The organism is Streptomyces sp. JLBJ103, assembly GCF_058215575.1.
This window is the reverse complement of the sequence record NZ_CM177089.1, coordinates 3,471,556-3,702,241: the sequence shown is the minus strand read 5'-3', so window position 1 is coordinate 3,702,241 and position 230,686 is coordinate 3,471,556. Positions and strand designations below refer to the sequence as shown.

Annotated in this window: 187 protein-coding genes, 9 tRNA genes, 3 rRNA genes, 3 pseudogenes and 1 riboswitch (2 of these 203 running past the window's edge); of the genes and pseudogenes, 104 read left to right on the top strand and 98 right to left on the bottom strand. The window is 69.9% G+C overall.

What is annotated here, in order from left to right; all coding sequences use genetic code 11:
* On the top strand, positions 1-90 hold the 3' end of the coding sequence (locus tag AC4BEG_RS16170) for a DUF899 domain-containing protein (protein ID WP_490706569.1). It extends 636 nt beyond the left edge of the window; only the last 90 of its 726 coding nucleotides appear in the window; its start codon lies beyond the left edge, outside the window; its stop codon occupies positions 88-90.
* A gap of 69 nt (positions 91-159) precedes the next feature.
* Here the strand turns inward: AC4BEG_RS16170 and AC4BEG_RS16165 are convergent, their stop codons facing one another.
* Both AC4BEG_RS16165 and AC4BEG_RS16160 read right to left on the bottom strand, forming a co-directional pair.
* Positions 160-1,314: a right-handed parallel beta-helix repeat-containing protein gene (locus tag AC4BEG_RS16165; protein ID WP_490706568.1), complete on the bottom strand. Its 1,155-nt coding sequence runs from the start codon at positions 1,312-1,314 to the stop codon at positions 160-162.
* Positions 1,315-1,316: 2 nt separating this feature from the next.
* Positions 1,317-1,550 (bottom strand): hypothetical protein, encoded by a 234-nt coding sequence (locus tag AC4BEG_RS16160; protein ID WP_490706567.1) that lies wholly within the window; start codon positions 1,548-1,550, stop codon positions 1,317-1,319.
* Positions 1,551-1,773: 223 nt separating this feature from the next.
* Here AC4BEG_RS16160 and AC4BEG_RS16155 point away from each other — a divergent pair, with 223 nt between their 5' ends.
* The 6 genes from AC4BEG_RS16155 (at position 1,774) to AC4BEG_RS16130 (ending at position 11,576) form a co-directional block, all read left to right on the top strand.
* On the top strand, positions 1,774-2,691 hold the full coding sequence (locus AC4BEG_RS16155; protein WP_490706566.1) for a serine/threonine-protein kinase: 918 nt from the start codon (positions 1,774-1,776) through the stop codon (positions 2,689-2,691).
* Between the two features lie 2 nt (positions 2,692-2,693).
* On the top strand, positions 2,694-4,958 hold the full coding sequence (locus AC4BEG_RS16150) for a protein kinase domain-containing protein (protein WP_490706565.1): 2,265 nt from the start codon (positions 2,694-2,696) through the stop codon (positions 4,956-4,958).
* Between the two features lie 147 nt (positions 4,959-5,105).
* Positions 5,106-7,250 carry a serine/threonine-protein kinase gene (locus tag AC4BEG_RS16145; protein WP_490706564.1) on the top strand — a complete coding sequence of 715 codons (2,145 nt, stop codon included), beginning with the start codon at positions 5,106-5,108 and terminating at the stop codon, positions 7,248-7,250.
* A gap of 303 nt (positions 7,251-7,553) precedes the next feature.
* Entirely contained in the window at positions 7,554-8,825 is a 1,272-nt protein-coding gene (locus AC4BEG_RS16140; protein ID WP_490706563.1) for a hypothetical protein, read from the top strand.
* A gap of 22 nt (positions 8,826-8,847) precedes the next feature.
* Positions 8,848-9,846 carry a polyphosphate kinase 2 family protein gene (locus AC4BEG_RS16135; RefSeq protein ID WP_490706562.1) on the top strand — a complete coding sequence of 333 codons (999 nt, stop codon included), beginning with the start codon at positions 8,848-8,850 and terminating at the stop codon, positions 9,844-9,846.
* The gene (locus AC4BEG_RS16130) at positions 9,843-11,576 is read left to right on the top strand and encodes a SulP family inorganic anion transporter (protein ID WP_490706561.1); all 1,734 of its coding nucleotides are present in this window, start codon (positions 9,843-9,845) and stop codon (positions 11,574-11,576) included. The genes AC4BEG_RS16135 and AC4BEG_RS16130 overlap by 4 nt, the downstream gene beginning before the upstream one ends.
* A gap of 82 nt (positions 11,577-11,658) precedes the next feature.
* Here the strand turns inward: AC4BEG_RS16130 and AC4BEG_RS16125 are convergent, their stop codons facing one another.
* The 5 genes from AC4BEG_RS16125 to AC4BEG_RS16105 all read right to left on the bottom strand — a co-directional run bounded on the left by AC4BEG_RS16125 (position 11,659) and on the right by AC4BEG_RS16105 (position 15,845).
* Complete coding sequence (locus tag AC4BEG_RS16125) at positions 11,659-12,372, bottom strand: sulfatase-like hydrolase/transferase (protein ID WP_490706560.1); 714 nt, start codon at positions 12,370-12,372, stop codon at positions 11,659-11,661.
* A gap of 675 nt (positions 12,373-13,047) precedes the next feature.
* Entirely contained in the window at positions 13,048-14,292 is a 1,245-nt protein-coding gene (locus AC4BEG_RS16120; RefSeq protein ID WP_490706559.1) for a PP2C family protein-serine/threonine phosphatase, read from the bottom strand.
* Between the two features lie 411 nt (positions 14,293-14,703).
* Entirely contained in the window at positions 14,704-14,964 is a 261-nt protein-coding gene (locus AC4BEG_RS16115) for a hypothetical protein (protein ID WP_490707097.1), read from the bottom strand.
* 78 nt (positions 14,965-15,042) lie between these two features.
* Complete coding sequence (locus AC4BEG_RS16110) at positions 15,043-15,276, bottom strand: hypothetical protein (protein WP_490706558.1); 234 nt, start codon at positions 15,274-15,276, stop codon at positions 15,043-15,045.
* Between the two features lie 20 nt (positions 15,277-15,296).
* Positions 15,297-15,845, bottom strand: a complete 549-nt coding sequence (locus AC4BEG_RS16105; protein ID WP_490706557.1) for a DUF5994 family protein — start codon at positions 15,843-15,845, stop codon at positions 15,297-15,299.
* 262 nt (positions 15,846-16,107) lie between these two features.
* Between AC4BEG_RS16105 and AC4BEG_RS16100 the strand changes: the two genes are divergently transcribed.
* Complete coding sequence (locus AC4BEG_RS16100) at positions 16,108-16,635, top strand: DUF5994 family protein (RefSeq protein WP_490706556.1); 528 nt, start codon at positions 16,108-16,110, stop codon at positions 16,633-16,635.
* 282 nt (positions 16,636-16,917) lie between these two features.
* Here AC4BEG_RS16100 and AC4BEG_RS16095 read toward each other — a convergent pair whose 3' ends face one another.
* Together AC4BEG_RS16095 and ptsP are read right to left on the bottom strand one after the other, a co-directional pair.
* Positions 16,918-18,072 (bottom strand): ROK family protein, encoded by a 1,155-nt coding sequence (locus tag AC4BEG_RS16095; RefSeq protein ID WP_490706555.1) that lies wholly within the window; start codon positions 18,070-18,072, stop codon positions 16,918-16,920.
* A 201-nt stretch (positions 18,073-18,273) separates the two neighbouring features.
* Positions 18,274-20,292, bottom strand: coding sequence for a phosphoenolpyruvate--protein phosphotransferase (gene ptsP / locus AC4BEG_RS16090; RefSeq protein WP_490706554.1), 2,019 nt, complete (start codon positions 20,290-20,292; stop codon positions 18,274-18,276).
* A gap of 186 nt (positions 20,293-20,478) precedes the next feature.
* Here ptsP and AC4BEG_RS16085 point away from each other — a divergent pair, with 186 nt between their 5' ends.
* From AC4BEG_RS16085 to tal, 5 genes are all read left to right on the top strand, one after another.
* Positions 20,479-20,955, top strand: a complete 477-nt coding sequence (locus AC4BEG_RS16085; protein WP_490706553.1) for a PTS sugar transporter subunit IIA — start codon at positions 20,479-20,481, stop codon at positions 20,953-20,955.
* Positions 20,952-21,233, top strand: a complete 282-nt coding sequence (locus AC4BEG_RS16080; protein WP_490706552.1) for a PTS sugar transporter subunit IIB — start codon at positions 20,952-20,954, stop codon at positions 21,231-21,233. Before AC4BEG_RS16085 ends, AC4BEG_RS16080 begins: the two co-directional genes overlap by 4 nt.
* Positions 21,234-21,316: 83 nt before the next feature.
* The gene (gene ulaA, locus AC4BEG_RS16075; RefSeq protein ID WP_490706551.1) at positions 21,317-22,801 is read left to right on the top strand and encodes a PTS ascorbate transporter subunit IIC; all 1,485 of its coding nucleotides are present in this window, start codon (positions 21,317-21,319) and stop codon (positions 22,799-22,801) included.
* 97 nt (positions 22,802-22,898) lie between these two features.
* Positions 22,899-24,986: a transketolase gene (gene tkt, locus AC4BEG_RS16070; protein ID WP_490706550.1), complete on the top strand. Its 2,088-nt coding sequence runs from the start codon at positions 22,899-22,901 to the stop codon at positions 24,984-24,986.
* Between the two features lie 47 nt (positions 24,987-25,033).
* A complete protein-coding gene (gene tal, locus AC4BEG_RS16065; RefSeq protein WP_490706549.1) occupies positions 25,034-26,158 on the top strand; it encodes a transaldolase in 1,125 nt (374 codons plus the stop codon).
* Here tal and AC4BEG_RS16060 read toward each other — a convergent pair.
* The 3 genes and pseudogenes from AC4BEG_RS16060 to AC4BEG_RS16050 form a co-directional block, all read right to left on the bottom strand.
* Positions 26,124-26,351, bottom strand: a pseudogene (locus tag AC4BEG_RS16060) (integrase core domain-containing protein); the annotation flags it as partial. The gene tal and the pseudogene AC4BEG_RS16060 sit on opposite strands and share 35 nt — an antisense overlap.
* A 275-nt stretch (positions 26,352-26,626) precedes the next feature.
* Positions 26,627-26,905, bottom strand: coding sequence for a hypothetical protein (locus AC4BEG_RS16055; RefSeq protein ID WP_490706548.1), 279 nt, complete (start codon positions 26,903-26,905; stop codon positions 26,627-26,629).
* A 33-nt stretch (positions 26,906-26,938) separates the two neighbouring features.
* Positions 26,939-27,382 (bottom strand): ATP-binding protein, encoded by a 444-nt coding sequence (locus AC4BEG_RS16050; RefSeq protein ID WP_490706547.1) that lies wholly within the window; start codon positions 27,380-27,382, stop codon positions 26,939-26,941.
* Between the two features lie 174 nt (positions 27,383-27,556).
* On the opposite strand from AC4BEG_RS16050, the pseudogene AC4BEG_RS16045 reads away from it, so the two are divergent.
* Both AC4BEG_RS16045 and AC4BEG_RS16040 read left to right on the top strand, forming a co-directional pair.
* Positions 27,557-28,832 (top strand): annotated as a pseudogene (locus AC4BEG_RS16045) (helix-turn-helix domain-containing protein).
* The gene (locus AC4BEG_RS16040; RefSeq protein ID WP_490706546.1) at positions 28,829-29,362 is read left to right on the top strand and encodes a flavoprotein; all 534 of its coding nucleotides are present in this window, start codon (positions 28,829-28,831) and stop codon (positions 29,360-29,362) included. Before AC4BEG_RS16045 ends, AC4BEG_RS16040 begins: the two are co-directional and overlap by 4 nt.
* Positions 29,363-29,743: 381 nt before the next feature.
* On the opposite strand, the gene AC4BEG_RS16035 is transcribed toward AC4BEG_RS16040, so the two are convergent.
* The 5 genes from AC4BEG_RS16035 to AC4BEG_RS16015 form a co-directional block, all read right to left on the bottom strand.
* Entirely contained in the window at positions 29,744-30,007 is a 264-nt protein-coding gene (locus tag AC4BEG_RS16035; RefSeq protein WP_490706545.1) for a hypothetical protein, read from the bottom strand.
* Complete coding sequence (locus AC4BEG_RS16030) at positions 30,004-30,357, bottom strand: DUF6247 family protein (protein ID WP_490706544.1); 354 nt, start codon at positions 30,355-30,357, stop codon at positions 30,004-30,006. The genes AC4BEG_RS16035 and AC4BEG_RS16030 overlap by 4 nt, the downstream gene beginning before the upstream one ends.
* A gap of 732 nt (positions 30,358-31,089) precedes the next feature.
* Positions 31,090-31,317, bottom strand: coding sequence for a type A2 lantipeptide (locus tag AC4BEG_RS16025; protein WP_490706543.1), 228 nt, complete (start codon positions 31,315-31,317; stop codon positions 31,090-31,092).
* 504 nt (positions 31,318-31,821) lie between these two features.
* Positions 31,822-32,379, bottom strand: coding sequence for a type II toxin-antitoxin system VapC family toxin (locus AC4BEG_RS16020; protein ID WP_490706542.1), 558 nt, complete (start codon positions 32,377-32,379; stop codon positions 31,822-31,824).
* A gap of 358 nt (positions 32,380-32,737) precedes the next feature.
* A tRNA-Gly gene (locus AC4BEG_RS16015) sits at positions 32,738-32,811 on the bottom strand.
* Positions 32,812-33,054: 243 nt separating this feature from the next.
* Here AC4BEG_RS16015 and AC4BEG_RS16010 point away from each other — a divergent pair.
* The 6 genes and pseudogenes from AC4BEG_RS16010 to AC4BEG_RS15985 all read left to right on the top strand — a co-directional run bounded on the left by AC4BEG_RS16010 (position 33,055) and on the right by AC4BEG_RS15985 (position 37,622).
* On the top strand, positions 33,055-33,219 hold the full coding sequence (locus AC4BEG_RS16010) for a hypothetical protein (RefSeq protein ID WP_490706541.1): 165 nt from the start codon (positions 33,055-33,057) through the stop codon (positions 33,217-33,219).
* A 138-nt stretch (positions 33,220-33,357) separates the two neighbouring features.
* Positions 33,358-33,933, top strand: a complete 576-nt coding sequence (dcd, locus tag AC4BEG_RS16005; protein WP_490706540.1) for a dCTP deaminase — start codon at positions 33,358-33,360, stop codon at positions 33,931-33,933.
* A gap of 29 nt (positions 33,934-33,962) precedes the next feature.
* Positions 33,963-34,478 (top strand): phosphoribosyltransferase, encoded by a 516-nt coding sequence (locus tag AC4BEG_RS16000; RefSeq protein WP_490707096.1) that lies wholly within the window; start codon positions 33,963-33,965, stop codon positions 34,476-34,478.
* Positions 34,479-34,594: 116 nt separating this feature from the next.
* Positions 34,595-34,891: pseudogene (locus tag AC4BEG_RS15995) on the top strand (bifunctional DNA primase/polymerase); the annotation flags it as partial.
* A 345-nt stretch (positions 34,892-35,236) separates the two neighbouring features.
* Positions 35,237-36,568 carry a DNA primase family protein gene (locus tag AC4BEG_RS15990; protein ID WP_490706539.1) on the top strand — a complete coding sequence of 444 codons (1,332 nt, stop codon included), beginning with the start codon at positions 35,237-35,239 and terminating at the stop codon, positions 36,566-36,568.
* Between the two features lie 655 nt (positions 36,569-37,223).
* Positions 37,224-37,622 carry a hypothetical protein gene (locus tag AC4BEG_RS15985; protein ID WP_490706538.1) on the top strand — a complete coding sequence of 133 codons (399 nt, stop codon included), beginning with the start codon at positions 37,224-37,226 and terminating at the stop codon, positions 37,620-37,622.
* Between the two features lie 526 nt (positions 37,623-38,148).
* Here AC4BEG_RS15985 and AC4BEG_RS15980 read toward each other — a convergent pair.
* Both AC4BEG_RS15980 and AC4BEG_RS15975 read right to left on the bottom strand, forming a co-directional pair.
* A complete protein-coding gene (locus AC4BEG_RS15980) occupies positions 38,149-39,111 on the bottom strand; it encodes a Yip1 family protein (RefSeq protein ID WP_490706537.1) in 963 nt (320 codons plus the stop codon).
* A 154-nt stretch (positions 39,112-39,265) separates the two neighbouring features.
* The gene (locus tag AC4BEG_RS15975) at positions 39,266-40,780 is read right to left on the bottom strand and encodes an FG-GAP repeat protein (protein WP_490706536.1); all 1,515 of its coding nucleotides are present in this window, start codon (positions 40,778-40,780) and stop codon (positions 39,266-39,268) included.
* A 1,367-nt stretch (positions 40,781-42,147) separates the two neighbouring features.
* Here AC4BEG_RS15975 and AC4BEG_RS15970 point away from each other — a divergent pair.
* Entirely contained in the window at positions 42,148-45,099 is a 2,952-nt protein-coding gene (locus tag AC4BEG_RS15970; protein WP_490707095.1) for a SpoIIE family protein phosphatase, read from the top strand.
* A 93-nt stretch (positions 45,100-45,192) separates the two neighbouring features.
* Here AC4BEG_RS15970 and AC4BEG_RS15965 read toward each other — a convergent pair whose 3' ends face one another.
* Positions 45,193-47,457, bottom strand: coding sequence for a (Fe-S)-binding protein (locus AC4BEG_RS15965; protein WP_490706535.1), 2,265 nt, complete (start codon positions 47,455-47,457; stop codon positions 45,193-45,195).
* A 306-nt stretch (positions 47,458-47,763) separates the two neighbouring features.
* Between AC4BEG_RS15965 and dnaK the strand changes: the two genes are divergently transcribed.
* From dnaK to AC4BEG_RS15945, 4 genes are read left to right on the top strand one after another with little or no spacing between them, the layout of a single operon-like run.
* On the top strand, positions 47,764-49,626 hold the full coding sequence (gene dnaK / locus AC4BEG_RS15960) for a molecular chaperone DnaK (RefSeq protein ID WP_201871898.1): 1,863 nt from the start codon (positions 47,764-47,766) through the stop codon (positions 49,624-49,626).
* The gene (grpE, locus tag AC4BEG_RS15955) at positions 49,623-50,279 is read left to right on the top strand and encodes a nucleotide exchange factor GrpE (RefSeq protein WP_490706534.1); all 657 of its coding nucleotides are present in this window, start codon (positions 49,623-49,625) and stop codon (positions 50,277-50,279) included. Before dnaK ends, grpE begins: the two co-directional genes overlap by 4 nt.
* Before the next feature lie 45 nt (positions 50,280-50,324).
* A complete protein-coding gene (dnaJ, locus tag AC4BEG_RS15950) occupies positions 50,325-51,509 on the top strand; it encodes a molecular chaperone DnaJ (protein WP_490706533.1) in 1,185 nt (394 codons plus the stop codon).
* A 5-nt stretch (positions 51,510-51,514) separates the two neighbouring features.
* Positions 51,515-51,994 (top strand): heat shock protein transcriptional repressor HspR, encoded by a 480-nt coding sequence (locus tag AC4BEG_RS15945; RefSeq protein WP_490706532.1) that lies wholly within the window; start codon positions 51,515-51,517, stop codon positions 51,992-51,994.
* An 86-nt stretch (positions 51,995-52,080) separates the two neighbouring features.
* On the opposite strand, the gene AC4BEG_RS15940 is transcribed toward AC4BEG_RS15945, so the two are convergent.
* Positions 52,081-53,508 carry an IS110 family RNA-guided transposase gene (locus AC4BEG_RS15940; protein WP_490701905.1) on the bottom strand — a complete coding sequence of 476 codons (1,428 nt, stop codon included), beginning with the start codon at positions 53,506-53,508 and terminating at the stop codon, positions 52,081-52,083.
* A 360-nt stretch (positions 53,509-53,868) separates the two neighbouring features.
* Here AC4BEG_RS15940 and AC4BEG_RS15935 point away from each other — a divergent pair, with 360 nt between their 5' ends.
* Positions 53,869-54,507, top strand: a complete 639-nt coding sequence (locus AC4BEG_RS15935) for a Uma2 family endonuclease (protein ID WP_490706531.1) — start codon at positions 53,869-53,871, stop codon at positions 54,505-54,507.
* Positions 54,508-54,569: 62 nt separating this feature from the next.
* On the top strand, positions 54,570-54,947 hold the full coding sequence (locus AC4BEG_RS15930) for a cupin domain-containing protein (protein ID WP_490706530.1): 378 nt from the start codon (positions 54,570-54,572) through the stop codon (positions 54,945-54,947).
* Between the two features lie 48 nt (positions 54,948-54,995).
* Here AC4BEG_RS15930 and AC4BEG_RS15925 read toward each other — a convergent pair whose 3' ends face one another.
* Entirely contained in the window at positions 54,996-55,400 is a 405-nt protein-coding gene (locus AC4BEG_RS15925) for a pyridoxamine 5'-phosphate oxidase family protein (protein ID WP_490706529.1), read from the bottom strand.
* Positions 55,401-55,533: 133 nt separating this feature from the next.
* Here AC4BEG_RS15925 and clpB point away from each other — a divergent pair, with 133 nt between their 5' ends.
* Positions 55,534-58,128, top strand: coding sequence for an ATP-dependent chaperone ClpB (clpB, locus tag AC4BEG_RS15920; RefSeq protein WP_490706528.1), 2,595 nt, complete (start codon positions 55,534-55,536; stop codon positions 58,126-58,128).
* A 140-nt stretch (positions 58,129-58,268) separates the two neighbouring features.
* Complete coding sequence (locus AC4BEG_RS15915; protein ID WP_176181634.1) at positions 58,269-58,805, top strand: YbjN domain-containing protein; 537 nt, start codon at positions 58,269-58,271, stop codon at positions 58,803-58,805.
* Between the two features lie 145 nt (positions 58,806-58,950).
* On the opposite strand, the gene AC4BEG_RS15910 is transcribed toward AC4BEG_RS15915, so the two are convergent.
* Complete coding sequence (locus tag AC4BEG_RS15910) at positions 58,951-60,120, bottom strand: pyridoxal phosphate-dependent aminotransferase (RefSeq protein ID WP_490706527.1); 1,170 nt, start codon at positions 60,118-60,120, stop codon at positions 58,951-58,953.
* 129 nt (positions 60,121-60,249) lie between these two features.
* Between AC4BEG_RS15910 and AC4BEG_RS15905 the strand changes: the two genes are divergently transcribed.
* From AC4BEG_RS15905 to AC4BEG_RS15835, 15 genes are all read left to right on the top strand, one after another.
* Positions 60,250-60,507 (top strand): hypothetical protein, encoded by a 258-nt coding sequence (locus tag AC4BEG_RS15905; protein ID WP_490706526.1) that lies wholly within the window; start codon positions 60,250-60,252, stop codon positions 60,505-60,507.
* A gap of 344 nt (positions 60,508-60,851) precedes the next feature.
* The gene (locus tag AC4BEG_RS15900; RefSeq protein WP_490706525.1) at positions 60,852-61,415 is read left to right on the top strand and encodes a DUF2617 family protein; all 564 of its coding nucleotides are present in this window, start codon (positions 60,852-60,854) and stop codon (positions 61,413-61,415) included.
* Between the two features lie 107 nt (positions 61,416-61,522).
* Positions 61,523-63,133 carry a polyamine aminopropyltransferase gene (locus tag AC4BEG_RS15895; protein WP_490706524.1) on the top strand — a complete coding sequence of 537 codons (1,611 nt, stop codon included), beginning with the start codon at positions 61,523-61,525 and terminating at the stop codon, positions 63,131-63,133.
* A 121-nt stretch (positions 63,134-63,254) separates the two neighbouring features.
* Entirely contained in the window at positions 63,255-64,199 is a 945-nt protein-coding gene (locus AC4BEG_RS15890) for an SRPBCC family protein (protein ID WP_490706523.1), read from the top strand.
* An 80-nt stretch (positions 64,200-64,279) separates the two neighbouring features.
* Entirely contained in the window at positions 64,280-65,095 is an 816-nt protein-coding gene (locus AC4BEG_RS15885; protein WP_490706522.1) for an aldose epimerase family protein, read from the top strand.
* 55 nt (positions 65,096-65,150) lie between these two features.
* On the top strand, positions 65,151-65,690 hold the full coding sequence (gene pyrE, locus AC4BEG_RS15880; protein ID WP_490706521.1) for an orotate phosphoribosyltransferase: 540 nt from the start codon (positions 65,151-65,153) through the stop codon (positions 65,688-65,690).
* Positions 65,691-65,926: 236 nt separating this feature from the next.
* Positions 65,927-66,952: a class II fructose-bisphosphate aldolase gene (fbaA, locus tag AC4BEG_RS15875; protein ID WP_490706520.1), complete on the top strand. Its 1,026-nt coding sequence runs from the start codon at positions 65,927-65,929 to the stop codon at positions 66,950-66,952.
* Between the two features lie 138 nt (positions 66,953-67,090).
* Positions 67,091-68,761, top strand: a complete 1,671-nt coding sequence (locus tag AC4BEG_RS15870) for a DHA2 family efflux MFS transporter permease subunit (protein WP_490706519.1) — start codon at positions 67,091-67,093, stop codon at positions 68,759-68,761.
* A gap of 176 nt (positions 68,762-68,937) precedes the next feature.
* The gene (locus AC4BEG_RS15865) at positions 68,938-69,351 is read left to right on the top strand and encodes a DUF3151 domain-containing protein (RefSeq protein WP_078642619.1); all 414 of its coding nucleotides are present in this window, start codon (positions 68,938-68,940) and stop codon (positions 69,349-69,351) included.
* A 214-nt stretch (positions 69,352-69,565) separates the two neighbouring features.
* The gene (locus tag AC4BEG_RS15860; protein ID WP_490706518.1) at positions 69,566-70,474 is read left to right on the top strand and encodes a tryptophan 2,3-dioxygenase family protein; all 909 of its coding nucleotides are present in this window, start codon (positions 69,566-69,568) and stop codon (positions 70,472-70,474) included.
* Positions 70,467-71,738, top strand: coding sequence for a kynureninase (gene kynU, locus AC4BEG_RS15855; RefSeq protein WP_490706517.1), 1,272 nt, complete (start codon positions 70,467-70,469; stop codon positions 71,736-71,738). The genes AC4BEG_RS15860 and kynU overlap by 8 nt, the downstream gene beginning before the upstream one ends.
* Positions 71,735-72,640: an alpha/beta hydrolase family protein gene (locus AC4BEG_RS15850; RefSeq protein WP_490706516.1), complete on the top strand. Its 906-nt coding sequence runs from the start codon at positions 71,735-71,737 to the stop codon at positions 72,638-72,640. The genes kynU and AC4BEG_RS15850 overlap by 4 nt, the downstream gene beginning before the upstream one ends.
* A gap of 259 nt (positions 72,641-72,899) precedes the next feature.
* Positions 72,900-74,216 (top strand): sensor histidine kinase, encoded by a 1,317-nt coding sequence (locus tag AC4BEG_RS15845; RefSeq protein ID WP_490706515.1) that lies wholly within the window; start codon positions 72,900-72,902, stop codon positions 74,214-74,216.
* A complete protein-coding gene (locus AC4BEG_RS15840; protein ID WP_490706514.1) occupies positions 74,213-74,908 on the top strand; it encodes a response regulator in 696 nt (231 codons plus the stop codon). The genes AC4BEG_RS15845 and AC4BEG_RS15840 overlap by 4 nt, the downstream gene beginning before the upstream one ends.
* A gap of 26 nt (positions 74,909-74,934) precedes the next feature.
* A complete protein-coding gene (locus AC4BEG_RS15835; RefSeq protein ID WP_490706513.1) occupies positions 74,935-76,158 on the top strand; it encodes a cytochrome P450 in 1,224 nt (407 codons plus the stop codon).
* Between the two features lie 145 nt (positions 76,159-76,303).
* Here the strand turns inward: AC4BEG_RS15835 and AC4BEG_RS15830 are convergent, their stop codons facing one another.
* Both AC4BEG_RS15830 and AC4BEG_RS15825 read right to left on the bottom strand, forming a co-directional pair.
* Complete coding sequence (locus AC4BEG_RS15830; RefSeq protein WP_490706512.1) at positions 76,304-77,953, bottom strand: ABC transporter permease; 1,650 nt, start codon at positions 77,951-77,953, stop codon at positions 76,304-76,306.
* Complete coding sequence (locus tag AC4BEG_RS15825; RefSeq protein WP_490706511.1) at positions 77,950-78,867, bottom strand: ABC transporter ATP-binding protein; 918 nt, start codon at positions 78,865-78,867, stop codon at positions 77,950-77,952. The genes AC4BEG_RS15830 and AC4BEG_RS15825 overlap by 4 nt, the downstream gene beginning before the upstream one ends.
* Positions 78,868-78,959: 92 nt before the next feature.
* Between AC4BEG_RS15825 and AC4BEG_RS15820 the strand changes: the two genes are divergently transcribed.
* Positions 78,960-79,481 (top strand): GbsR/MarR family transcriptional regulator, encoded by a 522-nt coding sequence (locus tag AC4BEG_RS15820; RefSeq protein ID WP_490706510.1) that lies wholly within the window; start codon positions 78,960-78,962, stop codon positions 79,479-79,481.
* Positions 79,482-80,092: 611 nt separating this feature from the next.
* On the opposite strand, the gene AC4BEG_RS15815 is transcribed toward AC4BEG_RS15820, so the two are convergent.
* Positions 80,093-81,109 (bottom strand): hypothetical protein, encoded by a 1,017-nt coding sequence (locus AC4BEG_RS15815; RefSeq protein ID WP_490707094.1) that lies wholly within the window; start codon positions 81,107-81,109, stop codon positions 80,093-80,095.
* A 214-nt stretch (positions 81,110-81,323) separates the two neighbouring features.
* Here AC4BEG_RS15815 and AC4BEG_RS15810 point away from each other — a divergent pair, with 214 nt between their 5' ends.
* Entirely contained in the window at positions 81,324-82,607 is a 1,284-nt protein-coding gene (locus AC4BEG_RS15810) for an adenylosuccinate synthase (RefSeq protein ID WP_490706509.1), read from the top strand.
* Positions 82,608-82,680: 73 nt separating this feature from the next.
* On the opposite strand, the gene AC4BEG_RS15805 is transcribed toward AC4BEG_RS15810, so the two are convergent.
* The 4 genes from AC4BEG_RS15805 to AC4BEG_RS15790 all read right to left on the bottom strand — a co-directional run bounded on the left by AC4BEG_RS15805 (position 82,681) and on the right by AC4BEG_RS15790 (position 88,277).
* Positions 82,681-84,495: a protein kinase domain-containing protein gene (locus tag AC4BEG_RS15805; protein WP_490706508.1), complete on the bottom strand. Its 1,815-nt coding sequence runs from the start codon at positions 84,493-84,495 to the stop codon at positions 82,681-82,683.
* A gap of 51 nt (positions 84,496-84,546) precedes the next feature.
* Positions 84,547-87,021 (bottom strand): serine/threonine protein kinase, encoded by a 2,475-nt coding sequence (locus AC4BEG_RS15800; protein WP_490706507.1) that lies wholly within the window; start codon positions 87,019-87,021, stop codon positions 84,547-84,549.
* A 135-nt stretch (positions 87,022-87,156) separates the two neighbouring features.
* Positions 87,157-87,645, bottom strand: coding sequence for a MarR family winged helix-turn-helix transcriptional regulator (locus AC4BEG_RS15795; protein WP_490706506.1), 489 nt, complete (start codon positions 87,643-87,645; stop codon positions 87,157-87,159).
* The gene (locus AC4BEG_RS15790; RefSeq protein WP_490706505.1) at positions 87,642-88,277 is read right to left on the bottom strand and encodes a DJ-1/PfpI family protein; all 636 of its coding nucleotides are present in this window, start codon (positions 88,275-88,277) and stop codon (positions 87,642-87,644) included. Before AC4BEG_RS15790 ends, AC4BEG_RS15795 begins: the two co-directional genes overlap by 4 nt.
* A gap of 264 nt (positions 88,278-88,541) precedes the next feature.
* Here AC4BEG_RS15790 and AC4BEG_RS15785 point away from each other — a divergent pair, with 264 nt between their 5' ends.
* The 6 genes from AC4BEG_RS15785 (at position 88,542) to AC4BEG_RS15760 (ending at position 95,295) form a co-directional block, all read left to right on the top strand.
* Positions 88,542-89,903 (top strand): aspartate aminotransferase family protein, encoded by a 1,362-nt coding sequence (locus AC4BEG_RS15785; RefSeq protein ID WP_490706504.1) that lies wholly within the window; start codon positions 88,542-88,544, stop codon positions 89,901-89,903.
* Between the two features lie 222 nt (positions 89,904-90,125).
* The gene (locus AC4BEG_RS15780; RefSeq protein WP_490706503.1) at positions 90,126-90,818 is read left to right on the top strand and encodes a GntR family transcriptional regulator; all 693 of its coding nucleotides are present in this window, start codon (positions 90,126-90,128) and stop codon (positions 90,816-90,818) included.
* 139 nt (positions 90,819-90,957) lie between these two features.
* The gene (locus tag AC4BEG_RS15775; RefSeq protein WP_490706502.1) at positions 90,958-93,483 is read left to right on the top strand and encodes a glycosyltransferase; all 2,526 of its coding nucleotides are present in this window, start codon (positions 90,958-90,960) and stop codon (positions 93,481-93,483) included.
* Positions 93,480-94,094 carry a SigE family RNA polymerase sigma factor gene (locus AC4BEG_RS15770; RefSeq protein ID WP_490706501.1) on the top strand — a complete coding sequence of 205 codons (615 nt, stop codon included), beginning with the start codon at positions 93,480-93,482 and terminating at the stop codon, positions 94,092-94,094. The genes AC4BEG_RS15775 and AC4BEG_RS15770 overlap by 4 nt, the downstream gene beginning before the upstream one ends.
* Positions 94,095-94,099: 5 nt before the next feature.
* Positions 94,100-94,540 carry a hypothetical protein gene (locus tag AC4BEG_RS15765; RefSeq protein ID WP_490706500.1) on the top strand — a complete coding sequence of 147 codons (441 nt, stop codon included), beginning with the start codon at positions 94,100-94,102 and terminating at the stop codon, positions 94,538-94,540.
* A 104-nt stretch (positions 94,541-94,644) separates the two neighbouring features.
* Complete coding sequence (locus AC4BEG_RS15760) at positions 94,645-95,295, top strand: putative DNA-mimic protein (protein WP_201871835.1); 651 nt, start codon at positions 94,645-94,647, stop codon at positions 95,293-95,295.
* A gap of 185 nt (positions 95,296-95,480) precedes the next feature.
* On the opposite strand, the gene AC4BEG_RS15755 is transcribed toward AC4BEG_RS15760, so the two are convergent.
* Together AC4BEG_RS15755 and AC4BEG_RS15750 are read right to left on the bottom strand one after the other, a co-directional pair.
* The gene (locus AC4BEG_RS15755; RefSeq protein ID WP_490706499.1) at positions 95,481-96,212 is read right to left on the bottom strand and encodes an SLATT domain-containing protein; all 732 of its coding nucleotides are present in this window, start codon (positions 96,210-96,212) and stop codon (positions 95,481-95,483) included.
* 277 nt (positions 96,213-96,489) lie between these two features.
* Entirely contained in the window at positions 96,490-97,428 is a 939-nt protein-coding gene (locus AC4BEG_RS15750; protein ID WP_490706498.1) for a hypothetical protein, read from the bottom strand.
* A 233-nt stretch (positions 97,429-97,661) separates the two neighbouring features.
* Between AC4BEG_RS15750 and purD the strand changes: the two genes are divergently transcribed.
* The 4 genes from purD (at position 97,662) to AC4BEG_RS15730 (ending at position 103,952) form a co-directional block, all read left to right on the top strand.
* Entirely contained in the window at positions 97,662-98,936 is a 1,275-nt protein-coding gene (gene purD, locus AC4BEG_RS15745) for a phosphoribosylamine--glycine ligase (protein WP_490706497.1), read from the top strand.
* A 309-nt stretch (positions 98,937-99,245) separates the two neighbouring features.
* A complete protein-coding gene (locus tag AC4BEG_RS15740; RefSeq protein ID WP_490706496.1) occupies positions 99,246-101,168 on the top strand; it encodes a hypothetical protein in 1,923 nt (640 codons plus the stop codon).
* A 275-nt stretch (positions 101,169-101,443) separates the two neighbouring features.
* Positions 101,444-102,955, top strand: a complete 1,512-nt coding sequence (locus tag AC4BEG_RS15735; RefSeq protein ID WP_490706495.1) for a N,N-dimethylformamidase beta subunit family domain-containing protein — start codon at positions 101,444-101,446, stop codon at positions 102,953-102,955.
* Positions 102,956-103,031: 76 nt separating this feature from the next.
* Positions 103,032-103,952, top strand: a complete 921-nt coding sequence (locus AC4BEG_RS15730; RefSeq protein WP_490706494.1) for a phosphoribosylaminoimidazolesuccinocarboxamide synthase — start codon at positions 103,032-103,034, stop codon at positions 103,950-103,952.
* 123 nt (positions 103,953-104,075) lie between these two features.
* Here the strand turns inward: AC4BEG_RS15730 and AC4BEG_RS15725 are convergent.
* The 8 genes from AC4BEG_RS15725 to AC4BEG_RS15690 all read right to left on the bottom strand — a co-directional run bounded on the left by AC4BEG_RS15725 (position 104,076) and on the right by AC4BEG_RS15690 (position 108,857).
* Positions 104,076-104,148: transfer RNA gene (locus AC4BEG_RS15725), tRNA-Gly, on the bottom strand.
* A 258-nt stretch (positions 104,149-104,406) separates the two neighbouring features.
* Entirely contained in the window at positions 104,407-105,027 is a 621-nt protein-coding gene (locus tag AC4BEG_RS15720; protein WP_490706493.1) for a response regulator transcription factor, read from the bottom strand.
* Entirely contained in the window at positions 105,024-106,268 is a 1,245-nt protein-coding gene (locus AC4BEG_RS15715; protein WP_490706492.1) for a sensor histidine kinase, read from the bottom strand. The genes AC4BEG_RS15720 and AC4BEG_RS15715 overlap by 4 nt, the downstream gene beginning before the upstream one ends.
* Before the next feature lie 22 nt (positions 106,269-106,290).
* Positions 106,291-107,094, bottom strand: a complete 804-nt coding sequence (locus AC4BEG_RS15710; RefSeq protein ID WP_490706491.1) for an ABC transporter permease — start codon at positions 107,092-107,094, stop codon at positions 106,291-106,293.
* Entirely contained in the window at positions 107,091-108,047 is a 957-nt protein-coding gene (locus AC4BEG_RS15705; protein WP_490706490.1) for an ABC transporter ATP-binding protein, read from the bottom strand. The genes AC4BEG_RS15710 and AC4BEG_RS15705 overlap by 4 nt, the downstream gene beginning before the upstream one ends.
* A 151-nt stretch (positions 108,048-108,198) precedes the next feature.
* Positions 108,199-108,274, bottom strand: a tRNA-Gly gene (locus AC4BEG_RS15700).
* A gap of 78 nt (positions 108,275-108,352) precedes the next feature.
* Positions 108,353-108,424 (bottom strand) — tRNA-Gly (locus AC4BEG_RS15695).
* A gap of 115 nt (positions 108,425-108,539) precedes the next feature.
* The gene (locus AC4BEG_RS15690; protein ID WP_490706489.1) at positions 108,540-108,857 is read right to left on the bottom strand and encodes a histone-like nucleoid-structuring protein Lsr2; all 318 of its coding nucleotides are present in this window, start codon (positions 108,855-108,857) and stop codon (positions 108,540-108,542) included.
* Positions 108,858-109,172: 315 nt separating this feature from the next.
* Here AC4BEG_RS15690 and purS point away from each other — a divergent pair, with 315 nt between their 5' ends.
* The 3 genes from purS to purL are packed head-to-tail and all read left to right on the top strand — an operon-like array spanning position 109,173 to position 112,380.
* Positions 109,173-109,457, top strand: a complete 285-nt coding sequence (purS, locus tag AC4BEG_RS15685) for a phosphoribosylformylglycinamidine synthase subunit PurS (RefSeq protein ID WP_201871821.1) — start codon at positions 109,173-109,175, stop codon at positions 109,455-109,457.
* The gene (gene purQ / locus AC4BEG_RS15680; protein WP_201871815.1) at positions 109,454-110,134 is read left to right on the top strand and encodes a phosphoribosylformylglycinamidine synthase subunit PurQ; all 681 of its coding nucleotides are present in this window, start codon (positions 109,454-109,456) and stop codon (positions 110,132-110,134) included. The genes purS and purQ overlap by 4 nt, the downstream gene beginning before the upstream one ends.
* Positions 110,131-112,380, top strand: coding sequence for a phosphoribosylformylglycinamidine synthase subunit PurL (gene purL / locus AC4BEG_RS15675; RefSeq protein WP_490706488.1), 2,250 nt, complete (start codon positions 110,131-110,133; stop codon positions 112,378-112,380). The genes purQ and purL overlap by 4 nt, the downstream gene beginning before the upstream one ends.
* 67 nt (positions 112,381-112,447) lie before the next feature.
* Here purL and AC4BEG_RS15670 read toward each other — a convergent pair whose 3' ends face one another.
* On the bottom strand, positions 112,448-112,852 hold the full coding sequence (locus AC4BEG_RS15670) for a nuclear transport factor 2 family protein (protein ID WP_201871811.1): 405 nt from the start codon (positions 112,850-112,852) through the stop codon (positions 112,448-112,450).
* 103 nt (positions 112,853-112,955) lie between these two features.
* On the opposite strand from AC4BEG_RS15670, the gene AC4BEG_RS15665 reads away from it, so the two are divergent.
* The 3 genes from AC4BEG_RS15665 to purM all read left to right on the top strand — a co-directional run bounded on the left by AC4BEG_RS15665 (position 112,956) and on the right by purM (position 116,646).
* Positions 112,956-113,750 carry a maleylpyruvate isomerase family mycothiol-dependent enzyme gene (locus tag AC4BEG_RS15665; RefSeq protein ID WP_490706487.1) on the top strand — a complete coding sequence of 265 codons (795 nt, stop codon included), beginning with the start codon at positions 112,956-112,958 and terminating at the stop codon, positions 113,748-113,750.
* Between the two features lie 227 nt (positions 113,751-113,977).
* A complete protein-coding gene (purF, locus tag AC4BEG_RS15660) occupies positions 113,978-115,537 on the top strand; it encodes an amidophosphoribosyltransferase (RefSeq protein ID WP_490706486.1) in 1,560 nt (519 codons plus the stop codon).
* Between the two features lie 41 nt (positions 115,538-115,578).
* The gene (gene purM / locus AC4BEG_RS15655) at positions 115,579-116,646 is read left to right on the top strand and encodes a phosphoribosylformylglycinamidine cyclo-ligase (RefSeq protein WP_490706485.1); all 1,068 of its coding nucleotides are present in this window, start codon (positions 115,579-115,581) and stop codon (positions 116,644-116,646) included.
* A 102-nt stretch (positions 116,647-116,748) separates the two neighbouring features.
* On the opposite strand, the gene AC4BEG_RS15650 is transcribed toward purM, so the two are convergent.
* Both AC4BEG_RS15650 and AC4BEG_RS15645 read right to left on the bottom strand, forming a co-directional pair.
* Complete coding sequence (locus AC4BEG_RS15650; protein ID WP_176181587.1) at positions 116,749-117,003, bottom strand: DUF3073 domain-containing protein; 255 nt, start codon at positions 117,001-117,003, stop codon at positions 116,749-116,751.
* A gap of 377 nt (positions 117,004-117,380) precedes the next feature.
* Positions 117,381-118,538, bottom strand: coding sequence for a Leu/Phe/Val dehydrogenase (locus tag AC4BEG_RS15645; RefSeq protein WP_490706484.1), 1,158 nt, complete (start codon positions 118,536-118,538; stop codon positions 117,381-117,383).
* Positions 118,539-118,714: 176 nt separating this feature from the next.
* Here AC4BEG_RS15645 and AC4BEG_RS15640 point away from each other — a divergent pair, with 176 nt between their 5' ends.
* Positions 118,715-119,551, top strand: coding sequence for a DUF8083 family protein (locus AC4BEG_RS15640; RefSeq protein WP_490706483.1), 837 nt, complete (start codon positions 118,715-118,717; stop codon positions 119,549-119,551).
* Between the two features lie 459 nt (positions 119,552-120,010).
* A complete protein-coding gene (gene bldC / locus AC4BEG_RS15635; RefSeq protein WP_003949541.1) occupies positions 120,011-120,217 on the top strand; it encodes a developmental transcriptional regulator BldC in 207 nt (68 codons plus the stop codon).
* Positions 120,218-120,669: 452 nt separating this feature from the next.
* On the opposite strand, the gene AC4BEG_RS15630 is transcribed toward bldC, so the two are convergent.
* The 3 genes from AC4BEG_RS15630 to hrpA all read right to left on the bottom strand — a co-directional run bounded on the left by AC4BEG_RS15630 (position 120,670) and on the right by hrpA (position 125,180).
* On the bottom strand, positions 120,670-120,915 hold the full coding sequence (locus AC4BEG_RS15630; RefSeq protein WP_490706482.1) for a DUF6274 family protein: 246 nt from the start codon (positions 120,913-120,915) through the stop codon (positions 120,670-120,672).
* Between the two features lie 117 nt (positions 120,916-121,032).
* Positions 121,033-121,107 (bottom strand) — tRNA-Asp (locus AC4BEG_RS15625).
* 146 nt (positions 121,108-121,253) lie between these two features.
* Positions 121,254-125,180, bottom strand: a complete 3,927-nt coding sequence (gene hrpA, locus AC4BEG_RS15620) for an ATP-dependent RNA helicase HrpA (protein WP_490706481.1) — start codon at positions 125,178-125,180, stop codon at positions 121,254-121,256.
* Between the two features lie 100 nt (positions 125,181-125,280).
* Here hrpA and AC4BEG_RS15615 point away from each other — a divergent pair, with 100 nt between their 5' ends.
* Positions 125,281-126,342, top strand: a complete 1,062-nt coding sequence (locus AC4BEG_RS15615) for an ABC-2 transporter permease (protein WP_490706480.1) — start codon at positions 125,281-125,283, stop codon at positions 126,340-126,342.
* Positions 126,343-126,593: 251 nt separating this feature from the next.
* On the opposite strand, the gene AC4BEG_RS15610 is transcribed toward AC4BEG_RS15615, so the two are convergent.
* On the bottom strand, positions 126,594-127,709 hold the full coding sequence (locus AC4BEG_RS15610) for a DUF1152 domain-containing protein (RefSeq protein ID WP_490706479.1): 1,116 nt from the start codon (positions 127,707-127,709) through the stop codon (positions 126,594-126,596).
* 26 nt (positions 127,710-127,735) lie between these two features.
* Here AC4BEG_RS15610 and AC4BEG_RS15605 point away from each other — a divergent pair, with 26 nt between their 5' ends.
* Positions 127,736-127,858, top strand: a complete 123-nt coding sequence (locus AC4BEG_RS15605; RefSeq protein WP_490706478.1) for a hypothetical protein — start codon at positions 127,736-127,738, stop codon at positions 127,856-127,858.
* A gap of 241 nt (positions 127,859-128,099) precedes the next feature.
* Positions 128,100-128,489, top strand: coding sequence for a hypothetical protein (locus tag AC4BEG_RS15600; protein ID WP_490706477.1), 390 nt, complete (start codon positions 128,100-128,102; stop codon positions 128,487-128,489).
* 107 nt (positions 128,490-128,596) lie between these two features.
* On the opposite strand, the gene AC4BEG_RS15595 is transcribed toward AC4BEG_RS15600, so the two are convergent.
* From AC4BEG_RS15595 to AC4BEG_RS15580, 4 genes are all read right to left on the bottom strand, one after another.
* A tRNA-Phe gene (locus AC4BEG_RS15595) sits at positions 128,597-128,670 on the bottom strand.
* A 4-nt stretch (positions 128,671-128,674) separates the two neighbouring features.
* Positions 128,675-128,749: transfer RNA gene (locus AC4BEG_RS15590), tRNA-Asp, on the bottom strand.
* 366 nt (positions 128,750-129,115) lie between these two features.
* Positions 129,116-129,188: transfer RNA gene (locus AC4BEG_RS15585), tRNA-Glu, on the bottom strand.
* 81 nt (positions 129,189-129,269) lie between these two features.
* Positions 129,270-130,865: a metallophosphoesterase family protein gene (locus tag AC4BEG_RS15580; protein WP_490706476.1), complete on the bottom strand. Its 1,596-nt coding sequence runs from the start codon at positions 130,863-130,865 to the stop codon at positions 129,270-129,272.
* 186 nt (positions 130,866-131,051) lie between these two features.
* Here AC4BEG_RS15580 and AC4BEG_RS15575 point away from each other — a divergent pair, with 186 nt between their 5' ends.
* The 6 genes from AC4BEG_RS15575 to AC4BEG_RS15550 all read left to right on the top strand — a co-directional run bounded on the left by AC4BEG_RS15575 (position 131,052) and on the right by AC4BEG_RS15550 (position 136,782).
* Positions 131,052-131,402, top strand: coding sequence for a metallopeptidase family protein (locus AC4BEG_RS15575; RefSeq protein WP_490706475.1), 351 nt, complete (start codon positions 131,052-131,054; stop codon positions 131,400-131,402).
* 350 nt (positions 131,403-131,752) lie between these two features.
* Complete coding sequence (locus tag AC4BEG_RS15570) at positions 131,753-132,175, top strand: hypothetical protein (RefSeq protein ID WP_490706474.1); 423 nt, start codon at positions 131,753-131,755, stop codon at positions 132,173-132,175.
* Between the two features lie 340 nt (positions 132,176-132,515).
* Entirely contained in the window at positions 132,516-134,687 is a 2,172-nt protein-coding gene (locus AC4BEG_RS15565; RefSeq protein ID WP_490706473.1) for a DEAD/DEAH box helicase, read from the top strand.
* A 133-nt stretch (positions 134,688-134,820) separates the two neighbouring features.
* Positions 134,821-134,893 (top strand) — tRNA-Lys (locus tag AC4BEG_RS15560).
* 110 nt (positions 134,894-135,003) lie between these two features.
* Positions 135,004-135,288, top strand: a complete 285-nt coding sequence (locus AC4BEG_RS15555; protein WP_490706472.1) for a hypothetical protein — start codon at positions 135,004-135,006, stop codon at positions 135,286-135,288.
* A gap of 378 nt (positions 135,289-135,666) precedes the next feature.
* Positions 135,667-136,782: a right-handed parallel beta-helix repeat-containing protein gene (locus AC4BEG_RS15550; RefSeq protein WP_490706471.1), complete on the top strand. Its 1,116-nt coding sequence runs from the start codon at positions 135,667-135,669 to the stop codon at positions 136,780-136,782.
* A gap of 105 nt (positions 136,783-136,887) precedes the next feature.
* On the opposite strand, the gene AC4BEG_RS15545 is transcribed toward AC4BEG_RS15550, so the two are convergent.
* From AC4BEG_RS15545 to AC4BEG_RS15535, 3 genes are all read right to left on the bottom strand, one after another.
* On the bottom strand, positions 136,888-137,409 hold the full coding sequence (locus AC4BEG_RS15545) for a hypothetical protein (RefSeq protein WP_490706470.1): 522 nt from the start codon (positions 137,407-137,409) through the stop codon (positions 136,888-136,890).
* A gap of 278 nt (positions 137,410-137,687) precedes the next feature.
* Positions 137,688-138,218 (bottom strand): hypothetical protein, encoded by a 531-nt coding sequence (locus tag AC4BEG_RS15540; RefSeq protein WP_490706469.1) that lies wholly within the window; start codon positions 138,216-138,218, stop codon positions 137,688-137,690.
* Positions 138,219-138,405: 187 nt separating this feature from the next.
* Positions 138,406-138,750, bottom strand: coding sequence for a hypothetical protein (locus AC4BEG_RS15535; RefSeq protein WP_490706468.1), 345 nt, complete (start codon positions 138,748-138,750; stop codon positions 138,406-138,408).
* Positions 138,751-139,233: 483 nt separating this feature from the next.
* Here AC4BEG_RS15535 and AC4BEG_RS15530 point away from each other — a divergent pair, with 483 nt between their 5' ends.
* From AC4BEG_RS15530 to AC4BEG_RS15515, 4 genes are all read left to right on the top strand, one after another.
* Positions 139,234-140,007: a DUF6227 family protein gene (locus AC4BEG_RS15530; RefSeq protein WP_490706467.1), complete on the top strand. Its 774-nt coding sequence runs from the start codon at positions 139,234-139,236 to the stop codon at positions 140,005-140,007.
* Positions 140,008-140,405: 398 nt separating this feature from the next.
* Positions 140,406-141,716: a PP2C family protein-serine/threonine phosphatase gene (locus AC4BEG_RS15525; RefSeq protein ID WP_490706466.1), complete on the top strand. Its 1,311-nt coding sequence runs from the start codon at positions 140,406-140,408 to the stop codon at positions 141,714-141,716.
* Between the two features lie 256 nt (positions 141,717-141,972).
* Positions 141,973-142,114, top strand: a riboswitch (cyclic di-AMP (ydaO/yuaA leader).
* Between the two features lie 11 nt (positions 142,115-142,125).
* On the top strand, positions 142,126-143,352 hold the full coding sequence (locus AC4BEG_RS15520) for a M23 family metallopeptidase (protein ID WP_490706465.1): 1,227 nt from the start codon (positions 142,126-142,128) through the stop codon (positions 143,350-143,352).
* 155 nt (positions 143,353-143,507) lie between these two features.
* The gene (locus AC4BEG_RS15515; RefSeq protein WP_490706464.1) at positions 143,508-144,452 is read left to right on the top strand and encodes an aldo/keto reductase; all 945 of its coding nucleotides are present in this window, start codon (positions 143,508-143,510) and stop codon (positions 144,450-144,452) included.
* A 58-nt stretch (positions 144,453-144,510) separates the two neighbouring features.
* On the opposite strand, the gene AC4BEG_RS15510 is transcribed toward AC4BEG_RS15515, so the two are convergent.
* The 3 genes from AC4BEG_RS15510 to AC4BEG_RS15500 all read right to left on the bottom strand — a co-directional run bounded on the left by AC4BEG_RS15510 (position 144,511) and on the right by AC4BEG_RS15500 (position 145,965).
* Positions 144,511-144,813: a hypothetical protein gene (locus tag AC4BEG_RS15510; protein WP_201871760.1), complete on the bottom strand. Its 303-nt coding sequence runs from the start codon at positions 144,811-144,813 to the stop codon at positions 144,511-144,513.
* A gap of 97 nt (positions 144,814-144,910) precedes the next feature.
* Complete coding sequence (locus AC4BEG_RS15505; protein ID WP_490706463.1) at positions 144,911-145,120, bottom strand: DUF397 domain-containing protein; 210 nt, start codon at positions 145,118-145,120, stop codon at positions 144,911-144,913.
* Positions 145,120-145,965 carry a helix-turn-helix domain-containing protein gene (locus AC4BEG_RS15500; RefSeq protein WP_490706462.1) on the bottom strand — a complete coding sequence of 282 codons (846 nt, stop codon included), beginning with the start codon at positions 145,963-145,965 and terminating at the stop codon, positions 145,120-145,122. Before AC4BEG_RS15500 ends, AC4BEG_RS15505 begins: the two co-directional genes overlap by 1 nt.
* A gap of 317 nt (positions 145,966-146,282) precedes the next feature.
* Between AC4BEG_RS15500 and AC4BEG_RS15495 the strand changes: the two genes are divergently transcribed.
* Positions 146,283-146,816, top strand: a complete 534-nt coding sequence (locus AC4BEG_RS15495) for an ATP-binding protein (protein ID WP_490706461.1) — start codon at positions 146,283-146,285, stop codon at positions 146,814-146,816.
* A gap of 74 nt (positions 146,817-146,890) precedes the next feature.
* Here the strand turns inward: AC4BEG_RS15495 and AC4BEG_RS15490 are convergent, their stop codons facing one another.
* From AC4BEG_RS15490 to AC4BEG_RS15475, 4 genes are read right to left on the bottom strand one after another with little or no spacing between them, the layout of a single operon-like run.
* Positions 146,891-147,991 (bottom strand): DEAD/DEAH box helicase, encoded by a 1,101-nt coding sequence (locus AC4BEG_RS15490; protein ID WP_490706460.1) that lies wholly within the window; start codon positions 147,989-147,991, stop codon positions 146,891-146,893.
* Positions 147,988-149,880, bottom strand: coding sequence for a DrmB family protein (drmB, locus tag AC4BEG_RS15485; protein ID WP_490706459.1), 1,893 nt, complete (start codon positions 149,878-149,880; stop codon positions 147,988-147,990). Before drmB ends, AC4BEG_RS15490 begins: the two co-directional genes overlap by 4 nt.
* A 5-nt stretch (positions 149,881-149,885) precedes the next feature.
* On the bottom strand, positions 149,886-153,050 hold the full coding sequence (locus tag AC4BEG_RS15480) for a helicase-related protein (protein WP_490706458.1): 3,165 nt from the start codon (positions 153,048-153,050) through the stop codon (positions 149,886-149,888).
* On the bottom strand, positions 153,047-154,663 hold the full coding sequence (locus tag AC4BEG_RS15475) for a nuclease-related domain-containing DEAD/DEAH box helicase (RefSeq protein ID WP_490706457.1): 1,617 nt from the start codon (positions 154,661-154,663) through the stop codon (positions 153,047-153,049). Before AC4BEG_RS15475 ends, AC4BEG_RS15480 begins: the two co-directional genes overlap by 4 nt.
* A 146-nt stretch (positions 154,664-154,809) precedes the next feature.
* Between AC4BEG_RS15475 and AC4BEG_RS15470 the strand changes: the two genes are divergently transcribed.
* From AC4BEG_RS15470 to AC4BEG_RS15460, 3 genes are read left to right on the top strand one after another with little or no spacing between them, the layout of a single operon-like run.
* The gene (locus AC4BEG_RS15470; RefSeq protein WP_490706456.1) at positions 154,810-158,370 is read left to right on the top strand and encodes a sigma-70 family RNA polymerase sigma factor; all 3,561 of its coding nucleotides are present in this window, start codon (positions 154,810-154,812) and stop codon (positions 158,368-158,370) included.
* A gap of 53 nt (positions 158,371-158,423) precedes the next feature.
* A complete protein-coding gene (locus AC4BEG_RS15465) occupies positions 158,424-159,359 on the top strand; it encodes a hypothetical protein (RefSeq protein ID WP_490706455.1) in 936 nt (311 codons plus the stop codon).
* Positions 159,356-160,243: a DUF6339 family protein gene (locus AC4BEG_RS15460; RefSeq protein ID WP_490706454.1), complete on the top strand. Its 888-nt coding sequence runs from the start codon at positions 159,356-159,358 to the stop codon at positions 160,241-160,243. The genes AC4BEG_RS15465 and AC4BEG_RS15460 overlap by 4 nt, the downstream gene beginning before the upstream one ends.
* Here AC4BEG_RS15460 and AC4BEG_RS15455 read toward each other — a convergent pair.
* From AC4BEG_RS15455 to AC4BEG_RS15415, 9 genes are all read right to left on the bottom strand, one after another.
* Positions 160,212-161,528, bottom strand: a complete 1,317-nt coding sequence (locus tag AC4BEG_RS15455) for a DNA cytosine methyltransferase (RefSeq protein WP_490706453.1) — start codon at positions 161,526-161,528, stop codon at positions 160,212-160,214. The two genes, AC4BEG_RS15460 and AC4BEG_RS15455, sit on opposite strands and share 32 nt — an antisense overlap.
* The gene (locus AC4BEG_RS15450) at positions 161,525-162,532 is read right to left on the bottom strand and encodes a DNA cytosine methyltransferase (RefSeq protein WP_490706452.1); all 1,008 of its coding nucleotides are present in this window, start codon (positions 162,530-162,532) and stop codon (positions 161,525-161,527) included. The genes AC4BEG_RS15455 and AC4BEG_RS15450 overlap by 4 nt, the downstream gene beginning before the upstream one ends.
* Before the next feature lie 10 nt (positions 162,533-162,542).
* Positions 162,543-162,983: a very short patch repair endonuclease gene (locus AC4BEG_RS15445; RefSeq protein ID WP_490706451.1), complete on the bottom strand. Its 441-nt coding sequence runs from the start codon at positions 162,981-162,983 to the stop codon at positions 162,543-162,545.
* Between the two features lie 390 nt (positions 162,984-163,373).
* Positions 163,374-164,558: a L,D-transpeptidase gene (locus tag AC4BEG_RS15440; RefSeq protein ID WP_490706450.1), complete on the bottom strand. Its 1,185-nt coding sequence runs from the start codon at positions 164,556-164,558 to the stop codon at positions 163,374-163,376.
* A 145-nt stretch (positions 164,559-164,703) separates the two neighbouring features.
* Positions 164,704-165,264, bottom strand: a complete 561-nt coding sequence (locus AC4BEG_RS15435) for a hypothetical protein (protein WP_490706449.1) — start codon at positions 165,262-165,264, stop codon at positions 164,704-164,706.
* 156 nt (positions 165,265-165,420) lie between these two features.
* Positions 165,421-167,142: a PrsW family glutamic-type intramembrane protease gene (locus AC4BEG_RS15430; RefSeq protein WP_490706448.1), complete on the bottom strand. Its 1,722-nt coding sequence runs from the start codon at positions 167,140-167,142 to the stop codon at positions 165,421-165,423.
* 64 nt (positions 167,143-167,206) lie between these two features.
* Positions 167,207-168,133: a tRNA (guanosine(46)-N7)-methyltransferase TrmB gene (gene trmB, locus AC4BEG_RS15425; protein WP_490706447.1), complete on the bottom strand. Its 927-nt coding sequence runs from the start codon at positions 168,131-168,133 to the stop codon at positions 167,207-167,209.
* 371 nt (positions 168,134-168,504) lie between these two features.
* On the bottom strand, positions 168,505-169,719 hold the full coding sequence (gene lhgO, locus AC4BEG_RS15420) for an L-2-hydroxyglutarate oxidase (RefSeq protein WP_490706446.1): 1,215 nt from the start codon (positions 169,717-169,719) through the stop codon (positions 168,505-168,507).
* 110 nt (positions 169,720-169,829) lie between these two features.
* Positions 169,830-171,281 (bottom strand): NsdA family TPR-like regulatory protein, encoded by a 1,452-nt coding sequence (locus tag AC4BEG_RS15415; protein ID WP_490706445.1) that lies wholly within the window; start codon positions 171,279-171,281, stop codon positions 169,830-169,832.
* Between the two features lie 1,008 nt (positions 171,282-172,289).
* On the opposite strand from AC4BEG_RS15415, the gene AC4BEG_RS15410 reads away from it, so the two are divergent.
* Together AC4BEG_RS15410 and AC4BEG_RS15405 are read left to right on the top strand one after the other, a co-directional pair.
* The gene (locus AC4BEG_RS15410; protein WP_490706444.1) at positions 172,290-174,377 is read left to right on the top strand and encodes an asparagine synthase-related protein; all 2,088 of its coding nucleotides are present in this window, start codon (positions 172,290-172,292) and stop codon (positions 174,375-174,377) included.
* Between the two features lie 444 nt (positions 174,378-174,821).
* On the top strand, positions 174,822-178,484 hold the full coding sequence (locus tag AC4BEG_RS15405) for an AfsR/SARP family transcriptional regulator (protein ID WP_490707093.1): 3,663 nt from the start codon (positions 174,822-174,824) through the stop codon (positions 178,482-178,484).
* 524 nt (positions 178,485-179,008) lie between these two features.
* On the opposite strand, the gene AC4BEG_RS15400 is transcribed toward AC4BEG_RS15405, so the two are convergent.
* Complete coding sequence (locus tag AC4BEG_RS15400) at positions 179,009-179,743, bottom strand: TetR/AcrR family transcriptional regulator (protein WP_490706443.1); 735 nt, start codon at positions 179,741-179,743, stop codon at positions 179,009-179,011.
* A gap of 369 nt (positions 179,744-180,112) precedes the next feature.
* On the opposite strand from AC4BEG_RS15400, the gene AC4BEG_RS15395 reads away from it, so the two are divergent.
* The gene (locus tag AC4BEG_RS15395; protein ID WP_490707092.1) at positions 180,113-181,420 is read left to right on the top strand and encodes an NAD(P)/FAD-dependent oxidoreductase; all 1,308 of its coding nucleotides are present in this window, start codon (positions 180,113-180,115) and stop codon (positions 181,418-181,420) included.
* A gap of 234 nt (positions 181,421-181,654) precedes the next feature.
* Complete coding sequence (locus tag AC4BEG_RS15390; RefSeq protein WP_490706442.1) at positions 181,655-183,553, top strand: ATP-binding SpoIIE family protein phosphatase; 1,899 nt, start codon at positions 181,655-181,657, stop codon at positions 183,551-183,553.
* 89 nt (positions 183,554-183,642) lie between these two features.
* Here the strand turns inward: AC4BEG_RS15390 and AC4BEG_RS15385 are convergent, their stop codons facing one another.
* Complete coding sequence (locus tag AC4BEG_RS15385) at positions 183,643-184,950, bottom strand: MFS transporter (RefSeq protein WP_490706441.1); 1,308 nt, start codon at positions 184,948-184,950, stop codon at positions 183,643-183,645.
* A 168-nt stretch (positions 184,951-185,118) separates the two neighbouring features.
* On the opposite strand from AC4BEG_RS15385, the gene AC4BEG_RS15380 reads away from it, so the two are divergent.
* The 4 genes from AC4BEG_RS15380 to rrf all read left to right on the top strand — a co-directional run bounded on the left by AC4BEG_RS15380 (position 185,119) and on the right by rrf (position 191,326).
* Positions 185,119-185,670, top strand: a complete 552-nt coding sequence (locus tag AC4BEG_RS15380) for a MarR family winged helix-turn-helix transcriptional regulator (protein ID WP_490706440.1) — start codon at positions 185,119-185,121, stop codon at positions 185,668-185,670.
* Between the two features lie 534 nt (positions 185,671-186,204).
* A 16S ribosomal RNA gene (locus AC4BEG_RS15375) occupies positions 186,205-187,733 on the top strand.
* 278 nt (positions 187,734-188,011) lie between these two features.
* A 23S ribosomal RNA gene (locus tag AC4BEG_RS15370) occupies positions 188,012-191,136 on the top strand.
* A gap of 73 nt (positions 191,137-191,209) precedes the next feature.
* A 5S ribosomal RNA gene (gene rrf / locus AC4BEG_RS15365) occupies positions 191,210-191,326 on the top strand.
* The 16S, 23S and 5S rRNA genes sit together here, the layout of an rRNA operon.
* Positions 191,327-191,490: 164 nt before the next feature.
* Here rrf and AC4BEG_RS15360 read toward each other — a convergent pair.
* The 7 genes from AC4BEG_RS15360 to AC4BEG_RS15330 form a co-directional block, all read right to left on the bottom strand.
* Positions 191,491-193,197, bottom strand: a complete 1,707-nt coding sequence (locus AC4BEG_RS15360; protein ID WP_490706439.1) for a P-loop NTPase family protein — start codon at positions 193,195-193,197, stop codon at positions 191,491-191,493.
* Between the two features lies 1 nt (position 193,198).
* Positions 193,199-194,602 (bottom strand): ATP-binding protein, encoded by a 1,404-nt coding sequence (locus AC4BEG_RS15355; RefSeq protein ID WP_490707091.1) that lies wholly within the window; start codon positions 194,600-194,602, stop codon positions 193,199-193,201.
* A 76-nt stretch (positions 194,603-194,678) separates the two neighbouring features.
* Positions 194,679-196,244 carry an SCO6880 family protein gene (locus AC4BEG_RS15350; RefSeq protein ID WP_490706438.1) on the bottom strand — a complete coding sequence of 522 codons (1,566 nt, stop codon included), beginning with the start codon at positions 196,242-196,244 and terminating at the stop codon, positions 194,679-194,681.
* Positions 196,241-197,611: a hypothetical protein gene (locus AC4BEG_RS15345; RefSeq protein ID WP_490706437.1), complete on the bottom strand. Its 1,371-nt coding sequence runs from the start codon at positions 197,609-197,611 to the stop codon at positions 196,241-196,243. The genes AC4BEG_RS15350 and AC4BEG_RS15345 overlap by 4 nt, the downstream gene beginning before the upstream one ends.
* Positions 197,601-198,491: a DUF8175 domain-containg protein gene (locus AC4BEG_RS15340; RefSeq protein WP_490706436.1), complete on the bottom strand. Its 891-nt coding sequence runs from the start codon at positions 198,489-198,491 to the stop codon at positions 197,601-197,603. The genes AC4BEG_RS15345 and AC4BEG_RS15340 overlap by 11 nt, the downstream gene beginning before the upstream one ends.
* Before the next feature lie 391 nt (positions 198,492-198,882).
* Positions 198,883-199,191, bottom strand: coding sequence for a DUF8827 family protein (locus AC4BEG_RS15335; RefSeq protein ID WP_009716148.1), 309 nt, complete (start codon positions 199,189-199,191; stop codon positions 198,883-198,885).
* A gap of 338 nt (positions 199,192-199,529) precedes the next feature.
* The gene (locus tag AC4BEG_RS15330; RefSeq protein WP_490706435.1) at positions 199,530-199,736 is read right to left on the bottom strand and encodes a DUF397 domain-containing protein; all 207 of its coding nucleotides are present in this window, start codon (positions 199,734-199,736) and stop codon (positions 199,530-199,532) included.
* A 211-nt stretch (positions 199,737-199,947) separates the two neighbouring features.
* Between AC4BEG_RS15330 and AC4BEG_RS15325 the strand changes: the two genes are divergently transcribed.
* From AC4BEG_RS15325 to AC4BEG_RS15315, 3 genes are all read left to right on the top strand, one after another.
* Positions 199,948-200,955, top strand: coding sequence for a C40 family peptidase (locus AC4BEG_RS15325; RefSeq protein ID WP_490706434.1), 1,008 nt, complete (start codon positions 199,948-199,950; stop codon positions 200,953-200,955).
* A 251-nt stretch (positions 200,956-201,206) separates the two neighbouring features.
* Positions 201,207-201,926 (top strand): phosphatase PAP2 family protein, encoded by a 720-nt coding sequence (locus tag AC4BEG_RS15320; protein WP_490706433.1) that lies wholly within the window; start codon positions 201,207-201,209, stop codon positions 201,924-201,926.
* Positions 201,927-202,199: 273 nt separating this feature from the next.
* Positions 202,200-203,456, top strand: coding sequence for an IS30 family transposase (locus AC4BEG_RS15315; protein ID WP_490701638.1), 1,257 nt, complete (start codon positions 202,200-202,202; stop codon positions 203,454-203,456).
* 75 nt (positions 203,457-203,531) lie between these two features.
* Here AC4BEG_RS15315 and AC4BEG_RS15310 read toward each other — a convergent pair whose 3' ends face one another.
* Both AC4BEG_RS15310 and AC4BEG_RS15305 read right to left on the bottom strand, forming a co-directional pair.
* Positions 203,532-205,130 carry an FAD-binding oxidoreductase gene (locus AC4BEG_RS15310; RefSeq protein ID WP_490706432.1) on the bottom strand — a complete coding sequence of 533 codons (1,599 nt, stop codon included), beginning with the start codon at positions 205,128-205,130 and terminating at the stop codon, positions 203,532-203,534.
* A 245-nt stretch (positions 205,131-205,375) separates the two neighbouring features.
* A complete protein-coding gene (locus tag AC4BEG_RS15305; RefSeq protein ID WP_490706431.1) occupies positions 205,376-205,594 on the bottom strand; it encodes a hypothetical protein in 219 nt (72 codons plus the stop codon).
* Between the two features lie 96 nt (positions 205,595-205,690).
* On the opposite strand from AC4BEG_RS15305, the gene AC4BEG_RS15300 reads away from it, so the two are divergent.
* Positions 205,691-206,602 carry an SCO4651 family lipoprotein gene (locus AC4BEG_RS15300; RefSeq protein WP_490706430.1) on the top strand — a complete coding sequence of 304 codons (912 nt, stop codon included), beginning with the start codon at positions 205,691-205,693 and terminating at the stop codon, positions 206,600-206,602.
* A 127-nt stretch (positions 206,603-206,729) separates the two neighbouring features.
* Positions 206,730-206,993: a hypothetical protein gene (locus tag AC4BEG_RS15295; protein WP_490707351.1), complete on the top strand. Its 264-nt coding sequence runs from the start codon at positions 206,730-206,732 to the stop codon at positions 206,991-206,993.
* Positions 206,994-207,333: 340 nt separating this feature from the next.
* Here AC4BEG_RS15295 and AC4BEG_RS15290 read toward each other — a convergent pair whose 3' ends face one another.
* Positions 207,334-207,738 (bottom strand): metal-sensitive transcriptional regulator, encoded by a 405-nt coding sequence (locus tag AC4BEG_RS15290; protein WP_490706429.1) that lies wholly within the window; start codon positions 207,736-207,738, stop codon positions 207,334-207,336.
* 192 nt (positions 207,739-207,930) lie between these two features.
* Here AC4BEG_RS15290 and AC4BEG_RS15285 point away from each other — a divergent pair, with 192 nt between their 5' ends.
* Together AC4BEG_RS15285 and AC4BEG_RS15280 are read left to right on the top strand one after the other, a co-directional pair.
* Positions 207,931-208,551 (top strand): DUF47 domain-containing protein, encoded by a 621-nt coding sequence (locus AC4BEG_RS15285; protein ID WP_201881320.1) that lies wholly within the window; start codon positions 207,931-207,933, stop codon positions 208,549-208,551.
* Between the two features lie 8 nt (positions 208,552-208,559).
* Positions 208,560-209,558, top strand: a complete 999-nt coding sequence (locus tag AC4BEG_RS15280; RefSeq protein ID WP_490706428.1) for an inorganic phosphate transporter — start codon at positions 208,560-208,562, stop codon at positions 209,556-209,558.
* Positions 209,559-209,753: 195 nt separating this feature from the next.
* Here the strand turns inward: AC4BEG_RS15280 and pstB are convergent, their stop codons facing one another.
* The 4 genes from pstB to pstS all read right to left on the bottom strand — a co-directional run bounded on the left by pstB (position 209,754) and on the right by pstS (position 213,844).
* Positions 209,754-210,530 carry a phosphate ABC transporter ATP-binding protein PstB gene (gene pstB, locus AC4BEG_RS15275; protein ID WP_490706427.1) on the bottom strand — a complete coding sequence of 259 codons (777 nt, stop codon included), beginning with the start codon at positions 210,528-210,530 and terminating at the stop codon, positions 209,754-209,756.
* Between the two features lie 26 nt (positions 210,531-210,556).
* Positions 210,557-211,621: a phosphate ABC transporter permease PstA gene (pstA, locus tag AC4BEG_RS15270; protein ID WP_490706426.1), complete on the bottom strand. Its 1,065-nt coding sequence runs from the start codon at positions 211,619-211,621 to the stop codon at positions 210,557-210,559.
* Positions 211,618-212,607 carry a phosphate ABC transporter permease subunit PstC gene (pstC, locus tag AC4BEG_RS15265; RefSeq protein ID WP_490706425.1) on the bottom strand — a complete coding sequence of 330 codons (990 nt, stop codon included), beginning with the start codon at positions 212,605-212,607 and terminating at the stop codon, positions 211,618-211,620. Before pstC ends, pstA begins: the two co-directional genes overlap by 4 nt.
* Before the next feature lie 112 nt (positions 212,608-212,719).
* Positions 212,720-213,844, bottom strand: a complete 1,125-nt coding sequence (pstS, locus tag AC4BEG_RS15260) for a phosphate ABC transporter substrate-binding protein PstS (RefSeq protein ID WP_490706424.1) — start codon at positions 213,842-213,844, stop codon at positions 212,720-212,722.
* A gap of 662 nt (positions 213,845-214,506) precedes the next feature.
* On the opposite strand from pstS, the gene AC4BEG_RS15255 reads away from it, so the two are divergent.
* Positions 214,507-215,526: a C40 family peptidase gene (locus tag AC4BEG_RS15255; RefSeq protein ID WP_490706423.1), complete on the top strand. Its 1,020-nt coding sequence runs from the start codon at positions 214,507-214,509 to the stop codon at positions 215,524-215,526.
* A gap of 9 nt (positions 215,527-215,535) precedes the next feature.
* Here the strand turns inward: AC4BEG_RS15255 and AC4BEG_RS15250 are convergent, their stop codons facing one another.
* A complete protein-coding gene (locus tag AC4BEG_RS15250; RefSeq protein ID WP_490706422.1) occupies positions 215,536-216,054 on the bottom strand; it encodes an O-acetyl-ADP-ribose deacetylase in 519 nt (172 codons plus the stop codon).
* 235 nt (positions 216,055-216,289) lie between these two features.
* Here AC4BEG_RS15250 and AC4BEG_RS15245 point away from each other — a divergent pair, with 235 nt between their 5' ends.
* Complete coding sequence (locus tag AC4BEG_RS15245; RefSeq protein WP_490706421.1) at positions 216,290-217,522, top strand: PP2C family protein-serine/threonine phosphatase; 1,233 nt, start codon at positions 216,290-216,292, stop codon at positions 217,520-217,522.
* A gap of 107 nt (positions 217,523-217,629) precedes the next feature.
* Here the strand turns inward: AC4BEG_RS15245 and AC4BEG_RS15240 are convergent, their stop codons facing one another.
* From AC4BEG_RS15240 to AC4BEG_RS15230, 3 genes are all read right to left on the bottom strand, one after another.
* Positions 217,630-217,974, bottom strand: coding sequence for a DUF2516 family protein (locus AC4BEG_RS15240; RefSeq protein WP_490706420.1), 345 nt, complete (start codon positions 217,972-217,974; stop codon positions 217,630-217,632).
* A 110-nt stretch (positions 217,975-218,084) separates the two neighbouring features.
* Positions 218,085-218,696, bottom strand: a complete 612-nt coding sequence (locus AC4BEG_RS15235; protein WP_490706419.1) for a hypothetical protein — start codon at positions 218,694-218,696, stop codon at positions 218,085-218,087.
* A 17-nt stretch (positions 218,697-218,713) separates the two neighbouring features.
* Positions 218,714-219,118: a helix-turn-helix domain-containing protein gene (locus tag AC4BEG_RS15230; protein WP_201881336.1), complete on the bottom strand. Its 405-nt coding sequence runs from the start codon at positions 219,116-219,118 to the stop codon at positions 218,714-218,716.
* A 160-nt stretch (positions 219,119-219,278) separates the two neighbouring features.
* On the opposite strand from AC4BEG_RS15230, the gene AC4BEG_RS15225 reads away from it, so the two are divergent.
* A complete protein-coding gene (locus AC4BEG_RS15225; RefSeq protein ID WP_490706418.1) occupies positions 219,279-220,139 on the top strand; it encodes an aldo/keto reductase in 861 nt (286 codons plus the stop codon).
* On the opposite strand, the gene AC4BEG_RS15220 is transcribed toward AC4BEG_RS15225, so the two are convergent.
* The gene (locus AC4BEG_RS15220) at positions 220,130-220,894 is read right to left on the bottom strand and encodes an NAD(P)H-dependent oxidoreductase (protein WP_490706417.1); all 765 of its coding nucleotides are present in this window, start codon (positions 220,892-220,894) and stop codon (positions 220,130-220,132) included. The genes AC4BEG_RS15225 and AC4BEG_RS15220 overlap by 10 nt on opposite strands.
* Positions 220,895-220,983: 89 nt before the next feature.
* Complete coding sequence (locus AC4BEG_RS15215) at positions 220,984-221,742, bottom strand: TetR/AcrR family transcriptional regulator (RefSeq protein ID WP_490706416.1); 759 nt, start codon at positions 221,740-221,742, stop codon at positions 220,984-220,986.
* Between the two features lie 120 nt (positions 221,743-221,862).
* On the opposite strand from AC4BEG_RS15215, the gene AC4BEG_RS15210 reads away from it, so the two are divergent.
* Together AC4BEG_RS15210 and AC4BEG_RS15205 are read left to right on the top strand one after the other, a co-directional pair.
* Entirely contained in the window at positions 221,863-222,825 is a 963-nt protein-coding gene (locus tag AC4BEG_RS15210; RefSeq protein WP_490706415.1) for an ATP-binding cassette domain-containing protein, read from the top strand.
* On the top strand, positions 222,818-223,561 hold the full coding sequence (locus AC4BEG_RS15205; RefSeq protein WP_490706414.1) for an ABC transporter permease: 744 nt from the start codon (positions 222,818-222,820) through the stop codon (positions 223,559-223,561). Before AC4BEG_RS15210 ends, AC4BEG_RS15205 begins: the two co-directional genes overlap by 8 nt.
* 39 nt (positions 223,562-223,600) lie before the next feature.
* On the opposite strand, the gene AC4BEG_RS15200 is transcribed toward AC4BEG_RS15205, so the two are convergent.
* The gene (locus AC4BEG_RS15200; protein ID WP_490706413.1) at positions 223,601-224,227 is read right to left on the bottom strand and encodes an NADPH-dependent FMN reductase; all 627 of its coding nucleotides are present in this window, start codon (positions 224,225-224,227) and stop codon (positions 223,601-223,603) included.
* 52 nt (positions 224,228-224,279) lie between these two features.
* Here AC4BEG_RS15200 and soxR point away from each other — a divergent pair, with 52 nt between their 5' ends.
* On the top strand, positions 224,280-224,738 hold the full coding sequence (gene soxR, locus AC4BEG_RS15195; RefSeq protein ID WP_490706412.1) for a redox-sensitive transcriptional activator SoxR: 459 nt from the start codon (positions 224,280-224,282) through the stop codon (positions 224,736-224,738).
* A 51-nt stretch (positions 224,739-224,789) separates the two neighbouring features.
* Here soxR and AC4BEG_RS15190 read toward each other — a convergent pair whose 3' ends face one another.
* Entirely contained in the window at positions 224,790-226,034 is a 1,245-nt protein-coding gene (locus AC4BEG_RS15190; protein ID WP_490706411.1) for a GNAT family N-acetyltransferase, read from the bottom strand.
* Positions 226,035-226,286: 252 nt separating this feature from the next.
* Positions 226,287-226,934 carry an RsiG family protein gene (locus AC4BEG_RS15185; protein ID WP_490706410.1) on the bottom strand — a complete coding sequence of 216 codons (648 nt, stop codon included), beginning with the start codon at positions 226,932-226,934 and terminating at the stop codon, positions 226,287-226,289.
* Between the two features lie 145 nt (positions 226,935-227,079).
* Here AC4BEG_RS15185 and dtd point away from each other — a divergent pair, with 145 nt between their 5' ends.
* Complete coding sequence (gene dtd, locus AC4BEG_RS15180; RefSeq protein ID WP_490706409.1) at positions 227,080-227,505, top strand: D-aminoacyl-tRNA deacylase; 426 nt, start codon at positions 227,080-227,082, stop codon at positions 227,503-227,505.
* 90 nt (positions 227,506-227,595) lie between these two features.
* Here the strand turns inward: dtd and AC4BEG_RS15175 are convergent, their stop codons facing one another.
* From AC4BEG_RS15175 to AC4BEG_RS15165, 3 genes are all read right to left on the bottom strand, one after another.
* A complete protein-coding gene (locus AC4BEG_RS15175) occupies positions 227,596-228,378 on the bottom strand; it encodes a carbohydrate ABC transporter permease (protein WP_490707090.1) in 783 nt (260 codons plus the stop codon).
* Positions 228,379-228,542: 164 nt separating this feature from the next.
* Positions 228,543-229,913: an ABC transporter permease subunit gene (locus AC4BEG_RS15170; protein ID WP_490706408.1), complete on the bottom strand. Its 1,371-nt coding sequence runs from the start codon at positions 229,911-229,913 to the stop codon at positions 228,543-228,545.
* A gap of 9 nt (positions 229,914-229,922) precedes the next feature.
* Positions 229,923-230,686, bottom strand: the 3' portion of a protein-coding gene (locus AC4BEG_RS15165; protein ID WP_490706407.1) for an ABC transporter substrate-binding protein. The gene runs 553 nt beyond the window's last position; only the last 764 of its 1,317 coding nucleotides appear in the window; its start codon lies off the right edge, out of view — the gene reads right to left on this strand; its stop codon occupies positions 229,923-229,925.

Genomic DNA, 230,686 nt, shown 5'->3' with positions numbered 1-230,686 from the left:
TGGAACTGGCACGACGCATACGGCGAAACCGAGACGGCGCCGGAGTGGCTGGCCCAGACCCGCCGCGGCCCCCGAGGCCGGGCTGACTGAGCTTGCTCACGTACAGAACAGGAAGAGCGCAACCCAGCGAGTGGGCTCCGCCCTTCTCCATCGTCTTGCTCACTTGCGGACTTTGATGTCGTCGGAAGGCGGGGACTGTCGCACGGCCGACGGGGTGGTGCGTTTGGTGGGGTTGGTGCATCCAGGGACGCTGCCCTCGGGTGCGCAGTTGTCCGGGGTGTTGCGGATGACCCTGGTGTCAGTGAGCGTGACCTCTCCGCCGCCCTCATTGAGGATGCCACCACCGGTGGAACTCGCCGTGTTACGCGTGACCAGGCTTCGGTCCAGTGTGGCGGGACCGATGTTGTTGGAAAGGCCCCCGCCTGACTCAGCCGTGTTCTCCCTGACAGTGGTCGATGTCAGGTGCAGGGTGGAGCCATTGGTGTTGCGGATGCCGCCACCCAGAAGGGCGGAGGTGTTGCCCTTGACCGATGTGTACTCCAGAGACGCGGTGCCCAGGATGTTCTCCAAGCCGCCACCATTGTCGCTGGCCGCCTCGTTCTTGAGCAGGGACCCGCGCTTCATCGTCAGCGTGCCGTTGCCGTCGTTGAGGATTCCGCCGCCGAAGCGGGATGCGGTGTTCTGCACGACGATGCTGCGGTCGAGGTTGATCTCTCCAGCGAAGTTGGAGAGGCCACCACCCGTATCAGCGTGATTGCCCTTGATGACCGTGTGGTTGAGGTTCAGCGTGCCCTCCCGGACCGCGATGCCGCCACCGGTGTCGCTGTCAAGGCTGCCGCCGCTGACCGTGAGCGACTTCAGGGTGAGGGTGCCACTGGGCAGGACGCGCAAGATGCGGAAGCTCTCCGTCGAGTCCGGGTCACGTCGAATGGTGGTGTCACGGCCGGAGATGGTCACATCCCCAGTGATCTCCGGAAGCCCATTGTCCGTGTTGTCGGGCGCGGTCAGCGTGTAGGTGCAGTGGGGCGCGAGGACGATGCGACCACCGCTGGTGTTGGCCTCGTTGATCGCGTCTATCAGGCCGGTGATGTCGTTGCACGGCACCCGAGTCCCCCCGCCGGTCCCCCCGGCTGCACTGGCCGATCCGGCTGGCAGGACCGCAAGGGACAGTCCCATACCGACCGCGGCTATCACGCCGCCGGATCGCAGAATGATCCTCATCGCTACGCCTTTCTCAGCGGTGGAGTGAAGTGGCACATCAACCGGCACCGAGTGGCCATGCTGGTCAGCCGGGATGACGAGATAACGCTTCATTTCTAACGGCAGGTGATCGCACCCTCACCTGCTGTACCGCCAAACGGCTCCTCCTGGGCTTCGCGGCCCGGCTCGGCACGTTTGTCCCGTCCCTCCGCCCCACCGCCGCCAGTGGCGGCTTTCAGCGCGTAGCGGCCGCTGGCGGCCAGCACCTGCCACGCCTTCGATCCGCGCTGGTCGGGCACCTGTCGCACGTCAAGGACGTGCTCGCCGACACCGGCCAGGTGCGCGGCCAAGGCCCTGAGCGGGGCCGGATGTGTGTCTGTCGCAGGCCGGTCCGGCCGTACGCGAACTGGTCGCCGACATGGCCGCCCGCGATCGTCGTAGAAACTCCGCCCGAGCTGCACCCCTGCCGCAGACGACTCGCTGACGGGTTGTCAGAGGGGGCCGACGGGGCGGTCGTAGGGCTGGCATAAGGTTGGTCGCGCTGATTGGCCGCGAGCGGGGGAGTCGCCATCCATGGAGTCGCTGCGCCCAGACGATCCACAGCGGATCGGTCCGTACGAGGTCGTGGCCCGCTTCGACTGTGAGGACAGGGGCCGGGAGCGGGCCCCGGAGCGGCGGTTCGTGGGGCGGCTGCCGGGTGGGGGCCGTACAGTCGTGATAGGCATGCCGCGGCCCGGTGCGGACGCCGAGAGGTTCGTGGCGGAGGCGGAGGCGGAGGCGGAGGCCGCGCGGCGCGGGTCGGCCGGGGCGTGGATCGCGCCGGTGTCCAACACCGGGGGCGCGGGCGGGGACGTTTGGTACGCCTACCCGTATCTGCCCGCGGTGCCGCTTCCGGGGGCCCTCGCCGCGTACGGGGGGCCGTTGCCGGAGCGTACGGTGCGGGCGCTGGGTGCCGCGTTGGCCGAGGCTCTGGCGGGGATGCACGCGCAGGGGACGACCCACGGTGGCGTCTCGCCCGCCGCGGTGCTGCTCGCCGCGGACGGGCCGCGGCTGACGTGTGCCGGGGCGCACCGGTCGGGCCCGCCCGGGTTCGCTTCGGGGCTGCCGCCCGAGGCGGCCGGGGGCGGGGAGAGCGGACCCCCCGGTGACATTCACGGGCTGGGTTCGGTGCTCGCGTACGCCGCGACCGGACACGCCGTGCCCGAGCGGCGTGAGCTGCCGGAGGGGCTGCGCAACACGGTCGCCCGCTGCCTGGCCCGGGATCCGGGGATCCGGCCGCAGGCCGGGCCGCTGCTGCTGGAGTTGACGCGTACGGACGAGGCGCCGGACGGAGGCGCGGCCGTCGGGATGCTCGGGCCGGGCTGGCTGCCCAGGAGGGTCGTCGGGGTACTCATCCGGCATTCCGCCGAGCTGCTGGCCACGGAGACGCGGGCGCCGGACCCGCACGCGCCCGGACCGGCGTACTCGCCGACCTCGCTCGGAGAGCGCTGACGATGGCCCACCCCCTGACCCACGACGACCCCGCGCAGCTCGGCGCGTACCGGCTGGTGGCCCGGCTCGGCGGCGGCGGTATGGGCAACGTCTATCTGGCCCGTTCGGCGGCCGGACGCACCGTCGCGGTCAAGACGATGCACGAACGGCTCGCCGGCGAGGCCGAGTTCCGCACCCGCTTTCGGCTGGAGGTCGACGCCGCCCGCGTCATCGGCGGGCGGTACGGCGCGGCGGTGGTGGACGCCGATCCGTTCGCCGACATCCCCTGGCTGGCCACCGAGTACGTGCTCGGCCCGCCGCTGGACGAGGCGGTGGTGCTGTGCGGTCCGCTGCCGGAGCGTACGGTACGGGCGCTCGGCGCCGCCCTGTGTACCGCGCTCGGCCAGCTGCACGGCTCGGACGTGGTACACCGCGACCTCAAACCGTCCAACGTCCTCGTCACCGACCTTGGCCCGAAGCTGATCGACTTCGGTATCGCCCGCGCCATCGGCGATGAGCGGTTGACCCGCGTCGGTGCGACGGCGGGCACCCCCGCCTTCATGTCCCCGGAGCAGGCGGAGGGCAGGGAACACACGGCGGTGGGCGATGTGTTCGCGCTCGCCGGGGTGCTGGTCTTCGCGGCCACCGGGCACGGCCCCTTCGGCGGCGGTCAGGCCGCCGACTTGCTCTACCGGGTGCGCTATGCCGAGCCCGATCTGACCGGGGTGCCCACCGCGCTCGTGCCGGTGCTGACCCGTTGCCTCGACAAGGACCCCGCACGCCGCCCGGGCACCGCCGAGCTCGCGCGCGAGCTGAGCGGATCGGACGGTGAGCAGAACGAGCCCGCCGAGGAGTCGGAAGCGTTCCGGGAGGGGATGCCCGACACACTGCTCGCCGAGATCGCCCGGCGGGCCACTGAAGTGTGGCAGGTCCAGCCGGCGCGGCTGCCCGCGCCGCCTCCCGAGGCGGTGGAGCCGACCCCCACCCGCGGCGCCCGGATGTCGAGGCGGCGATTCCTGACCGTCGGCGGCGGTTCGGCCCTCGGCCTGGCCGCCGCGGGGGCCGGTGCCTGGGCGTGGTCCGCCCGTCGGCAGGACGACACCCGGCCCCACACCCGCCAAGTCCGTCCCGCCAACGTCCCGTCGCGTGCGGTGTGGTGGGCGAAGACCGATGACGTGGACGGGAACTTCGCCCCGCTGCCCGTCGGGGACCTGGTCCTGGTGAAGACCCGGAGCGCCCTGGTGGGGCTGGACGCCAGAACCGGCAAGGAACGCTGGACCCGGAAGTGGAAGAACGTGGACCGCGGCCTCGACTGGGGGGTCGTCTCGGACGGCGAGCGAGCCTACGCCGTGATACCGGAGGACCCGGACCCGAAGGGGCTGACAGTCCACTCCATCGACCTCGACGACGGCACACCGCGCCGGGTGGCCGGGCCGTTCCTGGACCTCGACGGGAGCCCGGGGGACTCCCCGGATCCACTGCTCGTCGCGGACGGTGTGATGTACCTGATCGCCATGAAGAAGGGGAAGTCCTACAAGCCCGGCGATACCAACTACGGCTGGAACACCGTGGCGGTCGACCTCGGCACGGGCAAGGAGCGGTGGCGTCAGCCGATCACAGGCGCCTACAACCCCAGTGCCGAAGACACGAACACCGTCGCCGATGTCGTCGGGCACCGTCTGCTGCTGACCCGGCGCATCAGAGACCTCCCCGACGAGGACGCGATCCGCGCCCGCAGCACCCGCACCGGGGAGTCGCTGTGGAACTGGAGCCTGCCCAGGCAGCGGGACGACAGCGAGTCGTACCTCCGTCCCGGCCAGCTCGTCGCGGACAACAAGCGGGTGTACTTCGGCTCCGCGCACCTCAAGGCGTTCCGGCTCTCCGATGGGGACAAGGCGTGGGAGTTCGGCGAGGGCCGGGACAAGGGGGCGATCGGGGCGGACGCCCGCCCGTACGGCAGGCCCGCGGTGCGGGACGGCGTGGTCTACGTCGCCGAGGGCACCCGCGGACTCGCCGCCGTGACGGCGGACACCGGAAAGCCGTTGTGGGAGGCGGACTTCGGTGATGCGGTGCCCAACCTCGACCTCACACCGGTCATCAGCCGACGGTACGCGTACGTCGCCGTCGACGGCAACGCGAAGATCGCGGCTGTCGATCTGCGCACTCATGAGGTGGCCTGGACCCTCCGCGTCCCCAGCACCTTCGACAGCACGTTCGTGGCCCATGAGCGGGCCAGGAGGCTGGTGTGGACGAGCGGAGTCTTCGTCTGTGCCATCCCCTTCGAGTGAGCCCGTCCACATGAGCCCGTCCGCCCGACCGCCGTCGCATGCGCCCCTTAGCGGGACTTCCCTCCCACGAGAGCTCATCCCCATGAGTCCGTTCCGGCGCCCTGCCGCCGGACGGCAGCCGCACCTCTGGCAGGAAGGCACCCACCCATGAACCCCCTCGGCACCGGTGACCCGCTCCGTCTAGGCCCCTATCGCCTCCTCGGCGTGCTCGGCGAGGGCGGGATGGGCAAGGTCTACCTCGGGCACGACGCCAACGGCCGGGCCGCCGCGGTCAAGGTGCTGCGGCCGGAGCTGGCGCACGACCAGAACATGTCCCAGCGCTTCGTCCGCGAGGCGCAGGCCGCGCAGGCGGTCACCTCCCCCGGTGTCGCACGCGTCCTGGGGGCGTGGACCGAGGGCGGCCGGCCGTGGATCGCGACAGAGTTCCTGGTGGGGCCGACACTGGACCAGGCCATCGAGCGACACGGGCCCTTCGACGACCTGGGCACCCGGGAGCTTGCCGGGGATCTCGCCCGGACCCTCCTGGACATCCACGCCGCGGGGCTGGTCCACCGCGACCTCAAGCCGTCCAACATCGTGCTGACGTCCGCGGGCCCCCGCATCATCGACTTCGGCATCGCCCGCCCCGAGCACGGCCTCACCCTCACCTCCACCGGCCAGGTCCCGGTCACGCCCGGTTACGGCGCCCCGGAGCAGGTGATGGGGCAGCGCGTCGGCCCGCCCGGCGACGTGTTCTCCCTCGGCGCGGTGCTGGTGTACGCGGTGAGCGGCGAGCCCGCGTACACCGGTACGCATGTGGCGGCGGTGCAGTACGCGGTGGTGCACGGCGAGCCGGTCCTGACGGAGGTGCCCGAGCCGATCCGCGGGCTCCTCGCGCCCTTGTTCGCCAAGGACCCCGCGCACCGCCCCCTCCCGCCGCGGATCGTGGCGGACTTCGCCCTTCCGCCCGGCACCAAGCCGGGGGCCAAGCGGGTCTGGCAGCTGGGAGCGCTGGCCGCCGAGATCAAGGAACGCGAGGCCGAGGCAAAACGGCAGACCATCCTCACCGAGGCGCGGGCCGCCACCGACCCGGCGTCGCCCTCCCGCCGCCGTCTGCTCACCGTGCTTGCGGCGGGCGGGACCGTGCTGGCGGCGGGCGGCGGGGGCGCCGCCTGGTGGCTGCTCTCCGGCGGCGATGGGACCGCGGAGGCCATCGCGGACGAGAAGGAGGCCGTGGTGGCGCGGAAGCCATGGGACGCCAAGCGGCTGACGGCGTCACGGTACAAGAAGGGCACGCCGCCGCCATCTCTGTGGGGTCCGCAGGGGGCGAGCCCCCTGAACCCCACGGTGCCGCTGGTGGTCCGCGACCGCGTCGTGGTGGCGGAGTTGGGCGGCCTGGTCGGCTACGACGTGACCGACGGCAGCCGCCGGTGGACCGCAGCCTGCCGGACGTACGCGCAGTGCGTGTCGCCCTCGGACGGCCTCGTCGTGACCGTCGGGGCCCCGCAGGTCGGCAATCTGGGCATGCTGCTCGCCCTGGACAGCGCGACCGGCAAGAAGAGGTGGACCGAGTCCGCCGACGCCGTCCACGTCATCGGCGCGGACGCGCGGAGCGTCTACTACACGGTTTCGGGAAACGGTCGGAACGGCGTCGGCGGACTCGGCGCCTTCGACATCGACTCCCGTACCACCCGCTGGACCGTCCCCGTGCCCGTGGAGTGTTCCAACATCACCCCGCCGACCGCGGTGGTGGCGAGTGGCCGACTGGTGGTCTGCGGTCAGGGCGGCAAGGTCGTCGTCCTCGACACCCGCACAGGGAAGGAGGTCTGGGAGCTGCCCCGGCAGGCGAAGTCGCAGTTCCCCCTGGTGCCTGCGGTCGCCGCGGGAGTCGTCTACCTGGGCGGAGAGACCCTGACGGCCCGTGAGCTCCGCGACGGGAAGGAGGTGTGGTCGCTGCCCGCCAAGAGCGAGCTCAGCAACAGTTCGGGAGGCTGGAGCGCCCCGGTGCTCGACGGTGACGCGCTCTACGCCACGGACGACGCGGAGCTCAGCCGCCGCGACCGCAGGGACGGCAAGACCGACTGGACGCACTCCCTGGGCGACTTCCGGACATCGCTCGAGCCGCCGGTGGTTCAAGGGGCGTCGGTCTGGGCCGAAGCCAACAGGCTGGAGGGGGTCGTGACGCTGCACAAGGACACGGGCGAGCGGGCCTGGCGGTACGGCCGCGGCGTCGGCGAATGGCGGATAGCGGGCGCGGGCAACCGTGTCTTCCTGGCGCACGCCGGAAACCTGACCGCCATGCCGGTGTTCTGACCCTGCCCCGGACCCCAGGCCCGCGCCGCCCGGTCGGATTCCGATGGGGGCCCTGCGCGCCGCTGTCGCCCAGGGTGGCGCGATGAGGTCCGGGGCCGGGGCGTCGCGGTGGACTCCGCCACTGTGCGTGTCCACCGCCGCAGCCGTGGTCCCGCAACAGTGGCCCCGGCCGAAAAGCCGCGCGACCGTACCGCTAGGACAAGACCGCCGCCGTCTTCCTGCGGGGCGCACGATGATCCGAAGGGAGACCCTGGTGGACGATTCGAGATGTTGCCCTGTTTGCCCGCATTTAGGGTGTGTGTCATGGGCCGAATACTGGGTCGCGCACACAAGATCGTCCCGTTACTGACGGTCGTCGTCTTCGTGCTACTGCACGTCTTCGCCTATCCAGCCACGCGCTTCGCCAACGACTCGTACCGCTACGCTCGCTCAACGTACGAGTTCTTGGGCGATCCCTACCGGAAAGCCCAGGACAAAGCGCTGCGGGCCTACTGCGCGGACACCGCGGCCATGCTTCAGCGGACCCGCATGCTGCATCAGATCCAGTTCCGGGCCCCGGTGCGCCGCGATGAGTTCCAGGACTGCCTGACTCAGTATGCGAATGGCCTCAACCCCAGCAATCCGCGGTACGAGGCGCTCTTTCACGCGCGTCCCGCCTATCCCCTGCTGGCCGCACCGTTCGTCTGGCTCTTGGGGGCCAAGGCGGGGCTGACTGCCGTCGCAGTGGGTTTCACGGCGCTCGGAGGGCTGTTGGTCCTGGTGCTCTTGCGCGCGCTGCGTGCACCGCCTCCGGTGGCATGGCTCGGTCAGTGCCTGTACTACGTCACGCCCATAGGGCTGTGGGGCAGTCGGCCCATGACCGAAGGTCCGGTGCTTGCCCTCATGGTGGCCATGCTGCTCGGTGCGGTGTGGTTGTGCCAGGGGCGGTGGGTGGCGGGGGCTCTGCTGTCCGTGGGGGCCTGCGCGCTGGGCTTCGCGGTCAAGTACTCGAGCTTCGTCCTGGTGGGGCCATGCCTGGTGGCGGCGAGTGCCATGGCGCTGATGTTCGTCCCACAGGCCCGGCACAAGGGCACGCGCTGCCTGCTCCTGGTCTCGCTCGTCGAGTCCCTGGTCGCCTTTGCGATGAGCAGGGTGCTCCGGCTGCCCGGGTTGGAGGCTTCGCTCCAGGACACCTTCTCCCTCCACTGGACGTATGCCGAAGTCGCCAATCCATGGCGGCTGTTGGTCCGGCTCGATGTCAACTACTGGTGGCAGTGGCTACAGACAGAGGCATTGGCTCCCTCTCTGCTCTTCCTCTTGGCGTTGGGCGTCTGGGGCGCGATGAGCCGCTCGGTGCCCATCGCGCTGTGCCTGATCGCCGTGGGCGGTACGGGCCTGCTGACGGCCGCGGCACACCCGCTGGCGATGGAGGGCGACAGGCTCTACGTGCAGGTGTGGTTGATCGTCGTCGTCGGGCTGCCCCTCCTGGTCGAGCGGCTGCGAAGCCACTGGCCCGGGGGCCGAGGTGAGGTGGGCGCTGCCGCGGCTGCCCAGGTGGCGGTGGCGGAGGACCAGGACGCGCCCCGCTCACCGTGACCGGAGAGAAGGCTGATCGGTGATGGCGGACCAGAGAGCCGAACGCATCGCGGAGTTCATCGGGCCGCTGCGGGTGAAACCGGGGTCGAAGGTGGACCTCGGCCGGGATTTCGATCCTCGCTACAAGGCCGGTCTGAAGAAGCGGGAGGGGGCCGAGCTGCTGCGGGCCGGGGTGTCTCTGCTGGCCGAGTACCAGCAGCGGCTGGCCGCGCAGTCGACCTACGGCGTACTGCTGTGTCTCCAGGCGCTCGACGCCGGGGGCAAGGACGGGACGATCCGCCACGTCATGAGCGGCGTCAACCCCCAGGGTGTGCGGGTCAGCAGTTTCAAGGTGCCCTCCGCCGAGGAACTCGACCACGACTACCTGTGGCGTTACGCCCACCGGCTGCCCGCGCGCGGAGAGATCGCGATCTTCAACCGCTCGCACTACGAGGAGGTTCTCGTCGTGCGGGTGCACCCCGAGAACCTGGTCCGGCAACAGCTGCCGGACCATGCGCGCGGGCCAGGGGTATGGGACCGGCGCTACCAGGAGATCAACAACTGGGAGCGCTACCTCACGGACAACGGGTTCAAGGTGGTGAAGATCTTCCTGAACCTGTCCAAGGAGGAGCAGCGCATCCGCTTCATGAAGCGGATCGACCTGCCGGAGAAGAACTGGAAGTTCTCCGCGGCCGACGTCCGGGAGCGGCGCTGGTGGGACGACTACCAGCGGGCGTTCTCCGAGATGCTGTCGGCCACGAGTACGAAGTGGGCGCCCTGGTACGTCGTGCCGGCGGACCGGAAGTGGTTCGCGCGGATCTGCGCGGCGGCGGTCCTTGGGCACACCCTGATGGACATCGATCCCCAGTACCCCGACGTGGGGGAGCAGGCGAAGAGTGATCTGCTCGACGCCAGGCGGGAGCTGGAGCGGGAGGCCCCCGCGGGGGCCCCGGCCGATCCGTATGCGTCCCGTCACCCGGCGACCGCCCGGGCCGCCGGAGGGAAAGACACGCCGGCCCGCCGGTCGAGGGGCGGCGGGTGAGCCGGCGCTTCTCCGTCCCCAGTGCGCCGGGTCTCACTGTCATCAAGGGATACCGGCGCGGCTGGCTGCGAGGCGACCTCGTCGCCGGGATCACCGTCGCGGCCTATCTCGTGCCGCAGGTCATGGCGTACGCGAGCGTCGCCGGTCTGCCACCGGTCGTGGGGCTGTGGGCGATCCTGCCCGCTATCGCTCTGTACGGCGTTCTCGGCTCGTCACGCCTGCTGTCGGTCGGTCCCGAGTCGACGATCGCCCTGATGACCGCCACGGTGGTGGCGCCGCTCGCCGCGGGCGATCCCGCGCGGTACGCCGTCCTGGCCTCGGCGCTCGCCGTCGCGGTCGGTCTGATGTGCCTGGTGGCGTGGGCCGCGCGGCTCGGCTTCGTGGCCGATCTGCTCTCGCGGCCCCTCCTGATCGGTTACCTCGCGGGCGTCGCACTGACCATGATCGTCGACCAGCTGACCAAGCTCACCGGTGTCCCGACGGAGGGCTCCGGCTTCTTCCGGCCTCTGCTGTCCTTCGTCCAGAACTTGGGGAAGGCGCATGGAGTGACGGTGATCTTCAGCGCTGTGACGCTGCTCTTTCTCTTTCTGACGGCCCGCCGTTTCCCCGCCGTCCCCGGTCCGCTGCTCGCCGTCGTGCTCGGTACGGCGGCGGTGGCGGCGTTCGACCTGGAGGACCGCGGCCTCCCGGTGATCGGGAAGATCCCGGTCGGCCTGCCCGGCCCGCAGCTCCCGGCCTGGGGCGACCTGCCCCAGCTGCTGCTGCCCGCGGTCGGTGTCCTGCTCGTCGGCTACACCGACGTCATCCTCACCGCGCGTGCCTTCGCCACCGACGGCAGCGGGCCGCGCCTGGACGCGAACCAGGAACTCCTCGCCCTGGGTGCCGCGAACCTGGGGGCCGGCACGCTCCAGGGATTCCCGGTGAGCAGCAGCGCCAGCCGGACCGCGCTCGTGAAGTCGGCCGACGGACACACCCAGGGGTATGCGCTCGTCTCCGGTGTGGCCGTCCTGGCCGTGCTCCTGTTCCTCAGCCCGCTGCTCGCCGGCACCCCCACGGCCGTCCTGGGCGCACTGGTCGTCTACGCCGCCGTACGGTTGGTCGACCTGTCGGGCTTCCGGCGGCTGGCCTCCTTCCGGCGCAGGGAACTCCTGCTGGCCCTCGGCTGCCTCATCGGGGTCCTCGCCCTGAACCTCCTCTACGGGGTGCTGGTGGCCGTGGTCCTGTCGGTGGTCGAGCTGCTGAGCAGGGTGGCGCGACCGCACGACGCCGTCCAGGGCCTGGTGCCCGGCCTGGCCGGCATGCACGACGTCGACGACTACCCGCAGGCGAGGATCGTCCCCGGGCTGCTGGTCTACCGCTACGACTCCCCGCTGTTCTTCGCCAACGCCGAGGACTTCCGACGCCGAGCGCTGGCCGCGGTGGCCGAGCAGAAGAGTCCCGTCAGGTGGTTCGTCCTCAACGCGGAGGCCAACGTGGAGGTGGACAGCACCGCGCTGGACGCCCTGGACGCACTGCGACGGGAACTGACCGGACGCGGCATCGAGTTCGCCATGGCACGCGTCAAACAGGACTTGCGCGACCAACTGGACGCGTACGGGCTCACCAGGTCCGTGGGAGAGGACCGCATCTTTCCCACCCTGCCCACGGCGGTGGCCGCGTACCGCACCTGGTGCGGGGAGAACGAGAACGGTGACAGCGGCGGGCACGAGGCCGACGGGGCCCCCGGCTAGGACACTTCGTTTGCCGCCGCGGCGCACAAGGCCGAGCGCGGCCATGCTGATGGCGGTGCGCAGCCAGGCGAGGTAGGTGCGTTCACTGGCGGGCCAGGTGCATGCGCATCTCGCTCTCCGCGTCGATGATGAGTTCGCCCGATACGTCCACGGTCACGCTGTGGAGGGTGCCGGTGAACCGGAAGGGCGAGGCGTACTCGGGTGTGACTGGTGGGCCGGGGTCGGCGCCGCAGGTCACGCCGCCGGGGTTGAACATGATGGGTGTGGTCTGTGGGAAGTCGGCCGACCCGACGCGCTGCCGGTCGACGAAGAGCTCGGCGTGACCGGGTGTTCCTTTGCCCGCTGCCAGGTCGGGCTCGCCGGTGGGTTCGAACTCGAAGCGCAGTTCGTGGCGGCCCTCGGTACCGGGTCCGTGGCGGAGACGGTGTACAGGGCCCGGCGGACGTAGTTGTGGGTGTAGTGCAGCTTGCCGTCCTTGAGGTAGAGCACCCAGCCGCCGGCGCTCGTGCCCTGGTTCATCAGGACGCCTTCGGCGCCGTCGACCGGGAAAAAAACCGTTCTTAAACGGGATGTTGCCGTTGTAGCCCGGATATCCGGTGGACATCTCGGTGACCGCCGCCATGCCGTTCGAGTGGTGATTGCGGCCGGTGATGATGCAGGAACGCGAGGGTGAACACAGGGCCGTGGTGTGCATGTTGTTGTACAGCAGCCCGCCCGATGCCGGGGCGTCGAGCCGGGGCGTCCGGATGGGACTGCCATAACAGCCGAACTGCCCGTAGCCCGTGTCGTCGAGCACGACCAGCAGGACGTTAGGCGCCCCCGGTACCGCCCTCATCGGCTCGGGCCACGCCGGGCTCGACACATCCGCGGTCCGCCCGATCACTCCGGGGAAGGCACTTCCCGGCTTGTACTCGTTCACCGGCATGACGGCTGTCTCCTTCCCGCCGGAGAAATGGCGGTCCGGTCGGGCTCCGGCGGGTGGCTCTGTGCGTCCGGGTCCGGCCGTTCGGGTCCGGGCGTTCGGGCCCGGCCGCGAGACGGGCGCGCGCAGTGGCCGTGGCTGGTGGGTGCTCCGTCACGGGAATTCCGGCAGTGCCCAAGGGGCAGGCTGCCGAACGGAATTCGCATGGGTCGGCTTGGCGTGCCCTACCCGCGTTGAGCGCGGTGCGTCTGAAGGCCCGCCATGGCATCGCCGCTCTTCGGCTTGTACCAGTACGCCACAGCCGGACCGGATGCGGATTTCTGTCTGGCCGACCGCGCCTACCAGGCAATTTCATGCTAGGGCTGGGCGGGAACGGCTGCCCCCGGGCGGGCGTGCTGCTCTCGCGCTGACAGCCCTTGCCGGGCGAGAGGACAATGATCCTCATGGCCGGGCATCGGTACCCGCTCGCCGAAAGCGGAGACGCCTTCCTGCCCGGTACGAGGCCGGCCTTGCAGATGCAAGCCCGAGCGCCAGCTGCGAACCTGCTGGTCATGCTTCTGTCGTGATGAGGTGGTCGGCGGTGCTCCCGCTCCACTCGACAAGGAAGAGCGTGGCGTCGTCGGTGGTGACCCCGCCGCGTTCTCGCATCAGGGCGTGGGACAGGCCGCGCACCATCTCCTGCACGCCTTCGCCCACGCACCCCGCGCGGTCCACGAAGTCGAGCAGTCGTTCCTCGCCGAACTGCTCTTCGCCGGTGCGGTGCTCCTCGATGAGACCGTCGGTGAAGAAGAGGATCCGGTCGCCGCGGGACAGCGCCTGCTCGCTGATCTGCGGGATGGCGCCACCGAAGCCGACGGGCAGGGTGCCAGGGCTCTCCAGCGCCTGGATGACGCGGTGGCCGCGGATCAGCAGGGGTGCCGGGTGCCCGGCGTTGACCCATTGCAGGTGGCCGGTTCCGATATCGAGGCGCACCATCTGCGCCGTGACGAAGTGGTCGGGCCCGAACTGCCTGTCGATGGCCGTGTCCATGAACATGTACAGCTCGGCGAGGCCGACGTCGGTGCGTCTGGCGTGCCGGTAGGCGCCGATGGCGACGGTGGCCAGCACGGCGGCGTCCAGCCCGTGGCCCATGGCATCGATGATGGCCACGTGCAGGATGTCGTCGTTCAGCGCGTAGTCGAAGCTGTCACCCGCGACGTCGTAGGCGGGCTCGAGGATTCCGGCCACCGCGACCTGGGGGGTGACCATGGTCAGCGGGGGCAGCAGTGACCATTGGATCTCCGCGGCCAGGGTCATCGGCGCGCGGCGCCGGGCCCGGAAGAACTGGTCGGTATAGCTGTTCTTGGTGACCAGCATGTCGGCGACCAGGCCGGCCAGGCGCCGCAGCAACCGCCGGTCGTCGTCATCGACGGTGCTCAGGGTGACGGCCAGCACCCCCACCACGTCGCTGCCGTCCAGCAGTGGCAGGAACATCCGTACGCCAGTGGCCTGTGGCTGTTCCACCGGCGCCCCGCTCAGAAAAGCCCTGCCTGCCTGAGAGTCGTCGATCCGCTCGGGCTCCCCGACCACGAGTCTCATGCCCGGCAGGGGAGCCAGTATCAGCTGGTCGTAGTCCTGAAGGAGGATCGAGACGTCCCGCCCGCCGATCCTGCTCACTTCTTCCGCGACCAGCGGCGCGATCAGCTGGGGCGGCATCTCGTGAGCCCGATCCAGCAGCACACCCAGCAGCCGCTCACCGAATCCCTCTGACCGATCCACTGTGACTTTGCGGAAGTCCTGTTCGCCTTCTGCCATGGCGACCTCGTTTCGCCGCACCGCCCTCACACAGAGGTGATTCTTTGTGCTGTTTGTTCCATTTTTATCCTGCGACCTCCTCCGCCCCGGAATCGGGAGCTCCCCGACACCCTGCGACACACTCGGAAGATCGCCGAGAGATCGCTTCCAGCGCACCGGTGGCGCGACCGGCGACGCTCCCGATCATGCCCTGCTCCCTGCCGTCGCGCTGATGTCGGCACAACGGCCCCGGCGCAGAAACACCGGGGCCGCCCTTCCGGGTCGGTCGCACGTGAGAGTGCACCGGCCCATTCACCAGGTTATGCCTGGTTTGCTTTTCCGGCATGAGGAACTTTTCGGGGCCCCGGAAGTTCTTCCGCCGACGCGGACACAGGATGAGCGACGTGCCCGCACCCGCTGAGGGGCGCCCCTTCAGACTTCGTCCGTCTGCGTGAGGTCTTGCCCGAAGGACCGACTTGCTGCCAGCCAGGACCGCGCCGGCTCTGCCGTGTGCGTGGTGTCCACGGTGAGATGGAGGCGGGTTCCGCCGTCCGCGCCGGCGGGGTAGCTCCGCTGTTCGGTGCCGGCGAAGCAACGACGGAGCACCTCCGCGACCTGACGGGCGACTTCGGGGGACGCGGCGACAATACGCACCTCGGCGCGCCCCGCCGAGGGTGATTTCGGTGGCTGCATGGTGACCTCGTTCATCAGGAAGACGTGGTGGTGGGTGAGGGCCTCGCTTCACGCCCACCGGCCCCGGTCAGGAGAAGGTCATGCGTCGTTCGCGGCTCCGTCGCGGTGTTCGGGGTGAGGCGGTGACGACGGGTGATCCTGCGGGCTTGCCGGCTGTCGGCTCTTCCCGCTCCGTCGGCCGACTTCCGGCAGGGCATCGCTGTAGTGGAATGCTGCGATCCGCTCGTTGTGCTGGCCATTGAGCAGGTGGATCAGCAGCACTCCGAGCATGATCATGGCGATGATCACGGACACCGTGATGACGGTCTCCACATCCTCACCTCCCTTGGAGCTCAGGAGTCCGGTCGGGTTCGGCTTCCGGCCGCCAGTAGAGGAGGCCCGCCATCGGTCTCCCACTCCTCCTCCCGGCTGGCATCCTCCCGGGTGTCACGGGCGGCGGTCTCGCGCGCCATCAGACCGCTGGCGGTGAGGAGACCGCCGACGGTCGACGCGGCGGCCATCAGCCGGGCGGCGGCTGCCGCACTCGTCTCCGGCGGGATCACCAGAAGGTCCCAGCGGCCTGCCGTGTAGGAGAGCAGAATCAACTTGTGGGGGTCCTGCTCGTCAGTGAACCAGCCCACGTGCACCGTGTGCCCGGTCACAGGCACCTTGCGCGGGATCACGGGCCAGTGGGTCGGGTTCACGGAGACGCGAGTGATCCGGCCCCAGCGTGCGTCCAGCACGTCCGTCAGGGCGGGCAGTTCACGGAGGAGATCGCGGGAACGAGGCCACCACGCACCGTCCAGAAGACCTGGAACCGGGCTGGCCGGGGTGAGTGCCAGGCGGGCCGGTGGCGAGGGCACGCGCTCATGGGTGGTCGTACGGTCGATGTTCACGGTCATGGCGCGGACCTGTCCCCGGGCGCGTCTTCGACATCCCGGTGTGGTTGCTCGCCGAGAACGACACCCGCGTGGAAGCCGGTGTGCGAAATGCTCCCGGTGTTTTCACTGTACTCCGGGCGTGGCCCCGCTGAGACCCCGTGTGACCAGCCACTTCTTCAGGAACCCGGGTCTGGGTCCGCGGAACGCGGATGAGCCTGGGCGTGGGCTCTCGGAGTACGGTGAAACCGGCGACCTACCGAACCCCGCAGAGGGTGAGCAGACCATGTCCGACGCCGACACCCCGCGTGAAGCGATTCTTCTGCCGGACGCGATCCACCGTGCTGTGAAACCTGGAACAGCCCTGCTGCGGTTGGTGACGACACATACCCGCGGGGGCATCCTCGATGGTGCGTGGTGGCCGCGTTCCCGCGACATAGGCGCCGAGCTTCCCGCCCTGGTCACCGCGCTGACCGAGCACCTCGGGCCGGTCGTGCGCGTCGGCCTGGACTCCGACGCCTGGGAAGAACTCCCGACACGATTGATCATCGACGATCGCATCGTGCACATCGACTCCTTCCCTGTAGGTGACGACACCATCCTCATCACCCGAGGCGATCAAGACCTCTTCTCCCTGTTGGTGGTCCCGCCGCACGCGACGCCCGACGCGGCACGCGTCGCGATGGCCCGATCCGTCCGCGTCGACAACATCGCACCAGCCAAGCAGATCCTCATCGACACCGGCACCGGCCGAGCCCGCACGATCGCCGAGGAAGGCCCGCAGACAGGTCCGGAACGCCGCGGCACGTCATGACGCCTCATCGCGGCGCGACCATAGCCACAGCCTGCTGACGCCCAGTAAGACACCGACGTCACACCCCCTGATGAACGGTCGGTCGCGAACTCTTCCTGATTTCCTGCGCATTGGGTCCATGCAACGGCGCCCGGGGCGATCAGAGGCGAGCGAGGGCGGCGCCGCCGCACCGCCGCGAGCGCCACTGCGATTGCTCTCACCGCCCTTGCCCTGACCGCCTGCGGCAGTGAGGACGCGGCCGTGCGACCGGCCGGGGCCGGCCGGTTCTCCAACGGTGCTTCGTCATCGGGTGCGGGGGGCCGGCTCGCGGCCGTTCAGGGATGCGTCGACCGCTTCGGGGGCGAAAAGGTGCTCGGAGGCATGGGTCGCGGCTCCGATGAGACCCGCCCGGCTGCCCAGTCGGGCGTAGCTGATCTCAAGGTCGCGGGTGGTGAGGGGCTGGGAGCGGGCGTAGACGGCTTCGCGAATGCCGGCCAGCAGTGTCTGGTGGGCTTCGGCGAGGGATCCGCCGACGGTGACTACGGAGGGGTTGAGGACGCTGACGAGGTCGGCGACGACTTCGCCGATGGCCCGTCCGGCCTGGCGTACCAGTGCCACCGCGTCGGGGTCGCCTGCGCGGGTCAGCCCGACCACATCGGCTGCGGTGTGGATCTTCCGGCCGCGATCCTGCAGGTCGCGAACGAGTGCCCAGCCGGCGGCCACCGTTTCAAGGCACCCGCGGTTTCCGCAGCGGCATACTCCATCGCTCCCGCGGGGCAGGTGACCGATGTCCCCGGCTGCTCCGAGCGTTCCTCGGAAGATCTGGCCGTTGATGAGCAGGCCGCATCCCAGGCTCATGCCGGCCTTGATCATGATCAGGTTGGCGGTGTCCGGCCATTCCCGCCGCTGTTCACCCAGCGCCATGGCGTTGGCGTCCTTCTCCAGGAAGACCGGTACGTCGGGGTAGCGATCGGTGAAGAATGACCGGACATCGACATTGTGCCACTGGCCCATCATGGCGGGCGAGGAGACGTGTCCCGCAGCGGTCTCCACCGGTCCAGGCAGGCCCAGGCTGACGCCGCACACGTCGCTGGGTGTATGCCCGGACTGCTCGAGTGCGACGGTGAACTCGTTGTGTACCCGCTCCAGTACCTGATGAGGTGCGTAGGCCGTGTCAATGGGCCCGCGGGTCTCCGCCAGGACATCTGCGGCCAGGTCTGTCGCAGCCACACCGTAGTGGCTGATGCCGATGTCGGCCGCCAGGATGGTTCCCGAGCGCCGGTTGAACTCGAACACCTCGGCGGGCCGGCCCACCGAGGTGGAGCCGGGGCTCCCTGCCCCGTAGACGATGTAGCCCGCTTCCAGCAAGTCCGTCAGGCGCTGGGCGACGGTCGCCCGCGCCATGCCCGAGGCGCGGACGAGCTCCGAGCGGGTCCTCGCCTCCTCGCTGCGGATCATGTTGAGCAGGTGCCCAGCCCCGGAAGCCGCTCGCCGATTTCGAATCCCCATGGGCGTAATTATGCCTAATCGGAGACGCTATTAAGAGCGAGTGATTCGCAAATCAGGTCAGAGCGGCCGGAAGCGGATGAGGTTCGCGTGCTGGGCGTTCCTCAGGTGCCGCGCCCCGGCCCTGGCGCGGCAGCCCTGAGGGCTTCTGGGTCACTGCGGGGCTGCGAGCTGCCTGCTCAGCGTGATAACGGCTTCGCGGGCGTCCATACCGCGGGCTTCGATCCTCACGGTCGCCCCACCGTCGGCGCCGAGAGCGAGTACCGACAGCATCGCTTTGGCATTCGCCTGCCTGCCGTCCGCGTGCACGGTGACCTGGGAGCGGAATGCCTGTGCGGCCTGGACGAACAGCGAGGCTGGGCGGGCGTGGAGGCCCTCGGGGTCGCGGACCACGGTGGTGGCGGCGAATCCGTCATTGCCGAGGGACTCGACCTCCACATCGACGTGGTCGTCGGCTGCGGGCGCAGCCTGTGCCAGGAGACGCTGCACGGCGTCGGCATCGTGGGCGTCGACGGCCTGGCGCGCCAGGTCCACCGCGTGGGCACCGCTGAGGGCGGCCACGGACTGCGCCGCGTCGGGCAGGCGGGCAGCGGTCATGGACAGTTCGTCGACGCCCAGCCCTACCAGCAGCTGCTGCATCCGCGGATCTGCGGCCGACTCCCCACAGACGCTGACGGTGATTCCGCGTGCGTGTGCCGCCTCGACGGTCATGCCGATGGCTCGCAGCACCGCCGGATGGAACGGGGTGAGGAGCGCGCTGACGTGGGCGTTGTCCCGGTCGGCGGCGATGAGGTACTGCGACAGGTCGTTGGTGCCTATGGAGAAGAAATCGGCTTCCTCAGCCAAGGCCGCCGCGGACAGGACCGCCGCGGGTGTCTCGATCATGACGCCGAGCCTGACCCGTCCGTGCGCAGTTCCTTCGGCCTCCAGTTCCGCGCGGGCGCGGTCGAGCTCCTCCCTGACGCTGCGCAGCTCGGCGACGTTGGAGATCATGGGGACGCAGATCCACACCTCGCCGTGTGCAGCCGCCCGCAGGATCGCCCGCAGCTGTGTGCGCAAGACGGTCCGCTCGCTGAGCAAGAGACGCACCCCGCGATGTCCTAGCATCGGGTTGGCCTCAGGCTGTGTCAGGGGTGGCAGCGGCTTGTCGCCGCCGACGTCGAGCAGCCGGATGGTTACCCGTCCGCCTCCCAGAGCCTCCACAGCCCCGGCGTATTCGGCCAGTTGCTCCTCCTCCCCAGGCAACCGTTCGCCGGCAAGGAACACGAACTCGCTGCGGAAGAGGCCGACCGAGCGCGCGCCACCGCGATAGGCGCGGGCCGCCTCATCGGCGCAGCCGATGTTCGCCGAGAGGCGGACGGTGTGTCCGTCACCCGTCGTCGCGCTCGGCATCGGGACTGCGGCTTCCGCCCGCGCGCGCCTGTCAGCCGCCTCCCTGGCGCGGGCCACCTCATCCGAGGTGGGTTCGATGATCACTGTGCCCTGGTCACCATCCACCACGAGCGTCGCTCCGGCTCGTATGGCCCCCAGTCCGGCCACCTGAACCACGGCTGGGATTCCCAGGGATCGGGCCAGGATGGTGGTGTGGGCGGTCGGGCCTCCGCCGGACAGGACGAAGGCGCGTAGCCGGGTGCGGTCCAGTCCGATGGTCTGCGACGGGGTGAGGTCGGCCGCCACCACAACGGCGTCCTCAGGGAGGACGGCCTGCTTGCGCGGGGTGACGCCAAGGGCGGCGAGAAGTCGCAGACGCACGTCGTCGACGTCAGTGCCGCGCTCGGCGATCCGCGCGCTCTCCGAGCGGCGGAGTTCGGCCGCCTGGGACCCCAGGACTCGCTGCACGGCGGTGGAGGCATCTACGAGTGCTTCGCTCACTGTGGTGACCAGTCGGGCCCGCAGGTCGGGATCGGCCAGCATGGCCCGCTGAGCCGCGATGATCTCCTTCTCCTCCCGGGTGGAGGAGCCGGCGCCGAGCGCCGTGAGCTCTTCTGCGGCCTGTTCCAGGCATCCGTCCAGTCGCCGCAGTTCACCGGCGGCCTCGTCGACGGTGATCTCCCGCTCGATGACGTGCGGATCGGGGCAGTCCCACAGGACCGCTGTACCAGTGGTGATGCCGGGAGACGCCGCGATCCCCGCGAGCGGGACGACGGTTGCCGATGTGGGGGCTATCGCCATGGGGTTCCTTGGGTCGGGCGGCCCTCGTGGCCGCGTTTGAGACAAGTGGAGCGACTCTTCGGTGCGCAGTCAACCTGCATTAGGTCTAGTGCTGGGCAGAATTCGCGTCTACGCTGCTCGCAATCCGCATCCACGTCAAGTAGGGGCGATAGGGGCGTCACGCCCTAGAAGTGAGGAAACCCGCAGATGTCTCAACAATTTTCGCTACTCGATCTACTCCCGGAGCAGGCCGTCCGGGTAGCCGGTCAAGCCGAGGACTGGCGTGCCGCAGTCCGTCTGGCCGGCGACGGCCTGGTCGCAGGCGGCGCCACGACCGGCGTGTACACCAACGAGATGATCGCCACCGTTGAGGGCATGGGCCCCTACGTCGTCATCGCCCCCGGCCTGGCGCTCGCCCACTCCCGCCCTTCTCCCGCGGTTCTGCGCACGGGGCTGTCGTGGGTGTCCCTGGACAAGCCCGTCGAGTTCGGACACGAGCAGAACGACCCGGTCCGCCTCGTCGTCGGTCTCGCGGCGACCGACCATGTGCAGCACACCACCGCACTCGGCCGACTCGCCCAACTCCTTGGACAAGAAGCGCAGTTCAACGATCTCGCCGCCGCGCGCGACGCCGGCGCGGTTCGCCATCTCATCCGTCAGTTTGAGTCGGAGGTCCAGTCATGAAGATCCTCGCCGTCTGCGGCATGGGGATAGGCAGCAGCATCATCCTCAAAATGAACATCGAAAAGGCTCTGGTGCGCTTGGACGTCCCCGGTGAGGTCGACGTCGCCGACATCGGCACCGCGCGCGGAGCCGCGGTGGGCGCCGACTACGTGGTGACATCCGGAGAGCTCGCGCCTCAGCTCGGCGACCTCTCCGCGCGGATCATCGTCATCGACAACTTCATCAACGTCGACCAGATCACCGACGCGCTGAAGTCCGCCTTCGCCAGCACTTCCTGACCCCTCCCCCGACTCGTCCACGGGCGGACGAGCGTCCCCTTCCTTCCACGCCTCTCTCCGCTCTGCTGTGCCAAGGAGCCGTTATGGATGTCATCGTCGGCATCGCAAAATTCCTCGTCAACAACGTGCTGAACCAACCGGCCTACCTCGTCGGACTCGTCACCGCGGTCGGCCTGCTGGCCATGCGCCGCAGCATTGGAAACATCGCCGGCGGCGCCATCAAGGCGACGATGGGATTCCTCATCCTCGGTGTCGGCGCCGCGACGGTCGTCAGCGCCCTCGAGCCTCTCGGCAAGATAATCTTCGGGGCCACCGGCGCACACGGCGTGGTACCCACCAATGAAGCGGTGGTAGCGCTGGCTCAGAAGGAGTTCGGCGCGCAGGTCGCCTGGGTGATGATCGCCGGTTTCGCGGTGAGCATCGCACTCGCCCGGTTCACGCCCCTGAAGTACGTGTTCCTCACCGGACACCACACCTTCTTCATGGCGACGATGATTACCGTCCTGCTCACTACCGCGGACATGCCTACGTACGAGGTCGTGCTGGTCGGCGCGCTCCTGCTCGGAACCATCATGGTCGTCGTGCCGGCGCTCGCCCAGCCCTGGATGCGCCGGGTCACCAACGGCGAGGACATGGCGATAGGCCACTTCGGGTCCATCGGCTACATCGCTGCGGGAGCGGTTGGCGGGTTGGTCGGCAAGCGCAGCAAGAGCACGGAAGAGATGAAGTTCCCCGAAGGGCTGCGGTTCCTGCGCGACTCGATGGTGGCGACAGCGCTGTCCATGGTGCTGATCTACATCGCATTCGCCCTTGCCTTCCTCTCACGGGTCGGCGGGACCGTGGCCTTCAAGGCGCTCGACGCATCCTCGATCGGCGAATACCTCATGGCTGCCGTCATGCAGGCGCTGCTGTTCGGGGTCGGGGTCGCGGTCATTTTGTACGGGGTCCGTACGATCCTCGGCGAGCTCGTCCCCGCGTTCAACGGCATCGCAGCAAAGATCGTGCCCGGCGCCCGGCCGGCGCTTGACTGCCCCGTCGTATTCCCCTACGGCCCCAACGCCGTCCTCATCGGATTCATCGCGAGTTTCGTCGGGGGGCTGGCCAGCCTCGGCATCCTGGCGGCCTTCAGCTCGTCACTGGGTCTCGCCCTGATCCTTCCCGGCATGGTCGCCCACTTCTTCACCGGCGGGACGGCAGGCGTGTTCGGCAATGCCACCGGAGGCCGTCGTGGAGCGGTCGCCGGAGGCTTCGTCAACGGCATCCTGATCACCTTCCTGCCGGCCTTCCTGCTTCATGTACTTGGCTCGCTCGGCCTGGCCAACACCACCTTCGGCGACGCCGACTTCGGCTGGTTCGGCCTTGCCATAGGCCACGCGGCCACACTCGGACCCGTCGGAGGGATCCTCGTCCTCATCTTCATCGCCGTCGCACTGCTGGTGGGTGCCACTCTGTTCCAGCGCACCGTGACCAGCAGCGGCTGGGATCCCGGAGCCAAGCGGGACGCATGCCTGGCCGCCGAGAAGCACAACCACGACGCTGAGAGCACAGACGCGGTAGCCGGTAAATGAGCACAGCCCCGCCTTGTGCCGGGGAGGACCTCTCCTCGGCACAAGGCCCATCATCCGCCACTTCCGCGTCTCTTCACCAAAGGAGCCCTGACTCAGGGTGAGCACCAAGCCGACCACCACAGACCTCGAGTGGACCGAACTGGACCAGCGGGCCGTGGACACCGCCCGTGTCCTGGCCATGGACGCCGTGCAGAAGGTCGGCAACGGCCACCCTGGCACGGCCATGAGTCTCGCTCCCGCCGCGTACACCCTCTTCCAGAAGGTGATGCGGCACGACCCGGCGGATCCGAACTGGATCGGCCGGGACCGGTTCGTCCTGTCCGCGGGCCACTCGTCCCTGACGCTCTACATCCAGCTCAACCTGGCCGGGTTCGGCCTGGAGCTGGACGACCTGAAGGCATTCCGCACCTGGGGCTCGAAGACACCCGGTCACCCGGAGTACGGACACACCGTCGGCGTGGAGACGACAACGGGACCGCTGGGCCAGGGCGTCGCCAACGCTGTGGGCATGGCGATGGCCGCTCGCTACGAGCGCGGCCTGTTCGACCCGCACGCCACGCCGGGCACCTCGCCGTTCGACCACTTCGTCTACGCACTCGCCGGCGATGGCTGCCTGCAGGAGGGCATCTCCGCGGAGGCGTCCTCCATGGCAGGCCACCAAAAGCTCGGCAACCTGATCGTGCTGTGGGACGACAACCACATCTCGATCGAGGGCGACACCGAGACCGCCATCTCCGAAGACACGATGAAGCGGTACGAGGCCTATGGCTGGCATGTGCAGCGCGTCGAGCCGAAGGAGAACGGCGACCTCGACCCGGCCGCGCTGTATGCGGCGATCGAGGCCGCCCAGGTCGAGACCGAGCGCCCGTCGTTCATCGCGATGCGTTCGATCATCGCCTGGCCGGCCCCGCACGCGCAGAACACCGAGGCCGCGCACGGCTCGGCACTGGGCGAGGCCGAGGTCGCGGACACCAAGCGGGTCCTCGGCTTCGAGCCCGAGAAGACCTTCGAGGTCGCGGACGAGGTCCTGGCGCACACGCGTGAGGCGCTCGACCGCGGCCGGGAGGCCAGGGCGAAGTGGGAAATGTCGTTCCAGGAGTGGCGCACCGCCAACCCGGAGCGGGCCGCGGAGTTCGACCGTGTCGCGGCGGGCGAGCTGCCAACCGGCTGGGAGGAGAAGCTCCCGGTCTTCGAGACCGGCAAGGCCGTCGCCACCCGCGCTGCCTCCGGCAAGGCGCTGCGGGCGCTCGGCGCGGCCATCCCCGAACTGTGGGGCGGCTCCGCCGACCTGGCCGGCTCCAACAACACCACCATCGACAAGACGTCCTCGTTCCTCCCGGCGGACAACCCGCTGCCGGAGGCGCAGCCGTATGGACGCACGATCCACTTCGGCATCCGCGAGCACTCCATGGCCGCGGAGATGAACGGCATCGCGCTGCACGGGAACACCCGCATCTTCGGCGGCACCTTCCTGGTCTTCTCCGACTACATGCGCAACGCCGTCCGCCTGTCGGCGCTGATGCACCTGCCGGTGACCTACGTGTGGACGCACGACTCCATCGGTCTCGGTGAGGACGGCCCCACCCACCAGCCGGTCGAGCACCTCGCCAGCCTGCGCGCCATCCCGGGCCTTAACGTGGTGCGCCCTGCCGACGCCAACGAGACCGTCATCGCCTGGGCGGAGATCCTGCGCCGCTGGACCAAGGAGTTCGGCAAGGGCGCCCCGCACGGCCTGGCCCTGACCCGCCAGGGCGTTCCCACCTACGAGCCCAACGAGGACACGGCGAAAGGCGGCTACGTCTTGCGTGAGTCCTCCACCGAGATCCCGGACGTGATCCTGATCGCCACCGGCTCCGAGGTGCAGCTCGCCGTCGCCGCGCGCGAGCAGCTGGAGGCGGAGGACGTCGGCACGCGCGTGGTGTCGATGCCGTCCGTGGAGTGGTTCGAAGAGCAGTCCGCGGAGTACCGCGAGAGCGTGCTTCCGCGGTCCGTGAAAGCCCGGGTGGCGGTCGAGGCCGGCATCAGCCTGACCTGGCACCGGTTCGTTGGAGACGCCGGCCGCATCATCTCGCTGGAGCACTTCGGTGCCTCCGCCGACGCCCAGACCCTCTTCGCCGAGTACGGCTTCGCGCCCGAGAACGTCGCTGCCGCCGCTCGCGAGTCGATCGCCACAGCCCAGCGCTGACCCTGATAGCTGACCCTGATATGCGACACGTAGGAGATGCCATTTCCATGACAGACGCACTCAAGCGCCTCTCCGAGGAAGGCGTCGCGATCTGGCTGGACGATCTGTCGCGCAAGCGGATCACGTCCGGCAACCTCGCCGAGCTGATCAATCAGCAGCACGTCGTGGGCGTCACGACCAACCCGTCGATCTTCCAGAAGGCCATCTCGTCGGGTGACGGCTATGAGCAGCAGGTCGCCGACCTCGCCGCCCGCGGGGTCACCGTCGACGAGGCCATCCGCATGATCACCACCGCGGACGTCCGCGACGCGGCCGACGTCCTGCGGCCGGTCTTCGACGCCACCGGCGGGCAGGACGGGCGGGTCTCGATCGAGGTCGACCCGCGCCTGGCGCACCACACCGCGGCGACGATTGCCGAGGCCGAGCAGCTCGCCTGGCTGGTGGACCGCCCGAACACCCTGATCAAGATCCCGGCCACCAAGGCGGGTCTGCCGGCCATCACCGCGGTGATCGGCGTGGGCATCAGCGTCAATGTCACGCTGATCTTCTCGCTCGAGCGCTACCGCGAGGTCATGGACGCCTACCTCGCGGGCCTGGAGAAGGCCAAGGCCGACGGCCTGGACCTGTCGAAGATCCGCTCGGTGGCGTCGTTCTTCGTGTCCCGCGTGGACACCGAGATCGACAAGCGGCTGGACAAGCTGGGCACCGAAGAGGCCAAGGACGCCCGCGGCAAGGCGGCGGTGGCCAACGCCCGGCTGGCCTTCCAGGCGTACGAGGAGGTCTTCTCGTCCGACCGCTGGGCAGTCCTGGAGAAGGCCGGCGCCAACAAGCAGCGCCCGCTGTGGGCTTCCACCGGCGTGAAGGACCCGGCGTACAAGGACACCCTCTACGTCGACGAGCTGGTTGCCCCGGGCACCGTCAACACCATGCCGGAGGCCACCCTCGAAGCGGTCGCCGACCACGGGCAGATCACCGGCAACACCATCGCCGCCACCTACGAGCAGGCCCGCGCCGACCTCGACGCCATCGAGAAGCTCGGCATCTCCTACGACGACGTCGTGCGGCTCCTCGAGGACGAGGGCGTCGAGAAGTTCGAGGCCTCCTGGAACGACCTGCTCAAGTCGACCGAGGCGGAAATCAAGCGCCTCGCCCCCACAGAACGAGTGCTCTAGGTGTGTTGCCGGGCAGGTTGGTGACACGGCTGGCTGGGGTGTGGCCGCTGATTGCGGTGTGGGGTCGGTGGTAGTTGTACCAGTCCAGCCAGTCGGTGAACGCTGCTTGCCGTTCGTCTTCTGAGGTGCAGGGCTGGTGGTAGGCCCATGCGTCGAGCAGGGTGTGGTGGAAGCGTTCGACCTGGCTCCCACTCCATGCGGCTGACCGCGATCATGTAGAGGGCGTGGTTGGCCTGGCGGTCACCTCCGCTGTTGGCCCCGCTCCTCGACCAGTGCGAGGAGTCGCAGCACGCCGCGCAGGCTCCGTTTCACCGCGCCGAGGTGGTAGGCGAGTTCTTCCGGTGCGGCGGTGGCCAGGCTCCGGTGAACCGAAAGGAAGAGGTGCGGGCCGGCGCCTTCGACTGGACTGGCTCGCGGCGTCTTGGAGGAGCGCCATCCTGCGCCGTGGTTGCCCGTGCGTTACCGCTTCTACTGGTGCGGTAGTTGCCCGAGATGGCTTTGGTCTTCCACATGGGCCGCCGAACAGGTCATACGGTTCCTGATGATGCGCTCGACGCCGTCGATCTGGTGACGGAGCTTGTTGAGCACGTCGGCGCGCGCCGACTTGATGAGGTGGTCCGTGGTCGGCTGGGTGCCGGTGACGGTTCCGCTGGGGACCCAGAACGTCTTGTGGCTGCACTCGCGGACGATGTCCTGGCAGGTGCGGATCACCCAGTTCATCGCGATCGTGATCTCGGCGCGGTGCAACTGGTCCAGCTCCGCGCCATCCTCCTGATCCCGTCACTGGTCCGCCTTCTGCACAGTTGACAGTTGGGTGTCGAGCGATGTCACGTGGACCTCGAACTCGGCCCAGCACCGCTTACCTGTGGGCGTCGGCTCAACGTCGAATCGAGCGGCCATTGCTGCCACGATGACCAAGCCTCGGCCGTTCTCCTCCGTCGAACCCGGAAAGCGCAGTCGCGGGAGAGCACGGCCGGTGTCGCACACAGCGATCCGTACGAGGCCGTCGCAGAGGCGTACGTCCACCGCAACGGGTTCGCAGCCCGAGCCCGCATGCTGCACGGCATTGGTGACCAGCTCGCTGGTTGCCAGTTGGACGGAGTCGAGTACGCCGCTGCCAGGCCGAAGTCCCCATCCCTGTAACTGCGCGAGGACGCGATGTCGCGCGTCCGCGACGGCATGTGGTGTGCCGGGGAGGACAAAGCTGAACTGGCGGGTTTCCATGAGCGCCTCCGGAACGAGTGGGCCGCCCCACGTAACCGCTCCGGGGCGCTCAGCCGAGTGCGCTCGTGCCGCACGGGCATGGTTTATGCAGAAGCCGCATCAAGGCGAAACCCTGCTCACCTACGCTCGGTTGAGGAGGCAGTTTCGGGGCGGCAGGAGGGGGCTGTGGCAGAGATGGCCGATGGGCAGGACCAGGCGAGGCGACTCGGGCGGGTCATCCGCCGAGCCCGACTGCTGCAGAGACGCTCGCAAGCACAGGTTGCCGCAGACCTCGGCTATCACCAGTCGAAGGTGAGCCGATTGGAGAACGGACGGGGCACGGAAGACGCCCGCGTACTGCGCGAGGTGGCCACGGTATTGGACATCCCGTTGTACGAGCTCGGCCTTGCCGTCGCCCCGGCTCCTCATACCCCGGACCGTGAGACAGAGGACATGCACCGCCGTACCTTTCTCGCCGCCAGCATCACCTCCCTCGCGGCGCCACCGACGCCCGGCCCGGCCGCCCATCAGGATCTCGTCCACGCCCTGCTGCCCGGGCCGCCTCCCACCTCCACGGTCGCCGAAGTGAGTGTCACTGAACTGGGCGGTCGAGTCGCCGCCGTCCGCCGATTGTTCTGCACGTGCGACTATGCCGAACTGGGACGGACACTGCCCCCGCTGATCGCCGACCTGAAGCGGGCGGCCACCGGCTCGTCCCAGGTCCCGATCGTCACCGGCATGCTGGCCACCGCCTACCAGACAGCGACGAGTCTGCTGCTCAAGCTCGGCGACATAGGCCACGCGTGGATGGCCGTCGGCCGGGCCATGGCAGAAGCCGAACGATGCGGTGACCCGGTCGTCCTGGCGTCCAGCGTCCGCGTGCACGCGCATGTCCTCGCCCGCGAAAGGCACACCGCGCAAGCCGTAACGCTCGTGCGTCACACCGCGGATCAGCTCACCGGAGCCTATGATCGTCACCCTCCGCGATACCTCGCGGCCCTGGGACTGATGCTTCTGCGCGGCGTCACGGCGGCGAGTACCGCCGGAGACCGCGCGGCCGCGCAGGACTTCCTCAGCGAGGCGAAGAATGTCGCCCGATACGTGGCACTTGACCGCCCCGACGCCTGGGCCAACTTCAGCCCCACCAACGTCGAGCTGCACGCTGTCAGTGCTGCCGTTGCCCTCGGCGACTCGGGCACCGCCTTGGAGACCGCCCGACCGCTCATGCGTCGGCCGATCCCCGTCCCCGAACGGCGCGCGGCCCTGTGGGTCGAGACCGCCCGTGCGTGTAGTCAACAAGGCAGGCTCGCTGATGGCTACAGGGCTCTGCGGGGTCGCCGAGAGCTGCGCGGCCCAGGACGTCCGGCGACCGGCCGTACGTGAGCTGGTCGCCGACATGGCCGCCCGCGACCGCCGCGGGGCATTGCCCGAGCTTCATCACTTCAGCAGACAACTGGGAGTTCCCGCGTGAGCGAGCGGAACGAGCCGTTCCTGTACGTCGTCGTCTGTGCGGCCGGGGTCGCCGAGGACGTCGGCAAGCTGATCAACGTGGCACACGAGAATGACTGGGACGTCGGGGTCATCACCACCCCGCAGGGTCTGGGCTTCATCGACACCCAGGCAGTGGAGGCACAGACCGGCTATCCGATCCGCTCTGCCTGGCGGTCACCCGGTGATCCGCGGCCGCTCCCGCCGCCCGATGCCATCGCTGTGGCTCCGGCCACCTTCAACACCATCAACAAGTGGGCTGCCGGGATCTCGGACACCCTGGCCCTGGGCATCCTGAACGAGGCGTACGGCCTGGGCGTCCCGACGGCCGTCCTGCCGTACCTGAACGCAGCCCAGGCCGCGCATCCCGCTTACCAGCAGAGCCTGGAGCGACTGCGCGGGATGGGCGTGCTGATCGGCGACTACAAGCCGCACCTGCCCAAGGCGGGCGGCGGCCGTGACGACTTCCGTTGGGAGCAGGCGGTGGAGCTGCTCATGGACAAGGTGCGCTGAAGGCGTTTGAGCCGGCCGTTGGCATGAGCGCCGATCATCTGGCACGCAACGGGCACGGGAGGCATAGAGAGGTCTAGACAACAACAAAGCCCCGGGCCGCTGGCCTGGGGCTTCTGTCTGGAGCGGGTGACGGGAATCGAACCCGCGCTCTGAGCTTGGGAATCACTGGGTGATCAGCCCTAGTGCGTCGCTGACCTGTGTGAACGGGTTCCATCGACTGTTCGGGAGGCACACCAGGCCCCCGTCATTGACCGCTGTTGACCGCTGTATCTGGTGCGGCGGGCGCTACCCCGGCCGGGCTGCTCCCAGGTGCGCCTGCCCTGGCTCGCCTCGCGGCAGCCAAGGGCCGATGTGAATGCAGGCTTGCGCCGTAGCGACTGATCAGCCGATCCATGTGACGCGGGTGATCACAATTAGTTCGAGGCGTTCCAGCGCCATGAACATGAAGAAGCCTCGCCCTCCGAAGATGTCTTGTGTCCGCAGACCGCCTCCGTGCGCATTTCCGCGGCCGACATCGACCGCGTCGCGGCCCAGGATCGTCAGCTGCTCAGCCAAGCGCTCTACCTCGGCCCTGACTTTGTGGGGCAGGCCGCCTACGACGTGCTCGGCATCGGGGTCGTAGTCCCAGGTCCAGGTATCGCTCACGCGGAGATCTCGTGGTGGGCCAGGTCCGTGATCTGCCGGATCTCGGCCAGTGCGGAGCGAAGGGTTTCGCGGTCCGTGGCCTCTTGCGCTACAGCCTCCAGCTCGCGCAGGCGTGCGGCGCGGGCCGGGTAGCGCTGGACGGCGACGAACTCGCCCCACCATTGCAAGAAGGTGCGCAGCGGAGTGATGGTGCTCTGGGCGGCGGCTTGCTCGACCGCACGGTCGAGGTGCTCGACGAAGGACGGCAGTTGGGCGGGGGCGATCTGGGCGACCGCCGCACGGAGTGCTGCCGGAGTGAGTGCCGGCATGGGGACCAGGGGCCCGTCGGGGGCAGAAGGCTGTTCGGTCATCGAAACGTCTCCTGGGCGGCGGTCTACGCGATCATCATGCGCCTGGCCGTTGTTGCTGTCGCTGGGCTGAGCCTACGCCCACGCCTCGTCCGCCACACAACACTCGACACCTCTCGGTCGCATTGGTCCAAGGACGATCGCCATGTGCTGGATCTTGGTGCGGCTCCGAGGGGTGACGGAAAAGCCAACGCCCCCGAGCAACAAAGAAGCCCCGGGCCGGTGACCTGGGGCTCTGTCTGGAGCGGGTGACGGGAATCGAACCCGCGCTCTGAGCTTGGGAATCACCGTCTCGCTTGCGCTGCCCTGCGGCCGTGACCTGCGGAAATGTCTCTGCAACCGATATCGACGCCAGCATCGCCGGGCTGAGCCTACGCCAGCGCCCGCCAGCCACATGACACCTGACGCGTCCCGTTCGCTTTGGCCCAGAGATGATCGCGTTGTGCCAAAACTTGGCGAGGGCCTCCGCGTTTGTCCGCTGTTGACCATGCTGGAGGACACGGCTGGGGCACGGCAGCGGCGGGCGACGTGATCTGGCGGGGAGGAGCGCCCGCAACCATGTTCAATTCATTCCGCCCAGGTGCGGCAGCGTGTGACGGAAAAAGATGCCAAGGCGCAAATACAGGCAGCTGGTACAACACCATGGACCCCGGAACAGCAGTACCGGGGCCCATGGTCACCCTTGGAATTCAGATGGACAGTAATGCAGACCAACTAAACCCTGGTGCAGCTGCGTCAGATGCCGACGCCGCCGGAAAAGCCTGCCTCGCCGTAGGCAGGGCCTGCCTGACCGCTCAGGCCACCCGAAACCGCGCCGCCCAGAGCGGGGGTGGGCAGGGTGGGCAGCGCAGATTCCGCACCACCCGTGAGGTTTTCGGTCCCGAGGATTCCGCCGGAGATGTTTTCCAGCTCGCTGTCGGCGATCTCGCGAGTTTCGTACTTGGGCATGGCGTCCTTACGCATGACGGGCCTTCCCTTCCGCTTTTTTGATGACACTGGGCTATATGGAGCGACTTGCTGACAAGCTGATCCAGCCAGCTTGACCATGTTCGCCACCCGGAAGCGGATGCTCAACTTCCGAGTGGCGTGGATCAAACCATGTCTATGGCGACCCAGCCACCCCGACCCGTCGGAAATTTCCTCAGACGTTTCGGTATCGCGGCATGTCATCAAGCGGGATTTGCGACCGGATGGTGACAACTTCTTCACCTGCCTGCGGTAGCCGAGCTCAACGGAAGGGCTCACATGGTCACCCGAAGGGCATATCGATCCTTGAAGATGGCGTTTGCCCTCCACGAAGGAGCGATCCAGCGACGAGAGTGTGCCATTTCTGTGCAGATGATGCGCGGGCTTACCGAGCCTGAATGCTATGGCATTGTGTCGCCGGATTTCAGATTCATCTGATGTGCCATGTTCGGAGGGGCTCCCTCTCGGATTGCACCGCTTCGAGGGGATTACGCCACGCAGTCATCGCAACGGCCACGTCGCCCAGCACCGTGTCAGCCCCGCAGCGTGGGGGAGGCCAACTCCCTTCAGACCCGCACCGAAATCATCCAGCGCACCTACTCGCCATCGTGCCCCCGGCGTCACCACCCACGACCACGCCCCCTGAGCCCCATCCCCCTCGAACCGTCCCTGCCGTCCAGCGCCGTGGCCCTCCGGCGGCGGAACGGCGGTTGCCAAAGTTGTCGCCTCCGCGCCTGAGGCGCTCGGCAAGCGCGGCCACGAACGCCTCGGCGACGCCGAGGGGAACCAGCGGTACTGCTGCGTGAGTTCGGCCATGCGGGAGAGATCGATCTTCTCGGCCGGTACCTGGATGAGGTCCTTCGCGGCCACGGGTTCGATGAGGTTGATCTCCGCGTCGGGGCTCACATACTCGGCGAGCAGGTAGCAGGCTTCGGTGAGCACGTACAGCATGATCAGTAGTTCGGCGTCGTGGGACTCCAGTAGCTCGGCGCAGCTCTCGTGGTCCGCGTCGTTCCGGTTCAGCAGGGCGACGATGGGGTCGGTGTCAACGATCGGCATCGGCCTCGCGAGCTCCTCCCGAGCGATGTCCTTGGCGCGGACTCCGAGGTCGTTCGAACGGCCCGTCGAACCTTCTCGGGACGCGAAAGCGGCTCGGGGGAGGTGTCTTGACCAGGCTCAGCGCGTGCCTTCGCAGCTCCTCGACCTGCTCGGGTTCCAGACGCTCGACGATGTTGTACAGATCTCTGTAGCCATGGGCGGCGGTCATCGCGGCTTTCCCCGTCGGCCGACTCCGCTGCCGCGATAGCGCCCAGGCACACCCCGCCGAAGGCTTCACCAGTAGTACGCAACGGCCATGGAGCGCCTGGAGAGTCTGGACAACAACAAAGCCCCGGGCCGCTGGCCTGGGGCTTCTGGCTGGAGCGGGTGACGGGAATCGAACCCGCGCTCTGAGCTTGGGAAGCTCATGTTCTACCATTAAACTACACCCGCGAGGGCGCCCGATTGGCTTGGCGCCGCATCGTCGCTCACTGTACCTCATGGCTGACCCCCGGCGCATTTGTCGTGGGGTCTTCTTGCTGTTCGGGGTGGTTCGGCCGGGGGGAAGCGGCTGTTGGGGTGCGGGAGTTGGGGCGTACCGTGGGGGTGCGGAGTGCCGCGTGGAGTGGTGTGCGATTGATCCCCTAATGTGGCTTTTGTCTTCCACGTCGTCCACGTTCTTGGGGAAGGGACTCAATGGAGCGCACCGTCGTCCGTTGTGCTGAAGGGCACGTGTTCAGTACCGGCTCGTTCCCGATGCGGCACCTCACCGTCGACCGGATCGGCCCCGGGCGGCTGCTGCGCTGTCCGCGCTGTGCGCGGCTGCGGCATGCGGTGCCGGTGGGGCATCAGAAGCGGTGACCGACAGCGGTAGCCGGTAGCAGTAACCGATGAGGTCAGGGGCGAGGGCCCGGTCCGGTGGGGCCGGGCCCGTTGCCGTGGGGTCCGTGCCGTAGGGCCTGTCCGTAGGGGGCCACTCCGTTTGCGTATCCTCATGGGGTGCTTCTCTCAGACAAGGACATCCGGACCGAGATCGACGCCGGTCGGGTGCGGATCGATCCGTATGACCCGACGATGGTGCAGCCCTCGAGTATTGACGTCAGGCTGGACCGGTTCTTCCGGGTGTTCGAGAACCACCGCTACCCCCATATCGACCCGGCGGTGGAGCAGTCCGATCTGACGCGGCTGGTGGAGCCCGAGGGCGACGACGCGTTCATCCTGCACCCCGGGGAGTTCGTGCTGGCGTCGACCTACGAGGTGGTCAGCCTTCCGGATGACATCGCCTCCCGGCTGGAGGGAAAATCGAGTCTGGGGCGGCTGGGGCTGCTGACGCATTCGACGGCCGGATTCATCGACCCGGGGTTCTCCGGGCATGTGACGCTCGAGCTGTCGAATGTCGCGACGTTGCCGATCAAGCTGTGGCCGGGGATGAAGATCGGGCAGCTGTGCATGTTCCGGCTGACCTCGCCCGCCGAGCACCCCTACGGCTCGGCGCGCTACGGCTCCCGCTACCAGGGGCAGCGCGGGCCGACGCCCTCGCGGTCGTTCCAGAACTTCCATCGGACGAAGGTGTGACCGGGGTGGGCGAAGGCGTGAGCGAAGACGTGAGCGGGAGCGAGCAGCGGGAGAACCTGGGCTACGAGCGGTTCGGCGTCGCCGTCCGCGAGCTGGCGCAGACGATCGCGGACGACGGCTACGAGCCGGACATCGTGCTCTCCATAGCCCGCGGCGGGGTCTTTGTCGCGGGCGGGCTGGCGTACGCGCTGGACTGCAAGAACATCCACCTGGTCAACGTGGAGTTCTACACCGGGGTCGGGACCACCCTCGAGATGCCGGTCATGCTCGCCCCGGTCCCCAACGTGATCGACTTCTCCGACAAGAAGGTGCTGATCGCGGACGATGTCGCGGACACCGGAAAGACGCTGAAGCTGGTGCGCGACTTCTGCCTCGGCACGGTCGCCGAGGTGCGCAGCGCGGTGATCTACGAGAAGTCGCAGTCGCTGGTGAAGTGCGAGTACGTCTGGAAGCGCACCGACGAGTGGATCAACTTCCCGTGGAGCGTCTTGCCTCCAGTACATAAGTCTGGGGAAGCTGCGAAGGAGAACAAGGAAGCGCTCTGATCTGGGCTTACGCGTTCCCGCTGCAGGTTCATGAGTAAGGGCCCTTCGGCAGATGCCGAAAGGCCCTTACTCGATTTCGGTGCTCCTCCGGTTAGCGCAGGACGGGCCCTGCGCCGGCGCCGGTCGACCGTGCTGGTGCCACCGGGTGCCGTCATACCGAGCGCTACGTCCTCACCGGACTTCTGCGCGGCGTCGAACGGATTCATGCCCGCACCACCTCCGGCGCCGGGTCTCAGGCGTACGGCGCCGCATCCTTGCTGGCCGCTCAGCACGCCGAGTGCCCCGGCCCGTGTGGGCTCGCCATCCTTGCTGAGCGCATCGTCGATGCCGCCGTCTCGGTCGGAGTCCCCGAGCCCTACGCCCGACGCGCCGTGACCCGCGGCCTCAACAGCGGCGCCGGGAGGGCAGCGTGACCACACGCCGCATCAGCCCCGCCGAACATGCGCGCACTCCAAGCGGCAATAGGGCGCCGAAAGTCGTCGCCGAAGGCGTCCTTTCAGCTCTTCGCCCTGACCCACAGCCGGTCACGGTGACCGGCATCCGGCCCGGTTTCAGCGTCCGTGGCCTGGGCCGGGGCCAGCTCCCCGTAGCCGACTGGCTGTGCGCCTGCGGACACCACGAATGCGCCCGGGGCCGCACCGCCGTCACCGAACTGACCAGCCGTGCACGCGTAGGCCAGTGCCTGCACCGAGCCCCCGAGGCGGACAGGAGGAACGCCGCATGACCGGCACGGAAGAACTTCCCGCTCCTCCCACCCCATGGCGGTCGCCCGCCGGCTGCTGCCGGACTGGCAGACCGAGAACGGACGGCTCATGTACCGGCGATGGCGCGCGTCCTGGATGCGCTGGACCGGCACCTGCTGGCGCGAGATCGACGAAGCTCAGGTACGCGCCGCGATGTACGAGCGCCTGGAGCATGCCGTCTACCGGACGCCCGCCAAGGACGGCGAGACCGAGGAACGCGACTGGGCACCGACCAAGCAGAAGATCAGCAACTTGCTCGATGCCCTCGGAGCCATCACCCTGCTGCCGACCGACACCGATGCCCCCGCCTGGCTCAACGGCGAGCAGACCGACGGGCCGATCGTGGCGTGCGAGAACGGGCTGCTCAGGATCCGTGACCGCGAGCTGCTGCCGCACACCCCCGGCTTCTTCAACCTCGTGTCCGTCCCGTTCGCCTACGACCCCGCCGCCACGGCGCCAGAATGGGAACAGTTCCTGTCCCAGATCTGGCCCGACGACCCCGACGCGATCATCGCCCTGCAGGAGTGGTTCGGCTACGTCCTGTCCGGCCGCACCGACCTCCAAAAGATCCTGCTCATGGTCGGCCCGTCCCGGTCGGGCAAGGGCACCATCGCGCGGGTGCTGAAAGCGCTGGTCGGCAAGGAGAACCTGGCTGGGCCGACGCTGGCCGGCCTGGGCACGAACTTCGGTCTGTCGACCCTGGTCGGCAAGTCGCTGGCGGTCATCTCGGATGCCCGATTGTCCGGCAATGACAACAGTCAGGTGGTGGAGCGGCTGCTGACTATCTCGGGTGACGACACGATCGATGTGGACCGCAAGTACCGCGAGCAGTGGACCGGCAAGCTGCCCTCGCGGTTGATGATCCTGTCCAACGAGCTACCGCACTTCGGCGATTCCTCCGGGGTCATCGCCAATCGCTTCGTCCTGCTCAGCATGCGGGTGTCGTGGCTCGGCAAGGAAGACCCCACCCTCACCGACCGCCTCATCGCGGAGATGCCCGGCATCCTCAACTGGGCACTCGAAGGGCTCGCCCGCCTCCAGCGCACCCGCCGGATCACGGAACCCGCCTCCAGCCGCGACGCGGTCACCACCATGCGCGACACAGCATCCCCCACCAGCGCGTTCGTCCGCGAACGCTGCACCACCGGCCCTACATGCAGCGTTCCCGTGGACGACCTGTGGGCCATCTGGCGGGAGTGGGCCGAGGACAACGGAGTTCGCGCCGGCACGAAGCAGGTGTTCGGCCGCAACCTCCTGTCCGTCATTCCCCAGCTCAACCGCACCCGTCCCCGTACCCCGTCGGGCGAGCGGATCGCCACCTACAACGGCATCGCCGTCAGCGGTTGATTCCACAATCCGCCGGGTCGCGGCCCATCGCGACCCACACCGTCTGACCTGCAGCTTTCCCTGCACTCAACTGCGGCCCATCGCGACCCGCCCTCTCGACGCTGGGCCGCGATGGGCCGCACAAGTGCGGGATAAAACCGCAGGTCACAGCCTTGGGTCGCGATGGGCCGCGACCCACAGCATTGTGACGCCAACCACTCAGGAGATGGGATCGATGGCTCGATCTGGCAAGGCGTCGCGCGCTGAGGACCCCGTAAAGACCAAACAGGAGTGGATTGAGAAGCATCTCCGTCGTGCTCCCGCGAGGGATGAGGAGTGGGTCCGTCGACTCCTTCTACTGCAAGGGCGGGCTTAACCATGGCTCCCAAAGTCGCCATCTATGCCCGCATTTCAAGGGACGGACGAGGGTGATGGCCTGGGCGTGGCTCGACGGCGTGAAGACTGCGAGCGCTGCTAGTCACGGTCAGGCTCACTAGTTTCGGTCAAGAGTGACTGTGATTCAGTCAATCAATTCCTGCTGCTGAACCGCACCAGCCTTCTTGGCGACTCGATTTAGTGTTGATCTATCCGAAGGCATCCCGTGTGCTAGTGATTTTCCGCCCAGCGGTGCACCGCAGCACCAGGTCCGCCTTCCCCTTATGCAAGGAGTAGTCCTGTGAAGCTTCGAATCGGCCGCATACTCGTCGGTGCGACCGCGCTGGCCTCCACCGCCCTCGCGATGACCGCGGGCGGCGCCTCGGCGGCCGGCTGGGATCACATCTTCGGCCCCAACGTGGCTGGCTCGTCCGGCGTGCGCGTGTACGTTGAGGAGAACGGCGACGTCGTCAAGCTGTGCGACACCAAGGCGGACGGCTACTCTGCCGAGCTTGAGGTCGGCGAGGACGGCTACAGCGGCTACTTGTACACCATGTCGGTCACGACGGGTGCCGGTACGTGCAAGACGCATCGCGCCGCGGACGGCGCGAAGTACAACCTGGACGAGAACAACGGCGTCTCCTTCGGGTTCTGGGGCCAGGGCCCGGAAAGCAGCGCCTACTGGGTGAACGACCACTGATCGGTAGTCCTCAACGATCGCGGCGGCGGGGAGACGGCGAGCAACCGACCCCGCCGCCGTCGTTGTGTTCGGTGCCACGTGAAGGGTTAAGCGGCGTCGCCGACGGACGACAACGCCGCGAGCGCGCGTGCCAGGCCCCGTGAGCCCAGCATGAACCAAACGAAAGACCCGGCGTGCGGTGATGTGTTACGAGGGGCGCCAGGGTTGTCAACCTGACACCCCTCGGCGAGTCCGCACAGTCATTAGGTTGATGGAAACCCATGCTCGAACCCTCGCTGGCTGCCTGTGACTTGCTCTGGCCGTGCAGGAAGATGCCACTGCCATCATTCAGTTCACTTGCTCTGGAGTGTCGAGCCGCCCGTCGTACGGCGTACGGGACAGGTACTCGACGCCTGAGCGGAGAGGCGCCTGAGTAGACGGGCGCCTGAGCGGAGAGGCGCCTGAGCGGAGAGGCGCGAGGACGCTGTGTCGTGGGGCCCGCTGACGCGGGCCCCTTTCGTGTCGTGGCAGCTGTCGTCGCAGCCGGTTAGAGCGTGCCCAGCTTCAGCAGGCTCAGCAGCGCGATCAGCTGGATCGCCGACGCGCCCAGCGCCTTCGGCCACGGCAGGTCGTGCGACTTGCTCACCATCGAGGTGAAGAGCGCGCCCGCTGCCAGCCAGGTCGCCCAGCCCAGCACCTTCACCAGCGAGCTGTCACCGCCCAGGAAGAGCGCGAACAGCAGCCGCGGTGCGTCCGTGAGCGACATGATCAGCATGGACAGGCCGATCGTGGGCGCCCACGTCCCGTCGCCGCCCAGCTGCCGGGCGAGCGTATGCGTGACCGCGCCCAGCACCAGACCGCTGAGCACCATCGCGACGCCGGTGCACAGCACCCACGGGATGCTGTTGGACATCGGGGCGTTGAGGACGTCCTCGCGGGCCTGACCGAAGCCGAACACCGCCAGCATGCCGTAGACGAAGGTCACGACCAGGGCGGGGCCCCAGACCGTGTAGTCCCGCATCTGCCAGAAGGTGGCCGCCGGGCGCAGCACGATGCCGCTCAGCAGCTCCTTCCAGTGCAGACGGGGGCCTGCGGGCGGTGCGGTGGAGGAGCCGGCGCGGTACGTGTTGGCGTATCCGTCGTCGTACGGGTCGTACGCGTCGGGCGCCTCGCCGATGCTGAACGCCTGCGTATGGCCCGCGTTGTTGTCGGAGTGCCCGCCGGGGCCGGAGCCGTGCCCGGAGCCGCCCCCGGGGCCGTACGGGTCCTGGCCCGGCCCCGGGCCGTAGCCTCCGGGGTCCTGGCCCGGTCCGTGTCCGGGGCCGTAGTACGGGTCCTGGTCGCCGCCGAAGTACTCCGGCTCTCCCTGTGAAGAGGGCTGCTGCCACTGCGGCTGCCGCTGGCCGTACGGGTCCTGCTGTCCGTACGGCTGCTGCTGCGGTCGCTGCTGCTGCCCTTGTCGCGCGGAGTGGGAGTCCCGTCCGCGTCCGATCCTGAATCCAGCCACCATTCGAACGTACCCGGTCGTAGGGATCGCGGTGCCGGAGCGGTGGGACAGGCGGGGCATTGCGGCCGACCTGTGACATCCCTTAGGGGGACCCGGAGGGGCTGTCCCCCCTGCGGACAGGGGAGTTCACCCCACCCGAGGGCTCGGGCGGCAGCCGTCAGTTGTCGTCCGCGTACGGGGCGCTGGTGAAGGCCGTCACATTCTTCCGGCCGTCCGTGATCCACCAGCGTTCGGGGTGCTCGCCGTACCGCGAGAAGGTGAGTCCGCGGCCCCAGGCGAGGACCACCTCGTCCTTCCCGTCGTGGTCGAAGTCGGCGACCCGGTAGAGCCGGGCCGCGCGCTCGCCCTTGCGGACCGTCTTGCCGTCCACCCGGGCCGGAACGGCGCGGGTCAGGGTGCGGCGGTCGGCGACCCTGTCCGGGGAGCCGGGGCGGAGGGTCAGCAGCTCGACGCCGCCCGCGCCGAGCGAGACGGCCAGCTCGTCGGTGTGGTCGCCGTCGGTGTCGGCCGCGGCCAGGACGCCGGACAGCTTCGGCACCTTGATCGGGCGCGGGGTATGGTCCCCGGCGTTCCCGGACCGGCTCGACGCGTGCGGATAGACGCTGACCGTCTCGCCGACGTCCGGCCGCTCGGTCTCGTAGCCGGGTTCGTCGTTGCGGCTTCCGCTGTCGCCGACCGCGACGTCCCGCTTGCCGTCCCCGTCGAAGTCGCCGAAGGCCACGGAGTTGCCCTGGCGCAGCTTGCGACCGGTGGGCCGGAGGCCGTCGGAGCCCGCGGCCATGAGCGTCGAGCCGGACTGCTCCTCGTCGTTGAGCGCGTGCACCACCAGATCGGTGGGGCGGTCGCCGTCGATCGTGTCGGCGATGAGATCGCCGATCTCGCCGCGGTCGCCGTGCTCGTCCAGCGGGCTGGCGTACGGCACGCTCCTGGCGGCCTTGCCCGCCCTGTCGAACGGCCCGTACATGACCAGCAGCGAACGGCGGTCGGCGCGGATCAGCGCCAGGTCGTGGTGGCCGTCGCCGTCGAAGTCGCCCACGGTCGGGCGCTGGGTGTCCACGCTGTCCTCGGGGCCGGTCAGCTGGACGCGGGCGGCGGCCCGGGTCTTCCGCGGACCGCCCGCCGAGCCCCAGGAGATGTAGGGGACGGTACGGACGGTGGTGTGGGTGCGCTCGGCCTCGCGCTTGCCGAGCCGCTCGCCCGCCGTGGTGGTGACATCGGCGTAGCCGTCGTCGTCGAGGTCGGCCGTGGTCACCTCGCTCGCGCCCGCGACGGTGACGTCGGCGGCGGGCAGGCCGAGGTCCTGGCGCCGGAGGACGGTGCGGGTGGCGGGGTTCAGCCCCTTCGCGGAGCCGTAGACGAAGCCGGTGCGGGTCGGCAGCCCCTCCTTGCGGGAGGGGACGGGGAGTTGGAGGTCCGGATAGCCGTCGCCGTTGAGGTCGTCCGGCAGCCGGCTGCCCTTGCCGTGGGGGGCGGGGGCGGACGCGGTGGGGGTGATGACGGCCCCGGAGGCGGCGGCGGAGTGGTCCGGTGTGTCCTTGCCGTCACCGCCGAGCCCGCACGCCGTCAGCAGCAGCGCGAGCGCCGCCGCGCAGGCGGCTCCGGCGGTGGTGCGGTACGGGGCGCCCGGGACGCGTCCGGGCGGTGGTGCGGTGGGGGGAGGCGCAGGCGTCATCGAGCCACCTCAACCCATCGGGGGCGGCCGGTGCCATGGCATGGGTCACTTCGTTACGAGGGTGATGCCGGGCGAGAGCCATCCGGGGGTGCCGGGTGCGCGCCCGTGTGGCAGGGCCGCACGGGTGTGCGGGACGGGGGCGCCACAGGCCGCTTGTCGTCGGTGAGGGCGAGAGGACTGGCCGAGAGGGGAGGCGGAAATTGGCAGATATATGCCAGGCGCACGAGGTGTGGGCGCCGGAGCCAGGCGCTGCGGCGCCCGGTGTGCCTCAGCGGGGGGTACGGGTGGTTGTGCCCCGGGGGCGCGCGGGTGCTGTGCGGGTGGCGTGAAGGTGAACGCACCGGGACGCGGCCGAACGTGGCCGGATTCGGGCGGACGTGGCCGGGGCAGGACCGGGCGGTGGCGTGGGCGGCCGTGGCTGCGCCGCCCCGTTGCGGCGATGGTCATCGGCGGCGGAGCGGGGCATCGGCGGCGCCGCTGACCTGCCGCTGCGCTTCTGTCGGCCCCGGCGAACGGCCTTCGCCCGGGGGCGCCGATCGATCGTCGATCGAGCGCTGATCGACGATCGATCGCCCCCAGGGCCGGACCTGGATCGCGTCTGGATCGCGCCGGGGTCGGACCCGCGTCGGACCCCGTTCGCGCCCGGATCGAGACCTGGTGGAACTGTCAACTACCGTCCACGAACGGGGTACTTGCGCCCTTACCGGAGGATCAGGGACTGTTCCGTCTGCTTGGCGGTAAAGATGACCTTTGGAGTACAAGGTCTGTCCAGGACATTTACCAATGGGTAGTTGGGGCATGATCCTGTAGAGATTCGCAACGTTGTTGTGAGAAGGGATACTTCACGGCCAGGATCGGTACATGTTCGAAGCGGGCAAGCGGGGGCAGCCATGTGCGCATCGCACGGAGTGTGGATCAACGGTGAGGCGGCGAGACCGGTGAAGGAGGACGCGGGCGGGGCGTAAGTCGCGATGTCGGACGCGAGTGGCCGGCCGGCAGCGGCGGATGCCGTTCGCCCGCCGCGGGACGAGGGTGCTAGAAATAACGACATGGCCGGACTTTTCGGTCGATCACGGGTTCCGTTGGCCCGCACGATGACCGACTGGCGCCCACGAGGTCGGCGTGAGGGGCCGCGCTCGGCGCGTGAGCGGCCCAAGCGCCCGAAGCAGCGGGATCAGCTGGACCGGCGGGATTCCCGGTCCTGGGATTCGCGGGGTCCGAGGGGTCCGCGGGATCCCGGTGAGCGGTGGGCGGAAGGCGGGCGCGGGCACGCTCCCGCGGGGCCGCGCGGCCCCGGAGGGCCACGGCGCCGCCGCGGCCCGGCGCGCGCTGTGCGCACGGTCGCGGGCCAGGTGTTCGTCCTCCAGGTGGGGGTCGTGCTGCTGCTGGTCGTCGCCGCCGTGGTCGCGCTCGTCCTCCAGTCCCGCTACGACAGCGAGCGTGAGGCGCGCAACCGCTCGATGGCCGTCGCCGAGAGCTTCGCCAGCGCCCCGGGCATCGTCGCCGCGCTGCGCGGCCCCGACCCCACCGCCGAGCTCCAGCCGCTCGCCGAGCGGGCCCGGGAGGGTTCCGGTGTCGACTTCATCGTCGCCATGTCGCCGGACGGCATCCGCTACACCCACCCCAATCCGAACCGGATCGGGAAGCACTTCATGGGCAGCATCGGGCCCGCGGTGGAGGGCCGGAGCCTCACCGAGACCTTCACCGGCACCCTCGGCCTCTCCGTACGGTCCGTGGTGCCCGTCTTCGACCACCGCGGGAAGGTCGTCGGCCTGGTCGCGGCCGGGATCACGATCAAGAAGGTCAGCGGTGCGGCCGATCATCAGCTGCCGCTGCTCTTCGGCGCCGCGGCGGCCGCGCTCGCCCTGGCCACCGCCGGTACGGCGCTGGTCAGCAGGCGGCTGCGGCGCCAGACCCATGGGCTGGACCCGGCCGAGATGACGCGGATGTACGAGCACCACGACGCGGTGCTGCACGCGGTGCGGGAAGGTGTGCTGATCGTCGGCGGCGACGGCCGTCTGGTGCTCGCCAACGACGAGGCGCGGCGGCTGTTCGACCTGCCGCCGGACGCCGAGGGCCGCCCGGTCGCCGAGCTCGGCTTCGATCCGCACACGGCCGCGCTGCTGACCTCCGGCCGCCCGGCCACCGACGAGGTGCACACGGCCGGTGAGCGGCTGCTGTCCGTCAGCCACCGCCCCACGGACCGCAACGGCGGCCCGCCCGGCAGCGTCGCGACCCTGCGGGACACCACCGAGCTGCGCGCCCTGTCCGGCAAGGTCGACCTCGCGCGCAACCGGCTGAAGCTGCTGTACGACGCGGGTGTGTCCATCGGCACCACCCTGGACGTGCTGCGCACCGCCCAGGAGCTCGCGGAGTACGCGGTCGCGCGGTTCGCCGACTACGTCTCGGTGGACCTGGCGGACTCGGTGCTGCGGGGCGAGGAGCCGCAGGAGAGCGACACCGGCACGAGCATGGGCACGAGCACCGGCACGGGCGTGGCCCTGGGGCTGCCCGTGCCGGGCGCTGGACCGATCCCCGGCAACCGCACGATCCCCGGCGACGGAACGATCCGGGACGCCGGAACGATCCTGGGCACGGGGGCGCTCCCCGGCACCCACGGGGCGCTCCCCGGCACTCACGGGGCGCTCCCCGGCACCCACGGGGCGATCCCCGGCACCCACAGCGCGGGCACCACCCAGGGCACCGGCGTGATCCAGGGCGTGGTCCTGCCCCATCAGCCCGCCCCGGCGGACTCCGCCGCCGCGGGCGCGGCGCAGGCCAACGCCGCCGGGCGGCCCACCGCGCTGCGCCGTACGGCCCTCAGCGGCATCAGTGACGACGTGCCGCTCTACCCCGTCGGCATGCTGATCCAGTTCGGCCCGAGCGCTCCCCAGGCCAGAGGATTCCGCACCGGGGAGGTGACGGTCGAGGCGGTGCTGAGCGACTTCGGAGGGTGGCAGGAGCAGGATCCCGAGCTTGCCCAGCAGATCGTCGACTACGGCATCCACTCGATGATCACGGTCCCGCTGCGGGCCCGGGGTGTGGTGCTCGGGGTGGCCAGCTTCATGCGCTCGGAGAAGCCCGAGCCGTTCGAGGAGGACGACATCTCCCTCGCCGAGGAGCTGGTCACCCGCGCCGCCGTCAGCATCGACAACGCCCGCCGCTACACCCGCGAGCACACCATGGCGGTCACGCTCCAGCGCAGTCTGCTGCCCCGGGTGCTGCCCGAGCAGGACGCCCTGGACGTGGCGTACCGCTATCTGCCGGCGGAGTCGGGGGTGGGGGGCGACTGGTTCGATGTGATTCCGCTGCCGGGTGCGCGGGTGGCGCTGGTGGTGGGGGACGTGGTCGGGCATGGTCTGCATGCGGCGGCGACGATGGGGCGGTTGCGGACGGCGGTGCACAACTTCTCCACGCTGGATCTGCCGCCGGACGAGATCCTGTCCCATCTGGACGATCTGATCGCCCGGATCGACCAGGACGAGCGCGGCGGAGGCGCGGAGAGCGCCGACGCCGGGGCCGAAGTGATCACCGGCGCCACCTGTCTGTACGCGATCTACGACCCGGTGACCCGGTGCTGCACCATGGCGCGCGCGGGCCATCCGCCGCCCGCCGTGGTCAGCCCGGACGGTTCGGTGGAGTTCCCCGAACTGCCCGCGGGACCGCCGCTGGGCCTGGGCGGGCTGCCGTTCGAGACCACGGAGCTCGAGCTGCCGGAGGGCAGTCATCTGGTGCTCTACACGGACGGGTTGATCGAGAAGCGGGACCGGGACATCGACATCGGTCTGGAGCTGCTGAGCGATGCCCTCTCCCAGCCCGGCCGGACGCCGGAGGAGTCCTGTACGGCGGTGCTGGACGCGCTGCTGCCCGACCGCCCCAGCGATGACATCGCGCTGATCGTGGCGCGTACCCGGGTTCTGGAGCCGAGCCGGATCGCCAACTGCGAGGTGCCCTCCGACCCGGCGCATGTCGCCGAGGTACGGGCGTCGGTGGCCCGCAAGCTGGCCGAATGGGATCTCGGGGACGTCGCGTTCACCACCGAGCTGATCCTCAGCGAGCTGATCACCAACGCGATCCGCTACGCCACCGGGCCGATCCGGGTGCGGCTGCTGTGCGACCGCAGTCTGATCTGCGAGGTCTCGGACACCAGCAGCACCTCACCGCATCTGCGGTACGCGGCCACGACGGACGAGGGTGGCCGGGGGCTGTTCCTGGTCTCGCAGTTCGCGGACCGCTGGGGCACCCGGTACACCGCGGACGGCAAGGTCATCTGGGCCGAGCTGGCGCTGCCCCAGCAGAAGAACGCCAAGCGGTACTGACTACCCCCTCGTACGACCCCGGTACGACCACGGGGCCCGTCCGCGCATCGCGCGAACGGGCCCCGTATCCGTTGAACCCGGGTGCCGTGGGCCCTACTTCACCGGCTCGGGCTCCGGCTCCTCGGCCGACTCGCCGTCGCCCTCGGGGTCGGCGGGCGCCTTCACCGAGTCGAGCAGCAGCTGCGAGACATCCACGACCTGGAGCGCCTCGTTCGCCTTGCCCTCGTTCTTCTTGCCGTTGACCGAGTCCGTCAGCATCACCAGGCAGAACGGGCAGGCGGTGGAGACGATGTCGGGGTTGAGCGACAGCGCCTCGTCCACCCGCTCGTTGTTGATGCGCTTGCCGATCCGCTCCTCCATCCACATCCGGGCGCCGCCCGCGCCACAGCAGAAGCCGCGCTCCTTGTGGCGGTGCATCTCCTCGTTGCGGAGCCCCGGCACCTTGGCGATGATCTCGCGCGGCGGGGTGTAGACCTTGTTGTGACGGCCCAGGTAGCAGGGGTCGTGATAGGTGATCAGACCCTCGACCGGGGTGACCGGGATCAGCTTGCCCTCGTCGATGAGGTGCTGGAGCAGCTGGGTGTGGTGGATGACCTCGAAGTCGCCGCCCAGCTGCGGGTATTCATTGGCGATGGTGTTGAAGCAGTGCGGGCAGGTCGCGACGATCTTCTTCTTGGACTTCTCGACGACCACGCCCTCGTCGGCATCCTCGCCGAATGCCATGTTCAGCATCTCGACGTTCTGCTGGCCGAGCTGCTGGAACAGGAACTCGTTGCCCAGGCGGCGGGCCGAATCACCGGTGCACGCCTCGTCGCCGCCCATGATCGCGAACTTGACGCCCGCGATGTGCAGCAGCTCCGCGAAGGCCTTGGTGGTCTTCTTGGCGCGGTCCTCCAGGGCACCGGCGCAGCCGACCCAGTAGAGGTAGTCGACCTCGGTGAGGTCCTCGATGTCCTTGCCGACGACCGGCACCTCGAAGTCGACTTCCTTGGTCCATGCCAGCCGCTGCTTCTTGGCCAGACCCCAGGGGTTGCCCTTCTTCTCCAGGTTCTTGAGCATCGTGCCCGCCTCGCTGGGGAAGCTGGACTCGATCATCACCTGATAGCGGCGCATGTCCACGATGTGGTCGACGTGCTCGATGTCCACCGGGCACTGCTCGACGCAGGCACCGCAGGTGGTGCAGGACCACAGCACATCGGGGTCGATGACGCCGTTCTCCTCCAGCGTCCCGATCAGCGGGCGCTCGGCCTCCGCGAGGGCGGCCGCGGGCACGTCCTTCAGCTGCTCCTCGGTGGCCTTCTCCTCGCCCTCCATGGTCTTGCCGCCGCCCGCGAGCAGATACGGGGCCTTGGCGTGCGAGTGGTCGCGCAGTGCCATGATCAGCAGCTTGGGGGAGAGCGGCTTACCGGTGTTCCAGGCCGGGCACTGCGACTGGCAGCGGCCGCACTCGGTGCAGGTGGAGAAGTCGAGGAGGCCCTTCCAGGAGAAGTGCTCGATCTGGGAGACGCCGAACTGGTCGTCCTCGCCCGGGTCCTCGAAGTCGATCGGCTTGCCCTCGCTGGTCATCGGCAGCAGCGCGCCGAGGGCGACCTCGCCCTGCGCGTTCCGCTTGAACCAGATGTTGGGGAAGGCGAGGAAGCGGTGCCAGGCGATGCTCATGTCGATGTTCAGCGAGACAGTGATCATCCAGATGAACGAGGTGGCGATCTTGACCATCGCGACGAAGTAGGTGAGGTTCTGGAGCGTGGTCAGGCTCAGCCCCTTGAAGGCCACGACCAGCGGGTACGAGAACAGGTACCCCACCTCGTAGCTGTCCACGTGGTGCAGGGCGCCCTCGAGGCCGCGCAGCGTCACGATGCAGACGCCGACGATGAGGATGACGTACTCGACGAAGTACGCCTGCCAGGCGGTCGAACCCGCGAAGCGGGACTTGCGGCCCGCGCGGGACGGCAGGTTCAGCAGGCGGATGACGATGAGGGTGAGGATGCCCAGGGTCGTCCCCAGCCCCATCACCTCGACCAGCAGCTCCCACGGCAGCCATTCACCGATGATCGGAAGCAGCCAGTCGGCCTGGAAGAGCTGGCCGAAGGCGTTGGCGATGGTGAGGAGCAGGGTGAGGAAGCCGACCGCGACGAGCCAGTGGGCGACGCCGACGATGCCCCACTTGTTCATCCGGGTGTGCCCGACGAACTCCCGGACCACCGTCACACTCCGCTGCCACGGATTGTCGGTCCTGAGGCCCGCCGGGATCGGGGCGCCGAGCATGAAGAAGCGTACGAACTGCACGACGGCGCGACCGAGCAGGGCGACGCCGACCGCAATGAGGACCAGCGACACGATGATCGCGGCGAGTTGCATGGTGGGGCTCCTCGAACCTGCGAGAGCGATGCTTACTAAGCAGTAACTTATTTCGTCTTGACCGACATTACCCGCCGGAGAGCGACCTCATGTAGTCGACCAGCCGGTGATCTGCGTCGCTCAGGGTCCCCTGCCCTGGGGTGCGTTGGGACTTGTGTGGCGGGCGTTTGTGCCTCCTGGGTCTGAGGGTCATATAAAAGTTGAGTCGTGGCGACTCAGCTCTGTTGACAGGGTGCAGTCGATCATGCACGCTTGAGCCTGTTCCACTCAATGCTGTACTCGAAGCGGTAGCTGGAGGATTGCGAAATGGCTCGTGCGGTCGGCATCGACCTGGGTACGACGAACTCCGTCGTCAGTGTTCTCGAGGGCGGTGAGCCCACCGTCATCACCAACGCCGAGGGCGCCAGGACCACGCCGTCCGTCGTCGCGTTCGCGAAGAACGGCGAGGTGCTGGTCGGTGAGGTGGCCAAGCGCCAGGCGGTGACCAACGTGGACCGGACCGTCCGCTCGGTCAAGCGCCACATGGGCACCGGCTGGAAGATCAACCTTGATGGCAAGGACTTCAACCCCCAGCAGATGAGCGCCTTCATCCTGCAGAAGCTCAAGCGGGATGCGGAGTCGTACCTGGGCGAGAAGGTCACGGACGCGGTCATCACCGTCCCGGCGTACTTCAACGACGCCGAGCGCCAGGCGACCAAGGAAGCCGGTGAGATCGCGGGCCTCAACGTCCTGCGTATCGTCAACGAGCCTACCGCCGCCGCGCTCGCCTACGGCCTGGAGAAGGACGACCAGACCATCCTGGTCTTCGACCTCGGCGGCGGCACCTTCGACGTCTCGCTGCTGGAGATCGGCGATGGCGTGGTCGAGGTGAAGGCCACCAACGGTGACAACCACCTCGGCGGTGACGACTGGGACCAGCGCGTCGTCGACTACCTGGTCAAGCAGTTCAACAACGGCCACGGCGTGGACCTGTCCAAGGACAAGATGGCGCTCCAGCGCCTCCGCGAGGCCGCCGAGAAGGCGAAGATCGAGCTCTCCAGCTCGTCCGAGACCACGATCAACCTGCCCTACATCACGGCCTCCGCCGAGGGCCCGCTGCACCTGGACGAGAAGCTCACCCGCGCCCAGTTCCAGCAGCTCACTTCCGACCTGCTGGAGCGCTGCAAGACCCCGTTCCACAACGTGATCAAGGACGCGGGCATCTCGCTGTCCGAGATCGACCACGTGGTCCTGGTCGGTGGCTCCACCCGGATGCCCGCCGTCGCCGAGCTCGTCAAGGAGCTGACCGGCGGCAAGGAGGCCAACAAGGGTGTGAACCCGGACGAGGTCGTCGCCATCGGCGCGTCCCTCCAGGCCGGTGTGCTCAAGGGTGAAGTCAAGGACGTCCTGCTGCTGGACGTCACCCCGCTGTCCCTCGGTATCGAGACCAAGGGCGGCATCATGACCAAGCTGATCGAGCGCAACACCACGATCCCGACCAAGCGTTCGGAGATCTTCACCACGGCCGAGGACAACCAGCCGTCCGTGCAGATCCAGGTCTACCAGGGCGAGCGCGAGATCGCGGCGTACAACAAGAAGCTCGGGATGTTCGAGCTGACCGGTCTGCCGCCGGCCCCGCGCGGGGTGCCGCAGATCGAGGTCACCTTCGACATCGACGCCAACGGCATCATGCACGTCGGCGCGAAGGACCTGGGCACCGGCAAGGAGCAGAAGATGACCGTCACCGGCGGCTCCGCGCTGCCGAAGGACGACATCGACCGCATGATGCGCGAGGCCGAGCAGTACGCGGAGGAGGACCACAAGCGCCGCGAGGCCGCCGAGACCCGCAACCAGGCCGAGCAGCTCGTCTACCAGACGGACAAGTTCCTGAAGGACAACGAGGACAAGGTCCCCGGCGACGTCAAGACCGAGGTCGAGGAGGCGCTCACCGAGCTCAAGGCGAAGCTCGAGGGCGACGACACGGCCGAGATCCGCACCGCCACCGAGAAGGTCGCCGCGGTCAGCCAGAAGCTGGGCCAGGCCATGTACGCGCAGGGCGAGGGCGCGGCCGCCGGTGCCGCCGCCGGTGAGCCGGGCGCCGAGGGCCAGGCCAAGGCCGAGGACGACGTGGTGGACGCCGAGATCGTCGACGACGAGAAGGCCGACAAGGGTCAGGGTGGTGCCGCGTGACGGAGGAGACCCCGGGCTTCGAGGAGCAGCCCGACGTCCCCTCCGAAGCCGCGCAGACCCCTGACGACGCGGCGAAGGGCGCCGGGTCCGCCGACAAGGCGGGTCCGGCCCCCGCAGGGGACCACGAGCAGGTGGCCCTTCAGGCGCAGCTGGACCAGGTCCGTACCGCGCTCAACGAGCGGACGGCCGACCTCCAGCGGCTCCAGGCCGAGTACCAGAACTACCGGCGCCGGGTCGAGCGGGACCGGGTTTCGGTCAAGGAGATCGCCGTGGCGAACCTCCTGACCGAGCTGCTGCCCGTGCTCGACGACATCGGCCGCGCCCGTGAGCACGGCGAGCTCGTCGGCGGCTTCAAGTCCGTCGGTGAATCGGTGGAGACGGTGGCGGCGAAGCTGGGCCTCCAGCAGTTCGGCAAGGAGGGCGAGCCCTTCGACCCGCTGGTGCACGAGGCTCTGATGCACGCGTACGCGCCCGATGTCACCGAGACGACGTGCGTGCAGATTCTTCAGCCGGGGTATCGAATCGGCGAGCGAACGATCCGACCGGCTCGGGTCGCGGTCGCCGAGCCCCAGCCGGGCGCCACCCCCGCCAAGGGCGGCGAGGGCGAGGCACCGGCCGCGGAAGAGGAGAGCGGTGGCCCGGACGAGGGCTGACGCAACGGTGACGACGGATACCGCAGGAGAGGAGGGACGTCGGGGATGAGCACCAAGGACTTCGTCGAGAAGGACTACTACAAGGTCCTCGGCGTCCCCAAGGACGCGACCGAGGCGGAGATCAAGAAGGCGTACCGGAAGCTCGCGCGCGAGTTCCATCCGGACGCCAACAAGGGTGATGCCAAGGCGGAGGAGCGCTTCAAGGAGATCTCCGAGGCCAATGACATCCTCGGCGATCCCAAGCGGCGCAAGGAGTACGACGAGGCCCGCTCGCTGTTCGGGAACGGCGGCTTCCGCCCCGGTCCCGGCGGTCCGGGCGGCACCGGCAGCTTCAACTTCGACCTGGGCGACCTCTTCGGCGGCGGCCAGGGCGGCCAGGGCGGCGGTGGCGCGGGCGGGTTCGGCGGCGGTCTGGGGGACGTCTTCGGCGGCCTCTTCAACCGCGGCGGCGGCTCCCGCACCCAGCCGAGGCGCGGTCAGGACATCGAGTCCGAGGTGACGCTGAGCTTCACCGAGGCGGTGGAGGGGGCCACGGTCCCCTTGCGGATGTCCAGCCAGGCCCCGTGCAAGGAGTGTTCCGGCACCGGCGACAAGAACGGCACCCCCCGGGTCTGCCCGACCTGCGTCGGCACCGGACAGGTCAGCCGTGGCGGCGGGGGCGGCTTCTCGCTCACCGACCCGTGCGTGGAGTGCCGGGGCCGCGGGCTGATCGCGCAGAACCCGTGCGAGACCTGCAAGGGCAGCGGACGGGCCCGTTCCGCCCGCACCATGCAGGTCCGGATCCCCGCGGGCGTCAGCGACGGCCAGCGGATCCGGCTGCGCGGCAAGGGCGCCCCGGGCGAGACCGGCGGTCCGGCCGGTGACCTTTACGTCATCGTCCATGTGGACGCGCATCCGGTCTTCGGCCGCAAGGGGGACAACCTGACCGTCAGCGTGCCCGTCTCCCTCCCGGAGGCGGCGCTCGGCGGCGAGATCAAGGTGCCCACGCTGGGCGGCCCTCCGGTCACCCTGAAGCTGCCGGCCGGTACGCCCAACGGCCGGACGATGCGCGCCCGCGGCAAGGGCGCGGTGCGCAAGGACGGCACCCGGGGCGATCTGCTGGTCACCGTCGAGGTCACGGTGCCGAAGGACCTCAGTGACTCGGCGCGTGAGGCGCTGGAGTCGTATCGCGAGGCGACCGCGGGTGAGGACCCGCGGGCGGAGCTGTTCAAGGCCGCGAAGGGAGCGTGACCTCAATGGAGACGCACGGCCGAGGAGGAATCGGAGGCAGGGGCGCGGGCCGGCCCCGCAATCCCTACGAACTGACCGACGAGTCGCCGGTGTACGTCATCTCGGTCGCCGCTCAGCTCTCCGGTCTGCATCCGCAGACCCTGCGTCAGTACGACCGCCTCGGCCTGGTCTCCCCCGACCGCACCGCCGGCCGCGGCCGGCGGTACTCCGCGCGTGACATCGAGCTGCTCCGTCAGGTGCAGCAGCTGTCCCAGGACGAGGGCATCAACCTCGCCGGGATCAAGCGCATCATCGAACTGGAGAACCAGGTCGCGGCCCTCCAGGCCCGTGTGTCCGAACTCCAGTCCGCGGTCGAGGGCGCCGCGGCGGCCATCCAGCAGCGCGAGGCCCAGGTCCACGCCTCCTACCGCCGCGACCTGGTCCGCTACCAGGACGTCCAGCAGACCAGCGCGCTGGTCGTCTGGCGGCCCAAGCGCTCGGAATAGCACCTCTGTTCACGCGATCGAGTGGCCCGGTGACCGAGCTTCGGTCACCGGGCCTTTCTCATGCCTAGCGTCGGGGCGTTGAGTTCCTAACGGACGTCAAGTAGCTCATGGTGTTCTTGAGGGTTGGTTCGTAGGGTGGTTGTCGACGGGCCGGTTGCCGGAGCACTTCGTGACTCCTTCTCGCGCCGGCTCGTCGTTGGGTTCTTCAGCTGCTGGGATCGGCGTCGGACGTGGACCTTCGCTCGGGCGGCCTTGTCGACCTTGTAGCGGGTCGCGCAGATCTGTCGTCCCTCGGCCTCGGTGATCTCGCGGCCGTCAGTGTCGCGGAGCTCGTAGAGGGTGCCGTTGCGCCAGCAGGCGGCCAGGCGGGTGATCAGTGCGGCGGCCAGTGTGCACAGGGCGGAGTTGTGGTGTTTGCCCTTGTTGGCGACGAGATCGTGGTAGCGGGCGGCCAGGGTGGGATCGACGTGCCGGGCGATATCCGCGGCCTTGAACAGGGTCTCGCGTAGTCCGGGATCTCCTTGGCGGGTGGGCGGTCCGTTGCGGCCGGTCAGTCCGGACTGGCTGACACGGGGGACCAGGCCGGTGAAGGCGCGGATGCCGGCCAGGCTGGCGAAGCGGTTCGGATCTCCGAGCCTGCCCAGGATGCCCGCGGCCGTGGTCACGCCGAAGCCGGGCCCGGAGGCGATGACCTGGCCTGGGTCGGCTTCTTCGTAGAGGACGGCGATCCGGTCCTCCAGGGTGGTGATCTGCGTGTTCAGGTGAGCGGCCATATGGGCCTCGCCGGCGATGTCCTCGGCGAGTTCGGCGAAATCCAGGGCGTCGTCGGGCCAGAGCTTGAGGGTCTGCTGGGCGGCGTTGACGATCTGTTCGGCGTGCTCCTCGCGCCACTGTCCGCGGCTGTGCCGGATCAGCATGGCGGCCAGTCGTTTTCGGCCCAGCCGCCGGATGGCGTGGGGGTCGGCGCCGGTCTTCGCCAGCACGGCCAGAGCCGCTTTGGAGTAGGCACCGGTGCCCAGGGCATCGGCCCAGGCGGGTCCGAGCAGCTCCAGCAGGGCATCGAGCCGGTAGAAGGTGGCGGTGCGGCGTTCGACCAGCGTGCTGCGGCGGCGGACGGCTCGTCGCAGTGCGTTGGCGGGACCTGTGTCCGACAGCTCCCGCAGCCCTTCGGGGTGCAGCAGCGGAAGCCGCGCCAGGACCCGGGAGTCGAGGCGGTCGTTCTTGGTGTGCTTGGAGTAGTAGTCGCGCAGGTCCGCCGACTGTTCCGGTGGCACCAGGACGACCTTGGCGCCGCGGTGCTGGAACCACGCGGCCAGTGGGGCCCAGGCGTTGCGGGTCGGCTCCATGATGACGACGACGTCGTCGGTGCCGGGCAGTCCGTCCCATAACCGTTCGAGGTCTTCGGGCGTGGTCGTGAAGCGCCGTCCGGAGAACTGGATCTCTCCGGTGGCGTCGGTGCAGGTGGCCCGGTGCGAGGCCCGGCAGGCCACATCGATTCCCAGGTGCAGTCTCAACAGGCTTCCCGTCTGGTGCAGCGGCAGGCTGACGCTTGTCCAGCCCCTCCACCACGACCCGCGTGGCACGTGTTCCGCAGGGTTGTGCTGACCGGACATTCGGTAGCAGCGGTCCGCGCTCGCCGCGGCCACGAGTTCCCAACAGGGACGCACGTGCGTCGGGAGGTTCAACCAGCCGTCGATCAACGTTGAGAAGTCGCCTGCAAGCAGACGCTTCGGTCAGTGATCCAGCCGTGCCGGAAGAACCGGACCCGACGCACCCTACGCAGCCCCCGAAGATCCCGGAGGGCCATCTCCAAAGCTAAATGTCTGTGCCGCCAGGGCACTGCTGGCCCACACTTGAGGAGGAGGTGCTGCGCCATGACCGCTCTCGCCCACGAGGCGCCTACGACGGAGGTGCCCGAGGATATGTCCCGTCTTGGACTCGACGAGGCCCTGTGGCAGGCGTGGAAGTCCCTGGATCTCCCCGAGGGCTTTCGCGCGGAGATCGTCGAGGGGTTCATCGAGGTGTCGCCGACCGGCCGTTCCAGCCACGCACGCATCATCAACCGCCTGCGTCGTGCCTTGGAAAGACATCTGGAGGACAGCGACTGCGCGGTTCACCACGACTGGAACGTGATCCACGGCCGGAAGGTGTGGGTGCCTGATCTGTTCGTCGCGCCCGAGGACGACGAGGAGCATCTCACCGAGGACGGCCTTGGCTTCGCCGCGTCCGCCGTGCGGCTCGTTGTGGAGGTGGTCTCGCCCGGCCATGAGAACCAGCAACGTGACCGGGTGCGCAAGCTCCGGGCGTATGCCGGGGCCGGGATCCCGGTCTATGTGCTGATCGACGACCACGACCAGCACGGCACCGTGACGGTGCTGACGTCGCCCGCTGCCGCCGAGGGGAGCTACGCCGCCGCCGTCCGGGTGCCTTACGGCGCCGAGGTGCGGATTCCCGAGGGGCCCGCGAAGGGATTCGCGATCGGCGAGGAGATCACGGGCCCGCGCCGGGCGTAGCCGGTGGTGCGACGGCGGGATGGCGCCAGGCGCACCATGGAGGTACGGCAGGAGGTACCGCCATGTTGGAAGTCAAGACGATCGAGAAGCCCGATGAGCGGCGTGACTTTCCCGGGGGCCACCTCGACACCGTGCATCTGACGGGGCTGGATTTCGCCGTGGGCGTCTTCGATCCGGGCTGGCGCTGGAAGGAGTCGGTGCGGCCGATCGCCGGGACGCATCTGTGCGAGGTCCACCACACGGGGTTCGTGGCCAAGGGGCGGATGCGGCTGCGGATGGCGGACGGTGCGGAGACCGAGGTGGGGCCGGGGGACGTCTTCGTCTGCCCGCCGGGGCACGACGCGTGGGTGGTCGGCGATGAGCAGGTCGTGGTGTACGACTTCGCCGGTGGGATGGCCGAGACCTACGCGAGGGCGGAGCAGGCGCAGGAAGAGGACTGAGGGCGTCGCCGCCGTGAGCGGCTGAGCGGCCGGGCCGCGGAGCGCGGCCTACGTCCGGCCCATGGCGCGGGTGAGGGTGATCTCGATCAGGACCCGCGCGGGGTTGGGGCGCGGGGTGCGCTGGTAGCGCTCGGTGTAGCGGGCCTCCGCGTCCGCGATCAGCTCGGGCTCGTCGCGGACCACCGCGAGCCCCTCCAGGGTGGCCCACCGTCTGCCCGCCAGCTGACAGACGGCGACCCGCGCCCCGCCGTCGCCCGCCGCCCGGACATGGGCGACCTTGCGGCTATGGCCGCTGGCGATGACGCGGGCGAGCCCGGCCTCGGGGTCGTAGGTGACCCCGACCGGGACGACATGCGGGGTGCCGTCCGGGCGCGGTGTGGTGAGGGTGCACAGATGGCGCTCCTGCCAGAAGGCGAGATAGCCGGGGTCCGGGTCGCGGGGATCGATGGCCATGGTGCAGAACCTATGGCCGGAAGTGGTGGCGCAGCACAGTTGAGTGCAATAGACTCAAGTTTACGGAGGTTAGGCAGGGCAGGATTGGCTGTCATCTCAAGTAGGCCATGGACGCGAGGAGGAGCACAGGGACGTGGATGCCGAGCTGACCAACAAGAGCCGGGCGGCGCTGAGCGCCGCCAATGACTACGCGGTGACCGCCGGACACGCGGACATGACGCCCGCGCATCTGCTGCTCGCCCTGCTCCAGGGGCAGGACAACGAGAATGTGATGGACCTGCTGGTCGCCGTCGACGCCGACGCGGCCCAGGTGCGCGGCGGCGCCGAGCGGCTGCTCGCCGCGCTGCCCAGCGTCCAGGGCTCCACCGTGGCCCCGCCGCAGGCGAGCCGGGAGCTGCTGGCCGTCATCGCCGACGCCGCCCAGCGGGCCAAGGAGCTCGGGGACGACTATGTCTCCACCGAGCACCTCCTCGTCGGTATCGCCGCCAAGGGCGGCCAGGCCGGGGAGCTGCTCGACCAGCAGGGGGCGAGCGCCAAGAAGCTGCTCGCCGCGTTCGAGAAGGTCAGGGGTGGACAGCGGGTGACGACGCCCGATCCGGAGGGCACCTACAAGGCCCTGGAGAAGTTCGGCACCGACTTCACCGCCGCCGCGCGCGAGGGCAGGCTCGACCCGGTCATCGGCCGGGACCAGGAGATCCGGCGGGTGGTGCAGGTGCTTTCGCGCCGTACCAAGAACAACCCGGTGCTGATCGGTGAGCCGGGCGTCGGCAAGACGGCCGTCGTCGAAGGGCTCGCCCAGCGGATCGTCAAGGGCGACGTACCCGAGAGCCTGCGGAACAAGCGCCTGGTCGCGCTGGACCTCGGGGCGATGGTCGCGGGGGCCAAGTACCGGGGCGAGTTCGAGGAGCGGCTGAAGACCGTCCTGGCCGAGATCAAGTCCAGCGACGGCCAGATCATCACCTTCATCGACGAACTGCACACCGTCGTCGGCGCGGGTGCCGGCGGCGACTCCTCGATGGACGCGGGCAATATGCTCAAGCCGATGCTCGCCCGCGGTGAGCTGCGCATGGTCGGCGCCACCACCCTCGACGAGTACCGCGAGCGGATCGAGAAGGACGCCGCGCTGGAGCGCCGCTTCCAGCAGGTCCTGGTCTCCGAGCCGACCGTCGAGGACACCGTCGCCATCCTGCGCGGGCTCAAGGGCCGCTACGAGGCCCACCACAAGGTCCAGATCGCGGACGGCGCGCTGGTGGCCGCCGCCGCCCTCTCCGACCGGTACATCACCTCCCGCTTCCTGCCCGACAAGGCCATCGACCTGGTCGACGAGGCCGCCTCCCGGCTCCGGATGGAGATCGACTCCTCACCCGTGGAGATCGACGAACTCCAGCGCTCGGTGGACCGGATGAAGATGGAGGAGATGGCGCTCGCCCGGGAGACCGACGAGGCCAGCAAGCAGCGCCTGGACAAGCTCCGCCGCGACCTCGCCGACAAGGAGGAGGAACTGCGCGGGCTGACCGCCCGCTGGGAGAAGGAGAAGCAGGGCCTCAACCGCGTCGGTGAGCTCAAGGAGAAGATCGACGAGCTGCACGGTCAGGCCGAGCGCGCCCAGCGGGACGGCGACTTCGACACCGCCTCCAAGCTGCTGTACGGGGAGATCCCGGCGGTCGAGCGCGAACTCGCCGAGGCGTCCGCGGCCGAGGAGGAGGTGCAGCGGGAGGACCGCGGCACCATGGTCAAGGAGCAGGTCGGCCCGGACGACGTGGCCGACGTGGTCGCCTCCTGGACCGGCATCCCGGCCGGCCGCCTGCTGGAGGGCGAGACCCAGAAGCTGCTGCGCATGGAGGATGAGCTCGGCAAGCGGCTGATCGGCCAGACCGAGGCCGTCCGCGCCGTCTCCGACGCGGTGCGCAGGACCCGCGCCGGGATCGCCGACCCCGACCGCCCCACCGGCTCGTTCCTCTTCCTCGGCCCCACCGGCGTCGGCAAGACCGAGCTGGCCAAGGCACTCGCGGACTTCCTCTTCGACGACGAGCGGGCCATGGTCCGCATCGACATGAGCGAGTACGGCGAGAAGCACAGCGTGGCCCGGCTGGTCGGCGCCCCGCCCGGCTACGTCGGCTACGAGGAGGGCGGCCAGCTCACCGAGGCCGTACGCCGCCGCCCGTACAGCGTGGTGCTGCTGGACGAGGTGGAGAAGGCCCACCCCGAGGTCTTCGACATCCTGCTCCAGGTCCTCGACGACGGACGGCTGACCGACGGCCAGGGCCGCACGGTGGACTTCCGCAACACCATTCTTGTGCTCACCTCCAACCTCGGCAGCCAGTACCTGATGGATCCGCTGCTGGGCGAGGAGGAGAAGAAGCAGAGCGTGCTGGAGACCGTGCGGATCTCCTTCAAGCCCGAGTTCCTCAACCGCCTGGACGACCTGGTGGTCTTCTCCACGCTCAGCCAGCAGGAACTGGCCCGGATCGCCGAGCTCCAGATCGGCGCGCTGGCCCGGCGGCTCGCCGAGCGGCGGCTCACCCTCGATGTCACCCCGGCGGCCCTGGCCTGGCTCGCCGAGGAGGGCAACGACCCGGCGTACGGGGCCCGCCCGCTGCGCCGTCTGGTGCAGACCGCGATCGGCGACCGACTGGCCAAGGAGATCCTGTCCGGCGAGGTCAGGGACGGTGACACGGTCCGGGTGGACCGGGTCGGCGACGATCTCCTGGTGGGTCCGGTCCAGTAGCGCGTGGTGGGTCCGGCCCGGTAGCGCGCCCGTCCCGGCCCCGCGGACCCCGCGGCGGATCATGGAAATCACGGCTGGGGTTGCACCCCGGGGGCGGGTGTGAGGGAGGATGGCGGTATCCAGACGAAGGGAAATCCACGGTGAGCATCGACCCGTCCTCGATTCCGAATTTCGGGGGCCAGCCCGAGCCCGAACCGGCGGGTCCGAGTGGCCCGGTGCTGCCCGACCAGGACCTGGTCAAGCAGCTGCTGGAGCAGATGGAGCTGAAGTACGTCGTCGACGAGGAGGGGGACCTCGCCGCGCCGTGGGAGCAGTTCCGCACCTACTTCATGTTCCGCGGTGAGGAGGAGCAGCAGGTCTTCTCCGTCCGGACGTTCTACGACCGGCCGCACGGCATCGATGAGAAGCCGCGGCTGCTCGAGGCGATCGACGACTGGAACCGCCGTACGTTGTGGCCGAAGGTCTACACCCACACCAACGACGACGGCACGGTCCGGCTGATCGGTGAGGCGCAGATGCTGACCGGCACCGGCGTCAGCCTGGAGCACTTCGTGTCCAGCACGGTCAGCTGGGTGCGGGCTTCCATCGAGTTCGACAAGTGGCTGGTCGAGCAGCTCGGCCTGGAGGCCGACATCGAGTCCGACGGCGACGAGAAGCCGGGCGACGACGAGAGCTGAGCCCCCCGGGCCCGCAGGACACAGCGGAGCCCGGCCGACGCACCGCCGCCGAGGCGGCCGGTGCGCGGCCGGGCTCACGCTTTTTTAAGTCGCTCTTCACATCGCTTTTCAGGTCGCTTTCACGGAACCGGCGAGAGCCGCCGGCTCAGCGCGCCAGGCCCTTGAGCCGTCCGACCGCCTCGGTGAGCACATGGTCGCGCTTGCAGAAGGCGAAGCGTACGAAGGGCGCGCCCTGGTCCTGGTGGTCGTAGAAGACCGCGTTCGGCACGGCCACCACCCCGCAGCGCTCGGGCAGCGAGCGGCAGAAGGCGAAGCCGTCGCTCTCGCCGAGCGGGCGGATGTCGGTGGTGATGAAGTACGTGCCCGAGGGGCGGAAGACGGTGAAGCCCGCGTCGGTCAGCCCTTCGGCCAGCAGATCGCGCTTGGCGCGCAGATCCTCGCGGATGCCGTGGAAGTAGTCGTCCGGGAGCCGCAGCGCCTCGGCGACCGCGTACTGGAAGGGCCCGGCGGAGACGAAGGTCAGATACTGCTTGGCCGAGCGGACCGCCGTGACCAGCTCCGGGGAGCCGGTCACCCAGCCGACCTTCCAGCCGGTGAAGGAGAAGGTCTTGCCCGCGCTGCCGATGGTCACCGTGCGCTCGCGCATCCCGGGGAAGGAGACCAGCGGGGTGTGGCCGGTGTCGAAGACGAGGTGCTCATAGACCTCGTCCGTCACCACCAGCAGATCGCGCTCCACGGCCAGCTCGGCGACGGCGGCCAGCTCACCGGGGGTGAGCACGGTGCCGGTGGGGTTGTGCGGGGTGTTGAGCAGGATGAGGCGGGTGCGGTCGGTGACGGCGGCCCGCAGCTCGTCCAGGTCCAGGCCGAAACCGTCCTCCTGCGGCCGGAGGGTGACCGGGACCCGGGTGCCGCCCGCCATCGCGATACTGGCGGCGTAGGAGTCGTAGTACGGCTCCAGCGCGATCACCTCGTCGCCCGGTTCCACCAGCGCCAGCAGCGAGGCCGCGATGGCCTCGGTGGCACCCGCGGTGACCAGCACCTCACGGTCCGGGTCGAAGGTGAGCCCGTACCAGCGCAGCTGGTGCTCGGAGATCGCGGTACGCAGCTCGGGGATACCGGGGCCGGGTGGGTACTGGTTGCCGCGGCCCTCCCGCAGCGCGCGCACCGCCGCCTCCCGCACCTCCTCCGGGCCGTCGGTGTCGGGAAATCCCTGGCCCAGATTGATCGCGCCGGTGCGTACGGCGAGGGCGGACATCTCGGCGAAGATCGTGGTACCGAATGCGGCCAGTCGGCGATTGAGCAGCGGTCGTCCCATGCCGCCATCCTCCGCCGAACCTCTGGACTTCCTCAACTTCGCTTTCGGCCGTGACGGCGCCGGGCATGAGCGGGTCAGGTACGACGCGGTACCTCGCTGTACGGGGGCTTGGAAGGAGAGTGAGGACGCATGACTTCTGTTGTTGTCTTTGTGGTGGTGGCCTTCACGGTCGCGGCGCTGGCCGCGGTGGGGGCGAGCCGGTCCGGGGCGCGCACCGCGCGGCCCCGGCGGCGCTCCGGCGGAAGTTCCTCGAGTAGCTGGTGGGCCGGTGGCGGCAGTGCCGGCGGCTCGTCCTGCGGGGGCGGTTCCTCCTGCGGCGGTGGCTCGTCGTGTGGTGGTGGCGGCGGTGGTGGTGGCTGCGGCGGCGGCGGTGGCGGTGGCTGCTGACGGCCGCCCGGACGTTTCCGCCCGGTCCCGCATCGTTCCCCTGTGCTCCGGTTCACCTGCGCACACAGCGAACTGACGGGCCGTAAAATCCATATTCCACGCCCGGCGCGCCAACGTGCGCCGGGCGTAGGGCTGTTGAACACTTGATCTGGTGGGCGCCCTAGGGGGTGGAAACCCGGTGAAGGTGGGTAAAAACGATGTGGCGCCGAGCATTTCATGATTCCGTATACCACCACCGACCCAACGGACCCCACGTGGGCACGAGCCGGCGTATGCGTATACCCCTGGTCCACCGCGGGGCGAGCCGGCCCATCTTTTCCACTGCGTGCTTGCGGAGCCGACCCATGCTCACGACCCTCAAGACTGGTTACACCGATACCCGCGCCGCTGATCTCGCCTGGTGCCTGGGACGGGAACCGCTTCCCGCCCTGGCCGTACTCGATCTCCAACTCCACGGCCATGGCATGCAGTTGAGGCTGCTCGGCGCCTCCCATCAGGTCCTCCTCGACGGGGAGGACGGCCACTGCTCGGAGACCGTGGCCTGTATGTCCGGCAGCAGCACCCCGCTTCCGCTGGGGGTCTCCACCCTGGTCGACGGCCGCGAGTACGAATTCGCGGCGCGTGTCGAGGAGCTGTCGGCGGGATCGTTCGCCGGGCGCGCCCAGGAGCTGCTGGCCCTGGTCGCCGACCATCCGCACGGTCTCGCGGGCACGTTTCCGGGCAGTCCGCACGCGTTCACCGCGCTGCTCGCGCAGTGGCACGAGGGCACGGTGGGCTGGCGGACCTGGCACGCCTACCCCCAGGAGGGGCGGTTGGTGACCACCCGCACCTGTGTGGGGGCCCGGCGTCCGGCCGGGCTGCGGCCGCCGGGTGCGGACGGTGTCCCGGCTCAAGTTCCGTGTGGCTGACGGGCGATGAGTCTGGCGGTGGGGTGGAGCGAGGCACGGATGAGCGGCCGTCAATGCACCCGTGTGGGTGACGAACGGTAAGCATTATGTGACGTAACGTTCCCTTTGTGATCGAAGCGCCGACGCCCGCCGTCTCGGATGCGCCGTCACCGGAGCCCGAGCCTCCGGTGCGGCTGCCCGTCCGGGCCGGGCTCGGCCGCTTTCTCGTCCTCCTCACCGTCTTCGTCTGCGCGGCCTGCGGCCTGGTCTACGAGCTCGAACTGGTCGCCCTCGCCTCCTATTTGGCCGGTGACTCGGTCACCCAGGCATCCGTGGTGCTGTCGGTGATGGTCTTCGCGATGGGCCTCGGCTCACTGCTGGCCAAGCGGTTGCGCTGCCGGGCCGCCGTCGGCTTCGGCGCGGTCGAGGCGGTGCTCGCGCTGGTGGGCGGCTGCTCGGCGATGGCGCTGTACGCGAGTTTCGCGTGGTGCGGCCACTCCCGTCCCGCGCTCGTCGCCTTCTCGCTCGTCATCGGCGCCCTCATCGGCGCCGAGGTGCCGCTGCTGATGACCCTTATCCAGCGGGTGCGGCGGCAGGACGCCGGCGGTGCGGTCGCCGATCTGTTCGCGGCGGACTATGTGGGCGCGCTGGTCGGTGGGCTGGCCTTCCCCTTTCTGCTGCTGCCCGCCTTTGGGCAGTTGACCGGCGCGCTGGTCACCGGCGCGGTCAACGCAGTGGCGGGCTCGGCGCTGGTGCTGTGGCTGTTCCGCCGCGATCTGAGCGGCCGGGCGCGCTGGGCGCTGATCGTCACCAATGTGACGGTGCTGACCGTGCTGGCCGCGGGCGTCGCGCTCACCCCCTCCTTCGAGCGTGCCGCCCGGCAGGCCGTCTACGGCCCGGGGGTCCGCGTCGCGCTGCGCACCGGCGTCCAGGAGGTGGTGCTCACCGGTGGCGGGGGCAGCGGACGCCCGCTGGCGCTCTTCCTGGACGGGCGGCTGCGGGTCTCCGGGCGGGACGAGGTCCGCTACCACGACGCGCTGATCCACCCGGCGATGGCCGCCGGTCCGCACGCCCGGGTCCTGGTGCTGGGCGGCGGCGACGGGCTGGCGGCCCGCGAGGTCCTGCGGTACGCCGGGGTCCGGTCGGTCACCGTCGTCGAGCGCGATCCGGCGGTGGTGCGGCTGGCCCGCCGCGACCCCGGTCTCTCCGCGCTCAACGCCCGCTCCTACCGCGACCCCCGGGTGCGGGTGGTCACCGCGGACGCCTTCGACTGGCTGCGCCGGCGTGCCTCGTACGACGTGGTGGTCAGCGATCTGCCGGACCCCCGGCTCACCTCCGGCACCAAGTTCTACTCGCAGGAGTTCTACGGGCTGGCCGAGCGGGTGCTGGCGCCCGGCGGGCGGCTGGTGGTGCACGCGGGCGCGGTGCGTCCCCGGCCGCACACGTACTGGACGGTGGAGGCCACGATGCGGTCCGCCGGGCTGTGGACCGTGCCGTATGTGATCGGTGCCCGGCGCCCGGTGTTCTCCGTGCCCGGCACCGACAGGGCGCCGCGCGACTGGGGCTTTCTGCTCGCGTCCCGCGCACCGGTCCCGCTGCGGCTGTCTCCCCGGGGTCCGCGCCCGCACTCCCTGACCCTCGACGGCCTGCGCGCCGCCGCCCACGCGGCCGAGCGCCGTCGCGAGCCCGGACTGCCCGCCTCCACCCTGATGCATCCACGCTACGGATACGGAGATTAGGCCCCCCTGAGGTCCCGGCCTGTCGGTCTTCGTGGTGCGGATCGCCAATTCGCGGGAGCCAGGAGCGAAAGTTGCGCGGGAACAGGTCTCACGGAACGCACGATGGGTAGTGTTTTGAGCTATGGAGCATGAGGTGTTCGTTCCGTTTCCCGTCGACACCGTCCGGTCGGCACTCGCGGAACCCGATCGCATCGCCCGCTGCATCCCCGGGCTCCAGCAGGACGCCGACGAGGCGGCGGGGCCGCTGGCGGGTCGGCTGCGGCTGCGTATCGGCGGATCCACCATCACCTACCGCGGGGCCCTGCGCATCGGGGAGCGCGACGGCTCCTTCGAGGTCGAGGGCGAGGGCACCGAGGTGCGCGGCAGCGGCTCGGTCAAGCTCACGCTGACCGTCACACCGCGGCCCGCCGAAGGCGGCACCACGCTGGTCTGCTCCGGGACGGTCCGCGGTGAAGGGCGGCTCGCGGAGTTCGGCGACGAGGCCGCGGGCACGGCCGCCCGCCGACTGCTGGACCGCTTCGCCGCGGCGCTGGCGTCCGGGCTGGAGACGTCCCCGATCACCCCGGCGGCGCCGGCGGCGCCCGAGGCGCAGGACGAAGCGCAGGACGAGGCCGACACCGAGCCGCGGTCGGTCTTCGACACCGATATCCCGCCGTCGTCCCTCGACCCCCGTGCGGATCTCGATGATGACGAGGCGGCCTTTGACGCCGCCGCCGCGGCCGCCGCTGATGCCGACGCCATCGACGGCGACATCGACGAGCTGGACGAGGTCGGTGATCTCGACGATGTCGACGAGGTGGCAGGCGTCGGGTCGATGGACGAGGCCAGCGGCCTGGGCGAGGTCGAGGACGAGCCTCCGGCCGAGGCCGCCCATGCCCGCCGCACGATGATCGGCCGCTCCACCGAGGAGGTCGACCACGCCCCGCCCCGCGGCCGCTATGCCCCCGTCCCCGCGCCGGAGACCGCGTCCACCAGCGTCGCGCTGCGCTGGGCCGCGCCCGCCGCGGCCGTGGTGCTCGCCTCCGCCGTCGTGGTCGGCCGCCGGGTACTGAGACGGCGTCGTTGAGCGGCCTCCGTTGAACGGCCGTCGTCGAGCCGTGGCCGGTGAGCGACCGCCGGTGAGCCGCTGCACATAGGCTCGTGGGCGTGACCACCGAAGAGACAACGGATACCAAGGGCGTACGGCTGACCGCCGGTGACGCCGAGCTGACCGTTTCGCCCGACAACGGCTGCCGTATCGGCTCGCTGCGCATCGGCGGTACGGAGGTGCTGCGCCAGGGTCCGCAGTACGGGTCCTTCCCGATGGTGCCGTGGTGCGGCCGGGTCGAGCTCGGACGGTTCCGCAACGGCGGCCGGACCCATCAACTGCCCGTGAACGCACCGCCGCACGCGATTCACGGCACCGGCCGGGACGTCGCCTGGCGCATGGTCGCCACCGGCCCGTCCTCCGCCGCCTTCACCTACGACCTGGCGGATCCGTGGCCGTACGAGGGCCGGGTCACCCAGACCTTCGAGCTGACCCCGGACGGTCTGACCGCGACCATGAGCGTGGAGACCGAGGGCGACTCCTTCCCGGCCCAGGCGGGCTGGCACCCATGGTTTCTGCGCACCCTGGAGGAGGGCGGTGAGGAGGTCCGGCTGGACTTCGACGCCGAGTGGCAGGAGGAGCGCGGTGCGGACCACCTCCCCACCGGCGACCGGATCCCGCCCCGCCCCGGCCCCTGGGACGACTGCTTCGGCATGCCCGCCGGAGTGGCTGTCACGCTCACCTGGCCGCGGCGGCTGGAGCTGACGGTCAGCAGCCGCAGCGAGTGGGTGGTGATCTACGACGAGCAGGCCGAGGCGGTGTGCATCGAGCCGCAGTCCGGGCCGCCCAACGGCCTCAACACCCTGCCGCGCCTGGTCACGCCCATCGACCCGCTGGAGATGTCCATGACTTTCAGCTGGCGGAGCCTGACGTAGCGGAGGTCCGGAGGGTGTCGCGGGGCGTCCCGGCGCACCGCATAAGCTCATCGGCATGAGCGATGCGCGTGACGCCCTGCTGCGGCAGATCAAGGACAAGGCCGTGGTCCACGGCAAGGTGACCCTCTCCTCCGGGCGGGAGGCCGACTACTACATCGATCTGCGCCGGATCACCCTGGACGCCGAGGCCGCGCCGCTGGTCGGGCAGGTCATGCTCGACGCCACGGCCCACCTGGAGTACGACGCGGTGGGCGGGCTCACCCTCGGCGCCGACCCGGTGGCCACGTCCATGCTGCACGCGGCCGCCGCGCGGGGCCGCCGCCTCGACGCGTTCGTGGTCCGCAAGGCGCAGAAGACCCACGGTCTCCAGCGGCGGATCGAGGGCCCGGACATCGCGGGCCGCCGGGTGCTGGTGGTCGAGGACACCTCCACCACCGGTGGCTCCCCGCTGACCGCGGTCGAGGCGGCCCGCGAGGCGGGCGCCGAGGTTGTCGCGGTCGCCACGATCGTCGAGCGCGGCGCCGCACCGGCCATCGCGGACGCCGGGCTCCGCTATCTCCCGGCGTACTCGCTCGATGACCTCGGCCTCAGCTGAGGCGCTCGATGACCTCGGCCTCAGCTGAGGCGGGAGCGGCGCCGAGCCGGGACCACCGGGGCCCCGCGCATCGTCGGCATGGTGGTTTCACGTGAAACCTCCGGACCCCTTCCGTGTCATCCCCGAGTGCGCCGGGTGGAGCAATCGGTGGAGTCTGGAAAGATGGCCGTGACGATGACGTCGCCCCTCTAGGTCAGGGCCCAGAACCTCACCCGCACATCACAAGGAGCGGACAGATGCCCATCGCATCCCCTGAGATCTACAACGAGATGCTCGACCGGGCGAAGGCAGGCAAGTTCGCCTACCCGGCGATCAACGTGACCTCGACCCAGACCCTGCACGCCGCACTGCGTGGCTTCGCCGAGGCGGAAAGCGACGGCATCGTCCAGATCTCCACCGGTGGTGCCGAGTTCCTGGGCGGTCAGTACAGCAAGGACATGGTGACGGGCGCGGTCGCGCTCGCCGAGTTCGCGCACGTCGTCGCCAAGAAGTACCCGGTCAACATCGCGCTGCACACCGACCACTGCCCCAAGGACAAGTTGGACGGCTATGTCCGTCCGCTGCTCAAGATCTCCCAGGAGCGGGTGGCGAACGGGCAGAACCCGCTGTTCCAGTCCCATATGTGGGACGGCTCCGCGGAGAAGCTGGACGACAACCTCGCCATCGCGCAGGAGCTGCTGGCCGAGGCCGTCAAGGCCAGGATCATCCTCGAGGTCGAGATCACCCCGACCGGTGGCGAGGAGGACGGCGTCTCACACGAGATCAACGACGAGCTGTACACCACCGTCGCCGATGTCGAGCGCACCGCCGAGGCCCTCGGTCTGGGTGAGAAGGGCCGCTACCTGCTGGCCGCGTCCTTCGGCAACGTCCACGGCGTCTACAAGCCGGGCAATGTGGTGCTCCGCCCGGAGCTGCTGCGTCAGCTCCAGGACGGCATCGCCGCGAAGTCCGGTCAGCAGGACCCGTTCGACTTCGTCTTCCACGGCGGCTCCGGCTCCACCGAGCAGGAGATCCTCACCGCGCTGGAGAACGGTGTGGTGAAGATGAACCTCGACACCGACACCCAGTACGCCTTCACCCGCCCGATCGCGGACCACATGTTCCGCAACTACGACGGTGTGCTCAAGGTCGACGGCGAGGTCGGCAACAAGAAGACCTACGACCCGCGCAGCTGGGGCAAGCCGGCCGAGAAGAGCATGGCCGAGCGTGTCACGCAGGCGTGCGCCAACCTGCGCTCCACGGGTACGAAGCTGAGCAAGTAACGCGGCCGCGCCTTTCGCGCACGCGTCCCTCCGGGCCCGGGGCCCCGCCATCACGGCGGAGCCCCGGGCCCGGTCCGTATCGCCGCTGCGTGCGCACGCGGGCTGGCCTCCGGCGGGCGGCCCGAGGATGATCCAGGTATGAGCGAATCCTCGCCCCGGCCCGCTGCGGCACGTGGGGAGGCGGCGGGCGGCGGTCCCCCCTCACCGGGCGGCGGTCCCCCCTCACCGGGCGGCGGTCCGCCCGGTGAGGGGGGACCGGCCCGGGTGCGGCTCTCCGAGCCCGCCGGGCGCTGGGTGGTGCTCACCACCGTGCTGGGATCCTCCATGGCGTTGCTCGACAGCACCGTGGTCAATGTGGCGCTGCCCCGTATCGGGCTCGATCTCAACGCCGACCTGGCCGTTCTCCAGTGGACCGTCAACGCCTACATGCTCACCCTCGCCGGGCTGATCCTGCTCGGCGGGGCGCTCGGCGACCGCTTCGGACGGCGGCGGATCTTTGTGGTCGGAGTGGTGTGGTTCGCCCTGGCCTCACTGCTGTGCGGGCTGGCGCCGCACGCCGGAGTGCTGATCGCCGCCCGCGCCCTCCAGGGCATCGGCGGCGCGCTGCTCACCCCCGGCTCGCTCGCCCTGATCCAGTCCGTGATCCACCCCGACGACCGGGCGCGGGCGGTCGGGCTGTGGTCCGGCTTCGGCGGGGTCGGCGCGGCGATCGGGCCGTTCCTCGGCGGCTGGCTGGTGGACGGGCCCGGCTGGCGCTGGGTGTTCTTCCTCAATGTGCCGCTGGCGGCGGTGTGTGTCCCGGTCGCGCTGCGCCATGTCCCCGAGACCCGCGACCCGGCGGCGCACGGCCGGTTCGATGTCCTGGGCGCCGCGCTGGGCGCGTTCTCGCTCGGCCTGGTGACCTATGCGCTGATCGCCGCGCCGGGTGAGGGCGGATCGCCCGGTGTGGTGGTCCCGGCGGTGCTCGGGGTGCTGCTGGGGGTGGCCTTCGTCGCCGTGGAGCGGAGGCGGGCCGAGCCGATGCTGCCGCTGTCGCTCTTCGCCTCGCGCCAGTTCACCGCCGTGAACGCGGTGACGCTGTGCGTGTACGCGGCCTTCGGCGGTTTCTTCTTCCTGACCGTGGTGGAGCTCCAGGTGGTGGTGGGCTACTCCGCCCTGGGGGCGGGCACCGCGCTGCTGCCGACCACGGTGCTGATGCTGCTGCTGTCGGCCCGCTCGGGCGAGCTCGGCAAGCGGATCGGGCCCCGGATCCCGCTGACCGTGGGCCCGCTGCTGTGCGCGGCCGGGATGCTGCTGATCACCCGGGCGGGGGTGGGCGCGGTCTACTGGCGGGACATCCTGCCCGCGCTGCTGGTGCTGGGGCTGGGCATGGTGGTGCTGGTCGCCCCGCTCACCGCGACCGTACTGGCCTCGGTGGATGTCTCCCGGGCGGGCCTGGCCAGCGGTATCAACAACGCGGCGGCGCGGGCGGCGGGCCTGGTCGCGGTGGCGGCCCTGCCGCTGCTGGCGGGGATGAGCGAGGAGGCGTACCGGTCCGCGGACCTCTTCTCGGAGTCCTTCCGGCGGGCGATGCCGATCTGCGCGCTGGTGCTGGTGGTGGGTGCGGTCCTGGCCTGGACCACGGTGCGGTCAGATGTGCTGGAGTCGCCGGAGCCCCCGGAGGCGCCGCGGGAGGAGGCCGGGGCCCCCGTGGAGGCGGCGGGCGCCGCAGGGCGCGAGGAGCGCCCTCACGCCCCGTGTCGCCCCCAATGCGCCTACCACTGCGGTGTCTCCGCCCCACCCCTGGACCCCGGCGAACACCAGGGGTGAGCACACGCTCCGCGTCCGAGCGTGCGGGCATGCCAACGCAGGGTGATCCGGTGTGCACCCCGCCCCATCCACAGCGGTTCCCGCTCGGGGGAGGGGCGCGCGGGGGCCCGGCGGGTGCCGGGGCAGACCCCGTGCCTCGTATCGGGGGCGGGGCCGGACCAGGCAGACTGGAACCCATGGCCATTCACGAGAACCTGCTCGGGGGACCGCCCCCGACCCATCTGCCCGACGACCCGGAGCCCCGGGAGCTGCTCGCCTCCGGCGCGGCCCCCTCCGAGGTCGCCGCGAAGTACCCGGCCTCCTCCCTGGCCTGGGCGCAGCTCGCCGACGAGGCGTTCGAGGCCGGCCGGGTGGTCGAGTCCTACGCATACGCCCGCACCGGCTACCACCGCGGGCTCGACGCCCTGCGCCGCAGCGGCTGGAAGGGCCACGGCCCGGTGCCGTTCGAGCACGAGCCCAACCGCGGCTTCCTGCGTGCGCTGCACGCGCTCGCCCGCGCCGCCCAGTCCATCGGTGAGCAGGAGGAGTACGAGCGCTGCTCGACGTTCCTCCGGGAGAGCTCCCCGACCGCGGCGGACACGCTCTCCTGAGCGTGTCGTTCCGATCCCGGAAACCCGGGGCCCGTCGGGCGGTGTTCCGTCCCGACGGGCCCCGATCCGTCTGTGATCCGCACTTGCCGAACACACCCGTGACACGCATGATGCGGACAGGGCCCGTTGATGCGGGCCCTGAGGGGACCGGGGCCCAGGACCACACGGAAGGGGCGGACCGCTACCCGGTAGCGAGCAGTACTCAGGAGACGCGATGTCGCAGCAGCCTGCCCCGAACGCCACCGCCCCGCAGGAAGTCCCTCCGCCGGAGTCCGCCACGCCGGAGTCCGCCGCTCCGGACGCCGAGCCCGAGGCCCCCCATCTCGACTTCCAGGGCACGACCCCGTACGAGGACTACGTCCGGGCCTCGGTTCTGACCCACCTCCAGCACCCGCTGTCCGACGACCCCGGCGAGATGGTCTTCCTGGTCACCACCCAGGTCATGGAGCTGTGGTTCACCGTCATCGTCCACGAGTGGCGCACCGCCGCCCAGGCGCTGCGCGAGGACGACCTGCCCACCGCGATGGCCGCGCTGAAGCGCTCCACCTGGGAGCTGGAATCGCTGAACAGCTCCTGGAGGCCGCTCGCGCATCTCACCCCGGGTCAGTTCAACGCCTACCGCTCCGCGCTCGGCGACGGCTCCGGTTTCCAGTCCGCGATGTACCGGCGGATGGAGTTCCTGCTCGGCGAGAAGTCCGCGTCCATGCTGGTCCCCCACCGGGGTGCGCCGCGGGTCCACGCCGAGCTGGAGAAGGCGCTGACCGAGCCCAGCCTCTACGACGAGGTGCTGCGGTTCCTCGCCCGCCGCGGCTTCGCCGTTCCGGCCGCCGTCCTGGACCGCGACCCCGCCCTGCGGTACGCACCCGACCCCGGAGTGGAGCGGGTGTGGCAGGAGATCTACTCCGCCCCCGGACCGCGGGAGGACGAGCTGATCCGGCTCGGCGAGGCCCTCACCGAGGTCGCCGAGCTGGTGTGGCGCTGGCGCAACGACCATCTCGTGGCCACCCGGCGGGCGATGGGCGCCAAGACCGGCACCGGCGGCTCCGCGGGAGTCGCCTGGCTGGAGAAGCGCGCGACGAAGAACGTCTTCCCCGAGCTGTGGACGGCGCGCAGCCATGTCTGACACCACGATCTCCGGCGCCCCGGCACTGACCGACGAGGCCGCGCGGCTGGACGCGGCCGATGAACTGCGCGCCAAGCGCGATGCCTTCGCCCTCGACGACACCGTCTATCTCGACGGCAATTCACTCGGCGCGCTCCCGCGCGGTGTCCCCGCCCGGCTGGCCGATGTCATCACCCGGGAATGGGGCAGTCTGCGCATCCGCTCCTGGGAGGAGAGCGGTTGGTGGACCGCGCCGGAGCGGATCGGCGACCGCCTCGGACGGCTGGTCGGGGCGGCCCCCGGCCAGGTGGTCGTGGGCGACTCGACGAGCGTGAACGTCTTCAAGGCGGTGGTCGGCGCGGTGCGGATCGCCCAGGCGCGCGGCGCCCACCGCGACCAGATCCTCGTCGACGAGGCCACCTTCCCCACCGACGGCTATATCGCCGAGTCCGCGGCCCGGATGACCGGTTGCACGCTGCGGCCGGTGGCGGCGGCCGACGTTCCCACCGCGGTCGGCCCGCGTACCGCCGTGGCACTGGTCAACCATGCCGACTACCGGACCGGCCGGCTCCACGATCTGCCCGGGACGACGGACGCCGTGCACGCCGCGGGCGCGCTCGTCGTCTGGGATCTGTGCCACACCGCGGGCGCGCTGCCGGTCGGGCTGGACGCGCACGGGGTCGACCTCGCCGTGGGCTGTACGTACAAGTACCTCAACGGCGGCCCCGGTTCGCCCGCGTATCTGTATGTGGCGCACGAACACCAGCCGCGCTTCGACTCACCGCTCCCCGGCTGGAACTCGCACGCCGACCCGTTCGGCATGCAGCCCGCCTACGCTCCCGCCGACGGCGCGGTCCGCGGCCGGGTCGGCACCCCGGACATCCTCTCCATGCTGGCGCTGGAAACCGCGCTGGAGGTGTGGGACGACGTCGCGATCGAGGCGGTGCGGGCCAAGAGCCTGGCCCTGACCGACCTCTTCCTGCGCTGCGTCGGGGCGTACGTCCCGGCCGGCCGGGTCGAGTCGATCACCCCGGTCGAGCACGAGCGGCGCGGCAGCCAGGTCGCGCTGCGGTGCGCGGACGCGGGCGCGGTGATGGCGGAGCTGATACGGCGCGGTGTGGTCGGCGACTTCCGCAACCCCGATGTGCTGCGCTTCGGCTTCACCCCGCTGTACACGGGGTTCGCGGATGTGGAGCGGGCGGCGCGGGTGCTGGCCGAGGTCCTGGTGGACGGTACGGCGGCCGGCCGGGCGGGGGAGCCGTCGGAGGGCGGCGTGGCCGGGTGACGGACCCACCGGACCCCGCCGGGGTCACGGCGGCCGAGGAGGCGTCCCTCTTCGGCCTCGCCCCGGTGGCGCCGGACGCCACCGCCGCGTACGGCGAACACCCGGACCAGGTGGTGGACTTCCACCTGCCGCCCGAGGGGGCGGGGGGTGGCGCCGCCCCGCTGGTCCTGCTCTTCCACGGCGGTGCCTGGCGCGCCCCCTACGACCGCCGCCATCTCTCCCCGTTCGCCGCCCACCTCGCCGCCCGGGGCTTCGCGGTGGCCTTGGGCGAATACCGCCGGGGTGCACGACCGTCCGCCCATGCCGCCACCACCGGCCCGCCCCGCGCCGGGCGGTGGCCGGAGACGTTCGACGACATCGCCGCCGTCGTGGACGCCGTGCCGGGCCTGGTGCGGGAGTGCGCGCTGCCCGGTGTCGACACCGAACGGCTCGTGCTCGCCGGGCACTCCGCGGGCGGACACGCCGCGCTGTGGGCGGCGGCGCGGCACCGGCTGCCGCCGGGGGTGCCCTGGCGGCTGTCCGCGCCGCCGCGTGTCCGCGGGGTGGTGGCCCTCGCCCCCATCGCGGACTTCACCACCGCCCGCGCGCTGCGCGTCTGCTCCGGCGCGGTGGACCAACTCCTCGGCACCGGCGACGAAGCGGCGGCCCGGCTGCCGTTCGCCGATCCCGCCGCGCTGCTGCCCACCGGTGTCCGTACCACGGTGGTGCAGGGCGGCACCGACGCCGATGTGCCACCGCAGGTCGTGGACTCCTTCGCGGCGGCGGCGGCCGTCGCCCGGCAGCCACTGCGGGTCGTCCGCATCGCCGGGGCCGGACACTTCCCGCTGATCGATCCCACGGCGCCCGCCGCGCGCACGGTCGTCGACGAGATCAGCAGGATCGTCTCCGAAGACGTCCGCTGACCGTACGGACCCGTCTCCCAGGCCCTGTCCGGTGGGTCTTATCGGGCCCGCGACGCCTGGCACCGCACCTCGCTGCGTTGTCGGACCGCCCGAGTACGCCCAGTACGAGGACGATCCTCCGCCTTGCGATGTACGGCACCAGACGCCGCGGGCTGCTCCTCAAAGACCCACCGGACAGGACCTAGTACTTGAGACGGACGCCCGGGAATCCGCACCGGTGGGGACGACGCCTACCTGCCCGCTCCCTACGGTGTGATGCGTGACCGAGACGATTCCGCGCACCGAACTCCGCCTGGCCCGCAGCGTGCTGTCCGGGCTGTGGGAAGACTTGATCAGAGACGCCTTCGCGTTCCGCCCGCTGCCGCCGCTCGGCGCATCGCACCGGCTGATGCGGTGGTTGCCCGCGCGGGTGCGGTCGTATGCGAGCTGGCTGCCGCACGCGGCGATCACCGCGTGCGCCTGTGTCCTGGGGGTGCTCGGCTTCGGCCACAACTCCGGCGGAAACGTGCTGCTCGCCGCCTTCTGCGCGGTGCCGCTGGCGCTCTCGATGTTCCGGCCTGCTGGGGCCTGGTGGCTGTCGTTCGCGGTGGGGATCGCGGCGGGTGCGGACGCCACCGGATACGACTTCTACTTCTACGACACCTGGCCCTGGCCCGGGCCCCTGTTCGCCGCGCAGATCGCGGTGATGGCCGTGGTCGCGGCGCAGACCCGCCCCCGCACCGCCGTCCAGATGCTGGTGCTCACGGCCGTGTTCGGGGTGACCTCCGACGCCGTCAGCAGCCGCACCTCCGACACCCTCTCGATGGTGCTGGTCTCCTGTCTGGTCGTGGGCGCGGTCGTGGCCACCCGCAGTCTGCTCGAGACCCGAAAGCAGGTCGCCGTGCAGGAGTCGGCCACCGTCGAGGAGCGGTCCCGCCGTACGCTCCTGGAGGAGCGCGCGACCATCGCCCGTGAACTGCACGATGTCGTCGCCCACCACATGTCCGTCATCGCCATCCAGGCGGAGGCCGCCCCCTACCGGGTGGAGAACCCGCCCGAGGAGCTGACCAAGAGCTTCGCGACCATCCGGGAGAACGCCGTGGCCGCCCTCACCGAACTCCGCCGGGTCCTCGGGGTCGTACGCGCCGACAACCCCGAGGCGTACGCCGACGCCGACCCGGAGGCGCCGCAGCCCACCCTCGCCACGCTGGACACGCTCTTCGCGGGGGTCCGGGCCGCGGGCCTGACCGTCGAGCACCTCACCATCGGCGCGGTGCGCCCGCTGCCGCCGGGCGTCGAGCTGTCCGCGTACCGGATCGTGCAGGAGGCGCTCAGCAACGCGCTGCGCCACGCCCCCGGCTCCACCGCCCGCGTCGAAATCGGGTATGTGCTCGGCGGCATCGGGCTGCGGATCGTCAACGGCCCGGCCACCCGGACCGTCCGCCCCTCGCCGGGGGTGGGCCACGGGCTGCTGGGCATGCGGGAGCGGGTGACCATGCTGAACGGCGAGATGACGGCCGGAGCCGCGGAGGACGGCGGATACGAAGTCGCCGTCTTCATCCCGGTGGATGCCGGGGACGCGGAGGCGGCGGCATGACCGGGACCGACGGGGCGGCCGTCATCCGCGTCCTGATCGCCGACGACCAGGTCATGGTCCGGGAGGGTTTCTCCGTTCTGTTGAACGCCCAGCCCGATATCGAGGTGGTCGGTGAGGCGGTCGACGGCCGCCAGGCCATCCGGCAGGTCGCGAAGCTGCGACCCGACGTGGTGCTGATGGACATCCGGATGCCCGAGGTCAACGGACTGGAGGCGACCCGCGAGATCATCGCGGCGGACGCCGACGCCAAGGTGCTGGTGCTGACCACCTTCGACCTCGACGAGTACGTGTACCAGGCGTTGCGCGCGGGGGCGAGCGGCTTTCTGCTCAAGGACGCCTCCGCCCGTCAGCTCGGGGAAGCGGTGCGGGTGGTGGCCGCGGGCGAGGCGCTGCTGGCGCCCACCGTCACCAAGCGGCTGATCTCGACCTTCTCGCGGATCGGCGAGTCCACCGGGTTCGGAACGCCGCCGCCCGTGGCTGAGCGGCTGGCCGAGCTGACCGAGCGGGAGAACGAGGTGCTGGTGCAGGTCGCCCAGGGCCGGTCCAACGCCGAGATCGCCGAACATCTGGTGGTCGCCGAGTCCACGGTGAAGACCCATGTGAGCCGGATCCTGGTGAAGCTGGGGCTGCGGGACCGCACCCAGGCGGCGGTCTTCGCCTACGAGGCCCGGCTGGTGACCCCTGGAGGCTGAGGCCGCCGGGGCGGTACCGTCCCGGCATGACCAGCTCCGTGCCGCTTCCCGCCTTCGACCCGTGGCGGCCGTCGTTCGTCGCCGACCCGTACCCGGCCTACGCCGAGCTGCGCGCGAGCGGGCGGGCGCACTGGTTCGAGCCGTCCCGGCAGTGGCTGATCCCGCACTTCGACGACGTCCGCGCGCTGCTGGCCGACCGCCGGCTGGGCCGCAGCTATCTGCACCGGTTCAGCCACGAGGAGTTCGGGCGTACCGCGCCGCCGCCCGAGCACGAGCCGTTCCACATCCTCAATGACCACGGGATGCTCGATCTGGAGGCGCCGGACCACACCCGGATCCGCCGGCTGGTCTCCAAGGCGTTCACCGCGCGGACGGTCGAGGCGCTGGTCCCGACGATCGAGCGGCTGGCGGGCGAGCTGGTCGACTCCTTCCTCGCCTCCGGTGGCGGCGATCTCATCGCCTCGGTCGCCGAGCCGCTGCCGGTGGCCGTCATCGCGGAGATGCTCGGCATCCCGCCCGCCGACCGGGCCTCGCTGCGCCCGTGGTCGGCGGACATCTGCGGGATGTACGAGCTGAACCCGGGGGAGGAGACCGCGCGGCGGGCGGTGCGCGCCTCGCTGGAGTTCTCCGCCTATCTGCGGGAGTTGATCGCCGCCCGCCGCAAGGACCCGGGCGGGGATCTGATCAGTGCGCTGATCGCGGCGTACGACGAGGGCGACCGGCTCTCCGAGCAGGAGATGATCTCCACCTGTGTGCTGCTGCTCAACGCGGGGCACGAGGCGACGGTCAACTCCACCGGCAACGGCTGGTGGACGCTCTTCCGCCACCCCGACCGGCTGGCGGCGCTCCGCGCCGACCCGGACGCGCTGCTACCCACCGCGGTGGACGAACTGCTGCGGTACGACACCCCGTTGCAGCTCTTCGAGCGCTGGGTGCTGGACGACATCGAGGTGGGCGGCACGGTCATTCCGCGCGGCAGCGAGGTGGCCCTGCTCTTCGGCTCGGCCAACCGCGACCCCGCGCGTTTCGACCGTCCCGACACCCTGGACCTCGCGCGCGCGGACAACCCTCATCTCAGCTTCGGCGCGGGCATCCACTACTGCCTGGGCGCCCCGCTGGCCCGCCTTGAACTGATGGCGTCCTTCGGCGCGCTGCTCCGCAAGGCGCCCCGACTGCGGCTGGTGAGGGAGCCGGAGTGGCGGCCGGGCTTTGTGATCCGGGGGCTGACGGAGCTGCTGGTCGAGAACTGACCGTCCCGACCGGCCCCCGTCATCCACACCCTGTGGATGACGGGGGCGGCCCCGGACAGCGCTCGGCCCCGGACAGCACTCGGCGCCGGCCGCCACGGGGGGTGCGGGCCGGCGCCGAGGGGCCGGGGCGGTGGGCCGACGGGGGTCAGCCGCCGATGTCGCGACGGCGCAGTCCCACCAGACCTCCGGCGGTCAGAACGACCGAGATCAGCAGCGACCACAGGAAGGGCGCGGCGGTGACATCGCCGCCGGGCAGCTTGGGCAGATGAGTGAACGGCGAGGTGTCCATCACGGACTGGGGCATCTTGAGCGCCGGGCCCATCCAGCTCAGGGTCACCACCCAGCCGACCACGGCCCAGGCCGCGGCCGTGTACTTCGGCACCACACCGACCAGGAAGACGGCGGCGCTGGTGACCACCCACAGCGCGGGGGCCTGGGCGAGGGAGGCGCCCACGGCACGCGGGATCCCGCCCATGTCGCCGGCGGCCACGCCATAGCCCACGCCCAGCGCGAGGCCGCCGACCGCGAGCACGACGACCGGGCCCAGATAGGCGAAGACCAGGTGGCTTCCGGCCCAGCGCAGCCGGCTGACCGCGTTGGCCAGCAGCGGCTCGGCGCGCTGGTCGGTCTCCTCACCGCGCAGCCGCAGCACGGCACTTGCGGTGTAGACGGTGAGGGTGGTGCCGAGGATGCCGACCATGGAGGCAAGGAACGCGTCGTTCAGCCCCTGGGCCCCGCCCATCCGCTGGATGATCTCGCGGGTCTGGTCGCTGTCGCCGAGGAACTCGTCGGCACCGTCCGAGATGGCGCCGAAGATGGCACCGGTGAAGACGAAGCCCGCGCACCAGCCGAGCAGCGCACCGTGGTGGAGCCGCCAGCCCAGCCCGTAGACCCCCTTGAGAGCCGCCCCGGCGGCCGGGGCCCCGGGTCGGGTCGCGTAGAAGCTGGCGCCGACATCGCGACGGCCCGCGAGGGAGTAGGCCAGCGCGGTGGAGGCGGCGGCGAGCACGGCGATCAGCAGCAACGGCCACCAGCGCTCGTCCGCGAACGGCCGCGCGTACTCCGCCCAGCCCAGGGGTGAGAGCCAGACCAGCAGATGGCCGGAGCCCTGGGAACCGTCCTCGGCGGCATCGCCCGCCATCCGCAGCACGAAGGCGGCGCCGACGGCCGCGGAGGTCAGCCCCCGGGCCAGCCGCGCGTTCTCGGTGAGCTGGGCGGCGACGGCGGCCAGCCCGCCGAAGGCCATCCCGGACAGACCGACGGCCAGACCGAACGCGAGCGCGCCGGTGCCGCCCTGGCCCGCGAGACTGCCCGCGATCAGAACGGTGACCGCGGCATTGGCGATGCCCACCGCGAGCAGGGCCGAGGTCAGCCCCGCGCGGCGGCCGACCATACAGGCGGACAGCGCCTCCTGACGGCCGGTCTCCTCCTCCTCACGGGTGTGTCGGATCACGATGAGCAGACTCATGATCGCGGCGAACACCGTGAGGAACCCGCCCACCCGCCAGACGGTGAGCGCGCCGAGTGAATCGTCGAAGGCGGCTCCGAACAGGGCTCTCGTCGAGCCGTTGCCATTCATGTCCGCGATGAGGTCGGAGCGGGCCTTGGGGGTGTCGTACGCGCTCTTGAGGCGGCCGACGGTGCTGCTCGCGGTCAGCCCGAGGCAGAGCACCCACACCGGCATCATGATCCGGTCGCGGCGCAGCGCGAGCCGCAGCAGGGTGCCGGTGCCGGCCAGGTCCTTGGCCGATCCGCGGGTGCGGGGGGAGACCCGGGTGTCGGCTACGGCGGTCATCGGGCGACAGCCCCTTCTTCGGCGCGGGTGACGTCGTCCTGGTAGTGCCGGAGGAAGAGCTCCTCCAGCGTCGGCGGGGTGGAGATGAGGCTGCGCACCCCCGACTGGGTCAACTGGCGCAGCACACCGTCCAGTTTGTCGGTGTCGACCTGGAGCTTGACGCACCGGTCCCGGATGTCGACGTGGTGCACGCCGGGGAGACCGGTCAGTCCGTTGACCGGCTCGGCCAGCTCGGCGGTGACGGACGTACGGGTCAGATGGCGGAGCTGGGCGAGCGAACCCGACTCCACCCGCTTGCCCTTGCGGATGATGCTGACGCGGTCGCACAGCGCCTCGACCTCGCTGAGGATGTGGCTGGAGAGCAGCACCGTGCGGCCGCGGTCACGCTCCTCGGCCACGCACTCCCGGAAGACCTCCTCCATCAGCGGGTCGAGCCCGGAGGTGGGCTCGTCCAGGATCAGCAGCTCGACCTCGGAGGAGAACGCGGCGACCAGGGCGACCTTCTGGCGGTTGCCCTTGGAGTAGGTGCGCCCCTTCTTGGTGGGGTCGAGCTCGAACCGGTCCAGGAGCTCGGCCCGCCGTGCCGTGTCCAGCCCGCCGCGCAGCCGCCCGTACAGGTCGATGACCTCGCCACCGCTGAGGTTGCGCCACAGGGTGACGTCCCCGGGGACGTACGCGATGTGCTGATGGAGCTCGACCGCATCGTGCCAGGGGTCCTTGCCGAGGAGCTGGACCGCACCGGCATCGGCTCGCAGCAGCCCCAGCAGGACCCGGATGGTGGTGGACTTCCCGGCGCCGTTGGGGCCGAGGAAGCCATGGACCTCACCTGCCTCGACTTCGAGGTCGAGGCCGTCCAACGCATGGGTCCGGCCGAAGGACTTGTGCAGGCCGGACGCGGAGATTGCCGTCTTCATATTTCCGAAGCTACGCTAGTTTCACAAATTTGTGAAGTTAAGGAACCATATAAACTTATGATGATGTGACGAAGAGGGGAGATGATGAGCCGGTGAGTGAGACGACGCAAGCGGAGGACGTGCCGACTGTCTCGCGGGACCCCGAGGCGGTGTCCCGGTTTGTCGAGCGGTTCGCGGCGGATCTGGCCGAGGCCGGGATGCAGCGGATGGGTGCGAGGGTCTTCGCGGCACTGCTCGTCTCCGACTCCGGCCAGCTCACCTCGGCCGAGCTGGCCGAGCGGCTCCAGATCAGCCCGGCCGCGGTCTCGGGGGCGGTCCGCTACCTCACCCAGGTGGCCATGGTCACGCGTGAGCGCGAGCCCGGTTCGCGCCGCGACCGCTACCGGCTGCACAACGAGCTCTGGTACGAGACCATCACTCGCCGCGATCAGCTCCTCGCGCGCTGGGAGAGCACCATGCGCGACGGCGCCAAGGTGCTCGGGCCCGACACCCCGGCGGGGCTGCGGGTGTCCGAGACGGCTGAGTTCTTCGAGTTCATGCAGCAGGAACTCCCCAAGATGCTCGACCGCTGGCGCGCTCACCAAGCCGCTCGCCGCGAGGCCGCTGGCTGCTAGGGGGACGCGGAGACGGGCTCGGCCGCGTCGTTCCTCCGTGCGTGGCGGGTCTTTTGCCGCTCGGCTGGAGGGGGTCGCCCTGCCGCGGCGCGTACCCGCTGTGGCCCGGCCCGCGCCATGGGCGGCAGCCGGCCGTCTGTACCCGCAAGGTCCGGCCTACCCGCGCGGTGTGGCTCGCGCAGGTACGTGGCCATCGGACCGCACCGGGCATGGGCTTGCCGCTAGGCCCTCCTCCTGCCGATCTTCGCGGGCCCGCGACGTCTGGCACCGCGCCTCGCCGCGTTGTCGGGATCTTCCGAGTATGCCCAGTACGCGGACGACCCTCCTGCGATCCTCCCCCAGCTACCGCTGGGAGGTGCCCCCTCACCAGACGCCGCGGGCTGATCCACGAAGATCGACAGGACAGGACACCTAGGGCGACGGGGGACCGGGCCCGGCCCGTCGTCCCTCCGCGCGTGGCGGTCTTTCGCCGCTGGGCCCGGAGGCCGTGGACACCGTCGCCCGGCGTCCGGATTACGACACCCTGAGGCCGGGGCGGCGGGCTCCGGCCCGCGCCGAGTGCCTGTCGGGCGGGCCCGCCGCGAGGGGGTTGAGTGGGACTCCGGCGGGGGTCAGGTGCGGTGGGGGAGGATCAGGGTCCACGCCTCCGTCAGGACGGTCCAGGTGCGGCTGCGGACCGGGCCGCGTACCAGGGCGTCCGCCCGGTAGCGGAAGTCCTGGCCGGAGACGGTGACCGCCCGTGCCAGCGCGCGCACCGGGCCGCCCGCCGCGTGCGGGTGGACCACGACCTCGGCCAGTCCGCCGTCGTCCGGTCCGGCCGTGGAGACCGATACGCGGGTCACCGGGCGGTCCAGATCGGTCAGCAGCACCCCGTCCGCCTCGATCCGCAGCCGGTGCGGGGGCGGCGGGTGGACGCGGCGGCGGGAGCCGCCGGTCAGGCCGATGACCGGCAGGGACAGCAGCGTCAGGGCCGTGCGCGCGGTGCGCGCCGCCGGGGTCCACCACGGCTGGGAGCCGTCGCCGGGCGGGCCCGCGCCCGGGTCCCGGCGGTCCCGGTGGCCGTTGGCGCCGCCGGGACCGGTGCCGGGACCGGTGTCCGACCCGGTGCCGGACTCGGGCGGCGGGCCGGTGCCGACGGGCGGTGCCGCCCCGGCGCCGTGCGGATCGTGCGGTTCCAGCGGATCGTGGCCGCCGGGCCGTACCGGCGGGTCCGTCCGCGGGCCGGACGGGATCCGCAAGCCTCCGAGCACCACCCCGCCGCTGTCGTCCACCAGCAGGTCACGCGGGCGCGCGGCCCCGTCGAGGACCGTACGGGCGGCTGTGACCGGATCGGTCGGCACACCGAGGGACCGGGCCAGGGCGACCGTGGCCGGGCCGCCGACCGGGACCACCGACAAGGTGGCGTCCGTCAGCTCCCGGCGGCGGTGGAGCAGCTCCACCACCCGCAGCAGCGCACGGTCGTCGCCGATCACCACCGGGCGGCGGGCGCCGCGGCGGGCGAGGGCCCGCTCGACTTCGTCCGGACCGTCCGGCAGGCAGATTTTTGTCTGTGCGCCCGCGCACAGCACATCCTTCGCGATGCGCACCGACTCCCCGTCCGTTCGCCGGGCAGAGGGGTCGATGACCACAAGCAGGGGGCGCTCCCGGACGGTGTCCGGAGGAGAGTGCCAGGGATCTGGAGCCGACACCTCGGTCCTTCCTCAGGTAATCTCTCGGTGCAAGAGCCCCTGTCGCTGTTGCGCCAGGGGCTTCGTCTATCCGGGGCACCGGTTCGACGGCTCTGGTGGTGGCGCACGCCACTACGCACGTTGGACATGCCCCGCCCGGAAGGGGTGTACGCCTGTGCCCGCACTTGTGCTGCTCGGTGCTCAGTGGGGTGACGAGGGCAAGGGAAAGGCCACCGACCTGCTCGGCGGCTCGGTTGACTATGTGGTGCGCTACCAGGGCGGCAACAACGCAGGCCACACGGTCGTCGTCGGCGACCAGAAGTACGCGCTGCACCTCCTCCCGTCCGGAATCCTCTCGCCCGGATGCACCCCGGTCATCGGCAACGGCGTTGTCGTCGACCCCGCGGTCCTGCTCTCCGAGCTGAGCGGGCTCAACGAGCGCGGTGTCGACACGTCCAAGCTGATGATCAGCGGTAACGCGCATCTGATCACGCCGTATCACACGACCCTCGACAAGGTGACCGAACGCTTCCTGGGGAAGCGCAAGATCGGCACCACCGGCCGGGGCATCGGCCCGTCCTACGCGGACAAGATCAACCGCGTGGGCATCCGGGTCCAGGACATCTTCGACGAGTCCATCCTGCGGCAGAAGGTCGAAGCCGCTCTGGACTTCAAGAACCAGGTCCTGGCCAAGCTCTACAACCGGCGCGCCATCGCCGTCGACCAGGTGGTCGAGGAGCTGCTCGGCTACGCGGACGAGCTCAAGGGCTTTGTCGCGGACACCACCCTGGTGCTGAACAGCGCCATCGACGAGGGCAAGGTCGTGCTCTTCGAGGGCGGCCAGGGCACCCTGCTCGATGTCGACCACGGCACGTACCCCTTCGTCACCTCCTCCAACCCGACCGCGGGCGGTGCCTGCACCGGCGCCGGGGTCGGCCCGACGAAGATCAACCGCGTGATCGGCATCCTGAAGGCGTACACCACCCGCGTCGGCGCGGGCCCGTTCCCGACGGAGCTGCACGACGAGGACGGCGAGAAGCTGCGCACCATCGGCGGGGAGCGCGGTGTGACCACCGGGCGCGACCGCCGCTGCGGCTGGTTCGACGCGGTGATCGCGCGCTACGCGACCCGGGTCAACGGTCTCACCGACTTCTTCCTGACCAAGCTGGACGTGCTCACCGGCTGGGAGCGGATCCCGGTCTGTGTGGCGTACGAGATCGACGGCAAGCGGGTCGAGGAGCTGCCCTACAGCCAGACCGACTTCCACCATGCCAAGCCCGTCTACGAGATGCTGCCGGGCTGGACGGAGGACATCTCCAAGGCGAAGACCTTCGACGACCTGCCGAAGAACGCGCAGCGGTACGTCCAGGCGCTGGAGGAGATGTCGGGCGCGCCGATCTCGGCGATCGGCGTCGGCCCGGGGCGTGACGAGACGATCCAGATCAACTCGTTCCTCTGAGCCGGGGCTCGAAGACGACGAAGTCCCCGGCCGTTCCCTGAACGGCCGGGGACTTCTCGCGTGATCCGCGGGGTCAGTGCGCCGCGGGCGGCCCGAACATCCCCGCGGGCGGCGCGGGCTGCTGTACGGCGGGCCGCGCGATCCGCTGGTCCTGCATCCTGGTGATGCGCAGCGCCACCGTGATGGCCAGCACCGCGCACAGCAGCGAGACGATGTCGTCCACGATCAGGAAGCCGGTGGCGACGCGCCGGTCAGTGTCGGTCTCGGAGCCGAGGTCGACGAGCCCGGCGATCGGCTCGACCCAGAACATCGTCACGAACAGCGCCCACCACCAGTGCAGCACCGCGCGGGAGACCCGGCCGGGGCCCGGGGGCACGCTGGAGTTCCAGATGTCGTTGGCCATCTGCTTGGGCTGCCACAGCTGGGCGACCGGGATGAACCAGGCCCCGACGGCATAGCCGCTGCCGAACCGCTGCCGTCCCGGTGTCAGCACCGTGGCGTTGAGATAGGCGCGCCGGAACCAGACCAGCCACACCACCATCACCGCCACCGCGGCGAAGAAGAGGAACATGTCCATCGGATCCACCGCGTCCTTGCGGTGGTCGACCGCCTGCCTGGTGCCGGTTCCGTCGATGAGATCGCGGTAGGCGCCGAACAGCGACAGGTTCAGATACAGGTGGATGACGGTCAGCACGATCCAGATGCCGAACGCCGTCAGCAGACCGGTGCACAGCCCCCGCGCCGACCGCAGCACGGCGGCCGCCCGGCCCTGGTAGGGGAACGGCGCCTGATAGCCGCCCGGCCAGGGCTGACCGTGCTGGGGCGCGGGCCCGGTCACCGGATAGCCGGGCGACCCGGCGTGCGGGGGGTGGGCGTACGCGGAGGGTCCGGCGTATCCGGAATGCGGTGTGGGGGTCGACGGGGGGCCCGGGTAGGCGACGGAGGACTGCGGTCCCACCGGGCCCTGCTGGGCGTTCTCCGCCTCCACCTCCAGCAGTTGGAGGGCGTCGCGCCCCAGCCGGGCGAGCAGCCCGCCGGGCAGCCAGGTCTCGCTGTCCGGGCCGGTTCGCTCGGTGTACGCGACCAGGTCCGCGACCGAAGGCCGCAGCGTGGGCTCCTTGTTGAGACACGCGGAGACGATGCCGTGCAGCCCTTCGGGCAGCCCGGTCAGATCGGGCTCCTCCTGGGCTATTCGGTACATCAGGGCGTGGATACCGCTGTCCACACTGCCGAACGGCTGCCGCCCGGTGGCCGCGAAGGCCAGCACCGAGCCGAGGCAGAACACATCGCTGGCCGCGGTGACCGGTTCGCCGCGCACCTGCTCGGGCGACATGAAACCGGGCGAGCCGACGACCGCGCCGGTCATCGTCAGATTGCCGCCCGCGGTGCCGTCGACCGCGTCCAGCGCACGGGCGATCCCGAAGTCGATGACCCGCGGGCCGTCGATGGTGATGAGGATGTTGGACGGTTTGAGGTCCCGGTGCACCAGCCCGGCGCCGTGGATGTCGCGCAGCGCCAGGGACAGGCCGTGGGCCAGCACCCGCACCGAGTGCTCGGGCAGCGCCCCGAAGTCCTCGGCCACCACGTCGTGCAGTGACGGCCCGCCGATGTAGCCGGTGGCCACCCAGGGCACCTCGGCGTCGGTGTCGGTGTCCAGTACGGGCGCGGTCCACTGCCCGCCGACCCGGCTGGCCGCCTCCACCTCCCGTTTGAAACGGCTGCGGAAGTCGGCCTGGCGGGCGAGTTCGGCCTGTACGAGCTTGACGGCGACGGTACGGCCGCGGGCGGACCGGGCGAGGAAGACCTTGCCCATGCCCCCCTCGCCCAGCTTGCCGAGCAGCCGGTACTCGCCGATCCACCGCGGGTCCTGGGCCCCGAGGTTCTCCATCGCGGTGTGGCTCCTGTCCGTGTGCCGATGGTCCGTCTGCCGATCGGCCGATCAGTCGATTCTGGTGAACGTCTGTGTCATCGTCTCATCGCCGTAGTCGTCCGGGTCGTCATATTCGACCCGGAGTTTCTCCTTGCCGGAGGCGGTGAAGGTCAGCGAATTGCCCGGTGTGCACAGATCTTTGGGGTTTCCGTCGGTGACCTTGGTCGGGCTGAGGACCAGCCCCTTGGCGACCGAGGCCAGGATCCGCTTGCCCTCGCAGTGGTACTTCTTGCTGTCGCCGGTCTCCTCGGCCACCGCGGTGCCGATCGCGCCCTGCTTGATGGTGATCTTGAGGGTGGCGTCGTCCTGCCCGAACGCGCCCTTGGCCAGCCAGGTGCCCTCGTAGGTGGCCGGGATCGGGTTGCCGCCGGACTTCGCGGGGCGCAGGGTGGCCTCGGAGGAGCCGTCGGTGGTGCTCCAGGTGATCGAGCCGTCGTTGCCCAGCCGCAGGGTCTGCTCGCCGACGGCACTGCACGCGTCCTCGGGAACGCTGGTGGTGACGTCCTCGTCCTCGATCAGCAGCAGGCTGTCGGCCGACTTGAGGGTGGCCGAGTCCTGGCAGAACATGTCCTTGGTCGAGGTCAGGGTGTCGGCGACGGGTGCGCCGATCTGTCCCTGGGTGAGCACGATCCGGCGGATCTTGCCGGTGGGCTCGCCGCCCTCGGTGATCTGGCCCTCCCAGGCGCCCAGATACTCCTTGGGCACATCGCCGGTGGAGCCCAGCTTGGTGGCGGACGGGGCGGGGGCGCCCGAACCGCCGGAGCCGCCGGGCTTGACGGGCGCGGTGTGGGTCGCCTTGTCGTAGTCGGGCTTGGCCGTGTCGCCCTTGGAGTCATTGCCCTTGATCACGACGATGGCGGCCACTCCGGCTATCAGCACGGTGGCGACGGCGGCCGAGGAGATGATGAGCGCCTTGCGGCGGCGCTTGGGCTTGGGCGGCTGGGCCGCGGCCGGACCGCCGGGCCCACCGGGACCGCCCGGACCTGCGGGACCGCCGAGGCCGACGGAGCCGAGGGCATGCGGGGCGGCACCGGGTCCGCCCTGCGGCGTGGTGTCGAAGGAGGTGACCGCCGGGGGCCCGAAGGCATGCGGCGGGGTGGCCGCGGCCACCGGTTCCGGCGCGGGCTCGGCCTGCTGGGCGGGCGCCGCTTCGGGGGCGGACGCGGGGGCCGCGTTCTGGCGGCGCGGGTCGGGCGTGGCCTGGGGGACGGGCCGCGCAGTGGCCGACGGTGTCCCGGCGGCCGGGGCGCCGGGGGTGTCCTGCGCGTCGGCCGGTGCCTTCGCGGCGTCCGCGGCGGGTGCGTCGGCGTCCGCGGCGGGTACGTCCGGTGCCGGTGCGGGCTTCGGCGGTGCGGCCGGAGCCGGGGGCACGGGCGGCCCGGCGGGCTGCGCAGGCGTCGGCGGCTCCGCCGGGGCCAGCGGGAACGAGGTGGCCGACGGCGGCGCGGTGGGGGGCGGCGGGGCCGTCGGCGGCGCCGGGACCGAGGGCCTGGCCGGTCCCGCGGACGGCGGTGCGGACGGCGGCGCGGGCATCCCGGGGGCCAGGGGCGCCGCGGGCGTCTCGGCGTCGAGCAACTGCACCGCGTGGCGGCCCAGTTGGGCGACGAGGCTGCCGGGCAGCCAGGGCTCATCGGATCCGGCCCCGGCCCCGTCCCGGTCCCCGTCCGGTTCGTCCCCGCCGGTGCGCTCCAGCAGCGCGTCGAGGCCGGGCCGGTCCTCGGGGGTCTTCTTCAGACAGTCGGTGACCAGATCGCGCAAGCTCTCGGGCAGTCCGGTCAGATCCGGCTCCTCCTGCGCGATCCGGTACATCACCGCGTGCACCCCGCTGTCGGAGGTGCCGAACGGCTGGCGGCCGGTGGCCGCGAAGGCCAGGACCGAGCCCAGGCAGAACACATCGCTTGCGGGGGTGACCCGCTCACCGCGCACCTGCTCGGGCGACATGAAGCCGGGTGAGCCCACGACGGCGCCGCTGCGCGTGAGCAGACCGTCCGTCACGGTCTCCAGGGCGCGCGCGATGCCGAAGTCGATGACCCGCGGACCGTCGATGGTGACCAGGATGTTGGAGGGTTTCAGATCGCGGTGGACCAGCCCGGCGCCGTGGATGTCACGCAGCGCGCGGGTGAGGCCGTTGCCGAGGATGCGCACCGACCGTTCGGGCAGGGCACCCGATTCGGCGACGGTCGCGTGCAGCGAGGGTCCGGCGATATAGCCGGTGGCGACCCACGGAGTGGCGGCCTCGGTGTCGGCGTCGAGCACCGGCGCGGTCCACTCCCCGCCGACCCGCTGGGCGGCCCGTACCTCCTGCTTGAACCGCCGTCTGAATTCGGCCTGCTGAGCGAGCTCCGTCTGGACCAGCTTCACCGCCACCGTGCGGCCGCGCGGGGAATGGGCCAGGAAGACCCGGCCCATACCGCCCGCACCGAGCCGCCGCAGCAGCCGGTACTCGCCGATCCAGCGAGGGTCCTCGGCCCCCAGGTCTTCCATGCGTCGTTGTCCCTTCCCCTGATCCCCCTGATCAGCCCCCCGAGAGAATAAAGGCGGCTGGGAGCGAAGTGGACGACGCAGGGGATCCGTTATCGGTTCCGTATCTGCGCGGGACGGTCGCGCGGCCGTGGCGGGTCAGCTCCCGGGGGTGTCCGCGGAGCCGGACTCCAGGGCGTCGAGGGCCTCCGACAGACGGCTCAGGGCCTGCCTCACCTCCGTCAAACCGGCCGCTCCGCCCAGCTGTTCGGCCAGCTGTCCGGCGAACTCCCGGTGGCCGGGAATGATCGCCCGCACCGCGGTGACGCCGGCCTCGGTGGGGGCGAGGAGTTTGGCCCGGCGATGTGCGGGGTTGGGGAGATATTCCGCGAGCTCTGCCTCGACGAGCAGATCCGCGACGCGCTGCACGCTCTGCCGGGTGATGCCCATGGCGCGGGCGATCCCGGCGACCGGCAGCGGTTCCTCGAGGACCGCGCCGAGCACCTGCCAGCGGGCGGCGGTCAGTCCGGCGGGACGGGACAGCCGCTCGGAGACGGCGAGGAACTGCCCGTTCAGTCGGAAGACCGACAGCGCCGTCCCGCTGAGCAGCGCGGGCAGTTCCTCGGCCGCCCCGGTGCCGTCCGTCATCGTGCGGCCGCCGCTTCCAGAACGCCGTACGCGGCCGCGTCGGACGTCGAGAACAGCCGGAACCAGGCGTCCAGCACCTCGGGTTCGAACACCTCCAGACGGGCCAGGATCTCCCGCGCGAACGCGACGGGCTCGGTCGGCCCGGCCGTGATCAGACCGCTCTCCGGGTCGGTGACCGCGTCCGCCTCGCGGTAGTGATCGCCGCCCCGGTACCCGGTGGCGGCCAGGAACTCGGCCGCGGCGCTGGTGTGTTCGCGCTCGTCCAGCACCCCTTCGAGCGCGAGTCCCGCCGTGGCGCCGCAGATCGCCGCGACCGGTACGCCCGCCGCCAGGAACTCCCGTGCGGCGCGGGCGAAGCGCGGCATCTCCGGGTCGCCCGCCCAGGCGCGCGCGCCCGGCAGGATCAGCATCGCGCTGTCCTGCGGCCGCACGTCCTCCAGTGTCAGATCGGGCTCGATGCGTAGTCCGCCCATCGTGGTCACCGTCCCGGGCCGGGCCGCCACATAGCGGATGGTGAAGCCCTCGCGGGGCGGGCGGTGGTAGGCGGTCTCGCGGAGGTGGGCGGTGGCGTGTCCGATCTCCCAGTCGGCGAGCGTGTCGTAGACGGCCACATGCACGGTCCGACGTCCCATGGCTTCTCCTCGGTCCTGATCCGTGAGGTGCTCGGCTCGACCCCTCGGTGATGACAGCAGACTGTCGTGTCGACAGTGTGCTGTCAAGTGCCAAGTGTTGTCGAGCGCTGTCACCGGGGGTTCCGGAAAAGCCGCGTGGTGAAAGAAGCCCGGCAGTGTGTCGGGAGCCACGGAAAATGCCGGACAGCATGTCGGTGACGGGCCCGGAGGGTGGTCCGTACGCTGGTCGCACCCCCTCCCCGTGAGCGATCAGAGGTACCGAACGTGTCCGTGCAGCCCACTCCCGACCCCGTCGCCGGTGCCGCCGTCAAGGCCGCGGACCGCGCGCATGTCTTCCACTCGTGGTCCGCGCAGGGCCTGATCGACCCGCTCGCCGTCGCGGGCGCCGACGGCGCGTACTTCTGGGACTACGACGGCAACCGCTACCTCGACTTCTCCTGCCAGCTGGTGAACACCAACATCGGCCACCAGCACCCCAAGGTCGTGGCCGCGATCCAGGAGCAGGCAGGCAAGCTGTGCACCATCGCCCCGGGCTTCGCCGTGGACGTACGCTCCGAGGCGGCCCGGCTGATCGCCGAGCGCACCCCCGGCGACCTCGACAAGATCTTCTTCACCAACGGCGGCGCCGAGGCCGTGGAGAACGCGGTCCGGATGGCCCGGCTGCACACCGGCCGCGCCAAGGTGCTCTCCGCCTACCGCTCGTACCACGGCGCCACCTCCACCGCGATCAACCTGACCGGTGACCCGCGCCGCTGGCCCTCGGACTCCGCCTCGGCCGGAGTGGTGCACTTCTGGGCGCCGTTCCTCTACCGCTCGCCCTTCCACGCCGAGAACGAGGCCCAGGAGTGCGAGCGCGCCCTGCGCCACCTCGAGGACACCATCGCCTTCGAGGGCCCGCAGACCATCGCCGCGATCGTGCTGGAGACCATCCCCGGCACCGCCGGGATCATGGTCCCGCCGGCCGGCTATCTGCCCGGCGTCCGTGAGATCTGCGACCGCTACGGCATCGTCTTCGTCCTCGACGAGGTCATGGCGGGCTTCGGACGCACCGGCCGCTGGTTCGCCGCCGAACACTTCGACGTCGTCCCCGACCTGCTGACCTTCGCCAAGGGCGTCAACTCCGGCTATGTGCCGCTGGGCGGTGTCGCGATCTCCGCCGAGATCGCCGCCACCTTCGACCAGCGGCCCTACCCCGGCGGTCTCACCTACTCCGGCCACCCGCTGGCCTGCGCCTCCGCCGTCGCGACCATCAACACGATGGCCGAGGAGGGCATCGTGGAGAACGCCGCCGCCATCGGCGAGAACGTGATCGGCCCCGGGCTGCGCGAGATCGCCGAGCGCCATCCCTCGGTGGGCGAGGTGCGCGGTACGGGCGTCTTCTGGGCGCTGGACCTGGTGAAGAACAAGGAGACCCGCGAACCGCTGGTGCCGTACAACGCCAGTGGCCCGGCCAACCAGCCCATGGCCGACTTCGCGGCCGCCTGCAAGCGCGGCGGTCTGTGGCCCTTCGTGAACATGAACCGCACCCATGTGGTGCCGCCGTGCACCATCACCGAGACCGAGGCCAAGGAGGGCCTGGCGGTCCTGGACGAGGCGCTGTCCGCGGCCGACGCCCACACCGGCTGAAGCGTCGTACCCACCCGGTGCCCGGGGCCGCGGCGGACCCGCATCCACACGGTGTGACCACGGAAGACGCCCGACGGCCACGGAAAACGCCGAACGGGCACCCGGTGTAGAACACCGCCGTACTCCGCGTCACTGGGCGCAACGGCCCTCGCATATCGTGATGCGAGGGCCGTCCGCTTACCACCCGGTGATCACGACGGCCGCGGAAGGAGACGGTCCTCGATGCCCGTGCCCGGCACCAGCCCGGTCAAGCGGAACACCCTGCGCCAGCAGATCGCCGAAGCGCTCTGCGACGAGGTGCTCGCGGGCCGCCTCCCGGCCGGCCGTCAGTTCACCGTCAAGGAGATCGCCGACCAGTACGGCGTCTCCGCGACACCCGTCCGCGAGGCCCTGCTCGACCTGTGCTCGCAGGGGCTGTTGGACGTCGAGGAACACCGCGGTTTCAAGGTCCACGAGTACACCATCGAGGACTTCCGGCACATGGTGGACGCCCGCACGATGGTCGTCGACGGTGTGTTCCGCCACTGCGTCGACCGGACGCTGCGCTCGATGACCCCGGCGGCGCTGGCCTCGGTGCGGCGGAGGGCCGAGGAGGCCGAGCGGGCCGCCCGCTCCGGCGACCTCGACATATTGATCGGCTACGACCTGCGCTTCTGGCGTGAGCTCTGCGGGCTGGTCGGCAACCCGTACATCCTGGACTTCCTCCAGCGGCTGCGGGCGCAGACCTGGGTGTTCACGGTGCCGTATCTGCGCCGGGTGCCCGATCTGCGCGGGCTGCTGTGGGCCGGGCACTGCGAGCTCACCGCGGCGGTGACCCGGGGTGACCCGGCCACCTCCGAGCGGCTCATCGCGGAGTACAGCACCCACTTCCGCAGCCTGATCGAGCGGCTGGTGGGGGAGTCGAAGGCGCGCTGATCCGGCGCCCGGCCCCGGCCGGGGCAGAGTGTGACACGGATCACGCAACGCCGCGGGGGTCCGAGGTGGTCCCCGACGCGTGCCGCCTTCTTCGCTCAGCCCCGCCGCGGACCGCCGACCGGCGCCGACGCCGCCGCGCGTGCCGGACACCGTCGAGCCGACGCCGCCGCGTGCGCCGGACACCGTCGATCTGACGGTCGTCGTCCCCGCTTACAACGAGGAGCACCGGTTGCCCCGGACCCTCGACGCGATCTGCCGCTATCTGCGGTCCTCGCCCGATCGCCACGCGGGCTGGGAGGTCATCGTGGTCGACGACGGCTCCACGGACGCCACCGCCGCCACGGTCCGCGAGGCCGCTGCCGCCGAGCCCCGGATCCGGCTGCTGGGACCGCCACCGGGCACCGCCACCACGGCCCCGTTCGCCCGCAACCACGGCAAGGGCCACGCCGTACGGCTCGGTGTGCTCGCCTCGCGCGGCCGCCGGGTGCTGGTGACCGACGCCGATCTGGCCACCCCCATCGAGGAACTGGCCGCACTGCACGACCGGCTCGACGAGGGCTACGCCGGCGCCATCGGCTCCCGCGCCCACCACCCGGCGTCCGCCGGGGCGGTGCGCCGCCCTCCGCTGCGGCGGCTGCTCGGCGAGGCGGGCAACCGCGTCATCCGGGCGGTGGCGGTGCCCGGGGTCCGCGACACCCAGTGCGGCTTCAAGCTCTTCGAGGGCGACCGGGCGCGCGCGGTCTTCGGCCGGTCCCGGCTCGACGGCTGGTGCATCGATGTGGAGATCCTGCGGATGTTCCACGGCGCGCGCTGGCCGGTCGCCGAGGTGCCGGTCCGCTGGGCCCATCAGCCCGGTTCCAAGGTCCGCGCGCCGGACTACGCCCGGGTGCTGCTGGAGTTGGCGCGGTTGCGGGCGGCGGGTGCGCTGGAGCGGGTCCGGGCCGCCGACCTGGCGGTGGCGGTGGGCTATCTGCTGCTGTCCGTGGTGCTCTTCCACGGGCTGTGGCGTGACCCCCAGCACCGCTATCTGATCGACGGTGGACAGGACCAGAACCAGTGGGAGTGGTTCTTCGCGGTCACCGCCGACAACGTCTTCGCCCTCCGCGATCCGTTCTTCAGCACGTTCCAGAACGTCCCGTCCGGTGTGAACCTCATGGCGAACACCACCATGCTGGGCCTGTCCGTACCGCTCGCGCCCGTCACCGCCGTGTTCGGCCCGGCCATCACCTGGGCGCTGGTGCTGACCGCCGGTCTCGCCGCGACCGCCGTCGCCTGGTACTGGCTGCTGCTGCGGCGCTTTGTGACCTCCCGGCGGGCCGCGGCGCTCGGCGGCGCGCTGTGCGCGTTCGCCCCGGCGATGGTCTCCCACGCCAACGCCCACCCCAACTTCGCGGTGCTGTTCATGATGCCGCTGATCGTGGACCGGCTGCTGCGGCTGTGCGAACCGGGCGGCCGTACGGTGCGCGACGGGGTGATCCTCGGGCTGTTCCTCACCTACCAGGTCTTCCTGGGCGAGGAGGCGCTGCTGCTGGCCGCCCTCGGGCTGCTGTTCTTCGCGGTGGGCTACGCGGTGCTGCGCCCCGGTGTGGCCCGCGCCGTCGGCGGGCCGCTGCTGCGCGGGCTCGCGGTCGCCGCGGGCGTCGCGCTGGTGCTGCTCGGCTATCCGCTGTACCGGCAGTTCTTCGGCGCCCAGTCCTACGTCAGTGTGCTGCACGGCCCGGCGGGCAACCCGCCGGGCGCACTGGTGGAGTTCGCCGGTCGTTCGCTCGGCGGCGACGCGGCCACCGCGGACCGGCTGGCCGTCAACCGCACCGAGCAGAACGCCTTCTTCGGCTGGCCGCTGCTCGCCCTCACCGTCGTGGTGGTGGTGTGGCGGTGGCGGGAGCCGCGGGTCCGGGCGCTGGCCTGGACGGCGTTCGCCATGATGGCGCTGTCCCTGGGGCGTTCCCTCCCGCTGCCGGGGACGGACCGGACGCTGCCGGGGCCGTGGTGGCCGTTCGCGCGGCTGCCGTTGCTGGAGTCGGTCATCGAGTCACGGGTGGCGATGGCCGCGGTGCCCGCACTCGGCATTCTGCTGGCCCTCGCCATCGACCGGCTGGCGGACGGAAACCGGGACCGCGCGCTGCGGATCGCCGGATGGGCGGCCATCGCCGCCGCCCTGCTGCCGATCGTCCCCACCCCGGCGGCCACCAGCGAACGGGTACCGGTGCCCCCGTTCGTCGCCAACGGCACCTGGCGGCGTTACGTCCCCGAGGGCCGCACCCTCGTCCCCGTCCCGGTGCCGGACCCCGCGCACGCCGAGCCCCTGCACTGGCAGCTCAGCGCCGGTCTCGGCTTCCCGCTGCCCGGCGGCTACTTCAACGGCCCCTACGGACCGGACCGTACCGGGATCTACGGCCCGGTGCCCCGCTATACCTCGACCCTCCTGAGCTGGGTGGAGCGCACCGGGACCATGCCGGACATCGGGTCCGCCGAGCGCAGCGCCGCGGCGGCGGACCTGCGCTACTGGCGGGCGGGAGCGGTGGTGCTCGCTCCGCAACCCGGCGACGGGAAGCTGCGTGTCTGTGTGGAACGGCTGTTGGGGCGGCCGGGCGAGTGGGTCGGGGGTGTCTGGGCCTGGACGGTGCCGGGGACGGGACCGGAGGGGGTGAGCGGGGGAACGTGAGCGGGAGCGAACCTGAGCCCGCGTCCGCGGCCGGGTGGTCCTGGCAGCGGGCCGGGTCCGAGTCGGAGCCGGAGTCGGAGTCGGAGTCGGAGCAGACGTACACCGCGTACGTCTCCGCGAGGCTGCCCGCGCTCCGCAGGATCGCCCATCTGCTGTGCAGGGACCCGCACCGCGCCGACGACGTCGTACAGACCACGCTCACCAAGCTGTTCGTGCACTGGCGGCGGGCCCGCGCCGCCACTGACACGGACCGCTATGTGCACACCATGCTGCTGCGCTGCTTCCTCAACGAGCAGCGGCTCGGCTGGGCGCGGGTACGGCTGTCCGGGGCACCGCACGAGACCCCCGGGCTGCCGCCCGCCGCCGGGGGGCCGGACATCGAGACGCGGACCGTCGTGCACACCGCGCTCTCCCGGATCCCGGCGCGGCAGCGGGCGGTGCTGGTGCTGCGGTTCCTGTGCGATCTGCCGGTGGCGGAGGTGGCCGGGATCCTCGGCTGTTCGGAGGGCAACGTGAAGAGCCAGTCCGCGCGCGGCCTCGTCCGGCTGCGGGCCCAGCTCGGCGGTCAACTGCCCTCGTCCGTCACACCGATGGGGAAGCGGAAGGAGTAGTGGCCATGCGCGACGATGAGTTGGAGCGGGAGGCCGACCGGCTGCTCGCCCCGCTGCGCGGCCTCGAACCGGGGGCCGGTGCGCCCGGTGTCGATGTGGCCCGCGCCGTACGGCAGGGGCGGCGCCGGGTGCGCAGACGCCGGGTGGCGGTGCCCGCGGCGGCGGCGCTCGCGGTGGTCCTGGTGGCCGTGGTGTTCGCCCTGGTCGTACGCACCCTGGCGGGCGACGGCGGAGCGCCGCCCGCGAACCGGGTGCCGGGCACCGGCGCGGCGACATCGGACCGGGGCCCGAGCGAGAGCCCGAGCGGGTCGCCCACGGCGTCGCCGTCCGAATCCTCCACGGAGCCGACGCCGACGGACACCCCGAGCGGCTCCTCCGGCTCCGGCTCCTCCGGTTCGGACAGCTCCGGCCCCCCCTCCAGCAACCTTCCCTCCAGCACGGGCTGAGACCGGGTGCGGCGGCAGCGCGGTGGGCAGCGCTCTTCGCGCGGCGTACGCGGGGCACTACGCTGGGCCGACCACCGACCGTACGGATACGAGAGAGAGATCGCGTGGCATGTGACCTCTGGCTGGTCCCGCTCGTCGATGTGTTGTGCCACAGCCCCGACAATCCCTTCGCCGAGGAGATCGCCGCGTACGACAAGGCACTCGGTGAAGCCGGTCTGCCGCCCGTGCCCGTCTTCGGCTATATGCCCGGTCTGTCGGGGGATGTTGCCCCGGTCGCGGGCTTCGACTACGACGCGCTGCACTTTCTGCGCCGCGCCCACATGTTGCAGCTGTGCGGGCTCGCGGTGACGCCGGTGGACGAACTCGGCGGAGACTACGAGCAGTTGCTCGAGATGTTCGAGTCCACCGCCCAGCAGTCGCATCTGGTGTGGCACTACGACCACGCCGGTGCCTATGTCCCCGTCGACTTCCCGAGCCCGCTGTCCAACGACGAACTCCTCGAGGGCGGTGGCCCGCTGGGCTCCAGCCACGGGCTGCTGCGTGAACTGGAGGCGGTCGCCCCGGCGCTGGGCATCGACGCCGCCAACCCCCCGCCCGCTCCGGCGCCCCCGTCCCGGCCGACCAGCCTGGAGGAACCGGCCGTCCCGGTTCCGTACGAGGACAGCCCGTTCGCGCGGGAACGCCATGTGTGGCTGGGACTGCACGCGGCGGCGACCCGCAGTCTGGGCCAGGGCTCGATGATCGTGTTCAGCTAGCTAGGTGGCCTCGCTGAAGTCCGGTGCGGTTCGGGTTGCGCTCTGAAGGGGCGCGGGGCTGTGTCGATGTGCGGCTCCGCCGCGTGGGCGCGGCCGGCCACAACGCAGCCGCGGACGAATGACGGCACCTCGCGGCACTTCCCGCGGAGCGCTCAGCTCCGGCCCGAGTCAGCCGCGCGAGGCGCTCACCGGGGCGGCTCGGGCGGCCGCTGCCGCGGCATATTGGGCCGGGTGCTGGGCGGCAGCGGAAAACGGCTGGTGGGGCTCCCGCTGTCCGGGCGGGAGCCCTGGCCCACCAGCGCCTGGCTGAACAGTGGCGCGGAACCGGAGCCGAAGTCCACCATCCAGCCCGAGGTCTCGGTGCGCACCAGCTCGGACACGTCCTCGCAGAACCGCCGCAGCACCGTGAGGCACCGCTCCACGGCCTCGCTCGTGGTGCCCTCGGTCGGGCCCAGCACCTCCCGTACGCTCTCCGACGCCCAGTCGAACTGCAATGCCTCCAGCCGCCGCTGCACGGCCTGCGCGGTGGCCATGTCCCGCATCCAGCCCGAGGTCAGCCCGAAGAACCGGTCGGCGCCGACGCAGGCGACGGCCAGCAGTAGCGCGAAGGCGCCCCATCCGGCGCCGCGGCCGAGCACCCCGGCCAGATCCAGCAGCGGCAGCGCCGCCCCCACCACCGCCCCGGCCGCGGCCCCCACTCGCAAGCCCTGCGCGGTCCGCCGCTTCCACAGCCGGTCGGCGAGATACCACTCGGCCACCCGCAGCGCGCCCTCCTCGACCCACTGGTACACCTCGTCGAGGCGCTCGGCGGGCTCGCCCCAGTCGCCGTGCGGGAAGGGCCGACCGAGCAGGTCCCCCTGCTTCCTCGCACGCTCCTGCCGAGGGAGCCCCTCGGGCTGCATCTCCGGCTGACTCACCCGTGCACTCCCTCTGCGGCGGCGTATCTCCTGTCGCGCGGCTGATGCGCGGCCACCATTCCTACCGCCGAACGGCTGGCCACGCGGACCCGATGGCAGGATTTCCGCCCATTAGTGGTGGCACATCGGATATAGGCACCCCCACCCCCTCACTCGAAAGAGGTGTTCCCATCCCCGGGTGCCGCCTCTCACCAAGCGCTGCCGCGCCCGGCACCCCCCGAAACCCCCGTAACCGCCGGGTCCGGCCCTACCGGGTCCGGCCCCGCCCGGGTCCGGATCAGCCGCGGACGGTGATCCCGAACCGGGTCCGCAACCGCCGCATCTCCCACAGCGAGACGGCGGTCACCGACAGCGGCCCGGCCAGCAGGGAGCAGAGGCGGACCGGCAGCGGGCCCACGTCCGGCAAACCGTTGAGGATCACGTTGACGACGGCGAGCACCCACACCAGCACGCCGGTGACCACGGCGGGCAGCATCGGGTGGACGTAGCCGGAGTTGAAGGCGCTGCGGGCGGAGTACAGCGACGCCAGGAACAAGAAGGGCAGGCCCCAGAAGATCGCGACCATCACCACGAGGGCGGCCAGTCCGGCCTGCCAGGGGTTCATGCTCTCGAGCACACCGGTGCTGCCCGCCAGGTAGATGACCGCGCAGACGACAACCACGGTCAGCAGGTACCAGCCGACCGCCTTCAGCGGGGCACTGATCCGGGAGCGCAGCTGCGGCCTCAGCTGCGGCGGCGCATAGAGGATGAATCCGAGGATGACCAGCGGTCCGGAGCAGATCAGCAGGACCGGGGTAATGATCATGTTGCCGAAGCTCTCGCTCGCCGCCTCCTTCCAGCGGTTCGCCTCCACGCCGTAGACGTAGATCAGCGCGAGGCTGGCGACGGCGCCGAGCACCGTGCGGACCACCTGTACGCGTTGCACGGTGGGGTCCACGATCCGGCCCTCGCCGTCCCGGACGAAGAGCCGGGTGGCGACGCGGTGCGCGGAGCGGATGATGGCGAGGACCAGACCGACGACGGGGATGAACCGCAGGGGATTGCGGCGGCGGGGCGCGGGCCGGGGCACCGGAGGTGGCGGGCTGTAGGGGTACGGGTTCGGCGGTGGGCCGTAGGGGCCGCCCGGCGGCGGCCCGTAGGGATCGCGCCAGCCCTGGCCGCCCGGCCCATTGCCGCCGGGTCGCCCCGGGCCGCCTCCCAGTCCCCCCGATGCCATGACGTCTCCCCACCGCTTGTTTCCGGCCACCCTGGCTGAGGTGCGCCGTGACAAGGCGGCAGTCTATGAGCGTCGGGCGAACCGGCACCAGGCGCGGCCGAGTCCGGTCCCCGGCCGGTCCCGGGCCGGTCCCCGGCCGTGCCGCGCGCGGTACGCCCGCGAGCCGTGATCCATAAGGCGGTGTGCGCCCCCGCGCGGCGGGCCCGGACCACCGAGGCCGTAGGGTGCATACCGTGAAGGTCCTCGTCATCGGCGGCGGCGCCCGCGAACACGCCCTGTGCCGCGCACTCTCCCTCGACCCCGACGTCACCGCACTCCACTGCGCCCCCGGCAACGCCGGTATCGCCGAGGTTGCCGAGCTGCACGCCGTCGACGCCCTCGACGGCGGTGCCGTCGCCGGCCTCGCCACCGCGCTGGAGGCGGACCTGGTGGTCATCGGCCCCGAGGCCCCGCTGGTCGCGGGCGTGGCCGACGCCGTGCGCGGGCGCGGTATCCCCGCCTTCGGGCCGTCCGCGGAGGCCGCGCGGCTGGAGGGCTCCAAGGCGTTCGCCAAGGACGTCATGGCGTCCGCGGGCGTTCCCACCGCCCGCTCCTACGTCTGCACCACCGCCGCCGAGGTCGACGGGGCCCTCGACGCCTTCGGTGCCCCCTATGTCGTCAAGGACGACGGCCTGGCCGCGGGCAAGGGCGTCGTGGTGACCAGTGATGTCCAGGCCGCCCGCGAGCACGCGCTGGCCTGCGGCCGCGTGGTGATCGAGGAGTTCCTCGACGGCCCCGAGGTCTCCCTCTTCGCGATCACCGACGGCGAGAGTGTCGTCCCGCTCCAGCCCGCCCAGGACTTCAAGCGCGCCCACGACGGCGACGAGGGCCCGAACACCGGCGGTATGGGCGCCTACTCCCCGCTGCCCTGGGCCGACCCCAAGCTGGTGGACGAGGTCATGGCCACCGTCCTCCAGCCCACCGTGGACGAGCTGCGCCGCCGTGGCACGCCCTTCTCCGGGCTGCTGTACGCGGGCCTGGCGATCACCTCGCGCGGGGTGCGCGTGATCGAGTTCAACGCGCGCTTCGGCGACCCCGAGACCCAGGTCGTGCTGGCCCGGCTGAAGACCCCGCTGGCCAGGGTGCTGCTGGCCGCCGCCACCGGCCGGCTGGCCGCCGAGCCCCCGCTGCGCTGGACCGACGACGCGGCCGTGACGGTCGTCGTCGCCTCGCACAACTACCCGGGTACGCCGCGCACGGGTGACCCGATCACCGGACTGGCGGACATCGCGCAGCAGGACGGCCCCGAGGCGTATGTGCTGCACGCGGGCACCAAGCAGGACGCCGCCTCCGGCGCCGTGGTGAGCGCGGGCGGCCGGGTGCTGTCCGTCACCGCGACCGGATCCGACCTGGTCACCGCGCGGGAGCGGGCGTACCGGGCGGTGGGCCGGATCGGTCTCGACGGCTCCCACCACCGCACCGACATCGCCGCGCGGGCAGCCGCGGACGCTAGCGCCACGTCCGGCTGAGTGCGAACGGCCCTCGCGAGGCTCTCGCGAGGGCCTCGTCAGGGCCTTGTCAGGCCCTCGGACGGGGCGATCACAGCAGGACCGCATGCGCAATCGCAAGGTTCCCGGTTTTGCCCAAGGCCATTCCATTGGGTGAGCGCTTCCGCATCCTGCTGACGCACGCCCAGCCCCCAACTAATGTGCCGCTCAGGCGAGGTGCGGCAACTGGCCCACCGACATTGCGGTGTCGACGGCCGGTGCGAAAGTGGGGGTGGAAAGACAACGCCGCCGTCGTCCGCCGTTCACAGACCGGCTGGACCGTAGGGGGTGATGAGAACAGTGGCAGGTCCCGAAGCAGGTGCACTGGCGGCACGCGCCCGTGCCCTCGCGGTACTGCGGATCCGGAGCACCGCGCTCGCGGTCGCGCTTCTCCCGGCGGCCGCGGCCGTCGTGCTGCTGGCCGGCAGTGCCACGGGCCGTATCGGCGGGTCGCACGACGACGGCTGGACCGCGCTGCGCTGGACCGTGGTCGGCGGCGCCCTGCTGGTCCTGCTGCTGGCGGCTGCGGTGGCCGCCGTGATCGTCAGAGCCAGGCCCGCGTTCACCCCCACGGTGCCCATCGCCGAGGAGACCGCCCCGGATCTGTACCGGCTGGTGCGCGATCTGGCCGAGCGCATGGAGGTGCCCGCGCCCTCGGCGATAGCGCTCACCCCGGACTGCGACAGCTGGCTGGAGGACCGTACGCACCCGGCGTACGCCTCCCGCCAGGGGCGGCGGGACCGCGGCTCCCTCTCGGCCGACGGGACCCGGGCCGCACCCGGGGCGGGCCTGCCCGGGGTGCCGGGCCCGGCGGGCGACGACCGGCTCACGGACCGCCGTGAGCGTTGCGCCCCACAGGCCCCGGTGCTGGTCATCGGCTCGCCGTTCCTGTGGTGGATGCGCGTCGCCGAGCTGCGGGCGCTGCTCGCGCCCGTGGTGGCGGGCACCGGCCCGTCCGTGCATCCCGACATAGCCGCCGCGCGGCGCTTCGTCCGGGGCCTGGACGCCGCCGTGGCCGTCGCCACCCGCGGCGGAGACACCGCGCCCGCCGCCCCGTACGGCCCCGGCTCCGGCCCCGGCCCGCGGCAGGGCGGATCCGCGCCCGCCGCCGCGGCGGCGCTCGGCCGCGCGGTGCGCCGTCCCGCGTTCGCCTTCGTCGGCTGGGTCGCCCGGCTGCTGCTGCGCGGCTGCCGGGACCACGCCGCCCAGATGGAGCGCGCGGTCGCCGCGGCCGCCTCCGAGCGCGCCCAGGCGGTCGACTACGGTCTGCGGATCGTCGCCCAGGAGCAGGTGGGGCTGGCCTACGCGGGCTGGGACCGGCTGCTCACCCGGGTCGCCCTGCCCGCCTGGCGGATGGGCCGCTGGCCCTCCAGGCTGGACGCGGGCGTGGTCTCCGCCCTCACCGAGCTCTCCCGCCGGGACCGGCTGGCCGAGGGGTTCGCCTCCCGGCTGAGCGAGCGGCCCGCCTGCGATCTGCTGGAGGAGCCGGGGCTGATCGACGAGGCCACCTCGCTGCTCGCGGCCCGGCTCTTCCACGGCGGACCGGCGGAGCCCGGTCCCGACTGGTCCCCGGTGGACTGGGGGCAGTACCCGGAGGAGGTCGTCGACCGCAAGTGGCGGCTGGAGGCCGCCCGGCTGCACCGGGTCCTGGACGAGCGGGCCGCACCCGTGGGCACCCCGGCGGGGCCGGTGAGCCCGCCCGCTCCGCCCACGCTCGCGCGGGTCATCGAGCGCCTCACCACCGACGGTGGCGGCGCCCGGGGAGCCGAGCCGGGCGCGGGGGAGCGCGCGGTGGACAGCGGCCCGGAGCTGGCGGCCCGGCTCAGTGTGGAGCTCGCCCGGGAGGAGGCCGTCCAGCAGGAGGCCAGCCGGGCGCAGCTGGCCCGTACGGCGGCGGAGGGCACCGGAGCGGGCGGCGGCGACCCGTGGATCGACGGATGCGCCCCGCTGTTCCCGCTCCAGCCGCCGCGCACCGGCCGTGAGCTGCTCGCCGACCATGTCACCGCGATGGTCTGCTGCGCGGCCGTGGACACCGCGGGCGCCACCCCGGGGCTGGACTGGCTGGACGGGCCCGCGCTCCTGGTGGGCGGACGGCGCAGCGCGGATCTGGCGGCTCGGGTGCTGAGCCTGGTCGAGGACGGGGACGCCGAGCCGCTGCGCGCCTGGCTGGGCGAGGTGGGCGTGCGACCGGAGAAACCGGTCCGCCTGGTGTGACGGGTGAGGGCGGCTGTCCCGGCCCGGTCATCCGTTCCAGTTCCCGTCATCCGTTCGGTTCTCGTTCCAGCAAATTAGCGACTATGGGTGACGGGATGGGTGCGTAATGTGATGTGCTGGGACCAGTCGCTGTCACCCGGCCCAGCGGACCAGCCCACCGGCCCGGTCCACCGACCGGCCGCGCAGCCCGGCCCACGAGGCCGGACCGCGGTGGCGCGGTGCGCGAGGACAGCGAGGCGAGCCGCCGCCGGGGTACGCAGGGAGGGGAGCAGGGGATGGGGACGGACCAGATCCGGCGCTGGGAGTCGGGCGCACTGGCCCACGCGGTGACGGATCCTTTCGGTCAGGGCCCGCTGCCCTGGCTGCGCGGCAGCGAGAACTACTTCGACGACACCGGCCATGTGGTCCCGTGGTACGTGGACCACGTCCACAGCCCCGGCGCCATCGACCGGGCGATCGACCGGACCGCGCCGCGGGCCCGCGACCGCCGCGCCGCCCGGGTCCCCGGCCCCCGGAGCGCCGATGATGTCCACCGGCAGATCAAGGGCTTCACCTCCGCCTCCGCCGCGGCCCCCGGCGAGGCCATCGACTTCCGCATCACGGTCGACCCGCCGCAGCAGTTCAGCGTGGACGTCTACCGGATCGGCCACTACGGCGGCGACGGCGCCTCGAAGATCACCACCAGCCCGCGGCTGTCCGGCATCGTCCAGCCCGCCCCGCTCACCGCCGACCGCACCGTCTCCTGCCACCACTGGTGGCTGTCCTGGCGGCTCCAGATCCCCACGTACTGGAAGCTGGGCGCCTATGTCGCGGTGCTCACCACCGCCGACGGCTACCGCAGCCACATCCCCTTCACCGTCCGCGACACCCACCCCGCCGATCTGCTGCTGGTCCTCCCGGACTTCACCTGGCAGGCGTACAACCTCTATCCGGAGGACGGCCGCACCGGCGCCAGCCTCTACCACGCCTGGGACGAGCGGGGGCGGCTGCTGGGCGAGTCCGAGGCCGCGGTCACGGTCTCCTTCGACCGGCCGTACGCGGGCGCGGGGCTGCCCCTCCATGTGGGCCACGCCTACGACTTCATCCGCTGGGCCGAGCGCTACGGCTACGACCTCGCATACGCCGAGACCCGCGATCTCCACGCGGGCGCCATCGACCCCACCCACTACCGCGGACTGGTCTTCCCCGGCCATGACGAGTACTGGTCGGCGCCGCTGCGCCGCACCGTCGAAGGGGCTCGCGACAGCGGCACCTCGCTGGTCTTCCTCTCCGCCAACACCATGTACTGGCAGGTCGAGCTGGCCCCCTCGCCCTCCGGCCCGGACCGTCTGCTGACCTGCCGCAAGCGCCGTGGCCCCGGCCGCTCCGCGCTGTGGCGCGAGACGACGCCCGAACAGCAGCTGATCGGCATCCAGTACGCGGGCCGGGTGCCCGAACCGCGGCCGATGATCGTGCGCAACGCGAGCCACTGGCTGTGGGAGGCCACCGGCGCCGAGGAGGGCGACGAACTGCCCGGTCTGGTCGCGGGCGAGGCCGACCGCTACTTCCCGCGCACCTCGCTGCCCGAGCACGACGGCCGGATCCTGCTGGCCCACTCCCCGTACCAGGACGCCGAGGGGGCCACCCGGCACCAGGAGACCTCCCTCTACCGGGCCCCCAGCGGCGCCCTGGTCTTCGCCTCCGGCACCTTCGCGTGGTCACCGGCGCTGGACCGGCCGGGCCACCGGGACGAGCGGGTGCAGCGCGCCACGGCCAATCTGCTGGACCGCATCTGCAAGCGGGTGTGAGGGGCGGGCCGGGTCCGGACACGGCCGTGACGTGCGGCAGAATCGAGGTGGCTTGGACAAACCACCAGGAGGAAGCGTGTCCGGATTCGTCGATAAGCCCGAGCCGGTGGAGGTCCCGGGCCTTGAGCACCTGCACACCGGCAAGGTGCGCGACCTCTACCGGAACGAGCGGGGCGAGCTGGTGATGGTCGCCAGCGACCGGATCTCCGCCTACGACTGGGTGCTGCCCACCGAGATCCCGGACAAGGGCCGGGTGCTGACCCAGATGTCCCTGTGGTGGTTCGATGTGCTGGCCGATCTGGCCCCCAACCACGTGCTCTCCACCGAGCTGCCCGCCGGCGCCCCCGCCGACTGGGAGGGCCGCACCCTCGTCTGCCGGTCGCTGGAGATGGTCCCGGTCGAATGCGTGGCCCGCGGCTATCTGACCGGCTCCGGGCTGGCCGAGTACCGCGAGACCCGCACGGTCTGCGGCCTCGCCCTCCCCGAGGGGCTGAGCGACGGCTCCGAGCTGCCCACCCCGATCTTCACCCCGGCTACCAAGGCCGAGGTCGGCGAGCACGACGAGAACGTGGCGTACGAGGAGGTTGCGCATCGGATCGGCGCCGAGCCCGCCGCTCAGCTGCGCCAGGCCACCCTCGCGATCTACGCCCGCGCCCGCGACATCGCCCGCGAGCGGGGCATCATCCTCGCCGACACCAAGTTCGAGTTCGGCTACGCACCGGCGACGCTGGGCGCGGCGGGCGCGGAACCGGTCCTCGCCGACGAGGTGCTGACCCCGGACTCCTCCCGCTTCTGGCCCGTCGACACGTGGCAGCCCGGCCGCCCCCAGCCGTCCTTCGACAAGCAGTTCGTCCGCGACTGGCTCACCTCCCCGGCCTCCGGCTGGGACCGCCGCAGCGAGCAGCCGCCGCCCCCGCTGCCGGACGAGGTCGTGGAGCGGACACGGGCGAAGTACATCGAGGCGTACGAGCGGCTGACCGACAACCGGTGGTCGTAGCCGCCTCGCGCGGATCGTGTGGCCCGCCCACCGGGCGGGCCAGCCACCGGACCGCGTGACGCGAAACACATCGGCAGAACGCAGATGGGCCCCGGTCGATTCGACCGGGGCCCCATCTCACGGAGCGGACGACGAGGCTCGAACTCGCGACCTCAACCTTGGCAAGGTTGCGCTCTACCAACTGAGCTACGTCCGCCTGCGCCGTACATGCCGTACGGCGCGCCTCTACTATAACCAAACCCCCGGCGAGGGAACTACCTCGCCTCCGACGTGCTCATTTCTTGTTCTTGGACACGTTCAGCGCGATGGCCGCCACGATCACGATGGCGACGACCCAGATGATCACGGATGAAGCCGTCATGGCTGTCTCCTCCTCCCGTGCGCGGGCCCCCGTGTGCGAGCTCTCCCGCGTGCGAGCGGCGACCCCGGCGAGCCCCGGGCCCCGCCTCCAGCGTTACAGCCAGCCGCGCTCCCGGGCCAGCCGCGCCGCCGCATGACGGTTCTCCGCGGAGAGCTTCATGGCGGCGGACGAGAGATAGTTGCGCACCGTCCCCTGGGAGAGCCCGGCCCGCTCGGCGATGTCCGCGATCGACGCCCCGTCCGCCGCCAGGTCCAGCAGCTCCGCCTCGCGCGCGGTCAGCGGGGAGTCCCCCGCGCTGATCGCGTCCGCCGCCAGATCCGGATCCACATAGCGGCTTCCGCGGTGCACCGTGCGGATGATCTCGGCGAGCCGCTGTGCCGAGGCCGTCTTGGGGACGAAGCCCCGGGCACCCGCCTCCAGCGCCCGTTTGAGATGGCCGGGCCGGCCATGGCTGGTCACGATCAGCGACCGGCAGCCGGGCAGTTCCGTGCGGAGCGCCGAGGCCACCCCCACCCCGTCCGTCCCCGGCATCTGGAGGTCCAGCACCGCCACATCCGGCCGGTGCGCCCGCGCCATCGCCAGCGCCTCCGGGCCGGAGGCGGCCTCGGCGACCACCAGCAGGTCGTCCTCCAAGGACAGCAGTGCGGCGAGCGCACCGCGGATCAGATGCTCGTCGTCGGCGAGCAGCACCCGGATCACCCCGGCGTCGTTCATGCGGCGCCCTCCAGCGGGAGTTCGGCCCGCAGTCGGTACGTCCCGACGCCGTCGCCGGGACCGGACTCCAGCATGCCGCCGAGCGCCGCGAGCCTCTCCCGCAGCCCCTTGAGCCCGCTGCCCTCCCCTGTGCCGGTACCGGCCCCCGTGCCGGTCCGGAGTTCCGTGGGCACCCCGTCGTTCTCCATCTCCAGCACCGCCGTCCCCGCCTGTACCCGGACCCGGACCGCGCACCGTCCGGCGTCCGCATGCCGCAGCACGTTCGTCGTCCCCTCCCGGACCACCCAGCCCAGCACGGACCGCACCGCCTCGGGCAGCGGCGACCCGCCGTCGTCCTCGGCCGGGAAGTCGACGCGGCAGTCGACCCGGGCGGCGCGCAGCACCGAGCGCGCCCCGGCCAGCTCCACCTGGAGATCCGCTTCCCGGTAGCCGCGCACCACGCCCCGGACCTCCATCTGGGTCTCGTGCGCGATCCGCTGTACTTCCACCATCTGCGTCACGGCCTCGGGCCGCTCCCGCCGGGCCAGTTGCACCGCCAGCTCGCTCTTGAGGGCGATCACCGCCAGGTTCCGTCCCATCACATCGTGGAGATCGCGGCCGAACCGCAGCCGTTCCTCCGCGACCGCCAGCCGCGCCTGGACCTCCCGGTTGGCGTCCACTTCGTACATCACCTGGAGCATCCACGCCGAGCAGCGGACCGAGAACAGGCACAGCGCACTGATGGCGAGGACCGCGATGAACGTCCACACCGGGGCCGCGGCGCCCGGGTGGACCGTCGCCACCGCCAGGGCCAGTACCGCCCCGATCCCCGTGTGCAGGGCGAAGAAGGTACGGACCGGCAGCAGCAGCGCGTACACGATGGCGAACGGCGATACGTTGAGCACGGCGGCCCGGACGGCCGTATCCGCCCCGTACGGCCCGCCGGTCGCCTGGAGCACGATCCCGGTGGCCAGCCCCGCCACCGTCAGCGCGGCGGCGAGCGCGGGCAGCCGACGGCCGGTCGGGTGGCCGCGCAGATACTGGTCGAGCCCCCGCCACAACAGGGGGACGGCGACGACGTTCTGAACGACGGCCAGCCCGAGCAGCGTCCACACCAGCGCGGGTGGCGCGTTCCGCAGCGCCACGGCCAGCTCGCTGGTCCCCACCGCGATCGTCACGAACCACGGCATCGCGTACAGCGTCCACCGGGTGAACAGTTCCACCCGCGTCAGCCGCGCCGCCCCGCGCCATCGCCGTATCACGATCCCGTACCCCCTCGTTCGGTCAGCGCCGCGGTTCCCAGGGGAATCGCTTCCGCACGGCCCACCCTGCCAGCACCGTCCAGGCCAGCGCGGTCGCGAGAGTGCCCAGGACGTCGACACCGCTCATGTCCCCGGTCCAGCCCGCCCGTACGAGGTCGACCACCGGGGTCAGCGGCAACAGCTCGCACACCGAGGCGACCTGGTCCGGCATCACGTCCAGCGGCACGAACAGACCGGAGCCCACCATCGAGATCATCATCATCGGCACCGGGGTCAGCTGCGCGGACTCCGAGGTCTTGGTGAACGCGGCGGTCGCGCCGGCCAGCATCACCATCTGCACCACGCCGACCGCGACCCCGACGACAGCCAGATACGGGGCCTTCGGCGCGGACACGTCGAGCGCGACGCCCACCCCCACCACCAGCAGCACGCATTGCGCGAGTCCGAGCAGGACGGCGGGGAGCGCGGTCCCGGACAGGATCTCCGGATCGGTCAGCTCCCCGGCGCGCAGCCGCTTGAGGACCAGGTCCTCACGGCGGATCACATAGACGCCGACGAGGTTCATGTAGACGGCCAGCACCAGGGCCATGCCGATCGAACCGGGCAGCAGCATGGTGCCCAGGTCCAGCCCGGTGCCCTTCAGATCGACGCCCTTGACCGCCGTCTTCATGCTGTACGTGAGCAGGCCGGGCAGCACCAGCGCGTACGCCAGTGCGGCCTTGTTGCGGGCCAGCAGGGTCAGTTCGCCGCGGGCCAGGGCCAACACCCGCCCCCGTGCGGCGGTCGGTGCCGTGGTGGTCGGTGCCGTGGTGGTCGTCGTGCTCACGGTGTCTCCCCCTGTGCCGTGTCGACGGTGCTCGCGATGTGCAGGAACGCCTCCTCCAGCGAGGCCGACCGGGCGTCGAGCCCGCCGAGCCCGATCCGCCGCTCCCGCGCCCACAGCAGCACCTCGGTCGCGGTGTGCTGGAGGTCGCGGGTGCGCAGCCGTACGGCCTGGCCCAGCGAGTCCCGTTCGAGGGCGCCCAGTGCGGCGGGTGGGGGCAGGTCGTCGGTGGAGACGCCGTCGGGCAGGGTGAAGGAGAGGGTCGAGGGGCGTGCGGCGACGATGTCCGCGACCCGGCCGGAGGTGGCGATCCGCCCCGCGTGCATGATCGCGAGCCGGTCGGCCAGCGCCTCGGCCTCCTCCAGGTAGTGGGTGGTCAGCAGCACCGTGGTGCCCTGGTCGCGCAGCGTCCGGACCAGCTCCCAGGTGTCCCGTCGGCCCTCCGCGTCCAGACCGGTCGTCGGCTCGTCGAGGAACAGCACCTCGGGACGGCCGAGCAGGGCGAGTGCCAGGTCCAGCCGGCGCCGCTCGCCGCCGGAGAGCATCTTGACCCGTACGTCCGCCCGTCCGGCCAGCCCCACCAGGCCCAGGCTCTCCCGGACGGGCATGGCGCCGCTGGTGCACCCCGCCCACATTCGCGCGGTCTCGGCGACCGTCAGCTCGGGCGGGAGGCCGCCTTCCTGGAGCATCATCCCGATCCGCGGCCGCACCTTCCCCCGCTCCCGGTACGGGTCGTGGCCGAGGACCCGCACCGCGCCGCCGGTCGGGGCGGCGAGCCCCTCCAGCAGTTCGACGGTGGAGGTCTTACCCGCGCCGTTCGTGCCCAGCAGCGCGAACAGCTCGCCGCGCGCCACCGAGAACGAGATGCCCCGCACCGCGTCGTACCCCCGGCTCCCGCTCGGGCCGTATCTCCGCCGCAGTTCGTCGACCGCGATGGCGCTCTCTTTCACATCCATGGCTCCAGGCTTTCGCCGCCCGGGGGAGCCTTGTAGTGCGCGCTGTCATCAGCCCCGATGACAAATGTCATCGGGGCGGCGAGCGGCTGGGGGAGTAGGGCAACAAAAAGACCTGGGGCGCCAGTCGATTGACCGGCGCCCCAGGTTCCTGTGGAGCGGACGACGAGATTCGAACTCGCGACCCTCACCTTGGCAAGGTGATGCTCTACCAACTGAGCCACGTCCGCATGCCTCCGACCGGCTCTCACCGATCGGCGCGTGCACCACTCTACCCGATCTCCCGAAGGTGAACGATGAGTGATGAGAGCGGGTGACAGGGATCGCACACTGCGCCTCCCCCTTGGAAAGGGGGCGCTCTACTACTGAGCTACACCCGCATGGTGTGTTCCTCGGGGTTTTGACCTTTCGGTCTCGCCCCTCGGCGTGCTCCAGACTCTAGCGGACCACCCGGGGTGTTGTGCAACTCGGCTGAACGCCGCCTGAACGAGCGGTTCAGCGCGCGGCGTTGAACGCCTCGTAGACCTTCTTGGGGATCCGGCCCCGCGGCGGTACCTCCATGCCGTGCGACCGCGCCCAGGCGCGCACCGCGGCCGGGTCCGGGGCGACGGCGGTGCGGCGGTAGGTCTTCCCGGAGCGGGCGCGCTTGCGGCCGGCCTCCACGTACGGGGCCAGCATGTCGCGCAGTTTCTCCGCATTGCCTGCGTTGAGGTCGATCTCGTACGACCTGCCGTCGAGCCCGAACGCGACCGTTTCCTCGGCGTCCCCGCCGTCGATGTCGTCAGAGAGCGTGACTACTACGCGCTGCGCCACGGATATCGGTCCTTTCGGGCTGCATCGTTGCGTTGACGTGCAAAGATGACAGCTGTCCAGTTGTAAGCGAACAATGCTTTTTCATTTGTACAGCGGACGACAATGCATTGTGAAGCCCCGGTAATTCTGCCCGCGTGTCATGTCGCAATCGGGACCATACGTTTTCGCCGGTTCTTTCCCCAGCGGTTGCCCTCGACGATGCTTAAACGTGACCGAAGGGTTCCCTGGTTCGCGCTATCTACTCGCGTAGAATTTTCCTCGGGGTAGGCTTGGGCCACCGCCTTACGCACCAGCACCACACCACCGGGAGTGCCAGTGGCACGCGTCGTAGTCGACGTCATGCTCAAGCCGGAGATCCTCGACCCCCAGGGCCAGGCGGTGCAGCGAGCACTGCCCCGCCTCGGCTTCGAGGGGATCGCCGACGTCCGTCAGGGCAAGCGCTTTGAACTCGAGGTGGAGGGTCCGGTCGACGATGCCGCCCTCGCCCGTATCCATGAGATCGCCGGAACGTTCCTCGCGAACACCGTGATCGAGGACTTCTCCGTGAAGGTCGAGGTCGGCGAGGGTGCCGACACCGCCGCCGTGAAGGCGGAGTCGTGACCGCACGCGTCGGAGTCATCACCTTCCCCGGCACGCTCGACGACCGCGACACCCAGCGCGCGGTCCGCGCCGCCGGTCTGGAGGCGGTGCCGCTGTGGCACCGGGACAAGGATCTGAAGCAGGTCGACGCGGTGATCCTGCCGGGTGGCTTCTCCTATGGCGACTATCTGCGCGCCGGAGCGATCTCCCGCTTCTCCCCGGTAATGGAGTCGGTCATCGGCCAGGCGAAGGCCGGTATGCCGGTCCTTGGCATCTGCAATGGCTTCCAGGTTCTCACCGAGACCCATCTGCTGCCCGGTGCGATGCTGCGGAACAACCATCTGCACTTCATCTGCCGTGACCAGAAGTTGCGAGTGGAAAACGCGGAGACCGCCTGGACCCGCTCCTACGAGCAGGGCCAGGAGATCAACATCCCGCTGAAGAACATCGACGGCCGCTATGTCGCCGATGAGCGGGTCCTCGATGAACTCGAGGCCGAGGGCCGGGTCGTCTTCCGCTATCAGGAGATGAACCCCAACGGTTCCCTGCGTGACATCGCCGGTATCTCCAATGCCGCAGGCAATGTCGTCGGTCTGATGCCCCATCCCGAGCACGCCGTCGAGCCGCTGATCGGCACCGGTCGCACCGACGGTCTCGGATTCTTCACCTCGATCCTCAAGAGGCTGGTCAGCGCATGACCCTGGACACCACGAAGCACGCGGCGCAGACCCCGGACGCCGAGCAGCCCTGGGCCGAGCTCGGCCTCAAGCAGGACGAGTACGAGCGCATCCGCGCCATCCTCGGCCGCCGTCCCACCGGCGCCGAGCTCGCCATGTACTCCGTCATGTGGTCCGAGCACTGCTCGTACAAGAGCAGCAAGGTCCATCTGCGGCAGTTCGGCGAGAAGGCCCCGGAGAACGACGCCCTGCTCGTCGGCATCGGCGAGAACGCGGGCGTGGTCGACGTCGGCCAGGGCTACGCGGTCACCTTCAAGGTCGAGTCGCACAACCACCCCTCGTACATCGAGCCCTACCAGGGCGCGGCCACCGGCATCGGCGGCATCGTCCGCGACATCCTCGCCATGGGCGCCCGTCCGGTCGCCGTCATGGACCCGCTGCGCTTCGGCGCCGCCGACCACCCCGACACCAAGCGGGTGCTGCCCGGTGTGGTCGCGGGCATCGGCGGCTACGGCAACTGCCTGGGTCTGCCCAACATCGGCGGCGAGGTGGTCTTCGACTCCTGCTACCAGGGCAACCCGCTGGTCAACGCGCTGTGCGTGGGTGTGATGAAGCACGAGGACATCCACCTCGCCAAGGCGTCCGGCGCGGGCAACAAGGTCATCCTCTACGGCGCCCGCACCGGCGGCGACGGCATCGGCGGCGTCTCCGTGCTGGCCTCCGAGACCTTCGATGACAGCAAGCCCGCCAAGCGCCCCGCCGTCCAGGTCGGCGACCCCTTCCAGGAGAAGCTGCTCATCGAGTGCACCCTGGAGATCTTCAAGGAGAACCTCGTCGAGGGCATCCAGGACCTCGGCGGCGCCGGGCTCTCCTGCGCCACCAGCGAGCTGGCCTCGGCCGGTTCCGGTGGGATGCGGGTCGAGCTGGACACCGTTCCGCTGCGCGACTCCTCGCTCTCCCCCGAGGAGATCCTGATGAGCGAGTCGCAGGAGCGCATGTGCGCGATCGTGAAGCCGGAGAAGGCCGACCGCTTCCTGGAGATCTGCGAGAAGTGGGACGTCATCGCCACCGTGATCGGTGAGGTCACCGACGGCGAGCGGCTGGAGATCTACTGGCACGGCGAGCAGATCGTCGACGTCCCGCCGCGCACCGTCGCCCACGAGGGCCCGGTCTACGAGCGCCCCTACGCCCGCCCCGCGTGGCAGGACGCGCTCCAGGCCGACGACGCGGCCAAGCTGCCGCGCCCGGCGACCCCGGAGGAGCTGCGGGCGCAGGTGCTCCAGGTGATCGCCTCGCCCAACCAGGCGTCCAAGTCCTGGGTCACCGACCAGTACGACCGCTTTGTGCAGGGCAACACGGTGCTGGCGCAGCCCGAGGACTCCGGCATGGTCCGGGTGGACGAGGAGACCGGTCTCGGTGTCGCCGTCGCCACGGACGGCAACGGCCGCTACGCCAAGCTGGACCCGTACACCGGGGCGCAGCTCGCGCTCGCCGAGTCGTACCGCAATGTGGCCGCGTCCGGCGCCAGGCCGCTGGCGATCTCCAACTGCCTCAACTTCGGCTCGCCGGAGGACCCCGCGGTCATGTGGCAGTTCGCGGAGGCCACCCGCGGTCTCGCGGACGGCTGCCTGACCCTGGGCACCCCGGTGACCGGCGGCAATGTCTCGCTGTACAACCAGACCGGCGAGGTGGCCATCCATCCGACCCCGGTGGTCGCCGTCCTCGGTGTGATCGACGATGTGGCCCGCCGCACCCCGATCGCCTTCGCGGAGGAGGGCCAGCTGCTCTACCTCCTCGGCGACACCGCGGAGGAGCTGGGCGGTTCGGCCTGGTCGCAGGTGATCCACGACCACCTCGGCGGGATGCCGCCGACGGTGGACCTGGAGCGTGAGCGGCTGCTCGCCGAGATCCTGATCTCGGCCTCCCGCGACGGCATGGTGGACGCGGCGCACGACCTGTCCGACGGCGGTCTGATCCAGGCGCTCGCCGAGTCGTGTCTGCGAGGCGGCAAGGGCGCCCGGATCGTGGTCCCCGACGGGACCGACCCGTTTGTGCTGCTCTTCTCGGAGTCCGCGGGCCGGGCGGTGGTCTCGGTGCCGCGCAGCGAGGAGGTCCGCTTCAACGACATGTGCGGCGCCCGCGGCCTTCCCGCGGTCCGGATCGGCGTGGTGGACGGCGACGCGATCGACGTCCAGGGGCAGTTCTCGCTCCCGCTGGCCGAGCTCCGGGACGCCCACGAGGCGACGATCCCGGGCCTGCTGGCCTGACGGATCCCGTAACTGCCGGTACGGCCCCGTCCTCCTCGGGGGAGGACGGGGCCGTATGTCCGGCCGGTCACCCCAGCCAGTACGCGTCGAAGGCGTCGAGGTCCTCGACGCACTCCTCGATGTCGGAAATCTTTCCGCCGATGACGGTGATGTACTGAGCGCCCTTCATGGCGAAGCTGCGGCTGCCGTCAGCCTTCCGCGCGGTGTAGCGGTAACCGAAGATCACATGCCCCTGGCCGTCGGCCGTCAGCAGTTCGGGCTCGATTCCCTTGGTGCTGCCGTCCGGCCTGCCCCAGTCGCGGTACAGCCGGAGGACGTCCTCCACGCCCTTGTGGGTGCCGGACAGCGGGTTACTGCCGGGCACGTGGTGGACGACGTCCGTGGTCATCATCGTGGCCAGGGTGTTCAGGTCGCCCCGGGTGAACGTGTCGAAAGCCTTGCGCACCAGGGCACAGTCCGGATGCTCGCCCATGGTGATTCACACCTTTCCTATGGATAGAGTCCCTTTCTTCCGTTCTCTTCCATCGTCTGCCAGACCCGCCGGACTGTCCACGGCGCTCGATAGGCTCGGCGTCATGCCGCCTCGCACCCGCGCCCGCGCCCGCGTCTACGACTCCGCCACGATCCGCGCCGCCGTGACCGCGCAGCTGGGCCATTTCCGCCAGGCCGTCGCGGAGCTGGACGAGGAGCGGCTGGGCGCCCCCACCCGGCTCGGCGACTGGACCGTCCGTGAGCTGCTGACCCATGTGGCGGTGGCCGTGGACTCGGTCGCCCAGCGGCTGGAGGCGCCCGCGCCACCCGCTCAGGAGGCCGGGTTGAACGACTACGCGGCCGCGGCCGCCTCGTTCGCCGGAGCGGTCGACGAGCGCATCCGCGTGGCGGCGGACGGAGCGGATCCGCGGGCGCTGCTGGAGCGCGCCGAGGCCCGGTTCGCCGAGGTGGCCGCCGTGGCTCCGGGGGACCGGTTGCTGGCGGTGCCGGTGGGCGCCATGCGGCTCGACGACTATCTGGTGACCCGCTGTGTGGAGCTGGTGGTCCACTCCGACGACCTGGCGGCCGCCACCGGCACCCCCGTCCCGTACGACCGCCAGGCGATGGCCGCCGCCGTCCGGATGCTGGCCGACGCCCTCGCGGCGAAGGCGCCCGGCGGGTCGGTCGAGGTCCGGATCCCGCCGTACGCGGTGGTCCAGTGCGTCGAGGGGCCCCGGCACACCCGCGGCACCCCGCCGAACGTCGTGGAGACCGACCCGCTCACCTGGGTGCGGCTGGCCACCGGCCGTACCGGCTGGGCCGAGGCGCTGGAGGCCGCCGAGGTGTCCGCCGGCGGTGAGCGCGCCGACCTCGCCGCCCACCTCCCGGTTCTGGCGTAGGGCCCGTCGGAACGGGCCCTGGCGCTCCGCGGCTGCGCCCCGGCCGGGGTGGGCGGCCGGGTTCGCGCCCAGATGTGATCCATGCCCCACTCGCCCCCGCCCTCGGCCGTTGTCCCCTGGTGGGACCGGGGTCCGGCGCTCCGCGGGAGGGGCCGTGGCATGTGACATGGGCCGCGGGGCAGGTCCCTCGTTCGGACGTGCTCGGGAACTGGCCTAGACTCGATGCCGTGCCACGTGGTGACGGACGACTCAGCCACGACCTGCTCCCCGGTGAGAAGGGCCCCCAGGACGCTTGCGGCGTCTTCGGAGTCTGGGCACCGGGTGAAGAGGTCGCCAAACTCACCTATTTCGGGCTGTATGCGCTGCAGCACCGCGGACAGGAGTCCGCGGGCATCGCAGTGAGCAACGGCTCCCAGATTCTCGTCTTCAAGGACATGGGCCTGGTCTCACAGGTCTTCGACGAGACCTCCCTCGGCTCCCTGCTGGGCCATATCGCGGTGGGCCATGCCCGCTACTCCACCACCGGAGCCTCGGTGTGGGAGAACGCGCAGCCGACCTTCCGGGCGACCGCCCACGGCTCCATCGCGCTCGGTCACAACGGCAACCTGGTCAACACCGCCGAGCTGGCCGAGATGGTCGAGGCCCTGCCCCGGGACGGCGGCCGGGCCAACCAGGTCGCGGCGACCAACGACACCGACCTCGTCACGGCCCTCCTCGCGGGCCAGGTCGACGAGGACGGCAAGCCGCTGACCGTCGAGCAGGCGGCCCCCATCGTCCTTCCCCGCGTCAAGGGCGCATTCAGCCTCGTCTTCATGGACGAGCAGACGCTCTACGCCGCCCGTGACCCGCAGGGCATCCGCCCGCTGGTCCTCGGCCGTCTGGAGCGCGGCTGGGTGGTGGCGTCCGAGACCGCCGCGCTGGACATCGTGGGCGCGTCCTTCATCCGGGAGATCGAGCCCGGCGAGATGGTCGCCATCGACGAGAACGGGCTGCGCTCCACCACCTTCGCCGCCGCCCGCCCCAAGGGCTGTGTCTTCGAGTACGTCTACCTGGCCCGCCCCGACACCGACATCGCCGGGCGGAACGTCTACCTCTCCCGGGTCGAGATGGGCCGCAAGCTGGCCGCCGAGGCCCCGGCCGACGCCGACCTGGTCATAGCGACGCCCGAGTCCGGCACCCCCGCCGCCGTCGGCTACGCCGAGGCCAGCGGCATTCCCTACGGCTCCGGGCTGGTCAAGAACAGCTATGTGGGCCGGACCTTCATCCAGCCCTCGCAGACCATCCGCCAGCTCGGTATCCGGCTCAAGCTGAACCCGCTCAAGGAGGTCATCCGCGGCAAGCGCCTGGTGGTCGTCGACGACTCGATCGTCCGCGGCAACACCCAGCGCGCCCTGGTGCGGATGCTGCGCGAGGCCGGGGCCGCCGAGGTGCACATCCGCATCTCGTCCCCGCCCATCAAGTGGCCGTGCTTCTTCGGCATCGACTTCGCCACCCGCGCCGAGCTGATCGCCAACGGACTATCGGTCGAGGAGATCGGCAAGTCGCTGGGCGCCGACTCGCTGGCGTACATCTCCACCGACGGCATGATCGAGGCGACCACCATCGCCAAGCCGAATCTGTGCCGTGCCTGCTTCGACGGCGAGTACCCGATGGACCTGCCGGATCCCGAGCTGCTCGGCAAGCATCTGCTGGAGTCCGAGACACAGGCCCCCAGCAGCACCGACGCCGACGGTGTGCGGACGCTGACCGCCGGGGTCGGCGGCGCCGACGCGCTCCGCCGCCCGTAGGCCGCCTGCCTGCCATCCCCGATACGAAAGATCTCAACGCCATGTCCGAGTCCGGGTCCACCTACGCCGCCGCGGGCGTCGACATCGAGGCGGGCGACCGCGCCGTCGAGCTGATGAAGGAGTGGGTGAAGAAGGCGTCCCGGCCCGAGGTCGTGGGCGGCCTCGGCGGTTTCGCCGGGCTCTTCGACGCCTCCGCGCTGGCCCGTTACGAGCGCCCGCTGCTCGCCTCCGCCACCGACGGCGTGGGCACCAAGGTGGACATCGCGCGCCGGATGGGCGTCTACGACACCATCGGCCACGACCTGGTCGGCATGGTCGTCGACGACCTCGTCGTCTGTGGCGCCGAGCCGCTGTTCATGACCGACTACATCTGCGTCGGCAAGGTCTACCCCGAGCGGGTCGCGGCCATCGTCAAGGGCATCGCCGAGGGCTGTGCGCTGGCCGGCTGCGCCCTGGTGGGCGGCGAGACCGCCGAGCACCCGGGGCTGCTGGCCGCCGATGACTTCGATGTCGCCGGCGCCGGTACGGGCGTGGTCGAGGCAGACCGGGTGCTGGGCGCGGATCGCATCCGAACGGGCGATGTGGTCATCGCCATGACGTCCTCCGGACTTCACTCGAACGGGTACTCACTCGTCCGTCATGTGCTCTTCGACAAGGCCGGCTGGGCGCTGGACCGCGAGGTGCCCGAGCTCGGCCGGACCCTGGGCGCGGAGCTGCTGGAGCCCACCCGGATCTACGCCCTGGACTGCCTGGCCCTGACCCGTACCACCGAGGTGCACGCCTTCTCGCACATCACCGGCGGCGGGCTCGCCAGCAACCTGGCCCGGGTGATCCCGGACGGGCTGCGTGCGGTGGTCGACCGTTCGACCTGGACCCCCGGCCCGGTGTTCCGGCTGGTCGGAGAGGCCGGATCGGTGGAGCGGCGGGAGCTGGAGAAGACCCTCAACATGGGCGTCGGCATGATGGCCGTGGTCCCCGCCGAGTCGGTGGATGTGGCACTGGCCACACTCGCGGACCGCGGGGTGGACGCCTGGGTCAGCGGCGAGATCGTCGACCGCGCGGCCGAGGACACGGAAGCGGTGACGCTGACCGGTGACTACGCGAGCTGAGTCGGCCCCGGCGGTTGCGCGGGCAGCACAGAAGCCGGTCCGAGGCGAGGGCCCCGGACCGGCGGAGGTGCGGCGAAAAGCCGAACGCCTGGAACGAGTGGTTCAGGCGCGGCGACGCTGCGGGGACGGATCCGACTGTTCGTCGTCCTCGTCCTCATCGTCGTTGTACAGATCCGCGTACTGTGCGTACGGGTCGTCGTCCAGCTCATCGTCCTCGAACGGCTCGCCATTCGGCGGCTGGCTCGATGTCGATGCGCCCAGCTCCTCGGCCAGGCGTGAGAGGTCCGTCCCACCGCTGTTGTACTTCAGCTGGCGGGCGACCTTCGTCTGCTTGGCCTTGGCCCGGCCGCGCCCCATGGCTCGACCCCCTCAACGACGGGGCTCGACGGCCCCAGAGTCTTGACACGCGTTCACGTTCATCACTTAGAGCGGACTCTCCTGAGAGAGACCGGTCCGTAGGGCTTCAACGGTACCTGCTTCTGTGGCCATACGGTACGTCGCCCGCACGAGGTGCCACGCGGCAGGACCGACGGGGAGCCCCTTCCCCGCTGGTCAGCTGCGATTTTAGCGTGTCCTGTGCGCCGACCCGCCGACAGGCCGTGAGGGATCTCTCCTCGACGGCTCCGCCGGGGCTCTCGCGGCCCCGCGCGAAGCCGCCCGCAGGGGACCCGCACAGCCTGCCGGGGCGGTTCTCAGCGGCTTCTCAGCGGCTTCCCGGACCCGTCAGCCGTTCGTCAGCCGTTCGTCCGGCCTTCCGCCATCCGGTGTTCCGCCAGACGGTCGGCGGCCGCGGCGGGCGGAATGCCGTCGGTCTTGGCACGATCGAATATGGCCAAAGTCGTATCGAAGATCTTGGCCGCCTTGGCCTTCGCCCGGTCGAAGTCGAAACCGTGCAGTTCGTCCGCGACCTGGATCACGCCACCCGCGTTCACCACGTAGTCCGGCGCGTAGAGGATCCCGCGGTCGGCGAGGTCCTTCTCCACACCCGGGTGGGCGAGCTGGTTGTTGGCCGCGCCGCACACCACCTTCGCGGTCAGGGCGGGCACCGTGTCGTCGTCGAGCGCGCCGCCGAGCGCGCACGGGGCGTACACATCGAGGTCCGCGCGGATCAGCGCGTCGGTGTCCGGGACGGCCTGGACCCGGGGGTGGCGGGCCAGCACCCGGTCGACCGACTCGCCGCGCACATCGGTCACCACGACCTCGGCACCGTCCTCGAGGAGGTGCTCCACCAGGTGGTGGCCGACCTTGCCGACGCCCGCGATGCCGACCCGGCGGCCGCGCAGCGTGGGTGCGCCCCAGGACGCCTGGGCGCTGGCCCGCATGCCCTGGAAGACGCCGAAGGCGGTGAGCACGGAGGAGTCGCCGGCGCCGCCGTTCTCCGGGGAGCGGCCGGTGGTCCAGGGGCACTCACGGGCCACCACGTCCATGTCGGCGACATAGGTGCCGACATCGCAGGCGGTCACGTACCGGCCACCGAGGGACGCCACGAAACGGCCGTAGGCCAGCAGCAGGGCCTCGCTCTTGGCCTCGTCGGGATCGCCGAGGATCACGGCCTTGCCGCCGCCGTGGTCGAGACCGGCCAGCGCGTTCTTGTAGGACATGCCGCGCGAGAGGTTGAGCGCGTCGAGGACCGCCGCCTCCTCGGGGTGCTCCTCGGAGCTGTAGGCATGGAAACGGGTGCCGCCGAGGGCCGGGCCCAGGGCGGTCGAGTGGATGGCGATGACGGCCTTCAGACCGCTCTCCCGGTCCTGGCACAGCAGGACCTGCTCATGTCCGCCCAGGTCGGACCGGAACAGTATCGAGAGGGGGGACAGAGGGTTCGGCACGCGACTTACCGTCGGACCGTCGGCGCTGACGGTGTGACGTACGTCGGTCACGGTGGTGACTCCCATAGGTCGGAGTAGGCGCCCTCCTTGCTGGTGGGGAGGGCCGATGGGCAAGAGGGTAAGCCCTGGGCACCCGACGGTTCGCTCAAGTCCCCGATGAGTCCGCATGGTGGGCGTGGGACGATGCGGTCAGCCGGGTGCAGACAACTCCTGGTGGTGGCCTCAGCCTTGAGGGAGCGCGAGTGACCTTGGCGTCTTCGGTGATTGTCCCGTACGCGGCGTATCTGCGGGTCTATGAACCACTGGCCGCTTTTCCCGAGCCGGAGCGGTCGCACTGGGCACGTTATGCCAAGCGGGACGACCTCCCCGGCGCACAGGACGAGCTGCGCCGCTCGCTGGCCGATCTGCTGCCGGTGCCTCCGGTGCCGGTACCCGTGCACGAGAGCGCGGACGCCTTCGTGGCGGTCGTGGACGGGGTCACCTGCGTCTGCCCCTGGCGGACGCGACTGCGGGGCTGGCTGGCGCTGGAGGAGCTGTCCGAGCGGCTTCCCGGGCCGCTGCTGGACGCGGTGCTGCCCCCGGTGGTGCGCCGCCAGGCGGCCTCCGACTACGAGCAGTGGCTGGAGCGCAACCCGGACGCCCGGCCGTGGATCCGCTCCGCGACCTGGCATGTCCCGGTGCGCTGGTTCGTGCTGTTCGCGGACGAGGAGCGGGAGTACACCAAGGGTGACGACGGACCGTGCCTGCGGTACCGCGCTCCAATGGTCCAGGCCAGGCGGAGGGTGGCGCGTGGCCTTAAAGTACTGAAGGAATCCCTCGGCGAGGGACCGCTGATCGACGGCCTGGTGGACGTCGGCCGGTGGCTCGAGGAATTCCATCCGCGATCACTGGTCGAGCTGGACTACGGCGGTCTGGTGCACGCGGTACCCGCCGGTCAGCTGGAGGGCGACCGCTCGGCCGCCGATGTGGCCGAGGGGCTCGCCGCGCTGCGCGACGGGGACGGAGAGCGGGCGGGAAGCGTCTACGAGCGGCTGACCGACCGGTGGAGCGAGGTACGCGGTCGGCAGCACGCGAGCTGATCCGGAGCGTACAAGGGACGTAGGTCCCGATCCGGGCCATTGCCTCAATCGTGACCTAAAGCACTGACTTCGGGCCTTGCGGCAATCCCCCTCCCTCGTGTCAAAATAGGACAAGGAGTCCGGGAAGGGCTCCTTCCGCCCAAGTAAGGGCGGATTCATCGGTATTGCACTCCTTGATGGGTCTGATGCCCCCTGATCCTGTTGTGACTGATCGTCACGGACGCGTGACTGTCCGCTATGGCATGGTCCATCGGGTTCCGTCGAGGTTGAACACCTGAGAGGGCAATTCCATCGGTTTGGCCGACGGGGCTGGACAGATGGTGTAGTTGTAGTGCCGAGGACAAGCCGTTCGTCCTATAACCGACTCGGCCCGCGTCTGCCATTTCGGGCAACGTGGGTCAAGGTGCAGAATTTAGAGGAAAGAACCGTGATGGTTCGGTTCTCCCGAGGAGGCCGCTCATGACCGCTCGCACCCCTGATGCCGAGCCGCTGCTGACCCCGGCTGAGGTTGCCACGATGTTCCGCGTGGACCCGAAGACGGTCACGCGCTGGGCGAAGGCAGGCAAGCTCACGTCCATCCGCACGCTTGGAGGGCATCGGCGCTACCGCGAAGCGGAGGTCCGTGCACTTCTGGCGGGCATCCCGCAGCAGCGCAGCGAGGCCTGAACAACCGCATAACCGGGCATTTCCGGGCCCCCCAGCCCGGCTTTTGCCTGTAAGGCTCCACACGACGGGTGCCTGCCCCAACAGGCCAATCACCGCTCGACATGGGTGCGTCGTCGATCGCGCTGGACTCCGCCGGGTCCAGCGCGATCTTTTTTGTGCCCGCTTCCGCCCTCAGGGCGTGGTTGCGGACGGGGGGATGATGGCCTCCCGCGGAGGGTCGCCGACCGTCGCCGCACGGCCCCGAAGGGTCGTGATCCGGGCCGGTCATGGCGGTCTCGGAGGGGCTTCGGCGGTGGCCCGGACCAAGGGTGCAATTGCACATATTAAATTGACCCATTGTGGGCCGGGTATAAGTTCCTTGGCTCGGGAAACCCATTCGGTGACTCCCGTCACACTATTGGGTACTTGTTTCCGCCCCAACGGCTGCGGTAGGGCGCAACTGTGGTAAGGGCTTACCGAGTTGAGGGCGGAGCAGAGGGCCTTGGCTCCCAGCCGGATTCCCCCGCCGCCGGCTCCGCCGACGCCGACGGCTCCTCCCGGACCGTATCCCCTCGCTCACCGGCCGCCGTCGGCTCCATCGCCAGCCGCAGCAGCCGATGGCAGATCGGACAGTGCCGGGTCAGATGGCGATAGCCCGTGGCGGCCGCCAGATGGGCGCGCAGCAGCGCCCTGGTCTCATGTTTCGCGGACGTCCCCATGCGCCGCACCTCCCGCGCACCCCCACCACACCTTCTTGTCTGGGTACCGCCGCCCGCGGTTGGCCGTCAAGATGCCAAAAGGCCCGGATCCACTGGGAATCCGGGCCTTCTGCGATGCGGTCCTGACGGGATTTGAACCCGCGGCCTCCACCTTGACAGGGTGGCGAGCACTCCAAACTGCTCCACAGGACCAACAGTGACGCTTACGGACGAGCCGTCTGCGTCGCGCTGTTGTGCGCTTGCGTCCCAGACTCTACAGCAGGTCAGGGGGTGCGGTCGAACTCGCGCCCGGCGGCCCCCGAAGAGCTCTGGGAAGCCCTCCGGGAAACCCCTGCCGGCTACGGGGCCGCCGCGTCGATCGCCTTCACGATCCGCTTGTCGGAGACCGGATAGGCGGTGCCGAGCGCATGCGCGAAGTAGCTCACCCGCAGCTCCTCGATCATCCAGCGGATCTCCAGCGCCTCCTGGGGCACCGGACGCCCGGCCGGGAACTGCTCCAGCAGCCAGGCGTACTCGTCCTGCATCTCGCGGACCTTCGCCATCCGGGTGCGGTCCCGCTCGGCGTTGCCCGCGAGCTGCTGGAGGCGCCGGTCCACGGCCACCAGATAGCGCATGAGGTCCGGGAGACGGCGTACCCCGTGGGCGGTCACGAAGCCCGGCGTGATCAGCTGTGCGAGCTGCTCACGGATGTCCTGGAGGGACGGCAGCAGCACGGGGCTCGTGGTGGCCTTCAGCCGCCGTTCGCACGACTGCCAGGCCGCCAGCACCTCCTGGACCTTGCGGACGGTGTCCAGCGTGGCGTCCACCAGGTCGGCGCGCACCGCGTCGAAAAGCTTGCGGAAGGACTCCTCGTCCCACGCGGGGCCGCCCCGCGCGGCGATCAGCCGGTCGGCCGCCGCGGCCACACAGTCCTCGAAGAGCGCTTGCACACTGCCGTGCGGGCTCGCCGAGAGCGCCAGCTTGGCCTGGTTGGACAGCTTGCCCTGGACGAACTTGGTCGGGCTGGACGGCAGCTGGAGCAGGATCAGCCGGCGCGTGCCGCGCCACATCGCCTCCCGCTGCTCGGCCTCGGTGTCGAACAGCCGCACCGCCACCGACGCGCCCTCGTCCACCAGTGCCGGATACGCCTTGACCGGCTGGCCGCCGCGGCGGGTCTCGAAGGTACGCGGCAGGGCCCCGATCGTCCACTGGGTCAGTCCGCTGCGCTGTTCCGTGCCCACCGTCTGCTTCGAGGTCTCGAACGCCTTGGAGATCGCGGCCCGGGTCCTGGGCTTCAGCCGCTGCTTCAGCGCCTCCAGGTCCTTGTCCTCGGCCAGCTTGCGGCGCCGCTCGTCGACCACCCGGAAGGTGATCTTGAGATGGTCGGGGACCTTCGACCAGTCCCAGTCCTCCGGCTCGATCCGTACGCCCACCATCCGCTGGAGCTCCCGGCCGAGGGTCACGGTCAGCGGTTCCTGGACGGGGACAGCGCTTTCCAGGAAGCGCTTCGCGTAGTTCGGCGCCGGTACGTAGTTGCGCCGCACCGCCTTGGGCAGCGAACGGATCAGCTCGGTGGTGAGGTCCTCGCGCAGCCCCGGGATCTGCCAGTCGAAACCCTCCGCGGTGACCTGGTTGAGCACCTGGAGCGGAATGTGAACGGTCACGCCGTCCGCGTCCGCGCCCGGCTCGAACTGGTAGGTCACCCGGAACTTGAGCTTGCCCTGCCGCCAGGAGTCGGGATAGGCGTCCTTGGTGACGTCCTGCGCCCGCTCGTTGATGAGCATCGACTTCTCGAAGTTGAGAAGCTCCGGCTCCTCACGCCGCTTGTGCTTCCACCACGAGTCGAAGTGCGCGCCCGACACCACATGCTCGGGGATCCGCTGCTCGTAGAAGTCGAAGAGGGTCTCGTCGTCCACCAGGATGTCGCGGCGCCGGGCCCGGTGCTCCAGCTCCTCCACCTCGCCCAGCAGCTTCCGGTTGTCGTGGAAGAACTGGTGGTGGGTGCGCCAGTCGCCCTCGACCAGGGCGTTGCGGATGAACAGATCGCGACAGGTCTCCGGGTCGATCCGGCCGTAGTTGACCTTCCGCTGGGCGACGATCGGCACCCCGTAGAGCGTGACCCGCTCGTACGCCATCACCGCCGCCTGCTTCTGCTCCCAGTGCGGCTCGCTGTAGGTGCGCTTGACCAGGTGCTCGGCGAGCGGTTCGATCCACTCCGGCTCGATCTTCGCGTTGACCCGCGCCCACAGCCGGGAGGTCTCCACCAGCTCGGCCGACATCACCCAGCGCGGTGGCTTCTTGAACAGCGCGGAGCCGGGGAAGACCGCGAACTTGGCGCTGCGCGCGCCCACATACTCGTTCTTCTCGGCGTCCTTGAGCCCGATGTGCGACAGCAGCCCGGACAGCAACGAGGTGTGCACCCGGTCCGGCGCCGCGTCGTCCTCGGACAGCTGGATGTCCATGGTTTTGGCCACGGTGCGCAACTGGCTGTAGATGTCCTGCCATTCACGTATCCGCAGGTAGTTGAGGAACTCCTGGCGGCACATCCGGCGGAACGCGGACGAGGACAGCTCCCGCTGCCGCTCCCTGATGTACTTCCACAGATGGAGGAAGGCCAGGAAGTCGCTCGACTCGTCCTTGAAGCGTGCGTGCTGCTGATCGGCCTGCTGCTGTTTGTCCGAGGGGCGTTCGCGCGGGTCCTGGATGGACAGCGCGGCCGCGATCACCATGACCTCGCGCACACAGCCGTTGCGGTCCGCCTCCAGCACCATCCGGGCCAGCCGCGGGTCCACGGGCAGTTGGGCCAGCTTGCGGCCGACCTTCGTCAGCCGCTTGCGCGGATCCTTCTGCGCGCCGTCCAGCGCGTGCAGCTCCTCCAGGAGCTGGACGCCGTCCTTGATGTTGCGCCGGTCCGGCGGGTCGATGAACGGGAACTTCTCGATGTCGCCGAGTCCGGCGGCGGCCATCTGGAGGATGACGGAGGCGAGGTTGGTCCGCAGGATCTCGGCGTCGGTGAACTCCGGGCGGGTGAGGAAGTCGTCCTCGGAGTACAGCCGGATGCAGATGCCGTCGCTGGTACGGCCGCAGCGGCCCTTGCGCTGATTGGCGCTGGCCTGCGAGACCGGCTCGATCGGCAGCCGCTGGACCTTGGTGCGATGGCTGTAGCGGGAGATCCGGGCGGTGCCCGGGTCGATCACATAGCGGATACCGGGGACGGTCAGCGAGGTCTCGGCGACATTCGTCGCCAGCACGATCCGTCTGCCGGTGTGCCGCTGGAAGACCCGGTGCTGCTCGGCGTGGGACAGCCGGGCGTACAACGGCAGCACCTCGGTCGCCCGGAGCTGCTTCTTGTTCAGCGCGTCGGCCGTGTCCCGGATCTCCCGCTCCCCGGAGAGGAAGACCAGGACATCGCCCGGCCCCTCGGCCTGGAGCTCGTCGACCGCGTCGCAGATCGCGGTGATCTGGTCGCGGTCGCTGTCCTCGCCGCCCTCCTCCAGCAGCGGCCGGTACCGCACCTCGACCGGATACGTACGCCCGCTGACCTCGACGATCGGCGCGTCGCCGAAGTGGCGGGAGAAGCGCTCGGGGTCGATGGTCGCGGAGGTGATCACGATCTTGAGATCGGGGCGGCGGGGGAGCAGCTGGGCGAGATAGCCGAGCAGGAAGTCGATGTTGAGGCTGCGCTCATGGGCCTCGTCGATGATGATCGTGTCGTACTGGCGCAGCTCGCGGTCGGTCTGGATCTCGGCGAGCAGAATGCCGTCGGTCATCAGCTTGACGTGGGTGTCCGGGCTCACCTGATCGGTGAACCGGACCTTCCAGCCGACCGACTCGCCCAGCGGTGACCCGATCTCCTCGGCGATGCGCTCGGCGACGGTACGGGCGGCGATACGACGCGGCTGGGTATGGCCGATCAGCCCCTTCACCCCCCGCCCGAGCTCCAGACAGATCTTGGGGATCTGGGTGGTCTTGCCGGAGCCGGTCTCACCCGCGACGATCACCACCTGGTGATCGCGCACGGCCGCCAGGATGTCGTCCTTCTTCTGGCTGACCGGCAGCTCTTCCGGATAGGTGACGTCCGGCACAGCGGCCCGGCGGTTCGCCACGCGCAGCTCGGCGCGCTCGACCTCGTGGACGATTTCGCCGAGGACGGCGGCACGGGCCTCGGGCTTACGGATCCGGCGCGCGCCGTCGAGCCGGCGACCCAGCCGCTGCTGGTCACGCAGCATGAGCTCGGGCAGCCGCTCCAGCAGGGCGGACAGGGCGGGGGCAGGGGTGGTGGACATACGGACCCCAGGATCTCACCTCGGGAAAACGGCTGGCGAACCATTTCCCATCGGGCCGTGTTGCGCCTTATGTCCGTGATGCACGCTTTAGCGTGAGCGCATGGCGGATGACAAGGCGGACAGCCCCGGATCCGTGCCATCGGTCCGGGTGCGCTTCAAGCACTCGGCGTACCTCCCGGCCACCGTCATCGTGCTGATCATCTCGGCCGGTGCCGGTCTCTTCGCGGGCTCGTACACCTACGCGTTCGCCAACCCCACCCCGCGCCAGATCCCCACCGCGGTGATCCTCGGCGACCGGGGCACCGCCCCGCGGACGGAGTTCATCAACGGTATGGAGCAGGCCCTGGACGCCTCGCTCCGGCTGCGTGCGTACCCCACATTCGGCGCGGCCCGCTGGGCCGTCGAGGAGCAGAAGGTCTTCGCGGTGCTGCGGATGCGCGGCCGCGGCGTCGAACTGGACCTCTCCGCCGCGGCGGGCGCGTCCGTCGCCCAGGTGCTCGCCTCGGCCGCCGGGAAGGTGGGCCGGGAGGTCGGCGTGCCGGTCCGGGTCAGGGACCTCAAGCCGCTCCAGGCCGGCGACCCGCGCGGTCTCGCCGTCTTCTACATCACGCTCGCCGCCGTGATCATCGGCTTCCTGGGCGCGATCCAGCTGAGTGTGAACGCCGCGGCGCTCGAACCGGTGGCCCGGATCGGCTTCATGATCGCGTACGCCGTGCTCGGCGGCTTCACCATCGCGGCGATCGTGGACTGGGGGCTGGGCACGCTGGACCTCCCGTTCGTGGAGTCCTGGGCGATCCTGGCCCTGACGATGTTCACCTCGGGCCTGGTCTTCTCGATGTTCAACGTCCTCTTCGGACGCTGGGCGCTCATCCCGACCTGGGGCCTGATGGTGCTGCTGGGCAACCCCTCCTCGGGCGGCGCGGTCTCCTGGCCCCTGCTCCCGTCCCTCCTGGGCCGCATCGGCCGCTGGCTCCCGCCGGGCGCCTCGGTGAACGCCCAGCACACGGCGATCTACTTCGGCGACCACCAGCACGCGTTTCCGTTCCTGGTGCTGGCGGGGTGGTGTGTGCTCTCCGCGGCGGTCTTCTGGGTCTGGCGCCATGGGCACCCGGGCAGTCGGCCGCCGAGGGCGACACCGGAGCATCCGACGCGGACGGGGTGACCCGCGGACGGGGTGGTCAGCGAACGGCATGACCGGCGGACGGCATGACAAAAAGATCCCCCTCTGCTGTCAGAGGGGGATCTTCACTGGAGCGCCGAGCAGGCCTTGCACCTACATCTCTCGTTTGGAGACGAGCATCTTTCCTTAGACGACCGACGCATCAACCCCCGCCTGCTGGGGCGGCGTTGCGAGATCAACTGTACCCCATCCTGATCATCGGAGAAAACCGTGAGGAGAACCGGTGCGGGCGGTCACAGATGCCACAGGGGCGCGGCGTACCGCTCGGGATGGGCGCCGATCAGCAGGGAGCGCAGGGCGGTGCGGTGCTCACCGGGGACGCCGAGGGCCTCGGTGAGCCGACGGAAGGTGGTGTGGGTGACCCCGCGGGCACGGGCCTCGTCCTCGAAGGGTGCCAGCCGCCGCAGCACCTCGTCGCGGTCGAGCGGCGCGGCGCCGCCTTCCCGGCCCAGCCGGGCGGACTTGTCACGCTCGTAGTCGATCTCGGAATAGCCGAAGAGCTCCCGGCTGTACCGCTCGGCCTCGTCGAGGCTGGTGGTGGTCACGATGGCCTGGGCGAGCCGGTTGCGGTCGAAGGCGGCGTCGAGCTCGGCCTCGTGGACGGCCGGGGACGCGTCGGTGAGCGGCACCGCGAGACCGGCGTCCCGGATCTCGCAGAGCCCCCGTTCGCCCCGGGCGGCGGCCACGAGCATGGCGGTGGCCTCCGACGGATGCCACTCCATGACCGCGCGGACGGGGGAGACCTCCTCGGCCCCCAGGGTGTGGACCACCGGCCCCAGCCGCTCCCGCAGCATGGCCGGCGGAATCTCCCCGTCCAGCCCCGGCCCGGCGACCAGCAGCCGGATCCCGGCGTTGACCTGGGCACAGGCGGCGAGCGAGAGCGCATCGCCGAGCGGACTCTGCAATGTCGGCTCGTCACCCCGCGCCAGGATGTCGCCGCCCACGTCCAGCAGGTCGATGGAGTCCGGGGCCAGTCGCTCCACCAACTCTTCGAGCTGCCGGATCATGCCCTCGACCCCGTGGTGCGGATCGATGAGGGCGAAGGTGTACGGAAGCTCCCGGGCGAGCCGCGGCAGCGTGGAACCGCCCGGCGGCGCGGGCACCGCCTCGGCGGGTACGGCGTACACGCCCGGCGTCAGGCGCCGCAGCCCGGTGAAGTCGGCGGCGCCGCGCGGCCCGGGGAAGGGGTCGACGATCAGCCGGTCCCAGGAGTAGGTGAGGATCACGGCCGGTTCGCCGCCGGTGCGGTCCGGCCGTTCCGTCCCGTCCGCCCCGTACAGCACGCTGTCGATCACGGCAGCGGCGACCGCGTCCCCGCCACCTCCGCCTGCCACGATCAGCCGCGTCACGCGGCCAGCGTACGGCGCGGTGCCCGATGGCGTCGTCCCCCATGACCGCCGCCTCCCCGCCCGCCACCCGCCCGCACCAGCGCCCCCGCCGCACGGGAACGGTGATCACGGCCCTGATCCTGTGCCTGGGCCATACGGCGACCGGCTAGCTGGAGCCGGCCCGTATGTCTGACGCCATGTCACGGTCGTAGCCGCGGGCCCGACTCCGGGGGAGGCAAGGTCTGATGGGGGCTCAGTACGCGGCTCCGGTTCCGCGTTGCACCCGTACGCTCCGCACGCTTCCCTCGCGCGTAGGATACGCATACTTTTATGCCTATTTTCCGTTGTGTCTGGTCACGCTTGTCACGGTATCGGTCCCGTCTGGGGGCCCGTGACGAAAGGAAGACACACATGCGTGGAAGGCTCGTCATCGCTGTCGGCGCATTAATGGCTCTGACGCCGGGCGTCGCGTGGGGAGCACAGGACGACGGCGGCAAGGCGGCCGGTTCCCACCGCAGCAAGCCGCCCGTTTCCCATCATCACCCCCGCGCCCACGAGGGAGTGCCCGGATACCAGCGGGTCACGCTGACCAATGCCAATGTCCCGAACTTCCAGCGGCGCACGGTGCACTGCCCGCCGGGGAAGAAGGTTCTCGGCGGCGGCGCCGAGGCGCGGGGCGACACCGCCATCCTCGTCGGCAGCTTCCCCACCGATGACGGAACCGGCTGGATCGGACTGGGGCGGCAGACCGCCACCGACAACGTGGGCATCAGCGTTTTTGTCATCTGCGCCAACGTCTGATCGACGCGGCGTAACGGGCGCGGCGCACCGTCCCAGGGTCATGAGCGAGACAGCGAGAAGACCCCGACAGATGATCCTGTCGGGGTCTTCTCGCTGTTCTGCGGCAGTGGCTGGGGCCGGGGTCGAACCGGCGACCTTCCGCTTTTCAGGCGGACGCTCGTACCAACTGAGCTACCCAGCCGCAGCGGTCCTGACGGGATTTGAACCCGCGGCCTCCACCTTGACAGGGTGGCGAGCACTCCAAACTGCTCCACAGGACCTTGCGTGTACGAGCACGAGTCTCGCACAGGATGGCATGCGTTCCCAACGGGATTTCTCTCGGTGGATTCACATTCCCCGCGACCTTCGCATGAGGGGCTCTTTTCGGGCTCCGCCGCGTCGATGTCGCTGGATCAGCGTATCAGACCTCGGGAGGTGTTCTGACCGCTCACAGCGCTGGGCGGGGGAGGGGCCGGAGAGGGCGCGCCGAAGCGTGGATCAAGGCGAAGAGGGGCGGATCATCAGGGCGGATCAGGGTCGATCAAGGGGGAAACGCAGGGAAACCCAGGGAAAGGCCAGGGTGGGAAACACAAAAGCCGCAGGCCGCCCCGCTAAGGGGTCTGACCTGCGGCGATATAGAGAATCTGTGCCCCCAACGGGATTCGAACCCGTGCTACCGCCTTGAAAGGGCGGCGTCCTGGGCCACTAGACGATGAGGGCCGATGGCTCACCTGGGCGCCTGGTGGCGCTTTCGGGGACGCGAGAAGCATATGGGATGCCGGGGAAGTTCGCCAAAACGGTTTACCCGGTGGCGGGTGCCGACCTCGCGCCCGGTGCGTTCTCGGCCGGGAGATGGCGGCTGACCTCAGCCTTCGACAGGCCGAGACCGCCGAGGTCGATCTCGTCCCATGCCTGGAGCCGATGGGTGTCCCGGTCCAGGTAGAGGACCGACGCCTGGACCTTGTCGGGGTCGCCGTCGTCCACCGCGCGCAGCCCGCTGCCGCCCGTGGAGCCCTCCGTCATCAGCCGGGTGCCGCCCGGGAGGACCTCCGTACCGCGGTGGTGGAGATGGCCGGCGAGGGCGAGCGGGACGGTGCCGTCGGTCTCCCGGGCCGCGACCGGGTTGTGGGCGAGGGCGATGTCCACGGGCGGCTCGCCCGCGGCCTTCCGGGCCCGGATCGTGTCGGCTAGCCGCCGGCCCGCGCGGTGCTCGGCCGGGTCGCCGGAGGCGACGACCGAGCGGTCGGGGGTGAACTGGGGGTCGCCGATACCCGCGATCCGCAGTCCGCCGACGGTGACCACCTTGCCGTCGTCGACGGCATGGACCCCCTTGCGCTTGGCGATGTAGCGCTGGGTCGTCGCCGAGTCGTGGTTGCCGCGCACCCACACATAGGGCGCGCCGAGGGTCGCGATCGGGTCCAGGAACCCGTTCTCGGCGGCGGTGCCGTGATCCATCGTGTCGCCTGTGTCGACGATCACGTTGATCCGGTACTGCCGGACCAGTGACTCCACGATGTGCCAGGCGGCCGGGTTCAGATGGACGTCCGAGATATGCAGCACCCGCATGGTCGTCGGGTCGGGCTGGTACGCGGGAAGGGTCGAGGTGGCCTCGTACAGCTGCGTGACATTGGTCACCAGCCTGGCCAACTCCTGCTGGTAGACATCGAATTCCGTGACGATGCTGCGCGCGTTGCCGACCACCGACGGTGCGCTGGAGAGCAGCCCGGAGTAGCGCGGTTCCAGCACCGACTTCGGGTTCCAGGTCGCGTACGCGGCGGCGCCCGACGCGGCGAGCAGGGAGAGCGCGAGGCCCCCGGCGGCCAGCGCCCTGCGTGGCCGGCGGTAGACGGCCAGGCCCAGCGCGGTGGCGCCGAAGACCACGGCGACGCAGGAGCGCACCGCGAGGTCCAGGGTGCCCTGGGTGACATCGCTCGCCACCTCCTCCTGGAGGCCGGAGAGCCGTTCGGGGTGGTCGACGAGTGCCTCGGAACGGATCGGATCGAGCCGGTCCACATCGACGTCCAGCCGGACCGGGGCCTGATGGCTGTCGAGCTCGAGGGCGCCGAGCGGGGGCACATTGATCTTGGTGCCGCCGACGAGGGACGGCCGCAGCGCCATACGCGTGTCCATGGGGCCCACGGAGATGTGGACGCTGCCGACGACGAGCAGCCCCATCCATGCCCCGAGGACGGTCACGACGGCCAGTCCAACCGCCCTGACCAACGGCCGAGGGCGCGCTGCGGGGTCCAGGGCGGCGGTCACGGCGCCGCCGCCTTCCAGCCGTGGGGAGCGACAGGACGGGGACGGGCGGCCGCGGTGGCGGCGGAAGGGGGAGGCGGCCGCAGCCCGTGCACGCTGAGCGGTGGCACGGAGCAGCCGGAGCGGTTCGCGGGCCATTGGGCCCGTATGCCCTGCCGCCCCGCGGCGCATTCCTGGACGGTCCCGGCCGGTTCCCGGACCGTTCCCGGGGCCCGGCTCCCGGGGTCGCTCCCGGGCCCGCTCCTGGAGCCGGAAACGTTCGCCGTTCGACGAAGTGGGCCACGCACCGCGCCTTTCCGGGCCCGGCTGCCCGACAATGGCCACGTGCTGGAGATGACGCGCGAGGAGTTCGAGGAACTGGTCGCCGAGGCGCTGGACCGGATCCCGCCGGAGCTGACGCGGCTGATGGACAACGTCGCCGTGTTCGTGGAGGACGAGCCACCGGCCGACGACCCCGAGCTGCTCGGGTTGTACGAGGGGACGCCGCTCACGGAACGGGGCGAGTGGTACGCGGGCGTACTGCCCGACCGGATCACCGTCTACCGGGGGCCGACGCTGCGTATGAGCGAGACACGGGAGGACGTGGTCCAGGAGACGGAGGTGACCGTCGTCCACGAGATCGCCCACCACTTCGGGATCGACGACGAACGGCTGCACGCGCTCGGCTACGGGTGATCGCCCGCGAGCCATCGGGCGCCCCGACGTCGCCCCCGGGTGTCGCCCGGCCGTCGGCGCGGGTCCGCGCGCACCGCGTGCCGCTCGCGTACCAGCCGTCTCGGACGCGTGTCCTGGGCGGGGCGGGGCCAGTTGGGCAGTGCGTCACAGCCCTGCGGCCTGGAGGTGTCCCGCGTATGCCCGGATCCCCCGCTCCACGCACCGACGACCCGTCCGCCCGGTCCCCCCGGACCGACCGTCCGGCGCGCGCCGGACATGGTGCGTCCCGTGCCGGGCGTGCGCCGCGCCTGACGGCGCGCTGCGCGGCGGTCGTGAGCCTTGTCGTGGCGGCGATGACCCTGGGCGGTTGCATGAGCATCTCGGACGACCCCGAGCGGCCGGACAAGCACCGCAGCTCCCAGGAGAAGGGCGGGACGGACGGGTCCGGCGGTTCGGTGGTGCGCTCGGACGGCAAGGGCCACCCGTACCCGGACCCCGGGCGGGACGGGAAGGGGAAGAAGAAGGGCGAGAAGCGGAAGGGCGACGAGAGCGGGACGCCGTCGGCCGGCGCGTCGGACCCCGAGGAGTCGGCCACGCCGGCGGCCGGGAAGAAGCACGGCTCGTCCCAGGACCGCCCGGACCCGTCCCCGCCGCCCCAGCCGGGCAGTGATGTCCCCTCCGACCCCGCTCCGGAGCCCCAGCCCACCACGCCGCCGCCGACCGCCTCGGACCCCAAGCCCACTCAGCCCGAGCCCACGTCCCCGCCCGCTTCCACGGACGAGCCCACGAGCTGATCCGGTCGGCGCCCCGGGCCGGGGCCGCGACGCTGGAGCACCGGAGCGGCCCTGGAGCACCGGAGCGGCCCTGGAGACCCGGAGCGGCCCTGGGGATCCGGAGCAAGCACCCATGACGGGCGGTGGAGGGCAGATCGATCACAGGTGGAGCGAATTTGCTCTTGAGGGGGGGGAGTGCGTATGGTGGTAGATCGTTTGATCCCATTTGCCCGGCGCCTCATTGAAGTGCGCCGCGAGGCGCGTTCCTTCCCATCCTGTGGCTGACCGCATAGAGGCGGTTGTTTGCGACTCACACGGAGTTTGGGCGCGTGCCGAGACTCCGGAAGGTTTCGCATTTCGCATGTCCGTTTCCACTGATCACGCCGTCATGCCTGCCCACGACGAGCAGCCCGAGCAGCCCGTCCAGGCCGAGCAGGACCGGCAGGACCAGCCGCAGGACCAGAAGACCCCCGACACCACCTTCGCCGACCTCGGGCTCCCCGAGCCGATCGTCCGCAAGCTGGCCCAGAACGGTGTGACCACGCCCTTCCCGATCCAGGCCGCGACCATCCCCGACGCCCTGGCCGGAAGCGACATCCTCGGCCGCGGCCGTACCGGCTCCGGCAAGACCCTCTCCTTCGGGCTTCCGCTGCTGACCACGCTGGCCGGCGGCCACACCGAGAAGAAGCGCCCGCGCGGTCTGATCCTCACCCCCACGCGTGAGCTCGCGATGCAGGTGAGTGACGCGCTCCAGCCGTACGGCGATGTCCTCGGTCTCCGGTTCAAGGTCGTCTGCGGCGGCACCTCGATGGGCAATCAGATCGCCGCGCTGGAGCGCGGTGTCGACATCCTCGTCGCCACCCCGGGCCGACTGCGCGACATCATCGACCGCGGCGCCGCCTCCCTCGACAAGGTCCAGGTCGCGGTTCTCGACGAGGCCGACCAGATGGCCGACATGGGCTTCCTGCCCGAGGTCACCGAGATCCTCGACCTGGTGCCCCAGGGCGGCCAGCGGCTGCTGTTCTCCGCGACGCTCGAGAACGAGATCGACACGCTGGTCAAGCGCTACCTGGTCGACCCGATCACCCACGAGGTCGACCCGTCCGCGGGCGCCGTCTCGACCATGACCCACCACGTGCTGGTGGTGAAGCCGAAGGACAAGGCCCCGGTCACCGCCGCCATCGCCGCGCGCAAGGGCCGCACCATCATCTTCGTCCGGACCCAGCTCGGCGCCGACCGCGTCGCCGAGCAGCTGTGCGACGCGGGCGTACGGGCCGACGCGCTGCACGGCGGTATGACCCAGGGCGCCCGCACCCGCACCCTGGCCGACTTCAAGGACGGGTACGTCAACGTCCTCGTCGCGACCGACGTGGCCGCGCGAGGCATCCACGTGGACGGCATCGACCTGGTGCTGAACGTGGACCCGGCCGGTGACCACAAGGACTATCTCCACCGCTCCGGCCGTACGGCCCGCGCGGGCCAGAGCGGCACCGTCGTGTCGCTCGCCCTGCCGCACCAGCGCCGCCAGATCTTCCGGCTGATGGAGGACGCGGGCGTGGACGCCTCCCGCCACATCGTGGGCGGGGCGGGCGCCTTCGACGAGGACGTGGCCCGGATCACCGGCGCCCGCTCCCTCACCGAGGTGCAGGCCGAGGCGGCCGCGAACTCCGCCAAGCAGGCCGAGCGCGAGGTCCAGGAGCTCACCCGGCAGCTGGAGCGGGTGCAGCGGCGGGCGACCGAGCTGCGCGAGGACGCCGACCGGCTGGCCGCGCGCGCGGCGCGCGAACGCGGTGAGACCGTTGCCCCCGCGGCCACGACCGGCGCCGAGACGGCCGAGGCGGCTGAGACAGCTCAGTCGGCCGGCGAGGCCGCGGAGGTCACCGCGACGGTTCCGGCGCAGCGCACGGCCGAGCCCGAGACCGTCCCGGCCACCGAGGCCGCCGGTGCGGACGACGCGCCGCGCCGCGCCTCGTACGACCGCCGTGACGACCGGGGCAACTTCGAGCGCCGGGACCGCCGTGACGACCGTGGTGGCCGTTCCTTCGAGCGCCGTGACGACCGTGGCGGCTTCAACCGTGACCGGCGTGACGACCGTGGTGGCTTCAACCGCCGTGACGACCGGGGCGAGCGTCCGTTCAACCGGGACCGTCGGGACGACCGTGGTGGCCGTTCCTTCGAGCGCCGTGACGACCGCGGCGGCTTCAACCGTGACCGGCGCGACGAGCGTCCGTTCAACCGGGACCGCCGTGACGACCGTGGTGGCCGTTCCTTCGAGCGCCGTGACGACCGCGGCGGCTTCAACCGTGACCGGCGCGACGACCGGGGTGGCTTCAACCGGCGCGACGACCGCCGTGACGACCGTCCGGGCCGTCCTTTCGAGCGCCGGGACCACGCCCACCGCGGCGGGGACCGTCCGTTCAACCGGGACCGCCGTGACGAGCGCCCGGCACGCCGTGACGATCACCGCGGCGGCACCGGCAGCCGGTCGTTCGACCGCCGCGCCGACAAGCCGCGCTGGAAGCGCAACGGCTGATCGGAACGGCTGACCCGGGCGCTCACCCGGAGCGGATGAGGGCCATGCAACACCGTGTTGTTGCATGGCCTTTCGCTCCTGGAAGGTATTGGCTCGGGTCTTGGCCCCCGGCCAAGCTATGCTGCGGGGGTGCGGGTCATTAGCTCAATTGGCAGAGCAGTGGACTTTTAATCCATTGGTTCAGGGTTCGAGCCCCTGATGACCCACCGATGAGGCCCGTGCCGGAGGATTCCGGCGCGGGCCTCAGCCGCGCCGGGGCACCGTGCCAAGAGCGGAACCGTGCCGAGAGCGGACGACAGAAGCAGGGGGCCGAGCCGTGATGCCACCGATCTGCGCGGTGTGCCGGTCGTGGCCGGGGCGCGACAGCGCCCGCCGGGGCGGATTCGACGTGGTGCATTTCCGCCCGACCATGGAGTACCCCGACGACTGGGCCGGTCATCCGGAGAACGTCGAGTGGTTCTGTCCCACACATCTGCCCCTCGCGGAGGGCCTGACGGATCTGACGGCCGACGAGGCCCTGGAGCGGATCATGGCCCGTGCCTCGTCCCGGAGCGACGGCCAGCCCCACGACGGGCAGACCCACGGCGCTCAGCCCCGCTGAAGACGGCCCGCAAGTACGCCTCCTTGGCCTCCTCGCGCGACCATTCCCCGGCTATGAGTGCAGAACTGACGGAACGTTCCCTTACGCACCCACGATCGGCCTATCGCGGACGTGTGAATTTCCGAAGGTCGTTCCGGACATCTGACGATCCGTTCGAAGAATCCTGAGTTCTGGTCAGTGACCTGCGGTTTTGTCGCACTTCACAGGAGACGCCGGCAGGCTCCCGATGGCCGCTCCGGGCCCGTGGGCCCGCCGTCACCGCAGGTCGTGATCGCTCGTCCCGCGTCCGCGCGGATGCCGAACGCGGTCCCTCGCCACAGTCTGATGCTGCTGATCTCGGCTTGCTCGGCTTGCTCGGAACGCTTAAGGAGACACCTCGTGCGACTCGTGACAACGACCCGCGGTTTCATCCCCGTCATCGCACTGGCGGTATCGGCGTGGGCGCTTTCCGTCCCCGCCTCCGCCGAGGAGAACCGGGGTGGGGGAGGGGGAGGCGGCAACGGATCGAGTCAGGCCGTCCCCTGTGGGGACGCGGCGGCGCTGGTCGCCGCGGTGACCGCCGCCAACAACCAGCCGTCGGGCGGCACCGTCGCCCTGGCCACGGGGTGCGTGTACACGCTGACGTCCGCGGCCACGACCGGTGCCAACGGCCCCGACGGACTGCCCATCATCACCGGGGACGTGACCATCACCAGCCTCGGCGCGACCATCCGGCGCAGCGCGTCGGCTCCGGACTTCCGTATCGCCGAGGTGGCCGCCGGGGGCAGCCTCACCGTCAGCGGCGTCACGCTGGCAGGCGGCCGTGCCGCCGCGGGAGGCACCGCGGACGGCGGAGGCATCCTCGACCTCGGCAGGCTGACGATGAGCCGGGCGACCGTCACCGGTAGCACCGCGAGCGGTCTCGGCGGAGGTATCGAGGTCGCCTCGGGCGCCATCGCGAGACTCTCGGCCACGGATGTGACGAACAATACGGGAGGAGACGGCGGCGGCATTCACATCAATACCCAGGCCAACGCCACGATCTCCAGCGGAAACATTTCCGACAACACCGCGGTGAACACCGGTGGCGGTGTCGCGAACTACGGCCAGACGCTGATGAGCAGCGTCGCTGTGAAGAGGAACCGCACGACCAACTTCGAAGGCGGCGGAATCGCCACGTCTGTCGGTCCCCTCACCATCAGCGGGAGCACCATTCAGCAGAACACCGCCGGGAGCTTCGGCGGCGGAATCGCCAATCTCGGCAGCACGCTGAACGTGTTGGGCACCACGGTGTCCAACAACACCGCCACTCTGAACGGCGGCGGGCTGTTCAATCACGCGGGTTCCGCCCAGCTGACCGGGGATTCCATCACGGGGAACACGGCCAATGGCGGCCCGGGTAACAACGGCGGTGGCATCTTCGTCGACGGCGGTACGGTGACGCTCAGTGCCACCACCGTGACCGGCAACAACCCCGCGAACTGCCAGCCGGCCATCGGTACGTGCACGACCTGACCCACGGCCACGACCTGACCCACAGGCAAGTGTCCCCCGAAAGCCCAGGCGGCCCTGGAAGCGATGCTTCCAGGGCCGCGCCGCGCTCGAGGGGGGAGCGGAAGGTCAGTGCTTGACCTGGTGGTTCTTGGCCTTCGTCTTGACCGTGATCTTGCCCTTGACGTGCTTCTTGGCCTTGTCGTGCTTCTTCGCCTTGCAGTCCTTCTTGGTCTTGTGGTCCTTCTTGACCTTGTGGTCGTTCTTCGCCTTGTGGTGCTTCTTGTCCTTGTGCTTCACCGGGGGCTCGACCGCGATGTTGGCGCAGTTGGGGCCGAGGTCGACGTCGCCGCTCGGGCTGAGTTCGGGGAGGTCGACATCGGGGCCGATGTTGGAGTCGCAGTCGTTGCTCTGCGAAACGTTGTGGCCGTTGGTGAAGTTGACACAGTCCGCGTTGGGGTTGAAGTCTCCCTCGTTCTCGAGCAGGGAGAGATCGACATCGGGGCCGATGTTGGTGTCGCACTTGTTGGACTGGGTGACCCCGTCGTGGTGCGGGAACGGACCGTACGCACTCGCGCTACCTGCGCCACCGACGACAATCGTGCCCGCGGCCGCCGCGGCCATGAGAGCTACCTTCTTGCTGATCTGCATTGTGCTGGTGCCTCCATATCAGGTTTTCCGCGAATGATCCGCAGACACCTGATCAACGAGGTTTCCACCCAATAGGATCCGGGGTATATGGGAGCGTCACCCATGCGCCACAGTAAAGGTATATTCAGTCGATGGAGGCCATGGAAATTCACATTTCCCGTTTCTGCGCAGAAATGCGCGAACGCGACCCCCGGGACAAGTAATCCCGGAGGTCGCGTTCATGACGAGAAAGACAGATCCGACGAAGCGAGGGCCGGAGAGGGCCGCGGGCTTCTATGTCAACGGCTCTGTGCGCCGCCCGCGGTCTTCGCGGTGCTCGTCTTGTGCTTGGCCTTCCCGTTCGCCGGGTCGGACCCGGCGAGGTTGGTGCAGTTCGTCTCCTGGGTGACCTCTCCGGTTCCGATCGTGATCGGGCCGAGGACCGAGGTCGTCTTGCAGTCGTTGGACTGCTTGGTCACGCCACCCGACTTGCTGATGTTGACGCAATTGGTCCGCTGTGTGACATCGGATCCGGTCAGGTTGACCGTAACGGGGCCGATGACGGAGTGGGTCCGGCAGCGATTGCTCTGCTCGGAGACGCCGGACTCGCTGTAGTTGACACAATTGGTCTCGGTCGTGATGTCCGACGTCGCCAGCGTGACCCCGCCGATGACGGAACTCGTGTCACAGCGGTTCTTCTGGCTGCCTCCGCCATTGGGGGCGGCTCGGTGGGCGGCGCTGTCGTCGGCAGCATCGGCTCCCCCCGCGCCGCCGATGAGCAGCACCCCCATGGCCGCTACAAGAAGTGCCGTCCTCTTGTGCATGTGCATAAAGAGCCTCCGAGTGGATTCTTGGCTGATCTCAGCGAACATCTGACAAACGACGGTGGTCGCTGAAAGCCATTTACGTGGCAGCGGCCCTGGAAGGGGAGTTTCCAGGGCCGCAGATCCCAACGGGGTACCCCGCAGTGTTCCCGCGGGCGCGGGAACACTGCGAGATAGTCAACGACTCAGCAGGTCAGTGCTCGTCGATGGCGATGTTGGCGCACTTGCTGCCGATGTTGGTGTCACCCTCAGGGGCCAGGTCCGCGTTGCCGCCGAGGTCGAGGGAGGTACTCGTGTCGCAGTCGTTGCTCTGAGAAACCGCGCCCCTGTTGGTGAAGTTGATGCAGTCAGAGCCGATGTTGACGTCGCCCGAGGGAGCGAGGGAGACACTGCCCCCAGCGTCGACGCCGGTGCTCGTGTCACACTTGTTGCTCTGAGTGACACCGTCACCGTTGTGGGCCATGGCACCGCCCGCACCGCCGATGACCAGAGCGCCGGCAGCAGCGGTCAGGAGAATTGCCTTCTTGCCGATGTTCACTTAATTCCTCCGTCTGGGGTTGCTCCGCGAATTCACGGACGTCTGACACAACGAAGCTCATCAGCTAAGGCTTCGGCCCATCACTCAGCTTCACCCGTCCGGCATAGCGCGACTTCTGTGGCGCGTGTTCCCTGTGATTCCCGCAATCGATACCGGGAGAAGTGGCATTTGGAGCAGTGCGGAGCTCCTGTGCCTCCTCATGGGGATAGGCGGCGGCCGGAGGGGCCGGAGGAGGGGAGTTCGGAGCGGGGCCGGACAGATCAGCGTCCGGGGCCGGAAGGATCACGGGCGCGGTTCGGTGTGACGCCCGGCACGGACGAGTGATACATCCGGCTCCGCGGACGCAGGAGTATGTGAGGCACAGTCACATCGACGGCTTCGCCGAACCGCAGCGCGGCCCGTGTTCGGGCCGCTACGCTAAGTGTGCGAAGCAGTCGCCCGGGGGCGCGGCGCATCCAAGGCCGGGAGGCGGGAGGACGGGATATGGGGCACTCACGAGCGGGCGGGACCCCCGCCGAGCTGATGGACGGGCTGCTCGCCCGCGCGCAGAACGGGTTCGAGATCGACGATGCGGTGCCGGCCCAGGCGCGCAGCGCCCTGATGCACCAGTCCGAGCTGCGTTCCTGCCGTCAGTGCAATGACGCCTCCGGTCCGCTGGGCTACAGCACGTACCGCCATGTCTTCCTGCTCCCCGACGGCAGCAGTCTGCTGCTGTGGGAGCTGGAGCACAGCTCCGGCCCGGACGACGGCCCCCATCACGAGCTCTACGCCGACGAGGACGCCCTCGCGCTGGCCGAGCGCCGTGTGCACGAGCGCCTCGGCGGTGCCCGCTGGGAGGCGCTCGACGGTTTACCCCTCTGGCTGCCGGAGCAGCTGCTGCACCAGGCGGCCGAGCCCCTGGAATCCTCCCGCACCTATGTGGCCGACAATTCGGCCGACCACGCCCGCCGTGTGCTGCGCCGCGCCGAGAACCCCGACCGGCCGGGCGAGGAGACCGAGCGGCTGCTGGCGACCGCGTTCGCCCACGACATCGCCCTGGCCCCCAAGCCGCGCCGTCGCTCCGGCGGCCCCGACACCACCTGGTGCCGCTTCTACGAGCACGCCTTCCTGCTGGCCGGAGGGGATGAGATCGTGCTGTGGGAGCTGGAGCACAATCTGACCCACGACGGTCGGCTGGTGTGCGAGGTGTATCTCGACGAGGTGTCTGCGGAGCTGGCGGCGGACCGTCACGCCCGGGCGCTCGGCGTCGATCTCTGACCCCCGCTCCGCGCCCCTGCCCTCCGGTCCGGACGTCCGCCCCTGACTAGCAGACCCGGTCCGGCCCCGTTCGTCGCCCGGCCTTCGCTCGGACCCGCGTGGGGAAGCCGCCCGGACCGCACGGGGAAGCCGCACGGACCCGCCTGGCGTCCGTCGTACGCCCCCGATGCCCCGCCCACCCACATGGACGACCCGATTCGCCTGGCGGCCCGTCAGCCGGAAGCCTGGAGTGACGGACGGCGGCCGTGAGGACCGGGCGCTCCGGCTGCGGACCAGGGAAAGCGGGAGAGACGGTGCGGCTGCGAGGGAACGGGGCTCGTACGAGCGCCCGTACGGAGCGGGGTGCGACCTGGGCGCGCCTGGCCCGGTCCCGTACGCGCCCCCAGACCCGCCTCCATATGCTCGTCGACACCCACGCCGCGAACGGACCCGCCGGGGCCACCGCGGGCACCGGTTTGGCCGACGAGTCGCCCAGGGGGACGTCAGGACGGCGGCTGGTGCGCTGGATCCCGGCACTGCTGCTCGTCGTCGGGGTCGTCTTCGACGTCAGTACCCCGGCGACCTACACGGCGGGCCCCTTCCTCGCCGCCGCCCCGCTCGTCGCCGCTTCGCTCTTCCGGCTGCGGGCGACCGTCATCACGGCGGTCTTCGCCCTCGCCGCGGCGGTCGCGCTGGCCGAGCTGCACGGTGTGGACGACCCCAGGCAAGCCCTGGCCGAAATCCTCACCGTCGCGACCGTCACCCTGCTCGCGATCCTCATCAACCGCCTCGTACGCCGCAGCGACCGGCGGCTGGCCTCGGCGCGCGGCATCGCGGAGGCGGCTCAGCGCGCCGTCCTGCCCGTACCGCCCGCCCGGCTGGCAGGGCTGGACGTCGCGGCGCGTTATGTGGCCGCGGAGAAGTACGCCGCCATCGGCGGTGACCTGTACGCCGTGCAGGACACCCCGCACGGCGTACGTCTGGTCGTCGGCGACGTACGCGGCAAGGGGCTCCAGGCCGTCGAGTCGGTCGCGATCCTCATCGGCTCCTTCCGGGAGGCGGCGGAGCAGGAGACGACGCTGGAGGGGCTGGCGGGGCGGCTGGAGCGGGCGTTGCAGCGCGAGGGTGCGCGGCGGGCCGACCTCGAGGGGTTCGAAGGGTTCACCACGGCCGTACTGGCCGAGATCCCGCGCGGTGACTCGACGCTCCGGGTGATCAACCGTGGCCATCCGCCACCGCTGCTCCTGGAGGACGGGGAGGACGGGGAGGACGGCGAGGACGTCCGGCGCGGTCGGCCGGGCCAGAGCGGCGAGAGCGGTCGGAGCGGCCAAGGCGGCGGCTGCACGGTGCGCCGGGTGGACCCGGCGGCATCGGCGCTGCCGCTGGGGATGGGGGAGCTGGGCGGCTGGCCGGACCGGGTGACGGAGCTGCGCTTCGCCGAGGGCGCGACCCTGCTGCTCTTCACGGACGGGGTGACGGAGGCGCGTGACCGGGAGGGCGCCTTCTACGACCCGGAGGACCGGCTGCGCGGTCAGCGCTTCGGCGGCCCGGGGGAGCTGCTGGACGCGCTGGTGGCGGATGTCGAGCGGCACACGGGCGGCGGGACGTCGGACGACATGGCGCTGCTCGCGCTCCGCCGTCGCTCCACGGGGCCGGGCCGGGGGACCGGTAACGGCCAGGGCAACGGCGACGGTGAGGGACTCGTGAAGGGCCCTGGCCACGCTCCGTAGCCGTACATGCCCGCTGCGCATAACAATTGATGCACGATCAGCGCTTCCAGGGTTTTGCTGATCACGCCCCGGAGGGTTGACTCGCCCCCATCTGTCCAGGCTTGGTCGCAAAGTTCATGGCAAAGCTGCGTCGATTCCTCAGAACAGCTTGGAATCACATAGCGCTCTCTATTAACGTTCGATAACGCAGCGCGGTCGTCACAACCGTCGCCAGGACGGCACCGTGCGCCGTCGCCGAATCCCGTAACGCACAGCGGTAGCAGCACCACTGCACCACAAAAGCACCAAGGGAACCGGGGAACCACCACCTTGGGGTGAATCGGGTCGAACCTGACCCGTAGGAGACCTTCCTGCTCCGAACCCGTCAGCTAACCCGGTAGGCGAGAGGGAAGGAAAGGAGTGCGCCCCCGTGGCGTCCAACAGGTCTGTCCTGGACGAGGCTCCATACCGTGCGCCGGGCTTCGGTCCCGGCTCCGCCACCGCCTATGGCCCCGGGTTCGATGCCAGGGGAGGCACGAGGCCCGGTGGCGGATTCGCCACCGAGGGGGACTTCGCTGCCGACGGTGACCGCGCGGAGTACGCGGTGGACGACGTCGACGGCCCGGCGGGTCCGGATTTCGACGCCGAGACCTGGGAGGAGTGGAACCCCACCGAGGAGTCCGTCTCCCTGCGCGGCCGGCACCGCGTGGTGAAGCAGCGGGGCGGGACCATGGCGCGCAGCGGCGCCGTCCTCGGCGTCGGTGTCATCGCGGCGGTCGGCGCGGGCGGGATGGCGAGCGCCAAGGACCGCCCGGCGGCCCCCATATCCATGCCCGACCTCGCCCATGTCGCCAACGCGGTCGAGGACAAGCTCCCGGACGCCAAGGACATTCCCGGCATCGGTTCGCTGGTCTCCGACGACGGCGATTCCGCGACCACCAGCGCGGCTCCCCTCTCCCAGGCCGGACTGACCACCCAGGACGAGGCGAGCGGCACCACCGACGCCGGTGAGGCGCTGCGCGCCCGCATCCTCCAGCAGGCCGAGAACCAGCAGACCGCCGCCGACGAGGACGAGCGGACCGCGGCCGCGAAGGCCGCCGCCGCGAAGGCCAAGGCCGCCGCCCAGCAGGCCGCGGACAAGGCCGCCAAGGAAGCGGCGGAGCAGAAGGCCAAGGCCGCCGCGGCGAAGAAGGAAGCGGAGCGCAAGGCCAGGGAGGCCGCCGAGCGCAAGGCCGAGGCCGAGCGCCGCGCCAAGCTGGCCGCCGCGTACACCCTCCCCGTCGCCTCCTACACCCTCACCGCGGGTTTCGGCCAGGCCGGCGACATGTGGTCCGCCGACCACACCGGCCAGGACTTCGCCGCCCCGACCGGCACCCCCGCCAAGGCGGTGCACAGCGGCACCATCACCCAGGCGGGCTGGGCCGGTTCGTACGGCTACCGCATCGTGCTCAAGCTCGATGACGGCACCGAGATCTGGTACTGCCACCTGTCGTCCATGGTGGTCACCTCGGGCAAGGTGAGCACCGGTGATGTGATCGGCCGTGTCGGCGCCACCGGCAATGTGACCGGTCCGCACCTCCACCTCGAGGTGCGCCCCGGCGGCGGCTCCCCGATCGACCCGATGCCCTGGCTGCGCGACCACGGCCTGACCCCCTGATACCCCCGCTCTCCCGATACTCCGGCGGCCCTGGCGCTCTCTCCCCCCTTGACGCCAGGGCCGCCGGTTTGTGTGCGGAACGTCGGGGAGCGCCCGGAACCCCCGGCACCTCCGCCCCCGGAACAAGGCCACCCGCAAGGGCGTTGAAGCAACGCATGGCTGACAACAAGCAGAAGATCGGTGACCTTTCCGTCTCCCCGCTCTCCCTCGGCGGGAACGTCTTCGGCTGGACCGCGGACGAGGCCGAGTCCTTCACGGTGCTCGACGCCTACACCGCGGCGGGCGGCAACTTCATCGACACGGCCGATGTCTACTCGGTCTGGGCGCCCGGCAATCAGGGCGGGGAGTCGGAGACCGTCCTCGGCAACTGGTTCGCCTCCCGCGGCAACCGCTCCGACATCGTCCTCGCCACCAAGGTCGGCGCCGGCCGCCCGAAGCCCCGCGGACTGTCCCCGGCCGCCATCAGGTCCGGTATCGAGGACTCCCTCCGGCGTCTGCGCACCGACTACATCGACCTCTACTACACCCACTACGACGACCCGTCGGTGTCGGTGGAGGAGATCGCCACCACCCTGGACGCACTGGTCCGGGAGGGCAAGGTCCGCGAGATCGGGGCCTCCAATATCAGCGCCGAGCGGCTCGACTCCTTCCTGACCTTCTCCGCCCAGGAGGGCCTGGCCCGTTACGCCGCCCTCCAGCCCCACTACAACCTGGTCTCACGCGACACCTTCGAAGGCGAGCTCGCCGACGTGGTCACCCGCCACGGTGTGGCGACCGTCCCCTATTACGCGCTGGCCACCGGTTTCCTCACCGGCAAGTACCGCCCCGGCATCACGGTCGACAGCTCGCGCTCCACGGGCGCGGCCAAGCACTTGGAGACGGAGCGCGGGAGGAAGGTCCTCGCCGCCCTCGACGAGGTCGCCGCGCACCACGGCGCCGAGCTCGCCACGGTCGCCCTCGCCTGGCTCGCCGCCCAGCCCACGGTCGCCGCCCCGATCGCCAGCGCCCGCACCCTGGCCCAACTCCCGCCCCTGTTGGCAGCGGCGGACCTCAACCTGACCCAGCCGGAGCTGGACCTCCTGACCAACGCCTCGGCCTGAGCCGCGAACGCGGCGGGCGGAAACCGACTCCGCCCGCCGCGACCGAACGCAGGGACCCCTACGAACGCCGGTCAGCCAGAGCCCAGGACGCGAGGGCAACCCCACCCGCGACGGCGAACACCGACGGCCAGGCCCCGACCTTCTTGGCAAGAGGGTGCGACCCGGCGAAGGCGGCGACGTACATCCCGCTCAGCGCGGCCGCCGTCCCGTTCCCGGCCTTCTCCCGCCATCCCCGGGCGGCCACCACCCCAGCCGCCGCCAGCGCCACCCCACCCAGTGGCCGCTTCTTGGTCCACCGGGCCACCCCGTACCCACCGACCAACCCACCCGCGGCCACCACGCCCGCCGGAACTCCAGCCATCTCCAACCTCCACTCGAAGAACCCTGCCCCCGACCCTATGTACGAGGCACTCTTCAACAGACCCTGCCCAAGGGGCAGGGTTGGGCCAGGTGGCCGCTCAGCTCAGCTGATCCCGACGCACAGCCGCGACGAAGGCCCCCCAGGCGTGGAGCGAGAACCCGAGCACGGGCCCACCTCGGTCTTTCGAGTCCCGCACGGCGGTCGTGCCCGTCCGAAAGGTGACCTCGACGCATTCAGTGTTCCCGGGACCGCTGTATGAGGACGTGAACCAGCCGCCGTCTCTCTCGGGTATCCAGGGCTCGCACATCAGATCTCCTCACGGACGCGTTCGATGAGGGCGGAGGACGTGGCCATGTCCAGCGCCTGGGCGCGAAGGTAGTCGAACGCGAGCCGGTAGCGCTCCAGTTCTTCGTCCTTCTCCATGATGAGCGAGCCGACATGGATGTCGACGTACACGACGTCCAGTGAGGGTTCGGCACCGCCCAGGATCACGAAGCTGCCCATGGCGGCGGAGTGAGCGCCCTTGGCGAAGGGCAGCACCTGGAGTGTAATGTCGGGCGACTCGTTGGCGCGCAGCAAGTGCTCCAGTTGCTCCCTCATCACCTCACGCGAGCCGACCCCGCGCCGGAGTACCGACTCGTCGAGGATGGCCCACAGATGGGGCGGCTTCGGCCGTTTCAGAATCTCCTGCCGCTTCATGCGGAGGTCGACAAGGCGCTCGATCTCCTCCGCGGACAACCGCATCTCGGACGCGTGCTGCATCGCTTCCGTGTAGTCGCGCGTCTGTAGAAGCCCCGGCACATACAGACAGGCGAAGTGATCCTCGCGGACTGCTTCGTCTTCCAGCGTGAACAGCAGGTTCATGCTCTCCGGGAGAGAATCCGCGAAGGAGGTCCACCACCCCTGGCGCTTGGCGTCCTTGGCAAGGCCGACAACAGCTTTCCGTTCCGCCTCACTTGCTCCGTACTCGCGGCACAGAGCGTCCACGATGGGCCACTTCACCGGTCCTTCCTGCGTTTCGTACCGGCTGACGGTCGCCTTCGAGACGCCGACGAGCCGACCGGCCTCCTCCAGCGTCATCCCCTTGCGGGCCCGGAACTTGCGCATCATGACGCCGAGCTGGCGTCGGCGAGTAGTGACCCGCGCTGGCATGACGGCTACCTCTTCCTCTGGGGCCGGCGGTGAAGGCTGAGATCAGCGGCAACAAGGCTATGGCCGGGCGAAGTTGGCCAACCACCAAATTCACCCTTTCGAGATTTCGTGAGAATTTTCATAACGAGACTTCTCAGTGCCATACTCGCACCAGAGAGGCTACGCAGCGCAGTCGTACGGACACGGCTGGGCGCAGCGCTGGCGTAGCGCCCAAGGAGTGTGGCCATGTACCGCTTCGCAGTCTCCGAATCCACCTCACGCCGCTGCGTCCTCCCCTTCGCCGCCGACCCGCCCCAGCTGCCGGCCTCCGCCGAGCGGTGAGAGCAGAGCTCGCCGCCTGGGGGATGTCAGCTCTTGTCGACGAGGCGCAGCTGATCACCACGGAGCTGGCGTCCAACGTGATCAAGCACGTCGGCCAGGGCGCCGCGGCCACCCTGGTCCTCGAACCACACGCTGATCAGTTACGTGTGGAACTGCACGACAACAGCCACAAGGAGCCCGAGCACCGGCAACCCACTTGCGACGAAGAGGAGGGTCGCGGCCTGCAACTCCTCGCCGGCCTCTCAGCCGACTGGGGCACCAGCCGCACGGCGGTCGGCAAGGCGGTCTGGTGCGAGCTGCCCCTCACCCCGGACGAATCCCGCCGCCGCATCCAGCGCGCGACGACCGTCATAGAGGCATATGACCGAGAGGTCGGCAGCACGGTCGCGCGGCTCACCCACCGCGCTGCCCTCGAGGAGTCGACGATCAGCCTGATCCTGGACCTGCTGCACTGGCTCACGGCACACGGCCTCGACCCCGACGACATCCTCGACCGCGCCCAGACCCACTTCGAGGCACGAGACGCCTGATCGAGGTGGGATGCCGCTACCCCGATGCGAGGGCTGCGAACGTCCAGATGTCGGGGGCGAACCGCGCTGCGAGATCAGCCGACGTGCCGGGCCAACAAGGATTCCGGGATCCTTGACAGGATGTCGGGCTCGCGAGGCCCGCGGTGAACGAAGTGGAGGTCGTCGCGAGCGCGTGTACACAGCACGAAGAGCCGGAGACGCGCGTCCACGCTGGTCGGGTCCTCCGTGTACGCGTCCAGGTCCGGCACGAAGACGCTGTCGAACTCCAATCCCTTCATGCTGGCCGTGCTCACGATCCGGATGGGTCGCGTTGAGAAGTCGATGGTGTTCCGGTGCGGATCGTCGTGCACATAGGCCTGGGTGTGCTTCGCGAGCCCCAGGTCGGTGAGCCCGCTTTGGACGTCCCGCAGCAAACGGATCGATCGGCAGACGATTCCGATGCTCCGCTCCGGATGCGCGCTGAAGTACCGAGCAATTCCGGTGAGGAGGTGCCCCAAGGAGGGCACTTCAAGGACGGTGGGCGTTGGGCCGGCGCGTGTGGGAACCGGCGCCTCGTCCCGTTCCTTCGTGCGGAACTCGGAGGCCAGCATCGCGATTTCCCGACTGTTTCGGCGGTTCTCACACAGCGCGAGCGGATCGGTTTGTACACCGAGCCACCGGCAGATCTCGGACACGGTGCTCTCCTCGTCGCCGATCCGCTGGTTCTCGTCCGCGAACACCGTGACGCCGACACCGAGCACGCGGCACAGCTGATAGAAGCCGGCGGGCAGATTCTGCCCTTCGTCGATCACGAGGTGCGCAGTCGACGTGACCTCCCGCAGGACGCAGTCCCGCTGTATATCGGTCCAGTCGTAGCACCATCCATCGTCGTCGGTGTGTGGGGGATCGGTCCGGAATCGCCGGCGCCAGAAATCCCTGATCCACCGGTGGTAGGTGGTGACATGGACAGCTTCCATGAGGTTCGGCGCCATGTGCGCGAGGTACTGATGCAGCAGATGGGAGCGGGTGAGAAGTGTGACGTCGCGACCGGCCGTCGCCAGCGCCCAAGCGCGATAGATGGCCATGACGGTCTTACCGGAGCCAGGTGCCCCGGTGATGACGTGGCTTCCGTGGAACGGAAGGTCGACGACGGCGTGCTGCTCGCCCTCGAGATCGAGAAGGGTAGGGATTCTCATGACGGATCGACGGCTTCGGCCGATTCCTCGAGGGCGGCCTGGAGGACTCCCCGAAAGAATCCCGGGACATCGCCTTCACCGATCAACAATGTTCTGTCCAAGAGAGAATTGTCGATCTCGCAGCACGTTTCCGGAAGCAGTGTGCACGCGTGGCAGGCGGCACGGTTGAGGTTGGCCAGAGACCTGCCGGTGGAGTCGGCACACAGAGGGTCCTGCGAGCACCACTGCGCCGACTCGAGCAGCCTGATGAGGGTCTCCGCGAGGTTCGGTGGTTGCCCTTGGCGGACGAGTCCGCCCAGGGTTCCTTCGGCGTCCCCGGCGGCCGTGTAGATGAACACGCCGGCTTGGGGCGGCAGATCGCTGCCCGGGGCGTGACTACGGGCATAGACGCGTTCTCTTAGGGATGCCGCGTTGTACCCGCTGTCATAGGAGAGTTGGCGGATGAAGTGATGGGCCAGGGTGTGAAGCAGCACGAACCGTGGAAGGAGCTTTGGGCCCGACTTGCCTCTCAGCCGGTCGGCTTTGTAAGAGGCACCCAGATTGATCTCGATACGTCGTGTCCAGTCGCGCACCGATGGAAGCTGCTCCCAGGTGCTTACGCGTGCCTCGTCGACGGCGATGAAGATACCTTCACCGTACGTCTCCACTGCAGGCAGCCATGAGGCCCGGGTGTGCGTGTTGACAGACACGACACGGCCGCCCTCACCCTCTCCGCCGTCGCCGGAGCTGGGCTCGTACCGCGAGAACCCTTCGAGCGCACGCACTTCACGCACCCGGTCCGCGACAACGACCGCGGAGATGTCCGCTTCCAGCTTCCGCAGGGATTCCGGATCGTCGGGACCGATCCCCAGATCGGTACGGCGCACCGAGAATGTCTTCGAATGCGTGACGGATTCTGGTTCGGAGAAGGCCGCCCATTCGGGGATGCTGAGGTCATCGTCGGAGTCGGCGGAGGATGATACTGGCGCGACTTCTTCGAAATGGCGACGGCGTATGGTCTCCACGAACTCCTCCGGAACGTCGCACTGGAGGGCGATCAGGGATTTCAAGAGACCGGATGCCGGGCCGCCATCCGCATCCTTGAATTCCGGCCAGTGAGGATGATTGACGACCTTCTGGATGGTTTCGTCGTCTTCGGACAGACCCGCGGGTGTGGGGATGTCGATCGCCGAGTGTGTGATCGGAAAGTACACGTTGGAGGCACCGCGCTGCACTGCTTGCGGCTTCTCTTCGCAGGGATCCGCCTCATCGGCTTCGGAGTGCCAGGGGTGGGTTCCGGGACAGTGCAGCCCAGTCTTCACGAGGATGTTCTTCTGGCTGATCCCCGCCAGGTTGCGGCCCGAGCCGCAGACGGCACAGAGGACGCGTAGGGCCTCCAGGCCGGAGGATTCCGGAGTGGCGAGGAACCGGAGTCGGTGAACTTGACATTGCCGCTGATTATGTTCTTCGCTCCTGGAGTGGGCCCATCGACGCCAGTCGATGTCGGCCATGTGCCCCGCTCTGCATACCTGGATAAAGCGCATCGGTGCCAGCTGAGGCCTTTCCGGACAACGCCCGCAGGCCGGTTGCCCGTCCCGCACCTCGCGACCCGGATGCCAGAGCAACATGTTCCTGCACCGAGGGCAGAAGAGCCACTTGGGGAATCGGACGTACGTCGGTCCGATACGGCTCGCAAAGGCGGCCTTTCCGGAAGGGATTACGGGCGCAGAGCGGAGTTCCTGCACCCCCAGTTTCTTCGCGAGCCGCGGTGATTCAACCCGCTCGGCGCTTGCCGCCCAACTCCGGATATCGGCGGCCACGAACGACTCGCCCCGGATGTCGAGGATCCCCCCGACGCCGAAGGGAACGATGGTCTGTGCCCTGCGGACCTTGCGGCGAATGTCCTTCACTGCTCTCACGTTCCCTTCACGCGGACGAAGCACTCACGGTCGACGTTGCGCATCGACTGTGCCGTCTCCCATAGGCCGCCCTGCTTGCCGAAGTCGGTGAGGAGCGAGGTGTACGAACGCCCCTGGGATTGGTAGTAGAGCCTGTCTCCCTGGCCACGCATGGACTGGGCCTCTTGCTGCCAGGCCTCGATCAGATGGTCGAGTTTTTCGGCTGCGGCCTCCGCTTCCTCCGGATCGGCTCGTCGCACGTGATGCACGATGAGGTCACGGATCCGCGCGACTCCCTCCGTATGGTCGAGGATGTCCCCCGCTTCGTCCTCGGCGTTCAGGCCGAGCCCGTGCCGCACCAGGATGGTGAGCACCGCGTGCAGGGCGCGGTTGCGAGAGGGCAAGGACCACGGTGTGACGCTGGTGGGTTCCACGTGCCGGTAGAGCGCGCGGTGGTAGACACCGAACGACTCGTAGTGGGATCGGTCGCGTGGTTTGGTCGAGCGGAAGAGCGTGACGATCAGGCCTGGTACATGACGACGGCCGACGCGGCTGGTGGCCTGGATGTACTCCGAGGTCGTCTTGGGCTGTCCGTTCATGACCATGAGGCCGAGCCGCGGCACGTCGACGCCCACGGAGAGCATGTTGGTCGTGGCGAGGAAGGAGACGCTGCCGCGTTCCTTGAAGCTCTTGCCCAGGCGCTCGAGCAGTCGTGGTTGAGCGGCGCGAGGGATGTTGCTGGTGAGCTCGACTACCGAGTCGTCGTCGAGCTTGCGCCGACGCGTGTCGTTCTTCGTCAGATGTTCGAGCCGTGCAGGGATGTCGTCCCGGGCGATCGTGACGGTGCGACCGAGTTCCCGCAGGCTGTTGTGGTAGGCGACCGTGGTCCAGTATGCGTCGCGGAGGGTGTCGTCGTCACAGATTTCTTTCGGAGCCTGCAAGGCCGCGGCACCTACGTGAACTGTCGAAGTCGAGGCCGTGTGCCCCTGGGCCATGACGCCCACGTACAGACGTCCGGGCTTGTCCATGTCCGGCGAGGCGAAGTAGGACTGGCCCGCCGTGAGCCCCGACGGGGGGAAGAGCTGCGCGGGCCGACCGTAGAGGCCGCGGATCTGCTCCTGCGAACGCCGAATGGTCGCTGTCGACGCAATGACCTTCGGCACCGTACCGCGCCAGGCACAGAGTTCGAGAATCGCGGTCTCGTACAGGCCGACCGTCGTCCCCAAGGGGCCTGCGAGCAGATGCAGCTCATCCTGAATCACCAGGGAGGGTGCACGTCTGCCGTTCTTTCCGAAGAGGTTGCCCGCCCTCGGCTCCCACGCGAGGCGCGCGAATTTGTCCACAGTGCCGAGGACGAATGTCGGCGGGTCCTCATAGATCTGTTCGTCCACCACGGAGACCGGAAGCCTTTCATGGAAGACGCAGGTTTCGCGCGGACAGAAGAACGACGTGGTGATTCCGTCCGCCCTGATGCCGAAGTCCCGATCCTGACCCTGGCGTTCCGGAACAATCTCGGTGCCGCACCATGGGCAACGTTCCAGGAGAAACCGATCGTCGGGCTCGCTCATCTGCTTCAAGGTGGCGAGTTCGTCCTCCGCGTCGGATATTTTGTTGGGCGTCGTTTCCTTGCCGACCCACAGACCGATGGAGATGGGCTCCTGCCCGAGATCGTGGGGCAGTGCTCCGTCGTTGCCCCGCCTGATGTACTCCAGGGCGCAGATGGCTGTCGCGGTGCGCTGGAACTGCTGTGTGGTGAGGAGACTCAGCGTGTATCGGCTCAGAACGGCCGTGCCGCCCCCGGCGGCGCCGAACCGCAGGCGACGCCAGAGGATCTCGAAGCAGGCGGTGAGGAGGTAGGCCTCCGTCTTGCCTCCACCTGTGGGGAACCAGATGAGGTCGACGGTCTTCCGGTCCTCGTGCTCGGGGTTCATCAGGCCCTCGACCACGAGCAGGAAGTAGGCGAGCTGGAACGGGTGCCAGGCGTAGCCGCCATCGGGCTCGGTCAGTTCCACGACGTCGCCGTTCCGGCGCCGCCGCCGGCCTGCCAGCTCCGGGCGGCTGTGGAGCATCTGGAGTGCCATGGCCCGGTTGGCCAGCTGGAAGGCGGCGCGTGCCGCCTCTCCTGACGGGGTCGGCGCGGTGAGCGTCTCCACGCCTGACGTCATGCGGTCGAGCGCAGTCTTGATGCGGTCGAGGATCCGTCCGGCGGGCGCGGCCGCCCAGGGCGGCAAGCCCTTCTCCTTCGCCCGCTGGGTGGTGAACCACACGCCATAGCCCAGGACGAAGGTCTGCAGCTCCACCCGGAGCTCGTCTGCCGAGAGCCCAGGCTGGGACAGGTATGCGAGATTGAGCACCGGCAGGTCCTTGGGCCCGTCGGGTTTGATGTGCGCGACCACCTGCTGCGGCATGACCTGCGCTCGCACGGTGGTGACTGGGTCCCGGTCGGGATCGTCGTCCCATTCGACAGCGCATCCGTGACCCACGGCTCTCGTCACGATGTCCCGGTATTGAACGCGGAGCTCCTGTTCCTCCAAGTCGCGGCTGTTGAGGCGGGTGCTCGGATACTCGAGGATCTCGCCCTCGAGCGTTGTCGCCTCGATGCCGACCTGAAAGAGCATCATGTCGCGGTCCTTGTGGGGGGTTTCCTCCTCGGCATGCGCGTTGGCCAGCACGCAGGTGACGAGATGACCGGCGGCGAAAGGGCGCCAACGGACGTGGAGACGACCATGTCCGTCCAGAACGGTGAACGGGTCTCTCCGCTCCACGGTCACGGTCTTCATCGTGGAGAGCCGCGGTTGGCGTTGCCAGCTGCGACGTCCACCTTCGCGATGCGTGATGTAGCGAGACGCTTCGCACGTCACCTGGATACTCCGGGCATCGGTGAAGAAGGAAAACCCGAGCGATGACGGAAGCCACGCGTTCGCCTCGGCCACGGGATCGTCGGCGAAGGTGTCCTCCTCTCCGCCTCCGGCTTCCGTCTCGTTTACTTCCTGTTCGCCGTCGTCCTGTGAATGCTCCAGCAAGGAAGCTCCACGGGGATACAAGGTGCCCATCAGATAGCGCCGGTCGGGTGGGTCGACGAGGGTCTCATCCTCGGCGACGGCCGGGCCGACCAACTGCCGGCGGAGGTATGCCACGAAGTCGTCGCGGTGCTCGGACAGCCGCGATCCGGCGTCGTTCACTTGAGATCCCCCTCTCGCGTCAATACGGCCATCCCCAGGTCTTTCAATATCTGACGGGTGCCGGGCCGGCAGGCCACCCAGAGCTGGGCGCGCGCCCTTGTCCAGGCGACGTAGAGCGCGTCGAGACGGCCCTCCAGATGCTCGGGCTCGAGGTCGATCAGACAGACGACATGGCTCTCGTGGCCCTTGAAGTCCGCGACGGACGACCAGGTGAGGCGGTGCTTCGTGCGGTCGGTCCCGACGATGTCGGCGAATCGTTCGATCTTGGAGGCTCGCTGTGACAGGCGGGCCGAGCTGGTCTCCCAGTCTCCGGAAGCGGACAACAGGGTGATGTCGCGCAGCGAGACACCCTCCCGTACGAGTTCGTTCACATGGGCGTCGAGAACGGTGGCTTCCTCCCGGTCGTCGCGCGCGTCGGTGAAGCGGACCGGCTCGCCCTCACCTGCGGAGGCGATGCCCAGGTCGGCGCCCGTATACAGACGGACCTGGTTGACGATCTGCACGGTGTTGCGGCAGTTGCGCTTCATAGGTCCGTATACGAAGCCCAGCGGGCGCAGGTACTCCCAGGCGTCGGGATCGTAGGCATCCGGGGTGAGCACCTGGTTGTTCTGGTCGAGCATGAAGATCCATCGGCCCTCGGTGAGGCCGCCCGAGACCAGGGCCTCCAAGATGTCGAGGCTCTCGAGCGTCATCAGGTCCTGCGCCTCGTCCACGATCAAGTGGTCGAAGAGGTGACCCTGAACCTCGTCGAGGCGGTCGTAGGGCAGGACGGTGATCGCGTCGTCGTCGAGTATGCGGCCTATGTAGGTCGCCAGCGTGGTACTCGCGCAGGTGAACAGGACGCTGCCGTGGGCGGACTTGCGGCGGGCCGCTTCAGCCGCGAGGAATGTTTTGCCGGTGCCCGCACCACCGGTCCAGATGAGACGTGGGTTGGACTCCAACTCGTCGAGCCTGTCCAACTGTTCGTTGGTGAGGCGCTCGAAGGCGACATCGAGATGGGACAGCCGGGACTGCAGGTTGGGCACACGGTCGAAATCCGGGCGGACGGCCTCGAGCATCTTCCTGCGGAGGGAAGCGGAGATGGGGGTGCGTGCCCACCTGTTCCTGGTGAGCCAGAAGCGCGTGGCGCGTTCGATGCCCTGTGCCAGGCCGCGTCCTCCGGCGTACGCAGTGGCGCCGAGATATTGCTCGGGCTGGAACTCGGTTATACGTGGGATGTCGACGTCCGTGGTGATCACGAGGTAACCGCTGGGGACGCCGTGGTCCCTCAAGTTGCCGATCCGCTCACCGATCTCACGTTCGAATTCGTGCATGCCGCCACTGGCCTGTGCGAACGGACTCTCCTTCGGGCCTTCCTCGTGACCGGGTGGACCGTAGTACCACTTCCCGTCGCGTTGGTGGACCCCACCGCCCTTGACCTCGATGAAGAGCAGGATGTCGGGCATGATAATGACGAAGTCGATCTCGCCGACGCGCTTCTTGTGATGCCGGGGGAGATGAACCGTGTGCAGCGCGACGCTCTGGTCATCTGGGAGCGCCTTGAGCGCAGCGAACACGCTGCGTTCGGCCCGGCTCTCGGTGTTGTTCGAGATCTCGCTCGGAATGATGCGCATCAACTCTCCCCACGGTCACGCCAACGCGCGTTCAAAAATACCGAGTGATGGATCATCAGGACACCTGGTCCGGTGTCCGGGTGTTGGCAGCGGCGGGCGGATGAATGATGGACTATGGGGAACGGAGACAGATCGCGGGGGGCGTGATGGCGACGGAACGGGGCGGTGTGCCCGGCGGGGGGATGAACGACGCCGGGTGGGATCTGCTCGTCCGCCTCATGCGGCGATTCACGGCCGAAGGACTCGAGCGCCGCACGGCTCTGCGACAGGTGATGAGGGCGGCGCGTCTCGACGAGCAGGAGACACAGGACCTCTACGAGGCTGTGACAGCGGCGGAGGTGGCCGAAGAGGAGGTCGACTTCCCGCGGAGTGCGGACCCCGACGATGGTGTCGGTCCCGACGATGTTTCCGACGATCTGGATTCCCCCGACGAGGAAGAGGAGGTTCCGGATCTCGAGTCTCTTCGGGGAACCGTGCGTGTGGACGACATGGAGGCGGCGCGGCGCAGTGCACGGAAGGTGCTCGTCACTGACAGAAGTCGGCGCGCCCCGCACCGGCATCTGCTGAGCGCCGAGGAGGAAGTGGGGCTCTGCCTCTTGTTCCGTGGAGCGGAAGGTCCGTCAGAGCCGTTGCCTGACGGCTACGTGACGGCGCTTCCTCGGAACGGCGAGGCGCATTGCGCGTTCTCCGCGATGGTTACCCACAATCAGCGCCTCGTTCACAAGATCCTGCAGAGCATGGGGTGGGCAGGCGGTCCCATGTACGAGGATCTCGCGCAGCACGGCATGATCGGGCTTATGCGTGCTGTGGAGAAGTTCGACGTCTCCATGGGATGCAAGTTCTCGACCTATGCCACCTGGTGGATTCGGCAGCACATCAGTCGCGCCGTGATGAACGAAGGGTCGGCCATTCGGCTTCCGGTGCATGTCTGGACCGATGTCGAGAAGGTGCGGAAGAAGGAGCGGGAGTTTCTCGACCAGGGCAGGAGACCCAACGTGGACGACCTTGCCCTGGCATGTGGGCTCAGTCCCGCAAAGGTGATGGAGTGCGTGCGGCTGGGCCGTCGGGCGATCCTGTCGCTCGAGCAGCCTGTCGGCGAGAACGTGACGCTCGGGGAACTGGTCGTCGATGAGTTTCGACCGGTGTCGGGCCCGGAACAGGTACTGGGATCCGAATTCGAGCGCGAGGAACTATTCCAACTGTTCGATGCGTGCGTGTTCCCGAAGAGGATTCGAAAGATTCTCTTACTGCGTTACGGGTTCATCGACGGCGAATCCTGGACGCTGGACGAAATCGGTGCGCAGCTCGGAGTTACGCGCGAACGCATTCGGCAGCTTGAGAAGCGTGCACTGGAGGACCTGAGGATCCAGCTGGGGCTGGCTCCTGACAATCCTGACGCGGAACGCCGTCGACTGAGGGCCGCTCGAAAGGCAGCTGAAGAAGACGGGCCTCGAAGGGGTTCGCAGAGGCGGAACGAAACAGGGGCCGGCGAGTCGCTGTCGGACGAGGGCACCGGCACGCCGGAGACGGAGAGCGGTTCCGAAGGGAGAAGGGGAACGTTGGATTCGAAGGCGCCCCGGTTCGGTCGGTGGCTGGCCGATCGGATGCGGGAAAACGGGATGGACACGAGCCAACTGGCCCACAGGTCGGGGGTGACGCGAGCGGCTGTCGATGCGTGGCTCGACAACCGCTCCGAGCCCCGCCCGGAGCAGATGGCCACGATGCGCGAGGTATTGGGGGCCGAGGACAGTGCAGTGCGGGCATCCGAGGTGGGGTCGGAACGGCGCGACGCGCCCGCGGAGACGCCAGCCGTGTGGTATCACCGTCCCGGACACGACGACGGGGGACGGGAGTTCGGCAACGCGGCTGCCTTCGCCTTCGAGGCCGATCTGGAGGTCCTGGCCCGTGAGGCGACCCAGAACAGCCTGGACGAGCGCGTCAGGACGAACGACGAGCCGGTCAGGGTTCGCTACACCCTGCACGAACTGACCGGTGGTACTCTCGCCCGGTTCCGTACGGCGATCTGCTGGGACGACCTCCTTCCGCACTACGAAGCGGCCGCCGCGCAGGACCAGAAGGTCGGACGCGTCATCAGCGCCGGTCTGAAGGAGATGCTCGAACGGGACCGGCTGGTCCTCCTTCGCGTCGACGACTACAACGCCAACGGGCTGACCGGTGACGACTACGAGGATGGTCGCTTTGCCGCCGTTGTGCGGCGCCAACTCGACAGCCGCAAGTCTGACGTATCTGCCGGCGGTTCATACGGCCTCGGAAAGGCTACGCTCTGGGCGACCAGCCGTTTGGGGCTCGTCCTCATGAACTCCACGCTCTCCGAAGCACACGAGGGGCGCACCCGGCGGCGGCTGATCGGACGGCTCGAGCTGCCCTGGCGAGAGGTGGACGGCCGGCGATTTGCCGGTCCCGCCTGGCTGGGCAGGCCGGACGCCGAGGCGGACAACGCGGAGGTGGTCCGCTCCTGGTGGGCTGATGAACAGACCGTCGAGCAGCTTCATCTGAGCCGCGAGGGCGATGATCCTGGCACGTCGTTCTTGATCGTCGGAGCACACGACGTGGCCAGCCTTGCCGAGGCCGGGCAGGACCACGAAGGCGACCCGGGTGACGAGGAGGACAGCCTGGAGCGTATGCATCAGAGGTTGGTGCGTGCCCTTGGCCGTAATTTCTGGGCCGCGATGACAACGGGAGGCGACCGTCGGCCACTGCTGGAAGCATCGGTGCGGACGCTGCGCAATGGCGTGGAATACCTCGAGGAGGAGCGGGTCGAGCCACATGTGCATCAACCCGCGCGCTCGCGAGCTCTGCAGGCCTACCTGAGCGGTAACACGGTGGACCGTATCACCGAGCCTGGCCAAGTGGCTCTCAAGACAGTTCCCCTGAAGGTACCGGCGAGGGACGGTGTCACCGCTACAGCCGGGGAGCACCGGGCTGTGCTCCTCGTGACCGAGGCCACGGACGCCGACGGGCGGATCAATCAGGTGACCCGCATGCGCGGCAACCGCATGACGGTCAAGACGAGTTGGGTTCCCAACATCCCCGTGGGGACCAATCCCTTCCAGGCGGTTCTGCTCGCTGGCTGGGCTGCGGGAGATGACGCTCCGTTCGCGGCCGAGGCCGAGGAATTCCTGCGCTCCGCCGAGCCGCCGGAGCACAACAAGTGGGGGCAGACCGAGGAACTGTGGACACGCTACTCGCCTTCGGCCCATCGACGGATTGCGGCGTTGACGGCGGAGACCAACAAGGCTGTGCATCAGCTTGTCGCGATCCCCAAGGAGAAGAAGCCGAACGGCACGAGCAAGGTGAGCAAGCGGCTCAAGATCTCAGACAGCAAGCGCACCAGCAAGGTCGGTGGGACCGTGGTACTCCCGAAACTGGACGATTTGGAGGCTGTGATCGACTCCTCCGGCGCCTGGCAGGTCACCGCCGAGGTCAAGGTGCCGGTCGGGGGAGTGCCCTGGCGCATGATGCCGGTTGTCAAGCTGGAAGTCCGATCCGGCCCTCGTCCGGTGGTCAAGTGGGCCGAGCTTGTCGCTGTCAGTAATTGTGAGCTGTTCGACGGAGTCCTGCATTTCCCGCCGGGGACCCGCCGTGCTGTTTTCCGAGGCATCACCGATGTGTCCACACATCCGGTGCGTGCCGCGCTGACCGGTCTCTTTGTCGAACTCCAGGAGAGCAAGGGAGGGGTCGCGTGAGGGCCTACCCGTATCCTCGGCTGACCGGCAAGGTGACGGCGAGAGTCACAGGCGTGCGGCTGCGCGGCCCCGGGGACGCCCGCGAGCAGTTGGATGCCAGGGCGAGTTCGGTCGTCGAGCAGGTCGTGGCGCTCGGCATGGCGGAGCGCGATGACTGGCAGACCGCGCGGCTCACCCTGAGGGCGACCGTGCCGGCGCGTGAGATCGAGACAAAGGGACACTGGTCCGACATCGCGGTTGTCGCTGTTCTGACGGAGGGGGCCACCAACGCACGGATCGTCGCTGGGTTGGAGCCCGCCGCGGAGAGCGGCAGGGACTGGACCGGGGAGATTGAACTCGACCGAGAAGACCACTTGGACCGCGCGTCCCTCGCTGTGCATGTGGTGGCCACGGTAGGTGGGATGGCGGGTCGGATCATCGCCTCCACCGAGCAGGACTGGATGGTCGACGTGACGGCCGAGACCCCGCTCAGGGATCGCCAGCTCGAGGTCAGCACGGTCAGTTTCGCTCGCGGCGCCGAGTGGCTGCGGAGCTTCCAGCACGCGCCCTGGGTCGTGGACACCTCGGGCCGGATGCCCACTGTCCGCCTGAACTCGGATTTCGAGGGGCTTGTAGGGCTTGTGGAAGGCCAGGGCTCGAAGGTGGAGAGCGTAGTGCGCGAGATGCTGCTGGCCCAGATGTGCGCCGAAGTGTGGACCGCTGTCTTTCACACCGCCATCGGCGACCTGGAGATCGAGGAAGATGGGACTCCGCTCTTCCCGCCGGACTGGCGAGGCGCGGTGCTCCGAGAAATGCTTCCGGACATCGTCCCCGGGCGGTCGGAGCAGGACGCTCTCCGTGAGGTACACGTCCGGCGTACCGGCGAGGGGAGCTGGGCGGATTTGCAGCCGCGTATCCAGTACGCGGCCGCGCGGCGTGCCGAGGTCCCCAGTGCCTTGGCCTCCACCGTCCGCGACATCGAACGACTCGACCAGGAGGCTCACGCGTGACTTCGCGCCCAGAGTACCTGCCGGAACGGCTTGCCCTGATCTCCGATGTACAGGCCGCCGAGTACATCTCCGCAGGTCTGCTCGAGGGACGCGACAACGTCCCGTCCATCGCGCTGAACAAGGTTGCCGAGCCGCTCCCGGATGACGACGCCCGTCTGCGGCTTGACCGAGTCCGGGATCTGATCGACCACGCGCTGGACAGGTTCCGGGACGAGCGTCCCACCGCTGCGGATGCGTGGTTGGCGCCGCGTCTGCACGAGACCCTTCGTCTGACCCGTCGCGAAGCGGCAGACAGGCGCCTTTGGACGTATCTGTCCCTTGGCGTGGCGCCGGACTACGTCGTGTGGCGGCACCGGTCCGAATCGAAGGCGGACGGTTCGCCCGGACGTGTGGCCCGCGACAGGTTCGTCGGCCCGCACTACAAGCAGACGTTCGCTCGACTCTGGTGGGCAGCTGAACTCTTCCGCGACGGCTCGGACTATCGACCTGTCGTCGTGGCTTGCGGCAATCAGGACATGCTCAACTCGGCTCTTCGGCTGGATGCCATCGACCATCGCCCCACTGCTCTGGCTCTCGTGAGACTGATGGAGCGAGGGACTCTGCGCACCGGTCGAGAAGTGAACGCCATGACGTCCGCGGTCAACGCCGCAGCGGCGACCCTGATGTACGACGTCATCGCTTCGGACGTGGAACGCGACGGGGAGCCGCTACGTGACTGGATCGCAGGTGCCGAATCCGCTCTCCCATCGCCCAGGAACAATCTGCCCGAGGGCCCGGAGGAGCAGCAGGCTCCAGCGGAGTCGGTGGAGCGGCTGGTCGGTCACTTCGCGGAACTGTTCGCGGACGCTCAGGTCAGGGGGCGGTCTCGCGGCGAGAGCGAGTGACCTTGTGTGACTTCGGAGGACATTGACTCTGATCACCGCACCCGAGGCGACGCAGTTCATCCGTGGTGGCTGGGGACACGCTCGGCCACGTGCTCAAGGCCGCCAACTCCTCGTCCGAGGGGGTTCCTCCCCGCAATGCCCTGCTCAGTACGTGCATGCCCAGTCGTGGAGGTACGGCATTGCCGACCTGCTGGGCCTGATCGTTCCCGGACCACGGGTAGTTGTGCGGGAAAGTTTGGAGAACTCCGGCTTCCGGAATGGTGAAACGGTCGAATCGGTCGGCCTCGTAGTCCGCCAGGCTTTTGTAGACCTTGTTTCGAGAGATCTTCCCGGTGACCGTGAAGGCGGGCTCGGAGGACTTGCGTCGACCTCGGTTCTTCGGGTCGCCTCCGGATCCGTAGTTCGACACGATGAAGAACTTGGTCTCGCTTCCCGTCCGGAGCCGGGACACGTCCACGGGGGAGTCCTTCAGCTTGCTCACCGCATCGAGCGCCTCCGCCATGGCGATCCAGCGCTGCTTGGCCCCGGGAATCGTGAAATCAGTCGGGAACGTATCCGCCTGGGGCGCGTTGCGTTTCCCTCGATGCAGCTCGAAGGGCAGATGAGTCGCTTTGAGGGGTTCGATGGCCCCCTCTCCCGGGAGTCGGGCGACGAGTACGGCACGTGTGCGCGTCTGCGGCACCCCGAACTGCTCGGTTTTCAACTTCCAGCATTCTGCCTCGTACTTGACGCCCGCGAGTCGTCCCTCGCCGCCGCGCAGAAGCCTCGTGTAGACCTCCCAGAGGGGCAGGACCTCGGGTACCTGCTCCAGAACGATCACCCTGTACGGGTCTCGGCCCTCTGTTTCGATCGCTTTGATGAGCCAGCGGAGGGGCTCCAGCACCAACGCGGTGCGTGAGTCGCCGAGGGAGTGCAGATCCTCGTCGATCCGGGCTTCATCTTCCCCGTCCACAATGCGGTGAATGAACTCCTTCACTGTGTCCAGAGCTCGCCGTCCAGCGCCGTTGCCGGCGACGGAAAAGGACTGACAGGGCGGCCCCCCGGCGAGCACGTCGACCGATTTGGGGATTTCATCGAAGCGGGTCTCACGCATGACGCTCACATCGGCGTGAATCGTCGGCAGTCCTGCCGCGTACCGCGTCTCGCACGCGTTTCGGTCCCACTCGATCCCGATGCTCTTGAAGCCCAGGAAGTGCGCCGCCACATCGAGTCCGCCAGGACCTGCGAAAAGGTCCAAGATGCGTACATCGTCGAGATGGTGAGCGAGTGTTCCCGGGTTGTTCATGGGGTTGAAGTGTAGCCGGCGACGGGGTCCGCGGGGGCCCCGAGCGCGGCTCGGATCGCCAGCCCGAGCGCCCTGCCCACCGGTGGCGGTGAGGCGTGCCCGATCTGGCGATAGCGGGCCGTCTTCTTCCCGGCGAATCCCCAATCGGACGGGAAGCCCTGCAGGAGCGCGGCCTGTTCCGTCGTGATCCTGACCATCCCGTGCCGCCCTGTCTCCGGCGCCCAGGTGAAGTCCGGGCCAGGGACGTCGTCGGCCACGGTGCCCCCATCGACTCCCATTCGGGCCCAGGCCTTCTTCGTCCCGGTCAGCCCCAGATCCGCGCCTCCCCGCCTATCCGATCCACCCACCAGGGTCGGGGCCACACTGAGCGCCTGAGCTGCCCATCGGTCGGCGTCCCGCCAACCGCGCATAGCCATCGAGCGGCGCAGGGCGCGGCCCACGGACAGATGCTCGCGAACCGTCGGCTCCGGTGGACGGAACGCGTCGAAGTACTGCTTCTTGAGCGCGACGAGCAGGCCTTGCTTCCGGTCTTGCGGCACCCCGAAGTCGGCTGCGTTCAGGACGAACCACCGGAACCGGTAGCCGAGATGATCGAGCTCCTTGCGGATGAACTCCCGTATCGGCTCGTACTCGGGCGCGCCCACCAGCCCCGGCACGTTCTCGATGAGCAGGGCTCGGGGCTGGACGGCATGCGCCAGATAGACGGTTGCCTCCAGCAATCGCAGCTCTACCTCTGTCTCGGTGCGCGCGACGGTGGCGCTGGACTTGACGCGCGGCAGACCGGCCGACAACAGATCGACGTCGTAGATTTCCCGGTGCTGCGAAGGAGAGAATTCCAGCAGGTCCGTTCCCAGAACCTGCCACGCCGGTCGGTTCATGCGCAGGGTGTCGCAGGCCACCAGCTTCTCGTCCAGGAGCAGTACGGGTTCGAAGCCGGCCTGCTCTACTCCCAAAGCCAGTCCCCCCGCCCCCGCGCACACATCGACGAATCGTAGTTCGCTCATCGGCCCCGCCCTAACGCCGTCGTTTCCGTCGACCGGCCTTCGCCCGGTCGACGGCTGCCGCCACCTGAAGCATGACGGCGTCCGCTGACTCGTGTTCCCAGAAACGCAGCACCGTCCAGCCTTCCGCCAGCAGCTGCGCGTTCGTCTCCTGGTCCCGTTCGATGTTGCGATCGAGCTTCTGACGCCACCATTCCGCGTTCGCTTTGGGACTGGTGGCGTGCTCCGGGCAGCCGTGCCAGAAGCAGCCGTCGATGAGAACGGCCAACCTGGCACCCGTGAACGCGATGTCGATCTTCCGCCTGGGCATGCCCGGCACCGGATAGTGGATCCGGTAGCGGTACCCGGAGGCATGGAGGAGCTGCCGCACCGCCCGCTCGACACCGGTGTCCCGGTTGGTCTGCCGGCTCATCCGGGCCGAGACATCGGGGCTGGATGGGTGTGCCACGCGCATGGCTCCAGTGTCCTACATCCCGATGCTGGGTGGGTTTGTGAGCCCGCGGGGGCGGTGGCTGGGGGTGTACGACGGGTGGGAGGTGCACGTCGGGTGCAGGGGCCGCTGCGAGTGAGGTGGCTGGGGCGTAGCCGTACCCGAGGCCCGGGGAGCCGTAGCCCCCGTACGGCAGGGGGCCAGAAGGGGGCGGACATGGGCCCTGCGGTGGGCCTGGGGGCTACGGGGAGGGGAGGGAGAGGCCGCGCGGGTCAGGGCTGGTGGGGCTGTACCGCAGCGCTCCCACGGTCGGTCGAGCAGCTCCCGCTCGCGCGGGGTGCGTCTGTGCAGGCGCATGGGACTGTGCCCCTCCCTATCGAGATGGTGGGGAGGGGCACAGCGATGTGTAGGGACTCAGCGCAGGGCGCTGAGCTTCTGCCAAGCCGAGTAGGAGAGGTTCCAGTCGCCGATGCCGTTGCCGGTGGCGACGGTTGCGCGGGTGGAGCCGGTGACCTCGACGAGGTCGCCGCGGGTGGCGCGGTCGTAGAACCACTTGCCGTCGGCTTCGGACATGCCGACGCAGCCGTGGGACTGGTTGGAGCGGCCGAAGTAGCCGCGGCCCTCGTTCCAGGGGGCGGCGTGGGCGTAGGTGCCGGAGGTGGTGAGGTGGACGGCCCAGGGGACGTCCTTGTTGTAGGGGTCGGCTATGTCGACGGAATCGCTGGTCATACGGACCATGGGGGCCTTGTCGAGGACGACCATCTTGCCGTTCCAGGTGGGGTAAGCAGGCTGGCCACCGGAGATCGGGATGGACTTCTGCTCCTTGCCGTCCTCGAAGACGGTCATGGTGTGCTTGTTGAGGTCGACCTTGGAGACACGCGCCGTGCCGATGGTGAAGGTGCTGTTGACATCGCGGCGGAGATAGCGGGAGTTGCCGGTGTCCACACCGCTGAGGCGGGCGCGGAGGGTGACCTTGGTGCCCTTGTGCCAGTAGGACTTGGGGCGCCAGTCGACGCGCTCGGTGCCGGTGAGCGGGTCCTTGGTCCAGCCCCAGGAGCCCTCGGTCTTGGGTGAGGTGGAGACGGAGAGCTGGCGCTCGACCGCGGCCTTGTCGGTGACCGGGTGGTCGAAGGCCACGGAGACCGGCTGGCCGACGCCGACGGTGGCGTCGTTGGAGGGGGTGACGGTGACGCCGTTGACCTGCTTGGCGGCGCGGGTGCGGAAGGTGGAGCGCTGGGTGGCGGTGCGGCCCGCGGCGTTGGTGGCGGTGGCCTCGACGGTGTAGGTGGTGCCCGGTGTCATGGGGCGGTTGGAGCGCCAGCTGTCCTTGCCGGAGGAGAGCGAGCCGGTCACCGAGACGGCGTGGGAGCCCGCACCGTCGGGGGTGATGCGGACCTTGGTGAGGGTGCCGTGGGAGGCGGTCACCTTGACCTTGGCGTTGGGGGCTACCGCGTCGGAGTCGCTGTTCGGGGTGACGGATATCCGGGCGGGCTTGGCCTTCGCCGGGTCCACCTTGTCGGACGAGCCGGAGCAGGCGGCGAGGAGGGCGACGGCGAGCGAGGGCACCGCGACGATGCGGAGTGAGCGTAGGGAGATCAAAGCAAACCTCTTATGGGTGTTGTGGGAAGTGTGAGTCGGCAACGCCGCTGCGCTTCCTCGCGGTTGTGCTCATGGGGACGGGGAGAAGCGGATGCTGAGGGGGCGGGCGTTGCCTGGAGAACGGAGACCTCGGCGCCCGAGGGCGTCAGGGCGAGCTGCGCGTGCTGCTGTGCGGTACTGGAGTGCCGGGTGTGCGTGGCCACGGTCCGCCGGGCGGAGATGTGCCCGGCGGACCCGTGCTCGCTTTGAGACCGCGCCGGACGCACTGCTTCGTGAGTGTCGTCTCCAGCGTGGTGAAGACCTTCGTGGTCCGGCGTTCGCTCGTACCGGCGTTGATCGGGTGGCGGGTGCCGCGGCTATGACGGCTCGACCGCTGCGAGCCCTGGGGACGGCTGCGCCGGGTCAGGGGCTTCGGGCCGTTCGGACGGCAGCCGGGCGAGAGGTCGAGCAGGGGGATCCGGCCCCGGTCGGTGGAGCCGACAGGCTTCCCGCGGCGCAGGGCGTGGATCAGCGCCGCCCCGTCCGGGGCGAGATCGGTGAGATCGGGGAGATCGGTGGGCGGGCCGTGCCGGAAGGGGGCCCGCATCCGGTTATGGGCGCGGGGCCAGGAGTTGATGGCAGGACGCAGGTCGCCTTCGGCGGTCAGCCGGTCCCAGCGCTGCCGGGCAGGGGCATCCCCGCTCGCCGCCGCATGGACCGCGGACACCGGCCGCTTCGCCGTGGCCGCGTTGAACTCGTCGACATCCGGATGTATCGGTGGATGTGACGGTTGTGATCGGTGTGTTGGTGCCGACATGTGTTCCCCGCGCCCCCCGCGTGCTCCCCGTTTCTACTAAGGAGCACGTCAAAAACGGGCGGAAGGTTACACATGACTTTGCGGACCCCCGGATCCATAGGGAACCGACCAGTTGGGACGCCCCTGTGGAACGTACGGTGGAGGGGCGGTCTGCGGTGTGCCCGGCGGGGTTTGCCCGCTGTGCGGTGTCTGTCCGCTGTGCGGCTGCTGCGCCCCCGGCGGCTGTCCGCCGGGCTGGGCCCCGTACGGCGGCTGGGCTCCGTACGCGGCCTGTCCCGCGTACGTCTGCTGCCCCCCGTATCCGTATCCGTACCCGGCAGCTCCGTACCCGCCCGCCCCGTACCCGCCGTACGGCGCCGCGGGCCAGAACGCCGGGGGCACCGCCCCCGGCACCGGGCGGGGGACCGGGCGCGGCCGTCGGATCGGCACCGCAAGCGCCGCGTGCGCGAGCGCCGGCTGTGCCGCCTCCCGCCGCTCCCAGAGGCGGTCCAGCAGTTCCTTCTCCTGGGCGGTGAAGTCCGGCCCCGCCATGCCCCGGTGGGCGCGCCGCCGCAGGAAGGCCAGGGAGGTCGCGTAGCCGGTGTACTCGGCGACCGTACGGGCCGCCGCCGCGCCACCGGTGCGCCGCGCGAGGTCACGGGCTATGCCGCGGGCCCGCATCGACCCCAGGGCGACCGGCTCGGGTGGGGTGAGCCAGCCCGCCGCCTGATACGCGCTGAGCTGTTCTTGTACGGCGCGCAGCTCCTTGCCGCGGGACCAGATCGTGAGCCAGGTCAGCAGCCCGAAGACCGGGACCATGAACAGGAGGTAGACGGTGATGAAGCCGTACCCCCCGAGCGTCGCCGAGCCGTTCCACACGCCGTGCAGCACCATCGCCGCCAGCAGCGCCGCGATCGGCACCAGGGCGCGGCGGACGCGTTGATGGCGGGCCGCCGCCGCGGCTATGCCGAAGCCCACACCGGTCATGGCGGTGAAGAGCGGATGCGCGAAGGGGGACACCACGCCGCGGATGAAGAAGGTGGCCGCGGTGGTGGACCGTATCCCGGAGTAGCCGAACTCCTGGTCACTGACGAAGGCCGAGCCGAGATAGAGGATGTTCTCGGTGAAGGCGAAGCCGGTGGCGGTGATTCCGGCGACGACGACACCGTCCATGATCCCGTTGAAGTCGCGGCGGCGGAAGAGGAAGAGCAGCAGCACGGCGGCCGCCTTGGCGCTCTCCTCCACGAACGGGGCGACGAGCGTGGCGCCCCAGGTGTTCGCGTCGGTCCGGCGGGAGGCGGACGAGGAGTCGATGGTGGTCATCAGCCACTCGGTCGCGAAACCGTTGGCGATCAGCGCGACCAGCGTCGCGGCGCATGCCCCCCAGGCGAACGCGAAGAGGAGGTTCCGCCAGGGTTTCGGCTCGACGCGGTCCACCCAGCGGAAGGCCGCGATGATCAGCGGTACGGGCAGTACGGCGAGGCCGAGCCCCACCAGGAATCCCTTGGTGCCGGTCTGCTCGCGCACCAGCGCCAGGATGACCAGGCCGGAGACCGAGAGCAGCAGCACCAGCGCGGTGGCGCGCAGCGACTTGTTGTCCCAGAGGCTGCCGAGGCGGCCGTGCCTGCCCCACAGACGGCGGCGCGGCGGATGCGGCCAGCCCGCCGGGGCGGTCGCTCCGTCGAACCACGGCTGCTGACCGTACGGCGCCTGGTGGGCCGGGTCGTACGGCCTGTCGGTCGGCGCCGTCGGCGGTGCGGCCGGCGGCGGTTCGGGCGGCTGCTGAGGGGGCTGGGACTGATGCTGCACTCAACGGACCCTAACGAAAGGGGGTGTGGCGGACTGAGGGATTATGCCCATCCCCTCGGGGTCGCTATGTGTCGTTGCGGCGGAAGATCAGGTCGTGGACCCGATGCCCCTTGTTCAGCCCCTGGCCTTCGAACTTGGTGAGCGGACGGAAGTCCGGGCGGGGGCTGTAGCCGCCGTCGGGCTGGGTGTTGTCGAACGCGGGGCTCGCGGTGAGGACCTCGAGCATCTGCTCGGCGTACGGCTCCCAGTCGGTCGCGCAGTGCAGCAGCGCACCGGGCTTCAGCCGGGTGGCGGCGAGCTCGATGAACTCGGGCTGGATCAGTCGGCGCTTGTGGTGCCGCTTCTTCGGCCAGGGGTCGGGGAAGAAGATCCGCAGCCCGGAGAGGGCGGCGGGCGCCAGCATCTCGCGCAGCAGGATGATCGCGTCGCCGTTCGCGACCCGGATGTTGGTCAGGCCGTTGCGCTCGGCGAGGGCGAGCAGATTGCCCTGGCCGGGGGTGTGGACATCGGCGGCGAGGATGCCGGTGCCGGGGTCTGCGGCGGCCATCTGCGCGGTGGCCTCGCCCATGCCGAAGCCGATCTCCAGCACGACGGGGAGGTCGGGGCGCGGCGCCCCCGCGGCGCTCTCGGGCCCTTCGGCGTCCGCGCTGCCCGCGGCGCCCCCGGACGTCTTGGTGCCTCCGGTCGCCTCGGTGCCCGTGGTGCCCTCGGTGCCCCCGGTCGCCTCGGTGCGGAACAGTTCACCGAGGTCGATACGGCGCATTCCGTCGATGTCCAGGCCCCACTGCGACCACAGGCGGCGCAACGCCTCGCCCTGGCCGAGGGTGACACGGCCGCGACGGGGGCGGAAGGAACGGATCCGGCGCTCGTGGTGCGAGCCCGCGGGATCGGCGACGGGACCGCCGGGGAACATCGGCTCGCCGCGGTCGCGGGGCGTGGGCAGGGCGCGTGGCTCCGCGGGGGATTCGGGGGCAGTGGAGTTCTCGGACACAGTGCTTCCGATTCTACGGGCGGGGTACGACGGGGGCGGGGCCCGCGAGGACCGGCCTCCTGGGGCAGGCACCGAGCGGCTCCCTGGGGCAGACACGGCGCGGCTCCCTGGGCAGACACCGCGCCGCCTCCTGGGGCAGGTACCGTGCGGCCTCCTGCGACAGGCGCCGCGCGGGAACGGCAGGTATGCGCACCGCGTATGTGTGCGCACCGCGCCGCAACGGCATGTGCGCGTCATCACACCGCCCCGGCAGTGGGGAAGGCCGTGGTGAAGGCAGTGGGGAAGGCCGTGGGGAGGGCTGTGCGGAAGCCCACAGCCCGTCGTCCCTCCGGGAGTGACGGCGGCAGCGCGGCCCCGCCACGTCACCGCGGTCACCCCGCCCGCAGCGTGTCCAGCACCCGCCGGGCCACCTCGCGTCCGATCGGCAGCGAGGCCGTCGCCGCCGGGGAGGGGGCGTTGAGCACATGGACGACGCGGGGTGACTCCGAGATCAGGAAGTCGTCCACCAGGGTGCCGTCACGCAGCACCGCCTGGGCGCGCACTCCCGCCGGGGCCTCCGTCAGATCGTCGGCGGTCACATCCGGCAGCAGCCGGCGGACGGCGTCGGTGAAGGCGCGCTTGGACAGCGAGCGGTGCAGCTCACCCGCTCCGTACCGCCAGTGGCGGCGGGCTATCCGCCAGGAGCCCGGATAGGCCAGGGTGCCCGCCAGCTCCGCCGGGCGCACCGTGTGCCAGGCGTACCCCTCCCGGGCGAGCGCGGGCACCGCGTTGGGCCCGATGTGGATGCCGCCGTCGATGCCGCGGGTGAGATGGACGCCGAGGAACGGGAACGCGGGGTCGGGCACGGGGTACACCAGGCCGTTGACCAGGGACGCGCGGTCGGGCACCAGCTCGTAGTACTCACCGCGGAAGGGCACGATCCGCATCCCGGGGTCATCACCGGCCAGCCGGGCGACCCGGTCGCAGTGCAGCCCCGCGCAGTTGACCAGGGCGCGGGCGCGCAGCACCGTGCCGTCCGCCGTGCGCACCGCGACCGCCGAGGGGCGCCGCCCGATGGTGCGCACCTCGGCTCCGTACCGCACGGAGGCGCCCGCGTCCTGTGCGAGGCGGGCCAGCCGGGCCGCGACCGCCGCGAAGTCGCACACGCCCGTGCTGCCCACATGGATCGCCGCCAGGCCGCGCACCCACGGTTCGTACTCCGTGATCTGGGCGGGGCCCAGCTCGCGCACCGGAATGCCGTTCTCCCGGCCGCGCTGGACCAGGGCGTGCAGCCGGGGCAGCTCCGACCGCTCGGTGGCGACGATCAGCTTGCCGGTCACCTGATGGGCGATGCCGTGCTCGGCGCAGAACTTCACCATCTCCGCCGCGCCGCGCACCGCGAACCGCGCCTTCAGCGAGTCCGGCCGGTAGTAGATCCCGCTGTGGATCACGCCGCTGTTCCGCCCGGTCTGGTGGCGAGCCGGACCGGCCTCCTTCTCCAGCACGGTCACCCGCGTGCCGGGCGCGGCACGCGTGAGCGCATACGCCGTCGACAGGCCGACGATGCCGCCCCCGATCACCAGCACGTCGCAGTCCAACGCCGTCACGTCATGCACCTCCCCACACGCCGCACCGTCCAGTCGCCCGACCGTCGATCCCTATCATGACCTGCGCCACCGACAGCGGCCGGAAACCCCTGTCAGGGCCCCGGCCCGGCTCACGCCTGTGCCACCAGCAGCGGCCGGGCCTGCTCGCGCAGCTCGGCGACGCGTGGTTCGTCCCGATATGCCTCGAGGCGGTTCATCAGGTCGCGTACGTACTCCGTGGTGCGGGCGGAGGAGATGCGGTTGGCGACCTCCACCGCGCGGGCGCCGGCGGCGCAGGCCGCGTCCAGGTTCCCGGACTCCAGTTCGGCCACGGCGGAGACGACGAGCCGCAGCCCGTGGGAGCGTACGAACTCCTCCGTCGGCCGGGCGAGTGCCTGCTCGGTGAAGCGCCGCACCTGGCGGGGCAGCCGGAGGTCGCGGTAGCACTCGGCGGCGTCGGCGGCGAACCGCTCCGCGCTGTAGAAGTCGAGCCAGGAGGGGTCGGGGTCGCCCGCCCGCGCCCGCTCCAGCCAGCCCTCGGCGGACTTCAGCGCGGCGCCGCAGGCGGGGCCGTCGCCGGACTTGGCCTGGGCGCGGGCCTCGACGAGGCGGAAGAAGCTCATGGTGCGGGCGGTGGCCAGACCACGATTGCGCTCCAGGGCGGCCTGGGCGAGGTCCACGCCTTCGTCGGCGAAGCCCCTGTAGGTGGCCTGGAGGCTCATGGACGCCAGGACATACCCGCCCAGCGGGACGTCGGCGGCGGCGCGCGCCAGGCGCAGCGCCTGGATGTAGTACCGCTGCGCGGCCTCCTGCTGGCCGGTGTCGAAGGCCATCCACCCGGCGAGCCGGGTCAGTTCGGCGGTGGCGCCGAAGAGCGAGCGGCCGACCTCGTCGCTGTACGAGCCGAGCAGCAGCGGCGCCGCGTCCACCCGCAGGCACTCGGGGACCATGGACGAACGCCAGTCACCACCGCCGTACTTGGAGTCCCAGCGGCGCGCGTCCTCGGCGGCCTCGCGCAGTTTGGTGACGTCACTGTGGCCGACACGCTGCGGTAATGCCTCGGTGCTCGCGCCGTTGGTGGTGCTCGCCGCGGGTTCGGCGTCCTCGGGCTCGCGCGCCACCGAGCTGTCGGCGGGAGATATGAGCCAGCGGGAGGCGGGTGTGGCGTATGCGCTGACGGCGAAGGAACCGGCCAGACTCTGCCAGATACCGACACCTCCGCGCCGACCCGCGAGATCCAGCCGGTACAACTCGGTCGCGGAGCGGACGGCCTGGCCGATGTCGCGCGGGAAGGCGAGCCCCACTTCGGGAGCCGGATCGGCATCGGCGAGACCGATCTCGTGCAGCGGGACGGGGCGGCCGAGTTTGCTGCCGATCGCAGCAGCAATCAGATGGGGCGCGGCGCCCTGCGGGACCATGCCCTTGGACACCCACCGCGCCACGGACGTCTTGTCGTAGCGAAGCGTCAGGCCACGCTGGGCGCCGAGGTCGTTGACTCTGCGCGCGAGCCCGGCATTGCTGATCCCAGCGAGGGCGAGAACGGTGCCGAGCTTTTCGTTCGGCCCGCGTGGCTCCCTGGACATGCGCACCCCTCGACAGCACCGACGGCCGCCCCGGCATAAGCACGGGGCATTCGTAAACCCAGCGTAGTTCGCCGCATCCCGACCGTTAAGAGGTGGTGTCCCGGATGGCGAGATTCTTGTACGAACGGGCGTGCGGGGCGGTTCGCGTGCTCCGGCTGTGTGTGGCTGTGCGCCTGTGTGTGCGCTCTGTCTCAGTCACGGCCAGGACGTTTCGATGGGTCCTGCGTGGGTCGGCCCGCTGTACTGGATCCAGTGGGCTGGGGGACGCCGCCGCCTCATTCCCCGCGGGTGGCGGATTGGTCCGGGAGGCGAACAGCGCCTCCCGGACTGTCGTGTTGACCGACGGCGGGACGGGCGAGTGGAGGGTGAGCGACGACGGACCGGGTCGGTACAGGGCATCCGCAAGGGCGTTGAGAGAGCCATCGCAACTTTGGCTGAATAGCGCCCATCGATGCCTGTCGTTGTTCACCAGCACCCGCCACGGTTCGTCATCGCGCACCAACACCCGTCCCCGTCAACGACGTCCACCACGGACCGGGTGTCCCGTGTCGGGCCGCGGAGGGGGAGGCCCGACACGGGACGGCCCTGTCCCGCACCGTCCCGCATACCGGAAGCCGCTTTCCATGGACGGCAGTTGAGGCTGACCTCGTCTCCAGGGGTGCGCTCGTCACCGCACCGGGTCCGCGCTCGCGCTCGCGTGCCTTCGCACACTCGTCGGCGTCCTTGCGCTCTTGTACGGCTCAACCGTGGCAGCATGGGCCACGGCGGAACGGTGCGTCGCGACCGGCGGTGTTCCCTCATGGACTCCTCAGGGGTGCCGGGGGAGGCCCGATACGGGAACCACACCGCGCGTGATCAACCCTGGTGATTCCTGCGGTCATCCGTGGTCACTGGACATCCAGGAGATCCGCGTAGTTGTCCGGTTCGATGCCGAAACCGTCAACATGCTGTGCATGATGGCACCTACTTCTTGGTTGCCTTGGATGCCCACAGCCTGTGGAGGCGGCGATGCGGTGGTTGGTGGGGTGGAGCAGTACCGCATCCGGCCCGGTCCCCCCGGAAGGCCGTGCGATCCAACCGGTCGGCGCCCACCTGCTGTGGGCCGACCCCGATCCACTGTGGGCGGTCGGCGATTGGCGCCCCGACGAGGTGCGCGTCGTCCAGGCCGACCCCTTCACCCGGCTCGCCGTGTTCGGCTGCTGCGGCGCCTCCGACGAGGAGCTGCGGGTGGGCCTGTTCGCCGCCCGCGGCGGCGCCCTGCGCCATCTCACCGCCTGGCCCGGCAGCTACACCGCCGTCGCCCAGGTCGGCCGGCGCGTCACCATCGCCGGTGATCTGGCGGGCGCCCGGCCCGTCTTCCACACCGACTGGGCGGGCGGCACCGCCTACGCCACCGCCGCCCTCCCGCTCGCCGATCTCATCGAGGCGCAGCTCGACGTCAGTCACCTCGGCGCGCTCCTGGCCTGCCCCGACTCCCCGGAGGCCGTCGGCGCGAGCACGCCCTACAGAGGCGTCAGACGCGTCCCCCCGGGCCATGCGCTGATCCTGCGTGACGGCGCCCGCGACGTCACCGGCTACGAACCCACCGCCTCGCTCGCCGTCGCCGCGCCCCAACTCGACCAGGACAAGGCCGTGGACGGCGTCCGGGACGCCCTGGTGGAGGCCGTACGGGCCCGGCTCACCGCACCGCGCCACGCCCCCGAGTCCGGCGGCGGCCTCGACCCCGGCCCCGTCCCCGGCATGGGCCCGGCCGAACGCCGCGCCGCACGCGGCGCCCCGGCCCCCGGTATCGGCGCCGATCTGTCCGGAGGCAGTGCCTCCGCAACCCTCGCGCTGCTCGCCGCCGGACTCCCCGGGATGCCCGGCACCCTGCTCGGACACGGCACCGAGGCGGGCGAACGCCTCCTGGCCGTCACCTTCAACGACCTCGCCACGGCAGGCGGGGCCCGCGTCCGCGAGGCGGAGCTGGAGCGCGCCGGAACCATCGCCGCCGACCCGCGGCTGCACCATGTGGTCGTCGCCGCGGGCGAGGAGGCCCTGCCCTACGCCGCGCTCGACAGCGGCGCGCTCACCGACGAGCCCGGCCCCTCCCTCGTCACCGCCGAACGCCACCGGCGCCGGCTCGCCGCGGGCAGCGCCGACCATTTCGTCGGCCATGGCGCCCGCCAAGTGCTCGACGCCCACCCCGCGCGCCTCGCCGACCTGCTGCTCGACCGCCGCAGACGCCATCTGCTGCGTCCGGCGACCGCGCTCGCCAAGGCCGACGGGCCCTCGGCCCACTCCTTCTTCGTCCCGTTCACCGTCTACCGCGCGGCGCGCAGGCTGGCTCGTACGTCCTATAGGGACGGCGTCGAGGAGGCCGCTGCGCGACTGCTGGAGCGCCGCTTCACCGATGATCAGGTGCCCGGCGGCCCCGGGGCCGTCTCCGCCTCCCTCGCCGCCCTCGCCTGGTGCCGCCCCGGCCCCGCGGCCCGTTGGCTGACCGGAGAGGCACTGGCGGAAGTCTCTGTCCGGCTGGTGGAAGCGGCCGTGCGCCCCGTCCTGCTGCGCCGCCCGGGGGAGCGCCGCGCCGACGCCGCCCTCGCCCGCTACGGCGCGGACCACCGCGTTTTCGAGCAGGCGGCGGAGGTCCGCAGCCAGCGTCTGCACGCGCCCTTCCTCGACAACCAGGTCGTACGGGCCTGCCGCGCGCTCCCCGAAGCGCTTCGTGTGCAACCGGGGGCGCGCGCCGCCGTCTTGCGCGCGGTCCTCGACGGAACCGGCATCCGGGACCTCCCCATCGGGTGGGGCGCCACCTCCCAGGCCGCCCACACCGCCGCCGTACGGACCGGTATGCGCACCTGGGTCGGCGATCTGCTGGCCCTCTTCGACGCGCCGCTGCTGGCCGACGCGGGCCTGATCGAGGCTCGCGTCGTCCGCAAGGCGCTGCGCGCGGCGTCCCAGGGCGAGCGGCTGCCCTTGGACGGCCTGGCCGAACTCGTCTCCACCGAGGTGTGGTTGCGGCGGCTGGTCTCCCGCCGCGGCACCTGCTGGACGGGCACGGCGGCCCCGCGACAGCGCGCGGTGGCGGGCGGAGTGCCGCGACCGAGCCTGTGACGGGCGGCGTGCGCCGCCGCCCTCGGCGACCCCGCCCGCGGTGTCCTGGGGCATGGGCCCCGCCCCACGGCGTTCCGGCTTCCGGTGTCCTGGCTTCCGGCGTTCCGGCCTACGGCGTTCCGGCCTACGGCGTTCCGGCTTCCGGTGCCCCGGCTCACGGCGTTCCGGCTACCGATGCCGCACGCCCTGCGGGTAATTGGGGTGCGGTGCCGGGGACCGGGGGTGTTGGGTGGGTGGTTTGGGGTGCGGGGTGCGGGCACGGGTTGTGCGGGTGGTCCGGGCGGTCCTGGGCGGCCTTGCGATGGAGCGGCTCAGCGGCCGTCGTGGCGTTCCCGTCCGGGCAAGGGGCGGCTGCGACCCTGTGGCCCACCCCACAGTGCCGCCCATGCTCCCGCCCGCCCTGTTATCCCGCTCCGCGATCCGCAACCTAGGAGAATGGCCCCCGTGCGGTATCTGATCCTCGGCACCAGCGAAGCGCGCGACGCACAGGGGAACACCCTGCCCCTCGGTGGTCCGCGGATCCGCGCGTTGCTCGCCGCGCTCGCCCTCCGCGCCGCCCGCTCCGCGCCGGTCCCGGTCGACGTCCTCATCGACGAGGTGTGGGCCGACGAACCCCCGCACGACGCGCCCGCCGCGCTCCAGGCGCTCGTCGGCCGGCTCCGCCGGGCCATCGGCAAGGACAACGTCGCCTCCTCGCCCGGGGGCTACCGCCTCGTCACGGCCACCCCCCACGACGATGTCGACCTGCTGCGCTTTGAGCGGCTGACCCAGGGCGGCGGACGCGCCCTGGACGCCGACGACCCCGGTACGGCCGCCACCGCCCTCCGCCAGGCGCTCGCCCTGTGGCGCGGCCCCGCTCTCGCGGACCTCCCGGACCGGGACGCGGTGGCCGCCCGTCCCGAGGCGCTCCGGCTGACCGCCCTGCGCCGCCGGATCGACGCCGACCTCGCGCTCGGCCACGCCGTGGACCTGATACCCGAGCTGCGGGAGCTGGTCGCGGACCACCCGCTGGACGAAACGTTCCATGCGCAGCTGATCCGGGCGCTGCGCGCGGGCGGTCACCAGGCCGACGCCCTCACGGCGTACGAGCAGGTGCGCCGGGCCCTCGCGGACCGGCTCGGCACGGACCCGGGCGCGGAACTGAAGGAGCTCCACCGGCAGTTGCTGCTCACGGACGGCAGACCCGGCGCCCGGCAACCCGGCGTCATGAGCAACGCTGAGCACACGCCGGGCGCCGACTGCCAGAACGAGGCCCCACCGCCCGTCTCGCCCCCGCTGCCCGCCGCACCTCCACTGCCTGTTTCGCCCCCGCTGTCGGCCCCATCCCCCGGCCGCACCGTCCCGACGCCCCCGCAGAGCAATATCCGGGCCCGTCTCACCAGCTTCGTCGGCCGCGAGAGCGAGATCGGCGCCCTGCGCCAGGACCTGGGCGCCGCACGGCTGGTCACCCTCACCGGCCCCGGCGGGTCCGGTAAGACCCGGCTGTCCGAGGAGATCGCCGCGTCCGCGGCGCACGGCTACCCGGACGGTGTGTGGGTGGCCGAACTCGCTCCCCTCGACCATCCCGCGGCCGTCCCCGGCGCCGTGCTGAGCGCGGTCGGCCGCCGTGAGACGGCGCTGCTCGCCTCCGGTCTGGAGGGCCGCACGAGCAGTCCGGACGGAACGGATCCCACCGGCCGCCTCGTCGAGTACTGCGCCGACCGCACCCTGCTGCTCCTGCTCGACAACTGCGAGCATGTCATCGACACCGCGGCGCGGCTCACCGAGACCCTGCTCGCGCACTGTCCGGGCGTGACCGTACTCGCCACCAGCCGTGAGCCGCTGGGTGTGCCCGGCGAGGTCGTACGGCCCCTGGAACCGCTGCCTCCGATCCCCGCCCACCAGCTGTTCGTGGAACGCGCCGGAAGCGTACGTCCCGGATTCGACCCGGCGGCGGACCCCGCGACGGCGGAGGCGGTCGCCGAGATCTGCCGCCGCCTGGACGGACTGCCGCTGGCGATCGAACTGGCCGCGGCCCGGCTGCGGCTGCTCACCCCGCGCCAGATCGCCGACCGGCTCGACGACCGCTTCCGTCTGCTCACCAGCGGCAGCAGAACCGTCCTGCCGCGCCAGCAGACCCTCAGAGCGGTCGTCGACTGGTCCTGGGAGCTCCTGGACGAGCGGGAACGTACCGTGCTGCGCCGTGCCTCGGTCTTCGCGGGCGGATGGAGTCTGGCTGCGGCGGAGGCGGTGTGCGCGGACGCGCCGCCCGGCGCCGCCGAGCCCGACACCGGCACAGTCGGCCACGACAACGGCGCGTACGCCGACGCACACGCCCCCTCGCGCTCCCATACACACCCCAGCGCAAAGATCGCGCCCCACGATGTTCTGGAACTGCTCGGGGCGCTGGCCGACAAGTCCCTTCTGGTCGTCGACCACCCCACGCACCCGACGGTCGCCGATTCATCTGCCCCGGCGGGCGAAACCCGCTACCGCATGCTGGAGACGATCCATGAATACGCGGCTGAGCGGGGTGCCGAGGACCCGGCCGCCCGCGCCGACCACGCCGCCGCCCTCACCCGTCACACCGCCTGGTTCCGGGACTTCGTCAGCGCCGCCGAGCCACGTCTGCGCTCGGCCGAACAACTGCCGTGGCTGCGCCATGTCGAGACCGATCTCGACAACATCCGGGCCGCTCTTCAGCGTTCGCTGATCGCGCGCGACGAGGACAGCCTCTTCGCGATCCTTTTTGCCCTGGGCTGGTTCTGGTGGCTGCGCAACTACCGCGACGAGGGCGCCGCCTGGGCTCATGCCGCCCTGACCCTGGAGAACCTCCCGGACGGCGCGGATCTCCCAGGCGAGCGGAACGCCGCGGACGAACCGGCCCCGGACGGGAGCCCGAGCCCCGTCCCCGTCGCTGTCCCCGACGGCACGGACGGCGTCGACGCGGCCGCCACCCGCTACTGGCAGTTCATGGACCTGCGGCTGCTCTACTTCTTCCTGCTCTCCGAGTACCGCGGACCGGAGATGGGCGACGAGGAGGCACGGCTCGGAGCCGAGCGGATCCGCGACGCCTACCGCGCCCACCCCGGCCCCCGGACCGCCCGCTTCCCCGGGATGCTGTGGCCGTTCGCCGGTTTTGTCCTCAATGGCCACGCCGCGGTGATGCCGCTGATGGACGAGGTGGTGTCCAACTGCCGGGCGCACGGCGACGACTGGGCGCTCGGTGTGACGCTCATGTTCCGCACCCATGTGGCGATCGACCTGCCCGGCGGTCTCGAGAACGCCGATGACTACTGGGCCGAGCTGCGCGAACTGAGCGCCCGCGTCGGCGACCGCTGGATGCTCGCCCAAGTGAAGGGCGCATTCGGCGAGATGGCCGGTATCCGCGGCCGGTTCGCCGAGGCACGGGCCGCCTACGAGGAGGCCCGGCGGCTCGCCCGTGAGATCGGCGCGCATACCGAGGTGCCGTTCCTCTACACCCGCCTCGCCGACCTCGCCGTGCAGGAGGGAGACCTCGACGGCGCGACCAAGCTGATCGACCGCTCCGAGGAGGAGGCGGAGCGCTGCGGCACCTTGGATGTGCGGTCCTTCAACCACTTGCTGCGTGGCCTCATGCACCTGATCCTCGGCGATGTGGCCGCGGCCAGGGCCTCCTACGACAAGGCGACGCACTGGGCCGAGCGCGGCACTCCGCCACCGCAGTACTGGATTGTCGCCGGTGGGCTGGGCGGCCGTATCCGCGTGGAGGAGGGCGATCTGCCCGGCGGACTGCGTACGCTGCGCGACACCCTGGTCCACGGTGCCGAGGCGCATTGCACGGAGGGGCTGATGGCCCAGCAGACCGAGTACACGGCGGATGTCCTGGCCGGCTGCGGACAGGAACGGCTCGCCGCACGGCTGCTGGGAGCGGCCGACAGCTGGCGCGGTCGGCTGCCGCGGTCACCGCAGGGACGGGAGGAGACCGGCCGGACCGCGGCACGGGTCGCCGAGGCGCTGGGTACGGAGGCGGCCGAGGAACTGCGCGCGGACGGCGCGGCCCTGTCCGCCGAGCAGGTCATCGCCCTGCTCGACGATGCCCTGAGCCACCTCGGCCACCCCGTGGACACCAGTCCTTCCGACGCCTAGGTCCTGTCCTGTCGATCTTCGTGGATCAGCCCGCGGCGTCTGGTGCCGTGGATCGCAAGGCGGGCCGGGAACACCATCGGCCGCCGGGTCCGGGCGCGGCGGAGTTTCCCGGTCGGCGCAGGCTTACGTTCACCCGTACGGGGAAGGCGTGGCGCACGAACCCGAAACCTACGGGCGAACCCGAAACCTATGGGCGAACGCGAGACCGTGCGGGCCCCGACCGCCGGAACCGCCTCGCTCCCGCCGGACGCGGCGACCACACCGCGCACGGCAGTCGGCATATCCACGGCAGACAGAGCAGCCGGCACAGACAGGAGATCCCACGAGGGGACCGCAACGCGAACGACCCCGCACGCGCCGCTCCGTATGACGGCCGGGCACCGCTCGCCCGGCCGCCGTACGCCTGAAGCAGCTGAAGCAGCTGTCATTTGCCTGAAGCACGGCCCGATGGACCCACCGCGTGGACCCCTCGCGGCCCCTGCCGCGCCGCCGCCCCGCGTACCCGAGGCGGCCATGGCGTCACATCACCCGGCAGGGCGCGACCGCAGTCCGTCCAGCAGGATGTCCAGCAGCCGCGCCGACGCCGCGGCCTGGTGCGCCGCGTCCGGCAGCGAGGGCGCCGCCGTGGCGATGACCAGCAGCACATCCGCGACCGTCACATCCGGGCGCAGCTCGCCCGCGGCCCGTGCCCGCTCCACCAGCTGCCCGACGACCTCGAGCAGCGCCGCCGCCCCCGCGTCGTCCGGCTCGCCCCGCGGTGCGGGCCGCTGCTCGACCAACCGCAGCTCCGGCTGCGCGGTGGTGGCCGTGGTGGCTAAGGCCGCCTGCCGCTGCTGCGGCACCCGGATCTCGGTCTCCACATCGACCCCGACCCGCAGCACCTGCGGCGGCAGCAGCCGGCCCGCGCCGGACGCCACCGAGGTGCGCAGGAACCGGGCCAGCGCGGACCACGGCTCGTTCTCCTGCCCCAGTGCCGAGCGCGCCTGGTCCGTCAGCCGGGCCGTCTCCTCCTCGGCTATCCGACGCACCAGCACGTCCTTGCTGGGGAACCGCCGGTAGACGGTCCCCACCCCGACCCGGGCCCGCCGCGCCACGTCCTCCATGGGAGCCCCGTATCCCAGCTCCCCGAAGACTTCGCGCGCCGCGCGTAGAACATGCTCGAGATTGCGCTGCGCATCCACGCGCAGCGGAGTGTTCCGGCCCCCGTTCCCGTCCGAAGAAGCGACGGCTGCGGACCATGACGAACCCTGAAGGTGCATAAGTGATCCCCCGGTAATGATGTCTCCCCCCGGAGACTCCCCGCCCAGACTGCCGGGGCAGTCAAAACCCCGACGAAGTACGAACATAGTTGAGCCCCGGTCAAGAAAGAAGGGGGTAGGTCCGGACAGACCGCCCCCCAGTCGGAGCAGCGAACCGCCATTTCCTGCCACTTCGCCCGCGCCCCGCCCCGCGCCCCCGTGCTGACCTGCGTACCTTTCGCACGCCCAGCCGAATTCCGGCCTCCGGTTGTATCCCGCCCTCCGGTCACACAATTCGTCGGGGCTGTGGACAAACTGCGGTTGTGCGTGCCTCATGGGAGGGTGAAGGAACCTGCGCGCATTCTCGTTGTCGGCGGTGGCTACGTCGGGATGTACACCGCGCTGCGCCTCCAGCGGAAGCTGAAGCGGGAGCTGAGGCAAGGCGACGTACAGGTCATCGTGGTCGACCCCGAGCCGTACATGACCTATCAGCCGTTCCTCCCCGAGGCGGCGGCCGGGTCCATCTCTCCGCGCCATGTTGTGGTGCCCCTGCGGCGTGTCCTGCCCGAGTGCAAGGTCGTCATCGGCGAGGCCACCGCGATCCACCACGGCAAACGCGTCGCGACCATCAGAACCCTCGCCACCGAGGAGGAGGGCACCGGCTCGATCGAGATCCACTACGACGAGCTGGTCCTGGCCCCCGGATCAGTCTCCCGCGCCCTCCCGGTCCCCGGCCTCGCCGAGTTCGGCATCGGCTTCAAGACCGTCGAGGAGGCCATCGGCCTGCGCAACCATGTGCTGGAACAGCTGGACATCGCGTCCTCGACCCGGGATCCCGACGTCCGTGACGCGGCGCTGACCTTCGTGTTCGTCGGCGGCGGGTACGCGGGCGTGGAGGCGCTCGGCGAGCTGGAGGACATGGCCCGGTTCGCCGTCCGCTACTACCACAACATCGTGCCCGAGGATCTGAAGTGGATCCTCGTGGAGGCCACCGGAAGGATCCTCCCCGAGGTCGGCGAGGAGATGGGCCAGTACGCGGTCCGCGAGCTGCGCAGCCGCAACATCGACGTACGCCTGGAGACCCGGCTCGACTCGTGCGAGAACCGTGTCGCCGTCCTGAGCGACGGCGCACGCTTCCCCACCCGCACCCTGGTGTGGACCGCGGGCGTCAAACCGCATCCGATCCTGGCCTCCACCGATCTGCCGCGGAACATGCGCGGCCGCCTCACCTGTACCGCGACACTCCAGGTGGAGGGTGTGGACCATGCATGGGCGGCCGGGGACGCGGCGGCGGTCCCGGACCGTACGGCGGAGCAGCCCGGCACTGAGTGCGCCCCCAACGCGCAGCACGCCGTACGCCAGGCCAAGGTCCTGGCCGAGAACCTGATCGCCGCCATGCGGGGCCGGCCGCTCCAGGACTACGAGCACAAGTACGTCGGCTCGGTGGCGTCCCTGGGTCTCCACAGAGGTGTCGCGCATGTCTACGGGCGGAAGCTGAAGGGCTATCCGGCCTGGTTCATGCACCGTGTCTACCACCTCAGCCGAGTGCCGACCTTCAACCGTAAGGCACGCGTCCTGGCCGAGTGGATCCTGTCGGGGCTGTTCAAACGGGAGATCGTCTCGCTCGGGTCGCTGGAGAACCCGCGTGCCGAGTTCAAACTCGCCGCGGACACCGGCCGCCATCCCGAAGCCAGTTGATCCCTGCGAGCGGAGCCGGGAACGCCCCTCCCACGCTCGGCGTCTGACGGATGTCAGTCCGGTCGGCCACACTGGACGTGTGACCATGGGTGGGCTCGTATCTGCAAAGAGTGACAACCGCGAGGATTCGGAAGTTTGCTGCATTCCCCCGGGGGCCGTCCCCCGTATCCGCACCCATCTCCCCGATCCCGCGCCGGCGTGCTGCTCAGCCACCACCCCGCGAGGTAATCCGCAGTGAACTTCACGCGCTGGAGCGCCCGGCTCCCCCGAACCCAGCGACGCACCGGCTCGCGCGCCGACCGCGGCGCGCGGCGCCCGCAGCCCGCGCCCACGCCGGGCGGCGGCTCCGTCCCCGCGGCCCGGGGCGAGCGCGCCGAGCCCGCGGTGCACGGCGAAGCGTCCCCCGCGGCGGTGGCCGCCCCGCAGGCCGAGGCGCCCGCCGCCGTCCCGACCCTCGACGGGCTGTCCGTCCACGACATGCTCGGCCAGGTCCCGGCCCTGGTCGCGGTCGTCTACGGCCCCGACCACCGCATCGCCTACACCAACGACGCCTATGCCGACCTCTTCGGCCGCCGCACGCTCGGCGCACCTGCCCGCCAAGCCCTGCCCGAGCTGCGGGAGCTGGGGCTGCTGACGCTCATGGACCAGGTCCTGCGCAGCGGCAAGCCCCGTACGGTCAAGTCCCGTCGGGTGCCCGCGGCCGAGTCCTCCACCGCCCCGGGCTCCGAGCCGGAGGCGGCCGGCGGCGGGCGGTCGCGCCACGGCTACTACACCTTCACCTGCTCCCCGATCGAGATGGCGCTCCCGGCCATCACCGCCCCCGACCGGGCCCCGGCCGTCCAGCCGGCCGGGGCCGCACCGGCCGACGGCGCGCCGACGGCGGTCCGCCCCGGCCCCGACACCACCGCTCCGGAGGAGACCGCCGCCCCGGCGACCCCCGTCCGCGGTGTCCTCGTCTTCGGCGCGGACGTCACCGACCAGGTCGAGGCCGCCGAGCGGCTGCGCGCCAGCGAGCGGCTCCAGCGCGAGGCCGCCGTCACCCTCCAGCGCAGCCTGCTGCCCCAGGAGCTGGAGCAGCCCGACGACCTCAGGATCGCCGCCACCTACCAGCCGGGCGGCACGGAAGCCGCCGTGGGCGGCGACTGGTACGACGTCATCACCCTCGGCGCCGGGCGCACCGCGCTGGTCATCGGCGATGTCATGGGCCGCGGTGTGCGGGCCGCCGCCGTCATGGGCCAGCTGCGCACCGCCGTCCGGGCCTACGCCCGGCTGGACCTGCCCCCGCACGAGGTGCTGCAACTGCTCGACGGCCTCGCCGCCGAGATCGACGCCAACCAGATCGCCACCTGCGTCTACGCCGTCCACGACCCCAATGAGGGCCGTCTCGTCTATGCCTCCGCGGGCCATCTGCCGATCCTGGTCCGCGACCCGGACGGCACCGTGCGCCGCGCCGCCGAGCCGACCGGCCCACCGCTCGGCACCGGAGGCTGGCTGCACACCTCCGGCTCTGTCCCGTTCGGCCCCGGAGCCGGCGCCGTCCTCTACACCGACGGTCTGGTCGAGCGCCGCGACAAGGACATCTACGACGGTGTCGCCGCGCTCGAGCGGGTCTTCGCGGGGGCGACCGGCTCACCCCAGGTGACGTGCGACCGCCTGATCCGGGCGCTGGGTATCACCGCGGAGCACGACGACGATGTGGCGGTGCTGGTCCTCCAGCACCCCGCCCGCACCGGCCATGACGCGGAGCTCTTCCACAACGCGGCGCTGGAGCTGCTCGGCGGGGTGGAAGCCGCACCGCGCGCCCGCGCCTTCGCCTCCGGCGTCCTGGCCAGCTGGCGCTTCCCCACCGAGCTGCGCGATCTGGGGGTACTGGCCGTCAGCGAGCTGGTCGCCAACTCCCTTCAGCACGGCACCCCTCCGATGCGGCTGCGGCTGCGCCGCACCGACCGCCGCCTGATCATCGAGGTGACGGACGGGGACGATCATCTGCCGCGCCGCCGCCGGGCCGAACCGGTGGACGAGGCCGGGCGCGGAATCTCGATCGTCGCCACCATCGCCTCGTCCTGGGGCTGCCGCCGCACACTGGGCGGCGGCAAGGCGGTGTGGTGCGAATTCGCCCTTCCGGCGGGTTAGCGCGAGGGACGGCGAACGAGAAGCGCCCTGGTGGGGAGCAGTAACACTCCCCACCAGGGCGATGTTGAGGCCGTGGCCCGGCCGGAGCATCAGGCCGCGGCGGCCACCGTCTCGGTCGACTCCTTACGGGGCGCGGGCACCACGGCACCGGCGACGGTCCGCAGCGGATTGTCCTGCCGGGCGGTGAGCGCGCGGCCCAGCCGCAGACCCAGCACCGTGACGCCGAGCGAGCAGACGATCAGCGACGCGATATACGTCCCGTACAGACCGGCACCGGCCATCAGCCCGCCGACCGCCGGGCCGACCGCCAGCGCAAGCTGCTTCACCAGAGAGAACGCGGAGTTGTACTGCCCGAGCAGGGACGGCGGCGCCAGATCCGCGACCAGCGGGGCGACGGTGGGCGACAGCATCGACTCACCGAGCCCGAAGAGCGCGAACGCCGAGACGATCGCGGCAGTGCCCAGCACCTGGTTCCCCGGCACCAGCCCGGCGGCTCCGGCGACGACCCACGCGGCCGTCCACACCAGACCGACCAGCGCGATCACCCGGCTGCGCCGCCGCCGCTCGACCAGCTTGAGCACGACGAACTGCGCCAGCACGATGACCGCCGTGTTCGCGGCCAGGGCGACACCCAGCATCGCCGGTGAGACATGGGCGACCTCCACCGCGAACGCCGCCAGCCCGGACTCGAACTGCCCGTAGCAGGCGAAGAACATCACAAAGCCCAGCACACACAGCTGCACCATGGCGCGGTCGCGGAGCAGGGCGCGCCAGCCGCCCTTGGCGTCCACGCTCTCGTCCGTCGGCACCGCGTCCTCAAAGACCGGCGCCTTCGCCAGCCGCACCGTGGCGACGGTCGCACCCAGCACCAGGAACATCAGCGCGTCGATCGCGAAGAGCCGCACAAAGCTGGACGGCGCGGAGGTGTCCACCAGCAGCCCGCCGAACAGCCCGCCGACGCCGAGGCCGAGGTTGCTGAGGAAGAACTGCGTGGCGAACGCGCGCGAGCGGGTGACCGTCGTGGAGCACCACACGATCAGCGTGGCCAGGGCGGGCTGGATCACCGCCATACCCGCGCCGAGCACTCCGGCCGCGGCGAGCACCAGCGGCTCACTCGCGGCCAGCCCGAGCCCCATCGATCCGACGGCGGCGGCGACCGCACCCACGACGGCAACAGGCAGCGGCCCCCGCCGGTCGATCACCCGACCGGTGAAGGGCAGCACGACAAGTGCGGCCACCGCGAACGTGGCGAGCACCAGGCCCGCCGTATTCGCACCAAGATCCCGCACCTGCGCCACATAGACGAAGAGGAACGGAACAGTGAAGCCGTTGCCGAACGCGCTCAGCGCGTTGCCCAGCTGAATCCGGCGCAGCGCTGCGCCCATCGCGGTGGTCACACTCACCTACCTAGGTCGAAAAGGGCCCACGGGGGCCCAGGGGTGTCGGATGAACAGGGATGAAGCGCGGACAGTCGAAGAGTGAAGACTTCGAACCTAAACTTCAATGGTTAAGAGTACACATCGAAGGACTTCAGCGCCAATGAGTTTCGTGTCATACTGCCCGGCATGCCTGAGACCCCCGAGCCGGACGATCTGCTGAGCCTCGAGGAGCAGATCGCGGCCTACCAGCGCGAATTCCAGGACCTGGACCCCCAGGTGGAGCAGGTGGTCAGCGCCCTCAGCCGACTCAACCGGCGGATGAACGTGGCCTACGGCCGCCAGTCCGCGACCCTCGGCATCAGCAACGCCGAGTGGGAGGTCCTCAAGGCCCTTGTCCTCTCCGGCTCCCCCTACCAGCTCGGCCCCGGCGACCTGGCCAAGCGGCTCGGGCTCACCCCCGCCGCCATGACCCACCGGATCGACCGGATGGTGAACGAGGGGCTGGTCACCCGTGAGCGTGATGAGAGCAATCGGGTGCGGGTCATCGTCGAGCTGACCGTCGACGGCCGGGAGAAGTGGCTGGAGGCCATGCGCCGGGCATCGGTCTTCGAGGAGGATCTGCTCCAGGACCTCTCGAGCGAGGAGCGCGGCGCTCTCGGCGAGATGCTCACGCGGGTGCTGCGCCGGGTGGAAGAGGCTCAACCCGACGCCGACGGACGGCTGAACGACCTCGACTGAGGCAAACGGCCGACACGGGTTGACACTGCCCAGGCCGATCCGTAATGTTCTCCGAGCTGCCACGGAGCCTTAACGGCTCTCCGGTACGCAGTCGAGCCGCACCGGCGGCAAACCACTACTGCACGGCCCCTCATCGGGATGGATTTCGGCATGCCGGAATTCGGATCGAAAGCTCGATTATGAGCATCGGGGGGAATCCGCTAAAGTAGTGAACACGCCGGAAGGCGCGAAACCCCGCTCCAACAGGGGGCCGGAAACGGAATTCGGTTCGGAAACGGACCGGAAAACGGATCTGGTAAGGTTGGAAACACCGAAGGGAAGCGCCCGGAGAAACCGGTGAAACGGTTTCGAAGGAAGCGTCCGTTCCTTGAGAACTCAACAGCGTGCCAAAAGTCAACGCCAGATATGTTGATACCCCGTCCACTCGTGGACGAGGTTCCTTTGAAAAACACACAGCGAGGACGCTGTGAACCATCGGACTATTCCTCCGGTGGTTCCGCTCTCGTGCAGTGTCGCCGGGATATCCCGGAAGCATTCACGGAGAGTTTGATCCTGGCTCAGGACGAACGCTGGCGGCGTGCTTAACACATGCAAGTCGAACGATGAACCGGTTTCGGCCGGGGATTAGTGGCGAACGGGTGAGTAACACGTGGGCAATCTGCCCTGCACTCTGGGACAAGCCCTGGAAACGGGGTCTAATACCGGATATGACCACCGACCGCATGGTCTGGTGGTGGAAAGCTCCGGCGGTGCAGGATGAGCCCGCGGCCTATCAGCTTGTTGGTGGGGTGATGGCCTACCAAGGCGACGACGGGTAGCCGGCCTGAGAGGGCGACCGGCCACACTGGGACTGAGACACGGCCCAGACTCCTACGGGAGGCAGCAGTGGGGAATATTGCACAATGGGCGAAAGCCTGATGCAGCGACGCCGCGTGAGGGATGACGGCCTTCGGGTTGTAAACCTCTTTCAGCAGGGAAGAAGCGAAAGTGACGGTACCTGCAGAAGAAGCGCCGGCTAACTACGTGCCAGCAGCCGCGGTAATACGTAGGGCGCGAGCGTTGTCCGGAATTATTGGGCGTAAAGAGCTCGTAGGCGGCTTGTCGCGTCGGATGTGAAAGCCCGGGGCTTAACCCCGGGTCTGCATTCGATACGGGCAGGCTAGAGTTCGGTAGGGGAGATCGGAATTCCTGGTGTAGCGGTGAAATGCGCAGATATCAGGAGGAACACCGGTGGCGAAGGCGGATCTCTGGGCCGATACTGACGCTGAGGAGCGAAAGCGTGGGGAGCGAACAGGATTAGATACCCTGGTAGTCCACGCCGTAAACGTTGGGAACTAGGTGTGGGCGACATTCCACGTTGTCCGTGCCGCAGCTAACGCATTAAGTTCCCCGCCTGGGGAGTACGGCCGCAAGGCTAAAACTCAAAGGAATTGACGGGGGCCCGCACAAGCGGCGGAGCATGTGGCTTAATTCGACGCAACGCGAAGAACCTTACCAAGGCTTGACATACACCGGAAACATCCAGAGATGGGTGCCCCCTTGTGGTCGGTGTACAGGTGGTGCATGGCTGTCGTCAGCTCGTGTCGTGAGATGTTGGGTTAAGTCCCGCAACGAGCGCAACCCTTGTTCTGTGTTGCCAGCATGCCCTTCGGGGTGATGGGGACTCACAGGAGACTGCCGGGGTCAACTCGGAGGAAGGTGGGGACGACGTCAAGTCATCATGCCCCTTATGTCTTGGGCTGCACACGTGCTACAATGGCCGGTACAATGAGCTGCGAAGCCGCGAGGTGGAGCGAATCTCAAAAAGCCGGTCTCAGTTCGGATTGGGGTCTGCAACTCGACCCCATGAAGTCGGAGTCGCTAGTAATCGCAGATCAGCATTGCTGCGGTGAATACGTTCCCGGGCCTTGTACACACCGCCCGTCACGTCACGAAAGTCGGTAACACCCGAAGCCGGTGGCCCAACCCCTTGTGGGAGGGAATCGTCGAAGGTGGGACTGGCGATTGGGACGAAGTCGTAACAAGGTAGCCGTACCGGAAGGTGCGGCTGGATCACCTCCTTTCTAAGGAGCACATAGCCGACTGCAAGCAAGTGTCTTGCACGGTTGCTCATGGGTGGAACGTTGACTACTCGGCACTTCTTGGATGTTTCCTGTTAGTACTGCTTCGGCGTGGAACGCAGTGGGATGGATGAGGGGTGTCGGGCACGCTGTTGGGTGTCTGAGGGTACGGACTCGTATGGGTTTGTCCTTCGGCCGGTCCCGGTGTTCCATGCCGTGTGGTGTGGGTGACGGGTCACGGGTCGTTATTTGAGAACTGCACAGTGGACGCGAGCATCTGTGGCCAAGTTTTTAAGGGCGCACGGTGGATGCCTTGGCACCAGGAACCGATGAAGGACGTGGGAGGCCGCGATAGGCCCCGGGGAGCTGTCAACCGAGCTTTGATCCGGGGGTGTCCGAATGGGGAAACCCGGCAGTCGTCATGGGCTGTCACCCGCTGCTGAACACATAGGCAGTGTGGAGGGAACGCGGGGAAGTGAAACATCTCAGTACCCGCAGGAAGAGAAAACAACCGTGATTCCGGGAGTAGTGGCGAGCGAAACTGGATGAGGCCAAACCGTATGTGTGTGATACCCGGCAGGGGTTGCGCATGCGGGGTTGTGGGAGTTCTCTTGATCGGTCTGCCGGCCGGTCGGTGAGTCAGAAATTGTTGATGTAGGCGAAGGGCATGCGAAAGGCCCGGCGTAGAGGGTAAGACCCCCGTAGCTGAAATGTCGGCAACTTGCTTGAGAACCACCCAAGTAGCACGGGGCCCGAGAAATCCCGTGTGAATCTGGCGGGACCACCCGCTAAGCCTAAATATTCCCTGGTGACCGATAGCGGATAGTACCGTGAGGGAATGGTGAAAAGTACCGCGGGAGCGGAGTGAAATAGTACCTGAAACCGTGTGCCTACAAGCCGTGGGAGCGTCGCGCAGAGACTTGTCTCTGCGTCGTGACTGCGTGCCTTTTGAAGAATGAGCCTGCGAGTTTGCGGTGTGTTGCGAGGTTAACCCGTGTGGGGAAGCCGTAGCGAAAGCGAGTCCGAATAGGGCGGTTGAGTAGCACGCTCAAGACCCGAAGCGGAGTGATCTAGCCATGGGCAGGTTGAAGCGGAGGTAAGACTTCGTGGAGGACCGAACCCACCAGGGTTGAAAACCTGGGGGATGACCTGTGGTTAGGGGTGAAAGGCCAATCAAACTCCGTGATAGCTGGTTCTCCCCGAAATGCATTTAGGTGCAGCGTCGTGTGTTTCTTGCCGGAGGTAGAGCACTGGATAGGCGATGGGCCCTACCGGGTTACTGACCTTAGCCAAACTCCGAATGCCGGTAAGTGAGAGCGCGGCAGTGAGACTGTGGGGGATAAGCTCCATGGTCGAGAGGGAAACAGCCCAGAGCATCGACTAAGGCCCCTAAGCGTATGCTAAGTGGGAAAGGATGTGGAGTCGCAGAGACAACCAGGAGGTTGGCTTAGAAGCAGCCATCCTTGAAAGAGTGCGTAATAGCTCACTGGTCAAGTGATTCCGCGCCGACAATGTAGCGGGGCTCAAGTATACCGCCGAAGTCGTGTCAATCCAGCATGTACCCCTAACGGGGGCTGGGTTGGGTAGGGGAGCGTCGTGTGCCGGGTGAAGCAGCCGTGTAAGCGAGTTGTGGATGGTTCACGAGTGAGAATGCAGGCATGAGTAGCGATACACACGTGGGAAACGTGTGCGCCGATTGACTAAGGGTTCCTGGGTCAAGCTGATCTGCCCAGGGTAAGTCGGGACCTAAGGCGAGGCCGACAGGCGTAGTCGATGGACAACCGGTTGATATTCCGGTACCCGCTTTGAAGCGTCCAATATCGAATCCTCTGATGCTAAGGCCGTGAAGCCGCCTCTGATCTCTTCGGAGTGAGGGGGAGTGGTGGAGCCGCTGACCCTAGGTGGTAGTAGGTAAGTGATGGGGTGACGCAGGAAGGTAGTCCAGCCCGGGCGGTGGTTGTCCCGGGGTAAGGGTGTAGGCCGTGCGGTAGGTAAATCCGTCGCACATATAGGGCTGAGACCTGATGCCGAGCCGATTGTGGTGAAGTGGATGATCCTATGCTGTCGAGAAAAGCCTCTAGCGAGTTTCATGGCGGCCCGTACCCTAAACCGACTCAGGTGGTCAGGTAGAGAATACCGAGGCGTTCGGGTGAACTATGGTTAAGGAACTCGGCAAAATGCCCCCGTAACTTCGGGAGAAGGGGGGCCATTGCTGGTGATGGAGTTTACCTCCGGAGCTGGTGGTGGCCGCAGAGACCAGCGAGAAGCGACTGTTTACTAAAAACACAGGTCCGTGCGAAGCCGTAAGGCGATGTATACGGACTGACGCCTGCCCGGTGCTGGAACGTTAAGGGGACCGGTTAGTCGACCTTCGGGTTGGCGAAGCTGAGAACTTAAGCGCCAGTAAACGGCGGTGGTAACTATAACCATCCTAAGGTAGCGAAATTCCTTGTCGGGTAAGTTCCGACCTGCACGAATGGCGTAACGACTTCTCGACTGTCTCAACCATAGGCCCGGTGAAATTGCATTACGAGTAAAGATGCTCGTTTCGCGCAGCAGGACGGAAAGACCCCGGGACCTTTACTATAGCTTGATATTGGTGTTCGGTTCGGCTTGTGTAGGATAGGTGGGAGACTGTGAAGCGCTGACGCCAGTCAGTGTGGAGTCGTTGTTGAAATACCACTCTGGTCGTGCTGGATGTCTAACCTGGGTCCGTGATCCGGATCAGGGACAGTGTCTGGTGGGTAGTTTAACTGGGGCGGTTGCCTCCTAAAGGGTAACGGAGGCGCCCAAAGGTTCCCTCAGCCTGGTTGGCAATCAGGTGTTGAGTGTAAGTGCACAAGGGAGCTTGACTGTGAGACTGACGGGTCGAGCAGGGACGAAAGTCGGGACTAGTGATCCGGCGGTGGCTTGTGGAAGCGCCGTCGCTCAACGGATAAAAGGTACCCCGGGGATAACAGGCTGATCTTCCCCAAGAGTCCATATCGACGGGATGGTTTGGCACCTCGATGTCGGCTCGTCGCATCCTGGGGCTGGAGTCGGTCCCAAGGGTTGGGCTGTTCGCCCATTAAAGCGGTACGCGAGCTGGGTTTAGAACGTCGTGAGACAGTTCGGTCCCTATCCGCTGTGCGCGTAGGAGTCTTGAGAAGGGCTGTCCCTAGTACGAGAGGACCGGGACGGACGAACCTCTGGTGTGCCAGTTGTCCTGCCAAGGGCATGGCTGGTTGGCTACGTTCGGGAGGGATAACCGCTGAAAGCATCTAAGCGGGAAGCCTGCTTCGAGATGAGGGCTCCCACCTCCTTGAGAGGGTAAGGCTCCCAGTAGACGACTGGGTTGATAGGCCAGATATGGAAGCCGGGTGACCGGTGGAGTTGACTGGTACTAATAGGCCGAGGGCTTGTCCTCAGTTGCTCGCGTCCACTGTGTTGGTTCTGAAGTAATGAACCGTGTCGAATTTTCCGGTTCAACTTTATAGTGTTTCGGTGGTCATTGCGTTAGGGAAACGCCCGGTTACATTCCGAACCCGGAAGCTAAGCCTTTCAGCGCCGATGGTACTGCAGGGGGGACCCTGTGGGAGAGTAGGACGCCGCCGAACAATTTTTAGCCTCGGTCCTGGACATTATGTGTCCGGGGCCGAGGCATTTTTGCGTTCACCACCCGCCCACGACCGTTCAAGGCCCACGTTCAAGGCCTTGGAGTTCACCGCCTTTGACCCCAGCGCACCAGCCAGCACCGCGCTTGGGTCCTGTCCTCGGTGTATTAGCCCTGCTCCTGGGCCGCCAGGGAGCGATGCGGCCACCGTGCCCGTGCCTGTTCCTGAGAGCGCATCAGCGCCAGCGTGGGCAGCCCCTGGGCCGTGCCCTGGGCCAGCAGATCGGGAAGCGCCGGAAGCGGTGCCACGGCGGCGATGTCGTCGAGGACGAGGGTGAGTGGTGGGTCGAGCCGACCGGAGGATGACCGTTCGGCCATGCGCCGGCCGTGCTCGACCACGTGCGAGGCGAGTGCGGTCAGCAAGGGCATCGCACCCGGATGGGTCCGCGGATCCTCGATGGATTCGCCCATCACGTAGAGCGTTCCCCCTTCGCCCACGAATGACTCCAGCGCGAGCGAATCGGCACGTCCCGGATTGCAGGCGTCCCGGATGTGGATGGAGGACAGCGCGCCGAGCGCACGTGCCGTCAGTTCCTGTGCCAGGTCGCGCCGTTCGGGGTGCGCGGTGAGCGTGGCCTCCAACTCCCCCGCCGTACCGCCCGCCGCCTTGGGGTTCGTCCGCAGGATCCGTACGGGCTCATGTGCGGAGTTGCCCTGTGCCCAGCGGTGCACATGGCGGAAGGGGCGGCCGTCCACCGCCGCGGCGTGCAGCCAGCAGCGGAGCAGCGTCTCCGCGGCCTCCGCCATGGGCCTGTCCATGGCGTGCGCGGGGCGTACGGGAGCGAGGAGCGCAGCGGCGCGCGCGGCCGCGATATCGCGGGACCCGCAGTCTGCCGCCGGGTTCCAGCGCAGCCGGGCCGGGGTGTCGAGGAGGTGCGAGGGGTCGAAGACATGGGTGGGGCCGAACTTGGCCCGGGCGTCCTTGGTCGAGGACCAGAGCGCGGCGTCGCTGGTGACCACGAGGACGGGGCCGACAGCCTCCAGGACGGCTTCGGTGGCCGACGTACCGCGCTGTGCGCCGAAGAGCACCTGGGACCGGCTCAGCTCCCCGTTGGGGAGGGCTGCGGTCGCGGGCTCCGGGCGGGGCGTCGGCAGCGGCTGTTCCGCCACCGTGGGGTCTGGGGTGCCCCCGTCGGTGGTGGGTGCGTCCCACGTGGTCGCTCGCTGGTCGGCGATGGGGGCGGAGGCCGCGGGGGCGGGGACCACGTCTGGCGGCTGGGGGCCGCCGGGGACCGGAAGCGCCGGGCCGCCCGCGGGCGGTGCCGTTGTCGCGTCGCGGGGGCTGCCGGGGCCAGGGTCCGCTGAGCCGTACCCGGCGGTCTCGTACGCCCTCCCCGCGGGCCGCGCGGGTGGGGTCGGTTCGGGCCTGTCGTTCACCGCCCCCGGTGCCGTGGCTTCCGCCTTGGCCTGCGCGGCCTCGGCGCGGCGTCTGGCGCGGACCGCGCGGTAGCGGGTCACCGTGCCGACCGTGAAGATCGTCAGCACGATCAGCACCATCAGCTCGCTGATGAAGAGGCCCCAGAAGAGACCGTACCCCGACAGTTGCGCCTTCGGGGTGTCGGGCCATGCCGCCGCGAGGTTGTGCGGCTCCTCGACGAGATGACGCAGCGCCAGGGGCGTACGCATGAAGGCCAGGCCGTCCGGCCAGGACCCGTGGGCGAAGAGTCCGGCCAGGCCGGTCGCCGACCACACCAGACAGGTCAAGCCCAGCAGGAATGCCATGACGCCGACCAGCAGCCCGTCCGGAATGCCGTGCTCCGGGCCTGGAGGTCTCCCGCGCTCCGCGGGTCCGCCGCGGTTCAGCCCCGCTGTCATGTCATGCCACCGTGGATCCGTACGACGGTCCGCCGTATGCATCCGCCTCCGCTGCCTCGACCGCCGCCGCGGCCCGCTCCTCGGCCTCAGCTTCGGCCGCCATCTGGACGGCCAGCGCGTCCTCCGTCATGGCCCGGTCGGTGTAGACCAGGGGTCGCTCGGCCTCGGTGATCAGGTGCTTGACGACCTGTACGTTGCCGTTGACGTCCCAGACCGCGATACCGGGCGAGAGCGTCGGGATGATCTCGACCGCCCAGCGGGGCAGGCCCAGCACCCGCCCCGTCGCGCGCGCCTCGTCCGCCTTCTGGGCGTAGATGGTCCGGGTGGACGCCATCTTGAGGATCGCCGCGGCTTCCCGCGCCGCCGCGCCGTCGACCACGTCGGAGAGGTGGTGGACAACGGCGACGAAGGACAGACCGAGCCGTCGGCCGAACTTCAGCAGCCGCTGGAAGAGCTGGGCGACGAACGGCGAGTTGATGATGTGCCACGCCTCTTCGACCAGGAAGATGCGCTTCTTGCGGTCCGGCCGGATCCAGGTGTGCTCCAGCCAGACGCCCACGATGGCCATGAGGATCGGCATCGCGATCGAATTGCGGTCGATATGGGAGAGGTCAAAGACGATAAGGGGCGCGTCGAGGTCGATTCCGGCCGTGGTCGCTCCGTCGAACATGCCGCGGAGGTCACCGTCGACCAGCCGGTCCAGGACGAGGGCGACATCAAGGCCCCAGGCCCGTACATCGTCTATGTCGACGTTCATCGCCTCGGCGGACTCGGCCTCGGGGTGCCGCAGCTGCTCGACGATGTCGGTGAGGACCGGCTGACGGTCGACGATGGTCTCGTTGACGTACGCGTGCGCGACCTTCAGGGCGAATCCGGAGCGCTCGTCGAGCCCGTGGCCCATCGCGACCTCGATGATGGTGCGGAGCAGGGCGAGCTGACCGGTGGTGGTGATGGACGGATCCAGGGGGTTGAGGCGGATTCCGCCGTCCAGGGCCGCCATGGGGTCGAGCCGGATGGGCGTTATGCCGAGCTCCTCGGCGATGAGGTTCCACTCGCCCACACCGTCCTCGCCCTGGGCGTCCAGCACCACGACCTGGCGGTCGCGGAACCGCAGCTGGCGCAGGACGTAGGTCTTCTCCAGGGCCGACTTGCCGTTCCCGGACTCGCCGAGCACCAGCCAGTGCGGGGCGGGCAGCTGCTGTCCGTAGAGCTGGAAGGGGTCGTAGATATAGCCCTTCCCGGAGTACACCTCGCGCCCGATGACGACGCCGGAGTCCCCGAGGCCGGGTGCCGCGGTGGGGAGATAGACGGCCTGTGCCTGCCCGGTGGAGGTGCGGACGGGCAGCCGTGTGGTCTCCACCTTTCCGAACAGAAAGGTGGTGAACGCTTCGGTGAGAGCGCTCATCGGATCGGCCACGGCGGAGCCCCTATCGTCCCTGTCGTCCCAGTCGTCTCTAACTGCTCTACTGGATCTGTTGGCTCTATCGGCGGATGCCGGTCGCGAACGGCAGCGTGTTCACAAAAGCCCGGTGGTGCTCACGGTCGCACCACTCCAGCTTGAGATAGCTCTTCCCCGCCGAGGCCCGGATGGTCCGCTTGTCACGCGCCAGTGCCTCCGGTGAGCGGGAGGAGACGGTGATGTAACCGACGAGGTTGACGCCCGCGGCGCCGCTGGCGAGGTCCTCGCCACGCTGGTCCAGACGGCCGTGAGCGGCGATGTCACGGGGGTCCACGGTGCGGTTCATCTTCGCGGCGCGGCTGGCCTCGGCCTCGTCGTTGGTCTTCTCGGTGAGCATCCGCTCGATGGCGACCTCGGTGGGCTCAAGGTCCATACAGACCGCGACCGTACGGATGACATCGGGGGTGTGGACGAGGAGCGGGGCGAGGAAGTTGACCCCGACGGGCGTCATGGGCCACTCCTTCACCCACGCGGTGGCGTGGCACCAGGGGTCGCGGGTGCTGGACTCGCGCGTCTTGGCCTGGAGGTAGGTGGGCTCCATCGCGTCCAGCTCGGCGGGCCAGGCGTTCCGCTTGGTCATGGCCTGGATGTGGTCGATGGGGTGGTCCGGGTCGTACATGGAGTGGATCAGCGAGGCCAGCCGGCCCTGCCCCAGGGGCTGGCGGACGCGGATGTCGGCCTCGGCGAGCCGGGCGCAGATGTCGGTCAGCTCGCGCGCCATGACAACGGCCAGGCCCGCGTCCTTGTCGAGACGGCGGCCGCCGGAGCTGTGGCGGGTGGCGCGGGCGATGGCCTGGGCCTCGGCGGCCAGCTCGCGGGTGTAGTGCATACAGGCGACGAGATAGGCGCGGTGCTGCTCGGAGGAGGTCGAGACCATGGACTGGAGCTGGTCGTAGGAGTCCTTGAGCCAGCGGGGCGCGTCGCGGTCGCCGCGGCGCTCGACGTCCTTGGCGTGGGCGTCGGGGTCGGCGGGGAGGGTGCGGGCCAGCATCTGGAGGCGCGTCACAAAGCCGTCGCCGTTGGCCACATGCTTGAGGAGGGTCCCGAACCGGTCGACGAGGGCCTCCTGGTCCTCGCTGTCGCGCAGACCGACGCCGGGGCCCTCGATCTCGATGGCGGCGGTGACGGTGCGGCGGTCGGCGTGCAGCAGCACGGCGATCTCGTCGGGGCCGAAGGGGGCGGCCAGCCAGCTGATCCGGCCGATACCGGGGGGCGGGCCGACCTCGACCTCACGGCCGTCGAACCGGGTGCCGGCTTCGGCGGCGGAGGAGCGGTAGGCGGTGGTGCCCTTGCGGACGGCACGCTTGTAGGAACGGTTGATCTCGAACCACCGGTAGAAGGTACGGCCGTTGTACGGCACGTACACGGCGGCGAGGGCGAGGGTGGGGAAGCCGACCAGGGCGACGATGCGCACGATGAGCACCTGCACCGCCAGCCCGCACATCATGCCGACGAACGCGCCCCCGATGATCAGGGCGATCTCGCCGGTCTCGCGGTTCTTGCCGACGATCGCGTTGGGGCGGGCGCGGCCGATCAGATAGGTGCGTCGGGTCGCGTGGACGGGATGCGTCTGGGCGTCGAGCGTCACCGCCGGTCACCTCCCGGGGTGTTGCCGGAGCTGCGGTTGGGGGTGCGGGGGGCGCTGCCGCGGCTGCCGCCGGGGTGGCCGGTGCGGCTGGTGGCGGAGGCTCCGCCGCCTCCGCCGGGGCTGCCGCTGCTGCTTCCGCCGCCTCCGCCTCCGGCGGAGCGGGTGCTGTGGGCGGCCACGCCGCCGGAGACGGGGTTGGCGGGCTTGGACTGCGCCGAGCCGCCGCCCGAGCCGCTGTCGCCTCCGCCGCGGGCGCTGTGGGTGTTGATGCCCTGCTTTACCAGGGCGGCGGGGGAGCTGATGATGGCGGCGGCCTGGCGGGAGGCCGGGTCGGCGCTGGCGCTGCGGGCCTTGACGATCTCGTCGCCGAAGCCGGGCACGAAGCGGTAGATCATCGCGCTGGCGAAGATGGCGAGGATGATGATGGAGAGGCCGGAGACGACGGCCGAGAAGGCGTCGGGCTCGTCTCCGGAGGTGGAGAGCGCCCCGGCGAGGGCGAGGACCGTCACGACCACCGGCTTGACGAGGATCACGGCGATCATGATTCCGGCCCAGCGGCGGACGTGGCCCCACATGTTCTTGTCGACCAGGCCGGAGTAGACGGCGGTGCCGAGCAGGGCGCCGACGTAGAGCAGGGCGGCGCGGATGACCAGCTCGAGGCAGAGCACGCCGGCGGCGAGGATCGTCACGAGGGAGACGACGATGAGCATGATGGGGCCGCCGCCGATGTCCTCGTCCTTTTTGAGGGCTTCCGAGAACGAGCCGAAGAAGGCGTCGTTGTCCGCACCGGTGCCGGAGGCGATGGCTTCGGTGACGGCGTCGGTCGCGGTGACAACCGTATAGAGGATGAGCGGGGTGAAGGCGGAGGCCAGGACCGTCAGCCAGAGGAAACCTATGGCTTCGGAGAGCGCCTCCCCGAGCGGGACGCCGCGGATGGCGCGCTTGGCGACGGCGAGGAGCCAGAGGATGAGGGTCAGGACGGTCGAGGCGGCGAAGACGACGGCGTACTGGCGGAGGAAGGCTTCGTTGGTGAAGTCGACGTTGGCGGTCTCTTTGACCAGCTTGGAGAGCTTGCCGACGAGCCAGGCGGCGGCGTCGGCACAGCCGCGGGCGAGGGAGGCGGCGGGGTCGAGGGGGTTGGAGGGGTCGGGGGGGCCGCTGGAGCCGCCGCCACCGCCGTTGTTCTTCTCGCAGTTCTCCCGAACCTGGCCGAGCAGGAGCTCACAGTCGTCCTGCGTGCCGCCCGACGGACTCGGCGTGGGAGCGGGAGCCGCGGTCGCACGGGTTGCGAGCAGCACGGCGGTCGCCTGAAGGGCTGCCAGGGCGCCCGTGAGCGTCAGAATGCGGCGGCGCGGGCTAGCGGGCATAGGTGAACCCTCCATACTGCTCGACTGCCTTGGCGATTTCGTCGGCGCTGGACGCTCTGCGGTCGCTGTTGACAGGGGCTGGCCCGTTCTTCTGGGAGTAGCTTTCCGTCTTCCAGTCACCGCCCACCCAGCGGAGCTTCAGCGTCATGGTGAACCAGTCGTTGGCGACCGGGGTCTTCGAACCCTCACCGGCTGTGCCGAACACCCCGGTGCACCAGACCTCGACCGTCGCCGCGGTGCCCGCGAACTTGCTGACCTTGGTCCCGATGGGGGCGCTGCGCGAGACGTACGTCATCCCGTCAGGCGCTTGGCCCTCCGCGTTCAAACCGATCTTCCGCAGTGAATCGGCCGAATACGCTTTGTCCAGCTTGGCCTGGAGCGATCCTGCCACCGAAGGTGTGAAGATCTCCGGCACCAGTTCATGCCGTGCATCCTGCTTCAGCATGTCCGCCGACGTCAGCGCCACCGCGTAATTCGCCGCCGCGCTCTGCGCCCCCTGTTCGGTCTTGGGGAAGCCGGACGCGATGCCCGTCACGCTGTTCTTGCCCTCGACCGGGCGCTGGCCCGTGGGGGTGGTGGGCTGGCTGTCGGCGCTGGTGCCGCCCGTGGTGCCGCTGTCGGAGTCGCCGTCCTTGCCGCCGCCTCGGTTGACGAAGGCGATGGCGGCGAGGAGGAGGACAACAACGCCGACCACGGTGACCAGATTGCGGCTGGGCTTCGCCGCGCGGCCGGCGCCGCGGCGGGGTGGGCCGTAGGGGTCGCCGTCGCCTTCGGGCAGGCGGGTGCGTGTGAGGTGGTCGCCGGAGGCCGCGCCGCGGGCGCGGCCCGTGTCGTGGCCGTCGTAGTCGCCGCCGTATCCGTCGTCGCCGCCGAGACTCATCGTGCGTACGCCCCTTCAACCGTGCCAAGCCTGCCGCCGACCGGGCCGATCCGGCCGCCCGTACCGGCCGCGTCGACCATGGTCGTTCTTCCGCCACCCCTGTACGACGGTAACGGCGTGGACTGACGCTCGGGCGCGGTGGTGTGAGTGGACATCAAGCTGACACGACCTCAGCGAGGAGAGCGGGCATCGGAGCGGGCATCGGGGAGCAGCCTCGGGTAACGGGAGTGGGGCCGGTAGAGGGGATCGGGGGCGGAGGCTCGGGAGCGGGGGCGTACGCCGGATACGAGGGGCGGCTCCGGGGCTTGAAGGGCGGAGCGTGCTCCGTGTTCCGGCTCGTCCGCCGGTTCCGCGCTCCTCTGCCCGGCGCTTCCGCCGCTCCGGGGCGGGGCTAGATGGCCATGCCGTACACGATCGTGAAGAGAGTGCCCAGTGAACCGATGATGAAGACACCGGTCAGGCCGGCGACGATCAGCCCCTTGCCCTGCTCCGCGCTGAAGGTGTCGCGCAGTGCCGTCGCGCCGATCCGCTGCTTGGCAGCGCCCCAGATCGCGATGCCGAAGCAGAGCAGCAGCGCGACGGCCATCACGACCTCGATCATCACGCGGGCCTCGCTGCCAAGGCTCCCGAAGGGGCCCCAGTCTGGGGCGATTCCGCCGATGATGGTGTTGATGTCGCCCTTTTCGGCCGCTAGGAACATTTGAACTCACCGCCCCTTATGGGTAGTTGTATCTGCCTCGCCGTCATGGCGTGGGTCAGTCTCTATCTTCGCTGACGATTCCGCTTCCGCATGTCGACTTGGCGGCATTTCTTGGCGGATCTCGCACGTGTTGTGGACCACTGCGGTCTGTCCGGTGGGCGAGGTGCGTCAAAACAAGGCCCTATGGTTACTCTGTGTATCACGCACCTGGGCGCCGGGCAACGATCAGTGACCGCCATCGGGGCCAGTGCTGCGTCCCCCGACACGCCGGTCGGGCACGCCGTTCGGCGCCCCCGGTCCACCCGTCCGGAGTCGCCCCGACGGCTCGTCACCCGTCCTCACCCCTCGGTGAAGTCGTCGAACTCGCCGGCCTTGACTCCCTTGACGAACGCAATCCACTTGGCATGGGTGGTGATGACAACGGTCTGCGGGGCGTCGCTCTCCCGCAGGTGGATCCGGCCGTCCGGGCCCACGGCCACCTCCAGGCGGGCGGTGCCCGGCTCGCCGTCGCCGGCCGGGGCCCGCTGCCAGTCGAGCTGCGTCATCTCTGCTTCCCCCGGATGTGGTTCGGGCGGCTCGGACGCGCCGGACTCTACGCGTTCCACGGCCCGGTGGAAGGCGGCAGAGGGCGGAGCGGCGAGGCATGGGGGGCGCGTGCCGCGGGGCCGCCGTAAGGTTTCGGCTGGGAAGCGGCTGGATTTCGCCGTGCGTGCGGAAACGCGTTCGTACGGGGGGTGGATGGGGGAGGATGGCCGGGTGCGCAAGGTCTGGCTGGGCGTCAGTGTCGGTCTCGGGGTCACGTCCTCGTTCGTCGGTCTGCTGGTCGTCGGCACCTATATGGTCGCCGCGGATCTGACCGGCGGCGGCAGCGGCGGGACCGTCGGGTTGGCCAAGGGCGCCGTCCCGGCCGCGTACGAGCCGCTCGTCCAGAAGTGGGGCAATAGCTGCCCCGCCATCAACCCCGCGCTCCTGGCCGCGCAGCTCTACCAGGAGAGCGGGTGGAACGCGAAGGCGCAGAGCCCGGCCAACGCCAAGGGGATAGCGCAGTTCATCCCCGCCACCTGGGCCACCCACGGGGTGGACGGCGACAAGGACGGCGACCGGGACATCTGGGATCCCAAGGACGCCATCGCTTCGGCGGCCGCCTACGACTGCTCGCTCGCCAAGTATGTGAAGGACGTACCGGGCAACGCCACGCACAACATGCTGGCCTCGTACAACGCCGGTGCCTATGCCGTGATCAAGCACGGTGGGGTGCCGCCGTACCGTGAGACTCAGAACTACGTGAAGACGATCACCACCCTCGCCAAGAGCTTCGAGGCCCCCGTCCAGCGGGTGCGCCCCTCGCAGCAGTCGGCCGGGGCGATCTACTTCGCGCAGAAGCAGCTCGGCAAGGAGTATCTGTGGGGCGGGAACGGTACGCCCGAGCAGGGCGGCCGGTTCGACTGCTCGGGGCTCACCAAGGCGGCGTACAAGACCGTCGGGATCGATCTCCCGCGCGTTGCCAATGACCAGTGGAACGCCGGGCCGCACCCTAAGCGGAACGAGCTGATCCCCGGGGATCTGGTCTTCTTCGCCTACGATCTCGACGATCCGCGATCGATCCACCATGTGGGGATGTATGTGGGCGGCGGGTACATGATCAACGCTCCTTACACGGGCGCGGTGATCAGGTTCGACAAGATCGACACCCCTGACTACATCGGCGCGACGCGGGTGACGCAAGATGGCGCAAAAGCGTTGCCACGGGCGAACTCCGCGTAAAGATTCCCCCTGAGCTGCGACGATCGGTCACCCTTCGATAACGTCCCGGTGATCGTTGGGTTGAGAACGGAACGCCCGGCGGAAAGAGGGCGTTTCCTGGGAGTGGATCGATTCCATGCATGGGATCAGCGTGGTCCGACGTGGACGGGGGGCCGGTTCTCCGGCACCGGTCACGGCGGCCACCGGTCGTCACCACCACGGGGGCCGTCAACGGCATGTAGCAACAGGCAAGAGATAAGGGGCCACGGCACATGGCTGGACTCGCACAGGACGGGTCGAACCCCGATGTCAGCCTGCTCTACGACATCAACGGACTCGCGAAGGACGCCCCCCACTGGTTCGACCGCGTCATGGAGTTCGTCGGCGAGTACGGGATCGTCATCGGGCTGGTCCTGGTGGCCCTCGGCGCCTGGTGGAGCGTGCGCAAGCGTCCGCAGGAGGCGCCGTCCGCCGTCGCGGGGCTGATATGGGCGCCGCTGGCGGCCGGACTCGCGCTGCTGGCCAACATTCCCATCCGGGGCATCGTCCAGCGGCCCCGCCCCTTCAAGGACCATCAGGGACTCGACGTCCTGGTCGCGGGCAAGACCGACTACTCCTTCGTCAGCGATCACGCGACGCTGACCATGGCCATCGCCGTCGGCATCTTCATGGCCCACCGCGCCTTCGGGGTGGGCGCCATAGCGCTGGCGCTGCTCGAAGGCTTCTGCCGGGTCTACATGGGCGTGCACTACCCCACGGATGTGGTCGGCGGGTTCGCGCTGGGCACGGCGGTCACCCTGCTGCTGGCGCCGCTGGCGATGATGCTGCTCACCCCGCTGACGACCGCCATCGCGGGCTCCCGCGCGGGCTGGCTGGTACGGGACGGCCGCGCCGCCCACGCCCTCGGATCCGCGGCCGGTGAAGGGCTGCCGGAGGTGCCCGAGCGCCGGTCGCCGGGCGGCGAGCGCGGCAGCAAGGACCTCGCGGCCTAGGCCCTGTCCGGCGGGTCTTATCAGGCCCGCGACGCCTGGCACCGCGCCCCCAGCTAACGCTGGGAGGTGCCCCCGGCTGCGTTGTCGAAAGGCGCCCGAGTACGCCCAGTACGAGGGCGATCGTCCGCCTTGCGATGTACGGCACCAGACGTCGCGGGCTGTTCCTCAAAGACCCACCGGACAGGACCTGGCACCCGACGTACACACGTCAAAAGGCCCGGCGGATGAACTTGAGTTCTAGTGGTCGTCGCAACACCCCACTTCAGGGGTGCGATGGACTTCAAGATCCGGGACGACCGGAAACCGCAGGGCCGGAAGCAGTTGGTCCGGGAGCGGGAGGAATACCTTCGGCTTGTGGATCAAGGAACCCCCTATGAGGACGCCTGCCGGATCGTCGGCATCAACTCGAAGACCGGCAGGCGATGGCGTAACGGCCGCAGTGCGTACCGCCATCAAAAGGCGGCACTACCTATCACCGGGGTGGTGCCGCCTCACCTCGTTCCCGTGGCTGAGGGGTCAGCCGGCCCCTCGCGCTACCTGCGTGAGGCCGACCGCATCCACATAGCCGACCGGCTGCGGGAAAAGGCCACCGTCCGGACGATCGCGGCCGAGCTCGGCCGCAGCCCCTCAACCATCAGCCGGGAGATCCGTCGAAACCGGACCACCCTCCCCGACGGTCGTTGGTACTACCGGCCGCACGCCGCCCAGCGCCGGGCGGACAAGCGCCGACCGAGGCCCAAGCCAGCCAAGATCGGGCAGAACCCCGAGCTGCGCGACTTCATCCAGGACCACCTGGCCCGGCGGTGGAGCCCGGAGCAGATCTGCCAGGCTCTGCGCAGACAGTTCCGTGACCGGCCGGAGATGCACGTGGTCCACGAGACGATCTACCAGGCCCTCTACGTCCAAGGCCGCGGTGAACTCCGACGCGAGCTGACCCGCGCACTGCGGACCGGACGAGCCGTCCGCAAGCCCCACCGCCACTCCGCCCGCCGCAGACAGCGATTCCCGCACCCCATGGCGATGATCAGCGAGCGGCCCGCCGAAGTGGCTGACCGGGCTGTCCCCGGCCACTGGGAAGGCGATCTCATCGTCGGCAGCAACTCCCGCTCAGCCATCGCCACACTCGTCGAACGCAGCACCCGCTACCTCATGCTGGTCCACCTCCCGAACGGCCACGCAGCATCGGCCGTCCGCCAGGCGCTGGCCGACACCGTCCAGACCCTGCCGCCCCACCTGAAGCGGTCTCTGACCTGGGACCAGGGTGCCGAGATGGCCGCCCATCACTCCTTCAGCCTCGCCACCGACATCCCGGTCTACTTCTGCGATCCGGGCAGCCCCTGGCAACGCGGCTCGAACGAGAACACCAATGGCCTGCTGCGGCAGTACTTCCCCAAGGGCACCGACCTGTCCCGACACAGCCGGGACGACCTCGACACCGTCGCCGCCGAACTCAACAGTCGCCCACGCAAAACGCTCGACTGGGAAACCCCAGCCGAGCGCCTCGCTAAGCTCCTGGCGACAGCCAGTTGATCACTGTGTTGCTACGACCCCTGGAATTCGCCATTCCTCCCGGGCCTTTTGACGTGTTCGGCCGGTGTACGGGCGCTACAGCGCCTGCGGGAAGTCGAAGAGCCGGTCCGGGTCGTAACGCTTCTTCAGCTGGGTCAGCCGGTCCGCGGCGGATCCGTAGTACGCCTTCCGCCAGTCCCTCAGGGACGCGTCGGTGTAGTTCTGGTACGCCGCACCCGAGGCGTACCGCCGCATTGCCGAGTGCGTACTGGCCAGCCAGGAGTTCTGTGCGTCGCCCGAGCCGCCCGCCCCCCAGGAGCCGGTGTACTGCGCGAGGAAGCGCGAGCGCCGGTGGACGAACGCGGTGCTCTGGGCCGATACGCGGTTCACCGCCCCGCCCAGCGCGGTGAGCGCGATGCTGACCGCGCCACCGCCACTGGTGCGCCGTCCGAACCGCTCGACCTGGTCGATCATCGCGCGGACGCCCGCCGCGCTCAGCGAGCGGTCGTAGAAGTCCGAGCGCGCCGCGTAGGTCTCGCGCTGGAGCACCCCGGAGCCGCTCTGGCCGGGGTGGCCGCCGGGCAGATGGCACTTGGTGGTCGAGGTCTCGCTACAGCCCGCGTACATCCGCATCGCCTCGACGTAGCCGCGGCGGCGCAGGGTGACCCGGGTGGCCGGGCCGGGGCCGCCCGGTCCGTCGGCCAGCCGGTCCACGGCGTTCTGGAGGTCGCCGTAGGTGCCGAGCGAGAAGCAGCTGACGGAGACGGTGGGGGTGTGGCCGGGGGTGGCGGACAGATGCAGCGAGGACCATATTTCGTCCGGCTGGTCCGGGCCCCACTTCTGCCAGGCGCTCAGCACCTTCGCTGCCTTCGACCATGGCCACGACATGTACGCGGTGACGCCGTCGTGGGTCTGGTGGGTGCGGAAGCGGAGTTCGGTGACGACGCCGAAGTTGCCGTTCCCGGCACCGCGCAGGGCCCAGAACAGATCGGCCTCGCGGTTCTTGGAGACGTCCAGCGTCTTGCCGTCCGCGGTGACGATCTTCGCGCCGATGAGGCTGTCCGAGGTCAGCCCGAACGCCCGGGAGACCACACCATGGCCGCCGCCCAGCGTCAGACCGGAGATGCCCACCGTGGGGCAGGAGCCGCCGGGGACGGTGACACCGCGGGCGCCGAGCGTGGTGTAGATGTCGATGAGCTTGGCGCCGCCGCCGATCCGGGCCTCGCCCGAGGTGGTGCGGATCGAGCGCAGCGCGGAGACATCGATGATCAGACGGCCGTCGCCGCTGGACCATCCGGCATAGCTGTGGCCGCCGTTGCGGATGGCCACCGGGGTGTTGTGGCGCCGGGCGAAGGCCAGACAGGTGGCGATGTCGGTGTTGTTCTCTATATAGGCGACACCGGCCGGACGCAGATGGTCGAACCGGGTGTTGTACAGCCGCCGGGCCGAGGTGAAGTCGGAGTCGCCGGGGCGCACCAGATCGCCCTTGAGGTCCCTGCCCAGCGCGTTCCAGTCCGCGGCCCGCGCCGTTCCGGCGAGGGCGCCGGGGCGGCCGGAGGCGGCGGCGGAGCGGACGTCCGCCCCGGAGGTGGAACGGGAGGAGGCGGCCCGTCCGGAATCGTTGCTGCATGCGGTGGCCCAGCCGGCCGTCACCGTGAGTCCGGTGCCCGCTGCCAGCAGTTTCCGCCGGTTCATGGCGGTGTCCCCTCCCTGTCGACCTGTGTCCGAAACGCGGACCGGGTCGCCGCTCAGCGGGCCCGGTCACTTGGTCAGAGGGAGGGCCGGGTGGGGTGGTTCCGTTTGTCCGGGCGGGAGTTCGACGATTCGGCCGTCAACCGGCCATCAACAGGGAGCCGGTGGGACAGCCGTGAGCCGTGAGGCGGGTGGTCGAGGGGAAGCCGGGGGAAGCCGCCGTCAGGGGACGCGGCGGAACGTCGTCGTCAGAGCAAGCCCGGCGCGGAGTGACGGGACGTCGTATGCGCGGCCGCGTCGTCGCGCGCCAGCCCGCGGGCGCGACGAGCGGGGCCGGACCAGCCGCAGGTGCAGCGGGCGAGGCAGAAGGAACCCCGTTCCACGGTGGACGTGAGGGGGCCGTCGGTGGCTATGTCGCCCGGGCCGTCGTCGTCCGCGCCGGGGCCCGTGTCACCTGAGTCGAGCACATGACCACGCTACCGGGCCGTGACGGGCCGCCCGACCGGATCGTTAAACGAACAAGTACCAAGCATGGACGAGCGTGGCCAGGGGGTCGGCGGTCGATGGAGTTCCAGCAGCGCGGACTCGGCGTACGGAGACGGGTGAGAGCGGTCGCCGGGGTCGTGGCGGGCGGTCTGCTGGCCGCGCTCCTGGCGACGGTCAGCGGCTGTTCCTCCGAGACGGTGGCCGATGAGCGCCCCGGCGGTGTCGCCCCGGACGACACCGCGGTCGCGGTGCTGCGGCGGGCGGCGGACGTCCTGGTCCGCGAGGGCAGTTCACGGGTCCGTACGACCATGGAGACGGCCACGGGCGGCACCCGCGTGTCCATTCGGGGCGCCGGGTCGTACGACTTCGAGAAGCGGCGGGGGCGGCTGCGGCTGCTGCTGCCGCGCGACGCGATGGGGGACGCCGAGCATGCGCCGATCACCGAACTCCTCGCCTCCGGAGCGCTCTTCATGCGCAATCGCGGTGCGGGCATCCCCAGCGACAAATGGGTACGGGTGGACACCACCGACATTCCGGACGGCAATCTGGTCACCGGAGGGGCCACGGACCCGCTGGCCGCCGCCGAACTGCTGCGCGGGGTGCGGAAGGCGAGCCTGGTGGGCGAGGAGGGGCTCGACGGGGCCCTGGTGCGCCACTACCGCGGCACCACCGACATCGGCCGCGCCGCGCGGATGGCGTCGGAGGGGGCGCGCGGTGCGCTGACCGCCGCGGCCAGGGGGTTCGACGAGGGCACGGTCGCCTTCGACGCGTATCTCGACGGCCTCGGGCGGCTGCGTGAGGTGCGCCACCGCTTCACCGTGGGCAGCCAGGCCAGCGGCCGGGACGCGGCCCAGGCGCAGGGCGCCACCCGCAGCGAGGTGGGGGTGTCCTCCACCACCGAGCTGTACGACTTCGGGGCACCAGCCCTGGTCGAGCTGCCCAAGCCCGCGGATATCTACACAGGGAAGGTCGGATCGCCTCAGAAGTAGTCGGAGGGGCCCGCTCTGCCCTTCGAAATGGCCCATCCGTGCCATGCGCGGAGTGTGTACCGATCCCTACGCTGGGAAGCCGCTGCTCGAAAGTGCTCGCAGGTGCTCGCAGGAGGAGGTGAAACACGTGGTTGCGCGTCGCGGCTCGTCGGGCCCGGACCCCGTGGCCCTCGTCGAGATCGATCTCTACGGTGAGTTGATGATCGCTGCGTCGAGCGCGGACGAGGACAGGCTCAGTACGGACCGTATCGACGAGGTTCTCCGGGTGGCGGCCGACCGATCAGATTCGGCCGAGCGTGCCAAGGCCGACAGCCCCCGGAGCGACCGGGGTGCCGACCGGGATCCGGGTGCGGAGCAGGATCCGGAAGCCGAGGTCCCGGACGCCGGGTGAGAGAAGTCACCGCCTAGGTCCTGTCCTGTCGATCTTCGTGGATCAGCCCGCGGCGTCTGGTGAGGGGGCCCTCCCAGCGGTAGCTGGGGGAGGATCGCAGGAGGGTCGTCCTCGTACTGGGCGTACTCGGACGATCCCGACAACGCGGCGAGGCGCGGTGCCGATCCTCGCGGGCCCGCGAGGATCGGCAGGACAGGGCCTGGCCGGCGGGCGCGGAGCGCTCCGGCCGGCGAGGGTGCGGTGCGGCCCGCGGCGGCCCGCCGATGGGCCAGGGCTCCGGCGAAGCGCCAGGTTGGAACGGTCGTACCGGAGGCCGCCCCGGCCGCCCCGGCCGCCCCGGTCAGGTCCGCAGCAGCCGGGCGATGGCCGCTGTGGCCTCGGCCACCTTGGCGTCGACCTCGCTCCCGCCCTCGGTCTCGCCCTGTGCGGCGCTCTCCACGGCCGCGCTGGCGACGCAGTGGCGCAGATGCTCCTCCAGCAGCTGGAGGGCGAAGGACTGAAGCGCCTTGGTGCTCGCCGAGACCTGGGTGAGTATGTCGATGCAGTAGACGTCCTCTTCCACCATCCGCTGCAAGCCCCTGACCTGGCCCTCGATCCGGCGCAGCCGCTTGAGGTGCTGGTCCTTCTGCTTGGCGTACCCATGGCCGCCGTGGCTCTCGGGAGCCGGTCCCGACGCCTGGTCGGACGCCTCGCCACCGGTCCCGCCCTCGAGGGGCGAGCCGGTGTCGGCTGCCGTGGTCGTCATGGAGTCCTCCCGTTGTTCACGCTATGTCCCCATATACCCCCACTGGGTATATGGTACCGGGTTTTCCGGCCGATCCAGGCCCCTGTGAAGAGCACTCTCCCTGATGGGCGACACTGGGACCGCCGGTTACCGTGGCCGGAAGATGCGCCTAGCATCGTCGAGTCCCCATCCGCTGCATCCCGAGGATCCCCAGTGCGCTTTCGTCTGACCCCCAGGGAGACGAGCTTTTACGACATGTTCGCCGCTTCCGCGGACAACATCGTGACCGGCTCCAAGCTCCTGATGGAATTGCTCGGGGCGGACTCCGCCGCTCGTGCCGAGATCTCGGAGCGGATGAGGGCCGCGGAGCACGCGGGAGACGACGCCACCCACGCGATCTTCCATCAGCTGAACTCCTCCTTCATCACGCCGTTCGACCGCGAGGACATCTACCGGCTGGCCTCGTCCCTCGACGACATCATGGACTTCATGGAGGAGGCCGTCGACCTGGTCGTTCTCTACCAGGTCGAGGAGCTGCCCAAGGGTGTGGAGCAGCAGATCGAGGTGCTGGCGCGGGCGGCGGAGCTGACCGCGGAGGCGATGCCGAACCTGCGCACCATGACCAACCTCACCGAGTACTGGATCGAGGTCAACCGGCTGGAGAACCAGGCGGACCAGATCCACCGCAAGCTGCTGGCCCACCTCTTCAACGGCAAGTACGACGCCATCGAGGTGCTCAAGCTCAAGCAGATCGTGGATGTGCTCGAGGAGGCGGCTGACGCCTTCGAGCATGTGGCCAATACGGTCGAGACCATCGCCGTCAAGGAGTCCTGAGCCCCGGCATGGACACCTTCGCGCTTGTCGTGACCATTGCGGTCGCGCTCTTCTTCACCTATACCAACGGCTTCCACGACTCCGCGAACGCCATCGCGACCTCGGTCTCCACCCGCGCGCTGACCCCGCGGGCGGCGCTGGCGATGGCCGCGGTGATGAACCTCGCCGGTGCCTTCCTGGGCAGTGGGGTCGCCAAAACCGTCAGTGAGGGCCTGATCGCCACCCCGACGGGCAAACAGGGCATGATGATCCTGTTCGCCGGACTGGTGGGTGCGATCACCTGGAACATGGTGACCTGGTACTTCGGGCTGCCGTCCTCTTCCTCGCACGCTCTGTTCGGCGGTCTGGTGGGCGCGGCGCTGGCCGGTGCCAGCACGGTCCACTGGGACGGCGTGCTGGAGAAGATCGTCATCCCGATGGTGATCTCGCCGATCGTCGGCCTGGTGCTGGGCTACTTCGTGATGGTGATCATCCTCTGGATCTTCCGTAAGGCCAACCCGCACAAGGCCAAGCGCGGCTTCCGGATAGCCCAGACCGTCTCGGCGGCGGGCATGGCGCTGGGCCACGGTCTCCAGGACGCCCAGAAGACCATGGGTGTTGTGGTGATGGCCCTGGTCATCGCCGGTGTCGAGGACCAGGGCGATCCGATTCCGGTGTGGGTGAAGATCGCCTGTGCCGCGATGCTCTCGCTGGGCACCTACGCGGGCGGCTGGCGCATCATGCGCACGCTGGGCCGCCGGATCATCGAGCTGGACCCGCCGCAGGGGTTCGCGGCCGAGACCACGGCGGCGTCCGTCATGTACAGCGCGTCGTTCATGTTCAACGCGCCGATCTCCACCACCCATGTGATCACCTCGGCGATCATGGGCGTGGGCGCCACCAAGCGCATCAGCGCGGTGCGCTGGGGCGTTGCGAAGAACATCATCCTCGGCTGGTTCATCACCATGCCCGCGGCCGCCGGTGTGGCGGCGGGCAGCTACTGGATCGTGAATCTGGCCTTCGGCTGACGGCCGAATCCCTCGCGGCCCGCGGGCGTTGTCAGCCACGTCCCGCGGGCTTCGCCATACGGGCCCGCCGGCCCGCGCCGCGCACATAGGAGGCCCGCCCCCGGGAGCCAGGGGCGGGCCTTTCGTCATGCGGTGGCACCGCCATGCAGCACCGCAGGACGCCTTCCTCCTCGCCGGATCGCGAGGGGTCGTGGGTCAGCCGAAGCGGCCCGAGATGTAGTCCTCGGTCGCCTGCACCGACGGGTTGGAGAAGATCCGAGCGGTCTCGTCGATCTCGATGAGCTTGCCGGGCTGGCCGACGCCCGCCAGGTTGAAGAAGGCCGTACGGTCCGAGACGCGCGCCGCCTGCTGCATGTTGTGCGTCACGATGACGATCGTGAAGCGCTCCTTGAGGTCGCCGATCAGGTCCTCGATGGCGAGGGTGGAGATCGGGTCCAGCGCCGAGCAGGGCTCGTCCATCAGCAGCACGTCGGGCTCGACCGCGATGGCGCGGGCGATGCACAGTCGCTGCTGCTGACCGCCGGAGAGCCCGGCGCCCGGCTTGTTCAGCCGGTCCTTGACCTCGTTCCAGAGGTTGGCGCCCTTGAGGGACCGCTCGACGATGTCCGCCAGCTCGCTCTTCTTGTACGAGCCGTTGAGCTTCAGCCCGGCCGCGACGTTCTCGAAGATGGACATCGTCGGGAACGGGTTCGGGCGCTGGAAGACCATGCCGACGGTGCGCCGGACGGAGACCGGGTCGACACCGGAGCCGTAGAGGTTCTCGTCGTCGAGCATCACCTTGCCCTCGACCCGGCCGCCGGGGGTGACCTCGTGCATCCGGTTCAGGGTGCGCAGAAAGGTGGACTTGCCGCAGCCGGAGGGGCCGATGAAGGCGGTCACCGAGCGGGGCTCGACGGTCATCGAGATGTCCTCGATGGCCTTGTGGCTTCCGTAGTAGGCGGTCAGGCCGCTGACGTCGATGCGCTTGGCCATGTGAATCACTTCTCTTCTTCGTGGCCTCAGCGGCCGGTCTTCGGGGCCTTCCAGCGGGCGATACCGCGGGCGACCAGGTTCAGGATCATGACGAAGGCGATGAGCACGAGTGCCGCGGCCCAAGCCCGGTTGAAGGACGCCTCGTTGCCGAGCTGCCACTGCTCGTAGATGTAGTAGGGCAGCGAGGACTGGGCACCGTCGAACGGGTTGTTGTTGATCCCGGCGGCGCCGAAGACCAGCAGCACGATGGGCGCGGACTCACCCGCGATACGGGCGACCGCGAGCATCACACCCGTGGTGATCCCGCCGATGGCGGTGGGCAGCACCACCTTGAGGATGGTGCGCCACTTGGGCACGCCGAGCGCGAGCGAAGCCTCGCGCAGCTCGTTCGGGACGAGCTTGAGCATCTCCTCGGTCGAGCGGACGACCACCGGCATCATCAGGATGGCCAGCGCCATCGCGCCGGCGAAACCGGAGTAGCTGAAGCCCAGAATGATGATCCAGAAGCTGAGGATGAACAGACCGGCCACGATCGAGGGGATACCGGTCATCACGTCGACGAAGAACGTCACGGCCTTCGCCAGCCGCCCGCGGCCGTACTCCACCAGGTAGATGGCGGTCAGCAGACCGATCGGGGCGGCGATGAGGGTGGCGATGCCGACCTGCTCCAGGGTGCCGATGATCGCGTGGTACACGCCACCGCCGGGCAGGATCGTCTGCACACCCTCCATGGAGTGGCCCAGGAAGTAGCCGTCGAGCACGGTCTTGCCGCGGTCGACGGTCTCCCAGATCAGCGAGACCAGCGGGACGACGGCGAGTACGAAGCAGACCCAGACCAGGCTGGTGGCCAGCCGGTCCTTGGCCTGGCGGCCGCCTTCGACCGCGGCGGCGAGGCCGTAGGTGCCGAGAATGAACAGCACGGCCGCGATCAGGCCCCATTGGAGGGTGTTGCCGAGGCCCGCGGCGGTGCCGATGCCCGCGCCCGCCGCGGCCGAGACCACGACCAGGACCGGGAGCGTCCAGCGCGGCAGCCGGGCCTGACGGAGGGACGAGGCGCCCGCCTCGTTCTTGGTGATCGTCGCGTTGCTCATGCCGCGGCCCCCGAGTACTCCTTGCGCCGGGCGATGATCATTCGCGCGGCGCCGTTCACCAGCAGGGTGATGACGAACAGCACCAGACCGGAGGCGATCAGCGCGTCACGGCCGTTGTCGTTCGCTTCCTTGAAGTGGCTGGCGATGTTCTGGGCGAAGGTGCCGCCGCCCGGGTCCAGCAGGCTGGCGTTGATCAGGTAGCTGGGGGACAGCACGGTGGCGACCGCCATGGTCTCGCCCAGCGCACGGCCGAGGCCGAGCATGGAAGCGCTGATGATGCCGGAGCGGCCGAAGGGGAGAACCGCCATCCGGACGACTTCCCAGCGGGTGGCGCCGAGCGCCAGCGCGGCTTCCTCGTGCATCTTCGGGACCTGCCGGAACACCTCGCGGCTCACGCTGGTGACGATCGGCAGGATCATGATCGCCAGCAGGATGCCGACGGTGAACAGGGAGCGCGCGGCGCCGCCCTGGTAGCTGAAGATCCCGGTCCAGCCCAGGTACGTGTCGAGCCAGGTGTACAGCCCGGTCAGATGCGGCACCAGGAACAGCGCGCCCCACAGGCCGTAGACGATGCTGGGGACGGCGGCGAGCAGATCGATGACGTACGCCACCGGGGTGGCCAGCCGGCGCGGGGCGTAGTGCGAGATGAACAGCGCGATGCCGACCGCGACCGGGACCGCGATGACCATCGCGATGATCGAGCTGACGACCGTGCCGTAGGCGAGGACGGCGATGCCGAACTTCATCGGCTCGGTGCCGGTGTTCCACTCGAAGGCGGTGAGGAAGTTCGCCTCGTCCTTGGAGATCGCGATGGCGGCGCGGTAGGAGAGGAAGGCCGCGATGGCCGCCATGATCACCAGCAGGGTGATGCCGGATCCCCGGGAGAGCGCGAGGAAGATCTTGTCACCGGCGCGGCCCGTGGAGCGGGTCTTGACCCGGGGTGGTGACCCGGCGGGCGTGTGTGTGGGTTCTATGTCCGTTTTCATGGGTTCTCCGGTCTGCGGGGCCGATCGGGACCGGCTCCTGCGTGCGGCGGTGCACCGGACGATGCGGCCGGCTCCGCCGCGCGTTCACGCAGCGGAGCCGGCCGCATTCGGGTCAGGAGATGCTCTTGACGGTCTCGCGGACCTTCGTGGCGATCTCGGTCGGGAGCGAGGCGTAGCCGAGCTCCTTGAGAGAGGTCTGGCCGTCCTCGCTCGCGACGTAGTTCAGGAAGGACTTGGTGGCGGCGAGAGTGCCCGGCTTGTTGCCCTTGTCACAGGCGATCTCGTAGGTGACCAGGGTGATCGGGTAGGCCCCGTCCGCCTTGGTGTCGTACGCCAGGTCCAGGGCCAGGTCCTTGCCGGTGCCCTTGATCTTGGCCTCGGAGATGGCCTTGGTGGCGTTCTCGACGGTGGCCTGGACCGGGGCGGAGGCGCCGGTGTTGAGGTCCACGGTCTTGATGCTGTTGGCGGTCGCGTAGGACAGCTCGAAGTAGGAGATCGCGCCGGAGACCTGCTTCACCTGGGAGGAGACACCGGAGGAGCCGTCGGCCGACTGGCCGCCCTTGCCCTCCCACGCCTTGCCCGGCTCGTGCGGCCACGCCGAGGGGGCGGCGGCCTTGAAGTACTTGGTGAGGTTGTCGGTGGTGCCCGACTCGTCGGAGCGGTGGAACGCCTGGATCTTCAGGCTCGGGAGCTTGGCGTCCGGGTTGAGCTTCTTGATCGCCTTGTCGTCCCACTTGGTGATCTTCGAGTCGAAGATCTTGGCGAGGGTGTCGGCGTCGAGGACCAGCTTGTCCACACCGGGGACGTTGAAGCCGATCGCGATCGGGCCGCCGACCATCGGCAGGTCGATGCCCTGGCCGCCCGTGCAGACCTTCTTGGAGTTCTTGATCTCGTCGGGCTTCAGGGCCGAGTCGGAACCGGCGAAGGCGGTCTTGCCCTGGAGGAACTCCTGAACACCCGCACCGGAGCCGGTGGCCTTGTAGTTGATCTTGGTGTCCTTGCAGGCGGCACCGTAGTTCTTGACCCACAGGTCCATGGCGTTCTTCTGCGCCGAGGAGCCGGAGGCCAGCAGGTTGCCCTTGCCGTCGCACTTGATGTTGCTGGCCTTGGCGTCCTTGCTGCCACCGCCGCCGGAGTTGTCGTCCGAGCCACAGGCGGTGAGGACCAGGGCGCTGGAGACAGCGAGGGCACCGGCGGCGACGGCGCGAAGCCGGTTCTTGCGCTGAAGCTGCTTCACTTTCGGGAGTTCCTTCCAGTTGCCGCCGGTGGGGACGGCGCGCGAGATGGGTGATGCGCACTGTTGAGCGGCGCTTGTGTGAGCGGGCCGGTATCAAGCCCCGACTCGCTCCCAGTAAGGCTGAAATTAGGCAGAACAGGTGAAGCGGCCTCAGGGGGTGAGTTAACGGATGGTGAACCTCGGCCGTCAGTGTGGTGGCCAGGTCACGGCCAGGTCACGGCGTGGTCGCGGCCCGGACGGACGGCCTCCCGGGTACTCTGTCCGTCGCCCGAGGCCCGGCTCCACCGCCGTGGGCCTGGCCGGATTGCACCCCCGTAGCCACCGGCCGGCGGGGCGCCGACCGGCGCGTCACCGTGTCGCGTACGCCCCGCCACCGCCCTGCGTGGGTGCGTCGTCCGGATGACAGCCGTGTGACTTCCGTACGGAATGCCTGCCATGCCCCGGATCCGGGCGGCTGCGGGGTAACTCGCGCGTGTCTCTGTCGGATTGCGGTACGGCATGTCACTATCCCGCTCTACGTGCCGGTACGTCAGGTCTGGTGCGCGATGGGCACGGCTGTGCGTACGGCATCGGCGGACGAGAGGAGACGGCGGGTGAGGCGGGACGGGAGAGGGAGGGGCGCGAGCGCCGCCGCGGCCACTGCGCTCGTATGCGCGCTGGGTATGACGGCGGTGCCGGAGGCGGCGCACGCGGCGCCGGGTGAACCGGCACCGCGGCCGGACCCGGGCGGGTCGGGCGGGGACGGCGGCAAGAGTCTCGAGGAGGTCCGCTCCACGATCGAGGGCCTCTACCGCAAGGCCGAGCGGGCCACCGACGCCTACAACCTGGCACGGGAACGCCAGAAGCGGCAGGAGAAGGCGATCGTGAAGATCGCGCGGGCCGTGGTGAAGGCGCAGAAGGAGATGGCGGACTTACGCGAGCGCGCCGGGGCGATGGCCCGCGCCCAGTACCGCGGCGGCGGTATGCCCGCCGAGGCGCGGCTGCTCCTCAACGGCGATCCCGGCGACTTCCTCGACGGTGTCACCCTCGCCCGCAAGGGCCAGCAGGCGACCCACGGTCTGATGACCCGGCTGGAGCGCACCCGGGTCGCGCTCGACCGCTACGCCGAATCCGCGTCCAAGGAGTGGGAGCGGCTGGACGGGAGCCGGAAGAAGAAGGCGTCGGCGAAGAGGCAGATCACGGCGAAGCTGGCGAAGGCGCAGCGGATGGAGTCCCGGCTGGAGAAGGAGGAGCGGGAGCGGCTGCGCCGGCTGGAGGAGGACAAGGCCCGCGCCTCCCAGACCAAGTGGCTGGGCACCGGCATACTGCGGGAGCTCGGCGCGGGCGCGACCGCGACGGGCAAACGGGCGGTGGCCTTCGCCTCGGCCCAGATCGGCAAGAACTACGTCTGGGGCGCGGTGGGCCCCGACACCTACGACTGCTCGGGGCTGACGCAGCGGGCGTGGGCGGTGGCCGGGCGGTCGATCCCGCGGACCTCGCAGGAGCAGTGGCGGCTGCTGCCCAAGGTGAGCGTCGGGGACATGCGTCCGGGCGACTTGATCATCTACTTCCCGGACGCCAGTCATGTCGCGATGTATGTGGGGAACGGCGCGATGGTGCACGCCCCGCGCCCCGGCCGCCAGGTGACGGTGGCGGGGGCGGGTTCCATGCCGATCCTGGGCGTGGTGCGGCCGGGCGGGTAGCCCCGGGCTTCAGTCCCGCTGTCGCAGGGCCGCCTCGAAGGCGTCGTAGGCAGGCTGGTCGAAAAGGACGAAACGAACCTCTGTGACCGAGGTGTCCGCGGTGCGGACCGCCTCCAGCGCGATCCGCGCCGCGTCGTCGAGTGGCCAGCGGTAGACACCGGTGGAGATGGCCGGGAAGGCGACCGTACGGGCGCCGAGTTCGTCCGCGAGGCGCAGTGACTCCCGGAAGCAGGAGGCGAGGGTCGCGGAGCGGTCCTCGCTTGTGGAGTGCACCGGGCCGACGGTGTGGATCACCCAGCGGGCGGGCAGCCGGCCGGCCGTGGTGGCGACTGCCTGGCCCGCCGGGAGTCCCTTGCCGTAGTGGGAGGCGCGCAGTGCGCGGCATTCGTCCAGAATGTCGGATCCGCCCCGGCGGTGAATGGCGCCGTCCACCCCACCCCCGCCCAGAAGCGACGAATTGGCCGCGTTCACCACGGCGTCAGTGTCCTGTTGAGTGATATCGCCCAGTACCAGCGTGATGTTCGTCATTCCGTGATTCTCCCGTTGTCTGCCAAGTGCCGCATGGCGTGCGGCATATGACAAAAGTCGATGCCTGAAGGCCGTTCCGTAGAGCCGGGGCCTGGCGCTAAGGTCGCCTGGCAGTATCCGGCACCGCGCCTGTGAGACCTCCGAAACCGACTAGTCGGTGTGCGTGCCTGGGATTGTGCGGTCCGCCGATCGGTGGCGGGCGCCGCGTCCTCGGGGGGAGGGAAGGAATCGAGCGATGTCCGTACCCGTGCCGAGGCAACGGGAGGCGTCGGCCACTGAGGCCCGCCCCGCCCCGCTGCCCGACAGCGGGCTCACCCTGCTGGTGATCGAGGACGATCCGTCCGCTGCCTTCAACGTCCCCGACATGCTGGACACCGAGGGCAATCGGGTCCGTATCCGCACGGCCCGTAACCTCACCGAGGCCACCCGGCTGCTCACCGACGGTGTGCAGTGCATCCTCCTCGACCTGGCCCTGCCGGGCCCGGACCGCGAGGGGGCGGACGCGCTGGACACCCTGCGCGCGGTGCTGAAGCTGGCGCCCTCGCACGCCGTCCTCGTGCTCACCGCCGAGGACGACGCCGAGCGCGCCGCCGAGGCGGTCCGCGTGGGCGCTCAGGACTTCCTCTTCCGCGGCGAGCTGGACGGCCGCATCCTCAGCCGTGCCATCCGCTACGCCGTGGAGCGAAAACGTTCCGACCTCGCCCAGCGCCAGCTGACCGAGTCCCGGCTGCGCGCCCAGGAGAACGCCCGGCTGGAGCGCGGGCTGCTGCCCACCCCGCTGTTGCAGGACTCGGGGCTGCGGTTCGCCGCCCGCTACCGGCCCGGCCGCAGCCGCGCCCTGCTCGGCGGCGACTTCTACGACGCCGTGCGCACCCCTGACGGCACGGTCCACGCGATGATCGGCGATGTCTGCGGCCACGGCCCGGACGAGGCCGCCCTCGGGGTGGAGCTGCGGATCGCCTGGCGCGCCCTGACCTTCGCCGGGCTCTGCGGCGACGAGCTGCTGTCCACCCTCCAGCGGGTGCTGGAGAACGAGCGCCCGGACGACGAGATCTTCGCGACCCTGTGCACCGTGGACATCGCCCCGGACGGGCGGCGGGCCGGGGTCTGTCTGGCCGGACACCCCTCACCGCTGGTGATCCGGCCCGGAATGGCGCCCCGGCTGCTGCCGACCGAGGCGAACGGCCCGGCGCTGGGCCTGCTGCCGAAGGCCCGCTGGCCGCGCCGGGAGGTCCTGCTCGGCGGTGCCTGGAGCCTGATGATGTACACCGACGGGCTGATCGAGGGCCGCGTCGGCCCCGGTGTGCAGCGGCTCGGGCAGGAGGGGATGGTCGAGATCATCGCGCGCCAGCTCGGCGAGGGGCTGCGCGGTGAGGATCTGCTCGACGCGACCGTCACCGAGGTGCGGACGCTCAACGGCGGAGAGCTGACCGACGATCTCGCGGTGCTGCTGCTCGATCGCGGCTGAGGCGCGCCGCGCGGGGGCCGCCGGGCGGCCCCGTCAGCGGCTCACCGGCCGTCGAAAGGGCCGTGACGGCCGAACGGCCGGTGTCACTGGCCGTTGAAGGGCCTGTGTCACCGGCCGTTGAACGGTCCGTACGGGCCGTCGGAGCTGGAGCCGCGGCCCCGGTTCCAGCGGCCACCGCCGCCGGAGACCTGCCGCAGCGCGGGCCGGACGTCCACGATGTACACGATCGTCGCGATCAGCCCGATGATCGGCAGGAAGCTCATGATGCCCATGAAGAAGTTCACCGCGGCCGCGAGACCGAGGATGATCAGCCAGAAGGCCTTGGTCTGCTTGTCCGCCGCCCGGTAGGCGTCCTCCCGGCGGATCGCGGAGTCCACGAAAGCGAACAGGCTGAAGAGGAGCAGGCCCCAGGAGACCCAGTACAGCAACTCGCCGAAACCTTGCACCAGCACGCTGTCCACCGCCTAGAAGAGATGAAGGGGAGCGTCTCTCGGGCCACCGTACCCGGTGGGCGGGCCGGGCACGCAGCGCGAGCCCGGCCCTCCCGTGGGACGCTCGTGCGTCAGCCTGCCGACTTCGGGTCCGTCTTCTTGCCGGTGGCGGGCTTGCGGGCCGGGGCCTTCTTGGCCGGGCCGCTCTGCGCGGCGGGCTTCGGCGCCTCCTTGGAGGAGTCCACCGTGACCGACTGCGACGCGGTCTTCGACTGCGCCGCGGCGCTGGTGGGCTTGTCGTCCTTGCCCTCGATCGCGCCGGCGAGGTCCACGACCTCGTCGGCCGCCTCACCGCGCCAGGTCTTCACGACCTCCTGGCCGTGCTCGGCCACCTCGTCGTAGCGCTCCCGCGCCTTGACGGCGAACTCGGCGGCCCGGCCGACGCCCTGGAGGGCGAGGTCCTGCGCGGTGTCCCGCAGCCGCTTGAGGTCGGTGTCCAGCGTGCCGAGCAGCTCGGTCAGCTTGTCCTGCGCCTCCTTCGCCTGCTGGGTGACCCGGTCCTGGACGGCCTTGGGGTCGGTGTTGCGCACCGCGTTGATGCGCTCGGGGGCCTCGGCGACGATCTTCTCGACCAGCGACGGCACCTCCTTGAGCTTCTGCGCGGCGAGGTCGGCCGTGCCCGCCACGAAGTACAGCGGGGTCGGGTCGGTGAGGGTCTTGCGTACGTCGTCGGTGATGGCCATCTGATGGTCCTCCCGGATCAGGTCGAGGGTGGGGCGACGTCGGCGTCTGCGGTGGGGGTGCTGTCCGAGGCGGTCGGGTGTCCGTTCTCCTTGCGGAAGGACTCGTAGATCTGGAGCAGCACCGCTTTCTGCCGCTCGTTGATCGAGGGGTCGGCGAGTATCACACTGCGCACCTCCGCCTCCTCCCGATCGCGCTCGTCGAGGATCCCCGCCTGCACGTACAGGGTCTCGGCGGATATCCGCAGCGCCTTCGCCAGCTGCTGGAGGATCTCGGCGCTCGGCTTGCGCAGCCCGCGCTCGATCTGGCTCAGGTACGGATTGGACACCCCGGCCGCGTCGGCGAGCTGCCGCAACGAGAGCTGCGCGCTGCGGCGCTGCTCCCGCAGGAACTCGCCGAGATTGCCGACGTTCAGTGATGCCATGCTTCGATGCTGCCCCATGCGCGCTAACTATTGCAAGCAAATGCTTGCAATAGTGGTGCGTGCCACGCGGCGGTGGGGTGAATGGCCTGGCGATCTTGTGATTCCCGCAGAAAGCTGCGCATGCTGCCCCATGACCTCACCTTCCACACCTTCACCTTCGTTGCCGGACGCGTTCGCACTGGGCGGGGAGATCACCGTGCCCCGGCTGGGCTTCGGTGCGATGCAGCTGCCCGGGCGCTGGACCCGCGTGGTCGAGCGGGACACGGCGGTCGCGGTGGCGCGGCGGGCCGTGGAGCTGGGTGCGCGGTTCATCGACACCGCCGCGTTCTACTTCTCGCCCCGCGCCCGTGCCAACGACATCCTGCGCGAGGCGCTGCATCCCTATCCGGCGGACGTCACCATCGCCACCAAGGTCGGCCCGCTGCGGGACGCGGACGGGGAGATGTACGCGGAGGCCGCGCCCGGACAGCTGCGGGGGCTGGTGGAGGAGAACCTGCGTCAGCTCGGCCTCGAGACACTGGACGTGGTCCATCTGCGGGTGGGCAGGCTCGGGGCGGTGGGCGGGGTGTCCATCGGCGAGCGGTTCGAGGCGCTGGCCGCGCTGCGGGAGGAGGGGCTGATCCGGCAGCTCGCGCTGAGCAATGTGAGCGCGGAGCAGCTGGCCGAGGCGCGGGCCGTCGCACCGGTGGCGGCGGTGCAGAACCGGTTCGGGGTGCTCGACCAGGAGGACGCCGCGCTGGTCGACCTGTGCGCGGAGGCCGGGATCGCCTATCTGCCGTTCTTCGCGCTCGGCGGGGGACATACCGCCCTGGACACGGAGGGCCTGCGCACGGTCGCGCGGCGGCACGGCGCGACCGAGCACCAGATCGCGCTGGCCTGGGGGCTGGCCCGGTCGCCCTCGATCGTGCAGATTCCCGGCACCGCGTCGCTCGCCCATCTCGAGCAGAACATGGCGGCGGCGCAACTGGTCCTCGACGAGGACGACATGGAGCTCCTCGGCCGGGGCGGATCTCAGGCGTAGTGCACGGCGAGGCCGGAGCGGCCCGGCAGCAGTTCGGGGCGCAGCACCAGCCGCTCGTCGTAGTCCCCTCCGTTCTGGCGACGGAAGGGCAGCGGCTCGGTGGTGGGCAGGGCGCGCAGCCGCTGCCGCAGCTCATCGGCGCGGGCCCGGTAGGCGTCCGGTGACAGCCGGTCCGCGCCGTAGACGACATGGGGCGGCAGGACGGACATCCCGCTGTACCAGAGGGTGCCGTGCTGGAGCGGGAAGAGCAGCTGTCCGAGGTCGCCGTTGATCCCGCGCGGGCCCATGGAGTCCTCGGGCGCCCCGGCCGTCAGCACCACCATGGCCCGCTTGCCGGACAGCGCGCCGTCGCCGTAGCGCAGGGTGCGGCCGTCGGGGCCGGTCACGCCGTAGGCGAAGCCCTTGACGAAGACGCGGTCGAACCAGCCCTTGAGGATCGCGGGCATGCCGTACCACCACAGCGGAAACTGGACGATCAGCGCGTCGGCCCAGGCCAGCTTCTCCTGTTCGGCGCGGATGTCCTCGCTCAACGTCCCCTCGGCATAGGCGCGTTGGGAGGATGCGCCGACGATGAGGCGCTGCCCGCCGTCATGGCGGAAGTCACCGATGTCGACGACGGGGTTCCAGCGCATCGCGTAGAGATCGGACAGCCGGGTGGCATGGCGCAGCTCCCGCAGGGCGTGCAGCCCCTCGTCGCGCAGCGCGCCGCTCAGCGAGCGCGGTTCGGGATGGGCGAATATCCACAGCACGTTCATGCGTCCATCGTGGAAAACCGGTCCGGCGACAACGAGTGGCCGGATGGACATGATGTGCAAGGATCTGGCCAGTCGAGTCGGTGGGCGGCTCAGCTCCGGTTGCTGACCAGGGCCTCCACCCCGTCGAGGATCCGGTCCAGGCCGAAGATGAACTCGTCGTCCGGACCGCCCGGGGTGTACAGCTCGCCCGCCCGCAGCGCCGCCGTCACCGCGGGGTAGCGCTCGGCGTCGGTGAGCTTCTCCAGCAGCCGGGCCCAGGCCAGCATCGACTGCTCGGGGCTGTTCCCCGAGCGCTCGGCGGCGTTCTGGAGATCGGCCATGAGTCGTACCTCATTGCGGACGAAGCCGCTGACCAGCATGAGGATGGAGATCTTCTCGCCCTCGCCGAGACCGGTGCCGCGCAGACAGGCGAGCCCATGCTCCATCCAGGCCACCGAGTTGGGGGTGCAGGGCGGGGCGCTGATCGGGATCCGCACCGCCCAGGGGTGGCGGGTGAGGGCGGCGCGCAGCGACCGGGCCCAGCCGCTGATCCCGGTCCGCCAGTGCTCGTCGGGGCCGGGGCCGGGTGGCGGGGCGCCGAAGGCCGCGTCCTCCATCAGCAGCAGCAGTTCGTCCTTGGCCGAGACATAGCGGTACAGGGACATGGTGGAGACGCCGAGGTCGGCCGCGACCCGGCTCATGGAGACCGCGCCGAGGCCGTCCGCCGCGGCCAGCTTCACGGCGGCGTCGACGATCCGGGCCAGAGTCAGCCCCGGGCGCGGCCCCTTGGCGGGGCGTTCGTGCCGCCCCCAGGCGGCCTCGATGCTGGTGGGCAGGCCGGTGCCGCCGCCGTTCCGCTCCGTGGCCATGGCCTTCGGACCTCCGTCTGTCTCTTCCGCTGGTACCCGCTCGGTTGACTGCCATCCTAGAAACTGTGTATACCCTACGCAGTAGTGTGTATGGCATACGCAGAAGAGGAGCGGGGGGCCATGACCAGTGAACCGGCCATCGAGGCGCGGGGCCTGACGAAGTCCTACGGGGAGGTGAGCGTCCTCAGAGGTATCGATCTGAGCGTCGCGCGCGGCAGTGTTTTCGGCCTGCTCGGCCCCAACGGGGCGGGCAAGACCACCACCGTGCGCATCCTGGCCACGCTCACCGCCCCCGACGCCGGGCGCGCCCGGGTCGCGGGCTTCGACGTGGTCGCCGAACGCCATCGGGTGCGCCGCGCCATCAGCCTCACCGGCCAGTACGCGGCCGTCGACGAGAACCAGACCGGCGAGGAGAACCTGCGCATGATGGGGCGGCTGACCCGGCTCGGCCGCGCCGAGGCCCGCCGCCGCGCCCAGGAACTGCTGGAGCGGTTCGATCTCGCCGGCGCCGGACGCCGCACCGTCGGCACCTACTCCGGCGGGATGCGCCGCCGTCTCGACCTCGCCGCCGGTCTGGTCGGCCGCCCCGAGGTGATCTTCCTGGACGAGCCGACGACCGGGCTGGACCCGCGCAGCCGCCAGGCGATGTGGGAGGTGGTCAAGGGGCTGGTGGGGGACGGGGTGACGGTCTTCCTCACCACCCAGTACCTGGAGGAGGCCGATCAACTCGCCGACCGGATCGCCGTGGTGGACGGTGGCCGGGTGGTGGCCGAGGGCACCTCCGCCCAGCTCAAGGAGCGGGTCGCTGGACAGCGGCTGGAACTGGTGCTGGGCGGCCCCGACGCGTTCGAGGAGACCGCGCGCCGCCTCGGCGCCCGACTGGTGTGGAGCGACGCCGACCGGCTGACCCTCGGCGTCGCCACCGACGGCAGCGCCGCGCAGATCCGCGGACTGCTCGACGAACTCGACCCCGGCCGCCGCGCGGTGGACCGCTTCACCGTGCGCGGCGCGACGCTCGACGACGTCTTCCTGGCCCTGACCGGGCACGCCACCACCGACGACAAGGAGACCAGCGGTGTCTGACGCGATCGTTCTCACTGGCCGGGCCATCCGGCTGAGCAGGCGCAATCTCGACGCGGTGATCACCGCGATGCTGCTGCCGGTGATGCTGATGCTGGTCTTCGTCTACTTCTTCGGCGGGGCCATCAACACCGGTACGCAGTACGTCACCTATGTCGTCCCCGGGGTGATGCTGCTGTGTGCGGGGTTCGGCTCGGCCAACACCGCGGTCACCGTCAGCAATGACATGACGGGTGGCATCATCGACCGCTTCCGCTCGCTGGACATCGGCGGCACCGCGATCGTGGCGGGCCATGTGGCCGCGAGCGTCCTGCGCAACGCGGTCGCGACCGCCATGGTCTTCGGGGTCGCCTTCCTCATCGGCTTCCGGCCGGACGCGGATCCGCTCCAGTGGTCGGCGGTGGCGGGGGTCCTGCTGCTGTTCATCCTCGCGATCTCCTGGCTGTCGGCCTGTTTCGGCCTGATCGCCAGATCGCCGGAGGCGGCGGGTGGCTTCACCTTCCTGATGATGTTCCTGCCGTACCCCAGCAGCGCGTTTGTGCCGATCGACACCATGCCCGGCTGGCTGCACGGCTTCGCCGAGAACCAGCCGGTCACCCCGGTGATCGAGACCCTGCGGGCGCTGCTGCTGGACCAGCCGGTCGGCGACAGCGCCTGGCGGGCCCTGGTCTGGTGCGGTGGCATCCTGGCGGTGGCGATCGCCTGCTCCGGAGTGCTCTTCCGCCGCCGTACGGTCTGAGGCCGCGGGCGGGGGCGGGGCCCGGGAGCCGTCCGCGGGTCAGCCCCCGTACGGGTCGGCCTCGCGGGCGGTGCGCAGGGCCCTGCCCCACCAGGCGAGCTGGTCGAGCATCGTGGTGGCGGCGGCGTCCGGGGCCTCGGGGGACGTCAGCCGCCCGTCCGGCCCGAACAGATCCCATGCCTGGTGGAAGCTGACCGAGTCGCGCACCGTGACCGCGTGGACCTCGGCGAACACCGGCCGCAGATGCTCGACCGCGCGCAGTCCGCCGGAGATCCCGCCGTACGAGACAAAGCCGACCGGCTTGGCCCGCCACTGGCTGTAGTGCCAGTCGATCGCGTTCTTCAAGGCGGCCGGATAGCTGTGGTTGTACTCCGGGGTGATCACGGCGTACGCGTCGGCCGCGTCCAGCCGGGGGCTCACGGCCTCCAGGGCCTTGCTCTCCTCGGGGCCGGGGGTATGGGTGAGATGGGTGGGCAGCGGGGTGTCGGCCAGATCGATCACCTCGACGTCCATGTCGTCGCGGCGCGCGGCGCGCTCGGTGAACCACCGTGCGACCTTCGGCCCGAAGCGGCCCTCGCGGGTGCTGCCCACCACCACGGCGAGCCGGAGCGGAGCGGTGGTGACGGTGCTGGTGGAAGCGGTGGAAACCGCGGGCTGTGAGGTCATGGGAAGAGCCTCGGACTTAAACATTGGTTTAAGTCAAGCTACGCTCGGCGGTATGACGCAACTGACCTGGAAGACCCATGAGCTCACGGTCGGCGATCTTTCCCGGCGCAGCGGGGTCCCGGCCTCGGCGCTGCGCTTCTACGAGCGCGAGGGGCTGATCCACAGCCGTCGTACTGGCGGCAATCAGCGCCGCTACACCCGTGACACGCTGCGCCGCGTCGCCTTCGTCCGCTCCTCGCAGCGGGTCGGCATCCCCCTGGCCCGGATCCGGGAGGTGCTCGCGCTCTTCCCCGAGGACCATGTGCTCACCAAGGAGGACTGGGCCCGGATCTCGGAGTGCTGGCGCGCGGACCTCTCCGAGCGCATCGACCAGCTGGAGAACCTCCGCGACCATCTCACCGACTGCATCGGCTGCGGCTGTCTGTCGATCGACAAGTGCGCACTGGCCAACCCCTACGACCAGCTGGGCGAAAAGGGCGCCGGCCCGCACCGGTACCTCAAGTCCGGCTGAGCCCCACCCCGTTGAGCGAGGTCCGGCCGGGCTCTCAGCAGATCCGGGCGCTCAGAAGATGTCGGGGCACCAGGGGCGGCGGGCCGTCCGCAGCAGCCGCTCCGCCAGTGCCGCCGCGCCCTCGCGCTCCTCGGTCACCCGGCCCAGCGCCGCGAGCCGTACCGCCGACTCGTCACCCAGCCACAGCGTCCCCAACTCGGCGATGTCCATGGTCAGATCGGCGGAGCGGGTGGTCGGGGCGCAGTCGGCGCCGTCCGGGCCCGCTTCCAGGGAGAAGCGTCCGCCCGCAAGACCGGCCCGGTCGCGCAGTTCGAGGACGAGCGAGCCCTCGGCCGGATAGGTACGGGCGGTCAGCAGCCGGGGTACGTCCAGCGGGCGCAGCCACAGGAAGTCGGCGTAGGTCGTGGTCCGCGCCGCGCGCGGATCGCCGAGCAGCAGCGGCAGCAGATCGTCCGGGGCGCGCAGCCCGGTGTTGACGTACATGACCCAGTCGACCGACAACAGGAAGTGCCACAGGGCGCGTTCGGCGGCCGGGGTGACCGCGATCAGGCCGCGGACGGTCGCGGTGTTCTGCGCCCGCTTGGCCTCCCAGCGGTCATCGGCGGTGTAGCTCAGCAGCCCGTCCACGGTGCCCTCGGGAGAGCGGTACACCGCGTAGAACGGTTCCGACCAGGGGAAGGCCGGGGTTGGCTGGAGGCCGGTGTTGCGCCGCCACCAGATCTCGGGCCGGTCGATGACCCCGTGCAGCCGGGCACGGAGCCGCTCGTGCAGCGCGGGGCCGAGCTCGCGCACCTCGTCGCCGTCGGCGAAGTCGACCCGGCCGCCGTCCGCGGGCCCGGAGTACCGCGGGTCGAGACCGGCCCGCGCCACGTCCACCCGCCATTCGGTGACCCAGGTGGCCGGTCCGAAGCCGTACCGGCCGTAGATCGGGTACTCGGCGGCGATCAGGCTGGCCACCACCTCGCCCCGCTCCTTGGCCGCCCGCAGGTCGTGGTCCATCATCCGGCTGAGCAGACCGCGGCGGCGATGGGTGGGCGAGACCGTGACATTGCTGATCGCGTCGGCCGGTACGTCGGCTCCGCCGACCGCCGTCAGCCGCTGCGCGAAACTGCGGAAGGTGGCGATACAGCGGTCCCCGTCGTACGCACCCTGCGTCCGGTCCAGATCCGCCTGGGCCCGGCGCAGCTCCACCTCCTCCTTCGACGCCTCCGGCGGTCGCAGAAAGCCGGTGTTGAGCGCGAGGGACCACGAGGTCAGATCGGAGTCGGCGAGCGGAGTGCGGATCTCGATGGCCATGGGGCCACGCTAGGTGCGCTCCCCAACCGGGCGCACGCGGATTATCCGGCCCGCCCCGCCGCGCGCAGCCCGCGCTCCCGCCCCCTCCTAGGTCCTGTCCTGTCGATCTTCGTGGATCAGCCCGCGGCGTCTGGTGCCGTGTATCGCAAGGCGGAGGGTCGGCCTCGTACTGGGCGTACTCGGAAGATCCCGACAACGCGGCGAGGCGCGGTGCCAGGCGTCGCGGACCCGCGAAGATCGGCAGGACAGGGCCTAGCCCAGCAGGTCGTCCACCTGCGCCTCGCCCTCGCGGTACCGGCGGGCGATCTCCGCGCTGCATCCGTCGGCGGTGCGTTGCAGCTCCTGCCGCCGCCGGGAGACCTGCTGCTCGTACCCGACCAGGCGGCCCATCGCACCGTGCAGTTCCTCGTCGGTACGGGCTCCCGGGTCGGAGAGGCCGACCTCGGCGAGCATCTCCTCGGCCAGCCGCTCGTACTCCGCGCTCTGCGGGGTCCCGAGGGTCACATGGCGGGCGGAGGAGCGGTGCCGGGACGGGACGTCCGCGAGGATCTCCGGCAGCAGGTCCACCAGGGCCGCGGGCGGGGCGTCCGGCACCACCGGGGGCGCCGGGTCGCGGCGGCGGTCCAGTTCGGCGCGGAGGATGTCGATCCGTCCCTGCAACAGCCTGCGTACATAGCTGAGATCCGCCTCCTCGCGCTGGGCGGTGCGGCGCAGCGCCCGCAGCTCCGGAAGCCGCAGCCCGGCCAGGCTCTGCCCGGCGGCTCCGGCATCGGCGGCGGTTGCGGCGGCGGTCGTGGTCAGCGCCACGGAGTCGGCCAGGCGGCCGCCGCGCTGGCTCGGCGGCCGTGGCGGCAGCAGGCCCTCGGCGGCCGTGTGCTGCTCGGTGCCCGGTGTGATCATTTGTGTCCGTCCCCTCCAGCGATGCGTCATTCCCGCAGTTCCTGCCCACCTGCACCGCCTGCACGCATCGTGCCACCGCAGGTGCACCCTGTGAGCGGCTGTCCACCCGATCGGCCCCGGATGGACGCACGGCATGATGGTCCGTATGCGTGCTGTGGTACAGAGAGTGAACGGGGCGAGCGTCGTCGTGGACGGCGAGACGGTCGGGGAGATCGTCGGCCCGGGGCTGTGCGTCCTGGTCGGGGTGACTCATGAGGACACCCCCGAGAAGGCCGCCCAGCTCGCCCGCAAGCTGTGGTCGGTGCGGATCCTGGAGGGGGAGAAGTCCTGCTCGGACCTGGCCGCCCCGCTGCTGGTGATCAGTCAGTTCACGCTCTACGGGGACGCCCGCAAGGGCCGCCGTCCGACCTGGAACGCGGCGGCGCCGGGCGAGATCGCCGAACCGCTGGTGGACGAGGTCGTGGCACGGCTGCGGGAGCTGGGCGCACAGGTGGAAACGGGCCGGTTCGGAGCGGACATGAAGGTCTCGCTCACGAACGACGGCCCGTTCACGGTGATCGTCGAGGTCTGAGGAATCCGGCGGAGCGGAGAACTCCGTCGGCCCGGGGAAGTCTGTGGTCGGGGCCGGGAGCGCACGACGGCGCACCGGTCCCGCCCCCCGTTACTTCACCGACCCCGCCATCACTCCCTGGACGAAGTGCTTCTGGAAGGCGAAGAACACCACCAGCGGCACGATCAGGGACAGGAACGCTCCCGGTGCCAGCACTCCGATGTTGCTGCCGAACTGCCGCATCTGGGTCTGCAACGCCACGGTCAGCGGCTGGGACTCATTGTCGGCGAAGATCAGCGCGACCAGCATGTCGTTCCACACCCACAGGAACTGGAAGATGGTCAGGCTGGCGATGGCCGGGCGGCCCAGCGGCAGCACCAGCTGGGTGAAGATCCGCCACTCGCTGCCGCCGTCCATCCGGGCCGCCTCCAGCATCTCCCGGGGGATCTCCACGAAGTAGTTGCGGAGCAGGAAGATGGCGAACGGCAGTCCGTAGGCGACGTGGAAGAGCACCACACCGGGGATCGTGCCGAACAGACCGAGCGAGCCGAACAGTTTGGACACCGGCAGCAGACCGATCTGCACCGGCACCACCAGCATCGCCACGACCACCAGGAAGACCCAGTCCCGGCCGGGGAACTCCAGCCAGGCGAAGGCGTATCCGGCCAGCGCGGCGATCACCACGACCAGCGCGGTGGCGGGCACCGAGATCGACACGGTGTTCCAGAACGCCTGGACGATGCCCGAATCCTTCAGCAGCGCCGAGTAGTTGTCGAAGGACAGCGATCCGGGGCTGGAGAGCGCCTTCCACCAGCCGGAGGTGGAGTTGTCCTCCTCCGTACGCAGCGAGGACAGGAAGAGCCCGGCCGCCGGAGTGAGCCAGATCAGCCCCATCAGCAGCAGGAACGCCTGGATGAGACCGTTGCTGAGCTTCTTGGTCAGCCAGGCGGCGGGCCCCCGCCCGGACCGGCGCGGAGCCGCGGATGTCTTCGCGGGGGTCGCGGTGGCCGGTGCGGCCACGGGTGCGCCGGGTTCCCGTCCGGCGGTGTCGTGGAGGGTCATGACTGGCTCCTGCGGAAGCGACGGATGTTGAGGGCCATGGCGGGGACCACCAGCACCAGCAGCAGAACGCCGAGCGCGCTGCCGAGCCCCTGGTTGTTGCCGCCGCCGAAGGAGACCAGCCACATCCGGGTGGCCAGTACGCTCGCGTCCTGTTGCACCGGCCCCGGCGCGATGATGTAGACGAGGTCGAAGACCTTCATCACATTGATCACCGTGGTCACGAAGACCACGCCCAGCACCGGGCTGAGCAGCGGGACGGTGATCTTCCGGAAGATCTGCCACTCATTCGCGCCGTCCATCCGGGCCGCCTCCAGGGCGTCCCGCGGCAGCGAGGCGAGACCCGCGCCGATGAGCACCATGGAGAAGCCGGTCCAGATCCACAGATAGGCGCCGATGATCGCCGGGGTGATCAGCGACGGGCCCAGCCAGGAGATCCCCTGGTACGCCTCGGCGAAGTCCTTCTTCGGCAGTTGCAGTTGATAGTCGCCGGGCGGCAGGTCCTCGAAGCGGTACGCGCCCTCGTTCCCGGTGGTGGCGGTGGCGACGACCTTGCCGCCCCGCACCGCCTCCACCGCGAGCTGCGGCAGTCCGCGTTCGGTCGGGTCCACCCGGCCCGGCTTGCCGCCGCCGCCGAGGGTGAAGTCGATGTAGACCACACCCCGCAGCTCGCCCTTGGCCGCGGGGGCCGAGGACGCCTGGCGGGCGGGCTTGGCCTCCTTGGGCACGTCCTTGGGCGGAACGCCGACCAGACCGAGGTTGACCGTGTCACCGGGGGAGGCGGTCTTCGCCGTCCGGTACGAACCGTCCTTCTGCGCCGGGATGGTCCGGGGGTTCTGCGGGTGGGCCGTCGGGTATCCGGCGGTGTCCCCTTCGAGCGTGTCGTGGACGCCGACCGTCACCGCGTTGAGCACGCCCCGGTCGGGGTCCTGCTCGTAGGCGACGCGGAAGATGATGCCCGCGGCGAGGAAGGAGATCGCCATCGGCATGAACATCAGCAGCTTGAAGGCGGTCGCCCAGCGGATCTTCTCGGTGAGCACCGCGAGGATCAGACCGAGACCGGTGAGCAGGACCGGAGCCACGATGACCCAGATCGCGCTGTTGCGGATCGCCTTCATCGTCGCCGGATCCTGGAACATCTCGGTGTAGTTGTCGGCACCGACGAAGGTGTCGCCCGAGGCGTCGAAGAAGCTGCGCCCGACCGAGAAGAGGATCGGGTAGGCGACCAGGGCGCCCAGGATCAGCAGCGCCGGCAGCAGGAAGGCCAGCGAGATGAGCTTCCGCCGGCGGGCCGCACGGCTGCGGGGCGTGGGCCCGGACGGGGTGCTGCCCGCGGTCGCGGGCAGCACCTTGCGGACAGTGGCAGACATGACGGGCACTCAGTCCTTGTAGGCCTTGGCCGCCGCGGCCTCGAGCTTGCCCGCGGTGGCCTTCGGGTCCGACGGGTCCTTCAGGAAGTCCTGGAGGATCTTCCACTCACCGGTGCCCACGGTCCCGCCGAACGCGGCCGGGGCCTGGTCCGACATGTCGAACCGGACGTTGTCCCCGGCGTCGACCAGCGATTCGGCGATCGCGCGGGTGGTCTCGTCCTTGTAGGCGGTGGGCTTGAGGTTGGTGTTGGGGGAGACGAACCCGCCCGCCTCGGCCCACACCTGGGCGGCCTCGGGGCTGGCCAGGTACTCCAGGAACGCCATGGCGGCCTTCTGGTTCTTGCCCGCCTTGAGCACCACCGCGGCGTCGCCGCCGCTGACCACCGGGGCCTTCTTGCCGTCCACCGCGGGGAAGGGGAAGAACTTGGCGTCCGTTCCGACCTTCTTCTTGAACTGGCCGGAGACCAGACCGCCCACGAAGTCGCCCTCGTAGACCATGCCCGCCTTGGGCTCACTGCCGAAGACGTTCTCCACCGACTCGGGGAAGTCGGTGCGCAGCGCCTCCGCACTGCCCCCGGCCACCAGGTTCTTGTTGCCGAACAGCTTGCCCAGGGTGGTCAGCGCCTTGACCACGGTGGGATCGGTCCAGGGGATGCTGTGCGAGGCCAGCTTGTCGTACATCGCGGGACCGGCCTGCGAGAGGTAGATGTTCTCGAACCAGTCGGTGAGGGTCCAGCCGTCCTCACCGCCGACGGAGAAGGCGGGTGTCCCGG

What these genes read in the sequence shown, in the direction of transcription:
- AC4BEG_RS15630 (WP_490706482.1), bottom strand. Translation starts at nt 120,915, where the DNA reads ATGGGGACGTCCGCGAAACATGAGACCAGGGCGCTGCTGCGCGCCCAT.
- AC4BEG_RS15795 (WP_490706506.1), bottom strand. Translation starts at nt 87,645, where the DNA reads ATGACGGACGGCACCGGGGCGGCCGAGGAACTGCCCGCGCTGCTCAGC.
- AC4BEG_RS15825 (WP_490706511.1), bottom strand. Translation starts at nt 78,867, where the DNA reads ATGAAGACGGCAATCTCCGCGTCCGGCCTGCACAAGTCCTTCGGCCGG.
- AC4BEG_RS15230 (WP_201881336.1), bottom strand. Translation starts at nt 219,118, where the DNA reads ATGGCATCACTGAACGTCGGCAATCTCGGCGAGTTCCTGCGGGAGCAG.
- AC4BEG_RS15415 (WP_490706445.1), bottom strand. Translation starts at nt 171,281, where the DNA reads ATGTCCAGGGAGCCACGCGGGCCGAACGAAAAGCTCGGCACCGTTCTC.
- AC4BEG_RS15605 (WP_490706478.1), top strand. Translation starts at nt 127,736, where the DNA reads ATGGCGTCGTCCCCCATGACCGCCGCCTCCCCGCCCGCCACCCGCCCG.
- AC4BEG_RS15925 (WP_490706529.1), bottom strand. Translation starts at nt 55,400, where the DNA reads ATGGCCATCGATCCCCGCGACCCGGACCCCGGCTATCTCGCCTTCTGG.
- pstA (WP_490706426.1), bottom strand. Translation starts at nt 211,621, where the DNA reads ATGAGCAACGCGACGATCACCAAGAACGAGGCGGGCGCCTCGTCCCTC.
- kynU (WP_490706517.1), top strand. Translation starts at nt 70,467, where the DNA reads ATGTCTGACACCACGATCTCCGGCGCCCCGGCACTGACCGACGAGGCC.
- pyrE (WP_490706521.1), top strand. Translation starts at nt 65,151, where the DNA reads ATGAGCGATGCGCGTGACGCCCTGCTGCGGCAGATCAAGGACAAGGCC.
- purM (WP_490706485.1), top strand. Translation starts at nt 115,579, where the DNA reads ATGTCCGAGTCCGGGTCCACCTACGCCGCCGCGGGCGTCGACATCGAG.
- AC4BEG_RS16120 (WP_490706559.1), bottom strand. Translation starts at nt 14,292, where the DNA reads ATGGCAGAAGGCGAACAGGACTTCCGCAAAGTCACAGTGGATCGGTCA.
- AC4BEG_RS15190 (WP_490706411.1), bottom strand. Translation starts at nt 226,034, where the DNA reads ATGGCCATCGAGATCCGCACTCCGCTCGCCGACTCCGATCTGACCTCG.
- AC4BEG_RS15670 (WP_201871811.1), bottom strand. Translation starts at nt 112,852, where the DNA reads ATGGGCGAGCATCCGGACTGTGCCCTGGTGCGCAAGGCTTTCGACACG.
- AC4BEG_RS15945 (WP_490706532.1), top strand. Translation starts at nt 51,515, where the DNA reads ATGGAGACGCACGGCCGAGGAGGAATCGGAGGCAGGGGCGCGGGCCGG.
- AC4BEG_RS15505 (WP_490706463.1), bottom strand. Translation starts at nt 145,120, where the DNA reads ATGTGCGAGCCCTGGATACCCGAGAGAGACGGCGGCTGGTTCACGTCC.
- AC4BEG_RS16115 (WP_490707097.1), bottom strand. Translation starts at nt 14,964, where the DNA reads ATGCAGCCACCGAAATCACCCTCGGCGGGGCGCGCCGAGGTGCGTATT.
- AC4BEG_RS15905 (WP_490706526.1), top strand. Translation starts at nt 60,250, where the DNA reads ATGACTTCTGTTGTTGTCTTTGTGGTGGTGGCCTTCACGGTCGCGGCG.
- AC4BEG_RS15235 (WP_490706419.1), bottom strand. Translation starts at nt 218,696, where the DNA reads ATGGCCATCACCGACGACGTACGCAAGACCCTCACCGACCCGACCCCG.
- AC4BEG_RS15975 (WP_490706536.1), bottom strand. Translation starts at nt 40,780, where the DNA reads ATGACGCCTGCGCCTCCCCCCACCGCACCACCGCCCGGACGCGTCCCG.
- AC4BEG_RS15320 (WP_490706433.1), top strand. Translation starts at nt 201,207, where the DNA reads ATGGCTGGACTCGCACAGGACGGGTCGAACCCCGATGTCAGCCTGCTC.
- AC4BEG_RS15750 (WP_490706498.1), bottom strand. Translation starts at nt 97,428, where the DNA reads ATGGCATCGGGGGGACTGGGAGGCGGCCCGGGGCGACCCGGCGGCAAT.
- tal (WP_490706549.1), top strand. Translation starts at nt 25,034, where the DNA reads ATGACAGACGCACTCAAGCGCCTCTCCGAGGAAGGCGTCGCGATCTGG.
- AC4BEG_RS16150 (WP_490706565.1), top strand. Translation starts at nt 2,694, where the DNA reads ATGGCCCACCCCCTGACCCACGACGACCCCGCGCAGCTCGGCGCGTAC.
- AC4BEG_RS15515 (WP_490706464.1), top strand. Translation starts at nt 143,508, where the DNA reads ATGGCTGACAACAAGCAGAAGATCGGTGACCTTTCCGTCTCCCCGCTC.
- ulaA (WP_490706551.1), top strand. Translation starts at nt 21,317, where the DNA reads ATGGATGTCATCGTCGGCATCGCAAAATTCCTCGTCAACAACGTGCTG.
- AC4BEG_RS15360 (WP_490706439.1), bottom strand. Translation starts at nt 193,197, where the DNA reads ATGACAGCGGGGCTGAACCGCGGCGGACCCGCGGAGCGCGGGAGACCT.
- AC4BEG_RS15290 (WP_490706429.1), bottom strand. Translation starts at nt 207,738, where the DNA reads ATGACGACCACGGCAGCCGACACCGGCTCGCCCCTCGAGGGCGGGACC.
- AC4BEG_RS16050 (WP_490706547.1), bottom strand. Translation starts at nt 27,382, where the DNA reads ATGGAAACCCGCCAGTTCAGCTTTGTCCTCCCCGGCACACCACATGCC.
- AC4BEG_RS15965 (WP_490706535.1), bottom strand. Translation starts at nt 47,457, where the DNA reads ATGCAACTCGCCGCGATCATCGTGTCGCTGGTCCTCATTGCGGTCGGC.
- dtd (WP_490706409.1), top strand. Translation starts at nt 227,080, where the DNA reads ATGCGTGCTGTGGTACAGAGAGTGAACGGGGCGAGCGTCGTCGTGGAC.
- soxR (WP_490706412.1), top strand. Translation starts at nt 224,280, where the DNA reads ATGACGCAACTGACCTGGAAGACCCATGAGCTCACGGTCGGCGATCTT.
- AC4BEG_RS15580 (WP_490706476.1), bottom strand. Translation starts at nt 130,865, where the DNA reads ATGGCCCGCGAACCGCTCCGGCTGCTCCGTGCCACCGCTCAGCGTGCA.
- AC4BEG_RS15540 (WP_490706469.1), bottom strand. Translation starts at nt 138,218, where the DNA reads ATGCACATGCACAAGAGGACGGCACTTCTTGTAGCGGCCATGGGGGTG.
- AC4BEG_RS15170 (WP_490706408.1), bottom strand. Translation starts at nt 229,913, where the DNA reads ATGTCTGCCACTGTCCGCAAGGTGCTGCCCGCGACCGCGGGCAGCACC.
- AC4BEG_RS15830 (WP_490706512.1), bottom strand. Translation starts at nt 77,953, where the DNA reads ATGACCGCCGTAGCCGACACCCGGGTCTCCCCCCGCACCCGCGGATCG.
- AC4BEG_RS16020 (WP_490706542.1), bottom strand. Translation starts at nt 32,379, where the DNA reads ATGCCGATCGTTGACACCGACCCCATCGTCGCCCTGCTGAACCGGAAC.
- AC4BEG_RS15455 (WP_490706453.1), bottom strand. Translation starts at nt 161,528, where the DNA reads ATGAACAACCCGGGAACACTCGCTCACCATCTCGACGATGTACGCATC.
- AC4BEG_RS15500 (WP_490706462.1), bottom strand. Translation starts at nt 145,965, where the DNA reads ATGCCAGCGCGGGTCACTACTCGCCGACGCCAGCTCGGCGTCATGATG.
- AC4BEG_RS15935 (WP_490706531.1), top strand. Translation starts at nt 53,869, where the DNA reads ATGACCGCTCTCGCCCACGAGGCGCCTACGACGGAGGTGCCCGAGGAT.
- AC4BEG_RS16140 (WP_490706563.1), top strand. Translation starts at nt 7,554, where the DNA reads ATGGGCCGAATACTGGGTCGCGCACACAAGATCGTCCCGTTACTGACG.
- AC4BEG_RS15930 (WP_490706530.1), top strand. Translation starts at nt 54,570, where the DNA reads ATGTTGGAAGTCAAGACGATCGAGAAGCCCGATGAGCGGCGTGACTTT.
- AC4BEG_RS15330 (WP_490706435.1), bottom strand. Translation starts at nt 199,736, where the DNA reads ATGACGCAGCTCGACTGGCAGCGGGCCCCGGCCGGCGACGGCGAGCCG.
- AC4BEG_RS15980 (WP_490706537.1), bottom strand. Translation starts at nt 39,111, where the DNA reads ATGGTGGCTGGATTCAGGATCGGACGCGGACGGGACTCCCACTCCGCG.
- AC4BEG_RS15870 (WP_490706519.1), top strand. Translation starts at nt 67,091, where the DNA reads ATGAGCGAATCCTCGCCCCGGCCCGCTGCGGCACGTGGGGAGGCGGCG.
- pstB (WP_490706427.1), bottom strand. Translation starts at nt 210,530, where the DNA reads ATGGCCAAGCGCATCGACGTCAGCGGCCTGACCGCCTACTACGGAAGC.
- AC4BEG_RS16010 (WP_490706541.1), top strand. Translation starts at nt 33,055, where the DNA reads ATGGAGCGCACCGTCGTCCGTTGTGCTGAAGGGCACGTGTTCAGTACC.
- AC4BEG_RS16100 (WP_490706556.1), top strand. Translation starts at nt 16,108, where the DNA reads ATGTCCGACGCCGACACCCCGCGTGAAGCGATTCTTCTGCCGGACGCG.
- dnaJ (WP_490706533.1), top strand. Translation starts at nt 50,325, where the DNA reads ATGAGCACCAAGGACTTCGTCGAGAAGGACTACTACAAGGTCCTCGGC.
- ptsP (WP_490706554.1), bottom strand. Translation starts at nt 20,292, where the DNA reads ATGGCGATAGCCCCCACATCGGCAACCGTCGTCCCGCTCGCGGGGATC.
- AC4BEG_RS15255 (WP_490706423.1), top strand. Translation starts at nt 214,507, where the DNA reads ATGACGGCGGTGCCGGAGGCGGCGCACGCGGCGCCGGGTGAACCGGCA.
- AC4BEG_RS16080 (WP_490706552.1), top strand. Translation starts at nt 20,952, where the DNA reads ATGAAGATCCTCGCCGTCTGCGGCATGGGGATAGGCAGCAGCATCATC.
- AC4BEG_RS16165 (WP_490706568.1), bottom strand. Translation starts at nt 1,314, where the DNA reads ATGAAGCGTTATCTCGTCATCCCGGCTGACCAGCATGGCCACTCGGTG.
- AC4BEG_RS15805 (WP_490706508.1), bottom strand. Translation starts at nt 84,495, where the DNA reads ATGGAGAACCTCGGGGCCCAGGACCCGCGGTGGATCGGCGAGTACCGG.
- AC4BEG_RS15565 (WP_490706473.1), top strand. Translation starts at nt 132,516, where the DNA reads ATGTCCGTTTCCACTGATCACGCCGTCATGCCTGCCCACGACGAGCAG.
- AC4BEG_RS15475 (WP_490706457.1), bottom strand. Translation starts at nt 154,663, where the DNA reads ATGCGCATCATTCCGAGCGAGATCTCGAACAACACCGAGAGCCGGGCC.
- AC4BEG_RS15650 (WP_176181587.1), bottom strand. Translation starts at nt 117,003, where the DNA reads ATGGGGCGCGGCCGGGCCAAGGCCAAGCAGACGAAGGTCGCCCGCCAG.
- AC4BEG_RS15300 (WP_490706430.1), top strand. Translation starts at nt 205,691, where the DNA reads ATGGAGTTCCAGCAGCGCGGACTCGGCGTACGGAGACGGGTGAGAGCG.
- AC4BEG_RS15355 (WP_490707091.1), bottom strand. Translation starts at nt 194,602, where the DNA reads ATGAGCGCTCTCACCGAAGCGTTCACCACCTTTCTGTTCGGAAAGGTG.
- AC4BEG_RS16135 (WP_490706562.1), top strand. Translation starts at nt 8,848, where the DNA reads ATGGCGGACCAGAGAGCCGAACGCATCGCGGAGTTCATCGGGCCGCTG.
- pstC (WP_490706425.1), bottom strand. Translation starts at nt 212,607, where the DNA reads ATGAAAACGGACATAGAACCCACACACACGCCCGCCGGGTCACCACCC.
- AC4BEG_RS15840 (WP_490706514.1), top strand. Translation starts at nt 74,213, where the DNA reads ATGACCGGGACCGACGGGGCGGCCGTCATCCGCGTCCTGATCGCCGAC.
- AC4BEG_RS15740 (WP_490706496.1), top strand. Translation starts at nt 99,246, where the DNA reads ATGAGAACAGTGGCAGGTCCCGAAGCAGGTGCACTGGCGGCACGCGCC.
- AC4BEG_RS15250 (WP_490706422.1), bottom strand. Translation starts at nt 216,054, where the DNA reads ATGACGAACATCACGCTGGTACTGGGCGATATCACTCAACAGGACACT.
- AC4BEG_RS15185 (WP_490706410.1), bottom strand. Translation starts at nt 226,934, where the DNA reads ATGATCACACCGGGCACCGAGCAGCACACGGCCGCCGAGGGCCTGCTG.
- AC4BEG_RS16030 (WP_490706544.1), bottom strand. Translation starts at nt 30,357, where the DNA reads ATGACCGAACAGCCTTCTGCCCCCGACGGGCCCCTGGTCCCCATGCCG.
- AC4BEG_RS15615 (WP_490706480.1), top strand. Translation starts at nt 125,281, where the DNA reads ATGGCGGATGACAAGGCGGACAGCCCCGGATCCGTGCCATCGGTCCGG.
- purL (WP_490706488.1), top strand. Translation starts at nt 110,131, where the DNA reads ATGACCCTGGACACCACGAAGCACGCGGCGCAGACCCCGGACGCCGAG.
- AC4BEG_RS15835 (WP_490706513.1), top strand. Translation starts at nt 74,935, where the DNA reads ATGACCAGCTCCGTGCCGCTTCCCGCCTTCGACCCGTGGCGGCCGTCG.
- AC4BEG_RS15860 (WP_490706518.1), top strand. Translation starts at nt 69,566, where the DNA reads ATGTCGCAGCAGCCTGCCCCGAACGCCACCGCCCCGCAGGAAGTCCCT.
- bldC (WP_003949541.1), top strand. Translation starts at nt 120,011, where the DNA reads ATGACCGCTCGCACCCCTGATGCCGAGCCGCTGCTGACCCCGGCTGAG.
- AC4BEG_RS15990 (WP_490706539.1), top strand. Translation starts at nt 35,237, where the DNA reads ATGGCGGTCGCCCGCCGGCTGCTGCCGGACTGGCAGACCGAGAACGGA.
- AC4BEG_RS15720 (WP_490706493.1), bottom strand. Translation starts at nt 105,027, where the DNA reads ATGAACGACGCCGGGGTGATCCGGGTGCTGCTCGCCGACGACGAGCAT.
- AC4BEG_RS15400 (WP_490706443.1), bottom strand. Translation starts at nt 179,743, where the DNA reads ATGCACCTTCAGGGTTCGTCATGGTCCGCAGCCGTCGCTTCTTCGGAC.
- AC4BEG_RS15645 (WP_490706484.1), bottom strand. Translation starts at nt 118,538, where the DNA reads ATGGGAGTCACCACCGTGACCGACGTACGTCACACCGTCAGCGCCGAC.
- AC4BEG_RS15450 (WP_490706452.1), bottom strand. Translation starts at nt 162,532, where the DNA reads ATGAGCGAACTACGATTCGTCGATGTGTGCGCGGGGGCGGGGGGACTG.
- AC4BEG_RS15445 (WP_490706451.1), bottom strand. Translation starts at nt 162,983, where the DNA reads ATGCGCGTGGCACACCCATCCAGCCCCGATGTCTCGGCCCGGATGAGC.
- AC4BEG_RS15665 (WP_490706487.1), top strand. Translation starts at nt 112,956, where the DNA reads ATGCCGCCTCGCACCCGCGCCCGCGCCCGCGTCTACGACTCCGCCACG.
- AC4BEG_RS15410 (WP_490706444.1), top strand. Translation starts at nt 172,290, where the DNA reads ATGCGGTGGTTGGTGGGGTGGAGCAGTACCGCATCCGGCCCGGTCCCC.
- AC4BEG_RS15865 (WP_078642619.1), top strand. Translation starts at nt 68,938, where the DNA reads ATGGCCATTCACGAGAACCTGCTCGGGGGACCGCCCCCGACCCATCTG.
- AC4BEG_RS15545 (WP_490706470.1), bottom strand. Translation starts at nt 137,409, where the DNA reads ATGCAGATCAGCAAGAAGGTAGCTCTCATGGCCGCGGCGGCCGCGGGC.
- AC4BEG_RS15245 (WP_490706421.1), top strand. Translation starts at nt 216,290, where the DNA reads ATGTCCGTACCCGTGCCGAGGCAACGGGAGGCGTCGGCCACTGAGGCC.
- AC4BEG_RS16085 (WP_490706553.1), top strand. Translation starts at nt 20,479, where the DNA reads ATGTCTCAACAATTTTCGCTACTCGATCTACTCCCGGAGCAGGCCGTC.
- AC4BEG_RS15735 (WP_490706495.1), top strand. Translation starts at nt 101,444, where the DNA reads ATGGGGACGGACCAGATCCGGCGCTGGGAGTCGGGCGCACTGGCCCAC.
- AC4BEG_RS15215 (WP_490706416.1), bottom strand. Translation starts at nt 221,742, where the DNA reads ATGGCCACGGAGCGGAACGGCGGCGGCACCGGCCTGCCCACCAGCATC.
- AC4BEG_RS15310 (WP_490706432.1), bottom strand. Translation starts at nt 205,130, where the DNA reads ATGAACCGGCGGAAACTGCTGGCAGCGGGCACCGGACTCACGGTGACG.
- AC4BEG_RS16095 (WP_490706555.1), bottom strand. Translation starts at nt 18,072, where the DNA reads ATGATCCGCAGCGAGGAGGCGAGGACCCGCTCGGAGCTCGTCCGCGCC.
- AC4BEG_RS15765 (WP_490706500.1), top strand. Translation starts at nt 94,100, where the DNA reads ATGCGCGACGATGAGTTGGAGCGGGAGGCCGACCGGCTGCTCGCCCCG.
- AC4BEG_RS15780 (WP_490706503.1), top strand. Translation starts at nt 90,126, where the DNA reads ATGCCCGTGCCCGGCACCAGCCCGGTCAAGCGGAACACCCTGCGCCAG.
- AC4BEG_RS16025 (WP_490706543.1), bottom strand. Translation starts at nt 31,317, where the DNA reads ATGCGTAAGGACGCCATGCCCAAGTACGAAACTCGCGAGATCGCCGAC.
- dnaK (WP_201871898.1), top strand. Translation starts at nt 47,764, where the DNA reads ATGGCTCGTGCGGTCGGCATCGACCTGGGTACGACGAACTCCGTCGTC.
- AC4BEG_RS15470 (WP_490706456.1), top strand. Translation starts at nt 154,810, where the DNA reads ATGGCGACGGAACGGGGCGGTGTGCCCGGCGGGGGGATGAACGACGCC.
- AC4BEG_RS15600 (WP_490706477.1), top strand. Translation starts at nt 128,100, where the DNA reads ATGCGTGGAAGGCTCGTCATCGCTGTCGGCGCATTAATGGCTCTGACG.
- AC4BEG_RS15340 (WP_490706436.1), bottom strand. Translation starts at nt 198,491, where the DNA reads ATGAGTCTCGGCGGCGACGACGGATACGGCGGCGACTACGACGGCCAC.
- AC4BEG_RS15510 (WP_201871760.1), bottom strand. Translation starts at nt 144,813, where the DNA reads ATGGCTGGAGTTCCGGCGGGCGTGGTGGCCGCGGGTGGGTTGGTCGGT.
- AC4BEG_RS15210 (WP_490706415.1), top strand. Translation starts at nt 221,863, where the DNA reads ATGACCAGTGAACCGGCCATCGAGGCGCGGGGCCTGACGAAGTCCTAC.
- AC4BEG_RS15200 (WP_490706413.1), bottom strand. Translation starts at nt 224,227, where the DNA reads ATGACCTCACAGCCCGCGGTTTCCACCGCTTCCACCAGCACCGTCACC.
- hrpA (WP_490706481.1), bottom strand. Translation starts at nt 125,180, where the DNA reads ATGTCCACCACCCCTGCCCCCGCCCTGTCCGCCCTGCTGGAGCGGCTG.
- AC4BEG_RS15280 (WP_490706428.1), top strand. Translation starts at nt 208,560, where the DNA reads ATGGACACCTTCGCGCTTGTCGTGACCATTGCGGTCGCGCTCTTCTTC.
- AC4BEG_RS15910 (WP_490706527.1), bottom strand. Translation starts at nt 60,120, where the DNA reads ATGGGACGACCGCTGCTCAATCGCCGACTGGCCGCATTCGGTACCACG.
- AC4BEG_RS15800 (WP_490706507.1), bottom strand. Translation starts at nt 87,021, where the DNA reads ATGGAAGACCTGGGGGCCGAGGACCCTCGCTGGATCGGCGAGTACCGG.
- AC4BEG_RS15530 (WP_490706467.1), top strand. Translation starts at nt 139,234, where the DNA reads ATGGGGCACTCACGAGCGGGCGGGACCCCCGCCGAGCTGATGGACGGG.
- AC4BEG_RS15175 (WP_490707090.1), bottom strand. Translation starts at nt 228,378, where the DNA reads ATGGGGCTGATCTGGCTCACTCCGGCGGCCGGGCTCTTCCTGTCCTCG.
- AC4BEG_RS15790 (WP_490706505.1), bottom strand. Translation starts at nt 88,277, where the DNA reads ATGGGACGTCGGACCGTGCATGTGGCCGTCTACGACACGCTCGCCGAC.
- AC4BEG_RS16105 (WP_490706557.1), bottom strand. Translation starts at nt 15,845, where the DNA reads ATGACCGTGAACATCGACCGTACGACCACCCATGAGCGCGTGCCCTCG.
- AC4BEG_RS15335 (WP_009716148.1), bottom strand. Translation starts at nt 199,191, where the DNA reads ATGTTCCTAGCGGCCGAAAAGGGCGACATCAACACCATCATCGGCGGA.
- AC4BEG_RS15570 (WP_490706474.1), top strand. Translation starts at nt 131,753, where the DNA reads ATGAGCATCTCGGACGACCCCGAGCGGCCGGACAAGCACCGCAGCTCC.
- fbaA (WP_490706520.1), top strand. Translation starts at nt 65,927, where the DNA reads ATGCCCATCGCATCCCCTGAGATCTACAACGAGATGCTCGACCGGGCG.
- AC4BEG_RS15890 (WP_490706523.1), top strand. Translation starts at nt 63,255, where the DNA reads ATGGAGCATGAGGTGTTCGTTCCGTTTCCCGTCGACACCGTCCGGTCG.
- AC4BEG_RS15220 (WP_490706417.1), bottom strand. Translation starts at nt 220,894, where the DNA reads ATGAACGTGCTGTGGATATTCGCCCATCCCGAACCGCGCTCGCTGAGC.
- AC4BEG_RS15705 (WP_490706490.1), bottom strand. Translation starts at nt 108,047, where the DNA reads ATGGATGTGAAAGAGAGCGCCATCGCGGTCGACGAACTGCGGCGGAGA.
- AC4BEG_RS16155 (WP_490706566.1), top strand. Translation starts at nt 1,774, where the DNA reads ATGGAGTCGCTGCGCCCAGACGATCCACAGCGGATCGGTCCGTACGAG.
- AC4BEG_RS15490 (WP_490706460.1), bottom strand. Translation starts at nt 147,991, where the DNA reads ATGAGAATCCCTACCCTTCTCGATCTCGAGGGCGAGCAGCACGCCGTC.
- AC4BEG_RS15900 (WP_490706525.1), top strand. Translation starts at nt 60,852, where the DNA reads ATGCTCACGACCCTCAAGACTGGTTACACCGATACCCGCGCCGCTGAT.
- AC4BEG_RS16145 (WP_490706564.1), top strand. Translation starts at nt 5,106, where the DNA reads ATGAACCCCCTCGGCACCGGTGACCCGCTCCGTCTAGGCCCCTATCGC.
- AC4BEG_RS15315 (WP_490701638.1), top strand. Translation starts at nt 202,200, where the DNA reads ATGGACTTCAAGATCCGGGACGACCGGAAACCGCAGGGCCGGAAGCAG.
- AC4BEG_RS15380 (WP_490706440.1), top strand. Translation starts at nt 185,119, where the DNA reads ATGCCTGAGACCCCCGAGCCGGACGATCTGCTGAGCCTCGAGGAGCAG.
- AC4BEG_RS15345 (WP_490706437.1), bottom strand. Translation starts at nt 197,611, where the DNA reads ATGCCCGCTAGCCCGCGCCGCCGCATTCTGACGCTCACGGGCGCCCTG.
- AC4BEG_RS15395 (WP_490707092.1), top strand. Translation starts at nt 180,113, where the DNA reads ATGTACACCGCGCTGCGCCTCCAGCGGAAGCTGAAGCGGGAGCTGAGG.
- AC4BEG_RS15525 (WP_490706466.1), top strand. Translation starts at nt 140,406, where the DNA reads ATGCTCGTCGACACCCACGCCGCGAACGGACCCGCCGGGGCCACCGCG.